217 protein-coding genes, 2 tRNA genes and 3 pseudogenes (2 of these 222 only partly in view) are annotated in these 222467 nt (G+C 66.3%); 88 read left to right on the top strand and 134 right to left on the bottom strand.

What is annotated here, in order from left to right; genetic code table 11:
- The 5 genes from BLQ28_RS03460 to BLQ28_RS03440 form a co-directional block, all read right to left on the bottom strand.
- Window positions 1-1624: the 5' portion of an acyl-CoA dehydrogenase gene (locus BLQ28_RS03460; protein WP_093237143.1), read on the bottom strand. The gene continues 167 nt to the left of window position 1, outside the view; 1624 of the gene's 1791 nt are visible here — the first part of the coding sequence; its start codon is at window positions 1622-1624; the stop codon falls past the left edge of the window.
- A 75-nt stretch (window positions 1625-1699) separates the two neighbouring features.
- Window positions 1700-2632, bottom strand: coding sequence for an electron transfer flavoprotein subunit alpha/FixB family protein (locus BLQ28_RS03455; protein WP_093237142.1), 933 nt, complete (start codon window positions 2630-2632; stop codon window positions 1700-1702).
- A gap of 2 nt (window positions 2633-2634) precedes the next feature.
- Window positions 2635-3384 carry an electron transfer flavoprotein subunit beta/FixA family protein gene (locus tag BLQ28_RS03450; protein WP_093237141.1) on the bottom strand — a complete coding sequence of 250 codons (750 nt, stop codon included), beginning with the start codon at window positions 3382-3384 and terminating at the stop codon, window positions 2635-2637.
- Between the two features lie 137 nt (window positions 3385-3521).
- On the bottom strand, window positions 3522-4802 hold the full coding sequence (locus BLQ28_RS03445; RefSeq protein ID WP_093237688.1) for a mechanosensitive ion channel family protein: 1281 nt from the start codon (window positions 4800-4802) through the stop codon (window positions 3522-3524).
- Window positions 4803-4840: 38 nt separating this feature from the next.
- A complete protein-coding gene (locus BLQ28_RS03440; protein ID WP_093237140.1) occupies window positions 4841-5794 on the bottom strand; it encodes a histone deacetylase family protein in 954 nt (317 codons plus the stop codon).
- A gap of 78 nt (window positions 5795-5872) precedes the next feature.
- On the opposite strand from BLQ28_RS03440, the gene BLQ28_RS03435 reads away from it, so the two are divergent.
- From BLQ28_RS03435 to BLQ28_RS03415, 5 genes are all read left to right on the top strand, one after another.
- On the top strand, window positions 5873-6793 hold the full coding sequence (locus tag BLQ28_RS03435; protein ID WP_093237139.1) for an AAA family ATPase: 921 nt from the start codon (window positions 5873-5875) through the stop codon (window positions 6791-6793).
- Window positions 6794-6860: 67 nt separating this feature from the next.
- Window positions 6861-7838 (top strand): DUF58 domain-containing protein, encoded by a 978-nt coding sequence (locus BLQ28_RS03430; RefSeq protein WP_093237138.1) that lies wholly within the window; start codon window positions 6861-6863, stop codon window positions 7836-7838.
- Window positions 7832-9856, top strand: coding sequence for a transglutaminase TgpA family protein (locus tag BLQ28_RS03425; RefSeq protein ID WP_371126560.1), 2025 nt, complete (start codon window positions 7832-7834; stop codon window positions 9854-9856). Before BLQ28_RS03430 ends, BLQ28_RS03425 begins: the two co-directional genes overlap by 7 nt.
- Window positions 9857-9910: 54 nt before the next feature.
- Window positions 9911-11008, top strand: a complete 1098-nt coding sequence (mltB, locus tag BLQ28_RS03420; RefSeq protein ID WP_093237137.1) for a lytic murein transglycosylase B — start codon at window positions 9911-9913, stop codon at window positions 11006-11008.
- A 5-nt stretch (window positions 11009-11013) separates the two neighbouring features.
- Window positions 11014-11634 (top strand): HD domain-containing protein, encoded by a 621-nt coding sequence (locus BLQ28_RS03415; RefSeq protein ID WP_093237136.1) that lies wholly within the window; start codon window positions 11014-11016, stop codon window positions 11632-11634.
- Between the two features lie 6 nt (window positions 11635-11640).
- Here BLQ28_RS03415 and BLQ28_RS03410 read toward each other — a convergent pair whose 3' ends face one another.
- From BLQ28_RS03410 to BLQ28_RS03370, 9 genes are all read right to left on the bottom strand, one after another.
- Window positions 11641-12144: a hypothetical protein gene (locus tag BLQ28_RS03410; protein WP_093237135.1), complete on the bottom strand. Its 504-nt coding sequence runs from the start codon at window positions 12142-12144 to the stop codon at window positions 11641-11643.
- Complete coding sequence (locus BLQ28_RS03405) at window positions 12141-13214, bottom strand: beta-ketoacyl synthase N-terminal-like domain-containing protein (protein WP_093237134.1); 1074 nt, start codon at window positions 13212-13214, stop codon at window positions 12141-12143. The genes BLQ28_RS03410 and BLQ28_RS03405 overlap by 4 nt, the downstream gene beginning before the upstream one ends.
- Window positions 13211-13483, bottom strand: a complete 273-nt coding sequence (locus BLQ28_RS03400; RefSeq protein ID WP_093237133.1) for an acyl carrier protein — start codon at window positions 13481-13483, stop codon at window positions 13211-13213. The genes BLQ28_RS03405 and BLQ28_RS03400 overlap by 4 nt, the downstream gene beginning before the upstream one ends.
- On the bottom strand, window positions 13480-14640 hold the full coding sequence (locus BLQ28_RS03395) for an ABC transporter permease (protein WP_093237132.1): 1161 nt from the start codon (window positions 14638-14640) through the stop codon (window positions 13480-13482). The genes BLQ28_RS03400 and BLQ28_RS03395 overlap by 4 nt, the downstream gene beginning before the upstream one ends.
- A gap of 9 nt (window positions 14641-14649) precedes the next feature.
- On the bottom strand, window positions 14650-15558 hold the full coding sequence (locus BLQ28_RS03390; protein ID WP_093237131.1) for an ABC transporter ATP-binding protein: 909 nt from the start codon (window positions 15556-15558) through the stop codon (window positions 14650-14652).
- Window positions 15559-15920: 362 nt separating this feature from the next.
- Window positions 15921-16901, bottom strand: a complete 981-nt coding sequence (locus BLQ28_RS03385) for a BtrH-related acyltransferase DarH (RefSeq protein ID WP_093237130.1) — start codon at window positions 16899-16901, stop codon at window positions 15921-15923.
- Window positions 16898-17293 (bottom strand): DarG family dialkylresorcinol biosynthesis protein, encoded by a 396-nt coding sequence (locus BLQ28_RS03380; RefSeq protein WP_093237129.1) that lies wholly within the window; start codon window positions 17291-17293, stop codon window positions 16898-16900. The genes BLQ28_RS03385 and BLQ28_RS03380 overlap by 4 nt, the downstream gene beginning before the upstream one ends.
- An 84-nt stretch (window positions 17294-17377) precedes the next feature.
- Window positions 17378-18514 carry a beta-ketoacyl-ACP synthase III gene (locus tag BLQ28_RS03375; RefSeq protein ID WP_093237128.1) on the bottom strand — a complete coding sequence of 379 codons (1137 nt, stop codon included), beginning with the start codon at window positions 18512-18514 and terminating at the stop codon, window positions 17378-17380.
- Complete coding sequence (locus tag BLQ28_RS03370; protein ID WP_256327150.1) at window positions 18504-19574, bottom strand: dialkylrecorsinol condensing enzyme; 1071 nt, start codon at window positions 19572-19574, stop codon at window positions 18504-18506. The genes BLQ28_RS03375 and BLQ28_RS03370 overlap by 11 nt, the downstream gene beginning before the upstream one ends.
- A 78-nt stretch (window positions 19575-19652) precedes the next feature.
- Between BLQ28_RS03370 and BLQ28_RS03365 the strand changes: the two genes are divergently transcribed.
- Window positions 19653-20384: a tetratricopeptide repeat protein gene (locus BLQ28_RS03365; protein ID WP_093237126.1), complete on the top strand. Its 732-nt coding sequence runs from the start codon at window positions 19653-19655 to the stop codon at window positions 20382-20384.
- 17 nt (window positions 20385-20401) lie between these two features.
- On the opposite strand, the gene BLQ28_RS03360 is transcribed toward BLQ28_RS03365, so the two are convergent.
- The 8 genes from BLQ28_RS03360 to glpD all read right to left on the bottom strand — a co-directional run bounded on the left by BLQ28_RS03360 (window position 20402) and on the right by glpD (window position 29143).
- Entirely contained in the window at window positions 20402-21109 is a 708-nt protein-coding gene (locus BLQ28_RS03360) for a hypothetical protein (protein WP_093237125.1), read from the bottom strand.
- A gap of 198 nt (window positions 21110-21307) precedes the next feature.
- Window positions 21308-23038 carry an ABC transporter substrate-binding protein gene (locus BLQ28_RS03355; protein ID WP_093237124.1) on the bottom strand — a complete coding sequence of 577 codons (1731 nt, stop codon included), beginning with the start codon at window positions 23036-23038 and terminating at the stop codon, window positions 21308-21310.
- 90 nt (window positions 23039-23128) lie between these two features.
- Window positions 23129-23437, bottom strand: coding sequence for a DUF2160 domain-containing protein (locus BLQ28_RS03350; protein WP_093237123.1), 309 nt, complete (start codon window positions 23435-23437; stop codon window positions 23129-23131).
- A gap of 15 nt (window positions 23438-23452) precedes the next feature.
- Window positions 23453-24265 (bottom strand): carbohydrate ABC transporter permease, encoded by an 813-nt coding sequence (locus BLQ28_RS03345; protein ID WP_093237122.1) that lies wholly within the window; start codon window positions 24263-24265, stop codon window positions 23453-23455.
- Entirely contained in the window at window positions 24262-25152 is an 891-nt protein-coding gene (locus tag BLQ28_RS03340) for a carbohydrate ABC transporter permease (protein WP_093237121.1), read from the bottom strand. Before BLQ28_RS03340 ends, BLQ28_RS03345 begins: the two co-directional genes overlap by 4 nt.
- Window positions 25153-25309: 157 nt before the next feature.
- Window positions 25310-26380 (bottom strand): ABC transporter ATP-binding protein, encoded by a 1071-nt coding sequence (locus BLQ28_RS03335; protein WP_093237120.1) that lies wholly within the window; start codon window positions 26378-26380, stop codon window positions 25310-25312.
- 2 nt (window positions 26381-26382) lie between these two features.
- On the bottom strand, window positions 26383-27456 hold the full coding sequence (locus BLQ28_RS03330) for an ABC transporter ATP-binding protein (RefSeq protein WP_093237119.1): 1074 nt from the start codon (window positions 27454-27456) through the stop codon (window positions 26383-26385).
- 25 nt (window positions 27457-27481) lie between these two features.
- On the bottom strand, window positions 27482-29143 hold the full coding sequence (glpD, locus tag BLQ28_RS03325) for a glycerol-3-phosphate dehydrogenase (RefSeq protein WP_093237118.1): 1662 nt from the start codon (window positions 29141-29143) through the stop codon (window positions 27482-27484).
- A 121-nt stretch (window positions 29144-29264) separates the two neighbouring features.
- Here glpD and BLQ28_RS03320 point away from each other — a divergent pair, with 121 nt between their 5' ends.
- From BLQ28_RS03320 to BLQ28_RS33485, 3 genes and pseudogenes are all read left to right on the top strand, one after another.
- On the top strand, window positions 29265-30035 hold the full coding sequence (locus BLQ28_RS03320) for a DeoR/GlpR family DNA-binding transcription regulator (protein ID WP_093237117.1): 771 nt from the start codon (window positions 29265-29267) through the stop codon (window positions 30033-30035).
- A gap of 35 nt (window positions 30036-30070) precedes the next feature.
- The gene (gene glpK / locus BLQ28_RS03315) at window positions 30071-31567 is read left to right on the top strand and encodes a glycerol kinase GlpK (RefSeq protein ID WP_093237116.1); all 1497 of its coding nucleotides are present in this window, start codon (window positions 30071-30073) and stop codon (window positions 31565-31567) included.
- A gap of 238 nt (window positions 31568-31805) precedes the next feature.
- A pseudogene (locus BLQ28_RS33485) lies at window positions 31806-33374 on the top strand (phosphoethanolamine transferase).
- 24 nt (window positions 33375-33398) lie between these two features.
- Here the strand turns inward: BLQ28_RS33485 and BLQ28_RS03305 are convergent.
- The 5 genes from BLQ28_RS03305 to BLQ28_RS03285 form a co-directional block, all read right to left on the bottom strand.
- Window positions 33399-33944 (bottom strand): prolyl hydroxylase family protein, encoded by a 546-nt coding sequence (locus BLQ28_RS03305; protein ID WP_256327184.1) that lies wholly within the window; start codon window positions 33942-33944, stop codon window positions 33399-33401.
- A gap of 17 nt (window positions 33945-33961) precedes the next feature.
- The gene (locus BLQ28_RS03300; RefSeq protein ID WP_093237115.1) at window positions 33962-34918 is read right to left on the bottom strand and encodes an alpha-E domain-containing protein; all 957 of its coding nucleotides are present in this window, start codon (window positions 34916-34918) and stop codon (window positions 33962-33964) included.
- 29 nt (window positions 34919-34947) lie between these two features.
- Window positions 34948-36462, bottom strand: coding sequence for a circularly permuted type 2 ATP-grasp protein (locus tag BLQ28_RS03295; RefSeq protein ID WP_093237114.1), 1515 nt, complete (start codon window positions 36460-36462; stop codon window positions 34948-34950).
- Between the two features lie 95 nt (window positions 36463-36557).
- On the bottom strand, window positions 36558-37403 hold the full coding sequence (locus tag BLQ28_RS03290; protein WP_093237113.1) for an oxepin-CoA hydrolase, alternative type: 846 nt from the start codon (window positions 37401-37403) through the stop codon (window positions 36558-36560).
- A 202-nt stretch (window positions 37404-37605) separates the two neighbouring features.
- Window positions 37606-40041, bottom strand: a complete 2436-nt coding sequence (locus tag BLQ28_RS03285; protein ID WP_093237684.1) for a DNA internalization-related competence protein ComEC/Rec2 — start codon at window positions 40039-40041, stop codon at window positions 37606-37608.
- A 171-nt stretch (window positions 40042-40212) separates the two neighbouring features.
- Here BLQ28_RS03285 and BLQ28_RS03280 point away from each other — a divergent pair, with 171 nt between their 5' ends.
- The 7 genes from BLQ28_RS03280 to BLQ28_RS03250 all read left to right on the top strand — a co-directional run bounded on the left by BLQ28_RS03280 (window position 40213) and on the right by BLQ28_RS03250 (window position 50370).
- Window positions 40213-43716 (top strand): transglutaminase family protein, encoded by a 3504-nt coding sequence (locus tag BLQ28_RS03280; RefSeq protein ID WP_093237112.1) that lies wholly within the window; start codon window positions 40213-40215, stop codon window positions 43714-43716.
- Between the two features lie 72 nt (window positions 43717-43788).
- The gene (locus BLQ28_RS03275; RefSeq protein ID WP_371126558.1) at window positions 43789-46608 is read left to right on the top strand and encodes a circularly permuted type 2 ATP-grasp protein; all 2820 of its coding nucleotides are present in this window, start codon (window positions 43789-43791) and stop codon (window positions 46606-46608) included.
- A gap of 127 nt (window positions 46609-46735) precedes the next feature.
- Entirely contained in the window at window positions 46736-47551 is an 816-nt protein-coding gene (locus BLQ28_RS03270; protein WP_093237110.1) for a basic amino acid ABC transporter substrate-binding protein, read from the top strand.
- A 30-nt stretch (window positions 47552-47581) separates the two neighbouring features.
- Window positions 47582-48556, top strand: a complete 975-nt coding sequence (locus tag BLQ28_RS03265; RefSeq protein ID WP_093237109.1) for a transglutaminase family protein — start codon at window positions 47582-47584, stop codon at window positions 48554-48556.
- Window positions 48553-49011: a RidA family protein gene (locus tag BLQ28_RS03260; protein WP_093237108.1), complete on the top strand. Its 459-nt coding sequence runs from the start codon at window positions 48553-48555 to the stop codon at window positions 49009-49011. Before BLQ28_RS03265 ends, BLQ28_RS03260 begins: the two co-directional genes overlap by 4 nt.
- A 94-nt stretch (window positions 49012-49105) precedes the next feature.
- Window positions 49106-49675, top strand: a complete 570-nt coding sequence (locus tag BLQ28_RS03255; RefSeq protein WP_093237107.1) for a nucleotidyltransferase family protein — start codon at window positions 49106-49108, stop codon at window positions 49673-49675.
- Window positions 49676-49785: 110 nt separating this feature from the next.
- A complete protein-coding gene (locus BLQ28_RS03250) occupies window positions 49786-50370 on the top strand; it encodes a hypothetical protein (protein ID WP_093237106.1) in 585 nt (194 codons plus the stop codon).
- A gap of 39 nt (window positions 50371-50409) precedes the next feature.
- Here BLQ28_RS03250 and BLQ28_RS03245 read toward each other — a convergent pair whose 3' ends face one another.
- The 16 genes from BLQ28_RS03245 to BLQ28_RS03170 all read right to left on the bottom strand — a co-directional run bounded on the left by BLQ28_RS03245 (window position 50410) and on the right by BLQ28_RS03170 (window position 67299).
- A complete protein-coding gene (locus BLQ28_RS03245) occupies window positions 50410-51441 on the bottom strand; it encodes a hypothetical protein (protein ID WP_093237105.1) in 1032 nt (343 codons plus the stop codon).
- Window positions 51438-52358: a hypothetical protein gene (locus BLQ28_RS03240; protein WP_176800999.1), complete on the bottom strand. Its 921-nt coding sequence runs from the start codon at window positions 52356-52358 to the stop codon at window positions 51438-51440. Before BLQ28_RS03240 ends, BLQ28_RS03245 begins: the two co-directional genes overlap by 4 nt.
- Before the next feature lie 132 nt (window positions 52359-52490).
- Window positions 52491-53261, bottom strand: a complete 771-nt coding sequence (locus BLQ28_RS03235) for a sulfite exporter TauE/SafE family protein (protein WP_371126557.1) — start codon at window positions 53259-53261, stop codon at window positions 52491-52493.
- Window positions 53262-53322: 61 nt separating this feature from the next.
- Window positions 53323-54237, bottom strand: coding sequence for a LysR family transcriptional regulator (locus tag BLQ28_RS03230; protein ID WP_093237104.1), 915 nt, complete (start codon window positions 54235-54237; stop codon window positions 53323-53325).
- 74 nt (window positions 54238-54311) lie between these two features.
- Complete coding sequence (locus BLQ28_RS03225) at window positions 54312-55226, bottom strand: LysR family transcriptional regulator (RefSeq protein ID WP_093237103.1); 915 nt, start codon at window positions 55224-55226, stop codon at window positions 54312-54314.
- A 39-nt stretch (window positions 55227-55265) separates the two neighbouring features.
- Window positions 55266-55595, bottom strand: a complete 330-nt coding sequence (gene fdxA, locus BLQ28_RS03220; protein WP_093237102.1) for a ferredoxin — start codon at window positions 55593-55595, stop codon at window positions 55266-55268.
- Between the two features lie 18 nt (window positions 55596-55613).
- Entirely contained in the window at window positions 55614-56390 is a 777-nt protein-coding gene (locus BLQ28_RS03215) for an enoyl-CoA hydratase-related protein (protein ID WP_093237101.1), read from the bottom strand.
- Entirely contained in the window at window positions 56387-57556 is a 1170-nt protein-coding gene (locus BLQ28_RS03210) for a CaiB/BaiF CoA transferase family protein (protein ID WP_093237100.1), read from the bottom strand. The genes BLQ28_RS03215 and BLQ28_RS03210 overlap by 4 nt, the downstream gene beginning before the upstream one ends.
- The gene (locus BLQ28_RS03205) at window positions 57553-58935 is read right to left on the bottom strand and encodes an FAD-dependent oxidoreductase (RefSeq protein ID WP_093237099.1); all 1383 of its coding nucleotides are present in this window, start codon (window positions 58933-58935) and stop codon (window positions 57553-57555) included. Before BLQ28_RS03205 ends, BLQ28_RS03210 begins: the two co-directional genes overlap by 4 nt.
- 52 nt (window positions 58936-58987) lie before the next feature.
- Window positions 58988-59836, bottom strand: a complete 849-nt coding sequence (locus BLQ28_RS03200; protein ID WP_093237098.1) for an ABC transporter permease — start codon at window positions 59834-59836, stop codon at window positions 58988-58990.
- 10 nt (window positions 59837-59846) lie between these two features.
- The gene (locus BLQ28_RS03195) at window positions 59847-60629 is read right to left on the bottom strand and encodes an ABC transporter ATP-binding protein (protein ID WP_093237097.1); all 783 of its coding nucleotides are present in this window, start codon (window positions 60627-60629) and stop codon (window positions 59847-59849) included.
- 4 nt (window positions 60630-60633) lie between these two features.
- A complete protein-coding gene (locus BLQ28_RS03190) occupies window positions 60634-61665 on the bottom strand; it encodes an ABC transporter substrate-binding protein (RefSeq protein WP_093237096.1) in 1032 nt (343 codons plus the stop codon).
- Between the two features lie 285 nt (window positions 61666-61950).
- Window positions 61951-62499, bottom strand: a complete 549-nt coding sequence (locus BLQ28_RS03185; RefSeq protein ID WP_176800998.1) for a hypothetical protein — start codon at window positions 62497-62499, stop codon at window positions 61951-61953.
- A gap of 187 nt (window positions 62500-62686) precedes the next feature.
- The gene (locus BLQ28_RS03180; RefSeq protein ID WP_093237095.1) at window positions 62687-64891 is read right to left on the bottom strand and encodes a WD40/YVTN/BNR-like repeat-containing protein; all 2205 of its coding nucleotides are present in this window, start codon (window positions 64889-64891) and stop codon (window positions 62687-62689) included.
- A gap of 167 nt (window positions 64892-65058) precedes the next feature.
- Window positions 65059-65706 (bottom strand): response regulator transcription factor, encoded by a 648-nt coding sequence (locus BLQ28_RS03175; protein ID WP_093237094.1) that lies wholly within the window; start codon window positions 65704-65706, stop codon window positions 65059-65061.
- 30 nt (window positions 65707-65736) lie between these two features.
- Complete coding sequence (locus BLQ28_RS03170; protein ID WP_093237093.1) at window positions 65737-67299, bottom strand: serine hydrolase domain-containing protein; 1563 nt, start codon at window positions 67297-67299, stop codon at window positions 65737-65739.
- 249 nt (window positions 67300-67548) lie between these two features.
- Here BLQ28_RS03170 and BLQ28_RS03165 point away from each other — a divergent pair, with 249 nt between their 5' ends.
- Window positions 67549-69270: a GMC family oxidoreductase gene (locus BLQ28_RS03165; RefSeq protein ID WP_093237092.1), complete on the top strand. Its 1722-nt coding sequence runs from the start codon at window positions 67549-67551 to the stop codon at window positions 69268-69270.
- On the opposite strand, the gene BLQ28_RS03160 is transcribed toward BLQ28_RS03165, so the two are convergent.
- The 8 genes from BLQ28_RS03160 to BLQ28_RS03120 form a co-directional block, all read right to left on the bottom strand.
- Entirely contained in the window at window positions 69173-70195 is a 1023-nt protein-coding gene (locus tag BLQ28_RS03160) for a LacI family DNA-binding transcriptional regulator (RefSeq protein WP_093237091.1), read from the bottom strand. The genes BLQ28_RS03165 and BLQ28_RS03160 overlap by 98 nt on opposite strands.
- A gap of 265 nt (window positions 70196-70460) precedes the next feature.
- Window positions 70461-71444 carry a 2-hydroxyacid dehydrogenase gene (locus BLQ28_RS03150; RefSeq protein ID WP_093237089.1) on the bottom strand — a complete coding sequence of 328 codons (984 nt, stop codon included), beginning with the start codon at window positions 71442-71444 and terminating at the stop codon, window positions 70461-70463.
- Between the two features lie 5 nt (window positions 71445-71449).
- Window positions 71450-72406 carry a sugar kinase gene (locus tag BLQ28_RS03145; RefSeq protein WP_093237088.1) on the bottom strand — a complete coding sequence of 319 codons (957 nt, stop codon included), beginning with the start codon at window positions 72404-72406 and terminating at the stop codon, window positions 71450-71452.
- A 12-nt stretch (window positions 72407-72418) separates the two neighbouring features.
- Complete coding sequence (locus BLQ28_RS03140; protein ID WP_093237087.1) at window positions 72419-73162, bottom strand: sugar phosphate isomerase/epimerase family protein; 744 nt, start codon at window positions 73160-73162, stop codon at window positions 72419-72421.
- Complete coding sequence (locus tag BLQ28_RS03135) at window positions 73162-73944, bottom strand: amino acid ABC transporter ATP-binding protein (RefSeq protein ID WP_093237086.1); 783 nt, start codon at window positions 73942-73944, stop codon at window positions 73162-73164. The genes BLQ28_RS03140 and BLQ28_RS03135 overlap by 1 nt, the downstream gene beginning before the upstream one ends.
- Window positions 73945-73978: 34 nt before the next feature.
- Window positions 73979-74776, bottom strand: a complete 798-nt coding sequence (locus BLQ28_RS03130; RefSeq protein WP_093237085.1) for a transporter substrate-binding domain-containing protein — start codon at window positions 74774-74776, stop codon at window positions 73979-73981.
- A gap of 56 nt (window positions 74777-74832) precedes the next feature.
- Window positions 74833-75486, bottom strand: coding sequence for an amino acid ABC transporter permease (locus tag BLQ28_RS03125; protein ID WP_093237084.1), 654 nt, complete (start codon window positions 75484-75486; stop codon window positions 74833-74835).
- A 27-nt stretch (window positions 75487-75513) separates the two neighbouring features.
- Window positions 75514-76185, bottom strand: coding sequence for an amino acid ABC transporter permease (locus BLQ28_RS03120; RefSeq protein ID WP_093237681.1), 672 nt, complete (start codon window positions 76183-76185; stop codon window positions 75514-75516).
- Window positions 76186-76390: 205 nt separating this feature from the next.
- Between BLQ28_RS03120 and BLQ28_RS03115 the strand changes: the two are divergent.
- Window positions 76391-77128, top strand: a pseudogene (locus BLQ28_RS03115) (metallophosphoesterase).
- 9 nt (window positions 77129-77137) lie between these two features.
- On the opposite strand, the gene BLQ28_RS03110 reads toward BLQ28_RS03115, so the two are convergent.
- Both BLQ28_RS03110 and BLQ28_RS03105 read right to left on the bottom strand, forming a co-directional pair.
- Window positions 77138-77677: a cysteine hydrolase family protein gene (locus BLQ28_RS03110; RefSeq protein ID WP_093237083.1), complete on the bottom strand. Its 540-nt coding sequence runs from the start codon at window positions 77675-77677 to the stop codon at window positions 77138-77140.
- Between the two features lie 71 nt (window positions 77678-77748).
- The gene (locus BLQ28_RS03105) at window positions 77749-79341 is read right to left on the bottom strand and encodes an esterase/lipase family protein (protein ID WP_093237082.1); all 1593 of its coding nucleotides are present in this window, start codon (window positions 79339-79341) and stop codon (window positions 77749-77751) included.
- Window positions 79342-79671: 330 nt separating this feature from the next.
- Here BLQ28_RS03105 and BLQ28_RS03100 point away from each other — a divergent pair, with 330 nt between their 5' ends.
- Complete coding sequence (locus BLQ28_RS03100; RefSeq protein WP_093237081.1) at window positions 79672-80790, top strand: MBL fold metallo-hydrolase; 1119 nt, start codon at window positions 79672-79674, stop codon at window positions 80788-80790.
- A gap of 63 nt (window positions 80791-80853) precedes the next feature.
- On the opposite strand, the gene BLQ28_RS03095 is transcribed toward BLQ28_RS03100, so the two are convergent.
- The 5 genes from BLQ28_RS03095 to BLQ28_RS03075 all read right to left on the bottom strand — a co-directional run bounded on the left by BLQ28_RS03095 (window position 80854) and on the right by BLQ28_RS03075 (window position 87496).
- On the bottom strand, window positions 80854-81045 hold the full coding sequence (locus BLQ28_RS03095; protein ID WP_093237080.1) for a hypothetical protein: 192 nt from the start codon (window positions 81043-81045) through the stop codon (window positions 80854-80856).
- Complete coding sequence (gene parC, locus BLQ28_RS03090) at window positions 81045-83459, bottom strand: DNA topoisomerase IV subunit A (protein WP_093237079.1); 2415 nt, start codon at window positions 83457-83459, stop codon at window positions 81045-81047. Before parC ends, BLQ28_RS03095 begins: the two co-directional genes overlap by 1 nt.
- A 38-nt stretch (window positions 83460-83497) precedes the next feature.
- Entirely contained in the window at window positions 83498-84415 is a 918-nt protein-coding gene (locus BLQ28_RS03085; RefSeq protein WP_093237679.1) for a lytic transglycosylase domain-containing protein, read from the bottom strand.
- Window positions 84416-84514: 99 nt separating this feature from the next.
- Entirely contained in the window at window positions 84515-86512 is a 1998-nt protein-coding gene (locus tag BLQ28_RS03080) for a DNA topoisomerase IV subunit B (RefSeq protein WP_093237078.1), read from the bottom strand.
- A 75-nt stretch (window positions 86513-86587) separates the two neighbouring features.
- On the bottom strand, window positions 86588-87496 hold the full coding sequence (locus BLQ28_RS03075) for a LysR family transcriptional regulator (protein ID WP_093237077.1): 909 nt from the start codon (window positions 87494-87496) through the stop codon (window positions 86588-86590).
- A 90-nt stretch (window positions 87497-87586) separates the two neighbouring features.
- Between BLQ28_RS03075 and BLQ28_RS03070 the strand changes: the two genes are divergently transcribed.
- The 8 genes from BLQ28_RS03070 to BLQ28_RS03040 all read left to right on the top strand — a co-directional run bounded on the left by BLQ28_RS03070 (window position 87587) and on the right by BLQ28_RS03040 (window position 95066).
- Window positions 87587-88792, top strand: a complete 1206-nt coding sequence (locus tag BLQ28_RS03070; RefSeq protein WP_093237076.1) for a serine hydrolase domain-containing protein — start codon at window positions 87587-87589, stop codon at window positions 88790-88792.
- Window positions 88785-89993 (top strand): MFS transporter, encoded by a 1209-nt coding sequence (locus BLQ28_RS03065; protein ID WP_371126555.1) that lies wholly within the window; start codon window positions 88785-88787, stop codon window positions 89991-89993. The genes BLQ28_RS03070 and BLQ28_RS03065 overlap by 8 nt, the downstream gene beginning before the upstream one ends.
- 109 nt (window positions 89994-90102) lie before the next feature.
- The gene (locus BLQ28_RS03060) at window positions 90103-91326 is read left to right on the top strand and encodes an MFS transporter (RefSeq protein ID WP_093237074.1); all 1224 of its coding nucleotides are present in this window, start codon (window positions 90103-90105) and stop codon (window positions 91324-91326) included.
- Between the two features lie 18 nt (window positions 91327-91344).
- Complete coding sequence (locus BLQ28_RS32885; RefSeq protein WP_176800997.1) at window positions 91345-91485, top strand: hypothetical protein; 141 nt, start codon at window positions 91345-91347, stop codon at window positions 91483-91485.
- A gap of 26 nt (window positions 91486-91511) precedes the next feature.
- Window positions 91512-92081, top strand: a complete 570-nt coding sequence (locus BLQ28_RS03055) for a class I SAM-dependent methyltransferase (RefSeq protein WP_093237073.1) — start codon at window positions 91512-91514, stop codon at window positions 92079-92081.
- Window positions 92082-92124: 43 nt separating this feature from the next.
- Window positions 92125-93051, top strand: coding sequence for a 4-hydroxy-tetrahydrodipicolinate synthase (dapA, locus tag BLQ28_RS03050; RefSeq protein ID WP_371126573.1), 927 nt, complete (start codon window positions 92125-92127; stop codon window positions 93049-93051).
- A gap of 141 nt (window positions 93052-93192) precedes the next feature.
- The gene (gene bamC, locus BLQ28_RS03045; protein WP_093237071.1) at window positions 93193-94284 is read left to right on the top strand and encodes an outer membrane protein assembly factor BamC; all 1092 of its coding nucleotides are present in this window, start codon (window positions 93193-93195) and stop codon (window positions 94282-94284) included.
- Between the two features lie 5 nt (window positions 94285-94289).
- Complete coding sequence (locus tag BLQ28_RS03040) at window positions 94290-95066, top strand: MBL fold metallo-hydrolase (RefSeq protein WP_093237070.1); 777 nt, start codon at window positions 94290-94292, stop codon at window positions 95064-95066.
- 101 nt (window positions 95067-95167) lie between these two features.
- Here BLQ28_RS03040 and BLQ28_RS03035 read toward each other — a convergent pair whose 3' ends face one another.
- The 3 genes from BLQ28_RS03035 to BLQ28_RS03025 form a co-directional block, all read right to left on the bottom strand.
- Window positions 95168-95422: a hypothetical protein gene (locus tag BLQ28_RS03035; protein WP_093237069.1), complete on the bottom strand. Its 255-nt coding sequence runs from the start codon at window positions 95420-95422 to the stop codon at window positions 95168-95170.
- Window positions 95423-95516: 94 nt separating this feature from the next.
- Entirely contained in the window at window positions 95517-96017 is a 501-nt protein-coding gene (locus BLQ28_RS03030) for a hypothetical protein (protein WP_093237068.1), read from the bottom strand.
- Window positions 96007-97149, bottom strand: a complete 1143-nt coding sequence (locus BLQ28_RS03025) for a JmjC domain-containing protein (RefSeq protein ID WP_093237067.1) — start codon at window positions 97147-97149, stop codon at window positions 96007-96009. The genes BLQ28_RS03030 and BLQ28_RS03025 overlap by 11 nt, the downstream gene beginning before the upstream one ends.
- 14 nt (window positions 97150-97163) lie before the next feature.
- Between BLQ28_RS03025 and BLQ28_RS03020 the strand changes: the two genes are divergently transcribed.
- The gene (locus BLQ28_RS03020) at window positions 97164-97688 is read left to right on the top strand and encodes an FKBP-type peptidyl-prolyl cis-trans isomerase (RefSeq protein WP_093237066.1); all 525 of its coding nucleotides are present in this window, start codon (window positions 97164-97166) and stop codon (window positions 97686-97688) included.
- Between the two features lie 74 nt (window positions 97689-97762).
- Here BLQ28_RS03020 and BLQ28_RS03015 read toward each other — a convergent pair whose 3' ends face one another.
- The 4 genes from BLQ28_RS03015 to coaBC form a co-directional block, all read right to left on the bottom strand.
- Window positions 97763-98263, bottom strand: a complete 501-nt coding sequence (locus tag BLQ28_RS03015) for an outer membrane lipoprotein (protein WP_093237065.1) — start codon at window positions 98261-98263, stop codon at window positions 97763-97765.
- A 173-nt stretch (window positions 98264-98436) separates the two neighbouring features.
- Window positions 98437-98883 carry a dUTP diphosphatase gene (gene dut, locus BLQ28_RS03010; protein WP_093237064.1) on the bottom strand — a complete coding sequence of 149 codons (447 nt, stop codon included), beginning with the start codon at window positions 98881-98883 and terminating at the stop codon, window positions 98437-98439.
- Window positions 98884-99342, bottom strand: a complete 459-nt coding sequence (locus BLQ28_RS03005) for a hypothetical protein (RefSeq protein ID WP_093237063.1) — start codon at window positions 99340-99342, stop codon at window positions 98884-98886. It abuts the gene before it with no gap.
- Window positions 99342-100565, bottom strand: a complete 1224-nt coding sequence (coaBC, locus tag BLQ28_RS03000; protein ID WP_093237062.1) for a bifunctional phosphopantothenoylcysteine decarboxylase/phosphopantothenate--cysteine ligase CoaBC — start codon at window positions 100563-100565, stop codon at window positions 99342-99344. The genes BLQ28_RS03005 and coaBC overlap by 1 nt, the downstream gene beginning before the upstream one ends.
- A 123-nt stretch (window positions 100566-100688) precedes the next feature.
- On the opposite strand from coaBC, the gene BLQ28_RS02995 reads away from it, so the two are divergent.
- The 8 genes from BLQ28_RS02995 to BLQ28_RS02960 are packed head-to-tail and all read left to right on the top strand — an operon-like array spanning window position 100689 to window position 107525.
- Window positions 100689-102368 carry a CTP synthase gene (locus tag BLQ28_RS02995; RefSeq protein WP_093237061.1) on the top strand — a complete coding sequence of 560 codons (1680 nt, stop codon included), beginning with the start codon at window positions 100689-100691 and terminating at the stop codon, window positions 102366-102368.
- Between the two features lie 55 nt (window positions 102369-102423).
- Complete coding sequence (kdsA, locus tag BLQ28_RS02990) at window positions 102424-103281, top strand: 3-deoxy-8-phosphooctulonate synthase (RefSeq protein WP_093237060.1); 858 nt, start codon at window positions 102424-102426, stop codon at window positions 103279-103281.
- Window positions 103278-103568, top strand: a complete 291-nt coding sequence (locus BLQ28_RS02985; RefSeq protein WP_093237059.1) for a DUF1330 domain-containing protein — start codon at window positions 103278-103280, stop codon at window positions 103566-103568. Before kdsA ends, BLQ28_RS02985 begins: the two co-directional genes overlap by 4 nt.
- A gap of 51 nt (window positions 103569-103619) precedes the next feature.
- Window positions 103620-104903: a phosphopyruvate hydratase gene (gene eno, locus BLQ28_RS02980; RefSeq protein WP_093237058.1), complete on the top strand. Its 1284-nt coding sequence runs from the start codon at window positions 103620-103622 to the stop codon at window positions 104901-104903.
- A 14-nt stretch (window positions 104904-104917) separates the two neighbouring features.
- Window positions 104918-105196, top strand: a complete 279-nt coding sequence (ftsB, locus tag BLQ28_RS02975; protein WP_093237057.1) for a cell division protein FtsB — start codon at window positions 104918-104920, stop codon at window positions 105194-105196.
- Between the two features lie 22 nt (window positions 105197-105218).
- Window positions 105219-105839 carry a nicotinamide riboside transporter PnuC gene (gene pnuC, locus BLQ28_RS02970; protein ID WP_093237056.1) on the top strand — a complete coding sequence of 207 codons (621 nt, stop codon included), beginning with the start codon at window positions 105219-105221 and terminating at the stop codon, window positions 105837-105839.
- Window positions 105836-106507 carry an AAA family ATPase gene (locus BLQ28_RS02965; RefSeq protein ID WP_093237055.1) on the top strand — a complete coding sequence of 224 codons (672 nt, stop codon included), beginning with the start codon at window positions 105836-105838 and terminating at the stop codon, window positions 106505-106507. The genes pnuC and BLQ28_RS02965 overlap by 4 nt, the downstream gene beginning before the upstream one ends.
- Before the next feature lie 37 nt (window positions 106508-106544).
- Window positions 106545-107525, top strand: a complete 981-nt coding sequence (locus BLQ28_RS02960; protein WP_093237054.1) for a hypothetical protein — start codon at window positions 106545-106547, stop codon at window positions 107523-107525.
- A 45-nt stretch (window positions 107526-107570) separates the two neighbouring features.
- Here the strand turns inward: BLQ28_RS02960 and BLQ28_RS02955 are convergent, their stop codons facing one another.
- Together BLQ28_RS02955 and BLQ28_RS02950 are read right to left on the bottom strand one after the other, a co-directional pair.
- Window positions 107571-108569, bottom strand: coding sequence for an Hsp33 family molecular chaperone HslO (locus tag BLQ28_RS02955; protein WP_093237053.1), 999 nt, complete (start codon window positions 108567-108569; stop codon window positions 107571-107573).
- 37 nt (window positions 108570-108606) lie between these two features.
- A complete protein-coding gene (locus BLQ28_RS02950; RefSeq protein ID WP_093237052.1) occupies window positions 108607-109131 on the bottom strand; it encodes a gamma carbonic anhydrase family protein in 525 nt (174 codons plus the stop codon).
- A 37-nt stretch (window positions 109132-109168) separates the two neighbouring features.
- Here BLQ28_RS02950 and BLQ28_RS02945 point away from each other — a divergent pair, with 37 nt between their 5' ends.
- Together BLQ28_RS02945 and BLQ28_RS02940 are read left to right on the top strand one after the other, a co-directional pair.
- The gene (locus tag BLQ28_RS02945; protein ID WP_093237051.1) at window positions 109169-109981 is read left to right on the top strand and encodes a ferritin-like domain-containing protein; all 813 of its coding nucleotides are present in this window, start codon (window positions 109169-109171) and stop codon (window positions 109979-109981) included.
- On the top strand, window positions 109978-110664 hold the full coding sequence (locus tag BLQ28_RS02940; RefSeq protein ID WP_093237050.1) for a pentapeptide repeat-containing protein: 687 nt from the start codon (window positions 109978-109980) through the stop codon (window positions 110662-110664). The genes BLQ28_RS02945 and BLQ28_RS02940 overlap by 4 nt, the downstream gene beginning before the upstream one ends.
- Window positions 110665-110666: 2 nt before the next feature.
- Here BLQ28_RS02940 and BLQ28_RS02935 read toward each other — a convergent pair whose 3' ends face one another.
- From BLQ28_RS02935 to BLQ28_RS02905, 7 genes are all read right to left on the bottom strand, one after another.
- Window positions 110667-111152 (bottom strand): MaoC family dehydratase, encoded by a 486-nt coding sequence (locus BLQ28_RS02935; RefSeq protein WP_093237049.1) that lies wholly within the window; start codon window positions 111150-111152, stop codon window positions 110667-110669.
- Between the two features lie 46 nt (window positions 111153-111198).
- Window positions 111199-112332, bottom strand: a complete 1134-nt coding sequence (locus tag BLQ28_RS02930; RefSeq protein WP_093237048.1) for a thiolase family protein — start codon at window positions 112330-112332, stop codon at window positions 111199-111201.
- Between the two features lie 96 nt (window positions 112333-112428).
- Entirely contained in the window at window positions 112429-113010 is a 582-nt protein-coding gene (locus BLQ28_RS02925) for a TetR/AcrR family transcriptional regulator (protein WP_093237047.1), read from the bottom strand.
- Between the two features lie 60 nt (window positions 113011-113070).
- On the bottom strand, window positions 113071-114069 hold the full coding sequence (locus tag BLQ28_RS02920; protein WP_093237046.1) for a Bug family tripartite tricarboxylate transporter substrate binding protein: 999 nt from the start codon (window positions 114067-114069) through the stop codon (window positions 113071-113073).
- Between the two features lie 67 nt (window positions 114070-114136).
- Window positions 114137-115102 carry a Bug family tripartite tricarboxylate transporter substrate binding protein gene (locus BLQ28_RS02915; RefSeq protein WP_093237045.1) on the bottom strand — a complete coding sequence of 322 codons (966 nt, stop codon included), beginning with the start codon at window positions 115100-115102 and terminating at the stop codon, window positions 114137-114139.
- 53 nt (window positions 115103-115155) lie between these two features.
- Complete coding sequence (gene xerD, locus BLQ28_RS02910; protein WP_093237044.1) at window positions 115156-116076, bottom strand: site-specific tyrosine recombinase XerD; 921 nt, start codon at window positions 116074-116076, stop codon at window positions 115156-115158.
- Between the two features lie 67 nt (window positions 116077-116143).
- Window positions 116144-117118 (bottom strand): tripartite tricarboxylate transporter substrate binding protein BugE, encoded by a 975-nt coding sequence (locus BLQ28_RS02905; protein ID WP_093237043.1) that lies wholly within the window; start codon window positions 117116-117118, stop codon window positions 116144-116146.
- Window positions 117119-117221: 103 nt separating this feature from the next.
- On the opposite strand from BLQ28_RS02905, the gene BLQ28_RS02900 reads away from it, so the two are divergent.
- The 4 genes from BLQ28_RS02900 (at window position 117222) to BLQ28_RS02885 (ending at window position 123836) form a co-directional block, all read left to right on the top strand.
- Window positions 117222-118139, top strand: a complete 918-nt coding sequence (locus BLQ28_RS02900; protein ID WP_093237678.1) for an AEC family transporter — start codon at window positions 117222-117224, stop codon at window positions 118137-118139.
- 263 nt (window positions 118140-118402) lie between these two features.
- The gene (locus BLQ28_RS02895) at window positions 118403-120805 is read left to right on the top strand and encodes a type VI secretion system Vgr family protein (RefSeq protein WP_093237042.1); all 2403 of its coding nucleotides are present in this window, start codon (window positions 118403-118405) and stop codon (window positions 120803-120805) included.
- A 12-nt stretch (window positions 120806-120817) separates the two neighbouring features.
- Window positions 120818-123100 carry a M23 family metallopeptidase gene (locus tag BLQ28_RS02890; RefSeq protein ID WP_143012399.1) on the top strand — a complete coding sequence of 761 codons (2283 nt, stop codon included), beginning with the start codon at window positions 120818-120820 and terminating at the stop codon, window positions 123098-123100.
- Between the two features lie 4 nt (window positions 123101-123104).
- Window positions 123105-123836, top strand: coding sequence for a hypothetical protein (locus tag BLQ28_RS02885; protein WP_093237040.1), 732 nt, complete (start codon window positions 123105-123107; stop codon window positions 123834-123836).
- Between the two features lie 341 nt (window positions 123837-124177).
- Here BLQ28_RS02885 and BLQ28_RS02880 read toward each other — a convergent pair whose 3' ends face one another.
- Entirely contained in the window at window positions 124178-124930 is a 753-nt protein-coding gene (locus BLQ28_RS02880) for a sulfite exporter TauE/SafE family protein (RefSeq protein ID WP_093237039.1), read from the bottom strand.
- 52 nt (window positions 124931-124982) lie between these two features.
- Window positions 124983-126233, bottom strand: coding sequence for an MFS transporter (locus tag BLQ28_RS02875; protein ID WP_093237038.1), 1251 nt, complete (start codon window positions 126231-126233; stop codon window positions 124983-124985).
- 89 nt (window positions 126234-126322) lie between these two features.
- On the opposite strand from BLQ28_RS02875, the gene BLQ28_RS02870 reads away from it, so the two are divergent.
- The 4 genes from BLQ28_RS02870 to BLQ28_RS02855 all read left to right on the top strand — a co-directional run bounded on the left by BLQ28_RS02870 (window position 126323) and on the right by BLQ28_RS02855 (window position 129556).
- Window positions 126323-127207, top strand: a complete 885-nt coding sequence (locus BLQ28_RS02870) for an AraC family transcriptional regulator (RefSeq protein WP_176800996.1) — start codon at window positions 126323-126325, stop codon at window positions 127205-127207.
- A gap of 52 nt (window positions 127208-127259) precedes the next feature.
- A complete protein-coding gene (locus tag BLQ28_RS02865) occupies window positions 127260-127970 on the top strand; it encodes a phosphatase PAP2 family protein (RefSeq protein WP_371126553.1) in 711 nt (236 codons plus the stop codon).
- Between the two features lie 114 nt (window positions 127971-128084).
- Window positions 128085-128339: an acyl carrier protein gene (locus tag BLQ28_RS02860; RefSeq protein ID WP_093237036.1), complete on the top strand. Its 255-nt coding sequence runs from the start codon at window positions 128085-128087 to the stop codon at window positions 128337-128339.
- Window positions 128336-129556, top strand: a complete 1221-nt coding sequence (locus BLQ28_RS02855; protein ID WP_093237035.1) for a beta-ketoacyl-[acyl-carrier-protein] synthase family protein — start codon at window positions 128336-128338, stop codon at window positions 129554-129556. Before BLQ28_RS02860 ends, BLQ28_RS02855 begins: the two co-directional genes overlap by 4 nt.
- A gap of 8 nt (window positions 129557-129564) precedes the next feature.
- Here BLQ28_RS02855 and BLQ28_RS02850 read toward each other — a convergent pair whose 3' ends face one another.
- A complete protein-coding gene (locus tag BLQ28_RS02850; RefSeq protein WP_093237675.1) occupies window positions 129565-130476 on the bottom strand; it encodes a LysR substrate-binding domain-containing protein in 912 nt (303 codons plus the stop codon).
- A gap of 154 nt (window positions 130477-130630) precedes the next feature.
- Here BLQ28_RS02850 and BLQ28_RS02845 point away from each other — a divergent pair, with 154 nt between their 5' ends.
- The 4 genes from BLQ28_RS02845 to BLQ28_RS02830 all read left to right on the top strand — a co-directional run bounded on the left by BLQ28_RS02845 (window position 130631) and on the right by BLQ28_RS02830 (window position 135323).
- The gene (locus BLQ28_RS02845; RefSeq protein WP_093237034.1) at window positions 130631-131986 is read left to right on the top strand and encodes a M20/M25/M40 family metallo-hydrolase; all 1356 of its coding nucleotides are present in this window, start codon (window positions 130631-130633) and stop codon (window positions 131984-131986) included.
- A 91-nt stretch (window positions 131987-132077) separates the two neighbouring features.
- Complete coding sequence (locus tag BLQ28_RS02840; protein WP_256327148.1) at window positions 132078-132533, top strand: DUF2501 domain-containing protein; 456 nt, start codon at window positions 132078-132080, stop codon at window positions 132531-132533.
- A gap of 167 nt (window positions 132534-132700) precedes the next feature.
- On the top strand, window positions 132701-134428 hold the full coding sequence (locus tag BLQ28_RS02835) for a SulP family inorganic anion transporter (RefSeq protein WP_093237032.1): 1728 nt from the start codon (window positions 132701-132703) through the stop codon (window positions 134426-134428).
- A 10-nt stretch (window positions 134429-134438) separates the two neighbouring features.
- On the top strand, window positions 134439-135323 hold the full coding sequence (locus BLQ28_RS02830; RefSeq protein WP_093237031.1) for a LysR family transcriptional regulator: 885 nt from the start codon (window positions 134439-134441) through the stop codon (window positions 135321-135323).
- Window positions 135324-135374: 51 nt separating this feature from the next.
- Here the strand turns inward: BLQ28_RS02830 and BLQ28_RS02825 are convergent, their stop codons facing one another.
- The 5 genes from BLQ28_RS02825 to clpB all read right to left on the bottom strand — a co-directional run bounded on the left by BLQ28_RS02825 (window position 135375) and on the right by clpB (window position 140683).
- Window positions 135375-135950, bottom strand: a complete 576-nt coding sequence (locus BLQ28_RS02825) for a DUF3299 domain-containing protein (protein ID WP_093237030.1) — start codon at window positions 135948-135950, stop codon at window positions 135375-135377.
- A 25-nt stretch (window positions 135951-135975) separates the two neighbouring features.
- Window positions 135976-136383 carry an alternative ribosome rescue aminoacyl-tRNA hydrolase ArfB gene (arfB, locus tag BLQ28_RS02820; protein WP_093237029.1) on the bottom strand — a complete coding sequence of 136 codons (408 nt, stop codon included), beginning with the start codon at window positions 136381-136383 and terminating at the stop codon, window positions 135976-135978.
- Window positions 136384-136399: 16 nt separating this feature from the next.
- Complete coding sequence (locus BLQ28_RS02815) at window positions 136400-137584, bottom strand: acetyl-CoA C-acyltransferase family protein (protein WP_093237028.1); 1185 nt, start codon at window positions 137582-137584, stop codon at window positions 136400-136402.
- 126 nt (window positions 137585-137710) lie between these two features.
- Window positions 137711-138052, bottom strand: a complete 342-nt coding sequence (locus BLQ28_RS02810; RefSeq protein ID WP_256327146.1) for a hypothetical protein — start codon at window positions 138050-138052, stop codon at window positions 137711-137713.
- 9 nt (window positions 138053-138061) lie between these two features.
- Window positions 138062-140683, bottom strand: coding sequence for an ATP-dependent chaperone ClpB (clpB, locus tag BLQ28_RS02805; protein ID WP_093237026.1), 2622 nt, complete (start codon window positions 140681-140683; stop codon window positions 138062-138064).
- 141 nt (window positions 140684-140824) lie between these two features.
- On the opposite strand from clpB, the gene BLQ28_RS02800 reads away from it, so the two are divergent.
- Together BLQ28_RS02800 and BLQ28_RS02795 are read left to right on the top strand one after the other, a co-directional pair.
- Window positions 140825-141820 (top strand): Bug family tripartite tricarboxylate transporter substrate binding protein, encoded by a 996-nt coding sequence (locus BLQ28_RS02800; protein ID WP_176800995.1) that lies wholly within the window; start codon window positions 140825-140827, stop codon window positions 141818-141820.
- 123 nt (window positions 141821-141943) lie between these two features.
- Complete coding sequence (locus BLQ28_RS02795) at window positions 141944-142795, top strand: acid phosphatase (protein WP_093237024.1); 852 nt, start codon at window positions 141944-141946, stop codon at window positions 142793-142795.
- 21 nt (window positions 142796-142816) lie between these two features.
- On the opposite strand, the gene BLQ28_RS02790 is transcribed toward BLQ28_RS02795, so the two are convergent.
- Entirely contained in the window at window positions 142817-143299 is a 483-nt protein-coding gene (locus BLQ28_RS02790) for a molybdenum cofactor biosynthesis protein MoaE (RefSeq protein WP_093237023.1), read from the bottom strand.
- 251 nt (window positions 143300-143550) lie between these two features.
- Here BLQ28_RS02790 and dapA (BLQ28_RS02785) point away from each other — a divergent pair, with 251 nt between their 5' ends.
- Window positions 143551-144447: a 4-hydroxy-tetrahydrodipicolinate synthase gene (gene dapA, locus BLQ28_RS02785; protein WP_093237022.1), complete on the top strand. Its 897-nt coding sequence runs from the start codon at window positions 143551-143553 to the stop codon at window positions 144445-144447.
- Here the strand turns inward: dapA (BLQ28_RS02785) and moaD are convergent.
- From moaD to BLQ28_RS02750, 7 genes are all read right to left on the bottom strand, one after another.
- Window positions 144434-144685 (bottom strand): molybdopterin converting factor subunit 1, encoded by a 252-nt coding sequence (moaD, locus tag BLQ28_RS02780; RefSeq protein WP_093237021.1) that lies wholly within the window; start codon window positions 144683-144685, stop codon window positions 144434-144436. The genes dapA (BLQ28_RS02785) and moaD overlap by 14 nt on opposite strands.
- Before the next feature lie 5 nt (window positions 144686-144690).
- Window positions 144691-145977, bottom strand: coding sequence for a molybdopterin molybdotransferase MoeA (glp, locus tag BLQ28_RS02775; protein WP_093237020.1), 1287 nt, complete (start codon window positions 145975-145977; stop codon window positions 144691-144693).
- Entirely contained in the window at window positions 145970-146515 is a 546-nt protein-coding gene (gene mobB / locus BLQ28_RS02770) for a molybdopterin-guanine dinucleotide biosynthesis protein B (RefSeq protein ID WP_093237019.1), read from the bottom strand. The genes glp and mobB overlap by 8 nt, the downstream gene beginning before the upstream one ends.
- Window positions 146516-146533: 18 nt before the next feature.
- Window positions 146534-147949: a threonine synthase gene (gene thrC / locus BLQ28_RS02765; RefSeq protein WP_093237018.1), complete on the bottom strand. Its 1416-nt coding sequence runs from the start codon at window positions 147947-147949 to the stop codon at window positions 146534-146536.
- Between the two features lie 64 nt (window positions 147950-148013).
- On the bottom strand, window positions 148014-149336 hold the full coding sequence (locus BLQ28_RS02760) for a homoserine dehydrogenase (protein WP_093237017.1): 1323 nt from the start codon (window positions 149334-149336) through the stop codon (window positions 148014-148016).
- A 14-nt stretch (window positions 149337-149350) separates the two neighbouring features.
- Entirely contained in the window at window positions 149351-150382 is a 1032-nt protein-coding gene (locus BLQ28_RS02755; protein WP_093237016.1) for a DUF1176 domain-containing protein, read from the bottom strand.
- Window positions 150379-151611 carry a pyridoxal phosphate-dependent aminotransferase gene (locus BLQ28_RS02750; RefSeq protein WP_093237015.1) on the bottom strand — a complete coding sequence of 411 codons (1233 nt, stop codon included), beginning with the start codon at window positions 151609-151611 and terminating at the stop codon, window positions 150379-150381. Before BLQ28_RS02750 ends, BLQ28_RS02755 begins: the two co-directional genes overlap by 4 nt.
- 111 nt (window positions 151612-151722) lie before the next feature.
- Here BLQ28_RS02750 and BLQ28_RS02745 point away from each other — a divergent pair, with 111 nt between their 5' ends.
- The 8 genes from BLQ28_RS02745 to BLQ28_RS02710 all read left to right on the top strand — a co-directional run bounded on the left by BLQ28_RS02745 (window position 151723) and on the right by BLQ28_RS02710 (window position 157376).
- Window positions 151723-152106 (top strand): Mth938-like domain-containing protein, encoded by a 384-nt coding sequence (locus tag BLQ28_RS02745; RefSeq protein ID WP_093237014.1) that lies wholly within the window; start codon window positions 151723-151725, stop codon window positions 152104-152106.
- Window positions 152107-152250: 144 nt separating this feature from the next.
- The gene (locus tag BLQ28_RS02740; RefSeq protein WP_007830801.1) at window positions 152251-152727 is read left to right on the top strand and encodes a peroxiredoxin; all 477 of its coding nucleotides are present in this window, start codon (window positions 152251-152253) and stop codon (window positions 152725-152727) included.
- A gap of 212 nt (window positions 152728-152939) precedes the next feature.
- On the top strand, window positions 152940-154730 hold the full coding sequence (locus tag BLQ28_RS02735; protein ID WP_093237013.1) for a PhoH family protein: 1791 nt from the start codon (window positions 152940-152942) through the stop codon (window positions 154728-154730).
- A 149-nt stretch (window positions 154731-154879) separates the two neighbouring features.
- Entirely contained in the window at window positions 154880-155251 is a 372-nt protein-coding gene (locus tag BLQ28_RS02730) for a VOC family protein (RefSeq protein WP_093237012.1), read from the top strand.
- A gap of 6 nt (window positions 155252-155257) precedes the next feature.
- Window positions 155258-155707 (top strand): EVE domain-containing protein, encoded by a 450-nt coding sequence (locus BLQ28_RS02725; RefSeq protein WP_093237011.1) that lies wholly within the window; start codon window positions 155258-155260, stop codon window positions 155705-155707.
- A gap of 42 nt (window positions 155708-155749) precedes the next feature.
- Window positions 155750-156199 (top strand): GyrI-like domain-containing protein, encoded by a 450-nt coding sequence (locus BLQ28_RS02720; RefSeq protein WP_093237010.1) that lies wholly within the window; start codon window positions 155750-155752, stop codon window positions 156197-156199.
- Window positions 156196-156663 carry an MGMT family protein gene (locus BLQ28_RS02715; protein ID WP_093237009.1) on the top strand — a complete coding sequence of 156 codons (468 nt, stop codon included), beginning with the start codon at window positions 156196-156198 and terminating at the stop codon, window positions 156661-156663. Before BLQ28_RS02720 ends, BLQ28_RS02715 begins: the two co-directional genes overlap by 4 nt.
- Window positions 156663-157376, top strand: a complete 714-nt coding sequence (locus tag BLQ28_RS02710) for a helix-turn-helix transcriptional regulator (RefSeq protein WP_093237008.1) — start codon at window positions 156663-156665, stop codon at window positions 157374-157376. The genes BLQ28_RS02715 and BLQ28_RS02710 overlap by 1 nt, the downstream gene beginning before the upstream one ends.
- 31 nt (window positions 157377-157407) lie before the next feature.
- Here BLQ28_RS02710 and dnaB read toward each other — a convergent pair whose 3' ends face one another.
- From dnaB to ppsA, 7 genes are all read right to left on the bottom strand, one after another.
- Window positions 157408-158814 carry a replicative DNA helicase gene (gene dnaB, locus BLQ28_RS02705; RefSeq protein WP_093237007.1) on the bottom strand — a complete coding sequence of 469 codons (1407 nt, stop codon included), beginning with the start codon at window positions 158812-158814 and terminating at the stop codon, window positions 157408-157410.
- 171 nt (window positions 158815-158985) lie between these two features.
- A complete protein-coding gene (gene rplI, locus BLQ28_RS02700) occupies window positions 158986-159438 on the bottom strand; it encodes a 50S ribosomal protein L9 (RefSeq protein WP_093237006.1) in 453 nt (150 codons plus the stop codon).
- A 12-nt stretch (window positions 159439-159450) separates the two neighbouring features.
- On the bottom strand, window positions 159451-159732 hold the full coding sequence (gene rpsR / locus BLQ28_RS02695) for a 30S ribosomal protein S18 (RefSeq protein ID WP_007830781.1): 282 nt from the start codon (window positions 159730-159732) through the stop codon (window positions 159451-159453).
- 21 nt (window positions 159733-159753) lie between these two features.
- Window positions 159754-160068 (bottom strand): primosomal replication protein N, encoded by a 315-nt coding sequence (gene priB / locus BLQ28_RS02690; RefSeq protein ID WP_093237005.1) that lies wholly within the window; start codon window positions 160066-160068, stop codon window positions 159754-159756.
- A gap of 4 nt (window positions 160069-160072) precedes the next feature.
- Window positions 160073-160447 carry a 30S ribosomal protein S6 gene (gene rpsF, locus BLQ28_RS02685; protein ID WP_093125029.1) on the bottom strand — a complete coding sequence of 125 codons (375 nt, stop codon included), beginning with the start codon at window positions 160445-160447 and terminating at the stop codon, window positions 160073-160075.
- A 115-nt stretch (window positions 160448-160562) separates the two neighbouring features.
- Window positions 160563-161042 (bottom strand): hypothetical protein, encoded by a 480-nt coding sequence (locus BLQ28_RS02680; RefSeq protein ID WP_093237004.1) that lies wholly within the window; start codon window positions 161040-161042, stop codon window positions 160563-160565.
- Window positions 161043-161257: 215 nt separating this feature from the next.
- Window positions 161258-163651: a phosphoenolpyruvate synthase gene (gene ppsA / locus BLQ28_RS02675; protein WP_093237003.1), complete on the bottom strand. Its 2394-nt coding sequence runs from the start codon at window positions 163649-163651 to the stop codon at window positions 161258-161260.
- Between the two features lie 188 nt (window positions 163652-163839).
- Between ppsA and BLQ28_RS02670 the strand changes: the two genes are divergently transcribed.
- Entirely contained in the window at window positions 163840-164661 is an 822-nt protein-coding gene (locus tag BLQ28_RS02670) for a posphoenolpyruvate synthetase regulatory kinase/phosphorylase PpsR (RefSeq protein WP_093237002.1), read from the top strand.
- A 63-nt stretch (window positions 164662-164724) separates the two neighbouring features.
- On the opposite strand, the gene BLQ28_RS02665 is transcribed toward BLQ28_RS02670, so the two are convergent.
- The 7 genes from BLQ28_RS02665 to ahpC form a co-directional block, all read right to left on the bottom strand.
- The gene (locus BLQ28_RS02665; protein ID WP_093237001.1) at window positions 164725-165534 is read right to left on the bottom strand and encodes a heme ABC transporter ATP-binding protein; all 810 of its coding nucleotides are present in this window, start codon (window positions 165532-165534) and stop codon (window positions 164725-164727) included.
- Window positions 165531-166568, bottom strand: coding sequence for a FecCD family ABC transporter permease (locus BLQ28_RS02660; RefSeq protein ID WP_093237000.1), 1038 nt, complete (start codon window positions 166566-166568; stop codon window positions 165531-165533). Before BLQ28_RS02660 ends, BLQ28_RS02665 begins: the two co-directional genes overlap by 4 nt.
- Window positions 166565-167461, bottom strand: coding sequence for a heme/hemin ABC transporter substrate-binding protein (locus tag BLQ28_RS02655; protein ID WP_093236999.1), 897 nt, complete (start codon window positions 167459-167461; stop codon window positions 166565-166567). The genes BLQ28_RS02660 and BLQ28_RS02655 overlap by 4 nt, the downstream gene beginning before the upstream one ends.
- A 5-nt stretch (window positions 167462-167466) precedes the next feature.
- A complete protein-coding gene (locus BLQ28_RS02650; RefSeq protein ID WP_093236998.1) occupies window positions 167467-168564 on the bottom strand; it encodes a hemin-degrading factor in 1098 nt (365 codons plus the stop codon).
- A gap of 48 nt (window positions 168565-168612) precedes the next feature.
- Entirely contained in the window at window positions 168613-170823 is a 2211-nt protein-coding gene (locus BLQ28_RS02645) for a TonB-dependent hemoglobin/transferrin/lactoferrin family receptor (RefSeq protein WP_093237673.1), read from the bottom strand.
- Window positions 170824-170994: 171 nt separating this feature from the next.
- Window positions 170995-172551, bottom strand: coding sequence for an alkyl hydroperoxide reductase subunit F (gene ahpF / locus BLQ28_RS02640; RefSeq protein ID WP_093236997.1), 1557 nt, complete (start codon window positions 172549-172551; stop codon window positions 170995-170997).
- A gap of 91 nt (window positions 172552-172642) precedes the next feature.
- On the bottom strand, window positions 172643-173206 hold the full coding sequence (gene ahpC, locus BLQ28_RS02635; protein ID WP_028258851.1) for an alkyl hydroperoxide reductase subunit C: 564 nt from the start codon (window positions 173204-173206) through the stop codon (window positions 172643-172645).
- Between the two features lie 260 nt (window positions 173207-173466).
- Between ahpC and bfr the strand changes: the two genes are divergently transcribed.
- The 12 genes from bfr to hemP all read left to right on the top strand — a co-directional run bounded on the left by bfr (window position 173467) and on the right by hemP (window position 181935).
- Window positions 173467-173943, top strand: a complete 477-nt coding sequence (gene bfr, locus BLQ28_RS02630) for a bacterioferritin (protein ID WP_081270476.1) — start codon at window positions 173467-173469, stop codon at window positions 173941-173943.
- Between the two features lie 135 nt (window positions 173944-174078).
- A complete protein-coding gene (locus BLQ28_RS02625; protein ID WP_093236996.1) occupies window positions 174079-174723 on the top strand; it encodes a PepSY-associated TM helix domain-containing protein in 645 nt (214 codons plus the stop codon).
- 64 nt (window positions 174724-174787) lie between these two features.
- Window positions 174788-175288 (top strand): DUF2271 domain-containing protein, encoded by a 501-nt coding sequence (locus tag BLQ28_RS02620; protein ID WP_176801027.1) that lies wholly within the window; start codon window positions 174788-174790, stop codon window positions 175286-175288.
- A 55-nt stretch (window positions 175289-175343) separates the two neighbouring features.
- Window positions 175344-176153 carry a DUF4198 domain-containing protein gene (locus BLQ28_RS02615; RefSeq protein WP_093236994.1) on the top strand — a complete coding sequence of 270 codons (810 nt, stop codon included), beginning with the start codon at window positions 175344-175346 and terminating at the stop codon, window positions 176151-176153.
- A gap of 13 nt (window positions 176154-176166) precedes the next feature.
- Window positions 176167-177174 (top strand): FAD:protein FMN transferase, encoded by a 1008-nt coding sequence (locus BLQ28_RS02610; RefSeq protein ID WP_176800994.1) that lies wholly within the window; start codon window positions 176167-176169, stop codon window positions 177172-177174.
- Window positions 177171-178538, top strand: a complete 1368-nt coding sequence (locus BLQ28_RS02605) for a sulfite reductase subunit alpha (protein WP_093236993.1) — start codon at window positions 177171-177173, stop codon at window positions 178536-178538. The genes BLQ28_RS02610 and BLQ28_RS02605 overlap by 4 nt, the downstream gene beginning before the upstream one ends.
- 74 nt (window positions 178539-178612) lie before the next feature.
- Window positions 178613-179293, top strand: a complete 681-nt coding sequence (locus BLQ28_RS02600; RefSeq protein ID WP_093236992.1) for a Fe2+-dependent dioxygenase — start codon at window positions 178613-178615, stop codon at window positions 179291-179293.
- Window positions 179294-179407: 114 nt separating this feature from the next.
- The gene (locus BLQ28_RS02595) at window positions 179408-179680 is read left to right on the top strand and encodes a (2Fe-2S)-binding protein (protein WP_093236991.1); all 273 of its coding nucleotides are present in this window, start codon (window positions 179408-179410) and stop codon (window positions 179678-179680) included.
- Between the two features lie 83 nt (window positions 179681-179763).
- Window positions 179764-180471 carry an energy transducer TonB gene (locus BLQ28_RS02590; RefSeq protein WP_093236990.1) on the top strand — a complete coding sequence of 236 codons (708 nt, stop codon included), beginning with the start codon at window positions 179764-179766 and terminating at the stop codon, window positions 180469-180471.
- 22 nt (window positions 180472-180493) lie between these two features.
- Entirely contained in the window at window positions 180494-181210 is a 717-nt protein-coding gene (locus BLQ28_RS02585) for a MotA/TolQ/ExbB proton channel family protein (RefSeq protein ID WP_093236989.1), read from the top strand.
- A 5-nt stretch (window positions 181211-181215) separates the two neighbouring features.
- Window positions 181216-181629, top strand: a complete 414-nt coding sequence (locus tag BLQ28_RS02580) for an ExbD/TolR family protein (protein ID WP_093236988.1) — start codon at window positions 181216-181218, stop codon at window positions 181627-181629.
- 93 nt (window positions 181630-181722) lie between these two features.
- Complete coding sequence (gene hemP / locus BLQ28_RS02575) at window positions 181723-181935, top strand: hemin uptake protein HemP (protein WP_056520696.1); 213 nt, start codon at window positions 181723-181725, stop codon at window positions 181933-181935.
- A 179-nt stretch (window positions 181936-182114) separates the two neighbouring features.
- Here the strand turns inward: hemP and BLQ28_RS02570 are convergent, their stop codons facing one another.
- A complete protein-coding gene (locus tag BLQ28_RS02570; RefSeq protein ID WP_093236987.1) occupies window positions 182115-182522 on the bottom strand; it encodes a GlcG/HbpS family heme-binding protein in 408 nt (135 codons plus the stop codon).
- Window positions 182523-182685: 163 nt separating this feature from the next.
- Here BLQ28_RS02570 and BLQ28_RS02565 point away from each other — a divergent pair, with 163 nt between their 5' ends.
- Window positions 182686-183387: a Bax inhibitor-1/YccA family protein gene (locus tag BLQ28_RS02565; protein ID WP_093236986.1), complete on the top strand. Its 702-nt coding sequence runs from the start codon at window positions 182686-182688 to the stop codon at window positions 183385-183387.
- Window positions 183388-183435: 48 nt separating this feature from the next.
- Here BLQ28_RS02565 and rlmD read toward each other — a convergent pair whose 3' ends face one another.
- From rlmD to surE, 5 genes are all read right to left on the bottom strand, one after another.
- Window positions 183436-184872, bottom strand: coding sequence for a 23S rRNA (uracil(1939)-C(5))-methyltransferase RlmD (gene rlmD / locus BLQ28_RS02560; protein WP_093236985.1), 1437 nt, complete (start codon window positions 184870-184872; stop codon window positions 183436-183438).
- Window positions 184873-184935: 63 nt separating this feature from the next.
- Window positions 184936-185973 carry a sigma-70 family RNA polymerase sigma factor gene (locus BLQ28_RS02555; protein ID WP_093236984.1) on the bottom strand — a complete coding sequence of 346 codons (1038 nt, stop codon included), beginning with the start codon at window positions 185971-185973 and terminating at the stop codon, window positions 184936-184938.
- Between the two features lie 4 nt (window positions 185974-185977).
- A complete protein-coding gene (locus tag BLQ28_RS02550; protein WP_093236983.1) occupies window positions 185978-186880 on the bottom strand; it encodes a peptidoglycan DD-metalloendopeptidase family protein in 903 nt (300 codons plus the stop codon).
- 11 nt (window positions 186881-186891) lie between these two features.
- Entirely contained in the window at window positions 186892-187665 is a 774-nt protein-coding gene (locus BLQ28_RS02545) for a protein-L-isoaspartate(D-aspartate) O-methyltransferase (RefSeq protein ID WP_093236982.1), read from the bottom strand.
- Window position 187666: 1 nt separating this feature from the next.
- A complete protein-coding gene (surE, locus tag BLQ28_RS02540; protein WP_093236981.1) occupies window positions 187667-188425 on the bottom strand; it encodes a 5'/3'-nucleotidase SurE in 759 nt (252 codons plus the stop codon).
- A gap of 128 nt (window positions 188426-188553) precedes the next feature.
- Here surE and BLQ28_RS02535 point away from each other — a divergent pair, with 128 nt between their 5' ends.
- Window positions 188554-189540 carry an NADPH:quinone oxidoreductase family protein gene (locus tag BLQ28_RS02535; protein ID WP_093236980.1) on the top strand — a complete coding sequence of 329 codons (987 nt, stop codon included), beginning with the start codon at window positions 188554-188556 and terminating at the stop codon, window positions 189538-189540.
- 84 nt (window positions 189541-189624) lie between these two features.
- Here BLQ28_RS02535 and BLQ28_RS02530 read toward each other — a convergent pair whose 3' ends face one another.
- Window positions 189625-189969 (bottom strand): H-NS histone family protein, encoded by a 345-nt coding sequence (locus BLQ28_RS02530; RefSeq protein ID WP_093236979.1) that lies wholly within the window; start codon window positions 189967-189969, stop codon window positions 189625-189627.
- A 272-nt stretch (window positions 189970-190241) separates the two neighbouring features.
- Window positions 190242-190317, bottom strand: a tRNA-His gene (locus BLQ28_RS02525).
- 268 nt (window positions 190318-190585) lie between these two features.
- On the opposite strand from BLQ28_RS02525, the gene BLQ28_RS02520 reads away from it, so the two are divergent.
- Window positions 190586-190834: a GlsB/YeaQ/YmgE family stress response membrane protein gene (locus BLQ28_RS02520; protein WP_093236978.1), complete on the top strand. Its 249-nt coding sequence runs from the start codon at window positions 190586-190588 to the stop codon at window positions 190832-190834.
- Window positions 190835-190937: 103 nt separating this feature from the next.
- Entirely contained in the window at window positions 190938-191270 is a 333-nt protein-coding gene (locus BLQ28_RS02515; protein WP_093236977.1) for a hypothetical protein, read from the top strand.
- 15 nt (window positions 191271-191285) lie between these two features.
- Here BLQ28_RS02515 and BLQ28_RS02510 read toward each other — a convergent pair whose 3' ends face one another.
- The 6 genes from BLQ28_RS02510 to BLQ28_RS02485 all read right to left on the bottom strand — a co-directional run bounded on the left by BLQ28_RS02510 (window position 191286) and on the right by BLQ28_RS02485 (window position 196683).
- Window positions 191286-191960, bottom strand: coding sequence for a histidine phosphatase family protein (locus BLQ28_RS02510; RefSeq protein WP_093236976.1), 675 nt, complete (start codon window positions 191958-191960; stop codon window positions 191286-191288).
- A 121-nt stretch (window positions 191961-192081) separates the two neighbouring features.
- Window positions 192082-193998 carry a SurA N-terminal domain-containing protein gene (locus tag BLQ28_RS02505; RefSeq protein ID WP_093236975.1) on the bottom strand — a complete coding sequence of 639 codons (1917 nt, stop codon included), beginning with the start codon at window positions 193996-193998 and terminating at the stop codon, window positions 192082-192084.
- Between the two features lie 77 nt (window positions 193999-194075).
- Window positions 194076-194151, bottom strand: a tRNA-Val gene (locus BLQ28_RS02500).
- Between the two features lie 29 nt (window positions 194152-194180).
- Window positions 194181-194453 carry an HU family DNA-binding protein gene (locus BLQ28_RS02495; protein ID WP_007830705.1) on the bottom strand — a complete coding sequence of 91 codons (273 nt, stop codon included), beginning with the start codon at window positions 194451-194453 and terminating at the stop codon, window positions 194181-194183.
- Between the two features lie 209 nt (window positions 194454-194662).
- A complete protein-coding gene (locus BLQ28_RS02490; RefSeq protein ID WP_093236974.1) occupies window positions 194663-195748 on the bottom strand; it encodes a tartrate dehydrogenase in 1086 nt (361 codons plus the stop codon).
- Window positions 195745-196683 (bottom strand): alpha/beta fold hydrolase, encoded by a 939-nt coding sequence (locus BLQ28_RS02485; protein ID WP_093236973.1) that lies wholly within the window; start codon window positions 196681-196683, stop codon window positions 195745-195747. The genes BLQ28_RS02490 and BLQ28_RS02485 overlap by 4 nt, the downstream gene beginning before the upstream one ends.
- Window positions 196684-196753: 70 nt before the next feature.
- On the opposite strand from BLQ28_RS02485, the gene BLQ28_RS02480 reads away from it, so the two are divergent.
- Window positions 196754-197713 (top strand): LysR family transcriptional regulator, encoded by a 960-nt coding sequence (locus BLQ28_RS02480; RefSeq protein WP_093236972.1) that lies wholly within the window; start codon window positions 196754-196756, stop codon window positions 197711-197713.
- Window positions 197714-197728: 15 nt separating this feature from the next.
- Here the strand turns inward: BLQ28_RS02480 and BLQ28_RS02475 are convergent, their stop codons facing one another.
- From BLQ28_RS02475 to uvrC, 3 genes are all read right to left on the bottom strand, one after another.
- The gene (locus BLQ28_RS02475) at window positions 197729-198616 is read right to left on the bottom strand and encodes a DMT family transporter (RefSeq protein WP_093236971.1); all 888 of its coding nucleotides are present in this window, start codon (window positions 198614-198616) and stop codon (window positions 197729-197731) included.
- Window positions 198613-199179: a CDP-diacylglycerol--glycerol-3-phosphate 3-phosphatidyltransferase gene (gene pgsA / locus BLQ28_RS02470; RefSeq protein WP_093236970.1), complete on the bottom strand. Its 567-nt coding sequence runs from the start codon at window positions 199177-199179 to the stop codon at window positions 198613-198615. The genes BLQ28_RS02475 and pgsA overlap by 4 nt, the downstream gene beginning before the upstream one ends.
- A gap of 67 nt (window positions 199180-199246) precedes the next feature.
- Window positions 199247-201214: an excinuclease ABC subunit UvrC gene (gene uvrC / locus BLQ28_RS02465; protein WP_093236969.1), complete on the bottom strand. Its 1968-nt coding sequence runs from the start codon at window positions 201212-201214 to the stop codon at window positions 199247-199249.
- A gap of 146 nt (window positions 201215-201360) precedes the next feature.
- Between uvrC and ggt the strand changes: the two genes are divergently transcribed.
- Entirely contained in the window at window positions 201361-203442 is a 2082-nt protein-coding gene (ggt, locus tag BLQ28_RS02460) for a gamma-glutamyltransferase (RefSeq protein ID WP_176800992.1), read from the top strand.
- A 45-nt stretch (window positions 203443-203487) separates the two neighbouring features.
- On the opposite strand, the gene BLQ28_RS02455 is transcribed toward ggt, so the two are convergent.
- Window positions 203488-204372, bottom strand: a complete 885-nt coding sequence (locus tag BLQ28_RS02455) for an alpha/beta fold hydrolase (protein ID WP_093236968.1) — start codon at window positions 204370-204372, stop codon at window positions 203488-203490.
- A gap of 8 nt (window positions 204373-204380) precedes the next feature.
- A complete protein-coding gene (locus tag BLQ28_RS02450; protein ID WP_093236967.1) occupies window positions 204381-205835 on the bottom strand; it encodes a M20/M25/M40 family metallo-hydrolase in 1455 nt (484 codons plus the stop codon).
- Between the two features lie 86 nt (window positions 205836-205921).
- On the opposite strand from BLQ28_RS02450, the gene earP reads away from it, so the two are divergent.
- The 3 genes from earP (at window position 205922) to BLQ28_RS02435 (ending at window position 208753) form a co-directional block, all read left to right on the top strand.
- Window positions 205922-207019, top strand: coding sequence for an elongation factor P maturation arginine rhamnosyltransferase EarP (gene earP, locus BLQ28_RS02445; protein ID WP_176800991.1), 1098 nt, complete (start codon window positions 205922-205924; stop codon window positions 207017-207019).
- 184 nt (window positions 207020-207203) lie between these two features.
- The gene (gene efp / locus BLQ28_RS02440; RefSeq protein WP_093236965.1) at window positions 207204-207758 is read left to right on the top strand and encodes an elongation factor P; all 555 of its coding nucleotides are present in this window, start codon (window positions 207204-207206) and stop codon (window positions 207756-207758) included.
- A gap of 131 nt (window positions 207759-207889) precedes the next feature.
- Window positions 207890-208753, top strand: a complete 864-nt coding sequence (locus tag BLQ28_RS02435; protein ID WP_093236964.1) for an LOG family protein — start codon at window positions 207890-207892, stop codon at window positions 208751-208753.
- Window positions 208754-208773: 20 nt separating this feature from the next.
- On the opposite strand, the gene BLQ28_RS02430 is transcribed toward BLQ28_RS02435, so the two are convergent.
- From BLQ28_RS02430 to pncB, 8 genes are all read right to left on the bottom strand, one after another.
- Window positions 208774-209448, bottom strand: coding sequence for a TetR/AcrR family transcriptional regulator (locus tag BLQ28_RS02430; protein ID WP_093236963.1), 675 nt, complete (start codon window positions 209446-209448; stop codon window positions 208774-208776).
- Window positions 209449-209456: 8 nt separating this feature from the next.
- A complete protein-coding gene (locus BLQ28_RS02425; protein ID WP_093236962.1) occupies window positions 209457-209921 on the bottom strand; it encodes a hypothetical protein in 465 nt (154 codons plus the stop codon).
- An 83-nt stretch (window positions 209922-210004) separates the two neighbouring features.
- Window positions 210005-211534, bottom strand: coding sequence for an MFS transporter (locus tag BLQ28_RS02420; RefSeq protein ID WP_093236961.1), 1530 nt, complete (start codon window positions 211532-211534; stop codon window positions 210005-210007).
- A gap of 112 nt (window positions 211535-211646) precedes the next feature.
- Complete coding sequence (locus BLQ28_RS02415) at window positions 211647-212810, bottom strand: MFS transporter (RefSeq protein ID WP_093236960.1); 1164 nt, start codon at window positions 212808-212810, stop codon at window positions 211647-211649.
- Complete coding sequence (locus tag BLQ28_RS02410; protein ID WP_093236959.1) at window positions 212807-214174, bottom strand: DNA recombination protein RmuC; 1368 nt, start codon at window positions 214172-214174, stop codon at window positions 212807-212809. The genes BLQ28_RS02415 and BLQ28_RS02410 overlap by 4 nt, the downstream gene beginning before the upstream one ends.
- Window positions 214175-214199: 25 nt before the next feature.
- Window positions 214200-215189, bottom strand: a complete 990-nt coding sequence (locus tag BLQ28_RS02405) for a 2-hydroxyacid dehydrogenase (RefSeq protein WP_093236958.1) — start codon at window positions 215187-215189, stop codon at window positions 214200-214202.
- Window positions 215190-215205: 16 nt separating this feature from the next.
- On the bottom strand, window positions 215206-216618 hold the full coding sequence (locus BLQ28_RS02400; RefSeq protein ID WP_093236957.1) for a sodium:proton antiporter: 1413 nt from the start codon (window positions 216616-216618) through the stop codon (window positions 215206-215208).
- Between the two features lie 26 nt (window positions 216619-216644).
- Window positions 216645-217865, bottom strand: a complete 1221-nt coding sequence (gene pncB / locus BLQ28_RS02395) for a nicotinate phosphoribosyltransferase (protein ID WP_093236956.1) — start codon at window positions 217863-217865, stop codon at window positions 216645-216647.
- Window positions 217866-218049: 184 nt separating this feature from the next.
- Between pncB and BLQ28_RS02390 the strand changes: the two genes are divergently transcribed.
- Together BLQ28_RS02390 and BLQ28_RS02385 are read left to right on the top strand one after the other, a co-directional pair.
- Entirely contained in the window at window positions 218050-218283 is a 234-nt protein-coding gene (locus BLQ28_RS02390; protein WP_093236955.1) for a CsbD family protein, read from the top strand.
- 85 nt (window positions 218284-218368) lie between these two features.
- Entirely contained in the window at window positions 218369-218770 is a 402-nt protein-coding gene (locus BLQ28_RS02385) for a hypothetical protein (RefSeq protein ID WP_093236954.1), read from the top strand.
- Window positions 218771-218829: 59 nt separating this feature from the next.
- On the opposite strand, the gene BLQ28_RS02380 is transcribed toward BLQ28_RS02385, so the two are convergent.
- Together BLQ28_RS02380 and BLQ28_RS02375 are read right to left on the bottom strand one after the other, a co-directional pair.
- Window positions 218830-219273: an acyl-CoA thioesterase gene (locus BLQ28_RS02380; RefSeq protein ID WP_093236953.1), complete on the bottom strand. Its 444-nt coding sequence runs from the start codon at window positions 219271-219273 to the stop codon at window positions 218830-218832.
- A pseudogene (locus tag BLQ28_RS02375) lies at window positions 219270-219597 on the bottom strand (histone deacetylase); the annotation flags it as partial. The pseudogene BLQ28_RS02375 and the gene BLQ28_RS02380, both read right to left, overlap by 4 nt.
- 169 nt (window positions 219598-219766) lie before the next feature.
- Between BLQ28_RS02375 and BLQ28_RS02370 the strand changes: the two are divergent.
- Window positions 219767-220318: a phasin family protein gene (locus BLQ28_RS02370; RefSeq protein WP_093236952.1), complete on the top strand. Its 552-nt coding sequence runs from the start codon at window positions 219767-219769 to the stop codon at window positions 220316-220318.
- Window positions 220319-220449: 131 nt separating this feature from the next.
- Window positions 220450-221208, top strand: coding sequence for a 3-hydroxyacyl-CoA dehydrogenase (locus tag BLQ28_RS02365; RefSeq protein WP_093236951.1), 759 nt, complete (start codon window positions 220450-220452; stop codon window positions 221206-221208).
- Here BLQ28_RS02365 and BLQ28_RS02360 read toward each other — a convergent pair.
- Complete coding sequence (locus tag BLQ28_RS02360) at window positions 221168-222106, bottom strand: YihY/virulence factor BrkB family protein (protein ID WP_093236950.1); 939 nt, start codon at window positions 222104-222106, stop codon at window positions 221168-221170. The two genes, BLQ28_RS02365 and BLQ28_RS02360, sit on opposite strands and share 41 nt — an antisense overlap.
- Window positions 222107-222188: 82 nt before the next feature.
- Between BLQ28_RS02360 and dnaG the strand changes: the two genes are divergently transcribed.
- Window positions 222189-222467: the 5' portion of a DNA primase gene (dnaG, locus tag BLQ28_RS02355; RefSeq protein ID WP_093237669.1), read on the top strand. Its footprint extends 1755 nt past the window's final position; the window shows 279 of its 2034 coding nt (coding positions 1-279); it begins with the start codon at window positions 222189-222191; its stop codon lies beyond the right edge, outside the window.

Raw genomic sequence — 222467 nt, 5'->3', positions numbered from 1 at the left:
TGATCAGCGAGCGCGCCAGCTGCCAGCCGGCCACGAGGTTGCCCGCGAGCATCAGGTACGGCACGCTGCCCGAGAACACGGCGTTCGGCGATGCCTTGGTCTGGCCCGCGACGAAATCGACCACTTCGACAAAAGCTTCGCGCGCGGCCTTCAGGCGCTTGAGCACTGCAGCAGCAGCCGGGTGATCGCTCTTGGCCAATTCGGCTTCGGTCTTCTCGATCTGCGCGGCGATGGCCTTGGCGGTCTGGCCGCCGTCGCGCGCAGTCTTGCGGCCCACGAGGTCGTTGGCCTGGATCGCGGTGGTGCCTTCGTAGATCGTGAGGATCTTGGCGTCGCGGTAGTACTGCGCCGCGCCCGTCTCTTCGATGAAGCCCATGCCGCCGTGCACCTGCACGCCAAGCGAGGTCACTTCGAGGCTCATCTCGGTGCTGTAGCCCTTGACCAGCGGCACCATGAATTCGTAGAAGGCCTGATTCTGCTTGCGCGCGTCGGCATCGGGGTGATGGTGCGCGGCGTCGTAGGCGGCAGCGGCCACCGAAGCCATCGCGCGGCAACCTTCGGTGTAGGCGCGCATCGTCATCAGCATGCGCTTGACGTCGGGGTGGTGAATGATGGGTGCGCTGGCGTTGATCGAGCCATCGACCGGGCGGCTCTGCACGCGCTCCTTTGCATAGGCGACGGCGTGCTGGTACGAGCGCTCGGCAATCGCGATGCCCTGCATGCCCACGGCGTAGCGGGCCGAGTTCATCATGATGAACATGTACTCGAGGCCGCGGTTCTCCTGGCCCACGAGGTAGCCGACGGCACCGCCGTTGTCGCCGTACTGCAGCACGGCGGTCGGCGAGGCCTTGATGCCCATCTTGTGCTCGATGCTCACGCAGTGCACGTCATTGCGCGCACCCAGCGAGCCATCCTTGCCGACCATGAACTTCGGCACCACGAACAGGCTGATGCCCTTCACGCCTTCAGGCGCACCGGTCACGCGGGCCAGCACGAGGTGCACGATGTTCTCGGCCATGTCGTGCTCACCGTAGGTGATGAATATCTTGGTGCCGAACACCTTGTAGGTGCCGTCGGGCTGCGGCTCGGCACGGCTGCGCACCATGGCCAGGTCGCTGCCGGCCTGCGGCTCGGTGAGGTTCATCGTGCCGGTCCACTGGCCGCTCACGAGCTTTTCGAGGTACGTGGCCTTCAGCTCGTCGGAGCCGGCGGTGAGCAGCGCCTCGATGGCGCCGTCGCTCAGCAGCGGGCACAGCGCAAAGCTCATGTTGGCCGAGTTGAGCATTTCGCCGCAGGCCGCGCCGATGGTCTTGGGCAGGCCCTGGCCGCCGAAGTCGGTCGGATGCTGCAGGCCTTGCCAGCCGCCCGACACGTACTGGGCGAAGGCGTCCTTGAAGCCCGGCGTGGTGGTGACGGCGCCGCTCTTGAACGACGAGGGGTTGCGGTCGCCTTCGATGTTCAGCGGGGCGATCACGTCCTGATTGAAACGCGCGCACTCCTCGAGAACGGCCTGCGCGGTTTCGAGGCCGGCGTCTTCGAAGCCGGGCAGCTTGGCGATCTCGCCGATGTTGGCCAGGTGTTCGATGTCGAACAGCATGTCCTTGAGGGGTGCGGTGTAGCTCATGGTCTTGTCTCCAGATACAGCAGATGTAGAAAGGGCATCGCGAACGATGCCCTCTGGCTCATTGCGTCGATACGGTCAGAGCGCCTTGACCAGTTGGGGCACAGCCACGAACAGGTCGGCCACGAGGCCATAGTCGGCCACCGAGAAGATCGGCGCTTCTTCGTCCTTGTTGATCGCCACGATCACCTTGGAGTCCTTCATGCCGGCCAAGTGCTGGATCGCGCCCGAGATGCCCGCTGCGATGTACAGCTGCGGCGCGACGATCTTGCCCGTCTGGCCCACTTGCCAGTCGTTCGGGGCATAGCCCGCGTCCACTGCAGCGCGGCTGGCGCCCAGGCCTGCGTTCAGCTTGTCGGCCAGCGGTGCCATCACTTCGGTGAACTTCTCGGCGCTGCCCAAGGCACGGCCACCCGAGACGATGATCTTGGCCGCCGTCAGTTCAGGGCGCTCGCTCTTGGTGACTTCACGGCCCACGAAGCTGCTCTTGCCGCTGTCCGCGACGCCTTCAGCCGTTTCGATCGCTGCGCTGCCACCGGTGGCGGCTGCGGCGTCGAAGCCGGTCGTGCGAACCGTGATCACCTTGGTGGCGTCGCTGCTCTGCACCGTGGCAATCGCGTTGCCGGCGTAGATCGGGCGCTCGAAGGTGTCGGGGCTGTCGACCTTGGTGATGTCGCTGATCTGTGCCACATCGAGCTTGGCAGCGACGCGCGGAGCGACGTTCTTGCCGTTGGCGGTCGAGGGGAACAGGATGTGGCTGTAGTTGCCGGCGATGGCCAGCACCTGGGCCGCGACGTTCTCGGCGAGGTTTTCTGCGAGGGATGCGCTGTCTGCAGCGATCACCTTGGAGACGCCTGCGATCTGCGCGGCGGCCTTAGCTGCTTCTGCTGCATTGGCACCAGCCACGAGCACGTGGACGTCGCCACCGCAAGCCAGCGCTGCGGTCACGGTGTTGAGGGTGGCCGGCTTGATGCTGGCGTGGTCGTGTTCGGCAATAACAAGTGCGGTCATGTTCAGATCACCTTCGCTTCGTTCTTCAGTTTGTCCACCAGCGTTGCAACGTCAGGCACCTTGATGCCGGCGCCACGCTTCGGGGGCTCGCTGACCTTCAGGGTCTTCAGGCGCGGCTTGACGTCCACGCCCAGGTCTTCGGGCTTGAAGGTGTCCAGCTGCTTCTTCTTGGCCTTCATGATGTTGGGCAAGGTGACGTAGCGCGGCTCGTTCAGGCGCAGGTCGGTCGTGATGACGGCCGGCAGCGTGAGGGAGACGGTTTCCAGGCCGCCGTCGACTTCGCGGGTCACGGTGGCTTTGTCGCCCGCGACTTCGACCTTGGAGGCGAAGGTGGCTTGCGGCAGGTCGGCCAGCGCGGCCAGCATCTGGCCGGTCTGGTTGGCGTCGTCGTCGATGGCTTGCTTGCCCAGGATGATGAGCTGGGGCTGTTCCTTGTCCACCAGCGCCTTGAGCAGCTTGGCGACAGCCAGGGGCTGCAGCTCTTCGGTGGTTTCAACGAGGATGCCGCGGTCGGCACCGATGGCCATGGCCGTGCGCAGGGTTTCCTGGCACTTGGCATCGCCGCACGACACGGCGATCACCTCGGTGACCACGCCCTTTTCCTTCAGGCGCACCGCTTCTTCCACCGCGATCTCGTCGAAGGGGTTCATGCTCATCTTGACGTTGGCAATGTCCACCCCGGTGCCGTCGCTCTTCACGCGCACCTTCACGTTGTAATCGACGACCCGTTTGACAGGCACAAGAACCTTCATTGACTTGACTCCATTGGATTGCAAAAAGGGGGCTTCGAGGGCAACCGGTCATTCTAGGACGCGACCTTTGCAGCCTCTCCATTCTTCTTGTCGGCATTCGCGCGCCAATAAAAAAGAACGATCGTGCTTTTCCACGATTATAAAACAGCGTCGGGCGCTGGCGCGGCTCCCGGCGGCAAAGATTCCACGCGCAACACGCGCTGTGGATAGGGAATGTCAATGCCCGCACCCCGCAGCCCGTCGAGGATGGCGACGTTGATGGCCGAGCGCAGGTTGTCCTTGCCCTTCTCGGGGTCTGCCACCCAGAAGTTGAGGGTGAACTCCAGCCCATCGGGCGCGAAATTGAGCAGGTAGGCCACCGGCACCGGCTCGGTCATGACACGCGGCTGCGCCTTGGCGGCCTCGCACAGGATGGACTGCACCTGCGCCACGTCGCTCTCGTAGCCGACCACGATGCTGGTCGTGATGTTGAACTTGCGGTCGGCCAGCGAGAGGTTTTCCACCCGGCTGGTGATGAGCGACTCGTTCGGCACGATGGCCTCGCGCCCGTTGCCTGCGCGAATGAGCGTGTAGCGCGTCTTGATGTCGGTGATGCGGCCTTCGAAGGTGTCGACCTTCACGTTGTCGCCGATGCGGATCGAGCGTTCGAGCAGGATCACGAAGCCGCTCACATAGTTGGCCGCCAGCTTCTGCAGGCCGAAGCCCAGGCCCACGCCGAGCGCACCGCCGAGCACCGACAGCGCCGTCAGGTCCACGCCCACCGCCGACAACGCGAACAGCAAGCCGACCAGCAGCAGAAACGCACGCACCGCGTTCGACGCCACCTTGCGCATCGAAAGATCGGTGACGGCCTCGCGCAGGATGCGCTTCTCGATGGTGCTGGAGATCCACAGCGCAATCACCATCACCAACCCGGCCGACAACACGCCCTGGAAGATCGTCTGCAGGCTCACGCGCGTCTTGCCGAAGGCCAGCGTGATCTCGTCGAGCTCGGCCAGCACCGGCGGCAGCAGCCCGACGATCCACAGCACCGCCGCGATCCAGGCCAGCCACGAGATCGTGCGCTCGATCAGCCGCACGAGGTTCGACGCGGGAAACACCGCGCGCAACACCCGTGCAAACAACCGGATGACCACCAGCGACAAGAACACCGACACCGCGATGCGCAGCACCAGCACGGGCTGCAGTTCGATCACCGCGCGCCGCGCCAGGTCGGTCAGCACCAGCGACAGCAGCGGGAACAGCAGGCCGTCGAAGGTGCGTTCGCCGAACCAGATCGAGTCCTTGGGCTGGTCGCGTCCGAACCATTTGCAGACGGCCCAGGCCAGCGCCACGCAGGCCACGACGGCGGCAAGTTCGATGGTAAGGCCGCGCGCATCGACCTGGCTCAATCGTTGTGTGAAGTCATTGAAGTTCATCGATTGGAAAAACATGGCGCCGAACGACGCCGGCTGCATTACAGGTCCGCGAGCACGCGGATATGGGCTTCGACACTGCGCGCCAAGGCATCGAGGTTGTAGCCGCCTTCGAGCATCGACACGATGCGCCCGCGCGCATGGCGCTTTGCCACGTCGTGCACGCGGCCGGTGATCCAGGCAAAGTCGTTCTCGTTCAGGCCGAGCTGGCCCAGGTCGTCCTCGCGATGGGCGTCGAAACCGGCACTGATAAAGATCATCTGCGGCTTGAATTCCTCGAGCCGAGGCATCCAGACCGCTTCGATCATCTCCCGCACGTCCATGCCCTTGGTGTAGGCCGGAATCGGAAGATTCAGCATGTTCGAAGCCGGATGCTCCGTGCCGCTGTACGGATAGAACGGATGCTGGAAGAAGCCGACCATCAGCACGCGCGGATCGTTCGACAGGATGTTCTCGGTGCCGTTGCCGTGGTGCACGTCGAAATCGACGATGGCCACGCGGTCGAAGCCATGCACGTCGATGGCATGCCGCGCCGCGATGGCGACGTTGTTGAAGAAACAGAAGCCCATCGCCTGCTCGCGGCAGGCATGGTGGCCCGGCGGACGCACCGAACAGAACGCGTTTTCGATGTCGCCGGCAATCACGGCATCGGTCGCGGCAATCGCGGCGCCGGCGGCGCGGCGCGCGGCCAGCAGCGTGAAGCGGGTCAGGACGGTGTCGGGGTCGACCTGTGCATGGTCGGGGCCGCCGGCGGGCTCATCGGCCACCAGACGCTGGTGCAGCTCTTCGAGGTGCTCGACGTGCGCCGTGCTGTGCGCCCGGGTGATCTGCTGCAGGGTGGCAAGCGGCACGTCACGGTGATCGAGCGCATCGCCCACGCCGGTGAGCAGCAGGCGGTCTTCGATGGCATCCAGTCGGCCGGGGCATTCGGGATGCCCGTTGCCCATGTCGTGCTTCCAGAAGTCGCGGTGTGTGAAGTAGCCTGTCTTGCCCATGTCTCTGTCGCCACGTCTAGACCTCACGCGGCATGGGGCCGCAAGGTCTTACGGTATCGTTTGCATATGGATACAAATATGGACGTTGCTGCGAAGCTAGCCACTTTGCTGAGTCAGCTTAACACGGTGATCGTGGGCAAAGAGGCGCAGGTGCGCGACTGTGTAGCCTGCCTGTTGGCGGGTGGACACCTGCTGATCGAGGACGTTCCGGGGGTCGGCAAGACCACCCTCGCCCATGCGCTGTCGCACACGTTCGGTTTACATTTTTCGCGCGTGCAGTTCACGGCCGACCTGATGCCCGGCGACCTGTCGGGCGTGGCGATCTACGACCGCGGGCAGCAGGCCTTCGTGTTCCACCCCGGGCCGATCTTTGCCCAGGTGCTGCTGGCCGACGAAATCAACCGCGCCAGCCCCAAGACCCAGAGCGCACTGCTCGAGGCGATGGAAGAAAAGCAGGTCACCATCGAAGGCGAGACGCGCCCGCTGCCCACGCCCTTCTTCGTGATCGCCACGCAGAACCCGCAAGACCAGCTCGGCACCTTCGCGCTGCCCGAATCCCAGCTCGACCGCTTCCTGATGCGGATCTCGCTCGGCTACCCCGACCGCGCCGCCGAGCGCCAGCTGCTCGCCGGCGTCGACCGCCGCGAAATGCTGGCCAGCCTGCCCGCCCTGCTGACCGCCGGCGAGCTGACCGCCATCCAGCAGCGCGTGCAGCAGGTGCACGCGGCCGAACCGCTGCTCAACTATGTGCAGGACCTGATCGCGGCCTCGCGCTCGGGGCGCTGGTTCCTGCAGGGCCTGTCGCCGCGCGCCGGCATTGCCGTGCTGCGCGCCGCCAAGGCGCAGGCGCTGCTGGCCAACCGCAACTACGTCGCGCCCGACGACGTGCAGGCCGTGCTGCCGCAGACGATCGCGCACCGCCTCACGCCCGTGGGCGACGCGGGCCGTGGCGCCGTCGAGCAGGTGCGCGCGATGATCGCGGCCGTGCCTTTGCCGTGAGCCCCCGACCGGCCGCTCCGAAGAGGGCTCGCACCGCCGTGAGAAACACGAAGACGAAGGCATTCCGATGAGCCCAGTCGGCGCCCTGCGCTCACGCATCGACGGCTGGTTCCTGTCGCGGCGCCCGCCCTCGGACACGCTGGAGCTGACGCAGCGCAACGTCTACATCGTGCCCACGCGCGCCGGCTGGACGCTGGCCGCCACGCTGCTCGTGCTGCTGGTCGCGTCGATCAACTACCAGCTCAACCTGGGCTACCTGCTGACCTTCCTGCTGGCCGGCAGCGTGGCCGTCGGCATGCACGTGTGCCACGGCACGCTGCGCGGCCTGGCCATGCACATGGTGCCGCCAGACGCGCACTACGCGGGCGCGGCGGCCGTCTTCCGGGTGGTGCTGCACAACGCGCGGCGCAGCGTGCGCTACGGCATCGGCATGGCCGTGCGGGGCAGCGGCCAATGGGCCTGGACCGACGTGCCGGCCGAAGGCACGTCCACCGTCGAGATCGCGTTCCAGCCCGAGCGGCGCGGCCTGCATCCCGTGCCGCCGCTGACGGCCGAGACGCGCTTTCCGCTCGGCACCTTCCGTGTGTGGACGGTGTGGCGGCCCGCCGCGCAGATGCTGGTCTACCCCGCGCCCGAGGCACACCCGCCACCGTTGCCGCCGGGCGAGCCGCTGTCCGGGCCGGCCGCGCTGTCCGCCGCGCAGCGCGCGCACGGGGCCGGTGAATACGACGGCGTGCGCGCCTACCGGCCCGGCGATCCGCTGAAGCTCGTGGTCTGGAAGAAAGCCGCGCGGGCGCAGGCGGCCGGGTCGGAAGACCTCGTCAGCCGAGACACGCAACAGACGCAACGCGAAGAGCTGTGGCTCGACGCGCAGGCCACCGGGCTCGCCGATGGCGAGGCGCGCATTTCACGCCTCTGCGCCTGGGTGCTGATGGCCGACCGGCTCGGCGTGGACTACGGTGTCCGGGTTCAGGGGCGCGTCGTGAAGCCTTCGCAAGGGGAAGCCCACCGGCGGGCCTGCCTGGAGGCGCTGGCGCTATGTTGAAGAAGCTCCTGCGACAACTCGCAGCCCTCCCCCGGGATGCCAGGGACACGCTCTTTCTGCTGGCCGTCATCGCGCTGATCGTCCTGCCCCAGGCAGAGAACATCCCGTGGTGGTGCACCGCCATCACCGCCATGGTCCTGCTCTGGCGCGGCAGCCTCGCGGTGCAGGCGCGCCCACTGCCCAGTCGGTGGTGGCGGGTCGCCCTGCTCGCGCTGACGCTGGCAGCCACCTACGCCACCCACCGCACGCTGCTGGGCCGCGATGCGGGCGTGACGCTCGTCGTCATCCTGCTGGCCCTCAAGACGCTGGAGCTGCGCGCCAGAAGAGATGCCTTCGTCATCTTCTTCCTGGGCTTCTTCGCGATGCTCACGAACTTCTTCTATTCGCAGTCGCTGCTGACCGCCTTCACGATGCTGCTGGCGCTGCTCGGCCTGCTCACCGCGCTGGTCAACGCGCACATGCCCGTCGGCCGCCCGCCGCTGATGCAGGCCGCGCGCACCGCCGGCTGGATGGCCCTGGCCGGCGCGCCGATCATGCTGGCGCTGTTTCTGCTGTTCCCGCGCTTCGCGCCGCTCTGGGGCACGCCCAGCGACGCCATGGCGGGGCGCACCGGGCTGTCGAACACCATGCGCGTCGGCACCATCGCCGAACTCGCGCTCGACGACAGCATTGCCGCGCGCATCAAGTTCGAGGGCAACCGCGCGCCGCCGCAGAGCCAGCTCTACTTTCGCGGCCCGGTGCTGGCGCAGTTCGACGGCCGCGAGTGGACGGCCCTGCCATCGTGGCTGCGCGGCGGGCAATGGTCCGCCAACCTGCGCGTGAGCGGCGAACCCGTGCGCTACGAGGTCACGCTCGAGGCCAACAATCGGCCCTGGCTGCTGACGCTCGATGCGGCACAGCGCGCGCCCGAAGCCTCCGGCCTTGAGGTCACGGGCACGCCCGACCTGCAATGGCTCGCGAACCGGCCGATCAACGACCTGCTCCGCTACAAGGCCGAGAGCTACACGCAATTCCAGAGCGGCCCGATCAAGCGCACCGGCGGCCAGTTGCAGGCCTACCTGTCGCTGCCACCCGGCACCAACCCGCGCACCGCCGCGCTGGCGGCCGAGATGCGCGCCGACCCGGCACTGCACGAAGCCAGCACGCAGGCCTTCGTGCAGGCGGCCCTGAAGCGCCTGCGCACCGGCGGCTACACCTACACGCTCGACCCCGGCATCTACGGCAACGACACGGCCGACGAATTCTGGTTCGACCGCAAGGAAGGCTTCTGCGAGCACATCGCCTCGGCCTTCGTGGTGCTCATGCGCAACCTGCAGATCCCGGCGCGCATCGTGACCGGCTACCAGGGCGGCGAACTCAACAGCGTCGACAACTACTGGGTCGTGCGCCAGAGCGACGCCCATGCCTGGGCCGAAGTCTGGCAAGAAGGCACGGGCTGGGTGCGCGTCGATCCGACCGCCTCCGTGGCACCGGGCCGCATCGGGCAGATGCAGCGGCTGGTGCAGCAGCCGGGCTTGTTCGCCGGTGCCATCGGCGCCATGAGCCCCACGCTCGCGCAGAACATCCGCGCCGCATGGGAGGCCGTGAACAACGGCTGGAACCAGTGGGTGCTCAACTACACGCAGAGCCGGCAGCTCAACCTGTTGAAGAACATCGGCTTCGAGGCCCCGAGCCTCGAAGACCTGGCCTATGTGCTGCTGTACCTGCTGATCGGCGCGAGCATTGCCGGCGCGGCCTGGACGCTGTGGGAGCGCAGCCGGCACGACCCGTGGCTGCGCCTGCTGGGCCAGGCCCGCACGCGCCTGGCCAAGGCCGGCCTGCGGCTGCCCGAGACGACCCCGCCCCGCCAGATGGCGCAGGCGGCCGACGCCCGCTTCGGCCCCGCCGCCCAGGCCGTTCGCGACTGGCTGCTCAAGCTCGAAGCCCAGCGCTACGCCAAGGCCACGCCACAGACGCTCTCGACCCTGCGCCGCGAGTTCCGCCGCCTCAGCTGGCCCGCCGCGAACCCGCGCGGCTGAAACCACATGTGTCCCTTGGGAAGGGCCGCGCGCACGGGCGGCACAATCGGCCTCATGCGATTTTTTCTCCCCACGCCATCCCGCACCGTTGCGGCAGTTGCCCTTCTCGCCGCCTGCTGCGCATGGTCGACAGCGGCTGTAGCCCAGAAGTCTTCCAATGGCCGCGTGGCGAGCAACGCCGTGCGCGGCACCATCCCCTACGCCACGCGCGACGACGCGATGCGATTCGCCGACGAGGTGGCCGAGCGCCGCGGCCTCGACCGCGACTGGGTGCGTGCCACCATCGGCAACGCGCGCTTTCTGCCCAACGTGCCGCGCCTCATGCTGCCGGGCCCGGTCGGCACGGTGAAGAACTGGCAGACCTACCGCAGCCGCTTCATCGACCCGGTACGCATCGCAGCCGGCGTGCGCTTCTGGCGCGCCAATGCCGACACGCTGGCGCGCGCCGAACAGGTGTACGGCGTGCCGGCGGAGATCATCGTCGGCATCATCGGCGTGGAAACCATCTACGGCCGCAACATGGGCAACTTCCGCGTGATCGACGCGCTGGCCACGCTCTCCTTCGACTTTCCGCAGGGCCACCCGCGCGCCGCGGAACGCGAAGCCTTCTTTCGCGGCGAGCTCGAAAGCTTTCTGAGCACCGAGAGCCGCACGGCCGACGACCCGCTCACGCCGCTGGGCAGCTACGCCGGCGCCATGGGCATGCCGCAGTTCATGCCCAGCAGCATCGCCAAGTACGCGGTCGACTTCGACGGCGACGGCCGCATCGACCTCGTCAACAACCCGGCCGACGTGATCGGCTCGGTCGCCAACTACTTCAAGGCCTTCGGCTGGAAGCCGGGCATGCCCGCGATCTACCCGGTGCACTTCGACGAAGCGCGGCTTCAGAAGGGGTTGCTGCTGGCGCCCGACATACTGCCGACCTTCAGCATCGACAGCTTCGTGGCGGCGGGCGCGGTGCCCGAGGGCGAAGGCATTCGGCACAAGGGCCTGCTCGCGCTCATCGAACTGCAGAACGGCGCCGATGCGCCGCCGACCTACGTGGCCGGCACGCGCAACTTCTACGTCATCACGCGCTACAACTGGAGCAGCTACTACGCGATGTCGGTCCTTGACCTCGGGCAAGAGGTCAAGGCCGCGATGGAGCAGTAAGCGCCATGACGCCCGAAGCGCTGCACGCGAACTGGACCGAAGCCTGGCGCGCGCTCGGCGTTGCCTCTCCCAGCGACGCACTGTGCACCGCGCTGCAACAGCGCTACAGCGAACCGCAGCGCCACTACCACACGATGCAGCACCTGGGCGAATGCCTCGCATGGTTCGAGCGCGAGAAGGCGAATGCCGAGCACCCCGGCGAAGTGGCGCTCGCGCTCTGGTTCCACGACGCCATCTACGACGTGCATGCGCACGACAACGAAGCGCGCAGCGCCGACTGGGCCCGCCAAGCTTTGATCGAGGCAGGCGCAACCGGAGCCGCCGCCGAACGCGTGCACGCCCTCGTCATGGCCACGCACCACGACGCGGTGCCCGAAGGCCGCGATGCGGAACTGCTGATCGACATCGACCTGTCGATCCTCGGCGCCGAACGCGCGCGCTTCGACGAATACGAGCGCCAGGTGCATGCCGAGTACGCCTTCGTGCCCGAAGACGTGCGCCTACCGCGCCGCCGCGCGATCCTGCAGCGCTTTCTGGATCGCAAGGCTATCTACGCCACGCCGCGCATGCATGCGCAGCTCGAAGCGCAGGCGCGGATCAACCTGCAGCGCTCGATCGCGGGCTGACGACGCTCAGGCGGGCACCAGCCGCCACCACTCGGAGCGCGGCAACTCGCCATTGCGCTCTTCTTCGACGACGCCGAACAGCAGGCCGCCTCTCGGTGCGCCCAGCTTCGACAACTGCAACAGGCGCTCTGGATCACGACACAGCATGAAGCTCGCATCGCCCTGCCATTCGAGGCAGCGGCCGACCTCCGCCAGCATCAGCGCGGGCTGGCTCTGCATGAAGGTGAACGGCATCGGCAGGCCTACGTCGAGCTGCGCCAGCCCCGCATGCGTGGCGCCCCAGGCACCGCGCAGGCTGGCCACGCGCAGGCGCGCGTTGATGGGCAATGCGGCTTCGCCTGCCGCGTCGAGGCAGCAGCGCGCTCCGTACATCGCAAGCTCGGTCCACAGGCCGACACGGCGCGGGCGACGGCCGATGCGATTCGCCAGGGTATCGCGCCAGTCGACGGGCGGCGGGTGCGCGACAAAATGCGCGGCGGTGCGCCAGACGGTTGCGTTGCCGGTGGTCATGCGCGCTCGCAATCCCTGAGCACCAGCGAGGAGTGCCCGCCCCCGAAGCCGACCACATTCAGCAGGATGTTGCGCAGCACCTTCGGTGCTTGTTCACCCAACGTGATGTTCAGTGCTTCGTCCAGCGGATAGTCGATCGCCGGCCAGACGCCGCCTTCGATACAGCCCACCAGCAAGGCCAGTTCGGCCGCCCCCGCCGCACCGAGCGTGTGCCCGATCGCCGACTTGAGCGACACCAACGACGGCAGCGGATCGAACACCTGCCGCAGCGCCTCCACCTCGATGGCATCGTTGACGGGGCTGCCCGCGGCCTGCACCTTGATGAGGTCGATGTCTTCGGGCCGCAATCCGCTTTGCGCCAGCGCACCACGGCACATCGCAAGCACCGCGCTGGCCTCGGTGCCCGACGGGTTGCGGCCATCGACCACATTGGCACCGCCTGCAAGCTGCCAGCGCGCCGGCTTTGCGCGCAAGCGCAAGGCGGCCACAGCCTCGCCGAGCACCAGCCCCTGGCGCGCTGCGCCGAAAGGCTGCGCGCTGTCGGGTGCCAGCAGTTGCATCGCACCGAAGCCGGCGACGGTGAAGCGGTTGCCCAGCTCGGCACCAATCACCAGCGCTTCATCGGAATCGCCGCCGCGAATGAGATCGCACGCGGCCAGCACGGCGTTGAGTGCCGATGTGCAAGCCGTCGAAACAGTGAACACCGGCCCCTGCCAATCGAGCGCGCCGGCCACGACCTCGGCAAAGTCCTGCAGGTCGCCGCCGAGCCGCAGGTCTTGCACTGCTTGCTCCATGAAACCGATGTCGAGCGACGACGAAGCGACGAACAGCGGCGCGGTGCGGTCGCCCCACTCGCCGGTCTGCGCGACCACGCTGCGAACGGTTTCGCACAGCCGCTGCTTCCAGTCGCCCTCCTGCGCCGGCAACGTATAGACCGGCCATTGGACGCCGTCGGCAACGACCACCGGCGTCGGAGGCACACCACCGCGCCCCAGCGCCGCCAGCACGCCCGGCATGTCGCGGCCCAGCACACAGGCCAGGCCCACGCCGGCCAGGTAGACACCGCTCATGCCTTGCCCGCTTGCGCCAGGTGTTCCGCCAGATGCGCGATGGAGGTCATGGCCCGGCGCGTTTCTTTGCTGTCGGGCATGCGCACGCCGAAGCGCTGCTGGATCGCCATCGACACCTGCAGGGCATCGAGCGAGTCGAGATCGAGCCGCGCCTCGGGACCGAACAGCGGCTCGTCGTCGCCCAGGCCGCCGGGTGGCGCTTCTTTTTCAACGGAATCGAGCACCAGCGCTTTCAGGCTGGCGATGAACTCGGCGGAAACGGTGCTCATGACGAAGTGCGCCTGCGAAACAGAAAAACAGCCACGATGAACATCAGCGCCGCGAACACGACCAGCCGTCCGATCTGCGGCAGCGCGTCGGCCACGCCGCCGCCACGCAGCAACACGGTAAGCAACGCCTCGAGCCCCCAGTTCATCGGCGAGACCTCGACCAGCCGCTGCATGAAGCCCGGCATGACGAACTTCGGCACCATGATGCCACCCGCCGCCGCCATCAGCACATTGACCATCGGCCCGATGGTTGCGGCCTGCGCATGGCTGCGCACCGCGCACGCCAGCACCAGCGACAGGCTCACCGCCGCCAGGCTCACGGCCGCGAGCGACAGCAGCAGCGCGCCCCAATGGATGCCCGCGAGCGACAGCGCATCGCCGCCGATCAGCGGCATGAACCAGATGCCCGCCGCCAGCATCAGCACCGCCTGCAGCGCGTTCACGCCCAGGTAAGGCAGCGCCTTCGAGGCCAGCAGCATGAAGCGCGACACGCCCAGGCTCTGCAGCCGTCCCAGAGCGCCCGAGCTGCGCTCCTGCACGAACAGGCTGGAGAGCGAGGCCACCACGAAGAACATGCCGAACACCAGCCACGCCGGCACGTTCTGCTGCACCGAGGTCGGCCGCGGGCCGGTGGTGGAAAAGCGCTCTGCACGCACCATCGCCTGGATGGATGCGTCGGGCGCCGGGCTGGCGGTGCCGGGCACCGCCAATGCGAGCCGCGCCTTGAGTTCGCCGGATGCGCCGACGAGTTCGGCACGCAGTGCGTTGAATAGGTTGGCGTCGATGCCCGGCTCGGTCAGCAACTGGATGCGCGCCTCGGTCGAGAGCGCGGCCGATTCCAGCTCTTGCGACAGGCCCGGCTCCATCACGATCACGTACTTGAGCGAGCCATTGCGCAGCCGCGCCTGCCAGTCGGTGCCCAGCGGTTGCGGCGCGCCATGGTTGCGCTGCCAGAGCTGCTGCAGCCACTTGGCGGGCGTGGCGGTGTCGCGCATATCGACGGCATAGCTGAGCTCGGCCAATGGCGGGCGGTAGATGTCCTTGAGGGTGAGCGACATCAGCACGATGAAGACCATCGGCATCAGGAACAGCGCAGCCAGCCCATGCATGTCGCGCACGAGGGCGAGCAGTTCTTTCTTGATGAGCGCGAAGAGCATGTGTAGAAGTCAGTCGCGCAGCGAGCGGTGGGTGAGTGCCATGAAGAGTTGCTCCAGGTCATGGCGGCCGAACTCGGCGTGCCGCACCGCGATACCTTCGGCTTCGAGCGTGGCCAGCACCGGGCCGGGGCCGGTGCCTTCGTTCAGATGAATGCGCCAGTGCACGCCACCTTGCTCGACCGTACCGAAGCGCGAGAGCATTTCGACGCTGAGTCCATCGGCGGCCAGCGTGAGCAGCATCGCGCTCTTCGACAGCAGTTCGTCGAGCGAACCTTCGCGCAGCACGTGGCCATGGTCGAGGATGGCTACGCGGTCGGCGATGGCTTCGATTTCTTCCATGTAGTGCGAGGCGTAGATCACGGCCGCGCCCGCCTGCGCGAGGCTCTTTATCGCATCGAGGATGAACGCGCGCGACTGTGGATCGACACCCACGGTGGGTTCGTCGAACAGCATCAGCTCGGGTTCGGGCAGCAAGGCGATGGCGAGGTTGAGCCTGCGCTTGAGGCCACCGGACAAGCGCTCGGCGCGCACGTTCGCGAACTGCTCCAGTTGTGCGAAGTGCGTGCAGGTCTCGATGCGGGCCTTCTTACGGCTGCCTGAAAGACCGCCGGCAGCGGCAAAGCACGCGAGGTTCTCGGCGACCGTGAGCATGGGATAGAAAGCCTGATCCTGCGGTGCAACGGCGATGCGCGTGGGCGTCTTTGCGCGCACCTGCTGCAAAGGTTGGCCATCGATGCGGATCTCGCCGGACTGCACTGCGAGCGCGCCCGACAGGTGCGAGATCAGCGTGGTCTTGCCTGCGCCATTCGGCCCGAGCAAGCCGAGCACGCAGCCCCTGGGCACCGCGAGCGACACGTCGGCCAGCGCGGGGGCGTCGGCGTGCGGGTAGCGGTAGCTGAGCTTGTGGAATTCAAGCATCCGGCTGTTGTGGGCTGTGTTGCACGTTGTTTGTATCCCATGCGCTCTTGTTCGGGGTGCGTGCGAATGACATCGGGTACTCCCCTCCGCGAATGTCCCCCGCCTTCGGCTCCTCCTTTATTTCGCTGCGGGGAGCACCCGATGCCATTCGCACATGGGCGCTGCCGTTGTGCTGGCCGATCAATAGCCGCTCTGGAGAACGCTCACGTCGATGGGGTGCCTTGCGCAGCGAAACAAAGGAGGAGGCGCGGTAGCCCGAAGGCCGGGGGACATTCGCGGAGCAAGGTGCCCCGTCGGCGTGAGCACGCCCTGAATTGCGCTCCATCAACACAGCACGACGACTAGAGAAGCAGGCGTTCATCTCAGGCAACAGCAGCCTTGAGATCACGGAAGAAGCTCTCTTCCTGCTGCGCCTGCTCGCGCAGCTTCGCAGCCAACGCGGCAGGATCGACCGCTTCACGTCCCTTCACCATCCGCGCCGCCTTCAGCGCGAAGGCACGCCAGCCATCGCCGATGGCGGTGAGCCGGTCGGACATCTGCAGCAGTTGCGGCTTGTCGAGCAGTTGCGCGGCCTCTTGCAGGAAGCCCGCGTAGATGAAGCGAAAGCCCGCGCCACCGGTGCCGATCTCTTCCTGCATGCGGACCAGGTGGCCGATGAAGTCGACGCTGCGCGGATCGGTGGCCGACAGCCGCTGCATGCGGTTGGCCAGCGTGCGCATGCCGCGCACACCGACGATGGGAATGGGCGCGAGCATGTTGCGCACCGTCTTGCGGATGGCCTTGGTCACCGAGGCCGCATCGACCACCTTGCGCTCGATGGCCTGCGGGTAGTACATGAGGCCCTTCGGCGCGAGCACGCCCTTGGCGAAGCGCGCGCGAGAGAGGTCGCTGCCCGGGCAACGCACGGGCTCTTCGAACACGGGGTCGCTGATCAGGTAGTCGTCGCCGTCTTTTCCGTACACCAGCAGGTTGTGCGCATTGAAGTGAAAGCGCATGTTCGGCGGGAAGTACGGCAACCAGTAGACCGAGGTCTGCAGGCCGACGATCTTCCCGCTTGCCAACAGCGCATCGAGGCGCTGTTGCCCGGCTTCGGGGGTGCGGAAGGTCTCGAAGCTGAAGCGCGCGGCCATCGGCGCCAGCAGGCCCTTGATGATGGCCTTGGGCGGCATGCGGTACGAAATGAGCGGCAGGCCCGACAGCTTGATGAACGGCAGGTACGCGAACGACAACGCCGATGACAGGCCCAGCGCCATTCTCTCGGTCATCGGCGCGCCATGGTGGCGCATCAGGCTGGAGATGACACCGCTCTCGCAGTGCGCCGCCTGTTGGTGTTGGAAGTTCACGGCAGGCCTTGCAGGGTGGAAACGGGCAGGCCCAAGGCTTCGCCGTAGCGCGCCAGCTGGGCTTGCGACAACGCGGCGAAGTGGCGCGGCTGCAGGTGGCGGCGCACGCGCCATTGCCAGAAGCCGCTGGTCTGCGACAGCAGCGCCACGTCCATGCGGCGCTCGTACATCCAGTATTCGAGCGGCGAGGCGATGCCGGCCTTCACGCGCTGCTTCGCGGCCTGGGCCTGTTCGACCAGCACATCGACCGCGTGGCTTGTCACGATCTCTTCTGCTTCCCAGCCACGCGAGGTGGTGGTGACGACGCGGCCCTGCGCGTCGCGCGCGTACATCAGCTTGGAATGGCCGTCGAGGGTTGCGTTGCCTTCTTGCGGAACCGCGTCGATGTCCATGTCAGGCCTCCCGCCGGGCCGCCCGAAGGGAGGCCTGCGCCCCCTTGGGGGGCAGCGATACGCGAAGCGATGCGCGTGGGGGTTTCATACGGCCTCCATGTAGATGAAACCGCTGGAGAAGCGGCCGCTTTCCGGCACGAACATCAGCAGCTTCTGGCCCGGCCGGATGCGGCCCGAGCGGAACAGCTCGTCGAGCATGATGTACGGCGACGCCGAGCCCGTGTTGCCCTTGTTCGCGAGGTTGCTGAACCAGCGCTCGCGCGGAATGTGCAGCCCCAGCGATTCGAGGCACTGGCTCACCGGCTCGACAAAATAGTGTGATGAGAGATGCGGCAGGAACCAGTCGATGTCCTGCGACTTCAGCCCGCGCCGTTCGATCACGGCCGCGAGCGGTTCGCCCAGCGTGGCGCGCACGATGTTCTCGTTGAGCAGGCGCACGTCCTGCTTGACGGCGAAGGTCGACTCGCGCTGCCAGTCCGAAGGCGGGAAGCGCGCCCAGCCGTCGAGGCCGCCTGCGGCATTCTTCTCGGCACCCGCGTACATGCACACCGGCAGTTCGTGCGCGGCCGACGACAGGTCGATCCATTCGACGCGCAGCGACAGCGGCCCGCGCGGCTCGCGCTCCAGCAGCACGGCGCCGGCGCCGTCGGACAGCATCCAGCGCAGGAAGTCTTTCTCGAAGGCCAGTTCGGGCCGCGCCTCGAGCGCTTCGAGCTTGTGTTCGAGTTCGGCTTCGAAGTTGGCGCCACGCATCACGGCGGAAGCCAGCTCGGAACCGGTGGCGACCGCGCGCCGCGCATCGCCCGCGCGCACCGACAGCCACGCGTGCTTGAGCGCGGCGGTGCCGGCCAGGCAGATGCCCGCGCAGGCCACCACTTCGAGCCGGGGCCAGCCGAGTTCGCCGTGCACCATCACCGCATGGTTGGGCATGAGCTGGTCGGGCAGCGAAGTACCGGTGGCCAGGCAATCGACCGGGCCGATGTCGTCGCCCAGCGCACGGATCGCCGATGCGGTGAGCTGCGCGTTGGTCATGGCCATCCGGCCGGTGGCGCGGTCGATGGCGTAGTGGCGCGACTGGATGCCGTTGCTGCGAAGAATCAGCCGCCGCGCGCGCGAGGCCTTGCCGCCGATGCGGCCGAGGACGTCTTCGATTTCTTCGTTGCTGACCGGGGCAAAGGGCAAGAAGGCAGCGGTGCGGGTCAGGAAGACATCAGTCGTCATAGAGGTGGGAGCGGTCCGTGGCGGAGCCCGACGGGCACTCGAATTGGGCCGTCATTTTAGTCAGCCACCCTCTGAGAAAAGGTCGCAGAAGCGCCTGCAAACTCAGACTGACCGGGACTACCGTCACGATCAGTGCCAGCAGGAAGAGCACGTACAGCAGCAGCAGCGGCTTGCGCAGCCACGCACCGGGGCCTCCGGCCGCCATGATCAGCTTGCCCCACAGGTAGAAGCTGCGGGTGCCGGCCTTCTCGCTGATGAGCAGGCGCGCATTGGCCTGCACCGCGCCCAGGCCGGCCAGCAGCGGCCGCGTGCCGCGTTCCAGGTCGTTGTGCAGTGCATCACGCAGCGCACGTCCGAAACGGACGGTACTGGCGATTTGTCCGGTACTGAGCCCGGCGTCGGGCATGCCCCAGAAGCCGCGCTTGCGGCCCCAGATCAGCCATGCGGGCGTGGTGAAGAAGGTGGCGAGCGTGGGGCCGGGGTCGGTCAGCACCACGTTGTCGATCAGCCGTGCGCCCACGTCGTCGAGCATGCCCTTGAGTTTTTCGTGCGCCAGCAGCCACATGTTGCGACAGGCGATGACCGTCACTACGGGTTTGCCCTTGAGCAGACGCGCCGCCACAGGGTGCTTGAGGAAAGCCGTGATGGGCTGCGACGGCGCCAGAAACCACACCTGGTACGGCAGGATGACGAGGTCGAAGTCTTCCTCGCCCGTGAGCGACAGCGGCGCCAGCGGCGGCGGCTTCAAGTGCGCCGTTTCCGGAAAGGCGTCGAAGAAGCGCAGGAAGGGCCAGGGAAACGGGAACGCATCGAGCGGCCGCAGCACCTCTTCATGCACCTGGATCGACGGGTCGGCACGCAGCGGTGCCACGATCTGCTCTGCCACGCTGCCGAGCTGGCCTGACTGCGAGTAGTGGAGAACCAGCACACGCTTGGGTGTGCGTGGGGCGCCGTCGGCGGGGTCTGAAGGGCTGGAAAAGCTTGAGGTCACGTGCGATGGCGTTTCGAGGGCCGTCGAATGTAAGCGAAGCTCCTCTTCAGCGCATCTGCCATTGGTCATGGCGTCGCAACAATCAGACGGTCGACACCCGCTGGCCGGGACACGAAACGCTACATTCGACGGCCAGCCCTTACACCCATGTCCACTTCACCCGCTTCCGTCGAACAACTGATCGAGCTGGCGATACGCCTCGTGAACGCAGGCGATGCGTCGCGTGCGCGACAGCTGTGCGAACACGCGAAGGCCACGCATCCGCCCCACCCCGCCGTGCTTCAGTTGCTGGCCCGCCTTCAGATGGAAGCCGGCGACCTTGCACAGGCCCAGGCGTCCATCACCGAAAGCCTCGCGCTGCGGCCGGACCACGGCCCTTCGCTGCTGATGGCCGGCGACATGGCGCGTGCCAGCGGCGACATTCCGCTGGCGCTGCAGCATCACGAGCGCGCCGTGGCCCTGCTGCCCGGGCGCGAGCAGGCGCTGCACGCACTGGGCACAACGCTCAGGGCCGCTGGCCGATGGGCCGATGCCGCACACGCGCTGCGGCGCGCCACCGCGCTGGCGCCCGCGCATGGCGCGGCCTGGTTCGAGCTCGCGCTCGTGCTGCAGGACCTGCGCGACTTCGACGGTGCGGCCGATGCGCTGCGGCAGGTGCTGCGCGTCTCGCCGCCACGGGCCGAGGTGGAAGTCAATCTGGGCATCGTGCTGCAGGAGACGGGCCGGATGGACGAAGCGATGCAGGCCTATGGCCGTGCCTATCGCTTGCACGAAAACACCTTCGGGCGCATCGCGCACGCTCTTTCGACGGCGCCCACCGGACGCCTGTGGCTCGACCTGGACGAGCTGCGCGCGGCGCTGCGAAGCACGCCCGCCTGAGCGCAGCTTCCTGAGTTTCAGCCCGCGCCGCGCTTGCTGCGGAACGACTTCCGGTAGACGCCCGGCCCGGCCATGATCTTCCCGGCCAGCTGCTCGTAGCCCTGCACCTGCGCCGCGCTCATGGGCTCGCAAGACAGGTCCAGCGGCTCGCGTGGCACCGGATAGCACTGCGCGACCGGCGTGCCCCGTGGCAGCACGCCGTTGAATGCAGGATCGGTCCAGACCGCGGGAAAGTTGATGCCGACCTCATTGAAGCGGTCCGCATCGACCAGCCCCGTGACCAGCCTGAACGGCAGGTCGTCGCGGTTGATCGGGTGAACGGCCATGAGCGACCAGCCCTCGTCGATCTCCACCGTCCAGAAGCTGTTGAACTTGATGGCCGAGTGCGCGCCATGCGCGAGTGGCGAACCGGCGATCTGCTCGGGCACGTGAAAGCTCAGCGGCGCGCGTGGATGGCCAGGCACCGACAGCGCGGGCAAGGGCCAGTCCCAGCTGAAGCGCCCCGCCTCGACGGTCACATCGCAAGGCAGCAGGACCATGAAGCCGTGCGTCATCGCATCGACGAACGGCGGGCATTGCTTGACGGTGCGGATGCTGCGCTGGTGCACCGGCGAAGGCACCCTGGGCGCCATCCGGCGCAGCCAGTCGGGCAACGCGGCCTTGGCCGGCACCGGGCGCGGCAGCAGGTCGAACAGCGCGGGGTCGCAGCGGAATTGGATGTTCATGAGGCGGCGGAAGAAAGCCAGAGAGTCCGCGCCATTGTCTTTGCTCCTTCCCCCTTTGGGTGAAGGTTGGGATGGGGGCAAGCGGCGTTGACCGAGCCGGCGGCGATAGCACCGAGGGCAATGGATGCGCCGCCGTGCCCCCACCCCTGCCCTCCCCCCAAAGGGGGAGGGAGAAAGAAAGGCCTGAGCCTTGTCTACTTACCTGACGCGGCCTTCCTTCCAGGCGGTCAGCAGCTTGTCATAAGCCACGGTCTCGCCCTTCGGCTTCTCGTTCGCCAGCTTCTTCCATGGGGCCTGCTCGCTGCTCAGCCACTTGTTCGGATCGCCCTTGGCATTGAGCTTGGGCGCGCAGTTGGCCATGCCCGCGCGTTGCAGGCGGCCCATCACGTCGTCCATCTCGTTGGCCAGGTTGTCCATGGCGGCCTGCGGCGTCTTCTCGCCCGTCACGGCCACGGCCACGTTCTTCCACCAGAGCTGCGCGAGCTTGGGGTAGTCGGGCACGTTGTTGCCGGTCGGCGTCCATGCCACGCGCGCGGGGCTGCGATAGAACTCGATCAGGCCGCCGTACTTGGCTGCGTTCTTCGTGAAGTAGTCCGAGCGGATGTCGCTGTCGCGAATGAAGGTCAGGCCGACGATCGATTTCTTCAGCGAGGTCGTTTTCGAGGTCACGAACTGCGCGTAGAGCCACGCCGCGGCCGCACGATCAGGGTCGTTGGACTTCAGGAAGGTCCACGAGCCCACGTCCTGGTAGCCGTTCTGCATGCCGTCCTTCCAGTACGGGCCATGCGGGCCGGGGGCCATGCGCCACTTCGGCGTGCCGTCGGCATTCACCACCGGCAGGCCCTGCTTGATCATGTCGGCCGTGAACGCGGTGTACCAGAACACCTGCTGCGCGATCTGCCCTTGCGCGGGCACCGGGCCCGACTCGCCGAAGGTCATGCCCATGGCTTCCTTGGGCGCGTACTTCTTCATCCAGTCGATGTACTTGGTCAGCGCATAGACCGAAGCCGGCGAATTGGTCGCACCGCCGCGCGACACGGCCGCGCCCACGGGCGTGCACTTGTCGTCGGCCACGCGGATGCCCCATTCGTCGATCGGCAGGCCATTGGGAATGCCCTTGTCGGCGGCACCGGCCATCGACAGCCACGCGTCGGTGAAGCGCCAGCCCAGCGACGGGTCTTTCTTGCCGTAGTCCATGTGGCCATAGATCGGCTTGCCGTCGATGGTCTTCACGTCTTCGCTGAAGAAGGCGGCGATGTCTTCATAGGCCGACCAGTTGATCGGCACGCCCAGGTCGTAGCCGTACTTGGCCTTGAACTTGTCCTGCAGGTCCTTGCGCGCGAACAGGTCGGCGCGGAACCAGTACAGGTTGGCGAACTGCTGGTCGGGCAGCTGGTACATCTTCTTGTCGGGCGCCGTGGTGAAGCTGGTGCCGATGAAGTCCTTCAGGTCCAGGCCCGGGTTGGTGTAGTCCTTCCACGCGCCCGTCATCTGGTCGGTCAGCGCCAATGCGGTGCCATAGCGGTAGTGCGTGCCGATGTGGTCGGAGTCGTTGATCCAGCCGTCGTAGATCGACTTGCCCGACTGCATCGAGGTCTGCAGCTTCTCGACCACGTCACCCTCCTGGATGATGTCGTGCTTGACCTTGATGCCGGTGATTTCCTCGAAGGCCTTGGCCAGCGTCTTCGATTCGTACTCGTGCACGGTCAGCGTTTCCGACACGACCGCGATCTCCTTCACCCCCTTGCCCTGCAGCTTCTTGGCCGCTTCCATGAACCACTTCATTTCTTCCATCTGCTTGTCTTTCGACAAGGTCGATGGCTGGAATTCGGTGTCGATCCATTTCTTGGCTTCGGCCTCGCCAGCCCAAGCGCCGTGCGTGGCGAACATCGCCGCCGCCATTGCCAGTGCCGTGTAGCGCATCTTCATGACTGTGTCTCCTCGGTTGGTGCTCCCCGTTGTGTCCTGTCGCGGCTCCGGGGATGCGGAGAGCCGGACGTTTGTCGAAAACTCGCGGGGTCAACCCTTGCGCATCACCAGCGCTAGGACGGCCATCGAAATCACGAAGCTGATCCAGATCGAGGGCTCGGCCTCCAGGCTCATCCACTCCTGGAACTTGCCGGCCAGCCCGATGAAGGCCAGGTTGATGTAGGCAGCGGCCAAGAGGCCGATGAAGAGCCGGTCGCCGCGCGTGGTTTCGATCGGCAGCCAGCCGCGCCGCATCGTGGTGGGCGACTTGATCTCCCACACCGTCATGCCGACCAGCATGAGCGCGATGCAGCTGAAGAACACGGCCACCGGGGTGGTCCAGACCATCCAGTTGAACATGCGGTGCTCCTTGACTTAAACGCGGCCCATCGCGAAACCCTTCGCGATGTAGTGACGGACAAACCAGATGACGATGGCACCCGGCACGATGGTCAGCACGCCGGCCGCGGCCAGCGTGGCCCAGTCCATGCCCGAGGCGCTGACGGTGCGCGTCATGGTCGCCACGATGGGCTTGGCGTTCACGCTGGTGAGCGTGCGCGCCAGCAGCAGCTCGACCCAGCTGAACATGAAGCAGAAGAACGCCGCCACGCCCACGCCGGCCTTGATGAGCGGCAGGAAGATGGTGACGAAGAAGCGCGGAAACGAGTAGCCGTCGATGTACGCCGTCTCGTCGATCTCGCGCGGAATGCCGCTCATGAAGCCTTCGAGAATCCACACCGCGAGCGGCACGTTGAACAGCAGGTGCGCCAGTGCCACGCCCAGGTGCGTGTCCATCAGGCCCACAGTGGTGTACAGCTGGAAGAACGGCAGCAAAAACACCGCGGGCGGCGTCATGCGGTTGGTGAGCAGCCAGAAGAACACGTGCTTGTCGCCCAGGAACGAGTAGCGCGAGAACGCATAGGCCGCGGGCAGCGCCACGGTGAGCGAGATCACCGTGTTGATCGCCACGTAGATCAGGCTGTTGATGTAGCCCGAGTACCACGACTCGTCGGTGAAGATGCGCGCGTAGTTGGCCCAGGTCAGGTGCTGCGGGAAGAACGAGAAATGCGAAAGGATTTCCTCGTTCGTCTTGAAGCTCATGTTGATCATCCAGTAGATGGGCAACAGCGCGAACAGGATGTACAGCACCAGGAAGATGCTGCGCTTGTGGAATCTTTTCTCGTTCATTGTTCCTTCTCCACCTCTTGCGTCCCCACCCGCTGCATCCAGTTGTAGAGCACGAAGCACAGCAGCAGGATGATGAGGAAATAGATCAGCGAGAACGCGGCCGCCGGCCCCAGGTCGAACTGCCCCACGGCCTTCTGCGTGAGGTACTGGCTCAGGAAGGTGGTGGCATTGCCCGGACCGCCGCCCGTGAGCACGAAGGGCTCGGTGTAGATCATGAAGCTGTCCATGAAGCGCAGCAGCACCGCGATCATCAGCACGCCGCGCATCTTGGGCAGCTGGATGTAGCGGAACACCGCGAACTTGCTCGCGCCGTCGATGCGCGCGGCCTGGTAGTAGGCGTCGGGTATCGAGCGCAGGCCCGCATAGCAGAGCAGCGCCACCAGCGGCGTCCAGTGCCACACGTCCATCACCAGCACCGTGAGCCAGGCGTCGGCGGCGTTGCCGGTGTAGTTGTATTCGATGCCCAGGGTCTGCAGCGCATGGCCCAGCAGCCCGATGTCGGCCCGGCCGTAGATCTGCCAGATGGTGCCGACCACGTTCCATGGAATCAGCAGCGACAGCGCCACCACCACCAGCACCGCCGACGACTTCCAGCCCTTGGCCGGCATCGACAGCGCCAGCGCGATGCCCAGCGGAATCTCGACCAGCAGCACCGAGAACGAGAAGCCGAGCTGCCGCAGCAGCGCCTCGTGCAGCTCGTCGTCGCGCATCACCGAGGCGAACCATTCGGTGCCCACGAACACGCGGCGGTCGGGCGAGATGATGTCCTGCACCGAGTAGTTGACCACCGTCATCAGCGGCACGATGGCCGAGAAGGCGACGCAGATCAGCACGGGCAGCACCAGCCACCAGGCTTTTTGGTTGATGGGTTTGTTGGTTGCGTTCATGGTGTTGCTCCTTCCCCCGCTGGGGGAAGGTTGGGATGGGGGCAGGCCTTCGATGTAGCGCTGCGCATGCCTGGAGGCCGTCGTGCCCCCACCCCGGCCCTCCCCCGGGAGGGGAGGGAGAAAGACGAATGCGCCGTGCTGGCCGTGAACACGAGCTTCATGCCACCAGTTCCTCGTTGAAGTAATAGCAGGTGTGCGTGTCCAGCACGCGCAGCCACACCGTGTCGCCCACCGCGGGCGGCCGCTCGTCCGAATGCAGCCGCACCTTGATGACGCTACCGTCGGCTTCGGCGCTCAGCATCGCGTGCGTTCCGACGTCCTGCACCTGCTTGACCACCGCCGGCACGGCACCGGCGGCGCCGGCATTCGACAGGCGCAGGTACTCGGGGCGAATGCCGATCTTCAGCGGCCCTTGCGGCAGGTCGCGCGTCGGCACCAGCGGCGTGCCCGCCACTTCGAGCGCGCCGTTCATGCTGTTGGCCGACAGGAAGTTCATGCCCGGCGAACCGATGAAATGGCCGACGAAGGTATGGGCGGGCCGTTCGAACAGCGCCTCGGCGCTGCCCACCTGCACGGCCTTGCCGCGCGTCATGACCACCACTTCTTCGGCGAAGGTGAGCGCCTCGACCTGGTCGTGCGTGACGTAGATCAGCGTGAGCTTCAGCTCGCGGTGGATCTGCTTGAGCTTGCGGCGCAGCTGCCACTTCAGGTGCGGGTCGATCACCGTGAGCGGCTCGTCGAACAGCACGGCCGACACGTCGCTGCGCACCAGCCCGCGCCCGAGCGAGATTTTCTGCTTGGCATCGGCCGCGAGCCCGGCTGCTCGCTGGTTGAGCTGGCCGCTCATGTCGAGCATTTCGGCGATCTCGCCCACGCGCTTCTTGATCTGGTCTTCGGGCACCTTGCGGTTGCGCAGCGGAAACGCGAGGTTCTCGGCCACGGTCATGGTGTCGTAGATCACCGGGAACTGGAACACCTGCGCGATGTTGCGTTCTTGCGGCGTGGCGCGTGTCATGTCGCGGCCGTCGAACTTCACCGTGCCCTGCGAAGGCACCAGCAGGCCCGAGATGATGTTGAGCATGGTCGTCTTGCCGCAGCCCGAAGGGCCGAGCAAGGCATAGGCGCCCCCATCGCGAAAGCTCATCTGCAGCGGCAGCAGCGCGTAGTCGCTGTCCTGCGTGGGGTTGGGGCGGTAGGCGTGGGCCAGGTCCAGGTCGATGCGTGCCATGACTAGTCTCCTTTGCGCCATGCCGGCGCGCGCGCCAGCTTTTCGCTGGCATCGAACACATAGGCCTGCGATGCGCTGAAGTACAGCGTGATCGCGGCGCCCAGCTCGAAGCGGTGCACGCCGGTGAGCTGCGCCACCAGTTCGCCGACCGCCGTCTCGACGTGCACGAAGGTGTCGGAGCCCGAGATCTCGGCCAGCTCCACCTTGCCGGGCAAGGCGATGTCGCCCTCGCCCGCGCCGACGTTGAGCGCACTCGCGCGCAAGCCGACGGTGACCGCGCCCGACACACCCTCGGGCAAGCCCAACGGCAGCACCGGCCCACCGGCCAGTTGCACCTGGCCGGCCGCGGCCGTGGCGGCCAGCAGGTTCATCGGCGGATCGCTGAAGGCGCGCGCCACGCGCAGCGACTGCGGCGCATGGAACACCTCGGCGGTCGGGCCGTACTGCAGCAGTTCGCCCGCGTCCATGACAGCCGTGTAGCCGCCGAGCAGCAGCGCTTCGCCAGGCTCGGTGGTGGCGTAGATGACGGTCGAGTCGCCCGAGGCGAAGAGCTGCGTGAGTTCTTCGCGCAGGCCCTCGCGCAGCTTGTAGTCGAGGTTCACGAGCGGCTCGTCGAGCAGCATCAGCGGTGCGTTCTTGGCGAGCGCACGCGCCAGCGCCACGCGCTGCTGCTGCCCGCCCGACAGCTCGGCCGGCAGGCGCTCGAGGAACATGCCGATGTGCAGCTTGTCGGCCAGCGCCCGCACGCGCGCATCGATGTTCGTCTCGCCGCGCAGCTTGAGCGGCGAGGCGATGTTGTCGAAGACCTTGAGCGAGGGGTAGTTGATGAACTGCTGATAGACCATCGCCACGTTGCGCTCGCGCACCGGCATGCCGGTCACGTCTTGCCCGTCGACCAGCACCTTGCCGGTGGTCGGCGCGTCGAGCCCCGCCATCAGGCGCATCAGGCTGGTCTTGCCGGCCTGCGTGGCGCCCAGCAGCACCGTGACGGCCCCGCTGCGGGGCGCGATGCTCTGCTCGTAGAGCCATGTCTGCGCGCCGACCTTCTTGGTGACACGCTCCAGCGTCAGTTGCATGAGCCTCCCTCGCTTCTTTTCTTGATCAGGTGTTCTTTGCGTGAGCCTGCAGCCAGATCGCCACCTGCTCGCGTTCCTGGGGCGTGTAGTGCAGCCCCAGCTTCGACCGGCGCCAGAGCACGTCTTGCGCGCTCACGGCCCATTCGTGGTCCTGCAGAAAGCGCAGTTCGCGCTCGTGCAGGCCCGGCGCCACTTCGGCGCCCATGTCGGCCATCGATTGCGCATCGCCGAGCAGTTGCGCCACGCGGGCGCCGTAGCCACGCGCCAGCCGGCGTGCCAGCCTGGCGGCGAGCCAGGTGTACTTTTCGCGCACGGCGGCCACGAAGCGCTCGAAATCGTCGTCGGGCCTTTTTGCGGCGCCGATCCAGGCCGAGAGGTCGCCACCCGCGAGGAAGGCGCCGTCGGTCCAGGCCGGGCGCTGCGCGGACGACTGGCCCAGCATCTTGCCGACCTCGTCGGCCGCGTCTTCGGCCAGCTTGCGGAAGGTGGTGATCTTGCCGCCCCACACCGACAGCAGCGGCGCAGCGGTGGTGTTCGACTCCAGCATGTAGTCGCGCGTGACGGCAGAGGGGTCGCCCGATGCGTCGTCCAGCAGCGGGCGCACGCCCGAGTAGGTCCACACCACGTCGGCCGGCACGATGGGCTTTTCGAAGTAGCGGCTGGCCTGGGTGCAGAGGTAGTCGATTTCTTCCTGCGCGATGCGCGCGGCGCCGGGGTCGTCGCCGGTGAGTTCGATGTCGGTGGTGCCGATCAGCGTGAACTCGTCCTGGTAGGGAATGGCGAAGATGATCCGCTTGTCGGGGTTCTGGAAGATGTAGGCGTGGTCGTGCTCGAACAGGCGCGGCACCACGATGTGGCTGCCCTTCACGAGCCGCAGGCTCTTGGTGGCCAGCGCCTCGCCCTTGGCCGACTGGGCCACGCCGCGCAGGAACGATTCGGCCCACGGCCCCGCGGCATTGACCACGGCGCGGGCGCGCACGGTGCGGCGCCGGCCATCGGGCCCCTCGAGCGTGGCGACCCAGCCGTCGCTGCCGCGTTGCGCGTGGATGCAGCGGGTGCGGGTAAGGATCTCGGCCCCGCGCGACTGCGCATCGAGCGCGTTGAGCACCACCAGCCGCGCGTCGTCGACCCAGCCGTCCGAGTAGATGAAGCCGCGCTTGTACTGGTTCTTGAGCGGTGTGCCGGCCGCGTGCTGGCGCAGGTCGACGCTGCGCGAACCGGGCAACACCTCGCGCCTGGCCAGGTGGTCGTACATGAACAGGCCGATGCGGATCATCCAGGCCGGGCGCATCGACGGGTCGTGCGGCATGACAAAGCGCAGCGGCCACATGATGTGCGGCGCGCTCTTGAGCAGCACTTCGCGCTCTTGCAGCGCCTTGCGCACCAGCGAAAACTCGTAGTACTCGAGGTAGCGCAGCCCGCCGTGGATCAGCTTGGTGGAAGAAGACGAGGTGTGCGAGGCAAGATCGTCCTTCTCGCACAGCACCACGCGCCAGCCGCGGCCCGCGAGGTCGCGTGCGATGCCGCAGCCGTTGATGCCGCCGCCGACGATCAGGACGTCGCAGTCGGAGGCCTGGCCGGGTGCTTGGGTGGTGAAATCGCTCACGGAAATAAGGTCCGCAGAAGGGTCCGCAGGAATGTGACTTTCGTCACCGACGGCGGTCATTGTATTTTCGAGTTTTTTCATTTAGGTTCCTTTGAGCGCGATTTTCCTCCGAGTTTTCCCTTAGTTGATTCGTTTTCTTTCGTTTTACAGTGACACGCGCTGTACCCTTGCCCACAGTCTTCCTGCCTTCCACGACGCCCCTGTGAACTCCAATCCGCGCCAGATCAACCTCCTGGACACCGTGCGCACGCGCGGGTCCGTCACCGTCGAGCAGCTTGCCGACATGCTTGGCGTGACGCTGCAGACCGTGCGCCGCGACGTGCAGCGGCTGGCCGACGAAGGGCTGCTCACGCGTTTCCACGGCGGCGTGCGCGTGCCCAGCTCGACCACCGAGAACATCGGCTACCAGCAGCGCGAAACCCTGCACGCCGAAGGCAAGGCGCGCATTGCCCGCCGCGTGGCCGAGCTGGTGCCCAACGACTGCTCGCTGATCCTGAACATCGGCACCACCACCGAGGCCGTCGCCAAGGCGCTGCTGCGCCACACGGGCCTGCGCGTGATCACCAACAACCTGAACGTGGCCACCATCCTGAGCGGCAACAGCGGGTGCGAGGTGATCGTGGCGGGCGGCTCGGTGCGCCCGCGCGACCGCGCCATCGTGGGCGAGGCCACCATCGACTTCATCCGCCAGTTCAAGGTCGACATCGCGCTGATCGGCGTCTCGAGCATCGAGGCCGACGGCTCGCTGCGCGACTTCGACCTGCGCGAGGTGAAGGTCGCGCAGACCATCATTGCGCAGGCACGCGAGGTGTGGCTCGCGGCGGACGCGAGCAAATTCAACCGGCCCGCGATGATCCAGCTGGGCACGCTGTCGCAGATCGACCGCCTGTTCACCGACGCGGAGCCGCCGGCGCCTTTTGCCCAGCTGCTGCAGGACGCGCAGGTGCGGCTCGAGATCGCACGCGACAACTGACGACAAGCCGACCCGCAAGAAAGAACGACGACCGAATGACGACCTACCTGCTCGCCCTCGACCAGGGCACCTCCAGCTCGCGCAGCATCGTGTTCGACCGCGAAGGCCACATCGTCGCCATCGCGCAGAAGGAGCTCACGCAGATCTATCCGCAGCCGGGCTGGGTCGAGCACGACCCGATGGAAATCTGGCGCAGCCAGCTCGCCACGGCGCGCGAAGTGCTGGTCAAGGCCAAGCTCAAGCCGAGCGACATCCACGCCATCGGCATCACCAACCAGCGCGAGACCACCGTGCTGTGGAACCGCGCCACCGGCCAGCCGGTCCACCACGCCATCGTCTGGCAGGACCGGCGCGCCGAGCCGCTGTGCGCGCAGCTGCGCGACGAAGGCATGAGCGACACCATCCGCGAGAAGACCGGGCTGGTGATCGACGCGTATTTCTCCGGCACCAAGCTGCGCTGGCTGCTCGACAACGTGCCCGGCGCACGCGCGCAGGCCGAGCGCGGCGAGCTGGCCTTCGGCACGGTCGACAGCTGGCTCATGTGGCAGCTCACGGGCGGCAAGGCGCACGTGACCGACGTGAGCAATGCCTCGCGCACCATGCTCTTCAACGTGCACACCAACGAATGGGATGCCGACCTGCTCGCGGCGCTGAAGATCCCCGCCGCGCTGCTGCCGAAGGTGCAGCCGTCGAGCTCGCACTTCGCCGACACCGACGCCGCATTGCTCGGCCATGCGCTGCCCATCGGTGGCGTGGCGGGCGATCAGCAGAGCGCCCTCTTCGGCCAGGCCTGCTTCGAGGCCGGCATGGCCAAGAACACCTACGGCACCGGCTGCTTCCTGCTGATGCACACCGGCAGCGCCTTCCAGCCTTCGCAGAACGGCCTGCTCGTGACCAGCGCCGCGCAGACCGACACCACGCCCCAGTACGCGATGGAAGGCAGCGTGTTCGTCGGCGGCGCCGTGGTGCAGTGGCTGCGCGACGGCCTGAAGGCCATCAAGGGCAGCGCCGAAGTGCAGTCGCTGGCCGAGAGCGTGCCCGACGCGGGCGGCGTGATGATGGTGCCGGCCTTCACCGGCCTGGGCGCGCCCTACTGGGATGCGGATGCGCGCGGCACCATCACCGGCCTGACGCGCGGCACCACCGTCGCGCACATCGCACGCGCCGCGCTCGAAAGCATCGCCTACCAGAGCGCCGCCTTGCTGCAGGCCATGAGCCGCGACGCGGTGGCCGCCGGCGGCAAGCCGGTGGCCGAGCTGCGCGTGGACGGCGGCGCGAGCGTCAATGACCTGCTGATGCAGTTCCAGGCCGACCTGCTGGGCATTCCCGTGGTGCGGCCCGAGGTGATCGAAACCACCGCGCTCGGCGCCGCTTACCTGGCTGGTCTGTCAACCGGCGTGTACAGCGACGCGCGCCAGCTGTCGAAGCTGTGGAAGATCGAACGGCGCTTCATGCCCACCATGGGCCGCGCGCAGGCCGAGGAATCGATGGCGCGCTGGGAGCGCGCGGTGCGGCAGGCCACCGCCGCCTGAAGCGGCTGCCACAGCCCTTTCTCCAAAGCCCTCCAAAGTCCCCCAAAGACCTCGCGGACATCGGGACACTGGGGGTGCGGCGCATGCGGCGGGGCAGAATCCGCCCGCCCCTCCGATCTGCAGCGCCGCCCTTTTGACAACCCCACCCTCCGAAGCGACCGCTCCCCGGAGCGCTTCCCGCACCCACGGACTGCTCGCCTGCGGCGTGGTCGGCGCCACCTTGCTGGCGCTGATCGCCATGGGCCACGATGGCCGCCGCACCGCCCAGCTCGCGGTGCTCGCCCTGCCCCTGGTGCTGTGGCTCGCATGGCCCCTGCGCAGCGCGCGCATGCGCCGCGTGCGCACCGTGGCCGTCTGGCTCTGGGCGATGGGCTTCGCGCTTGACGGCGTGGTGCGCGCCTACCTGCTCGACACCTACCAGGCTGCACCCGATGGCGCGATGGTGCTGGGCGCAGCCGCCAACACCAACGCACGCGAGAGCGGCGAATACCTGCAGATGCACTGGCGCTCCGCCGTCATCTGGTCGGGTGCGCTCCTCATCGCCGGCGCGCTGGTGGGCGTGTTCGCGCGGCGCGGGGCCGTGGCCGATGCGGCAGCGGCCTCCGCGCGCACTCGCCTGCCGTTCTGGACGCGGTCTATCGTGCTCGTGCTTCTGCTGGTTGCCTGCGTGGCGTATGCAAGCAAACCGTGGCGCCGGTTGCATCCAGCCATCTTCTGGACCCAGTGGTCGCACTCGGTGCAGACCTTGCGCGGCGCCTGGGCCAACCAGCAGGAAGTGCGCGACCGGTCGCTGGCGCAGGCCAGGGCCATGGCGCCCGTCTTCACCAAGGCCGGGCCGTCCACGGTCGTGCTCGTCATCACCGACAGCATCAACCGCGACAACATGGCGCTGTACGGCTATGGCCGCCCGACCACGCCGCGCCTGCTGGCGCACAAGGCGCAGGCCGGCGAGCAGATGGCGGTGCTGCAGAACGCATGGTCGGTCGACGCGAGCACCCTGCCCGCGCTGCGCAACATGTTCCATTTCGGCCTGCCCCAGGGCGAGAACAACGAGAACCCGCCGCACCTGCTGGCCCTGGCGCGCGCGGCGGGCTACAAGGTCTGGTGGATCAGCAACCACGACGACCTGGCCATCGAACAGCAGCACGCGCGCTTTGCCAACGTGGTGGACATGGTCAACCGCACACCCGGCCGGGCCAGCGCATCGCTCGACGGCGAGATCCTCGATTGCGTGCAGGAGGCGCTCGAAGACGCGAGCACCGACCGCAAGCTGGTCGTGGTCCACCTCATGGGCGCGCACCCGCACTACAGCCTGCGCTTTCCGGAGAACGCCAACCCGTTCGACGACCACGTCGACGCGGTGGAAACCGGTCTGGTGAACAACGGCCGCCCCGCCTAGGTACGCCGCTTCCGCCAGGAATACGACGCGGCGCTGCTGTATCACGACTTCGTGGTATCGGAGCTTTTGCAGCAGACCCGCAGCACCGGCAAGCCCGGCGACTACCGCGCTTGGATGTACCTGTCGGACCACGGCCAGGAGGTCGGACACGGCAGCGACCGCGCGGGCCACAGCCCCTCGACCGCTTCGGGCTACCGCATTCCGGCGGTGATCTGGCGCAATACCGGGGCGCTGCCGGCCGGTGCCGCAACGCAGCAGCCCTTTCGCGCGGACTGGACCGGCTGGACCTTGATGGACCTGCTGCACATCCAGTGGAGCGGGCAGAAGCCCGAGCGCGATGTGCTGGCGGAAGGCTACCGCTGGGAGGCGCCGAAGATTCCGGTGGCCGTGGAGTCGTTCTCGCGCTGAAGGCCTTGCGGCCTTGAAGATTCTTCAGGCCGGCGCGCCGTACAGCACATCGGAGCGCAGCACGTATTTCGTGCCCGCTTCGATGGCTGCGCCTTCATGCCACGTGTCGTGGATGAAGAGCAACGCCGCACCGGTTTCGGGCTTCACGCGGAACTCCCGGAAATCGGTGTCGCCGCCAATGAAGCCATCGTTCAGATAGACAAGCAGCGTGAGCTGGCTGGTAAGCCCGTCTTCATGCCAGGGGCCGTCCTTGTGCATCTTGAAGCGCTGCCCAGGCGAGTACCTGTAAAAGCGCAGATCCTTCGGCAGACCCTTGGGCACCTGCGCATCGATCTGCGGCAACGCCAGGCTGCCGAGCCGCTGCCACAGCAGATCGACCCAGGCCGGCGACGGCAGCATCGCGCGCTCGTTGTTGCGGATCATCGGCATGGCCTTCGGCCCATCCGCGGTGCGCACGCCCGCCGAGGCAAAACCCTCGCTCTCGGCCAGTGCAATAAGCTGTTCGCACTCTTCCGGCTCAAGAAAGCCTTCGATGGAAAAGGCGCGGGGCGAATGCGCCGTCAGCCGCATCGGCACACGCGCTGTTTTCAGTGCGCGGGGACCAGGAAGTCCTGGCTGATGCGCCCGCCCAGTTCGTTCACGCGGTCGAGGAACTGCGTGAGATAGGCGTGCAGGCCAGTGGCCAGGATCTCATCGACACGCGCGTATTGCAGGTCGGCCAGCAGCTTGCCGGCGCGGCGCTGCGTTTCGGCGCTCTGCTCGTTCTGCACCTTCGCGAGGTTGTTGACCACCTCGACCAGGCTGGCATGCAGCGAGCGCGGCATGTCGGCGCGAAGAATCAGCAGTTCGGCCACGCGCTCGGGCTTGATCACATCGCGGTACACCTTGCGATAGACCTCGAAGGCCGAGACGCTGCGCAGGATCGCGCTCCAGTGATAGAAGTCGTACTCTTGGTCTTCCTCGGTGGCGGCGCCGAAGAACTCGCTGTTGAGGGCGTGGAACTTCACGTCGACCAACCGCGCCGTGTTGTCGGCACGTTCAAGAAAAGTGCCCAGGCGCGAGAAATAGAAGGCCTCGTCCTGCAGCATCGTGCCCAGCGTCACGCCGCGCGAGAGGTGCGAGCGGAACTTGACCCACTCGAAGAACTGCCCAGGGTCGCGTTCGAAGTCGCCTGCGCGCAGCATGCGGTTGACTTCGAGCCAGGTGGTGTTCTGCGTTTCCCACGCCTCGGTGGTGAGCGCGCCGCGCACGGCACGCGCGTTCTCGCGCGCGGCCTTGAGGCAGGAGACGATCGACGAGGCGTTGCTCTCGTCCTTGACCATGAACTCCATCACCTCGTTGGGCGTGATCTGCTCGTACTTCTGGTTGTACCAAGGCAGCAGTTCGCTGATGGACAACACGCCCTGCCAGCCGTACTTGGCGACTTCGGCCGACTGCGGCAGCAGCGAGGTCTGGTAGTTGACGTCGAGCATGCGCGCGGTGTTCTCGGCGCGCTCGGTGTAGCGGGACATCCAGTAGAGGTGGTCGGCGGTGCGTGAAAGCATCGTTTGTTCTCCTAATTCCTTGCCTGCACTCAGACCGATGACGATTGGCTTTGCGACTGCGACTGCGACTGCGACTGCGCTGGGGCCTTGGGCTTGCGGTCGGCTTCGAGGATCCAGGTGTCCTTGGTGCCACCGCCCTGCGACGAATTGACCACCAGCGAACCTTCTTTCAGTGCCACGCGCGTGAGGCCGCCAGGCACCATCTGCACCTCGCTGCCCGAGAGCACGAAGGGGCGCAGGTCGATGTGGCGCGGCGCGATGCCGGCGTCGACGAAGGTGGGCGAGGTCGACAGGCTCAGCGTGGGCTGCGCGATGTAGCCGTCGGGCTTGGCGAGCACGGCCTTCTTGAAGTCTTCGATCTCGGCCTGCGTGGCGGCCGGACCGATGAGCATGCCGTAGCCGCCGGCGCCGTGCACTTCCTTGACGACCAGGTCCTTCATGTTGTCGAGCGTGTACTGCAGTTCGTCCTTGTTGCGGCACATGTAGGTGGGCACGTTTTTCAGGATCGGCTTTTCGCCGAGGTAGAACTCGACCATCTTCGGCACGTAGGGGTAGATCGACTTGTCGTCGGCCACGCCGGTGCCCACCGCATTGCAGATCACGACGTTGCCTTCGCGGTAGGCGCGCATGAGGCCGGCGCAACCGAGCGTGGACGTGGGGCGGAACACCTCGGGGTCGAGGAAGTCGTCGTCGACGCGGCGGTAGATCACGTCGACGCGCTTCGGCCCGCGCGTGGTGCGCATGTAGACGAAGTTGTCCTTCACGAACAGGTCTTGCCCTTCGACCAGCTCCACGCCCATCTGCTGCGCAAGGAACGCGTGCTCGAAGTAGGCGCTGTTGTACATGCCGGGCGTGAGCACCACCACCGTGGGCTCGGCCGTGGCGGCCGGCGCGCTGGCACGCAATGTTTCGAGCAGCAGGTCGGGGTAGTGCGCCACGGGCGCAATGCGGTTCTGGTTGAACAGCTCGGGAAAGAGCCGCATCATCATCTTGCGGTTTTCGAGCATGTAGCTCACGCCGCTGGGCACGCGCAGGTTGTCTTCGAGCACGTAGTACTCACCGTTGCCGTCGGCATCGGGGGCACGCACGATGTCGATGCCCGAGATGTTGGAGTAGACGTTGTGCGGCACCGTGACGCCCATCATTTCGGGGCGGAACTGCGCGTTGTTCAGGATCTGCTCAGCCGGGATGATGCCGGCCTTGATGATTTCCTGGTCGTGGTAGACGTCATGCAGGAAGCGGTTGAGCGCCGTGACGCGCTGCACCAGCCCCTTTTCCATGCTGTCCCACTCGTGGGCGGGAATGATGCGGGGCAGCAGGTCGAACGGAATGAGCCGCTCGGTGCCGGAGCCGTCTTCATCCTTGGCGCCGTACACCGCGAAGGTGATGCCGACCCGGCGGAAAATCATTTCCGCCTCTTCGCGCCGCGAACGCATCACCTCACCGGGTTGCTTCGCGAGCCATTGGTCGTAGCGCTTGTAGTGCTGTCGGATTGCAGCCCCTGCGTAGGGCAACTGCTCATACATCTCATCGAATTTGTGCATGGAACGACCAATCTCCTTGAGCCATAGCTTAGCAAGTTCAGGGCCAGTGAAACCCCTAATCTGCTGGCTGGAGACGGGCCGCGAGACTTTTCTTGCTACGGCTCGGAGCCTTCGTCCGGCACCCGCTTCTTGCGGGGCGACAGGAATTCCTTGATGCGTTCACCGCTTTCGTCGCTGTAAAGACTGGCGACGAAGGATTCACGCTCGGCCTCGAGCTGTTCGCGCCGGCTGCGGCCGCGTGCCGAGTGCACCAGTTGCTTGATGCGCGCCTGCACCTCGAACGGCCCGCGCGCCAACCGCTGGGCCCATTCGAGCGCTGTGGCGCCGGCGGTGCCATGCGGCACGACCTTGTTGACCACACCCCAGCCATGAAGCCGGTCGGCGGTAAACGGCGCGCCATCGAGCAGCATTTCAAGCGCGGCCTGCGGCGGCAGCGAGCGCGCGAGCGAATCGGTGGCACCGCCATCGGGTGTCAGCCCGACGTTCACATAGGACATCGCGAACTTCGCGTCCTCGGCCGCGACGATCAGGTCGCAGGCCAGGCACAGCGAAAAACCGCCGCCCATGGCCGCGCCTTCGACCGCGGCAATGACGGGCTGGGGCGCTTCCTCGATGGCCATGATCCATTCGTGCAACGCCTCGATGTGGCCATGCTGCTCGGCCGGCGGCAGCTTGCGCTGGCGGGCCAGCCGCCGCAGGTCGCCACCGCCGCTGAAATGCTCGCCCTCCCCGCACAGCACGATCGCGCGCACGGTGCGAAAGCCGGAGGTGGCCCGTATCGCCTTGGCCGCAGCGCGGTAGACCGATGGATTGATCGCGTTGCGGGCGGCGGGGTTGCTGAGCGTCAGGATCAGCACCGGGCCTTCGCGGTGCATCTTGAGCTTGGCGCCGGGGGCCGATGCCGCGCTGGCGCTGGTGATGGCGGGAACGGCGGCCGTCATGGCGTCCGCCTGGAAAGCCACCGCTGCCGCTGGCCGTTGTCGTTGCGCATCGTGTCCCCTGAATGTTGTGTATGCGTTGGATCGCTCCAACGGATCGGACTCCTCATTGCCAGACTCGGCAACCAATGTATCGCCGTTCTTTTGAGAATTTATTCACATTTCAAAGGTTTGTCGGCGGTCCTTCTCACCGGCGGATGCCGTTTCAGGGCAAGGCGTGTTGCCAATAGCGCGCACTGCGATCGCGCTCACAATCCACGTCGCCGGCGCGGGTGCTGCGCCAGAGGGCGGCGCCGCACCTGACGCTGTCGACCACCCGCGCTCCGCGCGCCTCGTAGCGCGCAACGACCTCCGCCGCCGGATGCCCAAAACGGTTGCGGTAGCCCGCCTGCACCAGCGCGATGCGTGGCTGCACAGCGTCGAGCAGCAATTCGCTCGACGAAGACTTGCTGCCGTGGTGCGGCACCAGCAGCACGTCAGCCGCGAGCGCCGCATTCCGCTGCACCAGCACGCGCTCCTGGTCGCGTTCGATGTCGCCCACCAGCAGTGCGGTCGCGCGGCCATTGCCGATGCGCAAGACGCATGAAATCGCATTCGACTTGACGCCAGCCCGGTAGTCGGAAGCCAGCGGATGCAGCACCTCGAAATGCACGTCGTCCCAGGTCCATTGCTGGCCGGCCTCGCACACCGCACCGGGGCGCAACGAACGCAGCGGGTGCGTGGGCTCGATGGAACTCAGCAGCGCGGCCTGTGGCTGCATTGCCAGCACGGCGGCAGCGCCGCCGGTGTGGTCTGCATCGCGGTGGCTCAGCAGCAGCATGTCGAGCCGCTCGCCCTGGGCGCGCAGGAGCGGCACCAGCACGCGATGGCCGGCATCGCTTTCGAGGCTGTAGCGCGGCCCGGCGTCGTAGAGCAAGCTGTGCGTGGCGGTGCGCACCAGCACCGCATTGCCCTGCCCGATATCGGCGGCCAGCAATTCGAACTCGCCGGCTGCGGGCCGCGGCGCCTGCCAGAGCAGCACAGGCAACAGGAGCGGCAGGCCCAAAGTGCGCAGCGACCAAGGCAACGGCATGGCGAGCAGCACGCCGCCCGCCACGCCGCACGCGGCCATCCATCCGGGCGGCGCGGCCACCGACAGCGTGGCATGGGGCAGACCGGCGCCCCACTGCAGCAGCACCGCGAGCACATGCACAGCCCAGGCCGCAAGATCCCACAGGGGCGCCACGGCCACGCCGAGCATGGCCAACGGTGTCACCACCAGCGTGACCCATGGAATCGCGATCGCATTGGCCGGCAGCCCCACCAGCGACACCTGCTGGAACAGCAGCAGGCTCAGCGGCGTGATCGCCAGCGTGATGACCCATTGCTCGCGCAACAGTTGCCACACCTGTGCCCGAATGCCCCGCTTCGCCGCGCCCGGCGCGGCGAGGTCGGTGGCAAACAGCACGCCCACGGCCACGAAACTGAGCCAGAAGCCGGCCTGCATCAAGGCCCACGGATCGAGCGCCACCACCACCGCAGCCGTCAGCAGCCACACGTGCGGCCAGGGCCAGCGCCGCCCTGCCAGGCGCAGCAGCGCGACGGTCGCCAGCATCCAGACCGTGCGCTGCGATGGCACGCCCCAACCGCTGAACAGCGCGTAGAACGTGGCCAGCAGCACGCCGCCGGCCAGCGCGGCCTGCTGCGCCGGCAGCCACAGCATCAACCGGCTGCTGCGGCGCCAGAGCAGGCCGACGATGTGCGCGGCCAGCCAGGCAAACATCGTCACGTGCAGCCCCGAGATCGACATCAGGTGCGCCACGCCGGTCGCGCGAAAGACATCCCAGCCGGCGCGGTCGATCGCACCCTGGTCGCCAGTGACCAGCGCGGCGATAACGCCGGCCTGCCCGCGGTCGGGCACGCGCTCGAACACCGCGTCGCGCACCGCCTCCCGCGCCCGTTCGATGGGGTGCAGCCATGTGATGCCTGCGCGCACAGGCGCCGCATCGCGCGCGCCGGTTCGCACATAGCCGTTGGCTTGCACGCCCTGCTCCCACATCCACAGTTCGCTGTCGAAGCCATGAGGGTTGAGGTTGCCGTGCGGCGCCTTGAGCCGCACCGTCAGGCGCCATCGCTCGCCGGCGTGCGGCGCGCCGACGGTGCTGGTGGAAGGCGTCCGCTCGTCGGAAGAGCGGCCCCACAGGCCTGTGTTCTCGGCATACCAGCCCAGGGCGATGCGCTCCGGCACGGCCGGCGGTGCTTCGGCACTGGCGCCGGTGCCAGCCCAGCGCGCCGACTCGACGTCGAGCCGAAAGCGGGTTGCCGCCTCGCCACGCTGCGGCATCTCCGACACCACGCCGGTGACTTGCAGGTCGCGCCCTTCGAGCGCCGGGTCCAACGCGCCGCCCGCATGGATCGCGGCACGCCAACCGGCCTGCCCCGCACCGGCCATCGTGCCGCACGCCAGCGCGACCGCCAGAAGCCCCTTGCCCGACCCGCGCCGCAGCATCGAAGAAGGCCGACATGACCATCCCATGACAACGACCGCGACAAGCAGCAACGCGGCATAGACCCACGCGCTCCAGAGCAGCGCTTGCTGCAATTGCAGGGCCGCGCCCCACACCGAACCGCCCAGCATGGCGAAGGCCCACGACCCGGCCATGGCATGGCCGGAAGCGCGCGACGGCGTCACCGAAGAACCTCGGAACACATGATGCAAACCCTCCCCGAACCCACGCTCAGTGGCGCGTTAATTGCTTGGCTTCTGGGCTAGTATGCGTCTCACCAGAGACATCTTTTCGATGCAATCTGCCAGTACTGCACACAAAAACGCATGTCCATTCACGCCGCACTCCACCACGTCACCCACTACAAATACGACCGCCTGGTGCAGTTGGGCCCGCAGGTCGTCAGGTTGCGGCCCGCGCCGCATTGCCGAAGCAATGTGATCTCGTACTCGCTGCGGGTCGAGCCCGCGGAGCACTTCGTCAACTGGATGCAGGACCCGTTCGCCAACTACCAGGCGCGGCTCGTGTTTCCCGAGAAAACGCGTGAATTCAAGGTCACCGTCGACCTCGTGGTCGAGATGGCGGTCTACAACCCCTTCGACTTCTTCCTCGAGCCGCAGGCCGAGAACTTCCCGTTCAAGTACACGGCCTCGCAAGCCGAAGAGCTTGCGCCCTACCTCGTCACCGAAACGCCCACGCCGCTGCTGGCCGCCTACCTCGACAAGATCGACCGCAAGACGCAGCGCACCATCGACTTCCTGGTCGGGCTCAACCAGCAGGTCCAGAAAGACGTCAACTACCTGATCCGCATGGAGCCCGGCGTACAGACACCGGAAGAAACGCTCACCAACGGCAGCGGCTCGTGCCGCGACTCGGGCTGGCTGCTGGTGCAGTTGCTGCGCCATTGCGGGCTGGCCGCGCGCTTCGTCTCGGGCTACCTGATCCAGCTCACGCCCGACGTGAAGTCGCTCGACGGCCCGAGCGGCACCACGGTCGACTTCACCGACCTGCACGCCTGGTGCGAGGTGTTCCTGCCGGGCGCCGGCTGGATCGGCCTGGACGCCACCTCGGGCCTGATGGCCGGCGAAGGCCACATCCCGCTCGCCTGCACGCCCACGCCGTCGAGCGCCGCGCCCATCGAGGGCGGCGTCGACGAATCCGAGGTCGAGTTCGGCCACGAGATGACGGTCACCCGCATCTACGAATCGCCGCGCGTCACCAAGCCCTATACCGAAGAGCAGTGGTCCGAAGTGCTGGCGCTGGGCGATGTGGTCGATGCACGCCTGAAGGCCGGCGACGTGCGCCTGACCATGGGCGGCGAGCCGACCTACGTAGCCACCAGTGATCGCGATGCGCCCGAATGGAACACCGACGCCCTCGGCCCCACGAAGCGCGGCTACGCCACCGAGCTGGTCCACAAGCTGCGTGCCGAGTACGGCAACGGCGGCTTCCTGCATTTCGGCCAGGGCAAGTGGTACCCGGGCGAGCAACTGCCGCGCTGGGCGCTGTCGATCTTCTGGCGTGCAGACGGCCAGGCGCTGTGGCACGACCCTTCGCTGTTCGCCGACGAGCGCTTTCCCACGCACTACACGAGCGAAGACGCGCGCCGCTTCACCACCGTGCTGGCCCACAAGCTCGGCCTGACCGAGCGCTACATCCAGCCCGGCTACGAAGACGTCTACTACTACCTCTGGCGCGAACGCCGCCTGCCGGTGAACGTCGACCCCTTCGAATCGAAGCTCGACGACGAACTCGAACGCGTGCGCCTGCGCCGCGTGTTCACGCAGAAGCTCGACGCGGTGATCGGCTACATGCTGCCCATCGAGCCCGGCAACGCCAACAGCGACGCCCCCGCGCTCGCCGGCCCGGCCTGGAAGACCGGCCCCTGGTTCCTGCGCGACGACCGCCTCTACCTGATCCCGGGCGACTCGCCCATGGGCTACCGCCTGCCGCTCGACTCGCAGCCGTGGGCCAGCAAGGGCGACTACCCCTACCTGATCGAGCGCGACCCGACCGCCCCGCGCGGCGCGTTGCCAAGTTCGGCCGACTACCGTGCGCGCTACAGCACGGGCACGGCCGGTGCGGCTGGCGCAGGCCTGGGCGACGTGCCCTACACCTTCGGCACACCGCCCGTGGTGCCCGCGTCGCTGCGCATGCAGCGCCCCGGCGATGCGGCGAGCGGCGATGCTGCGGCAGCAGCCGCCGCCGATGGCACCACCACCCGCCAACCCCTGCGCGGCGAATCGGCCCATTGGGTCACGCGCACCGCGCTGTGCGTCGAAGTGCGCGATCCGCGCCGCGCCAACGGTCCTTCGGCCGAGAAAAAGGGCAGCGCCTCAGGTGTGCTCTATGTCTTCATGCCGCCGCTCGCGCGCCTGGAGGACTACCTCGACCTCGTTGCCGCCGTCGAAGCCACCGCACAAGAGCTGGGCGTGAAGATCGTGATGGAAGGCTATCCGCCACCGCGCGATCCGCGCCTGAAGATGCTGGCCGTCACGCCCGACCCTGGCGTGATCGAAGTCAACATCCATCCGGCCCACAACTGGAAGGAACTGGTCGCCCATACCGAGTTCCTCTACAACGCCGCCTTCGAAACCCGTCTGTCGGCCGAGAAATTCATGACCGACGGCCGCCACACCGGTACCGGCGGCGGCAACCACTTCGTGATGGGCGGCGCCACGCCGGCCGACAGCCCGTTCCTGCGCCGGCCCGAACTGCTGGCCAGCCTGCTGCTGTATTGGCACAACCACCCGTCGCTGAGCTACCTGTTCTCGGGCATGTTCATCGGCCCGACCAGCCAGGCGCCGCGCGTGGACGAGGCGCGCAACGACCAGGTCTACGAGCTCGAGATTGCCCTGAAGGAGATCGCGAAGAACCGCGAGATCTACGGCCAGAACATGCCCGCATGGCTGGTCGACCGCACGCTGCGCAACATCCTGATCGACGTGTCAGGCAACACGCACCGCAGCGAGTTCTGCATCGACAAGCTCTATTCGCCCGATTCGAGCACCGGCCGCCTTGGCCTGCTGGAACTGCGCGCGTTCGAAATGCCGCCGCATGCGCGCATGAGCATTGCGCAACAGTTGCTGATCCGCGCACTGGTCGCCCGCTTCTGGGACGAGCCCTACAAGGCGCCCGTCACCCGCTGGGGCACCGAGCTGCACGACCGCTTTTTGCTGCCGACCTTCGTCAAGATGGACTTCGACGACGTCATCAGCGAGATGCGCCAGGCCGGCTTCGCGTTCGACCCCGACTGGTTCGCGCCGCACTTCGAGTTCCGCTTCCCGCTGGTCGGCCAGATGCAGGCCATGGGCGTGGAGCTGTCGCTGCGCAATGCGCTCGAACCCTGGCACGTGATGGGCGAGGAAGGCTCCGCCGGCGGCACGGTGCGTTATGTCGATTCGTCGCTCGAGCGCATCGAGGTGCGCGTGACCGGCCTGAACGAAAGCCGCCACGTCGTCACCGTCAACGGCAAGGTGCTGCCGCTGCAGCCCACCGGGGTGACCGGCGAGTTCGTCGCGGGCGTGCGCTACAAGGCCTGGAACCCACCGTCGGCGCTGCACCCCAGCATCGGCGCGCATGCACCGCTGACCTTCGACCTCGTCGACACCTGGATGAAGCGCTCGCTGGGCGGTTGCCAGTACTTCGTGGCCCACCCGGGCGGGCGCAACTACGACACCTTCCCAGTCAATGCCTACGAGGCCGAGAGCCGCCGCCATTCGCGCTTCACGCGCATGGGCCACACGCCCGGGCTGGTGCGCACGCCGCCGGCCACGATCGAGTTGCCGGGCAGCCGCGAATTCCCGTTCACGCTGGATCTGCGGCGCTGAGGGTGCCCTTAGCACATTGCCCGATCGGCCATGCCGTGACGGCAGTGTGACAATCCACCCCCTGTGGAACCTTTGAACGAATCCCTGTTCGACGCCCAGGCACTGGAGTTTCCAGCGGCCCTGGCGTCGGCGCTCGCACCGGCCGCCCTGCCCGGACATTTCGACGAACTGCGTGGACAAGCCACGGCGGCCGCCCCGGTGCGGCCCGTTTCGGGTGGCGCGCCGACGCCACCGCCAGCGCCGTTGCTGTACGACACGGCGGTAGAGCGCCCGGCGCCGCTGGCGCCATCGCCATCGCCATCGCCATCGCCATCGCCATCGCCATCGCCATCGCCATCGCCATCGCCATCGCAATCGCAATCGCAATCGCAATCCCAGTCGTCCTCGCAGCAGGCCCAGTCGCAGACGCAAACCCCGTCCCCCTCCAGCGAGCAGCCCCCGCTCACCCCCGCCTGGAACGCCTTCTTCGAACAGCTCGGCCCAGGCGGCTTCAACGACCTGCCCCGGCGCGCAGTCAGCCTCGAGCGGCAGATCCGCGACAACGGCGTCACCTACAACGTCTACGCCGACGCCAACGGCCCGCAGCGGCCGTGGTCGCTCGACCTGTTCCCGCTGATCGTCTCGCCCGAAAGCTGGAGCCAGATCGAAGCCGGCGTGCTGCAGCGCGTGCGCGTGCTCGACCGCGTGATGGCCGACGTCTACGGCCCGCAGCAACTGCTGGCCGAAGGCCTGCTGCCGCCGGCGCTGGTGCGCGGCCACCCTGGCTACCTGCGCGCGCTGCACGGCGTAAAGCCGCCGGGCGACACCTGGCTGCACATCACGGCCTTCGACCTTGCGCGCGGCCCCGACGGCAACTGGTGGGTGGTGTCGCAGCGCACCCAGGCGCCCTCGGGCCTGGGCTACCTGCTCGAAAACCGCCTGGCCATCACACGGCAGTTTCCGCAAGCCTTCGAGGCCCTGCAGGTGCAGCGCCTGGCCGCCACCTACAGCGCCATGATGGACGGCCTGCAGCGCATGTGCCCGGCCGGCGTGCCGCCGCACATCGCGCTGCTGACGCCCGGCCCGTACAACGAAACCTACTTCGAGCACGCCTACCTTGCGCGCTACCTGGGCGTGACGCTGGTCGAGGGCAGTGACCTCACGGTGCGCGACCAGCGGCTCTACCTCAAGACGCTGCAGGGCCTGCGCCCGGTGCACGGCCTCATCAAGCGGCTCGACGACCAGTTCCTCGATCCGCTGGAGCTGCGCCCCGACTCCACCCTCGGCGTGCCCGGCCTGCTGCAGGCCATTCGCGCCGGCAATGTGCTGGTGGCCAACATGCCCGGCTCGGCGTTCCTCGAATCGCCGGCGCTGCTCGGCTTTCTGCCGGGCCTGGCGCGTCGCCTGATCGGCGAAAAGCTCAAGCTGCCCGCGCTGCCCACCTGGTGGTGCGGCGAACGCGCCGCGCTCGAAGCGGTGCTGCCGCAACTCGGCGACTGCGCCATCAAGCCCACCTACCCCGGCTTCGAAGGCCGCGCCAGTTTCGATGCGGTGCTCGGCAGCCAGCTCGGTCGGCGCGAGCTCGACGAATGGGCCGGCCGCATCGTGCGCGAAGGCGATGTCCATACCGTGCAGGGCTACCTGCCGCTGTCGCAGATGCCGACCTGGGCCAACGACATGGGCCCCGGCCACATCGCGCCACGCGCGGTGCTGCTGCGCGTGTTCGCGGTGAGCGACGGCGCGCAGTCGTGGCGCGTGCTGCCCGGCGGGCTGGCGCGGCTCGCGGGCCCTGATGCGCAGATCGCGTCGATGCAGCGCGGCGGCAGCAGCGCCGACGTGTGGGTGCAGACCCATGGCGAGGTCGACCGCACCACGCTGCTGCAGCCGCACGCCACACCGGCCTCGCTGGCGCGGCACCGCGCGCCCGTCACCAGCCGCGCGGCCGAGAACATGTTCTGGCTCGGCCGCTACACCGAGCGCGCCGAAAACGCGGTGCGGCTGGCACGGCTCACGCTCAACCTGCTGGGCGGCGAAGACCAGTCGTCGCGCCCGCTGCTCGAATGGCTGCACCGCATGGCGCTGCGCAACGCGCTGGTGCCGGCCGGCGTGCCGAGCGCGCCGCAATCGCGCCGCGTGTTCGAGCGTGCGCTAGTGGCCGAGCTCGGCGACGCCGACAAGGGCGGCAGCGTCGGCTACAGCCTGCGCTGCATCCGGCAGGCGGCGGCGGCGGTGCGCGAACGGCTCTCGCAAGACAACTGGAACCAGATCGTGCGTGCCGAGACCGACTTCCTGCGGCGCGCCGCCGAGCAGGCCGGCGAAGGCAGCTTTGCCACCAGCGCCGCGCTGCGCGCCCTCGAATCCGCCAGCACGGCGCTGGCCGCCATGACCGGCGCGCAGACCGACCGCATGACGCGCGACGACGCCTGGCGGCTGCTGTCGATCGGCCGCCACATCGAGCGCCTGGGCTTCCTGTCGAACGCCCTGGAAGCCGGCTTCGACAACGGCGCCGTGCACGAGGTCAGCGGCTTCGAGGCCATGGTGGCGCTGTTCGACAGCACCATCACCTTCCACGCGCGCTACCAGCAGCGCCGCGACGTCGCCACGCTGGTCGACCTGCTGGTGCTCGACGCCGAGAACCCGCGCTCGCTCGCATGGGTCACGCAAACATTGCGCGGCCGCATCGCGCGGCTGGCCGGCAGCGCGCCCGGCAAGCTGACCGCGCTGTCGTACGAGCTGCCCGACCCGGCCACCTGGACGCTCGAGCACCTTTGCGCCGCCGGCCCCGACGCGAACTACCCCGCGCTCGTGCAGCTGCTCGCCAACTGCGAGACGGCGGCCTACCACGTGTCGGACGCCATCGGCACGCGGTACTTCACGCTCACCTCCGAATCGCTGCGCTCCGTCGGCGCGTGACCGGGCCCTTTCCCATGCATCGCGCACCTCGTGCCGCTTCGCACCTCCCCTCACCAGGGGCAACGTCCGCAGGCCGGCAAGGCCGGTTTCGCGGCGCTCCCCGATAACTCCAAGGAGACTTCCCATCATGGACATCAACCGTCGCTTCGCACTCACTGCCGCTGGTCTCCTCGCGGCGCTTGCCATTGCCGCCTGCAGCAAGCAGGAACCCGCCGCGCCTGCCGCCGCTTCCGCACCGCCGCCCCCGCCGGCCGCGGCGCGCGTGCTGGTGGTCGGCACCGACGCTGCCTACACGCCCTTCGAATCGCAGAATGAAAAGGGCGACGTCGTGGGCTTCGACATCGACGTGGTCAAGGCCGCGGCGGCCAAGGCCGGCATCGAGGTCAAGTTCGTCAACACGCCGTGGGAAGGCATCTTCAACTCGCTCGACCAGGGCGACCGCGACCTGCTGGTGTCGGCCATCACCATCACCGACGAGCGCCGCCAGACCATGGACTTCTCGCAGCCCTACTTCGACGCCCGGCAACTGATCGCGGTCAAGGCCGACTCGCCGGTCGTGAAGTTCGAGGACATCAAGTCGCTGAAGATCGGCGTGCAGAACGGCACCACCGGCGACGAAGTCGTGGGCAAGCTGCTGGGCAAGTCGAGCACCGCCATCAAGCGCTTCGAATCCACGCCGCTCGCGCTCAAGGAACTGGAAGCCGGCGGCGTGCAGGCCGTGGTGGCCGACAACGGCGTGGTCGTGCACTACCTGGCCAACAACGCGACGGGCGGATTCAAGACGGTGAGCGACGCGGGCTTCCCGGTCGAGCACTACGGCATCGCAGTCAAGAAGGGCAACGCCGAGCTGCTCGCCAAGATCAACAAGGGCCTGGACGAAGTCAAGGCCGACGGCACCTACGCCAAGATCTACGCCTCGTACTTCGGCGCCGAGTCGAAGTAAAAAGAAGCCCCCGATCCACCGGCCTGCGCGATGCTGCTTCACGTCACCCACGAAACCCGCTACGAGTACGCGCCGCCGGTCGAGACGGCGCAGCACCTGGCGCACCTGAAGCCGCTGGCCACCGACTCGCAGCGGCTGGTGAGCCACAAGCTCGCGATCGATCCGCCGCCCGCGCAGCGCAGCGAACTGCCCGACCTGTACGGCAACACGCGCGCCTTCTTCGCGCTCGAGGCCACGCACGACCGGCTGGTGGTCACGGCCGAAAGCGTGGTCGAGACCTCGACGCCGGTGCTGTCGCCGGCCATCGCGCGCGAGCTGCCCTGGGAGGCCGTGCGCGAGCGCTTCCGCTTTCGCAAGGACGCCACCTTCGATGCGGCCTCCGAGTTCGTCTTTCCTTCGCCCTACGTGCCGCGCCACGACGACTTCAACGCGTACGCGCGCGCCAGCTTCGTGCCCGGGCGCCCCACCTTCGACGTGGCGATGGACCTCACCGAGCGCATGTACCGCGACTTCGCCTACGACGCCGACAGCACCGAGATCAACACGCCCGCCGTCGAGGCCCTGGCGCAGCGCAAGGGCGTGTGCCAGGACTTCGCCCACATCATGATCGCGTGCTTTCGCACCATGGGCCTGCCCGCGCGCTACGTGAGCGGCTACCTGCTGACGCAGCCACCGCCCGGCCAGCCCCGGCTGGTGGGCGCCGATGCGTCGCACGCCTGGGTGTCGGTGTACCTGCCGGGCGAAGACGAAGGCGCCGAGGACACGGCCAGCGCCGGCGGATGGGCCGACTTCGACCCTACCAACGGCCGTCAGCCGGGCGAAGACTACGTCACCCTGGCCATCGGCCGCGACTACTCCGACGTCTCGCCGATGCGCGGCGTACTCCATGGCGGCGCACGCCACACGCTGCGGGTCGGCGTGACCGTGCAGCCAGTGGGGGAAGTGATCGAGGCGCTGCCCCAAACCGGAACACAATCGCAATCCCAAGACAAGGAAACTCCATGAGCGTTTACGACAAACTTTCCAGCCTCGGCATCACCCTGCCGCCCGTCTCCGCCCCCGCGGCCGCCTACGTTCCCTTCGCGCGCACCGGCAACCTCGTGTTCCTGTCGGGCCACATCGCCAAGAAGGACGGCAAGGTCTGGACCGGCCAACTCGGCGCCAACATCGGCACCGAAGAAGGCAAGCAGGCCGCACGCGCCATCGCCATCGACCTGCTCGGCACGCTGCACGCGGCCGTGGGCGACCTCAACAAGGTCACGCGCATCGTCAAGGTCATGAGCCTGGTCAACTCGGTCGGCACCTTCACCGAACAGCATCTGGTGACCAACGGCGCCAGCGAGCTTTTCGCCGAAGTCTTCGGCCCCGAAAAGGGCGCGCATGCACGCAGCGCCTTCGGCGTGGCGCAGATCCCGATGGGTGCCTGCGTCGAGATCGAGCTGATCGCCGAAATCGGCTGATCGCTTCTTTCGCACGTTCCCGCTTCGAGGCCTGACGGCGATGGCCGTCAGGCCTCTTTGCATTGCATCGCACTGCGCTGGACCTCATCGCCCCATGCCATTGACACCCACCGGCTTGATCGAGCAAGCCATGCAGGACCCGGTCAACGCCGCACTGCTTTCGCGCCTGCCCAAGCTCGGGCTTCGCCAGGGCTTCCTGACCGCCGGCTGCCTCTTCCAGGCGACATGGAACTGCCTGTCGGGCAAGCCGCCCGGCTGGGGCGTGAAGGACTACGACGTCTTCTACTTCGACGACGCCGACCTGTCATGGGACGCCGAAGACCTCGTGATCCAGCGCGTGCAGAAAGCGGTGGCCGACCTCGGCGTGAGCGTGGAGGTCAAGAACCAGGCGCGCGTTCACCTCTGGTACGAGCAGCGCTTCCAGTCGCCCTACCCCCGGCTCGGCTCCGCGCGCGACGGAATCGATCGCTACCTGATCGCATGCACACGCGTCGGCATCGACCTGGCCGACAAGACGCTCTATGCACCCGATGGCCTCGACGACCTTGCGGCGGGCATCCTGCGCATGAACCCGCTGCTTCCGATGCGCGAGCTGTTTCTCAAGAAGGCGGGCGACTATCAGGCGCGATGGCCGTGGCTGCAGATCGTGCAGCCCGGGCAATGACCGCTCTTCAGCTTTCTTGACTCGCGACACGCATGACGAAATAGTGCCGAAGTCGACGAAGTGATGGCCCCACGAATCATTTCTTCGCCTCCCTCTGGAGACTCAAGAAGATGAGACTGTTCCGGTCGCTTTGCGCCCTCGTGCTTGCCATCCTGGCCGCAGGTTCCGCCGGCGCGACGTCATGCGCCGGCAACAGCTCATTCCTTGAATCGGTGAAGTGGTATCGCGACCACGGCCGCCAGGGCCGGATCGTTCGGGCACGAGTGGTACCGACCGACACTGACGCATCGCTTCCCGCTCCAGACCCCTACCTTTTCAAGTTCGAGATCCTTGAATTCTTCACTGCCGGGAAGCGCGACGAAATCGGCACAAGACTCCAAGGCGGAGGCTGGGTCGTCGGATACCTGCTCAACCTGCCGCCCACGGGTCACACCGCCCTGCTCCCCAAAGGCTCCGAGTGGATCCTCCAGGTATGGGGCGAGGGACCATCGATGCGAAGCGACATGTGCAGCTCTATCCTGGAAGTTCGAGGCGACACGGTGCACGGGCTGATCCAGAACCCGGCAGGCACCCCGCCAGGATGGCGAAGCCGCGCGCTGGCGGAAGCCGACAACAAGGACGCATCGCAATCGATGCCGCTGGCCGACTTTCGCCGCGCGCTCGACAAGCTGAATGGAAGCCGGAAGACGCGCTGATCGTCGGGAAGGAACGCTGCACCCAGCGCGCAGAACCCGCTACTTGCGCTTCCAGCTCGACACGGTGATGAACACGCCGGTTTCCTTCGCATCGCGCAGGCGGACGCTGTAGCGCCCGGCGCCGTCGGTGCCGTTGAACACGATTTCGCGGCCGCCTTCTTCCACACTCGCGCCCTTCGCCAGTTCGCGATAGGCATCGACCAACGTGCCAAGCTCGGCATAGCTGCGCAGCGTCACTTCGGCATCGGGCAGCCTCGGCTCGTTGCGCTGCGATTGTTCGTACGCCGTGCGCATCGGCTTGCCCGCAAGGCCCTTGGGCATCACGATCTTGCCGGCGCTCGCCGTGCTGTTCACTTCGGCCGTCTGCACCAGCAAAGGCCGCAGCGAAGCCGGAAAGCCCGGCGGCAATTGCTCCACGCGCCAGCCCGGCACGTCCGGCTGGCCGGCGATGTATTCGACGCTCGCGATCTTCTGCGCGTCGGCCGCCTTCGCCGGGTCGTCGCTGTCGGCCATGGCTGCCAGGAACTCCGGCAGCGTCTTGCCCCACACGACCAATGGCTCCGCATCCGCCTGCTTCGCACCGGCGGGCTGGAAGATCGACAGCACCGTCTGCGGCGCGGGCTTGCACACCTTCGGCTTGTCGCCGGTCGGTGGCACGTTGCAATGACCGTTGACCAGCCCCAGCGCCACCAGCCGGCCTTCGGCGTCGAGCAGCATCGCGGCGCGCTCTTCGCCGTGGTCGCCGCCATTCACGGACGCGATCACCTTGCGGCCATCGGGCCAGACGGTGCGCGTGATGTCGTGCCTGGAGCGCATGCCTTCGAGCACCTGCTGTGCAATCAACGTATCGGCCTCGGTGTAGCTGCCGCGCGCATAGCCGACCATGGCGATGACGGCGCTGCGAATGCGCGGCTGCTCGCTCAGGCGCAGCGGCGGCGCGGGCAATTCGGTCGTGACGGGTCCACCCGACGAAGCCGCGGGTGCAGCGCCCTGCGCTTGGGCGCAGACGGCGCCTGCGGCACCGGCGAGCAGCAACAGCGAAGCGATGGTTTTGGGGATCAGTGCGTTCATTCGGAAATCTCGACTTCGATGTTGGTGATGGCCGGCATGTCCCGGTCGTGCTTCACATTGACGGAAAAGGCCACGCCCTTGCGCGTGCCGGCAACGTAGCCGCTGCGCGTGTCCAGCGCCGACTCCATCTCTTCGAGCGGCGGCGACAACTGCTTGTAGAAGGCCAGCACCTTTTCCATGCTGTCCGTGGTCTGCAGGCGCAGCACGCGCCGTGCCTTCGCGTCGCTCAACGCGTCCTGCGCGGTGCGGTAGATCAGCGACTTCGGGTACAGCGGCACCACGGCCGAAAAACCCTTCGGTCGCTCGACGGCGCGTGCGGCGGTGTGCGCGGCATCCATCGTGGCGTACTCGGTCTTCGCGATCTTCTCGCCTTCGCCGGACTGCAGTTTTTCGGGCACCTCGCGGCTCCATGCGACCAGTGGCTGTGCCTTGGCGCGGTCGAAGCCCGGACGCAGAAAGATCGAAAGCACCGCATGCTGGTCGTCCAGGCAACCAGCGGACGACGAGCCCGCACCGCACTGGCGATGCACCAGCGCCGCGGCCAGCACATCGCCGCTGCGGCCGTCGATCAGCACGGCGGCGCGCTCGCTGCCGCCATAGGGCCGGCGGTACGACGACAGCAGTTGCAGCCCGTCCGGCAGCGCTTGCTGCTTGCGGTCGCGGCGCGACGACAGTCCCGAGATCAGCTGCTCGGCCAGCAGGCCTTCAGGCCAGTAGTACGAGCCCGATGCCATGCCGGCAAAGCGGGTCAGCGCAAGATCGAGGGCGGGAGCGTTGGTGTCTTCCTGCACGCGGTCGGTGTTCAGCGTCAGGACAGCATCGGCGGCGAAGGCAGGGGCTGCTGCCGTGCCGATGATGGAGGAGAGAAGAAGAGCCAGGAAGGAGGGAGAAGCAGAGCGAGGTCGAGAAAGAGGCATGCAGAAAATGAGATGAACGATGCGCCTTGCCCGAGCGATGCCGGGCGAGTGCGGGCCTGGATTCTAGAAGGCGTCGCGCACGAAAAACGAGGCGCGACGCGCCCACCTCACGCGCTTCTTTCGTCGCCTTTTCTAACCGGCCACATAGCGATAGATCAGGAACGCACCCGAGCACAACACGGCCACGCCCACCACCCGGAGAAACTGCTCGCGCGACAGCCGAAGCGTGATGCGCCGCCCGACGGCCGTGCCGACCAGCATGGCCGGAAACAGCAGCACTGCCAGCCAGAGCATCGAAGCCTGCGCATACACGCCGGCCAGCAGGAACAGGATCGCCCGCGTGAGCGTGCTGAGCCCGATCAGCGTCGACTGCGTGACGCGAATCCGTTCCTTCGCGGCGATGCGGCCCGACAGATAGATCGCATAGATGAAGCCGCCGCTGCCGAACATCGCCGAGAAGATGCCGCCGACGAAACCGAACGGCAACGCCGCACGCGACGACAGTTGCGACACCGGCTTGATGCCGCTGAGCGAGTACAGCGCATAGGCCACCGCGAAGATGCCGAGCGCCAGCAGCATCAGTTGCGGCCGCCCGAGCAGCAGCAAGGCCGCGCCCACGAGGCTGCCCACCGCCATCACCGGCACCAGCCGCCGCAGCTCGGCCATGTCGGCCGAGCGCGCATCGCGGCTCACGTTGGTCACCGCCGCGAAAAAATCGAGCAGCGCCAGCAGGGGCACCACGCTCGCCACCGGAATGAAGTTGGCCAGCACCGGCCCGGCGATCAGCGCCGTGCCGAACCCTGCAATGCCGAAGATGATGTAGGCCGCGACGACACCCGTGCAGACGATGGCGAACTCAAGCGGCGTGACGGGCAAGGCATTGGCGATGGCATCCATGCCCATGAATCTAGGCACTTCGCCCGCTTCACGCCAATGCCGAATGCGGCGGGCATCGATCTCGAAATCAGCTGAATCCGGGCTGCACAGGCTGCATGCCGGCGCGCAGCGACGCCACCAGGTCTTGCGCCAGCTTCGTGCCTTCGGCTCGCGACAACACCAGCACCGTGGTGTGGCTGTCGCCCTCGTCATCGAGCGCGAGCAGGTGCACACCCTCGGGTGCCATTCGCCCCATCGACGCCGGCACGATCGCGATGCCGAACCCGGCCTGCACCAGCGCCAGTTGCGACCATTTACGCGATCGCACCTGCGCGCCCGTCGGGTGATAGCCATGCGCGCGGCACAGTTCGGCCACGCGATGGCTCAGCCCGCCGCGTTCCAGATGCGGCGTGGCGACGAAAGGCTCGTCGCGCAGTTCGGCGATGCCCACGCTTTTTCTGTTCGCCAACGCATGCACGGCGGGTACCGCCACGACCAGTGGCTCCGAAAATATCGGCGCGTGCTGCACGCCGGGGTAGCGCCGCAGCAAGGGCTCGCGCGCCAGGCCGACGTCGGCGATGCCCTGCTCGATGTCCAGCGCCTGATGTTCCGAGGCGCGCTGCGACACCTCGATGGACACACCCGGACAGCGATGGGCATGGTCTTTCAGGCACGCCAGCAGTGCATCCGTCAGCGGCACCGAACTCGAATGCAGGAGCTGCACCGTGCCCTCGATGCCTCTTTGCGCATGGCGTGCACTGACGGCGGCGTCGTCGAGTGCGGCAAGGATGCGGCGCGCATCGCCATACAGCGAGCGGCCGGCCGGCGTCATCTCCAGGTGCCGCGTGTCGCGCGCCAGCAGCGGCACCTGCAGGTGCGACTCCATTTCCTTGACCTGCCGGCTCAGGGCCGACTGCGCGATGAACAGGCGCTCGGCCGCCAGGCTGAAGCTGCCCGCGTCGACGATGTCCACGAAGTAGCGAAGCTGTTTGTGAGTGAGCATGAAAAGAAGGCGATGCGAGCGCGCGGGAACGCCAGCTTAGTCCGTCTCGCCCGCGCCGCCACGCTCGCACCGCGTCACACCGCAGCAGCCGCAATCTCCAGCTGCGTCAATCGCCGCGCCATGCGCCCGACAAAGTTCTGCGTGACATGCGGCAGCACCCGCTGCGACGGCACCACGATGCCCACCTGCAACTGGTCGAGCGCGGGCAGCTCGAAGGGCCGCCAGATCAACTCGCCGCGCTTCAGGTCTTCGATGAAGGCGATCTTGGAGAAGCACGAGATGCCCTTGCCGGCCCTGATGAGCCGCTTGAGCATGGGCGTCGAATTGCAGGTGGCGGCCGGCTCCATGTCGTCCCAGAACGCGGCGAACTCGGGCGACAGCGCGGCACTGATGACGGGGTGCGAGCTGGAGCGCAGGAAGGGGTAGCGCGCGCATTCCTTCAGCGACACGCTGGCATGGTTCGCCAGCGGATGGCCGGGCGGCATCACCACGCCGATCGGCAGGTTCGCCAGCGCCACGGCGGCCACGCCGCCCGGCAGGCGGCTCACGAAGGTCATGCCCACGTCGACCTGCCCCGACATCACCATCTGCGCCACGTCCATCGGCTGCACCGCGGTGATGGTGTACGTGACGGCCGGGAACACCTGCAGGAAGTCTTCCACCGCCGAGGGCAGCATGTCTTCGAAGAAGGAGTCCATGGCCGCGACCTTCACGTGGCCGGTGCGCTCGCCCTTGAGCGCATCCAGCTCGGTGCGCATCACCTGGTACTGGTGCAGCGTTTCCTGCGCGTGCTTGAGCAGCCGCTCGCCGGCCGCGTTGAGCCGCAGGCCGTTGGGCATGCGGTCGAACAGCTCCACGCCCAGCTCGTCCTCGAGCTTGTGGATCTGCCGGTTGACGGCGCTCGCGGCCACATAGAGCCGCTCGGAGGCCTTGCGCACCGAGCCGCAACTCGCGACCTCGATGAAGTACTTGAGGATGCTGGCGTGCATCAGCCGGCCCTCCCCTCTGGCGCCTGCCGATCAACCGGCTCAACCGGCCATTTGTGGCATTGCAGCAATCGCCGGGTGGTCGCAGGCCACGCGCTTCGCATCCGCGCCGCCGGGCGAGCCGAGCCCGCTGATGTGGGCCGCGAAGAACTCGCGGTTGATGGCCGCGAAGTGTTCCATTTCGGGCGGCAGCCGAAGGTCTTCGTAGATGGCCTGCGTGGGGCAGGCGGACACGCAAACGCCGCAGTCGATGCATTCATCCGGGTGAATGTACAGAGTGCGCTCGCCTTCGTAGATGCAATCGACCGGACAGCACTTGACGCAGGCGCCGTCCTTGATATCGATGCAGGCGCCGGTGATGACGTAGGCCATGGCATGAAGGGCGGGCGCCTAGCGGCCCAGCCATTGCGGCTTGCGCTTTTGCTGGAACGCCAGCACGCCCTCGTTCGCGTCTTCGGACTGCAGCGCGGCCACCAGTGCCGGCAGCCGCATGCGGTGCGCGTCGGCCGGCGACAGCGTGCCCGTGCGGCGCACCACCTGCTTGATGGCCTTGAGCGACAGCGGCGCGCAGGCCAGCATCTGCTGCACCCAGCGGTGGACGGCGGTGTCGAGTTCGGCGCGCGGCACTACCTCGTTGACAAGGCCCATCTCGAGCGCGCGCTGCGCCTTCACGCGCTGGCCGGTGAGCATCATGCCCATGGCCTGGCGGTACGGAATCTGGCGCTGCAGCAGCAGCATGCCGCCGTCCAGCGGCAGGCGGCCGACCAGCGGCTCGGGCAGGCCGAAGCTGGCTTCCTCGCAGGCGACGACGATGTCGCAGCCCAGCACCATCTCGAAACCGCCGCCCAGTGCCAGGCCGTTGACGCGGGCGATCACCGGCACGTCGAGCGTCTCGCGCAGCGCGATGCCGCCGAAGCCGCCGGTGCGCGCGGCCGCCCAGTACTCGACGCCCTTGAGGTTCGATGTGTTCTTCAGGTCCGCACCCGCGCAGAACGAACGCTCGCCCGCACCGGTGAGCACCACCGCGCGGATGTCGTCGCGCGATTCGATGTCGCTCCAGATGCGCTGCAGTTCGGCCTCCGTCGGCATGTCCACCGCATTGAGCACCTCGGGCCGGTCGATGGTGACCGTGGCGACATGGTCGATGACTTCGTAGAGAACGCTCATGCGTCGGCCTCCTCGATCAGCGCGCGCGCCTCGGCCAGCACTTCTTCGGTGTGCTGCCCCAGCTTGGGCGGCTCGCGACGCAGGCCTGCCTTGGCGCCCGACATCTGGATCGGGCTGGCGATGAACTTCAGCGGCCGGCTCGACGACGAGCCGCCTTCGAGAATCATCGCGTTGTGCAGCGTCTGCGGATCGACCAGTGCCTCGCGCATGTCGCGCACGGGGGCCGAGAGCAGGTCCTGCTCTTCGAGCCTGGCCAGCCAGTGGTCGCGCGTGTTGCTTGCAAAGCGCTCGCGGAAGATCGCGTGCAGTTCAGCCTTGTTCGTGAACTGCGCGGCCATGCTGGCAAAGCGCACGTCGAGCGACAGATCATCGATGCCCAGCGCCGCGCAGATATCACGCAGCGGATTCGCCTTGAATGCGCCCACCAGCACCAGCGGCCCGGTCTGCGTGTCGAACACACCCGACAGCGGCATCGCGGCCCAGTTCACCTCGGAGTCTTCCATCATGACCATGGCCGCCTCCTGCATCTGCATCGCGAGCATGGAGTTGTAGAGCGACACGGCAATCTTCTGGCCTTCGCCCGTGCGCTCGCGCTGCAGCAGCGCCAGCAGAATGCCCTGCACCATGTGCATGCCGGCGGTGTAGTCGGCCAGCGCGGTCGGATAAATCGACACCGGCACCGAGGCATCGGCGCGGCGTGCCATCACGCCGGTGAGCGCCTGCGCCAGCACGTCCTGCCCGCCCTTGTGCGCATACGGGCCGGTCTCGCCGAAGCCGGTGCCCACCGCGTAGATGATGCGCGGGTTCAGGCGCTTGCAGTCTTCATAGCCCAGGCCCAGCCGCTCCATCACGCCGGCGCGGAAGTTGTTGGTGACCACGTCGGCGCCGGCGATGAGTGCTTTCACCAGTTCCATCTGCGCTTCGTCGCGCAGGTCGATTTCGACGCTGCGCTTGTTGCGGTTCAGGCTGCAGAAGATCGGGTTGTCGTTGCCCGCCACCGGCGCGAAGGTCGAGCGGCTCAGGTCGCCCGCGCCCTTGCGCTCGATCTTGATGACGTCGGCGCCGTGGTCGGCCAGCATCTGCGTGCAGACCGGGCCCATCATCACCTGCGTGAAGTCGATCACGCGAATGCCGTCGAGTGGCAATGCATTGGCGGCGCTGCTCATGCGGCCTCCTTCGCGAACGAACGGGCGATGGCGGGTACGTCGGCATTCGGCCCCTTCTGGTCGCCGGGGTCTGCCCCCTGCGCACGCAGCGTTTTCTGCAGCTTCGCCACATCGACATCGCGCACCGACACGCCCGCGTTGAGCGCCAGCGCGGCAGCGGTGCCGGTGGCCTCGCCCATCGCCATGCAGGGCGGGATCTCACGCGAGATCTTCTGCGCGGCCGAGGTGGCCGAGTAGTGGCGGCCGGCCACCAGCAGGTTCTCGACGCTGCGCGGCAGCAGCGTGCGGTACGGGTAGTAGTAGTCGCGCCCGCGCGCCACGCTGTCGTCGAAGCGAGTGCGCTGGGCCACGTCTTCCTTGGTCATCACGTAGGCGCCTTCGAGCAGGCGCGTCTGGCGGATGCCGGTCTGCGGCGCCATGTCGATCAGCGTGCACTTCGAGAAGCCCGGCAATTTGGCGCGCACGAAATCGATCACCTTGTGGATGGTGGCGCGGCCCTGCACTTCGGCGCGCGTGAGGTCGCTCACCTTCAGGCCATCGAGCCCCGGCATGTGCGGGCAGTTGCACCACACCACGCCGGGCAGCGGCGTCTTGAGCCACCATGCGTCCCAGGCGCCGCCGAGCATGTGCTTGATCTCGCGGTCCAGGGCCTGCCAGGCCACGGGCTCTTCGCGCTCGAAGCGCTCGGCTTCTTCGGTGTCCACGCTGCCGAGGCGGAACACGGTCGTCACGATGTAGCTGCCACTGATGTGCGGCGCACCGGCCGAGGCAGCCACGTCGAGGTCGCCGGTGGTGTCGATCACCACCTTGCCCAGGATGGCTTCGCGCCCGCCCTTGGTTTCGCAGACCACGCCCTTGACCTTGCCGTCTTCCACCAGCGTGCGCGAGAACCACGAGTGCAGCCGCAGTTCGATGCCGGCCTGCTGCACCATTTCGAGCGAGGTGCGCTTCCACGCATCGGGGTCGAACGCGGCGGCGAAGCAGATGGGGTGCGGCTTCTCCTTGCTGTGAAAGTCGTAGGTGCCCCAGCGCTTCCAGCGCCGCACCGCTTCGGGCAGCGTGCCCCAGTCCTGCTGGCGCGGGTACTCGGCCAGGCCCAGCGCCGACATGCGCTCGATCATTTCAAGGCAGATGCCGCGCACAGAAATCTCTTGCTGATGGCTGTCCCACATGTCGTCCAGCACCAGCACCATGCCGCCCGAGGCCAGACCACCCAGGTGGTTGTAGCGCTCCAGCAGCGTCACGCTCGCGCCGTTGCGCGCGGCGGCCAGGGCCGCAGCCTGCCCCGCGGGGCCACCGCCGACCACCACCACGTCCGATTCGGCTGCCACGCGCACGTCGTGCGCGGGCTCCTGCATCCAGTCGCCAATACGGCTCATAGAACTCTCCTGTTGATTTGTTGGGATGTGTGTTTGAAATGCGCCTGGTGCATCACGGCGCGGTTTCCGGCTGCCAGCGGATGACCCAGCGTTCGACCAGCGTCACCAGCAGGAAGAACAGGCCCGAGAGCGTGGCGCTCATGACGATCGCGGCGTAGAGCAGCGGCGAATCGAAGTTGAAGGTGGCCTGCAGAATCATGGCGCCGATGCCCACCGTGGCCCCGACCCACTCGCCCACCACCGCACCGATCACGCACATCGACGCGGCAATGCGCAGGGCCGAGAACAGGTAGGGCAACGCGTTCAACAAGCGCAGGCGAAAGAAGATCTCGGTCTTGCTTGCCGACAGCACGCGCATCAGCTCCATCGCCTGCGGGTTGACCGACTCCAGCCCGCGCACCATGTTCACCAGCGTCGGGAAGAAGCAGACCAGCGCGGCGATGGTGATCTTCGGCTCCATGCCGTTGCCCATGATGAGCACCAGCACCGGCGCCTTGGCCACCAGCGGCACGGCGTTGAACATCAGCACCACCGGAAAGAAGATGTCCTGCAGCGTCTTGTTGTGCACGAACACCGTCGCAATCGCGATGGCCGCGAGGTTGCCCAGCACGAAGCCGCCGGCGGCCTCCATCGCGGTGGGCAGCAGGTTGTCGAGCAGCACGTCGCGCTTGGCATAGAGCGTCTCCAGCACGGCCCAGGGCGTGGGCGCGATGAAGGGCTTGACGTCGAACACGGCGATCACGGCCCACCACAGGAAGACCAGGCCGACGATACCGAGCGCCGGCAGGATGCGGCGGCGCCACAGGCGTCGCTGGCGCGCGGCGGCCCACGCGATGTATTCGGGGTCGGCCGGTGCGGCGAAGGCACCGGGCACGGCGGCGTCGAGGGAACGGGTATTCATGGCATCGGCCTCAGCAGGTTTCCAGCACACGGCGCAGATGGCTCGTGAGGCGAACGAACTCGGGGGTCTCGCGCATTTCCAGCGTGCGTTCGCGCGGCAGCTCCACGGGCACGATCTCGCGCACGCGCCCTGGGTTGGCAGCCAGCATCAACACACGCTGGCCCAGGAAGGCGGCCTCGTGGATGCTGTGGGTGACGAAGAGAATCGTCACGCCGGTCTCGCGCCACACGCGCAGGATCTCTTCGTTGAGCCGGTCGCGCGTGATCTCGTCGAGCGCACCGAAGGGCTCGTCCATCAGCAGGATCTTCGGGTCGCTCGCCAGCGCGCGGGCAATCGACACGCGCTGGCGCTGGCCGCCCGACATCTCATGCGGGAAGGCGTTCACCCGGTCTTTCAGGCCCACCAGTTCGAGCAGTTCCTGCGGCGAGCGGCGGCCCTTGCGGCTCGCACCACCGCCCACCTGCAGCGGCAGCTCGACGTTCTGCAACGCCGTGCGCCAGGGCAGCAACGCCGCATCCTGGAAGACGAAGCCGATGTCGCGGTTCTTGCGCGCGGCCTGCGGCGTGGACGACAGCACCTCGATGCGGCCACGGCTGGGCTGCAGCAGGTCGGCCACCACGCGCAGGAAGGTCGACTTGCCGCAGCCCGAAGGGCCGAGCAGGGTCAGGAACTCGCCCTGTGCCACGTCGAGGTCGAGGCTCTGGATCGCGGTGACGTCGCGGCGCTCGGTGAAGAAGCGCACGCCGATGTCGCGGCAGGCGATGGCGGGTGATGCGTTGAGAACGGCGGCCATCGCGTCAGGCCTTCACAGCGCGCGCGGCGGCCGTGGCCTTGAGCGCATCGAGCGAGATCACGTCCTCGACCTTGGGCGTGCGGGCGGTGAACTGGCCCAGCTCCGAGTACGTGCTGATCTGCTCTTGCCACACGGCCGGGTCCATCGCGCCCCAGCCCTGGGTCTGCGCGGCGCCGCCGAAGGAATAGTCGAGCATCGCATCGACCGCGATGCGCTCGTCTTCGCGCTTGAGGTTCGGGTACTCCTTGACCAGCATGTCCACCGCCTGGTCGCGGTTGGCGCGCACGTGCTGCCAGCCCTTGGCCGTGGCGCGCAGGAAGGCTTCGATGACCTTGGGCTGCGTCTCCAGCGTCTTGGTCGAGGCGTAGTAAGGCAGCGCATAGAGCCGCACGCCGGCATCCCACAGCGTCATCTCGACGCGGTCGGGGCCCAGCACCTTGATGGCCGTGGTGCTCGTGAGCCAGCCCGTGACCACGTCGACCTGCCCCGTCAGCAGCGGCGTCATGTCGGCTCCGACTGAGACCACCTTGACGTCTTTCTCGGCGATCTTGTTCTTCGCGAGCAGCGCGCGCAGCAGGATGCCCGCCGTCGATGGAATGCCCACGCGCTTGCCGATGAGGTCGGCCGGCTTGCGCACCGGGTTCTTGGCCAGCGAGAAGTAGGTGTACGGGTGCTTCTGCGCCCCCGCCGCGAAGCACTTGATCGGCAGGCCCTGCGACACCGCCAGCATGATCGACGGGCTCGACGACACCTGCCCCACCTCGTAGCGCCCCGAGGCGATGATCGCCACGCCGTCGATGTTCGGGCCGCCCGGCTGGATCGCGAAGTCGATGCCTTCCTGTTCGTAGAAGCCCATGCGCTTGGCAACCACCTCGCCGATCTGGTTGACCCCGACGATCCAGCCCAGCTGCATGTTGATGCGCGCCTTGCCTTGCGCAAAGGCATCGACGCCGAGCAGGCCTCCGGCGGAAAGCCCACCGGCGATGAGAGAGGTCTTGAGGAGACTTCGGCGACCGGGGTCCCGGAGATTGGCCATGGCGGATTCCTTTTCTTCGATGCGATGAGGTGGAGTCATTCGGCTTGTGTGCCGGCTCGCGATGCAGGGGCATCCGGGGCTGGCGAGGCGAATGCTAGAAGTGCGAGGCGAGCGCACCAAGCACCGTTTTTCGCAACGGGCGAACTAAAAAATAGTTCTCCTTGCGTGTCTCCCAATGACGCCGTGGTGCGCGTGGCGCGCAGGCGTGCACCAGCATCGGGAAAACGATAGGTCCCGGCTGGTGCGTGGAGATGAGAAGTGGCTGCGCGCTGCTGCGCGCGGCAATCAGCCGCCTGCTGATGAGCGAAGGCCGGCCACGGCTTCGGCGTCCCGCCGCGCCGAGGCACGCGTTGCCGCCGCCGTGCGCCGGCGGCGCAAACCCGGCGAGCCATGGCGCACGCGCTCCCGCATCACGCGCACCACGTGCACTTGCGCGGCAGGCTTCGTCACCAGTGCCTGCTGCATCTGATGGGCCTCGAAGCGCGCTTCTTTCTGCTTCAGGTAATGCATGAGCACATGCGACACCATGTTGAGGCCGAAGGTGCCGAGCGCCGCCGGGATGATGTACAGCGCGATCGACAGCTCGGAAGAAAAGACGATGTCGTCCGCCAGCGAAGGCGTGGCCTGGGCCGCGATGGCGAGCGCGCGCAGCAGGAAGATGTCCACGCCCGCCAGCAGGATCAGCAGCAGGCCGAAGGCCAGCACGGAGGCCTTCGAGAACTCACGCCGCACGAACAGCGTGACGAAGATCGCGGCGGGCAGCACCAGCGAGCAGAGCACCAGCACCCAGAATCGCAGCTGCGTGAAGATCGTCGCGTCCGAGAGGATGTGCATAGGCAGAACGAACGTTGAATGACGGCCGCCGCACGAGTCAGCCCGGCCGATGGCGAATTGAGCCACGGCCGGCGCTGTGCAATTTGTCCGGGAAGTGAACCGCGGGTAAAGGCGCCGGACAGCAGCCAATGCCTTTGAAACACCGCGAAACGTGCGCCTACCGCGATGTCATGCGCGTGTCATTTTTTCAGCGCCACTTCGCCACGCCCTGCCCCGGCGAAGCCAGCCACAGCGTGCCGTTGGGCGAGACCCTGGCGTACAGAGCAAAGGGATAGGCCAGCCCCTGGTTCTGCGCCGTCCAGCCCGACGTACCGTTCGCGCTGGTGAGCACGCCCAGGCTGTCCGCCGCATAGCCGCCCGCATGCACCGCGCTGGAGCTGCCCAGGTACACGCGCCCGCTGGTCGGGTGCACCGTCACCGTCCGGGCCCAGTTGCTGGCCTGCACGCGGGTCCAGCTCTGGCCGTAATCGGCCGACTGGTACAGGCCCTTGCCGCTGCCCTTGACGGCGATCCAGACGTTGTTGTCCTTGCTGGCCAGGTCCATCGGGCCGCTGTAGGTCCATGCGTTGTGCAGCCAGTGCGTGCCCTGTGCGCTGGTTTCCCAGCCGGCCGTCATAGCGGCGGGCAGCGCGAGCTGCTGCCATGTGTTGACCTGCCCGCCCTGCCACGAGCGGTACACGCCGCTGGCCGACAGCGCGAAGACGCCATTGGTTGCCGTGTAGTACACGCGGAAGCAATCCTTGTTGGGGCAGCTCAGCGCCACCGCCCACGAGTTGCCGTCGTCCTGGCTCAAGTAGATGTCGCCGTTGACGGCGGCATAGACCCAGCGGTAGTTGACCGCGCTGTCGGGCGCCACCGTCAGCCCTTCGAGGCGCTTGATGGGGTCGGGCAACCCCTGCGTCATGCGCTGCCAGTTGGCGCCGCGGTCCGTGCTCTTGAGCAGGTACATCGGCTCGGCGCAGGGCGTGCCGCAGTTCTCGAGGTTGCCGCCCAACTGTGCCCACACCACGTTGGCGCGGCTCGGGTCGGCGACCACGCTCAGGGTGTTGCCGCCCTTGCCGCTCCAGCCGCCAGTGTACTGCGCGGCGTTCAGGCTGGTCCAGCTGTTGCCGCCATCGTCCGAGCGCCACAGGCCGATGTCCATGTAGCCGGCGTAGACGAGGTTGGCGTCGGCAAGGCTTTGCTCGACGACGACCGGCACGACGTTGTCGATGCCCCGCGAGCGCCAGTTGGCGCCGACCGCCGTGGAGACGCCGTCGCTCCAGTTCTTTGCGCCATCGCTGCTGCTGTAGAGGAACTGGTTGTTGGTCCACAGCACGGTGTTCGGGCTCGCCGGGTTGTAGCCGATGGTCTGCCCCATGCCCTGGTAGCTGTAGCCCATGCCCCAGACCTCGTCGCTCTGCGACCATCCGCCGCTCACGCTCAGCGTGCGTTTCGTCCAGGTGGCGCCGGCATTGGCGCTCTCCCACAGGAAGCTGCCGTAGGTCTGCGGCGGACGCAACGCCTGGTTGTCCAGGTCGATGATGCGCACGTGGTTCGCGTTGGAGGGGTCGGCCAGGATCACGCCCGAAGGCGCCTGCGCACCGGGCGTGATGTTGGTCCACGAGAAGCCGGTCTCGACCGACTTGTAGACCTTGGCCACGTTGCCCGCCTGCACCACCGTGGCATACATCAGGTTGAGGTTCTGCGGGTCCATCCCGTAGGCGATGTCGACCAGCTTGCCCTGCTGCGGATCGCGCCTGACGAAGGTCGCACCGCCGTCGGTCGAGAAGAACGCCTGGTACACCACGCTGCTTTCGGCCTGGTCGGGAAAGCGCCCCTTGCCGCTGATCACCCAGACGCCGTTGGGATCGACCGGGTGCGTGCGCAGGCCCGTCACGCGCAGGTTGGCGGGCAGGTTCGAGCTGGTCGGGCTCCAGGTCTCGCCCGCGTTGGCCGAGCGGATCACATACGGCTGCAGGCTGTCCCACTGTGGATGGACCACGGCATAGACGACGTTCGGATCGGCCGACACCGCGATGGCGGCGATGTAGCCCGTGCCGTATTTCTGGCTGAAGCCGGTGCCGTTGCTGTTGCCGACGAAGAGCCCGCCATCGGTGCCCACCAGCAGCTTGCCTGCGGGGTGTGCCGCGATCGAAGCGATGTGCGTCACCGTCAGTCCGCTGCTCGAACCGACCGCCTTCCAGCTGGCCCCGGTGTCGGTGCTCAGGTAGAGGCCACCGAGATCGGAGCCCACTGCCCAGTAGCCTTCGCTGGTGATCACCGGCGAATTGAAGGCGCCGCCGCCTCCGGGGTTGGCGGGCTTCCAGCTTTGTTGCGCATGGCTGCACAACGACGCGAAAAAGAACAACGACAGCGCTGCCAGCAGGCTGCGCAGGAATGTGTGCCTCATCGATCCCTCCGGTGGTTCCATCGCATCGCAGCGAACCCCGACGGGCCGTGCCGCGCGCGCATGGTTCTCTTCCCATGGCTACCGTCGACTGCTCCTGTGGACGGCGACGGCAGACTAGGTGGCACCCCTTGCCTTGTCAAGCTAAGGCATTGGCACTAACGGGGAGCTCAGCGCGGTGTGCCCAGCAACCCGGCGCGGCGCGCCGCCATCGCGGCCTGCGTGCGGTTGGACACGCCCAGCGCGGCAAAGATCGCGGAGATGTGCGCCTTGATGGTCTTCTCCGTCGTCTCCAGCCGTTCGGCGATCTGCGCATTGCGCAGGCCCTCGCACAGCAGGTGCAGTACCTCGGTCTGGCGCGAAGTGAGCTGGCTCAGCACGTCGGCCGGCGTCGACAGCACGGGCATCGGTGAAGCGCTCTGCGGCGATGCCTGCACCACGTTCTGCTCGCCGGCGATCACGCGGCGCAGCGCATGCAGCAGCTGCTGGCTGTCGGCCGACTTGTGGACGAAGCCATGGGCGCCGGCTTCGAGCGCGGTCTCGATGTCGTGCGGATCTTCGGAAGCCGACAGCACGAGGATGTGCAGGCCGCCGCGGCGCCGGTGCAGTTGCTTCACCAGCGCGGCACCGCCCAGGTCGGGCAGGTAGTAGTCGGTCATGACGGCATCGAGCCGGGGCAAGGTCGACAGCGCCTCCAACGCCTCGCTGCCGCTGCTGGCGGTTTCGATGTGCATCGAAGGCTCTGCCTCGCGCAACGCAAGGAACAGGCCTTCGCGAAACATCGCGTGGTCGTCGATCAACAGAATCGTGGAGGGCATCCTCCGATTCTGTCTCCAAAGATCGTGCGCTCAGGTTTTGACGCGGGTTCCGGTGAGCGTGGGCAACTCGGTCGCGCTGGAGTTGACGTTGACGCTGCGGTCGAAGCGCAGGTATGGCCCGGCAAAGCGGCACACCACGGTGTCGCGGAACGCCGACTCGACGAAGGTCCATGTCATGACGAAGGTGCGTTCGTCGCGCCATTCGCCGCTGGCCACCACGCGCATGACCTCGGGCTGGTACTCGTGGTGCAGCTTGTTGCCGGTGATGGTGGTGTCGCCCTCGAAGGGCTTGCGCAGGCCCACCTGCACCTTGTGCGTGCCGCGCTCGTCCTGCATCGTGAAGAGGCAGGTCTCGGGCGTGAAGTCGAGCTGCATCGCGCTCACCTTCTCGGGGTTTTCGGGAAATTCGAAGCGACGGCCCGAGACGCTCGCGGCGACGGGCGAGGTGCTCGGCCTCATCGGCGGCTGCAGTTGCAGCGTGCGCGTGCGGGTCTTCAGCACGGCGTAGTCTTTCTCGCTGCCGGCCACGGTGCCGCCGAACGCGGCAGGAAAGTGCTTGTACAGAATGCCCGCGTTGAAGCCCGCCTTGGGTGGCAATGCCGAGTTGAGCGCCAGCACCGCGTTCTGCTCGGGGAACACCACCGCGTATTGGCCGAACAAACCATCGGCGTTGTACGCGCCGTTCGGGCCCAGCCACCACTGGTAGCCGTACTTGTCCTTGGTGTGCGGCGCGTGCACCGAATCCACCCACGCCTTCGTGAGGATCTGCTTGCCGTTCCACTGCCCGTTCTGCGCATGCAGGATGCCCAGCTTGAGCGAATCGACCGTCTTCCAGCTCAGGCCGTTGGCGCCGGGCGAGATGCCTTCGGGGCCCACGTCCCACTCGTAGCCGGTGATGCCCATGGGGTCGAACATGCGCGGCTTGAGGTAGTCGGCCGTCGATTGCCCCGTGGTCCTGGTGACGATGGCCGACAGCATGTAGGTCGCGGCACTGGTGTAGACGAACCTGCTGCCCGGCGTGTAGACCACCGGAATCTTGAAGAACTCGGCGATCCAGCTCGTGCGGATCGGCCGCCACACCGAGCCCGACACCATCGACTCGTGGCCGGTGCGCATGGTCAGCAGGTCGCGCACCGTCATCGCCGCGAGGTTGGCGCTGACCGTGGCCGGCAAGTGCTCGGGAAAGAAAGACACGACCTTGTCGTCGAGGCCGAACTTGCCATCGGCAATGGCCATGCCGACCGCGCACACGGTCACGCTCTTGGTGAGCGAATGCGTCATGTGGCGACGCTCGGGCTTGTACGGGTCCCACCAGCCTTCGGCCACCACATGGCCGTTGCGCCACAGCATGAAGCTGTGCAGCTCGAAGGCGCCGCGCTCGGCATCGTCGAGAAAGGCCAGGATCGAGGCCGACGAAATGCCCTGCGCCTCGGGCCGGCTGCGCGGCAGGCCGTCTGCAAAAACAGGCGCGGCGGCGGCGCCGGCCGCGGCCCAGCCGATGCCGGGCACGGATGCCATGGCGGTGCCGCCCAGCGAAAGGCGCAGCAGGCCACGGCGCGAGATGTGAGAAAGCGAAGGCGTTGTTTCTTGCATGGTTGTTGGTGTTGTCTCTTGCAGGCTGAAAGCCTGCACAGTTTCGCGCCGACAGCTGTCAATCGCCTGTCGGCAATTGCAGAGAAAACCCGCTTGCCCCTGTGCATTGGCAGCACCCGCATCGATGCCAACGCCGGGCAATGAGTACCTTCGACCCGAGGGAAAACGCCAAGCCCCGCCTCCCCGTTCCTTCCTAGAGTTGAACTCGCCCGACTGGAAGCGGCAGCAACAACCGAAGGAAGACGCGCCATGGAGTTCGACTACGTGATCGTGGGTGGGGGTTCCGGCGGCGCGACGCTGGCGTCGCGCCTGAGCGAAGACCCCGCCGTGAAGGTCTGCCTGATCGAGGCCGGCGGCGACGGCCGGGGCATTCTGGTGCGCGCGCCGGCGGGCACGGTGGCCATGCTGCCGGGCCGCCCGCCCATCAACAACTACGCCTACCAGACCGTGCCGCAGCCGGGCCTGAACGGGCGCCGCGGCTACCAGCCGCGCGGGCGCTGCCTGGGTGGCTCCAGCGCGATCAACGCCATGCTCTATGTGCGCGGCCATCGCGACGACTATGACGACTGGGCGCGCGCAGGCTGCGCCGGCTGGTCGTTCGACGACGTGCTGCCCTGGTTCAAGCGCGCTGAAGGCAACCAGCGCGGCGCGAGCGCACTGCATGGCGCCGATGGCCCGCTGCAGGTGTCCGAACAGCAAAGCCCGCGCGCCATCAGCGAAGCCTTCGTGCAGGCCGCGATGGAATGCGGCATTCCGCGCAACGACGACTTCAACGGCGACGAGCAGGAAGGCGCGGGCCTCTACCAGGTCACGCAGTTCCATGGCGGTGCGAAGAACGGCGAGCGCTGCTCGGCCGCCGCGGCCTACCTGCACCCGGTGATGGACAGGCGCCCCAACCTCACCGTGCTGACCGGCACGCAGGCCCTGCGCGTGGTGATCGAAGACCGGCGCGCGGTCGGCGTCGAGGTGCGGCGCGGCGGCAACATCGAAACCATCCACGCGCGGCGCGAAGTGGCGCTGTGCGGCGGTGCCTTCAACTCGCCGCAACTGCTGATGCTCTCGGGCATCGGCGACCCCGTTGAGCTGGGCCGCCACGGCATCGCGGTCAAGCACGCGCTGCCGGGCGTGGGCCAGAACCTGCAGGACCACACCGACTTCATCCTGGCCTACAAGTCGAAGGAAACCGACCTGTTCGGCATCGGCCTTGTCGGCGGGGTGCACTTGATGCAGGCGATGCTCGAATGGCGCAAGCGCGGCACGGGCCTCATTGCCACGCCCTTCGCCGAGGGTGGTGCCTTCATCAAGTCGTCGCCCGAGCTGCGCCGGCCCGACCTGCAATTGCACTTCGTGATCGCGATCACCGACGACCATGCGCGCAAGCTGCACATGGGCTTCGGCTTCTCATGCCATGTGTGCGTGCTGCGCCCCAAGGGCCGGGGCGACGTTCGCCTGGCCGATGCCAGCCCCGATTCGGCGCCGCGCATCGACCCGCGCTTCCTGTCCGATGCGGAAGACATGGCGCTGCTGCTGCAGGGCGTGAAGAAGACGCGCGAGATTCTTCGCGCGCCGGCGCTGGAGAAATACCGGCATAGCGAGGTGTACACGGCCGACGCCCACACCGACGAAGAACTCACCCAGCACATCCGCGCACGCGCCGACACCATCTACCACCCGGTGGGCACCTGCAAGATGGGCGTGGACGCGATGGCGGTGGTCGACCCGCAACTGCGCGTGCATGGCATCGCGGGCCTTCGCGTGGTCGATGCCTCGGTGATGCCGACGCTGATCGGCGGCAACACCAACGCGCCGACGATCATGATCGCCGAGCGCGCGGCCGGCTGGATGCGCGGGCCGGCGACCTTTGCGCAACCAGCTACGGCTGCGACGAGCCTCGCACCACAAGCTCTCCCGGAAGCAGCAGCTGGCGCGGCGCTGCATCCAGACCCCGCAGCCGCTCGATCAGGCATGTAGCCGCCGTGCGGCCGATGGCATCGGTCGGTTGCGCCACGGTGCTCAGGCCCGGGCCGATGAGCGAGGCCCATTCGGGATCGTCGAAGCCGACGAAGCCCAGGTCGTTGCCGAACTGCCAGCCCAGCCGCGCCATCGCCTGCGCCACGCGCAGCGTGACCACGGCATTGCCGGCCACCACCGCCGCGCGACGGCCGCGCTTGGCGCGCTGGCGCAGGGCGCGCAATGCGTCGTCGAGCGCATCGCTCTCGCCTTCGACGCATTCGAAGATTTCGCCCGCCACGCGCGGCTCGTGCGCGGCCACGCAGGCACCGAAGGCGGCCGTGCGCTCGCGCCGCGAGCTCACGCCCTTCTGCGGTTCGGTGACGTAGAGCAACTCGCGGTAGCCGCCGTCGACCAGATGGCCGCAGGTGTCTTTCATGGCCGCGTGGTTGTCGAGCGAGACGAAGTCGGTGTGCATGCCGGCATGCTGGCGGTCGACCAGCACGGCGGGCTTGCCATGCAGCGTGACTGCATCGACCACGTTGCTGCCACGCCCCAGCGTGTTGAGGATGAAGCCGTCGACCTGGTAACCCGCGAGCGCATCGATGGCCTCGCGCTCGCGTTCGCTCTCGTTGCCAAGGTTGAACAGCATCACGAGGTAGCCGGCGTCCTGGCAGGCCTTCTCGGCGCCACGCAGCACCGCGACGGAATACGGGTTGGTGATGTCAGCCACGATCAGGCCTATGAGCCGCGAACGGCCGTGGCTCAGGGCCTGCGCCATCGGGCTCGGCGAGTAGGCCAGCTTGGCGATGGCGATCTCGACGCGCGCGGCGATGTCGGGGCTCAACAGCCGTTCGCGGTGGTTGAGGAAGCGCGAGACGGTGGCTTTGGAGACGCCTGCGGCTTCGGCGACGTCGGCAATGGTGGCGCGGCCGGTGGGCTTCATGGTCTTGCTCCTTCCCCCTTTGGGGGAAGGTTGGGATGGGGGCAGGCAGAGCGCTCAATGGATACGCCGCTTGCCCCCACCCCTGCCCTTCCCCAGAGGGGGAGGGAGAAAGGCCTGGCAGACATCCGCAGGCGAGGCGCTTGCCTTGCTCCTTCCCCCTCTGGGGGAAGGTTGGGATGGGGGCAGGCAGAGCGCTCGATGGATGCGCCGCTTGCCCCCACCTCTGCCCTCCCCCAGCGGGGGAGGGAGAAAGGCCTGGCGGAAATCATGCGGCGGCCGTGTCGTACGGCGCAGTCGGCTTCTCACCGGCCAGCACCTGCAGCAGATTCGTCGTCGCCAGCTCGGCCATCGCGTGTCGCGTCTCGTGCGTGGCCGAGCCGATATGCGGCAGCGGCGTCACGCGCGGGTGGGTGCGCAAGGGCGAATCGATCGGCAGCGGTTCTTTCGCGAACACATCAAGGCCGGCCGCGCGCAGCGTGCCGTGGTCGAGCGCGTCAAGCAATGCGGCCTCGTTCACCGTGGCACCACGGCCACCGTTGATGAATGCCGCACCCGGCTTCATGCGGGCAAAGAAAGCGCCGTCGATCATCCCGCGCGTTGCATCGGTCAGCGGCAGCATCGCCAGCACGATGTCGACGCGCGCGAGCAGATCATCCAGCGGCGTGTGGGTGGCGCGGCCCTGCAGCTCGGGCGCCTGCGTGGCCAGGTCGACCGGTCGGCGCGCGTGGTACAGCACCGGCATGCCGAAGCCCAGCGCGGCGCGGCGTGCCACGGCCTGGCCAATGCGGCCGAAGCCGAGAATGCCCAGCGTCTTGCCGTGCACGTCGGTGCCGAAAAATTCTTCGCCGATGTTCTTCGTCCAGCGGCCTTCGCGCACAAGGTTCGACAGCTCGACCACGCGGCGCTGCGTGGCCATGAGGATCGCGAATACGGTGTCGGCCACGGTCTCGGTCAGCACGTCGGGCGTGTGGCACAGCACGATGCCGCGCTTGTGCAACTCGGCCAGCGGATAGTTGTCAACGCCGACCGACACGCTCGAGATCACCTGCAGCTGCGGCGCCGCATCGAGCAACGCGGCATCGACCGGATGGCTCGAACCGATCAGCCCATTCGCGGTGGCGAGTGCGGCAGCAAAGGCTTCGGGCTCCTTGCGCGGGTCGGCCACGGTGACGTGATGCACGGCCTGCAAGCGCGCCAGCTGGTCTTCGGGCAAGGGCCGAAAGACGAGCACGTTCCTGGGTTGCGTCATGGTCTTCAGAGCCCCGCTTCTTCGAGTTCGGCGCGCGTGGGCAGGCCTTCGGTATCGCCCAGCACCTGCACGGCGCGTGCGCCGATCCATGCGCCGCGGCGCACGGCTTCGGGCACGCTCTTGCCTTCGAGCAAGGCGCTCACCACGCCGGCCGCGAAGCCATCGCCCGCGCCCACGGTGTCGATCACTTCCTTCACCGGAAAGCCATCGACACGGCCGGTGCCGGCCACGTCGCTGTCGTAGTACGCACCCTCGGCGCCGAGCTTGACCACCACCAGCTTGGCGCCGCGTTCGCGGTAGAAGCGCGCGACGGCTTCAGGCTCGGTGTGGCCGGTGAGCAGCAGGCCTTCTTCGATGCCGGGCAGCACCCAGTCGGCACGCGAGGCGAGTTCGTTGACCCAGTGGCGCATGGTCTCGGTCGACGACCACAGCGTGGGCCGCAGGTTGGTGTCGAACGAGATGGTGCGGCCGGCGGCGCGCATCACGTCCATGGTCTTGAGCGCGGCCTGCAGGCTGGTGTCGGAGATAGCGGCGAACACACCGGTCGCGTGCAGGTGGCGCGCCGAGCGCAGCCACGCTTCGTCGACATCGGCCGGGCCCATGTGGCTGGCGGCCGAACCCTTGCGGTGGTATTCGATCGGCGGGTCGCTGCCGTCGGTGACGCGGCCCTTGAACTGGAAGCCGGTGCGCTGCGTCGCGTCGGTGATCACGTGCGAGCAGTCGATGCCCTCAGCGCGCATGGCCGCCAGCAGCGCGCGGCCCATCGAGTCGGTGCCCAGGCGGCTGGCCCAGCCCACCTTCAGGCCGAGGCGCGAGAGGCCGATGGCCACGTTGGTCTCGGCGCCGGCGGTGCGCTTGTGGAAGGCCTGCGCGTTTTCGAGCGGACCGGGCCGGTCGGCCACGAGCAGCAGCATGGCCTCGCCAAAGAGAGCGACGTCGAAGGCGGTGGGTTCTTCTGTCATGTGATGTGTGTTCTACGCGCGCGCGGCGCGGATGAAGTCGATCTGCGTGCGGGTAACGGCCAGCAGGTCGTCGCCCACGAGCGGGTATTCGATGGCGTGCGGCACGTCGGCGGGCAATGCGCGCAGCACCGCGCGCCACGGCGCGACCGAGTCGCCCAGCGGCACCGCCACCCACTTGTGCGGCAGGCGCTGCGCACCCTTGCAATGCACATAGCGCACGCGGCGGCCGAGCGCCTGCGCGGCCTGCAGCGGGCATTCGCCGAGCCAGTGCCAATTGCCCATGTCGAAGGTCATGCCGAGTTCGACGCCGGCGCGGTCGGCCACGTCAAAGAAGGTCTGCAGTGCGGCCAGCGTGCCGGCGCGCACCGTCTGGTCGTTCTCGATCACGAGTTCGACGCGGGTTTGCGACAGCTCCACCTTCAGGCCCCAGAGCGAACCGTGCGACGAAGGCTGGAAGTCGCCGATGGACATCTTCAGCCGCTTCGCGCCCACGCGCGTGGCGGCGGCAATGCCGCGCTTGAGCGCCGCGCTGTCGAGCCAGCCGCCTTCCGCCCACAGGCCCTCGGGGCTGGAGTACACGGAGGCAAGGCCGTTCAGCGCGGGCAATTCGGCATCGGCGTCGCGCAGCATCTCGCCGCGCACTTCGACCGAATCGGCACCGGCCGCCAATGCCAGTTGCGAACACCAGAGCTGCCCATGCCGCCCCACCTCGGCCGCGCCGAAGGACGACAGCGAAATCAGGACCTCGAAGGACATCAGTGGCCCTGGTGCGAACTGAGGATCTGGCCGAGGAACTGGCGCGTGCGCTCGTCCTTCGGGTTGCCGAAGAATTCTTCGGGCGGCGCCTGCTCGACGATCTTGCCTTCGGCCATGAAGATCACGCGGTCGGCCACGCTGCGGGCAAAGCCCATCTCGTGCGTCACGCACAGCATGGTCATGCCGTCTTCGGCCAGGCCGATCATGGTGTCGAGCACTTCCTTGACCATCTCGGGGTCGAGTGCCGAAGTGGGCTCGTCGAACAGCATGATCTTGGGCGCCATGCACAGCGCGCGCGCAATCGCCACGCGCTGCTGCTGGCCGCCCGAGAGCTGGCTGGGGTACTTGCCGGCCTGCTCGGGAATGCGCACGCGCTTGAGGTACTTCATGGCCACCTCTTCCGCCTGCGCCTTGGTCATGCCGCGCGAGCGCATCGGCGCCAGCGTGCAGTTTTCAAGAATGGTGAGGTGCGGGAACAGGTTGAATTGCTGGAACACCATGCCGACTTCGGCACGCACCGCGTCCACGTTCTTTCCGCCGGCCGTGAGGTCGATGCCGTCGACCACGATGCGGCCCTTCTGCACCGTCTCCAGGCGGTTGATGCAGCGGATGAGCGTCGACTTGCCCGAGCCCGACGGGCCACAGATCACGATGCGCTCGCCCTGGCGCACCGACAGGTCGATGCCTGTCAGCACCTGGAATTCACCGTACCACTTGTTGACCGCTTCCATGCGGATGATGGCGTCCGTGGTGGAGGCGGCGGTTGTGACTGCGTCCGTCATGCTTGGGGGTTCCGTCGTCGGTTCAGCGCTGGGCTCAGTTCATCTTCGGCAGGTCGACCTGCAGCCACTTCTGGTAGAGCTTGTTCAGCTCGCCATTGGCGGTGTTCTTCTGCACGAAGTCGTTCACCGCCTTGTGCAGCTCTTCCTGGCCAGGGCGCATCGCGATGCCCATCGATTGCTGCACCAGCGTGAACTTGTTTTCGTAGGTGTTGGCGGGCACGCGCTTGGCGATCTGCGCCGCCACGGTGACCGAGCAGCCGATGGCATCGACCTGGCCCGAGATCAGCGCCTGCATGGCCGATGCGTCGTCGTCGAAGCGGCGGATCTCGGTGCCTTCGGGTGCGGCCTTGGTCACGGCCACGTCTTGCGTGGACGCACGGGCCACGCCCACGCGCAGGCCCTTCAGGTCGGCGGCCGCCTTGATCGGCGTCTTGCTCGCGCCGTACAGCACGATGGTCGCGGCCGCGTACGGCTGCGAGAACTGCACCTGCTTCGAACGCTCGGGCGTGATGGCCAGCGAGGCGACCAGCACGTCGACCTTGTTGGTCAGCAGGAAGGGAATGCGGTTCGGGCCGGTCACCGGCACGATGTTGGCCTTGACGCCCCAGTCCTTGGCCAGCAGCTTGGCCACGTCGGCGTCGTAGCCGTCAGGCTGGTTCTTGGCGTCGGTGGTGCCGTAGGGCGGAAAGTCGACCAGCATGCCGATGGTGATCTCGCCCTTCTTCTTGATGTCGGCCACGCTCTGGGCCGAGGCGAAGGGTGCGAACACGGTCAGCGCGGCGCCGAGGCCCAGGGCTGCGATGGCAGCACGGCGGGTGGTGGTAACGGTCATTGGATGTGTCTCCTGAATAAAGAAAGGAAGCGACGAGAAAGGAAAAGCGAAAAGAGTCAACGTGCGAGCGCCTGGGCGCGCTTGCGCTCCATGCGGGCGGCCAGCAACGAGAGCGGCCAGCAGATCACGAAGTAGATGGCGGCCACCACCGAGAACACGATGAGCGGCTGGAAGGTGGCGTTGTTGATGATCTGCCCGGCGCGCGTGATCTCGGTGAAGCCGATGATGGCCGCGAGCGACGTGCCCTTGATGATCTGCACCAGGTAGCCCACCGTGGGCGCCAGCGCGATCTTGAAAGCCTGCGGCAGCACCACGTCGCGCATGCGGGCCGTGTACTTCAGGCTCAGTGCCTCGGCCGCTTCCCACTGGCCACGCGGAATGGCTTCGATGCAACCGCGCCAGATCTCGCCGAGGAAGGCCGCGCTGTTCAGGATGAGCGCCACGCCCGCGGCAATCCACGGGTTGATGTCCAGCCCCAGCACCGGCGCGCCGAAGAAGATCAGGAACAGCTGCAGCAGCAGCGGCGTGCCCTGGAAGATCTGGATGAAGGTGGTCGCGGCGGCGCGCGCGCCCTTCGATTCGGAGGTGCGCATGAGCGCGACGATCAGCCCGAGGATCGCGCCGCCGACGAAGGCGATGGCCGAGAGCGCCAGCGTCCACTGGGCCGCTTCGAGGATGAAAAGGAATTCGGGAAAGCCGAAGGTACGCATGATGGTTCTTGCTCCGTCCGTCGTCGGTTACCGGCGGTCCGGGTAGTTGAGCGTGCGCTTGTAGATCAGCTTGAACATGGCCGAGAAGGCCAGTGCCAGCGCCAGGTAGATGGCGGCCACCACGATGTAGATCTCGAAGCTGCGGAAGGTCTGCGACTGCAGGTTGGCGGCCACCGAGGTCAGGTCGTCGGCCGAGATGACCGACACCACGGCCGAACTCAGCATCAACAAGATGAACTGGCTCGTGAGCGCCGGGTAGATGGCCTTGAGCGCGGGCTTGATGATGACGAAGCGGAAGATCTCCCAGGGCTTGAGGTTGAGCGCGCGGCCCGCCTCGATCTGCCCCTTGGGAATCGACTCGATGCCCGCGCGGATGATTTCCGTGGCGTAGGCGCCGAGGTTCACCACCATCGCCACCAGCGCGGCCGTCTGCGGCGACCAGCGCAGGCCGATGGCCGGCAGCGCGAAGAAGAAAAAGAACAGCTGCACGAGGAACGGCGTGTTGCGGATCACCTCGATGTAGGCATTGACGAGAAAGCGCAGCCAGCCCGGCCCCGAGGTCTTGCCCCAGGCGCAGAAGATCGCGACCACCAGCCCGAGCACCGTGGCAACGAGCGACAGCTGCACGGTGATCCAGGTGCCCTTGAGCAACAGCGGCCAGGCGGCGAAGACGGCGTCGAATTGAAACTGGTAGTTCATGGTGAAGCGGCCGCGAATGGCCACGTGCATGCTTCAAAAGCAATGCTTGCAGCTTATATGAAACCGGTTTCAGACCAGATCAGGGATTCCCCTAGGTGGGCGTTTTGTCCCACGCCTTGCGTGTCTCGCCGAGGCAAGGGGACAGAGATTGCGGGCGGCCTAAGATGCCGTCTCTCCCCTTCCGGTCATTGCTCAAGGTCAGCGCATGCGCATCGCCATCGTCTCGGACATCCATGGAAATCTTCCTGCGCTCGAAGCCGTGGTCAGGGACATCGGCCGGCGCAGCGTCGATGCCGTCGTCAATCTGGGCGACAGCCTCTCAGGGCCGTTGATGCCGCTTGAAACCGCGCAGTTCCTGATGGCACAAGACTGGGTTCATCTCGCGGGCAACCACGAGCGCCAGCTCCTGACCTTGCCTGCCGAGCGGCGCGGCCCGTCCGATGCGTTCGCGCATTCGCGGCTCGGCGCGAAGGAGTTCGAGTGACTGGCTTCGCTGAAGCCGAGCCTTCGCTTCAGCCCGCAAGTCATGCTCTGCCACGGCACGCCGGACAGCGACCTTGTGTACTTTCTGGAGACGGTCGAGCCGACATGCTTTCGCGCGGCCACGATGCCGGAGATCGATGCGCGGCTCGGCCAGGTCGATGCCGAACTGATCGCCTGCGGACACACGCACGTGCCCCGCGTGGTTCGTGCATCCAGCGGGCAGTTGATCGTCAATCCGGGCAGCGTCGGGCTGCCGGGGTATGACGACATTCATCCGTGGCCGCATGTCGTGGAGACGGGCTCGCCGGATGCGCGCTACGCCATCGTCGAGCGCTCGGAAGATGGCTGGATTTCCACGCTGGTCTCGGTGCCCTACGACCACGCGAAGATGGCTGCACTGGCAATGACGCACGAGCGGCCCGACTGGGCGAGTGCGCTGTCTACCGGGCGCCTGCCCTAGCGCCTTCGATCAACCGCCCAGCGCGATGTCGGCGCTCGCGATCGCGCGGATCGGCACACCGAAGCTGGAGATGTCCGACAGCGTGGCGTTGTGGTGCGCCCTGATCTGCGCGCCCGTGGCGTGCGGCTTGTCGTGCGAGGTGTGCGCATCGGCCGCGAGCACCACCTCGTCATAGGCCAGTGCTGCGGCGCGTCGCGTGGTGGTGTCCACGCAGAATTCCGACGAGTAGCCGCAGATGACCACGCGCCGCACGCCCTGCCCCGACAGCCACGCTTCGAGCGGCGTGCGCAGGAAGGAATCGGGCGTGGTCTTGCGGATCTTCGTGTCGCGCGTGTCGACATGCAGCGCACCTGCAAGCTGCCATCGCTCGGAATCGAACTCCAGGTCGACGGCGTTCTCATGCTGGATGAAGGCCACGGGCACACCGGCCGCGCGGGCGCGTTCGGTGAGCGCGTTGATGCGCTCGATGACTTCTTCGGCTTCGTAGGGACGCGGTGCGTCGTCGCACAGGCCGCGCTGCACGTCGATGACAAGGATGGCAGTTTTCATGGCGTTGGAAAGAAGAAGGGCTCTGGACGGGCCAGAGTATGCCGCCCGTCATGCACCGGCCGCGCGCCGGCTCACTCCCAGGCGCTGACTTCCAGCCGCACCTTGCCGCTGATGCCCGGTGCCGCTGGCGCGGCGCCGAGGCTGGACAACGGCACGATGAACTGCAGCTTACCGCCGGTCAATTGCTTCGGGCTCATCGGCAGCGAGGCCTGCCCCGCCGTGTCGGTCTGCCAGCCGTACTTGACGTTCCAGTTCTGCGCCGGATCGTCCACCGTGGGCGGCGTCAGCTCGATGACCAGCGTGTCGCGAAACAGCGAGCTGCCTTCGTAGTGGCCGTCGAGCCAGAACTTGTTGTTGACCTGGTAGTCGGGCACGCGCACGCCCAGCGTCATGGCGTAGGCGAGCGTCGGGCGGTCCTGGTTCACGCGGGCCTTGTTGGCGAGGAACACGGTCGACAGGTAGATCGAGCGGCGATCGGGCGTGGCCGGGTCGGTCAGCTCCTTGTGCGTGCGGCAGGCGGGCGAGTCTTCTTCGGCCACGCGCCGGCTCAGGTACCAGCGCTTGCCGCGCGGCGCGGCGAGCAGCTCGACCTGGTAGAGCGCATCGACGTCGGCGCCCGCGGGCAGGTCGGGCGGCAACGTGACGCCATCGACGTCGAACCACAGGTCGACCCGCACGTCGCCGAACAAAAAGCGCACGAGGTTCTGGTAGGCCTCTTCGGAATTGACGATGCCGAAGTAGCCCGAGTGCGAACGGAAGGCGTAGGCAGTGGCCACCGGGCCCGTGTTGCCCGCATCGTCGATGGACCAGAGCGAGGCGTTCTCGATGCGCACCAGCCCGTCGCTGCCGTGGCCCGCGAACATGCGCGACAGGCCCTTGGCGGTTTCGTAGTCGCCCCGGTTGGAGCCCACCATGCAGAAGAAGCGTTCGGCCGGAAAGGCCGATGTCGGCAGGTAGTCCATGCGGCCGTTGACCGCCGGCGTGGCCAGGTACTCGGACATCTTGTCGCGGTTGAAGGTGTTCATCTCGTTCACCGTGAGCCAGGCCGGCACGTTGATGCCGCCCATCTCGATGCCGTTGTGCGGCGTGGCATAGGTGAACACCTTGTCGACGCAGGCGCGCGCATCCGCATCGCCCAGCGCGGGGTTCTGCAGGAAGGCGCGCACCACCAGGCCACCCATCGAATGCGCGACGAGGTAGCAGCGGAAATCGGCGAGCGCATAGCCCGGCCCCTCGCGCTGCGCCACGAGGTCGCGCACGCGCAGGATCAACTGGCTCAGGCCCTGCGCGTAGACCTTCACGTCCCGGGCCTGGCCATCGCCCAGCAGTTCGGAGCCGCTGTCGTAGTAGCGGTAGATGACGACCGAGGCGGAGGGAATGCCGTCCACGTCGTTGCCGTTCTCGTCGGGCGAAGGCTTCCAGTCGTCATCGAGGATGTCCAGCCCGTTCTGGTAGACGCTCTGGTACTGGAAGTCGGCCAGCAGGCGCACCACCGGCGATTCGAAGACGAACTTCTGCGCTGCCGCATCCTTCTTGACGGTGGCCCGGTAGACGGTGGAGCCGGCATTGAAGCCGCAGAACGGATCGGCTGCGGTGTCGTCGCGCTCGGCCTCGGTCATGGCGTAGCCGCGCACGTAGATGATGGGATAGCGATTGCCGCTCATGCCTTGCCTCCTCGAGCCAATGGAAGCCCGCCAGTGTGCCGGCCCGGAAAGACAGCCGCCATACAGCGCATGGCATAGGACCCGGCCAGCACAACGGCAGCGCCCCTTGTGCACAGGGCATCGGGTGCTCCCCGCAGCGAAATAAAGGAGGAGGGGCGAAGCCCCGGGGGACATTCGCGGAGGGGAGTACCCGATGTCCTGTGCACGCGCCCCGAAAAAATGCCGCCGTATGCCCCTGCTCCCAGAATGTTTCTACGGCTGAAACCATTGAAACGTCCGTCGTGGCTAGTCTCCAGCCATCCCATACATACGATTGCAGAGGGTCTTCTCATGGCTGACGATTCGGGCTCGCAGGGCGCCTACCTGCCCCAACTGCTGCGTCGCGGCACCGCGCTCGCCGCGGCCGGCTGCGCGTTCGTCGCGGGCTGCAGCGCCGCCGGCGGCGAGGCGCGCTACGACACCTCGCCGCAGTTCAAGGACGGTGGCTTCCACAACATGGCCAACCCCGACCTGCCCGCCCAGGCCAGCGCATGGCGCATCTGGTCGCGCTTCATCGTCGGCAGCAAGATCGACAGCGTGCCGGTCGATGCGATTCCCGTGCAGCCGATCGACCGGGCTGCGCTCGACGCGCTCGACACCAAGGCCAACCACGTGGTGCGCCTGGGCCACTCGTCGCACCTGCTCAAGCTGCGCGGCAAGTACTGGCTGATCGACCCGGTGTTCAGCGAGCGCGTGTCGCTGGTGCAATGGGCCGGGCCCAAGCGCTTTCACAAGCCGCCGATCGCGCTGGAGCAACTGCCGCCCATCGAGGGCGTGGTGCTTTCGCACGACCACTACGACCACCTCGACCTGGCGACCATCCAGCACCTTGCCAAGAGCGCGCGGCACTACTTCGTGCCGCTGGGCGTGCGCTCGCGCCTGCTGGTGATGGGCGTGCCGGCCGAGCGCGTGACCGAACTCGACTGGTGGCAAGAGGCCGAGCACGACGGTGTGAAGCTCACGGCCACGCCCGCCCAACACTTCTCGGGCCGCACGCTGGGCGACCGCGACCGCACGCTGTGGGCCTCGTGGGTGCTGCAAAGCGGCGACCAGCGCATCTTCTACAGCGGCGACTCGGGCTACTTCCCGGGCTTCAAGCAGATCGGCGAGCGCTTCGGCGGCTTCGACATCGCGCTGATGGAAAACGGCGCCTACGACGCCATGTGGCCCGCCGTGCACATGACGCCCGAGCAGTGCGTGCAGGCCTTCGAAGATCTGCGCGGCAAGGTGTTCTTCTCGGTGCACAACAGCACCTTCGACCTGGCCTTCCACACCTGGCACGACCCGCTGGACCGCATCGCGGCGCTGACCGAAGCCAGGAAGATCGAACTGGCGACGCCGGTGATCGGCGAAGTGGTGACGGTGGGCGCGGCGCGCACCAACACGCGGTGGTGGGTCGGGCTGAAGTAGCACGCGGCGAACGCGCTACTGCGCGAATGCCCTACCGAGCAACCCGGCACGCCGGGTCGTGACTCAGCCGCCGCGCTCCTTGCGCTCGCGCGCCCGGCGCACCTGCCGGGTTTCACCGGCCTGCGAGGCGATGCGGTCCTTCTCGCGCTTTTTTGCCGCGCGCTTCTCGCGCATGCGGCGACCCAGCACGAAGCTGCCGAGGCCCGTGACCACGGCAATGAAAAGACCGATGACGCTGATGTCGATGCCGCCCATCACAACACCCGGACGATGCTGGTCGGCTTGAAGCCCAGGTCGGCCGCCTTGCCCTTGCGCGCGCGGGTGCCGCGTGCGTTGTTGAGCGTGCGGATTTCCAGCGTCTCTTCGCGCTCCTTGGCGCCCCGGCCGATGCCTTCGATCTTCACGCTGCGCGTGTAGGCCGCCGCACCTGCGAGCGTGTCCTTGTCGTCCAGGTCGATCAGCGTCAAGCCGCGGCCGCCCTTGGGCAGGCTCTTGAGCTCGGCGATGTCGAAGGTCAGGATGCGGCCACCGGTGGATGCGCAAGCCACGTGCGTGGCTGCCGGCATCGGCTCCGCGCCGCTCGCGCCGCCCACCAGCGAAGGCCTGCAGAGCTGCTCGCCCTCGCCCACGTCGATGAAGGCCTTGCCGCCGCGCTGGCGCGACATCATGTTCTCGACCGTCGCGATGAAGCCGTAGCCACCGGTGTTGGCCAGCAGCACACTCGCGCCCACCGGGCCCGCGAAGAAATGCGTAACGTGCGTGCTGGCGTCGAGCTCGATCAGCGTGGTGACGGGCTGGCCGTCGCCACGCGCGCCGGGCAGCGAGGCCACGGGCACGGTGTAGACGCGCACGGTCTTGTCCTTGGAAGAGCCGAACACCAGCAGCGTGTCGACGCTGCGGCACTCGAAGGCACCGTACAGCGCGTCGCCCGACTTGAAGCTGTACTCGGGCGTCGCCGAGCCCTTTTCTCCGTTCGCGCCATTGGCCGCCGCGGCCTTCTCGCTGGCCCAGCCCTTCTGCGCGCGGACCCAGCCCTTCTGCGACACGATCACGGTGACGGGTTCGTCGACCACCTTCACTTCGGCCACGGCGCGCTTCTCGGCCTGGATGAGCGTGCGGCGTGCGTCTTCGAAAGTCTTGGCATCGGCCTCGATCTCTTTGACCAGCAGGCGGCGCAGGGCCGCGGGGCTGCCGAGGATGTCTTCGAGCTTCTTCTGCTCCGTGCGCAGCTCGTCGAGCTGCTGCTGGATCTTGATGGCTTCGAGCCGTGCCAGCTGGCGCAGCCGGATTTCAAGAATGTCTTCCGCCTGTACGTCGCTGAGGTTGAAGCGCGCGATGAGCGCCGCCTTCGGGTCTTCCGCCGTGCGTATGATCGCGATGACCTCGTCGATGTTGAGCAGCACCAGCTGCCGCCCTTCGAGGATGTGGATGCGCTCCAGCACCTTGTTGAGCCGATGGCGCGAGCGCTTCTCGACGGTGATCTCGCGGAAGGCGATCCACTCGTTGAGCATCTGGCGCAGCGACTTCTGCGTGGGCTTGCCGTCGATGCCGACCATCGTGAGGTTGATCGGCGACGAGGTCTCGAGCGAGGTCTGCGCGAGCAGCGTCGTGACGAACTCTTCCTGGCTGATGCGCGAGGTCTTGGGCTCGAACACCAGGCGCACAGCCGCGTCCTTGCTGGACTCGTCGCGCACCACGTCGAGCACCGACAGCATGGCCGCCTTCAGCTGCGTCTGGTCGGCGCTCAGGGCCTTCTTGCCCGCCTTGACCTTGGGGTTGGTGATTTCCTCGATCTCTTCGAGCACCTTCTGCGTGCTGACGCCGGGCGGCAGCTCGTTGACCACGAGCTGCCACTGGCCGCGCGCGAGTTCTTCGATCTTCCAGCGCGCGCGCACCTTGAGCGAGCCGCGGCCGGTGCGGTAGGCGTCGGCGATGTCGCTCGCGCTGCTGATGATCTGCGCACCGCCCGGATAGTCGGGGCCGGGCACGATGGCGAAGAGTTCTTCTTCGCTGAGCTTGCCGTTCGACTTGATCAGCGCGACGCAGGCGTCGGCGATCTCGCGCAGGTTGTGGCTCGGAATTTCGGTGGCCAGGCCGACCGCGATGCCGCTTGCGCCATTGAGCAGCGTGAACGGCAGCCGCGCGGGCAGGAGGCGCGGCTCTTCGGTGCTGCCGTCGTAGTTGGGAATGAAGTCGACCGTGCCTTCGTCGATCTCGTCGAGCAAAAGGCTGGTGATGCGCGCCAGGCGCGCTTCGGTGTAGCGCATGGCCGCGGCGCCGTCGCCGTCGCGGCTGCCGAAGTTGCCCTGGCCGTCGACCAGCGGATAGCGCTGCGAAAAGTCTTGCGCCATGCGCACCAGCGCGTCGTAGGCGGCCTGGTCGCTGTGCGGGTGGAAGCGGCCGAGCACGTCGCCGACCACGCGCGCGCTCTTGACGGGCTTGGCGCCCACGGTGCCGTTGGTGCCGCCGAAGCCCAGGCCCATGCGCGACATCGAGTACAGGATGCGCCGCTGCACCGGCTTCTGGCCGTCGGACACATCGGGCAATGCGCGGCCCTTGACCACGCTGAGGGCGTATTCGAGATAGGCGGTCTGCGCGTAATCGGCCAGTGTGAGCGTGGTGTCGCCGTCGGTGGGGCCCGCAAGGTCGAGCGGAGGTTGGGAATCCATCGTCTGTCGTTTCCGGAAAATTTTTGTTGCTTGTTTGTTTATTCGTTCATGGCCACCGAGGCCGATTCCGTCGCCGACGAAACCGGCACCTCGGGCATGTAAGGAGAGCTCGGCACCACGGCCGGATCGGGCAAGGCAGGCATCGCAGGCATGCGCGCGGGCTGCTCGGGCGGCATGTTGCCGCGGCCGACCGCGCCGCCCATTTCCATGCGGATGCGCCCCGGCGACTTGCCGCCGCTGCTGCCGCCGCGCCCCGTCACGCCGGGCTTGAGGTACGCGTAGAGCTGCAGCACGGTCTGCACGTAGTTCTGCGTTTCCTTGTAGTTCGGGATCTTGTTGCCCGCGCGCTGCACGGCGCCCTCGCCCGCGTTGTAGGCGGCCAGTGCCAGTTCGATCTGACCCGGGAACATCGCGATCAGGTCGCGCAGGTAACGCGAGCCCGCAGCGATGTTGATGCGCGGATCGAACAGCTTCTTCTCGATGGTCGTGCGCTTGTCGGCCGACACGCCGTAGCGCTGCGCAGTAGCGGGCATGAGTTGCATGAGGCCCATCGCGCCCTTGGGCGAGACGGCTTGCGCGTCGAAGCCCGACTCGGTCGCGATCAGCGCCTGCAGCAGTTCGTAGTCGATGTCGTGCTTGTTCGACGCATCGCGCAGCGCGGCCTTGGCGGTCTTGTAGCTGGGTGAGGCCTCGAACAGGGCCAGCAAGGTCTGCGACGCCGGCGACACCTTGCCGTCGATCTTGCCCGCGCCACGGCCCAGCGGCGAAATGCCTTGCGCGGTGTCGAAGCTCTGGCCGCCGCGAAAGAAGACCTGGTAGCGCTCGTCGATCTTTTCGGATGCGAAATGCGCCACGCCCTTGCTGTCGATGTAGCCGTAGATGTCGGCGGCGTGCGCGCCCTGCAGCGACAGCACGAGGGCGGCGCCCAGCATGAACGGACGGGACCAGCGTTTCATGGCGCTCGCGCTTGCAACGCAAGCCCCCGCCAGCGAACCGCAAATGATCTGGTGCCTGTTCATGCCTTGCTTGCTGAAAAGGAAATATTCGAGTCGGAATCAGACGTCGATATCGACGTCGTCGGCGCGCAGTTCCATGAGTTCGCGCCGGGCGGCCGCTTCGCCCTTGCCCATGAGCTTGGTGATCTCGCCCTGGGTCGATGTGAAGTCGAAGCGTCCCAATTGCACCTGCATCAGGCGCCGGGTATCGGGATTGAGCGTGGTTTCCCACAATTGTTCCGCGCTCATTTCGCCCAGGCCCTTGAAGCGGCTGATGCTCCAGGCGCCTTCGCGTACGCCGTCCTTGCGCAATTTGTCGAGCGTGGCGGTCAGTTCGCCCTCGTCCAGCGCATAGACCTTGGAGGCCGGCTTCTTGCCACGCGCGGGCGCATCGACGCGGAACAATGGCGGCTTCGCGACATACACGTGGCCGGCTTCGATGAGCTTCGGGAAATGGCGGAAGAACAGCGTGAGCAGCAGCACCTGGATGTGCGAGCCGTCCACGTCGGCATCGGAGAGGATGCAGACCTTGCCGTAGCGCAGGCCGCTCATGTCGGGCGAATCATTCGGGCCGTGCGGATCGACGCCCACGGCCACCGAGATGTCGTGGATTTCGGTGTTGGCGAAGAGCCGGTCGCGCTCGACTTCCCAGGTGTTGAGCACCTTGCCGCGCAGCGGCAGGATGGCCTGGCTTTCCTTGTCGCGGCCCATCTTGGCGCTGCCGCCGGCGGAGTCGCCCTCGACCAGGAAGACTTCGTTGTGGCTGATGTCCTTGCTCTCGCAATCGGTGAGCTTGCCGGGCAGCACGGCCACGCCCGAGCCTTTGCGCTTCTCGACCTTCTGGCCGGCGCGCTGGCGGGTCTGCGCGGCCTTGATGGCCAGTTCGGCGAGCTTCTTGCCGTAGTCGACGTGCTGGTTGAGCCACAGCTCGAGCGCGGGGCGCACGAAGCTCGACACCAGCCGCACCGCGTCGCGCGAGTTCAGGCGTTCCTTGATCTGGCCCTGGAACTGCGGATCGAGCACCTTGGCGCTGAGCACGTACGAGGCGCGCGCGAACACGTCTTCAGGCAGGAGCTTCACGCCCTTGGGCAGCAACGAGTGCAGTTCGATGAAGCCCTTCACCGCGGTAAAGAGGCCGTCGCGCAGGCCGCTTTCGTGCGTGCCGCCGGCGCTGGTGGGAATCAGGTTGACGTAGCTCTCGCGCACCGGCTGGCCGTCTTCGGTGAAGGCCACGCACCAGTCGGCGCCCTCGCCTTCGGCGAAGTTGTCGGCGTTCTTGTCGGCATGGCCGCTGCCCTCGAACAGCGGAATGACGGGGTCGCCGTTGAGCGTCTGCATGAGGTAGTCGCTCAGGCCGCCCTTGTAGAGCCACTGCTGGGTTTCCTTGGTCTTCTCGACGGTCAGCGTGACGCTCACGCCGGGCATCAGCACGGCCTTGCTGCGCAGCAGGTGGGTGAGTTCGCCCATGGGGAGCGCGGCCGTCTCGAAGTACTTGGCGTCGGGCCAGGCGCGCACGGTGGTGCCCTGCTTGCGCTCGCCGGCCTCGAGCTTGCGGATCTCGAGCGCCTCGATCACGTCGCCCGCGCTGAAGGCCAGCTTGGCCGCCGAGCCTTCGCGGTGCGAGGTGACTTCGAGCCGCCTCGACAGCGCATTGGTCACCGACACGCCCACGCCGTGCAGGCCGCCCGAGAAGCTGTAGGCGCCGCCCGAGCCCTTGTCGAACTTGCCGCCCGCGTGCAGGCGGGTGTAGACCAGCTCGATCACGGGCGCCTTTTCTTCGGGATGCAGGCCGAACGGAATGCCGCGGCCGTCGTCTTCGATGCTGACCGAGCCATCGGCGTGCAGCGTGACCTTGATCTTCTTGCCATGGCCCGCGAGCGCCTCGTCGGCGGCGTTGTCGAGCACTTCCTGAATGATGTGCAGGGGGTTGTCGGTCCGGGTGTACATGCCCGGGCGCTGCTTGACGGGCTCGAGGCCCTTGAGCACGCGGATGGAGCCTTCCGAATAACCGGACGATGCGGACGATGAATTGGGGGGAGTCTTGGGGGGAGTCGCCATGGGGGCGGATTGTAGTCAGTGGTCTTGAAATAACTGGATACCCATACAGGCATCGCTAGGACGGCGCGGCGAAATTCAGGAACTTTCCCCGTCTTGCGGCTTGAACATGCGGGCGCCCAGGTAGTCGATCAAGGCCCGCAGCTTGGGCGAGGGGTAGCGCCCCGAGGGCCACAGCACGCTCAGGCCGATCGTATGCGGCCGCACGTGGTCGGCCAGCACGCTGCGCAGCCGGCCCGCGGCCAGCGCCTCGCGCACGCTGAAATCGGGCAGGCAGGCGATGCCGCGGCCGCGCAGCGCGAAGCACAGGCGGGTTTCCATGTTGTTGCAGATCATGGAAACCGGCGGCTTGGCCTCGGTGCCGTCAGGCGCCGGCTCGAGCGGCCAGACCTCGACCTTGCCGGTGGCCGGGTAGCGGTAATGCAGGCAGGCGTGGCTTGCCAGATCGGCCAGCGTGGTCGGGGTGCCGTGGCGCGCGAGGTAGTCGGGCGAGGCCACGAGCAATTGCGAGAACGCGCCCAGCCGGCGCGCCGAGAGCCGCGAATCGGCGGGCTCGCCGGTGCGCACCACGGCGTCGAAGCCTTCTTCGATGACGTCGACGAGGCGGTCGCTGAAATCCAGGTCGAGTTCGATGGCCGGGTGGTCGCGCATGAAGTCGGCCAGCACCGGCAGCACCAGCGAGCTGACCAGCGGAAGGCTCACCCGCAGCTTGCCACGCGGGGCTTCGGCGGAGTGCGACAGCTCCTGCTCGGCCGCCTCGATCTCGGCCAGCACACGGCGGCTGCGCGCAAGAAACAGCGCGCCCTCGGCGGTGAGCGTGATGCTGCGCGTGCTGCGGTGGAACAGGCGCACGCCCAGCCGCTCTTCGAGCCGCGCCACGCGCTTGCCCACGGCCGACGCGGACACGCCGAGCGTGCGGCCAGCGGTGACGAAGCTGCGGGTTTCGGCTACCTGGACGAAGACGGTGAAGCCACTGAGGCTGTCCATGGGAAGGCTCCATTGCGGACTTCAGTGTCCGTATTGAGCGGAACTGTATCCCCCTTTTTCCGCAGTCAGCTTCTTCCTATCGTGGGAGGCATGTCACTTCTCCATGAAATCTCACCCCCTTCTTCCGCGCCGGCGACAGCCTGGCGCGGCCCGCAACCGGCGCGCATCGACGCGGCGATCGACCACGCATTGGCCGAGCAGCGGCTGGTCGGCGCCGTGGTGCTGGTCGCCCATGGCGGCCGCATCGTGCACCGGCGGGCCGCCGGGCTGTCGGACCGCGAGGCCGGCCAGCCGATGCGCGAAGACGCGCTGTTCCGGCTGGCCTCGGTCTCCAAGCCCATCGTGTCGACCGCCGTGATGGTGCTCGCGGGCCAGGGCCGGCTCACGCTGGACGACCCGGTCACGCGCTGGCTGCCGGACTTCCGCCCTCGCCTGCCCGACAGCCTTGGCGGCGGCGAGGCCACGATCACGCTGCGGCAATTGCTCACCCATACGTCCGGACTGGGCTATCGCTTCTTCGAGGCGTCGGAAGACGGCCCCTATGCGCGGGCCGGTGTCTCCGACGGCATGGACAACAGCGGCCTCACGCTGGCCGAGAACCTCCGGCGCATCGCGCAGGTGCCGCTGCAGTTCGCGCCCGGCACGGGCTGGCTTTATTCGCTGGCCACCGACGTGCTGGGCGGCGTGGTCGAGGCGGTTTGCGGCGCGCCCCTGGCCGAAGCGGTGCGCACGCTCGTGACCGGGCCGCTGCAGATGCACGACACCGATTTCTTCGCGTCCCGCGACGACGGCCGCCTGGCCACGCCCTACGTGAACGGCCAGGGCACTGCGCCCCGTCGCATGGAAGGCCTGACCGTGGCGCCCGCCTTCGAGGACACCGTGGGCATCCGCTTCGATCCGGCGCGGGCCTTCGATGCGACGGCGTTTCCCTCAGGCGGCGCGGGCATGGTCGGCAGCGCGGGCGACTTCATGCAGCTGCTCGAAAGCCTGCGCGGCGGCGGCGCACCGCTGTTGCCTGCGGGGCTGGTGGACGACATGGGCCGCAACCACACGGGCGCGTGGGGGCCGGACGATGCGCCCGGCTACGGCTTCGGCCTGGGTTTCTCGGTGCTGCACGACCCGCGGGCGGCGCAATCGCCGGAGTCCGAGGGCACCTGGCGATGGGGCGGCGCGTACGGGCACTCGTGGTTCGTCGACCGGACCCGCGCGCTCAGCGTGGTGGCCTTCACCAACACGCTGTACGAAGGCATGTCGGGCCGCTTCGTGGCCGACCTGCGGGATGCCGTCTATGCATGAGCGCACATCACCACAGGCCGAGCGCGCACGGCTGCCGCTTTCGGGCCTGCTCGCGCTGGCAGCAGCCGGCTTCATCACGGTCCTGACCGAAGCGATGCCGGCGGGCCTGCTGCCGCAGATCGGCGAGAGCCTTGCCGTCACGCCCGCGCTGGTCGGCCAGCTCGTGACGGTGTATGCCATCGGCTCGCTGGTGGCGGCCATTCCACTGGTGGCCTTCACGCGCGGCTGGCGGCGGCGCCCGCTGCTGATGCTGGCGATCGGCGGCTTTGCCATCGTCAACACGGTCACGGCGTTGTCGACCCACTATCCACTGACGCTGGTCGCGCGCTTCTTCGCCGGCGTGTTCGCGGGGCTGCTCTGGGCGCTGTTGGCCGGGCATGCGGCCCGGATGGTGCCGCCGTCGATGCAGGGCCGGGCCATCGCGGTGGCGATGCTGGGCGCGCCGCTGGCGCTGTCGCTGGGCATTCCGGCGGGCACGCTGCTGGGCGCGGGCGTGGGCTGGCGCCCGGCGTTCCTGATCATGTCGACGCTGTCGGTCCTGCTGCTCGGCTGGGTTCGCTGGCGGGTGCCCGACTTTCCGGGCCAGGAGGCGGGGCGGCAACAGAGCGTGCGCCGCGTGTTCCTGCTGCCGGGTGTGCGCCCGGTGCTGGCGGTGATGCTGGCCTTCGTGCTGGCCCACAACATCCTCTATACGTACATCGCCCCCTTCCTGGCGCACGCGGGGCTGGGCGGGCGGGTCGACCTGGTGTTGCTGGTCTTCGGCGCGGCGTCGCTGATCGGCATCTGGGTCACGGGGGTGCTGATCGACCGCTGGCTGCGCGAACTGGTGCTGGCCAGCACGGCGGCCTTCGGGTTGTCCGCGCTGCTGCTGGGCGCGGCCACGGGCTCGCCAGCGGCGGTCTACCTGGGCGTTGCAGTCTGGGGTGTCGCGTTCGGCGGTGCGGCCACGCTGTTCCAGACCGCCTCGGCGCAAGCCGCCGGCGACGCGGCCGACGTGGCGCAGTCGATGGTGGTCACGGCGTGGAACCTCGCCATCGCGGGTGGCGGGCTGATCGGCGGCGTGCTGCTGCAAAGCCGCGGCGCGGGCGTCTTGCCATGGTCGCTGGTGGTGCTGCTGGCTCCGGCGCTGATGCTGGCCTGGCGGGCCTGCGTGCACGGTTTTCCGGGCGTGCGCGCTGTCGCGGGCGTGACAGCGCGCTGAAGCCGGGGGCTTTGATGACCGTAGCGCATTGAAAACACGCCGATAAATCATCAATGGCTTTGGCCATCGGCTTGCCTGCCCAAGCAGGCAAATCGCTACATTCAACGCCATGCAAGCCCCAGCCCCCACTCTTTCGATCAAGCAGGTCCTGATCTGCGGCGCCATGATCGTCACGCTCTCGATGGGCATCCGCCACGGTTTCGGCCTGTGGCTGCAGCCGATCACGCAGGCCCAGGACTGGAGCCGCCAGACCTTCTCGTTCGCGCTGGCGATCCAGAACCTGTCGTGGGGCATCTTCGGCGTGTTCGCCGGCATGCTGGCCGACCGCTTCGGCGCCTTCCGCGTGCTGATCGGCGGCTCGTTGCTGTATGCGCTGGGGCTGTTCGGCATGGCGCATTCGCCGACGCCGCTGCTGTTCACGCTGAGCGCGGGCGTGCTGATCGGCGCGGCGCAGGCGGGCTCGACCTACGCGGTGATCTACGGCGTGATCGGGCGGCAGATCCCGGCTGAGCGGCGCTCGTGGGCCATGGGCGTGGCGGCGGCCGCCGGCTCGTTCGGCCAGTTCCTGATGGCGCCCGTTGAAGGCCGGCTGATCGGCCACCTGGGCTGGCAGACGGCACTGGCCGTGGTGGCGGTGCTGGTGCTGGTGATCGTTCCGCTGGCCTTCGGCCTGCGCGAACCGAAGACCGCGGCCCTGGCCGGGCACCGCGAGCAATCGGTGCTGCAGGCGGTGGGCGAAGCCTTCCGCTACCCGAGCTTCGGGCTGCTGATGGCGGGCTACTTCGTCTGCGGCTTTCAGCTCGCGTTCATCGGCATCCACATGCCGACCTATCTGCGCGACAAGAGCCTGTCGGCTGACGTGGCCGGCTATGCGCTGGCGCTGATCGGGCTGTTCAATGTGTTCGGCACCTACACGGTCGGGCTGCTGGGGCAGAAGCTGGCCAAGCGCAAGATCCTTGCGGCCATCTACCTGGCGCGGGCGGTGTCGATCGCGCTGTTCCTGCTGGTGCCGATCTCGCCGCTGAGCGTCTACGTCTTCTCGGCGGCCATGGGCTTCCTGTGGCTGTCGACGGTGCCCGCGACCAATGCGATCGTGGCGGGCATCTTCGGCGTGGCGCACCTGTCGATGCTCAGCGGCTTCGTGTTCCTGAGTCACCAGGTCGGCTCGTTCCTGGGCGTGTGGCTCGGCGGCTATCTGTATGACACGACGGGCAGCTACAGCATCGTCTGGTACATCTCGATCGCGCTGGGCGTGTTCGCGGCGCTCATCAACCTACCGGTGAAGGAAAGCGCGATCGCGCGGACGCCGGGGCCGGTCGGCGCGGCGGTCTGATTGCGTACGGCGGCAGCCATGACACCTCAAATGCGCCAGCACATCGTCCACGCAGGCTGGCTCGTGGCCGCGCTGGCGGTGCTGGGCGGCGTGTTCGCGCTTTACGTGCACCCGGACTTTCTCGTGACGCTGGTCGACCAGATCTGGTCGTGCTTCTGAATACCGCTCCTGTGTTCCGCCCCGCCATGAAAGATGCAGCGCCGATGCACGGCTCGAATGCCCCTTCCGACTGGATCGTCCGCTGGTCGCACCTGCTCGCCCCTGAAGCCACCGTGCTCGACGTGGCCTGCGGCGCGGGACGGCACATGCAGTGGTTCGCGCGGCGCGGGCATGCGGCCACCGGCGTCGACCGGTCGCCCGAAGCCATCGAGGCGGCCAGCGCCTTCGGCCATGCGGTCATGGCCGACATCGAGTCCGGCCCCTGGCCCTTTCCGGGCCAGGCCTTTGGCGCGGTGATCGTCACCAACTACCTCTGGCGCCCCCGGCTGGCCGACATCGTGGCCGCCGTGGCCCCTGGCGGGGTCCTGCTGTACGAAACCTTCGCCGCCGGCAACGAAACCGTGGGGAAACCCTCGCGCGCCGACTTCCTGCTGCAGCCCGGCGAGCTGCTGGCAGCCTGCGCCGGCCTGCGCGTGGTGGCCTACGAAGACGGCTTCATGGCCGAACCGCCGCGCTTCGTGCAGCGTATTGCCGCGATCCGGCCGGGCACGTCTGCCGCTGGCGAGCCGCCCCGCCACCGCCTTAAGGGAAACTGAGGCCCCCGGGGTGGCTGTCTCGGGGGGCGCCGGAGTAAGTAGAATCGGCGCTTTCGTCCACCGACAAAGAGATTCCCCCTTGGAGCAACTGACAGGCAGCATCGTCGCTCTCGTCACGCCGATGCACGACGACGGCAGTGTCGACTACCCCGCCCTGCGGCGGCTCATCGATTGGCACATTGACGAAGGCACCGACTGCCTCGGCGTGGTCGGCACCACCGGCGAATCGCCGACGGTCGATGTCGAAGAGCACTGCGAAATCATCCGCGTCTCGGTCGAGCAGGCCAAGGGCCGCGTTCCCGTGATGGCCGGCTGCGGCGCAAACTCGACCAAGGAAGCCATCGAGCTGGCCAAGTTCGCCAAGGGCGTGGGCGCCAATTCGCAATTGCAGGTCGTGCCGTACTACAACAAGCCCACGCAAGAGGGCCAGTACCAGCACTTCAAGGCCATCGCCGAAGCCGTGGGCGACCTGCCCATCGTGCTTTACAACGTGCCCGGCCGCACCGTTGCCGATATGGCGCACGACACCGTGCTGCGCCTGGCGCAGGTGCCCGGCATCATCGGCATCAAGGAAGCCACCGGCAACATCGAACGCGCCCAGTGGCTCATTCGCGACCTGCCCAAGCACTTTGCCGTGTATTCCGGCGACGACCCGACCGCGGTCGCGCTCATGCTCTGCGGCGGCCAGGGCAACATCAGCGTCACGGCCAACATCGCGCCGCGCAAGATGCACGAGCTGTGCGTCGCGGCGCTCGCGGGCGACGTCAAGCGCGCCATGCAGATCCAGTTCGAACTGATGCCTCTGCACCGCAACCTGTTCGTCGAGCCCAACCCGATCCCGCTCAAGTGGGCCATGGCCCGGCTCGGCCTGTGCGGCGGCGCCCTGCGGTTGCCGCTCACCGAACTCGGCGAAGCGAGCCGTCCGGCGGTCGAAGGCGCCCTGCGCGCCACCGGCTTGCTGAAGAACTGAGCCCGCCTCCTCAATCCATCCCAAATCCGCCTTTACCCTGGCCTTATCAAGGTTAAGCAACCTTTTACCCGAACTGTGCTCTGAGATGGCGGGCACTGCGGCCCATAGATTGACCGAACCATTCCAACAAGGAAGACGACGTTGAAGAACCTTTCGCAACTTTCGCGATATGCACTGCTGGCCACCCTCGTTGCCAGCCTCGCCGCCTGCTCCGTGCTCGAGAGCGACAAGATCGACTACAAGAGCGCAGGCAAGGCGCCAACGCTCGAAGTCCCGCCCGACTTGTCGCAACTGTCGCGCGACAACCGCTATTCGGTGCCCGGCGGCGCAGTCACCGCCAACGCCTACCAGGCCGGCGTGGCCAATGCGCCGAGCATCCCGACCGCCGTGTCGAACATCGGCGACGTCCGCATGGAACGCGCGGGCACGCAACGCTGGATCGTCATCAACCGCACGCCCGACCAGCTCTGGGACCCGGTGAAAGACTTCTGGCAGGAAAGCGGCTTTCTGCTGACCACCGAACAGCGCAACCTCGGCATCATGGAAACCGACTGGGCCGAGAACCGCGCCAAGCTGCCGCAGGACATCATCCGCGGCACGCTGGGCAAGCTGGTCGACTCGGTCTACTCGACCGGCGAACTCGACCGCTTCCGCACCCGCCTGGAACGCACGCCGACCGGCACCGAGATCTTCATCAGCCATCGCGGCATGCAAGAGGTCTACAACAACTCGCGCCAGGACCAGACCGTCTGGCAGCCGCGCCCGAGCGACCCTGAACTCGAAACCGAATTCCTGCGCCGCCTGATGGTCAAGCTCGGCGTCTCGCAAGAGCAGTCGAAGATCCTGGCCGCAACGACCGCGCCGACCAAGACCGCCACCATCGCCAATGTGGGCGGCCAGCCGGTCGTTCAGATCAGCGAAGGCTTCGACCGCGCATGGCGCCGCGTCGGCCTGGCGCTCGACCGCACCGGCTTCACCGTCGAAGACCGCGACCGCAGCGCCGGCCTGTACTACGTCCGCTACGTGACGCCGAACCCCGAGAAGAAGGAGCCCGGCTTCTTCGGCAAGTTCTTCAGCAGCTCCAGCAAGGACGAAGCACCGATCAAGTTCCGCATCTCGGTCAAGAGCCAGGGCGAATCCAGCACCGTGGCAGTGCTGAATGAAGCCGGCGTGCCCGAGACCTCGGCCAACGCACAGCGCATCGTCAAGGTCATCGCCGACGACCTGAAGTAACCCGCATGCTGCGCTTCCGAAGCCTCGGTAGCGGCAGCACGGGCAATGCCGCGCTGGTCGAAGCGACCAGCGGCGGCCGCACCTCGCGGATGTTGATCGACTGCGGCTTCGGCCTCAAGCAGCTCGATCTGCGGCTGGCCCGGGCGGGCCTTGCCGCCAGCGACATCGATGCGGTCTTCGTCACCCACGAGCACGGCGACCACATCGGCTGTGCCCATTCGCTGTCGCGGCGAAACCGCATTCCGGTCTGGATGAGCGAGGGCACATGGCTCGCCACCGGCGGGCGCGATTTCGAGGGCCTGCTGAACCTGGCCCGCGACGACGCGGCCTTTGCCGTCGGCGACATCGAGGTTCAGCCCTTCACCGTTCCCCACGATGCGCGCGAGCCGCTGCAGCTTCGCTGCACGGACGGCAATCGCAGCCTGGGCGTGCTGACCGACCTGGGGCATGCCACGGCCCACGTGCTGGCGCGCCTGAGCGGCGTGCACGCGCTGCTGCTGGAGTTCAACCACGACAGCGACCTGCTGGCCAACTCGGCCTACCCCGCTTTCCTCAAGCTGCGCGTCGGCGGCAACTATGGGCACTTGTCGAACAACGCGGCGGCGGACATCGCGCGTGGCGTCCTTCACGACGGGCTGCGCCACGTGGTCGCGGCGCATCTGAGCGAGCAGAACAACCGGCCCGAGATCGTGCGGCGCCTGATGGCGCAGGCCCTGGGCGGCCAGGAGGCCGAGATGCTCACCGCCACGGCCGCCGAAGGCTCGCCCTGGCTGGACGTCTGAGCAAGCAAGTAAAGCCCCGGGGCGCCGCGCTCGCGCGCTTTCTCCAGCACCAATGAAAAAGCCGCCTTCTGGCGGCTTTTTGCATGCTGAACCGGTGACGCCTACTGCTTCGGCGCCTCGTTCTTCTTGGCGGCTTCCGTGGCTGCGTTCGCTGCATCCAGTGCCGATGAGGCTGCGGGCGCCGGGGTGGCGGCCGGATCGGCGGCGGGTGCGGGGGCAGGAGCTGGCGCGGGTTCGCTCACGGGTGCAGGAGGCGGCGTCACGACCGCAGGCGCGGCGTCCTCTTTCTTTCCGCAGGCGACGAGCGCGGCAGCGGCAATCAGCGAGGCAATCAGGACGGACGAGGACTTCTTCATGAGGACTCCTTTGGCAATGAAGGTCTGGAATCAAAAAATTCTAGACCTGCCTACCCGCCTGAATATGTCTCGCGGCCGCATTCGCGGCATTGGCTTACAAGCCGAGCGTCGATGCAGGAAACGCGGGCCGCCCACGGCGCCAGCACTCGTCGATGGCTTCGCGCAATGCTCTGCGGGCGCGCGGATCGGTGCCGCTCACGCCCCGGCTGCGCTCGGGGTCGATGCGATGCACGAACCATGACGGCGTCCAGATGGCGCTCGGCACCTCGGCGCCCTCGGCCTTGCCGGTCGCACGGCATTCGATGATGTGGTCCCACATGCGGCGCCACGGCACGAAGCGCGCATGGCCGCGCTCGAGAATGTCGAAGCGCTGCGCCAACAGCATCAAGCGGCGGCCGCTGGCCGACCAGGCCTGCAGCGCCTCGATGCTGGCGCGCTCGCCCAGCGGCCAGTCGGCAAAGTCGGGGTCGCTGAAAACGATTTCTTTCCAGCCCTGTTGCGCAGCGGCCGACAAGGCGCTCCGAAGAAGCGTGTCGAAGGCCTCCCGGCCGTCGAAGCGGCCTTCGGTCAACGGCGCAATGGCGTCATCCGGCATGCAGCCAGCCCGCCTCGCACCATTCGCCCAGCAGCGCCCGTGCGCCTTCGCTCGCACGGGCCAATTCGCGCGGACCGAGCTCGCGCTTGTCGGCCAGTCGACGCATCAGCGTGGCGTCGGCACCGCCTGCGCGAAAGCTCTCGCCGTTGATGTACACATGCCGCGCGTCGTAGAGCATGCGGGTGCGCCGGTCGAGCGCCACGTGCTGCATGGCATCGGGCACATCGCCGCCTTCGTCGAACCAGACGTTGGCCTTGGGCTCGGTGAGCGATTCGCCCAACGCGCGGTCGATGGCATCGGCGTCGCGCAGCGCGGCTTCGATGGCCTTGCGTGCAAAGCCCTGCAACGCGGCGGGCATGGCGGCCGGTGCCTCGACGGCCGGCTGTGCCGGGTCGCGGTAGCGCGCCAGCTCGGCGGGGCCGGCGTCTTCCAGGTCTTCCGAATAGGCTTGCGCCATGCGCGCCAGCAGGTCGGCACCGAGCTCGCCCAGCGCCGACGAACGCAGGCCGATCGAACAGGTCATGCAGTCGTCGCCCACGGCAACGCCGTCGTGGGCGTACTTGGGCGGCAGGTAGAGCATGTCGCCCGGCTCCAGCACGAAGGTCTGCTCGGGCTCGAAGTTTTCGAGGATCTTGAGCGGAACGCCGGGCTGCAGGCTCAGGTCGCTCTGCTTGCCGATCGACCAGCGGCGTCTCCCCTGCGCTTGCAGCAGAAACACGTCGTAGCTGTCGAAATGCGCGCCGACGCCACCGGTGTCGCTGGCGTAGCTGATCATCAGGTCGTCGAGGCGGGCATCGGGCAAGAAGCGGAACTGGCGCAGCAGCGCGTGCACGCCTTCGTGATGCAGGTCGACGCCCTGCACCAGTAGCGTCCAGGCGGGTTGCTTCAGGGGCGGCAAGGCGCGCCGCGGCAGCGGGCCATGCTTCAGCGACCAGCCTGTCTTGCCATGACGGATCAGGCGCGATTCGACTTCCTCGCGCTCGGCCAGCGCAAACAACGCATGGCGGTCGATCGGTGGCACCATCGCGGGAATGGCCTGGCGAACCAGCAAGGGCTTTTTCTGCCAGTACTGCCGCATGAACTGCGCGGCACTCAGGCCGCCGAGCAACGGCAGCGGTTGTGTAATCTCCATGGGAGAATTCTGCAATGGAAATCTCTGAACAATGCGTGGTCGGCTTGACCTGGACCATGAAAGACACGCTTGGCGATGTGCTGGACGTGCTCGATGAGCCGGTGGAATTCATGGTGGGCGGCGACGACCTCTTCGAGGTGATCGAGGCCGCCCTGCAAGGCCATGAGCCCGGCGCCCGCGTGCAATTGCAGGTCGAGCCCGAACAGGGCTTCGGCGACTTCAACGACCAGTTGCTCTTTCTGGAGCCACGCTCGCTGTTTCCCGAAGGCACCGAGGAAGGCATGACCTTCGACGGTTCCGCCCTGCCCAAGGGCGTGAGCGACGGCATCCCGAAGGACACGATCTACACCGTGGCCGAGATCTACCCCGACCACCTCGTGCTCGACGGCAATCATCCGCTGGCGGGCATTGCGATCCGTCTCGACATCACCGTGCGCTCGGTGCGCGAGGCGACGGAAGAAGAAGTCGGCCGTGGCACGGCAGGCACGGCCTTCTTCAAAGTACCGCCGATGGCTCCGGGCAATCAGATGCTGCACTGACGGCGTCTTGGTAGACCAACAATGAAAAAGCCGGGCAATGCCCGGCTTTTTTCGTTGCTCAGCAGCAGGCTGCTTTACATGCGCGAGAGCTGGCCGTTGTCGATGCGCACGCGGTCGCCGATGCGCAGGTCGCCCGGGCTCTGGACGTCGAAGGCGCGGTAGCCGCCACGGTCGGTCTGCACCGACACGCGATAGCTTTCATAGGCACGCGGCCCGTTCTGCTGGGCCTCGATGGAATTGCCCAGCAAGGCACCGCCCACGATGCCGAGTGCCGTGGCTGCGGCGCGTCCATTGCCACGCCCGAACTGGTTGCCCACCACGCCACCGATGACACCACCCGCAACGGCACCACCGCCCGAAGTGCCGGTACCCGCGGTTTCGCTACGAAGCACCTCGATGTTGGCCACGACGCCGTACTCGACATATTGCGCTTCGCGGTACTGGATGGCTTGCGGCGGCGCCTGGTAGGGGTAGCGCGAGGTCTGGTAGACCGGTGCCGGGGCAACGCAGGCCGTGAGCGTGGCCAGGGCCAGCACGGAAGCGGTGACGGAAACAAAGCGCATTGAAATCTTCATGTTGAGTGGCTCCTCGGATAGAACGGCGCACGAAAAATGCGCCTGCCTGTGCCTAACGCCGCAGCCAACGCCGCGATGACGCAAAAACACATGCTGAAACCTTCGAGGCAACGGGCCCTCGCGGGTTCCACTCTTTACCGGTCGGAAACTCAGGCTCTCTTCAGGTTCGCCGCTCAGTGCTTCCCTGTGGAACCGTAGCCGCCCTCGCCGCGTTGCGTGGGTGCAAATTCGGTGACCACACGAAACTGCGCCTGCACCACCGGCACGATCACCAGCTGTGCGAGCCGCTCCATCGGCTCCAGCACGAAAGGCGTGTCGCTGCGGTTCCAGGCGCTGATCTTCAGTTCGCCCTGGTAGTCGCTGTCGATCAGCCCCACCAGGTTGCCCAGCACGATGCCGTGCTTGTGGCCCAGGCCCGAGCGCGGAAGGATGAGCGCGGCGTAGGCCGGATCGTCCAGGTGGATCGCGATGCCGGTGCCCACCAGTTGCCAGCCGTTGGGCGCCAGCGTGATGGGCGCATCGAGGCAGGCCCGCAGGTCGAGGCCGGCGCTTCCGGGGGTGGCATACGCGGGCAATTGATCCACCATGCGCGGATCGAGGATACGGACGTCGACTTTCACTTACTTGCTGCCTTGCTTCTGTTGCTGTTCTCTTTGCTTGCGGGCGGCTTCTTCAAGCACCTGCTGCCACTTGGCGACGCCCGGGGTGAGCTTCACGCCCTTCAATTTCTTGCCGAACCAGAGGGCCACGCCCAGGAGCAGGACCAGCGCACTGATCGGCACGCCCGCGGCCCACAGCACCAGGAACACCACCGCGCCGACGGCGCCCAGGACCTTGAGCACCAATGGGTCGAACGCGGCGTTTTGCTGCGGGGCTTCGCTGCCCGACGATGTTTCCTGCTGCCGCATGGCGGCCGACACGGGGCCTGAACTCTGCTGGCCGGGCGCGGGCGACATGCCGACATCGAGCCCCGGTTCGCCCGGCTGCGCCGCGCGCTTGGGCAGCGCGGCCCGGGCCGAGAGCTGCTCCACGTAGCGAGCGAAATCGCCATTGGGCGGTGTGTTCGATTCGGTGTTCATCAGACCCTCCAGTCGGGAAGCCGTGCGGCGATCTCGGTCATGAGTTCGCGTGCCAGGGTGAGCTTGGGCGCGCGCGGCAGTTCGCGCACGCCGTTGGCGTCGACCAGCAGCAGCGCGTTGTCGTCCTGTCCGAAGGTCAGGGGGCCGATGTTGCCGACCAGCAGCGGAATGCCCTTGCGCTCGCGCTTGGCCTTGGCGTGTTCGGCGAGGTTCTCGCTCTCGGCCGCGAAGCCGACGCAGAACAGCTTCCTGGCCTGCGCCCGTTCGCTCTTGGCGACCGCGAGAAGGATGTCGGCGTTCTCGACGAAATGGAGCACCGGCGTCTTGCCGCTGCCGTCCTTCTTGATCTTCTGCTCGCTGTGCGTGGCCGGGCGCCAGTCGGCAACGGCGGCGGTTGCTACAAAAACGCTAGCAACCTGCGCAGCACGGACGGTCGCTTCGAGCATGTCCTGCGCTGAAAGCACGTCCACGCGCGTCACGCCGCGCGGCGTGGGCAGGTGCACCGGGCCGGCCACCACCGTGACATCGGCCCCTGCCTCGCGGGCCGCGCGGGCGATGGCAAAACCCATCTTGCCGGACGAATGGTTGGTGATGCCGCGGATCGGATCGAGCGACTCGAAGGTCGGGCCGGCGGTGACCAGCACCTTCTGCCCCGCCAGCAGCTTGGGCTGGAAGAAGGCCGTGATGTCTTCGAGCAGCTGCGCCGGTTCGAGCATGCGCCCGTCGCCGGTCTCGCCGCAGGCCTGCCAGCCGCTGCCCACGCCCAGCACGGTCGCGCCATCGGCCGAGACCTGCATCAGGTTGCGCTGGGTGGCGGGGTGGGCCCACATCTCGCGGTTCATGGCGGGCGCGATCAGCAGCGGCACGCGGTCCGTGGGGCGGGCCAGGCACATCAGGCTCAACAGGTCGTCGGAGCGCCCCTGCACCAGCCGCGCGATGAAGTCTGCGCTGCAGGGCGCCAGCACGATCGCATCGGCCTCACGGCTCAGGTTGATGTGCGGCATGTTGTTGGGCTCGCGGGTGTCCCACTGCGAGGTGTAGACGGTACGGCCCGAAAGCGCCTGCATGGTCACCGGGGTGATGAACTGCTCCGCTGCCTCTGTCATGACGACCTGGACCGTGGCGCCCGCCTTCACGAACAGCCGGCACAGCTCGGCCGACTTGTAGCAGGCGATGCCCCCCGTGAGGCCCAGGACGATGTGTTTGCCGGCGAGATCTTGCATGGGCCGTATTGTTGCTCACATGTCATAGAACAAATGGCAACAAGCCCTTGGCGGAAAGTGTCGCAAGGGGCACACCTATAATCGCAATTTCCCACTGCCCGGATTCACGTGTCCGGAACTGGCATGACCAAATTTGTCTTCGTCACCGGTGGTGTCGTATCTTCCCTTGGCAAGGGAATCGCCTCCGCCTCGCTCGCCGCGATCCTCGAATCGCGCGGCCTCCAAGTCACCCTCATCAAGCTCGATCCGTACATCAATGTCGACCCCGGCACGATGTCGCCCTTCCAGCATGGCGAGGTGTTCGTCACCGATGACGGCGCAGAAACCGACCTCGACCTCGGCCACTACGAGCGCTTCATCAACACGCGGATGCGCAAGGCCAACAACTTCACGACCGGCCAGATCTACAAGACCGTGCTCGAGAAAGAGCGCCGCGGCGACTACCTCGGCAAAACGGTGCAGGTGATCCCGCACATCACCAACGAAATCCAGGAATACATCAAGCGCGGCGCCGGCATCGGCACGGCGCACGAGGTGGACGTGGCCATCGTCGAGATCGGCGGCACCGTGGGCGACATCGAGTCGCTGCCCTTCCTGGAAGCCGTGCGCCAGATGAGCCTGCGCATGGGTCCGAACAACTCGGCCTTCGTGCACCTCTCGTACGTGCCCTGGATCGCCGCCGCCGGCGAGCTCAAGACCAAGCCCACCCAGCACACCGCCAAGGAACTGCGCGCCATCGGCATCCAGGCCGACGCCCTGCTGTGCCGCGCTGACCGCCCGATTCCCGACGACGAACGCGCCAAGATCTCGCTGTTCTCGAACGTGCCCGAATGGGGCGTGATCTCGATGTGGGACGTGGACACCATCTACAAGGTGCCCCGCATGCTGCACGAACAGGGCCTGGACGGCCTGATCTGCGACAAGCTGCGCATCAACACCCCGCCCGCCAAGCTGCAGCGCTGGGACGACCTGGTCTACGAAGTCGAGCATCCGCAGCAAGAGGTGTCGATTGCCATGGTCGGCAAGTACGTCGACCTGTCGGACAGCTACAAGTCGCTCAACGAAGCCCTGCGCCACGCCGGCATGAAGAACCATGCGCGCGTGAAGATCGACTACATCGACTCCGAGACCATCTCGGCGCAAGACGTATCGCGCCTGGCCAAGTACGACGCCATCCTGGTGCCCGGCGGCTTCGGCCAGCGCGGTGTCGAAGGCAAGATCTCGGCCGCTCGCTTCGCCCGCGAAGGCAAGGTGCCCTACCTGGGCATCTGCCTGGGCATGCAGGTCGCCACCATCGAATACGCGCGCCACGTGGCGGGCCTGAAGAACGCCAACAGCACCGAGTTCGACCCCGAGACGCCCACCCCCGTGATCGCGCTGATCACCGAGTGGAAGGACCGCGACGGCACCGTGAAGACGCGCGACGAGAAGTCCGACCTCGGCGGCACCATGCGCCTGGGCGCGCAGAGCTCCGACGTGGCGGCCGGCACGCTGGCGCACAGCATCTACGGCGACGTGGTCACCGAGCGCCATCGCCATCGCTACGAAGCCAACGTCAACTACCTCGACGAGCTGCGTGCCGCCGGCCTCGTGATCTCGGCGCTCACGCAGCGCGAGCACCTGACCGAAATCGTCGAGCTGCCGCAGGACGTGCACCCGTGGTTCATGGGCGTGCAGTTCCACCCCGAGTTCAAGTCGACGCCGTGGGGCGGCCACCCGCTGTTCAACGCCTTCATCAAGGCCGCGCTCGATCACAAGGACAAGGGTGCGGGCAGCACCAAGACACTGAAGGCCGTCGCATGAGCCGCCGGGCCGCTCCCAGGGCGAATACCGTAGTGCGAAGCACGGAGGCATCCCAATGAAACTTTGCGGATTCGACATCGGGCTCGACCAGCCCTTCTTCCTGATCGCCGGCCCCTGCGTGGTCGAATCCGAGCAGCTGCAGATGGACACCGCCGGCACGCTGAAAGAAATCACCTCGGCGCTGGGCATCCCGTTCATCTTCAAGAGCAGCTTCGACAAGGCCAACCGCTCGTCGGGCACCAGCTTTCGCGGCCCCGGCCGCGACAAGGGCCTCGAGATCCTCGCGAAGGTGAAGCGCGAACTCGGCCTGCCCGTGCTGACCGACGTCCATACCCTCGAGGACATCACCGAGGCCGCCAAGGTGGTCGACGTGCTGCAGACGCCCGCCTTCCTGTGCCGCCAGACCGACTTCATCTACGCCGCGGCGCAGTCGGGCAAGCCGGTCAACATCAAGAAGGGCCAGTTCCTCGCGCCGCACGACATGAAGAACGTGATCGACAAGGCACGCGCAGCCGCCAAGGAAGCCGGCCTCGACCAGGACAGCTTCATGGCCTGCGAACGCGGTGCCAGCTTCGGCTACAACAACCTCGTGTCGGACATGCGTTCGCTCGCGATCATGCGCGAGACGCAGGCGCCGGTGGTGTTCGACGCAACCCACTCGGTGCAACTGCCGGGCGGCCAGGGCACGACCTCGGGCGGCCAGCGCGAAATGGTGCCAGTGCTCTCGCGCGCGGCCGTGGCGGTCGGCGTGGCGGGCCTCTTCATGGAAACCCACCCGGACCCCGCACACGCCATGAGCGACGGCCCCAACGCCGTGCCGCTCAAGCACATGAAGGCCCTGCTCGAAACGCTGCTGGCGCTCGACCGGGTCACCAAGAAAAACGGCTTTCTAGAGGACAGTTTTCAAGCATGAGCAGCGGATACGTCATCGCCCACGTCGAGGTCACGAACCCGACGCAGTACGAGGAATACAAGAAGTGGTCCAGCGTCGCGATGCAGGCGCATGGCGCCGAAGTCTGCGTGCGCGGCGGCCAGATCCAGCCGCTCGAGGGCGACTGGAAGCCGACCCGCGTGGTCGTGCTCAAATTCCCCAGCTTCGAGAAGGCCAAGGCCTTCTACGACACGCCCGAATACCTCAAGGCCCGCGAAGCGCGTGCCGGCGCCGCCATCATGAACATGATCGCGGTCGAAGGTCTTTGATCCCGTTTTTGCAAGCGAACTCCCAAAGAGACCCAGAGAGAAAGACAAAAGATGAGTGCAATCGTTGACATCGTCGGCCGCGAAATTCTCGACAGCCGAGGCAACCCCACCGTCGAGTGCGACGTGCTGCTCGAATCGGGCACCATGGGCCGCGCGGCCGTGCCCTCGGGCGCATCGACCGGTTCGCGCGAAGCCATCGAGCTGCGCGACGGCGACAAGAGCCGCTACCTCGGCAAGGGCGTGCTCAAGGCGGTGGAGAACATCAACACCGAGATCTCGGAAGCCGTGCTCGGCCTGGACGCCAGCGAACAGGCCTTCCTCGATCGCACGATGATCGACCTCGACGGCACCGACAACAAGGGCCGCCTGGGTGCCAACGCCACCCTCGCCGTCTCGATGGCCGTGGCACGTGCCGCGGCCGAAGAATCGGGCCTGCCGCTGTACCGCTACTTCGGCGGCATGGGCGGCATGCAGCTGCCGGTGCCGATGATGAACGTCATCAACGGTGGCGCGCACGCCAACAACAGCCTCGACCTGCAGGAGTTCATGATCATCCCCGTGGGCGCCAAGAGCTTCCGCGAGGCCGTGCGCTATGGCGCCGAAGTGTTCCATGCCCTGAAGAAGATCCTGGGCGACCGCGGCATCAGCACGGCGGTCGGCGACGAAGGCGGCTTTGCCCCCAGCGTCGAAAGCCATGAAGCAGCGATCCAGCTGATCCTCGAAGCCATCGACAAGGCCGGCTACGTTGCAGGCGAGCAGATCGCCCTGGGCCTCGATTGCGCGGCCAGCGAGTTCTACAAGGACGGCAACTACGTGCTGTCCGGCGAGAACCTCACGCTGTCGGCCGGCAACTGGGTCGACATGCTGTCGACCTGGGTCGACAAGTACCCAATCATCAGCATCGAAGACGGCATGCACGAAGGCGACTGGGACGGCTGGAAGCTGCTCACCGACCGCCTGGGCAAGCGCGTGCAGCTGGTGGGCGACGACCTGTTCGTCACCAACACCAAGATCCTGCAAGAGGGCATCGACAAGGGCATCGCCAACTCGATCCTGATCAAGATCAACCAGATCGGCACGCTGACCGAAACCTTCGCCGCCATCGAGATGGCCAAGCGCGCGGGCTACACGGCCGTCATTTCGCACCGCTCGGGCGAAACCGAAGACAGCACCATCGCCGACATCGCGGTGGGCACCAACGCCGGCCAGATCAAGACCGGCTCGCTGTCGCGCTCGGACCGCATCGCCAAGTACAACCAGTTGCTGCGCATCGAAGAAGACCTCGGCGACATCGCCAGCTACCCCGGCCGCGGCGCCTTCTACAACCTGAAGTAGGCCCGGCCTGCTGCATGCGCGCGCGTTTCGTTCCACCCGTCATCCTGCTGCTTCTGCTGGCCGTCCTGCAATGGCAGCTGTGGAACGGGCGCGGCAGCGTGCGCGACGTGCAGCAGCTGCAGACCAAGCTGGCCGACCAGAAAGAGGCCAACGCCAAGGCGGCGCTGAACAACGAGCGCCTGACCTCCGAGGTCAACGACCTCAAGGACGGCCTCGAAATGGTCGAAGAGCGTGCGCGAGCGGAACTCGGCATGGTCAAACCGAACGAAGTGTTCGTACAGATCGCGCACTGACCCCTCACCACTTCGCCCGCTGATGCCCGAGCTTCTCTCGGCCCCCGCCTTCGCGCTCTGGGGCTCCCCTGTCAGCTGGCTCGAACTCGTCGCTGCCGTCCTGGCGCTGGCCATGGTCGGCTGCAACATGCGCGAGATCCACTGGGGATGGCCGCTGGCCATCGTCAGCTCGCTGCTCTATGTGGTGGTTTTCGCCAAGGCACGCATCTACGGCGATGCCTCGCTCCAGGTCTTCTTTGCACTCGTGGCGCTCTGGGGCTGGTCGCAATGGCTGCGCGGCCACCGCGCCGACGGCGGCGCGCTGCGGGCCAGCCGGCTGTCGCCGCGCGGCATCGCGCTCACGCTGGTGGCCTGCGCGCTGGCGTGGCCCGCGGTCGCCCTCTTCCTTCGCCGCTTCACCAACACCGACGTGCCCTGGTGGGACGGCTTCGCCACCGGCCTGAGCCTGGTCGGGCAGTTCCTGCTCGGGCGCAAGTTCATCGAGAACTGGCTGATCTGGCTTGCCGTGAACCTGGTGAGCGTGGGCCTGTTCATCCACAAGGGCCTGTGGCTCACGGTCGGCCTCTACGCGGTTTTTGCCGTGCTCAGCGTGGCCGGCTACCTTGCATGGCGGCAACGCCTGCCGCAGGCGGTGCGCGCATGACGCCCACGCTGCCGACCGGCCTGGTCATCGCGGTGCTCGGTGCCGAGAGCACGGGCAAGACCGCGCTGGCCACGGCGCTGGTGCAGCGCCTGCGGGAGCGCGGCATTCCGGCGACGATGGTCGGCGAATACCTGCGCGAATGGTGCGAGCGCGAGGGCCGCACACCGCGCCCCGACGAGCAACAAGCCATCGCCGACGAGCAGACCCGCCGCATCGATGCCGCCGCCGCCACGGGCGTCGTGGTGGCCGACACCACGGCCCTGATGACCGCCGTCTACAGCGAGCAACTGTTCGACGACCGCTCGCTCTACGCCGACGCGCTGGCCGCGCAACGGCGCTGCGCCATCACGCTGCTGACGGCGCTCGACATCCCCTGGGTTGCCGACGACATGCGCGACGGCCCGCACGCGCGCCAGCCGACCGACAGGCTGGTGCGTGCCGCGCTCACGGGCGCCGGGTTGTCGTTCGCCGTGGTGCATGGCATCGGTGGCGAACGGCTGGCCAGTGCATGGAACGCCATCAATGCCATCGCCGGCAGCGAAGGCCGTGCACGGGCACGCGGCCGGGCGGACGCGAAGCCCGCCTCGTGGTCATGGCCTTGCGAGAAATGCTCCGACCCGGAATGCGAACATCGGCTTTTCACAGACCTGATCGGACGGCGCGAGTAACCATCGACGGCCTGCCGACGCCTCTTCCGGAGACCTAATGCCCTTGCGCCCCGCGACGTCCTTCTTCCTGCCCGCCTTCATCTTCTCCACGCTGCTGGCAACCAACGCAGCCACTGCAGCGCCCGTTGCGGCCACCGTCGAGAACGGCACCACCCCCACGGCTTGCGCCGAAGAAGACAACGTGTCGATGGTGCTGCGCGGCGATGGCATCCGCCGCATGCGCATCGAAGCGTTGCAGCCCGACTACCTGGACAAGATCGGCAACGACGTCACCGCGCCCGATTTCTCGGGCTGCAATTTCGACGGCGGCGCGCATCCCACCGACCCGGCCCACCACTTCAAGAAGCGCACCGTGGTGCTGCTCGACAACGCCGAGTGGCGCATCGTCGGCATGACGCTGCCGACCTTCTGGCGGCCGCAGCGCGTGCCGGTGCAGGTGGGTGCGCGCAGCGATCGCGGCTTTCATCTGCTGCAGGTGTTCAAGAAAGAAAACGGCAAGGCGCTCGAGGTCATCGTGCTCTATCCGTCCGATGGCTACTGGCGGCTCAAGCCGTTGCCGGATGCGCGGTTTGGCGACGGCGCCTATGGCTCGTCGTTCCTGCTCGGCCCGGTCGAGCAGGCTGGCCGGCCGGTGGTCGACATCGCGTCCATCCGCGTCGTGCCGAAGCCGCTGGCGATCCACTTGCGCTTCACCCATGGTGGCAGTGCGGTGGCGCGTGTCGACGAGATCAGCCGTACCCGCACCGCACTCGATGTGTCGCTTTCAACGCCGACCGCGAGCACGCAGCCTTTCGCCGTGCTGCGCTCGATGTACGTCGCGGCGGACAACGCGGACATGAGTGAAGTGCGCTGGCAAGAGTCGCAGGATGCGGCATCGCAGGCCAGCCCGCTGCCGGAAGTGAAGTCGCTCAAGGCAACGCAGGTGCGCTTCGGGCGAAGCCTGCCTTCGAAGCACAACACGAGTGCACCCGACATCGAGTTCAGCGGCTTCGACAACGAGGCCGGCCCGCGCCATTGAGGCGGCAAGAAAAGGCAGGCCGACGCAAGGGCCGGCTGCTGCCTGTTATTGAACGATCGGGCTGCCCGGAATCTGCTCGGTTGGCGGCCTGAAGATCTGCGCCGCATCGATCGCGTCGAAGCGGTACTGCTTGCCGCAGAAATCGCAGCCGACTTCGATGTCGCCGCGCTCGGCGAGGATCTCTTCGGCTTCTTCGGCACCCAGTCCGCGGATCATCTGCGCCACGCGCTCACGTCCGCAGGTGCAGGCGAAGTGCGGGCCCAACAGGCCGGCCTGCGGCTCGAAGCGCAGCAGCTTTTCTTCCCAGAACAGACGGCGAAGAATGGTCTCGATGTCGAGCGTGAGCAGCTCGTCGCGCGTCAGGCTCGACGCAAGGATCGAGATGCGGTTGTAGTCCTCGTTCAGGCCGATCTGGTCTTCGTTGGCCTGGTCGCGGTCCTTGTCCGACGTGCCTTCGAGGTTGCCCTCGCCCTTCACCGGCAGGCGCTGGATCAGCAGGCCGGCGGCCACCTTGTCGTCGGCCGCCAGCACCAGCGTGGTGTCGAGCTGTTCGCTCTGCAACATGTAGTGCTGCAGCACGTCACTCAGCTTGCCCAGCTTCTCGCCGTTGTCGTCGAACAGCGGCACCACGCCCTGGTACGGCGTCGCGCCCGGCAGCTTGTCCTTGGGGTCGAGCGTGATCGCGCAGCGGCCCTTGTTGTTCACGTTGACCATGTCGGGCAGGCGCGCATCTGCAGGCAGGTCGCCGATCACCTTGGCGGTGGCGCGCAGGCTCAGGTCGGGCTTGGCCTCGGCCACGGCCACCTTGACCGGACCGTCGCCGAAGATCTGCAGGATCAGCGCGCCGTTGAACTTGATGTTCGACTGCATCAGCGTGGCCGCGGCCGTCATTTCGCCGAGCAGTTCGGCCACTGGCGGCGGGTACGGGCCGGTGGCGGTGTTGGAGGCGCGCCGCGCAAGGATCTCCTGCCACGCATCTGTCAGGCGCACGATCATGCCGCGCACCGGCAGGCCATCGAACAGGAATTTGTGCAGCTCGCTCAAAACGTTTTCTTTCTCTGTGTGCCCAAGACCGAACTGGTCAGGCAATCTTTTTGAGGCCCTTCGCGAAGCGATGGGCGTTTTCCACATAGTGCTCGGCGCTCTGGCGCAGCCGGGCGGCGGCCGCATCGTCAAGCGTGCGCACCACCTTGGCGGGCGAGCCGATGATGAGGGAGTTGTCTGGAAACTCCTTGCCCTCCGTCACGACGCTGCCGGCGCCAACGATCGAATTGCGGCCGATCTTCGCGTTATTCAAGACCACCGCCTGGATGCCGATCAGCGAGTTGTCGCCGATGGTGCAGCCATGCAGCATCACCTGGTGGCCCACGGTGACGTTGTCGCCGATGGTCAGCGGGCAGCCGATGTCGGCGTGCAGCACCGACAGATCCTGGACGTTGCTGTTGCGCCCGATGGTCAGCGTCTCGGTGTCGCCGCGCAGCACGGCGCCAAACCATACGCTCGCGTTCTCGGCCAGCTTGACGTTGCCCATGACCTGCGCGCTGTCGGCCACCCATGCGCCGTTGCCGAGCGTCGGCGCAACGCCGTCCAATTCATAAATCGCCATCGTGGTTGTCTCCGGGGGCAAAACTAGAATTGTAGGGATGCACCCCCGATTGAGCGCGCTGGCCGCGCTGCGACTGACCGACCCCGAACAGAAGGTGGCTGCAACGCGCGCCATTTCTTCGCATGGCGCTACCGATTCCATAGCAACCGACCCGATTCGCACCGCGGGCGACGACACCGGCGTGCCGGGCCGCCCCGACAAGCCGGAGCGCGTGTCGGCCACCGCCGTGCAGAAGCGCTCGCCCTTCACGCCCGACGGCCGTGCCGCGCTGATCCATTCGATCTGCCACATCGAGTTCAACGCGATCAATCTCGCGCTCGACGCCGTGTGGCGCTACGACGGCATGCCCGAGGCCTACTACCGCGACTGGCTTCGCGTGGCCGACGAAGAGGCGCTGCACTTCACGCTGCTGCATGCGCACCTGCAGGACATGGGCTGGCGCTATGGCGACTTTCCGGGCCACGACGGCCTCTGGAACATGTGCGAGAAGACGAAAGACGACGTGCTCGCCCGCATGGCGCTGGTACCGCGCACGCTGGAGGCGCGCGGGCTCGACGCCACGCCGCTGATCCAGGCCAAGCTCAAGCGCGTGAACACGCCCGATGCGCTGCGCGCGGTCGAGATCCTCGACATCATCCTGCGCGACGAAGTGGGCCACGTGGCCATCGGCAACCACTGGTATCGATGGCTGTGCGAGCGCGCGGGTATCGACCCCGAAGCCACCTACCCGGCACTGGTCGCGCACTACGATGCGCCGCGCCACAAGCCGCCTTTCAACCTCGAAGCACGCAGTCGGGCGGGCTTCAGCCCCGAAGAACTTCGTGCACTGACCGACTCCCGCCCCGAATGAGCCATGTGATTTCCGACCAGACCTGGTCGCGCCCCGACCTGCTGGCCTGCCTGCAAGACCGCAAGGGCCCCGAGCCCCTGCATTTCGAACGCTGCGATTTCGAAGGCGCCGACCTGTCGCGGCTCGACCTGCGCAGCGCGCAGTTCATGCTGTGCAACTTCGCCGAAGCCTCATTCGACCGCGCCCTGCTGTCGGACACCCGCTGGGCCGGGTGCAGGGCGCGCCAAGCCGACTTTGGCCTGGCAGACCTGACGAACGCGCGCTTTCAGGACTGCGACCTCAACAACACGCAGTGGTCGCGCGCCAAGCTGGCCTCGGCCTTCTTCACCGGCGTGAAGCTCACGGGCGCGCACTTCGGCGAAGTGTCGGCACTGGGCATCGGCTTCAAGGATTCGCTGCTGGTCGACGCGCACCTGCGCGGCATGTCGTTTCGCAAGCAGACGCTCGAACAGCTCGACTTCTCCGAAGCCGACCTGTCGGGCTGCGATTTCCGCGAGGCTGTGTTCGAAGGCGGCAGCTTGCGCAACGCACACCTGAAACTCGCGCGCTTCGAAGGCGCCGACTTGCGCGAGGTCGATCTCGGCGGGCTGCGGCTCGCAAACGCGGCCCAGTTCAAGGGCGCGACCATCTCGCACCGGCAGGCGGCTTCGCTGGTCGAGGAACTGGGCCTGCGCGTGGTCTGAACTCAGGCCGAGGCTGGTGCCGGCCTGCTGTGCACCACCAGCTTCGGCGTGAAGTACTGAAGCACCTCGCCGCGCTGGTTGCGCGTCTGGCAACGCATCGTGACCATCGCGCGGCCGGGCTTGGAGCGCGAAGGCACGATGTCGACCACTTCGCTCACCACATGCAGCACGTCGCCCGGCCGCGTGGGCTTGGGCCACTGCAGCTCGCCGCCGGAGCCGATGATGCCGTCGGCCAGCGGAATACCGCTGTCGACCAGCAGCTTCATCGTGAGTGCCGCCGTGTGCCAGCCGCTCGCCGCGAGGCCGCCGAAGAAGGTGCTCTTTGCGGCCTCTTCATCGGTGTGAAAAGGCTGCGGATCGAACTGCAGCGCAAAGGCCTTGATCTGCGCCACGTCGAGCAGGTGTTCACCGCTTTGGAAGCGGTCGCCGACCGACAGGTCTTCGAGGTACAGCGATCGCTTCGCGCCCGCTTCAGGGAGTGCAGCCATGGAGGTTCCTTGTTGTTCCTGCCGGCATTTTCGATCGAACCCGGCCTCAGACGCTCTCGAGGATGGTCGCGATGCCCTGCCCGCCGCCGATGCATTGCGTCGCCAGTGCATAGCGGCCCTTCTCGCGTGCCAGCAGCGACGCCGCCTTGCCCGTGATGCGCGCGCCCGTCGCACCCAGCGGATGGCCGATGGACAGGCCGCCGCCATCGAGGTTGATCTTCGCCGGATCGAGTCCCAGGTCGCGGATGCAGGCCAGCGCCTGCGACGAGAAGGCTTCGTTGATCTCGATCACATCGAGGTCCGATGCGCTCAGGCCCGCGCGTGCCAGCGCCTTGCGCGTCGCGGGAATCGGGCCGATGCCCATGATGGCCGGATCGACGCCCACGGTCGCGAACGAACGGATGCGCGCCAGCGCCTGCAGGCCGTGCTTCGCGGCGAAGGCATCGCTGGTGACCAGCACCACGGCCGCGCCATCGGTCAGCGGTGATGACGTGCCGGCCGTCACCACGCCGTCCGGGCGGAAGGCGGGCTTGAGGTTCGCCAGTGCTTCGGCCGAGGTCGTGGGGCGGATGCAGCCATCGGCATCGATCACCTCGCCCGACGCCAGGCGCACCGGCACGATCTCGCCGGCCAGGCGGCCTTCGGCGCGTGCGGCGGCGGCCTTGCGGTGCGACTCGACCGCGAAGGCTTCCTGGTCGGCACGGCTCACGCTCCAGCGCTGCGCAACGTTCTCGGCGGTTTCGCCCATCGAGATGTAGGCATCGGTATTGGCCAGCAGCTCGGGGCTGGGAGAGAAGTTGAAGCCGCCCTGCGGCACCATCGTCATCGACTCCACGCCCACGCACAGGAAAGCGTCGCCCATGCCCGCCTCGATCTGCGCGGCGGCGATGTGCACGGCCTGCATCGACGAGCCGCAGAAGCGGTTGACCGTCATGCCGCCCACTTCATGCGGCAGGCCCGCGAGCAGCCCGACGATGCGCGCCAGGTTGTTGCCCTGCGAGGCCTCGGGGTACGCGCAGCCCAGGATGATGTCTTCGAGCAGCGCGGGGTCGAGGTCGGTGCGCTTCAGCAGGCCACTGACCACGCCGGCGGCCAGCGTGTCGGGCCGGACTTCGGCCAGCGCGCCCTTCTTCGAGAAATGGAAGGGCGAGCGGGCGTACGCGGAAATGACGGCTTTCATGAGAACTCTCCTTGGTGCATTTACCTACCATCCAATCGGTAGGTTTCGAGGTCAAAAAATAGGCACGCCCCGCGTGCCTGCGATACAGCCTGGCCGTCAGCCGGGCAACGAACTCTTCAGTTGTGCGATGGCCTCGTCGAAGTCTTCGACTCGCCCCGTCATGCGCGAGCTGATCAGCGCCCCTTGGCAGACCGAGAACACATAGGCGGCCAGCGACGCAACCGACCTGCCCTTCCCGCGCGAGGGCGCGGGTGCCAGCGCGCCCAGCACGCCGGTGAGCCACATCACCTGCGTGTTGCGCAGCTCCTGCACCGCCTGGCGCAGGTCTTCGTTGATGCATTCCCAGCCCGGTGCCAATGCCCCGGCCGGGCACACGCCCGAGCCGGCGCGCAGCGTGTTGCGGTACATGCGGAAATAGGATTCGAGCGCGTCTTTCGGCTCGCGTGCCCGTGCCGCGTCCCAGTCCTTGAAGAACTGGGTGGCCTGGCGGATCACGGCCACACCCAATGCTTCCTTGGTCGGGAAGTGGTGGTACAGGCTGGCCTTGCGGATGCCGACCGCGTCGGCCACGTCCTGGAAGCTGAAGCCCAGGTACGAGCGCGTTTCGATGAGCTTGCGCGCAACCCCGAGAATCTGGTCGCGGGTGCTGCCGGTGGCAAGGGCTGTGGCGCTGGTCATCTACCTACTATAAGGTAGGGAACATCCCACCACAAGCCGAGGTGTCATCCAGGCGTCAGCTCAGTCCGCCTTGATGCCCGCGGCCTTGACGATGCGGCCGTTGCTTTCGAACTCGCTGGCGATCTCCTTGGCGAAGGCCGCCGGGGTGCCACCGGTCGGCACGTTGTCGGTCGCCGTGAGCTTGGCACGCAGCTCGGGGCTGGCCAGCGCCTTGTTGATCTCGGCGTTGTATCTGGCGACCAGCGCGGGCGGCGTCGCCGCGGGCGCGAAGACGCCGAACACCGAATTGATGTTCGCCGCCTTGTAGCCCAGTTCGCCGAGCGTGGGCACCTGCGGCAGGCTTTCGAGCCGCGCCGGCGCACCCACGGCCAGCGGGCGCAGCTTGCCCGACTGGATATGCGAAGAGAGCGTCGGGCTCGCATTGGTCGAGAGAATCTCGAACTGCCCGCCGATCGCATCGTTGAGCTGCTGGCCGCCGCCCTTGTAGGGCACGTGCGTGATGTCCACGCCCGCCGCCGCGTGCAGTTGCTCGAGCACGATGTGCCCCAGCGACGCCGATCCCGAGGTGGCCCAGCGCACCGCGCCCGGATGCGCCTTGGCATCGTCGATCAGCGCGCGAAAGTCTTTCGCCTTGCTGGCCGGCGTGGCGATCAGCAGCACGGGCGAATACATCACGCTCGCCACCGGCGCCACGTCCTTCAGCGGATCGAAGGGCAGCTTGCCCAGGTGCGGACTCAGCACCAGCGGGCTGATGGCCGAAAAGCCCAGCGTCGCGCCATCGGGCACGGCCTTGGCGACCGCGTCCATGCCGATGGCGCCGCTGGCACCCGCGCGGTTGTCGACGATCACCGTGGTGCCCATCTGCGCGGCGAGCCGGTCGCCCAGTGCGCGCGCGATCACGTCGCTGACGCCGCCGGCCGGGTACGCGACGATGAGGCGCAGGGTCTTGGGCACGGCCGCTTGTTGCGCATGCGCGCCGGAGGCAATGCACAGCGCAGCGACTGCGAGGAGCCGCGTCGCCACGCGGCGCGAGTGCTTCGAGGAAGCGAGAAAGTTCATGGTGATGTCTGTCGGTCGATGCAATGCCTCTATGGCGCGAGAGGCGCAAGAGGCACAGGAAGTGGTGTCAGTCCAGCTGCAGCTTGCGCTCCTTGATCAGCCTGGACCATTTCTCATTGTCCGCCTTGACGAAGGCCGCGAACTCGACGGGCCCGAGCGAATGCACCTCCGCACCCGCAGCGGTGAACTTGGCCTTGATGGCCGGTTGTGCCAGCGCCTTGGCCAGCTCGCCCGAGAGGCGTTCGACCACTTCCTTCGGCATGCCGGCCGGCCCCACCAGCCCCTGGAAGCCGACCGCCTCCATGCCGGCAAGGCCCAGCTCTTTCACGGTCGGCACATCGGGCAGCTGCGGGTCGCGCTGCGGGCCGGTCACGGCCAGTGCCTTGAGCTTGCCGCCCTTGACTTGCGGCAGCAGCACGCTGCCCGCGTCGATGAGTATCTGCGTCTGTCCGCCCAGCAGGTCCTGCACGGCAGGCGCGCTGCCCTTGTAGGGCACGTGCGTCATGTCGAGCCCCGTCACCTGGTTCATCAGCTCGCCGTTGAGATGCGTCGATGTGCCGTTGCCGCCCGAGGCAAAGTTGACCTTGCCCGGCTGCCCCTTGGCCCACGCGACGAACTCCTTGAGGTTCTTCGCCGGATGGTCCGGCCGCGTCACCGCGATGTAGCTGCCCTGGCTGATCTGGCCGATGTAGGTGAACTGCTTGATCGGGTCGTACGGCGGCTTGCTCTGCAGGTACGGCGCAATCGCGAACGGGCCCGTGTTGGCCAGCAGCAGCGTGTAGCCGTCGGCCGGCTGGCGCGTGAGTTCGGTGGCCGCAATCATGCCGCTCGCGCCGGGCCTGTAGTCGACCACCAGTTGCTGCTTGAGCGCCTCCTGCAGCGGCACCTGCACCGTGCGTGCCGCGAAGTCGATGCCGCCGCCCGGCGGGTAGCCGACGATCAGGCGGATGGGCTTGGCGGTGGGAAAGCCTTGCGCCATTGCGCCGGCACTGGCGGCCAGCAATGCCGCCGCGATCCAGATGTTCTTCCTCATGAACGGAGTCTCCTTATTGTTTGTTGGAACGAACGAACGAAAACCGCGCGCCCTCATCCGCGCGGGTGGTGCTGCGCATGCAGCTGCTTGAGGCGCTCGCGCGCCACATGGGTGTAGATGGTGGTGGTCGAAATGTCCGCGTGCCCGAGCAGCAGCTGCACCGCGCGCAGGTCCACGCCGTGGTTCAGCAGGTGCGTGGCGAAGGCGTGCCGCAGCGTGTGCGGCGACAACGGCACGTGAATGCCCGCGGCGGCCGCCTGCTTCTTCACGATCACCCAGAACATCACCCGCGTCATGCCTGCGCCGCGCGCGGTGACGAACAGGTCGGGCGTCTGTTGCCCATCGAGGATGACGGGGCGCGACTCGTCGAGGTAGCGCTCGATCCAGCGGCGCGCCTCGCCGCCGAAGGGCACGAGGCGCTCCTTGTTGCCCTTGCCGAGCACGCGCAGCACGCCATCGTTGAGGCTCATGTCGATGGCCTTGAGCGCCACCAGCTCGCTCACGCGCAGGCCGCTCGCATACATCAGCTCCAGCATCGCGCGGTCGCGCAGGCCGAGCGGCGATTCGACGTCGGGCGCGGCCAGCAGGTCGTCGACCTGCTTTTCCGACAGCGTCTTGATGGCGCGCGGCATCTGCCGCGCCGGTGCGAGCCGGATGCTCGGGTCGGCCACGATGCGGCGCTCGCGCAGTGCCCAGCGAAAGTAGCGCTTGAACACGGTGAGCCGGCGGTTGGCCGACGTGGCCTTGCCCTTGCTCGACAGCCGTGCGCCCATGTAGGCCTGCAAGTCGGTCTCTTGCGCGGCATTGAGCGTGGCGCCGCTGCGCTGCGCATGCAGCCACTGCGCGAACAGCGCCAGGTCGCGCCGGTAGGCTGCCAAGGTGTTTTTCGACAGGCCGTCCTCCAGCCAGAGGGCGTCGATGAAGTCGTCGATGTCGGGCGTAAGTGGAGCGGTGGGAGCAGCGGCCTCGGTCATGCGTTGCAAGATAACAAAAAGAAAAAGCCGCCCGTGATGCGGGCGGCTTTCGTCGAAAGAAAACCGATCAGTCGAGCTTCAGGTTCTGCTTTTTCACGACCTGCTTGTAGACCTCGAACTCGGCCTTGATCTGCGCGGAGAACTGCTCGGGCGTGTTGGCCACGATCAGCGAGCCGGTGTCTTCGATGCGCTTGCGCACCACCGGTTCTTCAACCGCCTTCTTCACGCCGGCGCTGATCTTCTCGACCACTTCCTTCGGCAGGCCCTTCGGGCCGAGGATGCCGTAGTAGGCCATGCGGTTCACCGGCTCCAGGCCCACTTCCTTGAAGGTCGGCACGTTGGGCAGCGCGGCCAGGCGCTGCGGTGCCGACACCACGATCGGAATCAGCCGGCCGCTCGTGATGAAGGGCATGGCCGAGGGGATGTTGTCGAACATGATCGGCACCTGGCCGGCCACCACGTCGTTCAGTGCCGGGCCCGCGCCGCGGTACGGGATGTGCGTGACGAAGGTGCCGGTGAGGTTCTTGTACAGCTCCATCAGCAGATGGCCGATGCCGCCCGTGCCCGACGAGGCATACGAATACTTGCCGGGGTTCTTCTTCAGCTCGGCCACGAACTCGGCGTAGTTCTTCGCCGGAAAACTCGGGTTGACCGCGATGATGTTCGGCGTGGCCGCGATGTTGATGATCGGCGTGAAGTCGTTGATCGGGTCGTACGGCGTCTTCGGGTTGATGGCCGGGTTGGCCGCCGTGCTCGACACGGTGGCCACGCCGAGCTTGTAGCCGTCGGGCGTGGCGCGGGCCGTTTCGGCCGCGCCGACGATGCCGCCGCCACCGGCACGGTTGATCACCACCACCGGCTGGCCAAGGATCTTGCCCAGCGGATCGGAAATGACGCGCGCCACGATGTCCGTCGTGCCACCGGGTGCGAACGGCACGCTCAGTTCGACCGGCTTGGTGGGATAGCCCTGCGCAAAACTCTGGCCTGCAACCGCGACCAGCGCGGCGGCCCCCACCAGGGCGCTCCATTGACGACGTTGCATCGATAACTCCTTGATTTGACTGATGTCGAAAAAACGAAAGCCCGGATGCTAGCGGCAAGGCGGCCGTTTCCGTGCTGTGGAATACCCACGGTCCGGCCGGTTTATCCTCGAAGCGGTGAACTACGCGCAGCTCCTCTTTCCCGACTTTTCCCTCATCGCCATCGGCTGGCTCCTGTGCCGCTACACCGCGCTCGACCGCCGCGTGTGGGACCAGGTCGAAAGCCTCGTCTACTACTTTCTATTCCCGGTGCTGCTGTTCCATTCGATCGTGCGCAGCCCGCTCGATTTCGGCGCCACCTCCAGCCTGCTCACCGCGGGCGTGGGCGTCGGCATCTGCGGCATCGCACTGGCCTACGCCCTGCCCTATGTGCCCGGCATCGGCTCGCACATCGACCGGCGCGACCACGCGGCCAGCACGCAGGTCGCGTTCCGCTTCAACTCCTTCATCTGTCTGGCGCTGGCCGAACGGCTGGCCGGCCCCGAAGGCCTGCTGCTGATCGCCGTGCTCATCGGCGTGTGCGTGCCGATGTTCAACATCGCGGCCGTGTGGCCGATGACGCGCCATGCGCAGACCGGCTTCGTGCGCCAACTGGTGCGCAACCCGCTGATCGTGGCGACGGTCGCAGGCCTGCTGGCGAACGTGCTCGGCATCACCGTGCCCGGCTGGGCCACGCCGACGCTCTCGCGCATCGGCGCCGCATCGCTCGCGCTGGGCCTGCTCGCGGCCGGTGCGGGCATGCAATTCGCGACGCTGGGGCGCGGCAAGGTGCTGGCGGTGTCGGTGCTGGCGATACGGCACCTGATTCTTCCGCTGGTCGCCTGGGGGCTGGCGATCGCATTGCGGCTCGACGCCGTGCAGGCCTCGGTGCTGATGGCTTTCTCGGCCGTGCCCACGGCGTCGAGCGCATACGTGCTCGCGGCGCGCATGGGCTACAACGGGCCGTATGTGGCGGGGTTGGTGACGCTGTCGACGGTGCTGGGGGTTGTGAGTTTGCCGTTTGCGCTGGCGCTGCCGAGGTGACGTGTTGGGCAATCGCGACTCGCGGCCCGGGTTACACCCTCGGCTCCGCTCTTTGTAGCTTTCGTCACGCGCTCGCAAGCAACGGGCTCTGCAAACTAGTCCGCACTCTTCCCGGGTTTGTCCGCTGAGAGAGTCCGGGCGACCATTGTTTGCAATGGTGCTAGGCCCCCATGCCTCAGACTTTTTGAACGATCACTCGTCAAGGTCCGTGCGTGTTCTCCATCTTCACAGTTTCGCGAACTATCTCTGTTGATAGCGCCGCCATGCCCAGCCTGTTGGGAGGCCCAGCGCTGGAATTCAAGTCCCTCGACGGCCGCGAGGCCTTGGGTGAACTCTTCGAGTACACCGTCCGGCTGCAGACCCCCGACAACCCGGCGCTTACCGATTACGTGACGGCCAACGTCCCCGTCAAGCAACTGATCGGCAGGGAGTTCGGCATTTGTCTCGAACTCGACGGCAAGGGCTTTGGTGTGACCGTCCGAACAGGCGCAGGTACCCGCGAGATCAACGGCCTGGTGACCAGCGCAAGGTTCGTGCGGCACGAGAACCGTCGAGGCATCTACGAAATCACCCTGCACCCCTGGCTGGCCCTGGCGACACGCACCAGCGACTACAAGATCTTCCAGAACAAAACCCCGCTGGAGATCATCGAGGAAGTCCTTGCCGACTACAGCTTCCCGAGCGAGAAGCGAGTTACCCATCGCTATCCCCAGCGCGTGTTTCAGGTCCAGTACGGCGAGACAGACTTCGAGTTCATCACGCGGCTGATGCAAGAGTTCGGGATTTACTATTTCTTCGAACACAAAGACGGTTCCCATAAGCTCGTACTGGTGGACGATGTCGGCGCGCATCTGAAGTTCGAGAGCAAGGCCTATCACTCCATTCGCTACTACCCGCCCGGCCACAAGATCGACGAGGAATACTGCAACGATTTCTGCAGCATCGAAAACCTGGAATCGGGCCAATGGTTGACCGACGACTTCGACTTCACCAAGCCGCGTGCCCAACTCAGGCAGATCTCCAAGATGCCGCGCAACACCGGCAACAACGTGCAGGAGATGTACAAGTGGCCTGGCGACTACAGCGATCCGGACGAGGGGCAGAACCTTGCCCGCACGCGCATGGAAGCAGCTGGCGCTCCCGGCAGCCGTGGACAGGGAAGCGGCAACTTGCGAGGCGTTGTGACGGGATGCACATTCCTACTGGCTAACTACCCGCAAGACATAGCGAACCTGGAGTATCTGGTCATTGCCAGCACCCTGCGCCTGCACGAAAGCCCGCACGCCAGCGGCCAGGAAGACTACGTTTGTCGCTCCGATTTTGAGGTTCAGCCCGCCAACAAGATCTTTCGCTCACCACAGACCCAGCCCAAGCCCAAAACCACGGGGCCGCAAACGGCGATTGTCACTGGCCCGAGCGGTCAGGAGATCTGGACGGACGAATACGGACGTATCAGGGTCAGCTTCCATTGGAATCGCTACTGCACAAAAGACGAAAACTCTTCTTGCTGGATTCGCGTGTCCTCCCCCTGGGCCGGCACCAACTTTGGCGGCACGCATATTCCGCGCATCGGGCAGGAAGTGATCGTCGACTTCGAGAACGGCGACCCCGACCGGCCCATCGTTACCGGCCGCGTCTACAACCGGTTGAACATGCCCCCGCGGCAGCTGCCCGACCAGAAGAATCTCTCAGGTTTTCGCAGCCGAGAACTGAGCACAGATGGCCGCGGCCAAGGTACACGAGGCAATCACCTCGAGTTGGACGACAGGGCGGGCAAGATCCAGGCCCAGTTAAAGAGCGATCACCAGTGCAGCAGCTTGAGCCTGGGGCATATCGGGCGCATCGAAGATACAGCGGGCCGCAAGGATGATCGGGGCCAGGGCGTTGAATTGCGCACAGACGGTCATGGCGCCATCCGCGCCGCCAAGGGTTTGCTGCTCACCACAGAAGCTAGGCCCAATGCGCAGGCACATATCACCGACATGGGTGAGACCTTTGCCAGACTCACGCAGGCACGCGATCTGCACGAGGACATGAGCGAGGTTGCGCAGCGGGCCAAGGCGCACAGGGCGGGCGATCAGGACGCCGTCACGCAGATCCTGAAGGAGCACAACGACGCTATCAAGGGCAGGGGCAGCAGCACGGCGCAAGGAGAGTTCCCCGAACTCAACGAACCCCATCTGGTACTTGCCAGCCCGATGGGTATCCACAGCACCGCCGGCACGACGACCCATATCGCAAGCGTCGGGCACAACGCGTTGAGCAGTGGTGGACACACCAGCATCAGCGCAGGCAGGAGCTTGCTGGCCAGTGTCAAGGACGCGATACGTCTCTTTGCCTACAAGGCCATTCGCCTGACAGCAGCCACCGCGGGCATTGACATCGTGGCACTGCAGGACAGCATCAATCTCATGGCCAAGCTTGATATCAAACTGGAGGCCAACAGGATCACCGTCACTGCCAAGGAAGAGATCCTGATCAACGGGGGGAACAGCTACACGCGATGGAACGCCTCGGGCATCGTGCATGGCACCAACGGGGTCTGGCGCGAACATGCGGCCACGCACAGCCTCGCTGGCCCCGACTGCTTGCCAGTCGCGATTGCGTCTCTCGACGTGCCTCAGGTGCTGCCGCGGAAGAACGGCAAGTTCCGTTTCTCCCTCTGAGGTTTGACGCACATGATCATCAGTCCTCCCTTTCTCTCACTCAACGACATCCCTGTGTACGACGGGCTGTGCGTCAGGAACGTCATGCCCGGTGGCATTGTTGGCAGCGGCGCTTACCCCATCAGTCAGGCCATGGGCTGGCACGGTGGGCTTCATATTCATGCGCCCACCAGCATGGAGCCAGTGCGTGCCATCGCCGACGGCACCGTGGTTTTCAGGCGCGACGGGGGTAACGCACGCTACGACAACGAGGACCACTCGACCGGTTGCGTTGTGATCCGTCACGTTACCGAGATCGGCGCGCACGGTGCCACGCCTGTCGCCGTTACCTACTACTCCATCACCCAACATCTTCGGCAGCTGGATCACGACTTACCTGCCGTCGGCAGGGCCATCTACCGCAAAGACAGGCTTGGACTGGCCGGCACTATCCACGGTGAGAGTGACCGCATCCATTTGGAAATAATCGCAGGCGACGCTGATACCCTCAAACTCGTCGGCCGCAGCACGGGTGAACTGATGGTCGGTGGCAACGGTCGCACCGACGCGGTTTACGGCCAGGTGTATGTGCTGGTGCCCGCCAAGAGCCCGTGCTTCAATTCACAGCCAACTGGCGCCAGCTTGCCCACTGCAGCCGGGGACAGCGGCAATGACGACCTGATCGTTGGCATTCGGTATGAGGCGGGCAACGCCACGCTCACCACCTACAAACTCAACGGCGACACCATCGGCACAGCACCACAAGAAACCGATGCCGAATACAACCTCTACACCGAGGCGAACGCACGCCATGGTCGCCTGAGCGCAGCGGACCAACTCATCAGCAGCCCCAGTGGCTGGTATGAGCTACTGCGCTTCGGTCGCAATCTGGGCACAGATCCTTTGCCGGCCAATGCAGCTCATTGGCGCAAGGTCGTTGTGCCGAGCCAATCAGGAGGGGCCTGGATCAATCTGAATGCCAGCAACACCAAGAAATTCAGCGACGCCGACTTCCCGCATTGGGCACGCTGGAAGCTGATCGACGACGACGTCACCGACGAGAACAGCCGCTGCGACTCAGCCATGGCCAATGCGATGCTGACCTCACCGCCTCGACCCGGAGCCACAACGATCCTGACGCCAGCACAGAAGGCGGCTGATCGCATGCAAAACCTGTGCAAGTCCGATGTGCAGGAAAAGTTGGCCAAGACCATCTGCAAGTTTCCTACCGAATGGGCAAAGGATGAGGTGCGCAAGCGCTGGGCATGGACGAGAGAGACCGGCAACCCCTGCATGCCGTACCCCCTGGAAGATGAAACCGACTTCACGGAAATGGCCGACTTCGCACAGAAGCTGTGCTTCTGGGAGGAGCTGCCTGCCGAAGACAAGAGCCGCCTGACAACCAGGCATTGGCACTTTCATCCGAGGGAGTTCATCAAGCACTTCAGGATGTGTGGGTGGTTGAGTGAGCCTGAGTTCAAGCAACTGCTACCGCAGTTCGTGATGCGCTTGGATCGAAATCGCGTTCTTCTATGGGAGCCAATCCGTCTCAACGGAGACCGAAACACCACGATTGCAAATCACCGAACTCCTTTGAACCACGCGCTCCGCAAATGGGGCGTTGATACCCCGTTGCGTAGAGCCACCTTCTTTGGAAACTCGGTACAGGAAACCCAATGGTGGGCATTGTTGGCTGAGGGCTCTGGGTCAACGCTTTGGTATGCCCCGTGGTACGGCCGAGGGTTTCTTCAACTCACCAACCCCGGCAACTACATCGACTATTGGCGATATCGCGGGCGGACGGTACCCGAACCCCTTCGGGTCAGCTTGGTTGCAGCGTATCAAGCCGTCACCGCAATGCCTCCTGCGCAGCGAAGCAACTCAGGCTTGCGAGACGCAAATTTTCCGGCTTTGACCGCGCAGATGCGCGAATGGCGCGCTCATGTCGGCGCCGATACGACGGGCCGCCCGCCTTCCCCAGAAGATGTCCTCGCCCCCTCCGACAGCGCTTGCTACTACTGGGCCAAGAACAGAATGTCCGCGGAGGCTGACGCGACACACACCCTTGAGCACGTTTCCATTCAAACCGATCACGGGACCAAAGCGTATTACCGCAGTCGTACCTTCTGGCGAGCTTCAGCAACCGTAAATTTACCCGGGGCCGTCAACAGAACCAATTACACCGGCATAAACGGCTTTGACGCACGATGTATCGCCTACGGCTATGCGTTGGCTGTACTCACAGAGATGAGATTTCCAAATGCCGCAGGAAATTCCGCATTGAATTTTCCTGAGACCAATGTACCTAGAATATAAGCCAATGAAACACCACCTACGTGAACCGATCACGCTGCTTGCGCGTTCTGGCATCATGCTTTTTCTAACCATCTTCAGCATACCTTCCGCCGCTCAAATCTCCGGCTCCGGCTCCGGCTCCGGCTCCGGCTCCGGCTCCGGCTCCGGCTCCGGCTCCGGCTCCGGCTCCGGCTCAGCATCCCCTCAAAAAATCAGCATAGAGCCTGATTGCGAAATTCGATTGATTGATTCGTACAACGAAAAAATAAAGAGCCAATCGCCATCAAATACCCTCCTTTCACCAGCCTCATCTTCTTCAAATTCACCGAAATTCAATTGGACTTGTATTTTCAAAGATGACAGTCGCGTGGGATTTCACGGAATAGCAATATTCAATCCTTATAAAAAAGAGTGGTCTTTGGACTGGAGCCGAATCGTCGGAGGTGCCGCGACCAAACGCGAGGAGCAATGGCAATATCGCTGGTATCGCGCGCAATACCAATTAGTCCAACTGAACGCCGTCAACTCCAATGGCTATGCGATAGTCGATCGTACGCAAACAGGAGCCGGAACCATTCCCGCCGAGTCCGATAGGAAAGCACAAAATACCGGTCCTATTTTTTTATCGTTCTGCCTTGTTCGCGAGACAAAAGCACTATGCGGCAACAGCCAGGTTGGCCGAAAGGAGGATGGGGCCAAGGGTGATTTGACGCCCTACGCTCTCAAGACCATTCGCAGCATTGAATTTCTCGATTAGACCGCTGAGTTCAGTTGATCTCTGGCTCTGAATTTTTACATTCCGGCTGCCTACCAAATTACCCACCCTTGCCATCATATGCAGTGAAAATGACGCTCAGACGGAGGCGGAATTTCCGAAAATTATGTCGCAAACACGTTAATAAAAAGTGAGAATGTATTAAAACTCTGATACGTTCATTTGACTGAAGATGCAAAGACCTCGACCCACGTGAACTTGATTCCTCAACCAGAAGATTGAGCAATAAATAGTTCGTTGCTCCCAGGCCAATCGTCGAATGACATTGCGCCCACACAGATGCCCTTCGCCAGGTCTTCAGCAAGCCGTTGCACAAATCGCGATCAGGCCCTTCGCAATAACGCCGGCACAGCCGACGCCAGCATCGCCACACCCGACGCCGTCAGCAGCCCCAGCACCAGCTTGCGAAACGCCGCCTCGCTGATGCCCACATAAAGCCGCGCGCCAAGCAGCACAGGCACCGCGACGGCCAACGCCACCACGGCCAGCAACGGCACGGTCGAACGTCCGATACTGCCACTCGCGAGATGAATCGCAAACGCCACCATCAACATCGACAAGTTGAAGTTCTGGATCACCGCGCGTTGCGTGTCGCGCTGAAAGCCGCGCAGCGTGCACCAGAGCGTGGGAATGGTCCCCGAGAAGCCGCCGATGCCGGCCATCGCGCCGCCGATGGCGCCGGCCACGCCGTCCGCCACGCGGCCACCAAAGGCGATCTTCGGCAGGTGCTGCGACATCAGCATCGCCGGGCACCACAGCACCAGCAGCACGCCGAGGCACAGCTTGAAGACGACAAGGTCGAGGTGCGGCAGCAGCCAGACACCGAACGGCACGCCGACCAATCCTCCGAGCACGAAGGGCCAGAGGATGCGTTTGTCGAAAGCGCGACGCACCGTGAGCGCGGCGATCACTTGGCCGATGAGTGCGCCGAACAAGGCCAGCAGTGCGGCCAGTTGCGGCTCCAGTGTCCAAGCCCAGACCGACATCGCGACCAGTCCGAACGCAAAGCCCGACAGGCCCTGCACAAAACCCGCCAGCACGGCGCCGGCGATCACAGACACATACAAGGCTTGCATGCGACCGATGATATCGGCCGCCCCGCAACGGCGAGCCCCCCTCAGGCCGAGGTCAGGCCGAGGCCGGCACCAGCGCCGTGCGACGCACGCGGCGCACGTTGAAGGCGCTCGCAATCAGCACGCCCTGCACCAGCGCCAGGCCGACGATCACGCTCGTGTACTGGCCCGCGTCCATCAGGCGGCCGAACACGAGCGGCGCCACGGCCTGCCCGATGTCGAGGCCGGCATACACCACGCCGTACACGCGGCCGGTGGCATTGGGCGGGGTCGATTTCTTGACCAGCAGATCGCGCGACGGCCCGGCAATGCCCGAGACGAAACCCATCGCGCCGAACAGCACCGGCACCATGATCGGCGGGAAATCGGCGAAGGCCAGGATCAGCGCCAGCGTGGCTGCGATGCCGAAGCCCGCGCCCACGATGCGCTCGCAGCGCGACGGGTCGGACGCGAGAAAACCGCCCACCACCATGCCGACCGCGCTGGCCACCATGTAGACCGTGAGGCACACCGCCACCACCGCCACCGGCACCGCATGCAGATGGCCGGCGGCCACCGGCGCGAAGGTCTGCACCACGCTGATGACCGCGGCATAGAAGAAGAAGAAACCGAAGCACATCCACACGGCCGGGATGCGCAGGAAGTCGAACTCGCCACCGACCGGTGCGTGCTCGCCCTGCCCCGTGGCCTTGTGCACGGCCGCCGCGTCGAGCGACAGCACGCTGCGGTAGACCCACAGGATCAGCAGCACCACGATGGCCACCGCGCCAGCCGAGGCCAGCGCCACGCGCCACGAAAAGGCAATGGCGATCGGCACCACGAAGGCCGGTGCCAACGCCCAGCCCAGGCTGCCGGTGATGCCGTGCACGCTGTAGGCATGGCCCAGCCGGGTCGGCGCGACCTTGCGGTTGAAGAGCGTGTAGTCGACCGGGTGGAACACGCCGTTGCCGATGCCGCCGATCACTGCGCACAGCAGCAGCATCCAGTAGCTCTGCGCCATCGCATAGCCGAAGGCGGCCAGCCCCAGCGCGCCCAGCCCGACGAACAGCACCGGCCGCGGGCCCAGCTTGTCGACGATGAAGCCCGAGGCCGCCTGCACGATGCACGAGACCACGAAGAACACCGTGAGCACCGCACCCAGCTCGGTGTAGCTCACGTTGAACGCGTCCTTGAGCCACGGGAACAGCGGCGCCAGGATGAGCTGGCTGAAATGGCTGACCGCGTGGGCCAGGCCGACCAGCCCGATCAGCTTGGCGTCGGTGCGCAAGGTGGTGGCGGGAGCGGCGGTCGAGGAAGTGGAGGACATGGATTGCTACAAAAAACCGGGGCGGGCTCCGATGCTATGCCGCGCCGACGCGGCAGAATGGCGATACAGCGACAACATTTGTCGAAACCATGCCAAGCGCCGCCTTCCCCCCTTCAGAGAACGCCGCCCCCGCCAAACCACGCGGTGGCGCGGCCAGCGCACCGGCGAACAGCGTCGGCCCGCTCACGCCGCACCTGTACGCCCCCGACGCGGTGCGGCCCCTGCGCGCCAAGGAGCATTTCCTGAGCGCCGACACGCTGGTCGAGCTGCACGAGCATCCGTGGCCGCAGCTCACCTTCTCGACCCGTGGCGTAATCCGGCTCAGCACGCAGGACGGCAGCTACATCGTGCCGCCCTCGCGCGCGCTCTGGGTGCCGGCCAACATGCCGCACAGCATCACGCTGATCGAAGACGCGGAGCTGCGCACCGTGTACCTGCACGCCTGGCTCGCGCCCACCTGGGAGAAGTGCGAGGTGCTCGAAATCAGCCCGCTGTTGCGCGCGCTGATGCTGGCGCTCGACACCACGCCCGACGGCCTGCCGCCGGCCGACCCACAGGCGCCGCAGCGCGAACGCATGATCGCGCCGCTGCTGGTGGACGAGGTCGAGCGCGCCACGCAGATCCGCATCGACGTGCCGCTGCCGACCGACAAGCGCCTGCGCCAGTTGTGCGAGACGCTGCTGCGCAACCCGGCCGACCGCGCCACGCTGGCCGAGCGCGCCGCCACCATCGGCGCCAGCGAGCGCACGGTGGCGCGGCTCTTTCGCGACCAGCTCGGCATGAGCTGGCAGCAATGGCGCCAGCAGGCCGTGATGGCGCACGCGCTGCCGCTGCTGGCGCGCGGCATGGCCGTGAGCCAGGTGGCCGCCGCGAGCGGCTACGCCACCGACAGCGCCTTCTGCGCGATGTTCAAGGCGGCCACCGGCCGCTCGCCGACTTCGTTCCAGCACCGAAAGCGCCCTGCCGCCACGTGAGGTTGCCGGGGTGGCCGTTCACGGCGCTCTGGCAAGATCGGCGACCGACACCATGCATTCACCGATCCCCCTGCACATGGCGCCCATCGCCGGGCCGCGAACGTGGACCGCCGACATCGGCCTGCGCATCCGTCGCCATTTCCTGCTGAAGGCGGTCGGCACCACGGTCTTTACGTGGCTGTTCTTCATCGGGTACTTCCACCTGCTGCGCAACCCGGCCTTTCCGGTCACGGTGATGCCGCTGACGGCGCTCGACCATCTCATTCCGTTCCAACCCTATACGTTGGTCGCCTACCTGTCGCTCTGGGTGTACGTCGGCATCGCGCCGGGGCTGCAGCTGAGTTTTCGCGAACTGGTGGTGTATGGGCTGTGGATCGGCGCGTTGTGCGTCAGCGGCCTGAGCCTCTTTTACTTCTGGCCGACCCAGATACCCCCTTTGGCCATCGACGTCTCGGGCTTCCCCGGTTTCGCGATGCTGCAGGGCGTGGACGCGGCGGGCAATGCCTGCCCCTCGATGCACGTGGCGGTGGCGATCTTCACCGCCATCCGCATCGAGCACGTGCTGCGCGAAGCCCGCACGCCCGCCCTGCTGCGGGTGCTCAACTGGGCCTGGTTTGCCGCCATTGCCTATTCGACACTGGCCGTCAAGCAGCACGTGGTGCTGGACGTGCTGGCCGGCGCCCTGCTCGGTATGGCGTTCGCACTACCCTCGCTGCGCTGGCGGCCGGACAGGCGTTTTCGCGGGGATGCCCCTGCCATCTGAGCGGATATCATTCGCCATCATTGACCACAGCCCGAAGAGGAACGATCGATCCATGGCATGCCCGACAAGGGTGGCAATCGGTCAGCGGCAGCACATGACGACAGGCATCGCACGATGAGTTCGCTGAAGGAATTGCAGGACCTGATCCACGAGAAGTACGGCATCGAACCGTCGAAGCTCGATCCCCACGCATCGATGCGCGAAACCGGCGGACTCGACTCGCTGGCCCTCGCCGAATTCCTCTTTGCCATCGAAGACCACTTCGGCATCACCATGCCCGACGAAGACGCGAACATCGACACGCTGGCCGACCTTGCGAAGCTGGTCGACAAGGTCGTTGCCGCGAAGGCGGCAAAGAAAGCCGCGTGAACCACGAAGTCGCCGTCACCGGACTAGGCGTCGTGGCGCCGCACGGCGACGAGCCCGGCACCCTGTTCGATGCCCTGCTGCAGGGCCGCTCGGCCATCCAGCCCGTCTTTCCCGAACTGCCCAAGCCGGCCGCCGCAGCCACCGCGGCTTTCGACGAAACGCGCTGGTTCACCAAACTGCAGCTCGCGGGCGTCGATCGTGTCAGCCAGCTGGCCGTGGCCGCCGCCGACCTCGCGATGCGCGACGCGGGCATCCAGGCAGGCGATGCCGCCCCCGACGTCGACCCCGAACGCATCGGCGTCTTTGCCGGCTGCGGCATGGGCGGCGCCGCCGCGCTCGAAGCGGCCTATCGCGGCAACGGCCGCGTGTCGCCGCTCACCATTCCCGCCTTCATGCCGAACGCGCCCGCCGCCCATGTGGCGATGCGCCAGGGCGTGCAGGGCCCGGTGCTCACTTATTCCGTGGCCTGCGCCTCGTCGTCGGCCGCCATCGCCGAAGCGGCCAAGGCGGTGCAGCGCGGCGAGGTCGACATCGCGATCGCCGGCGGCAGCGAAGCGCTGATCGTGCCGGGTGTGGTGCTGGCCTGGCAGGCGATGCAGACGCTGGCCACCTTCCAGCCCGGCGAAGCAACCAGCGCGGTGCGCCCCTTCGCCACCGACCGCAGCGGCTTCGTGCTGGGCGAAGGCGCGGCCTTCCTGGTGCTCGAATCCGCCGAACGCGCGCGCCGCCGCGGCGCCCGCAGCTACGCCACCCTGGCCGGCTGGGGCCTGAGCAGCGACGCCACCCATCTCACCAAGCCCGATGCACCCGGCCAGGCACGCGCCCTGCGCAGCGCCTTGCGCCAGGCCGGCCTGCAGCCGCGCGACGTGGGTTATTGCAATGCGCACGGCACGGCCACGCGCATCGGCGACGTGGTCGAGTGCAATGCACTGGCGCAGGTGTGGGGCAACGACCTCGACCTGCTGCGCGTCAGCTCGACCAAGGCGCTGCATGGTCACATGCTGGGCGCGGCGGGTGCGCTCGAAGCGCTCATCACCGTGCTCGCGCTGCACAACCGGCAACTGCCGCCCAACGCGCACTGCAACGAGATCGACCCGGCCTGCGGCCTGCACCTCGTGACGCAGGGCGACACGGCCGCGCCCGCGCTCGAAGCCGCCATCAGCAATTCATTCGCCTTCGGCGGCACAAACTCGGTGCTGCTCTTTCGCCGCGCCTGACGCGCAGGCTACGCCGGCGCTTCCTGCGGCGCCTCGGCGGCTGCCGCACAGAGCCATGTCACGAAGGCGCCGACCAGCGCGTCGTCGGTCCGGCTCGGCGCCACGAACACGCTGTAGCCCCGGCTCGACGGCGCCCGGTGCGGGCAGGCCAACACCAGTTCCCCGGAACGCAATTCGCGCTCGACGTAGTAGTGCGGAACCAGCCCGACACCCAGGTCGGCGCGCACGGCGGCAACCAGCGACGAGAACAGATCGAAGCGGTGCCCCGCCACGAGGTTCTCGGGCGGGCGCGCATGCGCCACCTGGCCGAACCACTCCTGCCATGCGCCCATCCGCGTGCGAAGCTGCAACAACGGCGCGGCACTGAAATCGCCGAGCGCCATCGCGGCCCTGCCCTTCGCATGCGGTGAACACACCGCCACGCAGAACTCGCCCATCAACGGCCGCGCATTGGCACCGGGCCACACCGCGTCGTCGTACTGCACGCCCACGTCGAAAGGCATGTCTTCCATGTAGAGATGCGTCGGAAACACCTGCAGGTGCAGGCTGCAGCCCGGATGCAGCGCGATGAAGCGAGGCAGCAGCGGCGTGAGCCAGCCCTCGGCCAACACGGGCACCGCGCCCACCAGCAGGCGCAGGCCGTCGGCGCGTTGGGCCATCGCTTCGAGCGTGTGGTTCTGCAAGCGCAGCAGGTCGCCGGACACCTGGCCGTGATAGCGCCGGCCGGCCTCGGTGAGTTCGGTACCGCGCGCCGTGCGCTGCACCAGCCGCACACCGATCTGCGATTCGAGCAGCCGCAGTTGCTGGCTGACGGCGCTGTGCGTGAGGCACAGCTCTTCCGCCGCCTTGCCGACGCCATGGTGGCGTGCCACGGCATCGAAGATCAACAACGCACGGGTGCTGGGAATGTGGCGACGCATGCCGGCCATGGAAGCTCGCTCGTTAGAAAAACTGACAACGCCAAAGATTAAACCAGAGCGGCCGCCTAGCACAGCCGCAAGAATCGCTGACGACGCCGCGTCAGCGGCGCCTGCCTGCTCTCGTTCTTTTTTCTTTCAAGGACATCCCTGCACCATGCCCCGCTCCGTGTCTTTCCGCCTCGCCCCGCTCGTGCTCGCCCTGGCGTGCGCCACTGCCGGCATTGCCCACGCCCAGAACGCCGCCGTCGCGGCCACGCCCGCGCAGGTGCGGCCTGAAGTGGACAAGGCCTACACGCAGCTGATGGCCTCGCCCGCGATCCAGAAGCTGCTCGAATCCGTCAAGGACGATCACGCGCGCTCGGTCGAAGACTTGAAGATGCTCACCGAGATCGAGGCGCCCCCGTTCAAGGAGCAAAAACGCGCCGAGGCCTTCCTCGCGCGCATGAAAGCGCTGGGTCTTTCCGACGCGAAAATCGATGCCGAAGGCAACGTGGTCGGTCTGCGCAAGGGCACGGGCAACGGGCCCAAGCTGTTGATCTCGGCGCACCTCGACACCGTGTTCCCCGCCGGCACCGACGTGAAGGTCAAGGAGCGCGACGGCAAGCTCTACGCACCCGGCATCTCGGACGACACGCGCGGGCTGTCGGTGCTGCTCTCGTGGATCAAGGTGCTCAACGACAACAAGATCCAGACCGTGGGCGACCTGCTCATTGTGGGCAACGTCGGTGAGGAAGAACTGGGCAACCTGCGCGGCATCAAGGCGATCTTTCGCGACAACCTCGACATCGACGGCATGGTCGGCCTGGAGCCCGCGCCCGAAGGCACGGTGTTGATGCTGGGCACGGGCAGCCACCGCTACGAAGTGAACTTCAAGGGCCCGGGCGGCCACAGCTTCGGGGCCTTCGGTCAGGTACCGAGCGCCATCCATGGCATGGGCCGCGCCATCGCCAAGATCGCGGAGATCCGCACGCCGAGCTTCCCCAAGACCACCTTCACCGTCGGCACCGTGGGCGGCGGCACGTCGGTCAACACCATCGCGCCCGATGCACGCATGGCCGTGGACATCCGCTCGGATGAAATGGCGCCGCTGCTCGAAACCGAAAAGAAGATCCTTGCGGCCATCGACGAAGCCGTGGTCGAAGAGAACAAGCGCTGGAACGTGAACACGCTGAGCGTGAGCACCAAGCTGATCGGCGACCGTCCGGGCGGCCGCACGCAGTCCGACACGGTGATCGTGGAAGCGGCCACGCGCTCGAACGCGGCCTTCGGCCACAAGACGCTGCTGACCGGCGCGAGCACCGACGCCAACGTGCCGATGGCACTGGGCATCCCGGCCATCATCATCGGCGGCGGCGGCAAGACCGGCGGTTTCCATGCGCTGAGCGAGTGGATCGACGTGACCGATGGCTGGAAAGGCGCGCAGAACTCGCTGGTGACGGTGCTGGGCCTGGTCGGGGTGCAGGGTACGAGCACGCCGTTGCTGGAAAAGCGTCCGCCCCGCAAGAACTAGGCACCAGGCGCGAGCCTCGAAGGCTGCGCCTCTGGAAGTCTCCGGTATGCTGGTGGCCGCTTTCCACCATGCTCACCGACAGGAGGCCACCATGCACGCTCGCTCCACCCTCATCGCCCTGGCACTGCTCGCAGCGGGCGCCTCGGCGCAAGCCAACAACCTGCTCGACCAACTGAAGGAAAAAGCCGGCGAGGCGGCCACCGTCAACACGCAGCAGGGCGGTGCCGGCGGCTCCGCGCTCGGCAGTCTCGGCAACAACCTCGGCTTCAAGATGCCCGCCATCGGCTCCAACACCATCGGCAATGCGGCCGGCGTGCTGCAGTACTGCGTGAAGAACAACTACCTGGGTGGCGATGCCGCCTCGGTCAAGGATAAGCTGCTCGCCAAGATCACCGGCCAGAAGCCGCAAGAGACCGGCTTCGCCAACGGCGCCAAGGGCCTGCTCAAGGGCGGCGACGGCCAGACGCTCAACTTCAAGGTCCTGTCCTCGAAGCTCAAGACCAAGGCCTGCGACTACGTGCTCAAGAACGCGACCTCGCTGATCTGACGCACGCCCCCATGCTTCGCGCACTGCGTGTCGCTTCGCACTCCCCCTCGCCGGGGGCAACGCCTGCGGCCCGGCAAGGCCGGTTCCGCGGCATTCCCCGACCGGCCGCGTAAGTTCTCCGCACCCGCCCAGCGACCCCACGCCGCTGCGGGTGCCATCCGTCACTCATGAATCCGGCCACTCCCACCTCTTCCTTGCGCCAGCGCTTCGCGCGCTGGGTTCCCTGCCTCGCCTGGCCCCGTCCGTCCGCCGCACTGTTGCGCAACGAGGCGATGGCCGGCATCACGGTGGCGCTGATGGTCATTCCGCAAGGCGTGGCGTATGCGGCGCTGGCCGGCATGCCACTGGTGACGGGCGTGTACGCGGCGCTCTTTCCGGCGTTGATCGCGGTGATGTTCAGTTCGTCGCAGCGGCTGTCGGTGGGGCCCACGGCGCTCACCAGCCTGCTGGTCGGCGCCTCGCTCGCGCCACTCGCGGTTGCGGGCAGCGCCGAATGGGTGGCGATGGCGGTATGGCTCACGCTGATGTCGGGCACGATCCAGATCGTGCTGGGCGGGGGGCGCTTCGGCTGGCTGCTGCGGCTGGTCAACTCGCCGGTGCTGATCGGTTTCACGCAGGGCGCGGCGGTGCTGATCGCCATCTCGCAACTGCCGGCGCTGCTGGGCTTCACGGGCCGCACCATTCCCCAGGTGCTGCGGGGCGGGCCGCTGCCCGACCTCGTGGCCATCGCCTTCGGGCTCGGCAGCATCGCGGTGCTGTTCCTGGGCAAGCGCATGCTGCCGCGCTTTCCGACCACGATGGCGCTGGTGGCCGGCGCGGCCGCGATCAGCTGGGTGATCGACTATGCGCTGCAGGGCGGCGCGGTGGTGGGCAGCCTGCCCTCGGGCCTGCCTTCGTTCTACTGGCCCGGCCTGCTGCCGCTGGGCACGCTCGGTGCGCTGGTGCTGCCCGCGCTGATGATCACGCTGGTGAGCTTTCTTGAAACCGCATCGAGCGCCAAGGTCGACAACGCGCGTGCCGGCACGCTCTGGAACGAAAACCAGGACCTGATCGGCCAGGGCCTGGCCAAGCTGGCCTCGGGCTTCTCGGGCGCGTTCCCGACCAGCTCGTCGTTCTCGCGCTCGGCGATCACGCTCTATGCGGGCGCGCAGACCGGCTGGGCCACGCTCTTCAGCGTCGTGGTGGTGGCGGGCGCGCTGCTGTGGCTGATGCCGCTGCTGTACCACGTGCCGCAGGCGGTGCTGGCGGCGGTGGTGGTCACGGCCATCCTCGGGCTGGTGAAGCCCGCGAGCTTCAGCGCGTTGTGGCGCATCTCGCGCATCGAGGCGGGCATTGCCTTCGGCACCTTCGTGCTGACCATCGCGACCGCGCCCAGCATCTACTGGGGCGTGCTCGGCGGGCTGCTCGCGAGCCTGGCGCACTACATGTACCGCCACCTGCATCCGCGCATCATCGAAGTGGGCCTGCACCCCGACGGTAGCCTGCGCGACCGCAACCTCTGGAAGCTGCCGCCGCTGGCGCCACAGCTCTACGCGCTGCGCATGGACGCCGAACTCGACTTCGCCTCGGCCTCCACGCTGGAACGCGCGCTCACCGTCGCGCTGGCCGAGCGGCCCGAGCTGACCGACGTGTGCCTGTTCGCGCAGCCCATCAACCGCATCGACATCACCGGCGCCGAAGTGTTCGGCTCGATCCGGCGAATGATGGAATCCAAAGGCATCCGCCTGCACCTGAGCGGCATGAAGCTGCCGGCGATGCAGGTGCTGGAGCGCGCGGGCTTGCTGGCCCCGGGGCCGATGCTCTTCAGCTACCGCACCGACGGCGAGGCGCTCGCGGCGCTGATGCCGCGCATCGACGCGCCCGTCGACGCAGCGCCGGCAGAAGCCGCGACCTGAACCTTCGCCCATGAAGACCACCATCGAAGAACTGGTCGCGTTCCGCGCGGTGGTGGACACCGGCTCGATCACCGCCGCGGCCGAGCAGCTCGGGCAAACGGTCTCGGGCATCAGCCGTGCACTGAGCCGGCTCGAGCAGAAGCTGGCCACCACCCTGCTTCGCCGCACCACACGGCGGCTGGAACTCACCGAGGAAGGCGCCGCCTTTCTGCAGCGTACGCGCGCCATCCTCGATGCGATCGACGACGCGGAAGAGCAGCTGGCCGCGCGCCGGGAGCAACCCGCCGGGCGCCTGCGGGTGAATGCGGCCTCGCCTTTCATGCTGCACGCCATCGTGCCGCTGATGCCGGAGTTTCGCCGGCTGTATCCGCAGATCAGCCTCGAACTCGACACCGACGACCTGCCCATCGACCTGCTGGAGCGGCGCACCGACATCGCCATCCGCATCGGCCCGCTGCGCGACTCCACGCTGCACGCGCGCCCGCTCGGCACGCACCGGCTGCGCGTGCTGGCCAGCCCCGCTTATCTCGAAGCGCATGGCAAGCCGCGCAAGGTGAGCGAGCTGGCCGACCACGCACTGCTGGGCTTCACCCAGCCCGAATCGCTGAACCGATGGCCCTTGCGCGGCGTGCATGGCGACGAATGGCCGATCACGCCGACCGTGGCCGCATCGAGCGGCGAAACGCTGCGCCAGCTGGCACTGGCCGGTGTCGGCGTTGCGTGCCTTGCGGACTTCATGACGCATGCCGACCGCGCGAGCGGCACGCTGGTGCAGGTGCTGGCCAAAGAGACGCTGGACGTGCGCCAGCCCGTCAACGCCGTGTACTACCGCAACACGCAGCTGGCGGCGCGGATCACGTCCTTCCTGGATTTCCTCACACAGCGCATGACCTGACACGCGACGCGCGGATGCGCGCGGACGGCATCGTCAGTTGCGTCTATCGCGTCAGTCCCCGGCTGCGACGAAGCGCTCGACCGAAGCGCCCGTGATCTCGTAGCCGCTCACGCCCATGTCCGTCGACGCATAGCGCGCCGCCTTCAGCACGCCGCTGACCTTGACGGTGTCCATCGCGTGCAGGCCCTTGAAGGTCTCGCCCGCCACCACGTGCACGATCTGGTTGGCCGGCGGCGGCGGCGTGTGGATGCAGGCACCGAAGTACGGCACCAGCAAGAACTCGCGAATGCCGCCCTGCGTGTTGTCCAACGGCACCACGAAGCCCGACAGCTTTGCGGCCGAGCCGTCGAGCGCCACGTTGATCGGCGCGTTGTCCCAGACGGCACGCATTTCATCGAGCATCTGGATCGCGCGCGGGTCGTTGTCGCGCAATGCCTCGAGGCTGATGTTGCGGTAGCGCTTGGTCGGGTCCCAGCCCTTGGGGATCAGCTCTTCCCACTTCAGCTCCGGCGCGGCGGCGGCATTCGCGTTCGCCGGGCTCTGCGATGCCGGTCCGCAGCCGCTCAGGAAAGCGGCCGCCAGCGACAGAAGAAGCACGCCCAGGGCGCGGAGAAAGAGGCCTTTCATGGGGGCTGATTGTGCGCGCCGGGTGTCAGTCCCGCACCGGTCCGCGAAGGTTCTTGATCTGCGAGCGCTGGCTCTTGCCCTCAAGCCGGCGCTGCTTCGAGCCGTAGGTGGGCTTGGTCGCGCGCCGCGTGCGCGGTGGCGTCGCCACGCTGTCGATCACCGCCTGCAGCCGCGCGAACGCGTCGGCGCGGTTCATCTCCTGCGTGCGGTGCTGCTGGGCCTTGAGCACCAGCACGCCCTCTTGCGTGATGCGGCTGTCGCGCAGGGCGAGCAGCCGCTCCTTCACATCGTCGGGCAGTGAGCTGGCGGGAATGTCGTAGCGCAGATGCACCGCGCTCGACACCTTGTTGACGTTCTGCCCGCCCGCCCCCTGCGCACGGATGGCGCTGATCTCGACTTCGTCGGGGTTGATCAGGAGGGGCGGTCGAAGCATGAAGGCGAGTGTGCCTTCAAACCCGCTCGAAGACGGCCGCGATGCCCTGCCCGCCGCCGATGCACATCGTGACCAGCGCATAGCGCCCGCCCGTGCGATGCAGCTCGGCAATCGCCTTCGTCGTGATGATCGCGCCGGTCGCGCCCACCGGGTGCCCGAGCGAAATGCCCGAGCCGTTCGGGTTCACCTTGGCGGGGTCGAAGCCCAGCTCCTTGATGACCGCGCAGGCCTGCGCCGCGAAGGCTTCGTTCGACTCGATCACGTCGAAGTCGCTCACCTTCAGGCCGGTGCGCTCCAGCACCTTGCGCGTGGCCGGCACCGGGCCGATGCCCATGTACGCGGGCTCGACCCCGGCATGCGCGTAGCCGACGAGGCGCGCGAGCGGCCTGAGGCCCAGCGCCTTCACGCGCCCGCCTTCGGCCAGCACCACGGCGGCAGCGCCGTCGTTGATGCCCGAGGCGTTGCCGGCGGTGACGAGGCCGTCCTTCTTGAACGCCGGCTTCATCTTCGACAGCGTGTCGACGGTGGTGTCGGCGCGCACGTGCTCGTCGGTGTCGAACAGCACGACGCCCTTGCGCGTCTTCACCTCGACCGGAACGATCTGCTCCTTGAAGCGGCCCGCCGCAATCGCCGCCGCCGCGCGCTGCTGGCTGGTCACGGCCAGCTCGTCCATCTGCTCGCGCGTGATGCCGTAGCGGGCCGCCACGTTCTCGGCCGTGATGCCCATGTGGATCTTCTCCCACGGGTCGTGCAGGATGCCGAGCATGTAGTCGACCAGCACCGCGTCGCCCATGCGGGCGCCGTAGCGTGCCGAGGTGTCGAAGTACGGGCCACGGCTCATCGATTCCGAACCGCCGCCGATGGCGATGTCGCAGTCGCCCAGCGCAATGGCCTGCGCCGCCGACACGATGGCCTGCAGGCCCGAGCCGCACAGGCGGTTGACGTTGAAGGCCGGCGTCTCGATGGGGCAGCCCGCGTCGATGGCGGCCACGCGGCTCAGGTAAGCGTCTTTCACATCGGTCGGGATCACATTGCCCATGACCACATGGCCGATGGCATCGGCCGCCACGCCGCTGCGTTCGATGGCCGCCTTGACGGCGGTGGTGGCCAGTTGGGTGTTGGGCACGTCCTTCAGCGCGCCGCCGAAGGTGCCGATGGCGGTGCGGGCAGTGCCGACCACGAAGATGTCGCGTTGGGTCATGAAAATGTCGCTCCTGGATGAAAGCGCAAGCCGCCGACAGCGGCGGACGCAGGAGGACGATTTTGACGGCGAACGGCGCAGGAGGCTGTCGCCTTCGGCATGCCGCCGCCGTTCAGCGGCGGCAGGTCAGCCGCGCGAGACCGATTTGGGCGAGACGTCGGTCACGTCGCTGGCGCTGCCACGGATGCGCTCCGGGCTGCGCACCGACTCGCCACGGGCGCGGGCGCTGACCACATCGGCAGCGGTGGGTTCGGCCGGCGATGCCGCATTGCGAAACCGGTCGAAGCCCGAGCGCGGGTTGAAGCGCCCGCCCATCGAGGCGACCCAGGGGGTCACGGGCTTGCCCGTGAGACGCCCCCAAGCGTAGCGCACACCCCACACGGCCGCCAGCAGCATGACCGCCACGGCCAGGCTGGCCGCGAAGACCAGCCCCAGGAGCAGAAGAATGACGCGAAGAATAAAGTTCATCATCCGACTTTAGGCCGAAGCGGCCGCCGTTGGTTCCCCGCTCTTGCCGAACGAGAACTGGCCCGGCGACTGGATCGGGTCGGTGGTGACCTCGATCGTGTCCTTCGGCCCGAAGCTCCCGTCGAGCAGCAGCTTCGAGAGCGGGTTCTCGATGCGCTGCTGGATCGCACGCTTGAGCGGCCGCGCACCGAACACCGGGTCGAAGCCGACCTTGGCGATCTCGGCCAGCGCCGCGGGCGACACCTCCAGGCCCAGGTCCATCTTGGCCAGGCGCGCCTTGAGCACCTTGAGCTGGATCGCGGCGATCGATTCGATGTTCTTCGCGTCGAGCGCATGGAACACGACCGTCTCGTCGATGCGGTTCAGGAACTCGGGGCGGAAGTAGTTCTTCAGCTCGTCCCACACCGCTTCCTTGATCTCTTCGGAAGGCTTGCCCACCATGGCCTGGATGATGGGCGAGCCGATGTTGCTCGTCATCACGATCACGGTGTTCTTGAAGTCCACGGTGCGGCCCTGGCCGTCGGTCAGGCGCCCATCGTCGAGCACCTGCAGCAGCACGTTGAACACGTCGGGGTGGGCCTTCTCGACCTCGTCGAGCAGCACCACGCTGTAGGGCTTGCGGCGCACGGCCTCGGTGAGGTAGCCGCCCTCTTCGTAGCCCACGTAGCCCGGCGGCGCGCCGATGAGGCGCGCGACCGAATGCTTCTCCATGAACTCGCTCATGTCGATGCGGATCAGGTGGTCTTCGCTGTCGAACAGGAAGCCCGCGAGCGCCTTGCACAGCTCGGTCTTGCCCACGCCCGTGGGGCCGAGGAACAGGAACGAGCCCGTGGGGCGGTTCGGATCGGACAGGCCCGAGCGCGAGCGGCGGATCGCGTTGGCGACCGCACCGATGGCCTCGTCCTGACCGACCACGCGCTCGTGCAGCTTGTCTTCCATCACGAGCAGCTTGTCGCGCTCGCCCTGCATCAGCTTGGCGACCGGAATGCCGGTGGCACGCGCCACGACCTCGGCGATTTCTTCGGCGCCGACCTGCGTGCGCAGCAACGTGGGCGCGCTCGACTTGCCCTTGCTCGCTTCGCTGGCCTCGGCTTCCTTCAGGCGCTTTTCGAGCGCGGGCAGCTGGCCGTATTGCAGCTCGGCGACCTTGTTGAAGTCGCCCTTGCGCTTCCATTCCTCGATCTGGAACTTGATCTTGTCGACGTCTTCGCGCACCTGCGCGCTGCCCTGGGCCTGGGCTTTTTCGGCCTGCCAGATCTCGTCGTAGTCGGCGATCTCCTTTTGCAGCTTGCCGATCTCGTCCTCGATCAGGCCGAAGCGCTTCTGCGAGGCTTCGTCCTTTTCGCGGCGCACGGCTTCGCGCTCGATCTGCAGCTGGATCAGGCGGCGGTCGAGGCGGTCCATGACCTCGGGCTTGGAGTCCATCTCGATCTTGATCTTGGCCGCGGCTTCGTCGATCAGGTCGATGGCCTTGTCGGGCAGGAAGCGGTCTGTGATGTAGCGGTCAGACAGCTCGGCCGCGGCCACGATGGCCGGGTCGGTGATCTGCACGCCGTGGTGCACTTCGTACTTTTCCTGTAGGCCGCGCAGGATGGCGATGGTGGCTTCGACGCTCGGCTCGCCCACGATGATCTTCTGGAAGCGGCGCTCCAGCGCGGCATCTTTCTCGATGTACTTGCGGTATTCGTCGAGCGTGGTCGCGCCCACGCAGTGCAGCTCGCCGCGTGCGAGCGCAGGCTTGAGCATGTTGCCGGCGTCCATGGCGCCCTCGGCCTTGCCGGCGCCGACCATGGTGTGCAGCTCGTCGATGAAGACGATGGTCTGGCCTTCGTCCTTCGCGAGTTCATTGAGCACGGTCTTCAGGCGCTCTTCGAACTCGCCGCGGAACTTGGCACCGGCCAGCAGCGCGGCCATGTCGAGCGACAGCACCCGCTTGCCCTTGAGCGAATCGGGCACCTCGCCCGCAACGATGCGCTGCGCCAGGCCTTCGACGATGGCCGTCTTGCCCACGCCGGGTTCACCGATGAGCACGGGGTTGTTCTTGGTGCGGCGTTGCAGCACCTGGATGGCACGGCGGATTTCTTCGTCGCGGCCGATGACGGGGTCGAGCTTGCCCAGGCGCGCGCGCTCGGTCAGGTCGAGGGTGTATTTCTTGAGGGCTTCGCGCTGGCCTTCGGCGTCGGCGCTGTTCACGCCCTGCCCGCCGCGCACGGCGTCGATGGCCGATTCGAGCGACTTGCGGCTCAGGCCGTTTTCTTTCGCGATCTTGCCGATGTCGGACTTGCTGTCGGCCACGGCCAGCAGAAAGAGTTCGCCGGCAATGAACTGGTCATTGCGCTTGATGGCTTCCTTCTCGGTGGCCTGCAGCAGCTTGCCCAGCTCGGGGCCAACCTGCACGATGTCGTGGCCCTGCACCTGCGGCAGCTTCTTGATGGCGGCCTCGGCCGCCTGCACGAGGCCCTGCACGTTGACGCCCGCACGCTCCATCAGCGCGCGGGGGCCGTCGTCCTGCCGCAGCATCGCAACCAGCAGGTGGGCCGGTTCGATGTAGGCGTTGTCGTTGCCGAGCGCCAGCGTCTGGGCGTCGCTCAGTGCTTCCTGAAATTTGGTTGTGAGTTTGTCTTGTCGCATGGTGGTATTCCTGCATCCAAAATAGGGCCGTTCGGGCACGATTCAAGGCTGCCGGCCACGCCGGCGCCCTGGGCATGGGTATTGCACGAGATCCTTCTTTTTGCCCGCGGGCATTTTTCTCTCTCTCGAATGGAGTCGATCATGGTTTTTTCAACGCAGCACGTTCAGCCGGTGCGCCGGGCGATCAGTGCGGGCCTGTTCCTGGCCGCTATGGGCCTGTCGGGCCTTGCGCAAGCGCAAAGCGGCACGCCCATCCGCCTGCTCGTGGGGTTCCCGGCCGGTGCCGGCACGGACGCCATTGCACGCACGCTGGGCGAAAAACTCAAGGACGTGCTGGGCGTGCCGGTGGTGGTCGAGAACCGCGCCGGCGCGGGCGGACAGATCGCGGCCACGGTGCTGAAGTCGTCGCCGGCCGATGGCCACACGCTGTTCCTGTCGCATGACCACACCATATCGATCCTGCCGCAGGTGGTCAAAAACCCCGGCTTCAATCCCGCCACCGACTTCGTGCCCGTGGCCGGCTTCGCCACCTTCGCCAATGTGCTGGCCGTCTCGGGCGGCACGCCGGCCAGGAACATCGACGAGTATGTGAAGTGGGTCCGCACCGCGAAGGGCGGCAAGGAGACCATCGGCATTCCGGCGCCGGCGTCGATCCCCGAGTTCCTCGTGAAGATGATCTCGGACAAGTACAAGATCGACGTGCAGCCCGCGCCCTATCGCGGCAGCGCGCCCATGACGGCCGACATGCTGGGCAACCAGATCACCGCGGGCATCGCCTCGGTGCCGGACTTCATCGAGAACCACAAGGCGGGCAAGGTGCGCATCGTGGCCTCCCTCGGCGCCAAGCGCCAGGCCGTGCTGCCGAATGTGCCGACCTTCACCGAACTGGGCTTTGCGAACCTGGAAGACCTGCCCTACTACGGCATCTTCGCACCGGTGGGCACGCCGCAGCCGATCATCGACAAGTACGGCGATGCGCTGCAGAAGGTGCTGGCCATGCCCGACGTGAAGCAGAAGCTCACGACGATGGGGTTGACGGTCGGCTACGAGTCGCAGGGCCAGTTCGCCGGCCGCGTGCGCACCTACACGCAGACCTGGGAGCGGATCATCCAGGCGAGCGGCTTCAAGCCGCTGTAAACGAGCGGATCGGGTGAGGCGGGCACGGTGCGAGGCCCGCCCCGTCACCTGCGTGCCACTTCGAGTTGATGAGGTGCCTCTACGATGGCACTTCACCGACACGAAGAAGAGCAGGAGACACCCATGCAATCCACCCCACTCGCCGCCGCGCTGGCCGCCACATTGCTGCTCGGCGCCTGCGGCACCACGGCACCGCGCGTGGCCGCGCCCACATCACCTGCCGAGGTGGGCGAACTGCGCGCAGGCTCGGGCTACCTCAAGGGCTACCTGCCCGCCGCCGATCTGCCCGACAGCCTCGCGCTGCTGCCGGCGCCCCCGGCCACGGGTTCGGCCGCGTTGGCAGCCGACGGCGCAACCTTCCGCACGCTGACCGCCCTGCAGGGCACGCCACGCGGCGCGCTGGCCGTGCAGGACGCCAACCTGAAATTCCCGAAGGCGGCCGAAGTGTTCTCTTGCGCGCTCGGCATGCCCATCTCGGAAGAGGCCACGCCGAACCTGAACATGCTGCTTCGCCGCACGCTGGCCGATGCCGGCAGCGCCACCTACAAGGCCAAGAACAGGTACGAGCGCACGCGGCCGTTCGTGGTGTTCAAGGCCCGCAGCTGCACCCCTGGCGAAGAGGCCGAACTGGCCAAGGACGGCTCGTACCCCTCCGGCCACTCGGCCGTGGGCTGGGCCTGGGCACTCGTGCTGTCGGAGATCGCCCCTGACCGCGGCAATGCGCTGCTGCAGCGCGGCCGCGCCTTTTCGCAGAGCCGTGCCATCTGCGGCGTGCACTGGCAAAGCGACATCGAGAACGGCCGCCTGATCGGCGCGGCGACGGTGGCGAAGCTGCACGCCAATCCGGTGTTCCAGGCGCAGATGGCGGCGGCCCAGGCGGAGATCGCCAAGGCGCGCGCCACAGGTGCCGTGCCCACGCGGGATTGCGGTGCGGAAGCCAAGGCACTGGCGACCTCGGAACTGATCGCGCCCTGAACGGCGCGTGGCCGAGGCCCGTCAGACAGAAGTGTTCGAAGCCGCGATGCCCCAGCGCGCCAGCGCCGCGTCATCGGCCACGCGCGCATCGACCCAGCGGGCGCCTTCGGGCGTCTGTTCCTTTTTCCAGAACGGCGCCTGGGTCTTCAGGTAGTCCATCAAAAATTCGCAGGCCTCGAAGCTCTGGCCGCGATGGGCCGAGACCACGGCCACCATCATGATCTGGTCCAGCGGCTGCAGGAGGCCCACGCGGTGGATCACGCGTGCACCGAGGATGTCGAAGCGCTTGTGCGCCTCGTCGATCATGGCCTCGATGGCCTTCTCGGTCATGCCGGGGTAGTGCTCCAGCTCCATCGATGCGACGGTGCTGCCGTCATTGCGATCGCGCACGGTGCCGACGAAACTGCAGACGGCGCCCACGCGTTTGTCGTCGGCACGCAACGCAGCGACCTCTTCAGAGAGATCGAAATCGGCCGTCTGGATCGAAACACGCGCAACGCTCATGTCCGAATTGTGGCATCGCGCTAGACTGCTGCAATGCCTTGTCTCGCCACGTTCTCCCCGGTGCTATCGCACCCCGAGAGCCGTTGCGCGTGCCAAAGCAGCAAAGCCAAAAAACCAAAGCTCGTCTGACCGGAGCCGAGGTTCCGTCGTCGGATGAGCGACGGAACCTGCCAAGGCTTTGGCCCCTCATGGGTTGCGCGCGCATCGGACGGTGGTTCTTTCCATCGGTCGATTCCTGAAAGGAAGCCTGCGTGCCACAACAACCCACCTCCGCCCCCACCCCTGATTTTTCGGGCCTCTGGATTCCGCTCGTCACCCCGTTCCGCGATGGCGCGGTCGACCACGCCGCGCTCGCCGCATTGACCCGCCGCCTCGCCGGCGACGGCGTGGCCGGCTTCGTGGTCTGCGGCTCGACCGGCGAAGCCGCCGCGCTCGACGAGGCGGAGCAACTGGCCTCGCTCGATACCGTGCAAGCCGCCGCCGGTGGCCTGCCCATCGTCATGGGCCTCTCGGGCTATCACCTGGGCAAGACGACGGCCTGGGTGCGCAAGCTCGCGGAACGCCCGCTGGCGGCCCTGCTGGTGCCCGCGCCGCACTACATCCGCCCTTCGCAGGCCGGCCTGCTCGAATGGTTCCGCGCCATCGCCGACGCGAGCGCGGTGCCGGTGCTGGTCTACGACATTCCTTATCGCACCGGCGCGGCCCTCGCGCGCGAGACGCTGCTGGCGCTGGCCGACCATCCGCGCATCCGCGGCATCAAGGACTGCGGCGGCGACATGGCCAAGACGCGCGCCGTGATCGCCGATGGCCGCCTGCAGGTGTTGTCGGGTGAAGACCACCAGATCTTCAGCACGGTGGCCGAAGGTGGCGTAGGCGCCATCGCGGCCAGCGGGCATGTGCAGACGCAGCGCTTCGTGCAGGTGTTGCGCCTGCTGGCCGACAACCGCATGGCCGAGGCGCGCGCCGAATGGCAACCGCTGCAGCCGCTGGTCGAGATGCTGTTTGCCGAATCGAACCCGGGGCCGCTGAAGGCGCTGCTGGCGCACCAGGGCGCGATGCAGGACGAGCTGCGCTCGCCGATGACTCGCGCATCCGATGACCTGCGCGAGCGCCTCGTTGCGCTCGACGCCCGGCTCAGCCGCCCGTAACCGGCGGGAAGAAGGCGACTTCGCAGCCTTCGTGCAGGGCTGCGGCTTCGTCGCTCATGGCCTGGTCGAGCGCCATGCGCACGGCCTTGCCGCGTGCCAATGCGGTGGCATGCGCCCCGCCACGGGCGATGAGTTCGTCGCGCAGCGCGGCCAGCGTCTGCGCGTTCGTCTCGACGGTTTCGCCGCTGCTCGACAGCGCCTCGCGGACCGACGCGAAATAACGGATCTGTACCTTCATGCGATTCAGGACAGCAGCGAAGCGAAGGGAATGAAGTTCACCGTGTCGCCCGAGCGGATCGTGTGGCCTGCGGGGTTGTCGACCACGCCATCGCCCCAGACCATCGATGTCAGCACGCCCGAACTCTGGTTGCCGAACAGTTCGAGCCCACCAGCCGCATTGCGCCGCGCGCGCAGGAACTCGCGGCGCTTGTCGGCACGCAGCCAGTCGAAGTCGGCGCGCATCTGCACGGGCTCGGGCGTCACGCGCGTGGCACCCTGCAAGGTCAGCAGGAAGGGACGCACGAGCATCAGGAAGGTCAGGAAGCTGGACACCGGGTTGCCGGGCAGCCCCGTCACGTGGCAGTGGCCTTGCCCGTCGCTGCGCGCGATGGAGCCGTAGGCGAACGGCTTGCCGGGCTTCATCGACAGCGACCACAACTGCAGCTCGCCCAGCGACTGCAGCGCGGCGCGGATGTGGTCTTCTTCGCCGACCGACACGCCACCGGTGGTGATGATCAGGTCGCTGGTCTCGGCCGCATGGCGCAAGGCCTCGATGGTCGCGTCGCGGTTGTCGGGCACGATGCCCAGGTCGTTCACCTCGCAGCCCAGCCGGTGCAGCAAGGCGCGCATGAAGAAGCGGTTGGAGTTGTAGATCGCGCCGGGCTTCATGGCGTCTGGCGCCACGTCACCGGGCATCACCAGTTCGTCACCGGTGGACAGCATCGCCACGCGCGGCTTGCGCGCGACCTGCAGCTTGTGGAAGCCGACGCTGGCCGCAAGGCCCAGCGCGGCGGGCGTGAGGCGCTCGCCCTGCTTGAGCACCACGTCGCCAGAAGCCACATCTTCGCCCGCGCGGCGCACCCACTGCCCCGCGGCGGGAACGATGGCGATGCGCACCGAGCCCAGGCCGCCTTCCTGCGGCGTGGCGGTGGTGTCTTCCTGCATCACGACGGCATCGGCGCCTTCGGGGATCTGCGCGCCGGTGAAGATGCGCGCGGCGGTGCCGGCCGCGAGCGGCGTGCCGACGGTGCCTGCGGGAATGCGCTGCGCCACCACCAGTTCGGCGCCGGGCGCTGCGCAATCGGCCACGCGCACCGCATAGCCGTCCATCGCGCTGTTGTCGCGCGGCGGCACGGTCAAGCCGGAGACGAGGTCTTGCGCCAGCACGCGGCCATCGGCCTCGAAGGTGACGACGCTTTCCGCGGGCAGCTTCGGTTCGGCCTTTGCGAGAAGCACGGCGATGGCCTCGTCGAGCGGCATCAGTGGCGGGCGCGAGGACGAGGCGGCGAAGGGAACGGGGGAATCAGCCATGGTGTTCCGGGTTGTACTCGAAGCGGTCGCCGCTGGCGATCAGCCATTGCGCGATGGCCTCGGCGTCATTGAGGTCGAACAGCGGGCGCTCGGTGGGCGACGGCAGGCTGGACGGCGCATCGGTGGCAATGGCGGTCACGAAGGGGTCGTCGGTGTACAGCACCGGGCGCGAAGGCTGGCCGTCTTCGGGCAGGCGCCAGACTTCGATCTTGAGCACGTCGCTGTGCCGGAAGCCTTCGACCAGCACCCAGTCGGCGGCCGGATGCAACTCGGCCAGCAACTGGTGCACCGACAGCTCGACCGGCGTCTCGAACTCGCGCATCACGGCCAGCCGCTTGTCGGAGGCCACGACCACCTCGAAGGCGCCCGCCTCCCGGTGGCGATACGTGTCCTTGCCCGGGTGGTCGATGTCGAACTTGTGATGCGCGTGCTTGACGACTGAAACGCGCTGGCCCAGCCGCTTGAGCACCGGGATCAGGCGCTCGACCAGCGTGGTCTTGCCCGCGCCCGAATAGCCGGCGAAGCCGACGACTTTCATGACGGGGCCCGACCGGGGTCAGTCACAGTTCTGCGCGATGTAGGCCTTCACGGCTTCCGCATCGGCGGGCAGCTTGACCACGCGCTTGGGCAGCGCCTCGATGCCCTCGAACTTCTTCGGGCGCGCGGGTTCTTCGCCCAGCGCTTCGACCAGCGTCTCGGCGAACTTGATCGGCAATGCGGTTTCGAGCACCACCATCGGCACGCCGGGCACGAGGAACTCGCGCGCGGCCTTGAGGCCGTCGGCCGTGTGCGGATCGACCAGCGTGGCAAAGCGCTTGTCGGTGTCGCGGATGGTGGCCAGGCGGTCGGCGTGGGTGCTGCGGCTGCTCTTGAAGCCGAAGCGCTCGGCGGCATCCTTGAAGGCCGGGTCGGCGCTCAGGTCGAAGCGGCCTTCGAGGCCCAGGTCGTCCACGAACAGCTTGCGCAGCTTGGCGGCATCGCGGCCGACCAGGTCGAACACGAAGCGCTCGAAATTGCTGGCCTTGCTGATGTCCATCGACGGGCTCGATGTCTCGTGCGTATCGACGGCCGCGCGCACGCGGTAGACACCGGTGCGGAAGAACTCGTCGAGCACGTCGTTCTCGTTGGTGGCGACCACCAGCGTCTGGATCGGCAGGCCCATCATGCGCGCCACATGGCCCGCGCAGACGTTGCCGAAATTGCCCGAGGGCACGGTGAAGCTGACGGGCTTGTCGTTGCTCGCCGTGGCCTGGAAATAGCCGGCGAAGTAGTAGACGACCTGTGCCAGGAGCCGCGCCCAGTTGATCGAGTTGACCGTGCCGATGCGGTACTTGCGCTTGAAGCCCAGGTCGTTCGACACCGCCTTGACGATGTCCTGGCAGTCGTCGAACACGCCGGTGATGGCGATGTTGTGGATGTTCGCGTCCTGCAGGCTGAACATCTGCGCCTGCTGGAACGGGCTCATGCGGCCATCGGGCGAGGTCATGAAGACGCGCACGCCCTTCTTGCCGCGCATGGCGTATTCGGCCGCGCTGCCGGTGTCGCCACTGGTGGCGCCCAGGATGTTGAGCTCGGCGCCGCGGCGGGCCAGTTCGTACTCGAACAGGTTGCCCAGCAGCTGCATCGCCATGTCCTTGAAGGCCAGCGTGGGGCCGTTGGACAGGGCTTCGAGGTACACGCCGTCTTCGAGTTCGCGCAGCGGCACGATCTCGTCGGTGCCGAACACTTCGGCGGTGTAGGTCTTGGCGCAGATCGCCTTCAGGTCGGCCGGCGGAATGTCGTCGATGTAGAGCGAGAGGATCTCGAAGGCCAGCTCGGCGTACGGCAGATCGCGCCATTTAGCGAGCGTGGCGGTGTCGATCTTCGGGTACTGCTCGGGCAGGTAAAGGCCGCCATCGGGGGCGAGGCCTTCGAGGAGGATGTCGCAAAAGCGCTTGCGGTCAGGGTGGCCGCGGGTGCTCAGGTAGTTCACGGGAGGGTCCTGTCGTACCGGTTCGTTCAATGTCTTGCTTGCTTGCGTGCGCGGGCGCCGCCCCTCAGGACAGCTCTTCCTTGCGGATGCGCACGATCGGCTGCAACACGGTGGGCAGCGCCTGCAGCTCGGCCAGCACGTCGTTGACGGTGCCTTCGCGCGCATCGTGCGTGAGGATGATGAGGTCGGTCTGCGTCGAGCCTTCGCCGCCCACTTCGTCGGCTTCGCGCTGCAGCACGGCGTCGATGCTGATGCCGGCGGTGGCGAGCAGGCCCGTCACCTTGGCGAGCACGCCGGCCTGGTCGGCCACGCGCAGGCGCAGGTAGTAGCTGGTGACGACCTCGGCCATCGGCAGCACCTTCAGATCGCTCATCGCGTCGGGGTGGAAGGCCAGGTGCGGCACGCGGTGCGCGGTGTCGGCCGTGTGCAGGCGCGTGATGTCGACCAGGTCGGCGATGACGGCGCTGGCTGTCGGCTCGCTGCCCGCGCCCTTGCCGTAGTACAGCGTGGTGCCGACGGCATCGCCATGCACGACCACCGCGTTCATCGCGCCTTCGACGTTGGCCAACATGCGCTTGGACGGCACCAGCGACGGATGCACGCGCAGCTCGATGCCCTGGGCCGTGCGCTTGGTGATGCCAAGCAGCTTGATGCGGTAGCCGAGTTGCTCTGCGTACTTGATGTCCTGCGCGGCCAGCTTGGTGATGCCTTCGATGTGCGCCTTGTCGAACTGCACCGGAATGCCGAACGCGATGGCGCTCATCAGCGTGACCTTGTGGCCGGCGTCCACGCCTTCGATGTCGAAGGTCGGGTCGGCTTCGGCATAGCCCAGGCGTTGCGCCTCCTTGAGCACGGTGGCGAAGTCCAGGCCCTTGTCGCGCATCTCGGACAGGATGAAGTTGGTCGTGCCGTTGATGATGCCGGCCAGCCACTGGATGCTGTTGGCCGTGAGGCCTTCGCGCAGCGCCTTGATGATCGGAATGCCACCAGCCACCGCGGCCTCGAAGGCCACCATCACGCCCTTGGCATGCGCAGCCGCGAAGATCTCGGTGCCATGCACCGCGAGCAGAGCCTTGTTGGCCGTGACCACGTGCTTGCCGGCCGCGATGGCTTCAAGCACGAGCTGCTTCGCGATGCCGTAGCCGCCGATCAACTCGATGACGATGTCGATGTCGGGGTTGGCGATGACTTCGCGCGCATCGCTCACCACCTTGACGCCCTCGCCGGCCACTTCGCGGGCGCGGGCGGTGTCGAGGTCGGCCACCATGGTGATCTCGATGCCGCGACCGGCGCGGCGCTTGATTTCTTCCTGGTTGCGCTGGAGCACCTTGAAGGTGCCGCTGCCGACCGTGCCTGCGCCGAGCAGGCCTACTTGGATGGGTTTCATTGGGAGAGTCGCGTTCATGGTTTGGATGGGGTGGTGGACGCTGCGCCCACGATGCGGCTGACGTAGCGGGGCAAGGACCAGGCGCCGCCGGGGAAGCCGCGGCACATGCTGTCCATCGTTGTGCTGGTGCGCACGAAGTCCTTGCCGTTGAAGTGCCAGGTCTCGACCGACATGCAATCGCCGATGCCCCGGGTCTTCATGGTGGAGGTGACGCTGGCGTCCTTGCCGTCGAAATCGCCGCTTGCATCGATGGCCACCGGCGCATAGGGCGGCTTGTCGTTGGCGATCCAGAGCAGGCTCGTGGAGTTATATGCACCGACGTCGCAGCCCAGCGACAGCAGCACCTTGCTGTCGCTCAGGCGGTCGACTTGCACCGATGTTGCATCCACCTTGTCCGTGCTGTTGCACAGGCTCTGGGCATCGCTCAGGTTGAGAGACGGAAAGATGCGCGCGGCCAATGCATCGTCGCCGGGGTGCTTCTTTGGCGGAGTGATCGTGTGCACGACGGGCATCGGTACCGACGGCAATACGGAAGACTCGGGATTGCTGCCGCGGCGCACCAGCGCGCCGGGGGTGCCAACGCGGCCCTGGGCTTCGTCCATCTTCAGCAGCACGGCGTTGAGGCCGGCAAGCGAGAGAGCCCATTTCCTGCCGCCGCCGGCAGTGACGGCGGCTTCGTCGCTCTTGAGCAGTTCGGGGAGGATCGTGCGGACCTGACCGGCATCGAGCTCGGAGTCGCTTCCCTGGAGCCCCGAAATGCTGGCCTTGCCGACCTTGAGGCGGACGGCACCCTTGACGTCGCTCTCGCCGCCAAGCTGGAGCTGAATCTCGATTGGCGTCGCCGGGCCTGCGGCGCGGGTGATCAGCATCGACACCGGCGCCGAGTCGCCACGGTCAACCTGGTAGCCCGCCGCGCGGCAGGTACGCGTGTTGTCACAGACGATTTCCCAGTCGTTGTGCGAGAACGCCACCGGGTCCTTGCCTGCGGCTACCGCGGACAGCGCGGCAAGCGACAGCGCCGCAGCGGCGATGCACGCGGATTTCATGGCTCCGTCTTGCGGCGCACGCGGTACTGCTCCAGGAACTTCGCGATGCGATTGATGGCCTCGCGCAGATCGTCTTCATGGGGCAGGAACACGATGCGGAAATGGTCGGGCGTGGCCCAGTTGAAGCCAGTGCCCTGCACCAGCATCACGCGGGTTTCTTTCAGCAGCTCGAGGAAGAACTGGCGGTCGTCCTTGATGGGATAGACCTCGGGGTCGAGCTTGGGGAACATGTAGAGCGCGGCGCTGGGCTTGACGCAGCTCACGCCCGGAATGGCGGTGATCAGCTCGTAGGCCAGGTCGCGCTGGCGACGCAGGCGACCGCCTTCGCACACGAGGTCGTTGATGCTCTGGTAGCCACCGAGCGCCGTCTGGATGGCCCACTGGCCCGGCACGTTGGCGCACAGGCGCATGTTCGAGAGCATGTTCAGGCCCTCGATGTAGTCCTGGGCAGCGCGCTTGTCGCCCGACACCACGAGCCAGCCGGCGCGGTAGCCGCACGAGCGGTAGCTCTTGGACAGCGAGTTGAAGGTGAGCGTGAGCACGTCGGTCGACAGGCTGGCGATGGCGGTGTGCTTGACGCCGTCGTACAGCACCTTGTCGTAGACCTCGTCGGCAAAGATCACGAGTCCGTGCTCGCGCGCGATGGCCACGATGCTCTTGAGCAGGTCGTCGGAATACAGCGCGCCGGTCGGGTTGTTCGGGTTGATGACCACGATGCCCTTGGTGCGGGGCGTGATCTTGGCGCGGATGTCGTCCAGGTTGGGCATCCAGCCATTGGCTTCGTCGCACAGGTAGTGCACCGGCGTGCCGCCCGACAGGCTCGAGGAGGCGGTCCACAGGGGGTAATCGGGGGCCGGCAGCAACATTTCGTCGCCGTCATTCAGCAGCGCGTTCGTGGCCATGGCGATCAGTTCGCTGGCGCCGTTGCCAAGATAGATGTCGTCGAGGGTGACGCCCGCAATGCCCTGCTTCTGGGTCTCGTGCATCACGGCCTTGCGCGCGGCGAAGACGCCCTTGCTGTCCGAATAGCCCGCCGAGGTCGGCAGGTTGCGGATCATGTCCTGCTGGATTTCTTCGGGTGCATCGAAGCCGAACACGGCGAGATTGCCGATGTTGAGCTTGATGATCTTCTGGCCGTCCTCTTCCATCTGCTTGGCGGCGTCCATGATGGGACCGCGGATGTCATAGAGAACGTTGGCCAGCTTGGCCGATTTCTTGAGCTGCTTCAAAGGGCCCTCCCGGGCGCGGAGTTGGTGGGTTCTTACTCGAAGTCAAAGGCCCTTGCGAGCCCCGTGGCACTAGGGAAAACCTATAATTTGACCACAGTTCCCAGTGCACCGATGAAGCTCCAGCCCGACAAATCCGACGCCCAGTCCCTCACCGCACACGGCCCTGGCTGGGTGGCAATCAACAACGAGAAGGTCGAGGGCAGCGTGGTGGTGGGCTCGCGCGGCGAACGCTTCGAATGGAACTGCGCCCGCTTCGAAGAGCTCGGCCCCGAGCATTTCGCGCAGCTTGCGTCGCTGGGTGCGGAATTGATCATTTTCGGGAGCGGAAAGCGCATCCGCTTCCCCCAGCCCGCTTGGCTCCAGCCCCTGATGGCCAAGCGCACCGGCGTCGAGACCATGGACACCGCGGCGGCCTGCCGGACCTACAACATCCTGGCCGGCGAAGGCAGGCACGTGATTGCCGCTCTGCTGGTCGAGAGCCCTGACCCTGACTGAGAGAGGTCTTTTCGGGGTAAAATACCGGGTTGCGAACAGGCCAGCTACCCAAAGTTAGCAACGACCAATCCTCCATTCATCGAGCAAGCCCGAAAAAGGCTGAGAGGGCTCGAAGAGCGGAATCTAACGGAGAAAACAAGTTTCATGGCGATCGTTGTCAACAAACCCATTCCTGAATTCGACGCCAACGCCACGGGCGGCCTCAAGGTCTCGAATACCTCGCATCTCGGCCACGTGCTGGTCATGTATTTTTACCCGAAAGATAACACTCCGGGTTGCACAACCGAAGCCATGCAGTTTCGCGACCGCTACAAGGACTTCGAAAAGGCCGGCGCCACCGTCTTCGGCGTCTCCCGCGACAACATGAAGTCGCACGACGAATTCAAGGCCAAGCTCGAGCTGCCCTTCGAGCTGATCGCCGACACCGAAGAAAAAATGTGTCACATGTTCGGCGTGGTCAAGAACAAGATCATGTACGGCAAGAAGGTCAAGGGCATCGAACGCAGCACCTTCCTGATTGGCGCCGACGGCATCCTGAAGGCCGAATGGCGCGGGCTCAAGGTTCCGGGCCACGTCGACGACGTGCTCAAGGCCGTCAAGGCGCTCAAGAAAGCCGCCTGATAGCCACACTGGCCGCCGGGTTTGCGCTTTTGCGCCGCTGCGTGGGGAATGCCCAACGCAACGCGCCAATGAGCAGCCGGCGTGTCATCTGCGGTGTGCATAATGGCTCCATGCCGTTGAGCTCCACGACCGCATCCCCCGAACAAAGCCGCCTTGGTCTTCAGGCGGCTTTTTCGTTTTCTGGTTCCCACTTCCTGCGAGCGATCTGACACATGCCACTGCCTCCCGCCCCCACGAAACGCGCCGCATTGCTCTCGCCGGACGCGCTCGACGCGCCTGCCCGGTCTTCGCACAGGGGTTCGCGCCGCTCCGGCGACCAGCGGGCCGACGAAACCACCGCGCGCAGTCCGCAGCCCCTGGAACTGTTCGACAGCCTCGGCACCGAGGGTGCCGGCGGCGCCGATACCGCACGCCCGCCTCGCCGGACCAAGGCGAAAACTGCCGCACCCAAGCCGGTGAGCGCACCGCAACAACAACCGCAGCAGCCCCAGGCCCTCGTGCAGGTCGAGACGAAAGTCCAGCCCGCTGCGGTCGCACCGGCTCCCGCCCCGGCACCACAGGCACCCGTGCGCGCCAAGCGCAAGTCCACCGGCCCGGCCAAGCTGTTCGTGCTCGACACGAACGTGCTGCTGCACGACCCGATGTGCCTGTTCCGCTTTGAAGAGCACGACATCTTCCTGCCGATGATCGTGCTGGAGGAGCTCGACGGCCACAAGAAAGGTACAACCGAAGTCGCGCGCAACGGCCGCCAGACCAGCCGCACGCTCGACGCGCTTGCCGCCGCCCAGGGCGCCGACATTGCCAAGGGCCTCAAGCTCGATACCACCGGCCACCGCGAGGCCGGCGGCAAGCTGTTCTTCCAGACTGCGCCGCTTGACTACTCGCTGCCGCTGAGCCTGCCGCAAGGCAAGGCCGACAACCAGATCCTCGGCGTGGTGCAGGCACTGCGCGACCAGTACGCCAAGGACCAGCCCGACCATCCAAAACAGGAAGTGGTGCTGGTGTCGAAAGACATCAACATGCGCGTCAAGGCGCGCGCGCTGGGCCTTGCAGCCGACGACTACCAGAACGACAAGACGCTCGAAGACGGCGACCTGCTCTACGCCGGCTCGCTGGCGCTGCCGCCCGATTTCTGGACCCGCCAGAGCAAGACGGTCGAGAGCTGGCAGAGCGGCAGCAACACCTTCTACCGGATCAGCGGTCCGCTGGTGCCCAACCTCTACATCAACCAGTTCGTCTACTTCGAGGCACCCGGCGAGCCGAGCATGTATGCCCGCGTCACCGAAATCCGCGACAAGACCGCGGTGCTCAAGACACTCAAGGACTACAGCTCGGGCAAGAACGCGGTGTGGGGCGTGAACACGCGCAACCGCGAGCAGAACTTCGCGATGAACCTGCTGATGGACCCGGAGATCGACTTCGTCACGCTGACCGGCACCGCCGGCACCGGCAAGACCCTGATGGCGCTGGCCTCCGGCCTCACGCAGGTGCTCGACGACCGCCGCTACACCGAGATCATCATGACCCGCGCGACCGTGAGCGTGGGCGAAGACATCGGTTTCCTGCCGGGCACCGAGGAAGAAAAGATGGGCCCCTGGATGGGCGCGCTCGACGACAACCTCGAGTTCCTGGCCAAGGGCGATGGCGGTGGCGCCGGCGAGTGGGGCCGCGCGGCCACCAACGAGCTGATCCGCAGCCGCATCAAGGTCAAGAGCATGAACTTCATGCGCGGGCGCACCTTCCTGAACAAGTACGTGATCATCGACGAGGCGCAGAACCTCACACCCAAGCAGATGAAGACGCTGATCACCCGCGCGGGCCCCGGCACCAAGATCATCTGCATGGGCAACCTCGCGCAGATCGACACGCCGTACCTGACGGAAGGCTCCTCGGGCCTGACCTTCGCGGTCGACAAGTTCAAGGGCTGGCCGCACGGCGGGCACATCACGCTGGCACGCGGCGAGCGCTCGCGCCTGGCCGACTTCGCAAGCGACGTGCTCTAAGCCCTCTCCTGCCTCCCAAAGCCCGCGCTGGCCTTCATCGGTCTGCGCGGGCTTTTTTACGCCCGCAGTGACAGGCTCCTGACAAGACGCTGTCAGGAGGCCAGCCGCACCATCGCGGCTCCCTTCAACGACACAAAGAGAGCCCCGAAATGCAAAACGCCATCAACTGGTTCGAGATCCCGGTGACCGACATGGACCGCGCCCAGGCCTTCTACGAAACCGTTCTGGCCCGCAAACTGCGCCGCGAGAATTTCGGCGGAGACACGCTGGCCGTGTTCCCCCACGACAAACCCGCCACGGGCGGCGCGCTGCAGGCTGGCGCAAACGCCAGCGCACGCGCCGGCAGCGGCATCCGCATCTACCTCGACTGCATGCCAAGCATCGATGCCGTGCTCGCGCGGGTCGAAGCGGCCGGCGGGCAGATCGTGGGCCCCAAGTCCGCATTGCCACCGGGCATGGGCTTCATTGCCTATTTGCGCGACACCGAAGGCAACGAAATCGGCCTTCATTCGCTGGAGTGATTCGCCATGGCACCGCGCAACTGGATCGCCGTCGCAAGCGCCGAGCACGCACGGCGCGGTCGCGACCACCGGCCGCTCGGCTTCATGCAGGTGGGCCACGGCAAGCACGCGCCGCTCAAGCGGCTCGCCGCCGGCGACCGCGTGGCCTACTACTCGCCGGCCACGGTGTTCGGCGGCACGGACAAGCTGCAGAGCTTCGTGTCGATCGGCGTCGTGCAGGCGGGCGAGCCCTACGAGTTCGACATGGGCCAGGGCTTCGTCCCATGGCGTCGCGACGTGGCCTACGCTGCGGCGCACGAGGCGCCTATCGCCCCGTTGATCGAGCGCCTCGCTTTCATCGAAAAACCCCAGCAATGGGGCTATAAATTCCGCTTCGGGCTGTTCGACGTCACCGACGCCGACATCGCACTGATCGCCCGGACCATGCAAGCTGACCTGAAGGCGCTCGCCCTCTGAGCGCCGCCCTCATCCAATCATCAACACAAGGAGAAGAATTCGATGGAACCCGTTCGCCAGCACCATGACGCCTTCCGCGTTGCAGGCCCCACGATCCGCACGACCAACCGCGAAGAAAACACGCCCGCCACCGCCCGCATCGGCGCGCTCTGGAGAAGTTTCTTCGACGAGCAGATGCCCCGCTTGATGCCTCGCCGCACGAGCGACGCCCGCATCTTCGGCGTCTACTCGGCCTACGAATCGGATGCCCAGGGCGCCTTCGACGTGACGGCCGGCCTGGCCGTCGCGGGCGGCGAAGACAGCGTGGCCATCGAGGCCGGCAACTACCTCGTGTTCAACGGCCAGGGAGAAATGCCGCACATGGTGATCGCCACCTGGCAGCGCATCTGGCAGTATTTCGAGGCGCATCCGGAAGTCGCGCGCCGCTACCGCAGCGACTTCGAAGCCTACGAAGGGCCGGACAAGGTGGCGATCCACATCGGTATTGCATGAGCGCAAGAAAGAGCTGGCACGACCGGCTCGCAAGCTACCCTCACCTGCCGAGCGTCAAGGAGATCCCCGTCGCCATGCGTGCTCGCCATGGCGAAGGCACCATCGCCACGCCGTCGCCGCAAGAGGTCGAGGCCGCCATGCGCAGCATTCCGGAAGGCCGGCTCGCCACGGTCATGGGCATCGGCGAAGACATCGCGGTGCGCCACGGCACGACCATCGGCTGCACGGTGACCACCGCGATCTTTGCGCACATGGTGGCGCACGCGGCCGAAGAGGCGCCGAAGGCCGAGGGCCAGACGCCCTGGTGGCGCACGCTCAAGGTCGGCGGCGAACTCAATCCCAAATACCCCGGCGGCATCGAGGCGCAAATGACGAAGCTGGAAGCCGAAGGGCACACGGTCGTGCAACGCGGCAAGCGCTACTTCGTCGAAGACTTCGCGAAGAAGCTCGCGGGAACGCACTGATGCGACGCGCCGACCGCCTGTTCCAGCTCGTGCAGCTCGTCCGTGGGCGCCGGCTCACCACCGCCGCCTTCCTGGCACGGCGCCTTGAAGTATCTGAACGCACGGTGTATCGCGACGTGGCCGACCTTCAGCACCAGGGCGTGCCCATCGAAGGCGAGGCCGGCGTGGGCTACAGGCTGGGCGCGGGCTTCGAGCTGCCTCCGCTGATGTTCACGCAGGACGAAGCCTCGGCGCTCGTGGCGGCCGCACGGCTTGCCCAGAGCTGGGTCGATCCAGCGATGGCGCGAGACATCGAAACGGGGCTGGGCAAGATCCTTTCCGTGCTGCCGCCGGCGGCACGCGTCTCAGCCGAGGCATTGGCGCTCTACGCACCCGCGCTGGGCCTGGACGACGCCCTGCGCGCGCGGCTGCAGACATTAAGGGAAGCGGTGCAGTCGCACAACAAGCTGCGCCTCGACTACCGCGACGTGTCGGGCGACGCCAGCACGCGCACGGTGCGGCCGCTTGGCTGCTTCTATTGGGGCAAGGTCTGGACGCTGTCGACCTGGTGCGAACTGCGCAACGACTTTCGCGGCTTTCGCCTCGACCGCATGGACGCCATCGCGGTGCTGCCAGAGCGCTTTCGCGACGAGCCGGGCAAGACGCTGGCCGACTTGCTGCGGCAGGTGAAGGTCGAAACTGTCCAGGGCAAGGTCGTGCCGCAGAAGCCGTAGCCTCTCTGCGCGGCGTCTTGCGCGCGAGGCATCAGTACTCTTCGTTGTGGCTGTAGCTGGCCAGGTTCTCGAACTTGGTGATCGGCTTCAGGAAGGCCAGCTTGACGGTGCCGGTCGGGCCGTTCCGGTGCTTGCTGATGATCACCTCGGCCACGCCCGGCTCCTTGCTGTTCTTGTCGTAGTAGTCGTCGCGGTAGATGAACATGATGATGTCCGCGTCCTGCTCGATGGCGCCGGATTCACGCAAGTCGCTCATCATGGGACGCTTGTCGGTCCGGCTTTCCACGCCGCGGCTGAGCTGCGACAGCGCGATCACCGGGCACTTGAGCTCCTTGGCCAGCATCTTCAGGCCGCGCGAGATTTCGCCCACGGCCGTCGCGCGGTTCTCATCGCCCGAACTGCTGGTCGACATGAGCTGCAGGTAGTCGACCACGATCAGGCCGAGGCGCCCGTACTGGCGCGCCAGGCGACGCGCATTGGCGCGCAGTTCGCTGGTGGACAGACCCGGCGTTTCGTCGATGTGCAGCGACACGGTGCGCAGCTTCTCGATGGCCTCGGTCAGGCGCGGCCACTCTTCGTCGCTGAGCTTGCCCGTGCGCAGGTGACCCTGGTCGATGCGGCCGATCGAGCCCACGATACGCACCGCGAGCTGCGAGGCACCCATTTCCATCGAGAACACCGCCACCGGCAGCCCCTCTTCGAGCGCCACGTGCTCGGCGATGTTGATCGCGAGCGAGGTCTTGCCCATCGACGGACGCGCGGCCAGCACGATCATGTCGCCGGGCTGCAGGCCCGAGGTCATCTTGTCGAAGTCGTGGAAGCCGGTGCGAATGCCCGTGATGTCGTTCGGGTTCTCGGCCATCTCGGTCACGCGGTCGAGCAGTTCGACCACCAGGGCATCCATGCTCTGGAAGCCCTGCTTCATCCGCGTGCCTTCTTCGCCGATGTTGAAGATCTTCTGCTCGGCCTCGTCGAGGATCTTGTCGACCTGCTTGCCCTGCGGGTTGAAGGCCTGCGTCGCGATCTCGTCGGCGGCGGACACCAGCTTTCGCAAGATGGAGCGCTCGCGCACGATCTCGGCGTAGCGCCGGATGTTGCTCGCGCTCGGCACGTACTGCGCCAGCGAATTCAGGTAGACCAGTCCGCCGATCTCGTCGGCCTTGCCAAGGTTCTGCAACTGCTCGTAGACCGTGATCACGTCAGCGGGCTTGGTCGCATTGATCAGCCCGCCAATGGCGGCGTAGATCAGCTTGTGTTCATGGCGATAGAAGTCGCCATCGACCAACAGGTCGCCCATGCGGTCCCAGGCGCCGTTGTCGAGCAGCAGGCCACCGAGCACGCTCGATTCAGCCTCGATGGAGTGAGGCGGAATGCGCAGTTGGGCGATCTGGCGGTCGGCCGACGGATCATTGTCGGCATAGGAGAAAACGGCGGACATGGACTTCCCTTGCAACCCTGCATGCTAAGCCGCGCACGCTGCTGCGTGTGTGGACAAGGTTGTGAATAAACAGTGATCTTCCGGTGCAATACGCTGGAGAACTTCGGTCGCGGAAAAACAAAAGCCGCCCGAAGGCGGCTTTTTCAACAGCGCACGAGGCGCCGTTCGGGATCAGGCGGTTTCGCCGTAGACCGTGACGGTGATGTCGACCACCACGTCGGTGTGCAGCGCAACGCTCACGGTGCTGTCGCCGACGACCTTGATCGGGCCGTTGGGCAGGCGCACTTGCGACTTGGCAACCTTGTAGCCTTGCTTGCCCAGCTCTTCGGCGATGTCGCCGTTGGTGACCGAGCCGAACAGACGGCCGTCCACGCCAGCCTTTTGCGTCAGCTTGATGGTCGTGCCACCGAGCTTTTCGCCTTGGGCCTGCGATTCGGCCAGCTTGGCGGCCGCAGCCTTTTCGAGTTCGGCGCGCTTGGCTTCGAATTCGGCCTTGTTGGCGGCGGTGGCGCGGCGTGCGCGGCCCGACGGAATCAGGAAGTTGCGTGCGTAGCCGTCCTTGACCTTGACGATATCGCCCAGGGCACCGACGTTGACAACCTTGTCCAGAAGAATGATTTGCATGGTGTCGACTCCTTAGACGCGGTGCTGGTCGCTGTACGGCACCATGGCCAGGAAGCGGGCGCGCTTGATCGCGGTGTTCAGCTGGCGTTGGTAGATCGCGCGCGTGCCGGTCAGGCGTGCGGGGATGATCTTGCCGTTTTCGCTGATGAAGTCACGCAGCGTGTCGATGTCCTTGTAGTCGATCTCTTCGACGCCAGCGACGGTGAAGCGGCAGAAACGCTTGCGCTTGAACAGCAGCGACTGGGTGTTGCGCTTCGGGCGCTTGTCTTTGTTGAATTTCTTGAACGTGGCCATTTGGGGACCTCTTGTCGAAAATTAATCTTGCTGAAAATCCTGGATGTGCAGGACCGGATGCTTGCCGTTGCCCGGTGTCGCGAGAAAGCCCTGAAAACGCCAGAGACTTCCCATCGACTGCGTTGCGAGGCGCTCGGCGATGGCGCCGAAGGCAATGGCCTTGAGGGCCGTCTTCACCTGCCTGGGCTTTCCCGCCTCCTGGAGCGTCGACTCGTGTTCGAGCTTCAGGTCGATGGCGGGCAAGCCGGCTGGCGTGAATCGCAAGGCTCCGAGTTCGGCAACGGAGGCGGTCAGCAGAAGCTGGTTGACCCCGGTTGCCGCAGCGGCAGCAGTCACGCCATCAGTTGTTGTTGGCGGCGTATTCGGCCTGCTGGGCCTTGCGAGCCTCTTCGCGCTCGACCGTCTTCATCATCGACGAAGGACCGGTGTCGGCCTTCTTCTTCTGAACGGTCAGGTGGCGCAGCACGGCGTCGTTGAACTTGAACGCGTGTTCGAGTTCGCCCATCACGGCTTGTTCAGCTTCAATGTTGACGCACAGGTAGTGGGCCTTGTTGAGCTTGTTGATCTGGTAAGCCAGCTGACGGCGGCCCCAGTCTTCAACGCGGTGGATCTTGCCGCCGCCGGCCGTGATCAGGCCCTTGTAGCGCTCCAGCATGGCCGGAACTTGTTCGCTCTGATCCGGGTGGATCAGCAAAATGATTTCGTAGTGACGCATGGCACTCCTTGTGGATTCTTCCGAAGAAGAGGAAAAGCCACCTGCAGCGTCGGGCGCAGTGTGGCAAGGCAAAGCCGGCGATTATAGCCCTGCAATTGCGAATCTGGCAAGGCGTTCAGTCGTTCAGGGCCTTGTCGAGGGCCGCAGCCCTCTCCGCGCCGACCGCTGCACGGATCTTGGGCGCCAGCGCCAGCAGGTCGTCGTAGCTCGCCGTACCCTCGACCTGCAGATTGAGCCGGAATCCCATCAAACCCAGGCTGCCGGTCAACTGGGTCGCGATGGGGTAGGCGTCTTTATAGCGCTGCTGCTTGCTGCGGCCGGAAGGCGGCGGCACGGCCTGCGCGGTCGGTTTGGTGCCCTCGGTGGATGCATCGCCCGCCGCTGGCGAGGCTGGCTGCCCGCCCACGGGCTCCAATACGCCCAGCGCGATCATCTGGTCGATGTCTTCGCGCGCAATGCCCATGCCGGCGGCAAGCACATCGTCGACCGAGCGCTTGCCGTCGAACAGGATGAAGGCCGAGCGCTGGCGCGGTGACAGCGGCACCGAACGGTCTTTCAGGGCCTGGTGGCCCGCTTCCGTCTTGACAAGAATCATGGTGGTCTCCCGCGAGGTACTGGCAGATCGCCGCGGCGACCGAGATCGCCTCAGGCTGGTTGCCAGGATGCGCCGCCCTGTGAATTGTCACAAGTCTGACACCAGAAACACACTTTGATTCAAAGACACGAAGCAGATACGGGAAATCCCCCGACGGGGATTCCCGCAACTTGCCGCTCGGCGGGCACCAGACGCCCGCCGCCTGAAGGGCCGGGTCAGCGCTTGGCCAGCTGCTGCCAGGTGTCGATCACGCTGTCGGGGTTCAGCGAGATCGATTCGATCCCCTGCTCCGCCAGCCAGAGCGCGAAGTCCGGGTGGTCGCTGGGGCCCTGGCCGCAGATACCGACGTACTTGCCCTGCGCCTTGCAGGCCTTGATGGCACGGCTCAGCATGGCCTTCACGGCCGGGTCGCGCTCGTCGAAGTCGGCCGCCAGCAACTCGAGGCCCGAGTCGCGGTCCAAGCCCAGCGTGAGCTGGGTCAAGTCGTTCGAGCCGATCGAGAAGCCGTCGAAGAACTGGAGGAACTCATCGGCCAGGATGGCGTTGCTGGGCACCTCGCACATCATGATCAGCTTGAGCTCGTTTTCGCCACGCTTGAGGCCATGCTCGCCGAGCAGGCCGGTCACGCGCTCGGCCTGGCCCAGCGTGCGCACGAAGGGCACCATGATCTGCACGTTGGTGAGGCCCATGTCGTTGCGCACGCGCTTCAGGGCCTCGCATTCCATCGCGAAGGCTTCGCCGAAGTCGGCGCTCAGGTAGCGCGCGGCACCACGGAAGCCGAGCATCGGGTTTTCTTCTTCGGGCTCGTAGCGGCTGCCGCCGATCAGCTTGCGGTACTCGTTCGACTTGAAGTCCGACAGGCGCACGATCACCGGCTTGGGCCAGAAAGCAGCCGCGATGGTCGCGATACCTTCCGCCACCTTGTCGACGTAGAAAGCACGCGGCGAGGCGTGGCCGCGGGCCACCGATTCGACGGCCTTCTTCAGGTCGTTGTCGACATTCGGATAGTCGAGGATCGCCTTCGGGTGCACGCCGATGTTGTTGTTGATGATGAACTCGAGCCGCGCCAGGCCCACGCCGTGGTTCGGCAGCTGCGCGAAGTCGAAGGCGAGCTGCGGGTTGCCCACGTTCATCATGATCTTCAGGTCGACCTCGGGCATCACGCCGCGCTGCACTTCGGTCACTTCGGTTTCGAGCAGGCCGTCGTAGATGAAACCGGTGTCGCCCTCGGCGCAGCTCACGGTGACCAGCGTGCCGTCCTTCAGCAGATCGGTGGCGTCGCCGCAGCCGACCACGGCCGGAATGCCGAGCTCGCGCGCAATGATGGCCGCGTGGCAGGTGCGCCCGCCGCGGTTGGTGACGATGGCGGCGGCACGCTTCATCACCGGCTCCCAGTTCGGGTCGGTCATGTCGGTGACGAGCACGTCGCCGGCCTGCACCTTGTCCATTTCGCTGATGTTGTGCACGAGGCGCACGGGGCCGGTGCCGATCTTCTGGCCGATGGCACGACCTTCGGCGAGCACCGCGCCCTTGCCCAGCAGCTTGTAGCGCTGCTCGGCCTTGCCCTGCTGCTGGCTCTTCACCGTCTCGGGACGTGCCTGCAGGATGTAGAGATGGCCGTCGGTGCCGTCCTTGCCCCACTCGATGTCCATCGGGCGGCCATAGTGCTCTTCGATGACCAGCGCGTACTTGGCCAGTTGCTCGACGTCGGCATCGCTCAGCGAATAGCGGTTGCGCTGCTCGGCCTTGACGTCGGTGGTCTTGACCAGCTTGCCGCTGGCCTTTTTCTCCTCGGCCGTCGCGAATTCCATCTGGATCAGCTTGGAGCCGAGGTTGCGGCGGATCACCGCGCGCTTGCCGGCGCGCAGCGTCGGCTTGTGCACATAGAACTCGTCGGGGTTCACCGCGCCCTGCACCACCGTCTCGCCCAGGCCGTAGCTCGAGGTGATGAACACCACGTCTTCAAAGCCCGATTCGGTGTCGATGGTGAACATCACGCCGGCGGCGCCGAGGTCGGAGCGCACCATGCGCTGCACGCCGGCCGACAGCGCGACCACGTCGTGCTCGAAGCCCTTGTGCACGCGGTAGCTGATGGCGCGGTCGTTGTAGAGGGAGGCGAACACCTCCTTCATCTTGTGCAGCACGTCGTCGATGCCGACCACGTTCAGGAAGGTCTCTTGCTGGCCCGCGAACGAGGCGTCGGGCAGGTCTTCGGCGGTGGCCGAGGAACGCACGGCGAACGAGGCGGACGGGTTGCCAGCGCTCAGCGTGGCGAAGGCTTCGCCGATGGCTTTCTGCAGGTCGGCCGGGAAGGGCTGGGCCTCGACCATGGCGCGGATCTCGGCACCGGCCACGGCCAGCGCGCGCACGTCTTCGGTGTCCAGCGCGGCGAGCCGCTTGCTGATCTTGTCGGCCAGGCCGTCATGGGCCAGGAACTGGCGGAACGCGTGGGCCGTGGTCGCGAAACCCGTCGGCACCCGCACGCCCTGCGGCAGCTGCGAGATCATTTCGCCGAGGCTGGCGTTTTTGCCGCCAACCGCCTCGACGTCGGTCATTCTCAGGTTTTCAAACGGTACGACCAGGGCGGTCGCGTCGAAAAGTGCAGACATGGGGAAGCTCCAGAAGTTGAAACCGGTGCTGCATGCAGACGGCGCGGCACGATCGTTGTCGTTGCTTTGGGTGCGATCGCGGTGTGCATGGAAAGAATGGGGTGGGAAAGCGGATTCCCGATAATGGCCCGGATTGTAGGCGTGGCAAGGTCGCGCGCGCCGCAGGACAAGGCCGCAAGGGCAACACCATGCACACACGCACTGTTTTCTTCATTTCCGACGGCACCGGCATCACCGCCGAGACTTTCGGCAACGCCGTGCTCGCCCAGTTCGAGATGAAGCCGCGCCACGTCCGGCTGCCTTTCACCGACACGGTCGACAAGGCGCACCAGGCGGTGCGGCACATCAACCACACCGCCGAACTGGAGGGCGTGCGCCCCATCGTCTTCACCACGCTGGCCAACATGGACGTGCTGGAAGTGATCGAAACCGGCTGCAAGGGCATGCTGCTGGACATGTTCGGCACCTTCGTGCGCCCGCTGGAGATCGAGCTGGCCGTGAAGTCGAACCACCGCATCGGCCGCTTCAGCGACGTCAGCAAGAGCAAGGAATACAACGCCCGCATTGCCGCGATCGACTTCAGCCTGGCCCACGACGACGGCCAGAGCAACCGCGACCTGCAGGGCGCCGACGTGATCCTGGTGGGCGTCAGCCGCAGCGGCAAGACGCCCACGTCGCTCTACCTGGCGATGCAGCACGGCCTGAAAGCGGCCAACTACCCGCTGATTCCGGAAGATTTCGACCGCCGCCAGCTCCCCCCTGCCCTGCTGCCGCACCGCAAGAAGATCTTTGGCCTGACGATCCAGCCCGAGCGGCTCAGCGAGATTCGCAACGAACGCCGCCCCGATTCGCGCTATGCCAGCCTCGAAAACTGCCGCCACGAGGTGAGCGAGGCCGAAGCGATGATGCGGCGCGCCGGCATCCGCTGGCTGTCGACCACCACCAAGTCGATCGAGGAAATCGCCACGACGATCCTGCAGGAGCTGCGGCCCGAGCGGCTGACGTACTGATATTTGCTATCTTTTAAATAGCGCCTGATGGCCATTTGGCGGCCGTCAGGCGCTATTTTCATTTCAGCCGAACAGGTATTGCACCGTGCCGTCGGCACTTGTCACAGGCTGGCAGGGCGTTCCCCAGACCGATTCGATCAGGGCCGGCTCGAGCACTTCGGCCGCCGCGCCCTGCCGCACGCCGCCTGACGCACCGCCCAGCACCACCACTTCGTCGGCATAGCGACGCGCCAGGTTCAGGTCGTGCAGCACGGCGACCACGCCCACGCCGCGCGCTGCCCAGGCGCGCAGCAGGCGCATCGCCGAATGCTGATGCGCCAGATCGAGCGCAGCGGTCGGTTCGTCCAGCAGCAGCCAGCGGGTCGCGCCGTCGGTCCGCGGATGCCACAACTGCGCCAGCGCCCGCGCCATGTGGGCCCGGGATTTTTCCCCGCCCGACAGCGTGTTGAGCACGCGCGACGCCAGCGCCGACACGTCGGTCAGCGCCATCGACTCGGCAATGATCGCGTCTTCGTCGTGCCCTGGCGCCCGGCGGTGCGGGTAGCGGCCCAGCGCGACGATCTCCTGCGCGGTGAAGTCGAAGGCGACCGCGCTTTCCTGCGGCATCAGCGCCCGGCGCAATGCGAGCGCCGGCATGCCGTGGTCCGAAAGCGGACGGCCGTCGAGCGTCACCCACCCTCGCGTCGGCACGCGCTGGCCGGCCAGTACCGACAACAAGGTCGACTTGCCCGCACCGTTCGGGCCGAGGATGGCCGTCACCCGGCCCGGCGCCAGGCTGACACTCGCATCCGCCAGCAGCGTCTTTGCTCCGACACGGACCTCGACGCCTTCGCAGCACAGCGCCATCGGATCGCGCTCCATGTCCGCCGTCATATGCGCCCCTTGAAGTGCCGCAGCATCAGCAGGAACATCGGCACGCCGATGAACGCGGTGAGCACGCCCAGCGGCAGCTCGGCCGGCGCCATCACGGTGCGCGCCACGGTGTCGGCCGCGAGCACCAGCGCCGCGCCCAGAAGGGCCGAGGCCGGCAGCACCACGCGGTGATCGGGCCCGGCCATCATGCGCACCCAGTGCGGCGCGATCAGCCCGATGAAACCGATGATCCCGGTCGTGGCCGTCACCGCCCCCACGGCCACGGCCGTGATCACGATGGCCCGCCGCTTGGTGCGCTCCACGTCGACGCCGAGCAGCGCCGCTTGCGCCTCGCCGAGGGCGATGGCGTTCAGCGGTGACGCGAGCGACCGCGCCGCCAGACACGACAGGAACACGGCCACGCCGACCAGCAGCACCGCGCTCCATCGCGCACCGCCGAGGCTGCCGAGCAGCCAGAACTGCAGGCTGCGCAGTTGCTCGTCGGTCGCGATCACGCTGAGAAAGCCCAGCCCCGCCCCTGCGAGCGCATTGACCGCAATGCCCGCGAGCAGCATCAGCGCCATGCGCGTGCCGCCTTCGCTGCGCGAGAGGCCGTAGATCAGCAAGGTCACCGACAAGCCACCACCGAAAGCCATGAGCACCAGCGTCCAGCTGCCGAGCGTGCGAGGAAGCACCGGCCAGAGCCACGCCCCGAGCACGATCGTGACGCCAGCCGCCAGCGCCGCGCCGCTGCTGATGCCCACCAACCCCGGATCGGCCAGCGGGTTGCGAAACAGGCCCTGCATCAAGGTGCCCGCCATGCCGAGCCCCGCACCGGCCGCCACGCCAAGCACAAGGCGCGGCAGACGGATGTTGAGAAAGACGAGGTGCTCGGGCGACTTGTCGGCACCGCCCTGCCCCAGCGAGGTCAGCACATTCCAGAGCTGCGAAAGACTGATGGCGTAGGCGCCGGACACCGCCCCCACCACGAAGGCCGCGACGAGCAGCAGCGCGCTGCCGCCCAGTACGGCACGCGCCGTGAACCTCTGGCTCATGCAACCGCAGCCAGGAACTTGTCGTGCAAGTCGGAGATGGACGCCGGCGTGCGCGGACCGAAGCCCAGCAGCAACAAGGCGTCTTGCGTGATCAGCGCGCGCTTCTTGAACGCGGGCGTGAGCGCCAGTTCGGGCCGCTGCCAGAACTTGTCGACGCCGCCGTGAGCCTCGATGCTCTGCGTGCTGGTGAGAATGATGTCGGGCGCCGCGCTGGCCATGGCTTCGGCCGTCATCGGCCGGTAGCCCTGGAAGCCGCCCAGCGCGTTCACGCCGCCGGCATAGCCGATCACCGAGTGCGCGGCCGTCTTCTCGCCCGAGACCTGCGGGCTTGCGCTGTGCGACAGCACGAACAGCACGCGGGGCTTGCGCCCCTTGGCCGTCGCCACGCGCTGCTGGACAACGGCCCATTCGGCATCGAGCCTGGCCTGCAGCTCGCGTGCCTGCGCTTCCTTTGCGGCTGCGCGGCCGACGGCCTGCACCTTGCGCTGCACTTCGCCCCAGCTGTGGTCGGCATCGATGATCTCGACCTTCACGCCCGCGCTGCGGACCTGATCGAGCACGACCGGCGGGCCCGATTCATTGGTGGCGATGATGGCATCGGGCTTCAGCGATAGCAGCCCTTCTGCCGACAGCTGCCGCATGTAGCCGACCTTGGGCGTGCTGCGTGCCGCCGCCGGATACAGGCTGGTGGTGTCGGTGCCCACGAGTTGCCCTTCGGCGCCGAGCAGGTAGACGACCTCGGTGATCGCGCCGCTCACCGTCACGAGCCTCGGCAGGCGTTGTGCCTGCGCGAATGCAGGCAACACGCCCACCGCCAGCGAAGAAGCGGACAGCAGCCGCAGCACGTCGCGGCGGCGTGGCGCCGGGGCATCGGTTCGTTCGAAATCGCTCATGGACTTCACGCCTCCTGTGTCGCAGCCAGACGCGGAAGACCGCGCACGATGTGGCGCCACTCCTCGCGTTCGGGTACGCCGGGTTTGCGTGCGCCGAAGAACATGGCCATGAGTTCGCCCGTGCCGTCGAAGGCCTCGACCGAAGTCACGACGCCGTCGCTCGTCGGCTTCTCGACGATCCAGACGCTGGCGATGCGGTCTTCACGCAGGTGCAGGTTGAAGCCGGGGTCGAGCACGTTGAGCCAGCGGATCGGCGGCGCGTTCTCGTCGGGTCCGCGCATTTCCATCGGCTCGATGCGCTTCACCGGTCCGCTGTGGATCTGGATGCAGCCGGGGCTACCGACGAACACCATGATCGGCGTGCCGTCGAATGCAGCTTCGTTCAGCAGATCGCGCACAGCGCTCAGTGCGGCGCGTTGCGTGAACTTGCCTTCGGTCAGGCGAAAGCTCTGCTGGCGCTCGACCTCGAACTTGTTCAGCAAGCCGAAGAACTCGTGCGTGTCCTGCATGCCGCCCCAGGCCTCGGAGAGACCGGCCGCATCGATGGCGCTGTCGTCGCGCGGCGCGGCCTTGGCTTCGGCCGGCACGAACACGACCGGCTCGTCGGCGGCGGTGTGGGTGTCGATGACCGACTGCAGCGCATCGCGGTCGGTGGCATCGCGAACAAAGATCTTGTGCACCGCGAGGCCGCTCGTATCGAAGAACTGCAGGCTCAGCGATGGTGGAACGCCCGGATTGGCGGCCGCCTCGCTCACGGCAAAGCCCGCATGCCAGCGGCTGAAGAAGAGGCGCAGGTCGATGGCCTCGCCCAGTGCGAGCCCCATCTTGTCGTTGCCCGAGACCTTCTCGTAGATGCCGGTCTTCTCGTGCACCGTGGTCTCGTTGCGCGTCAACGCGAGCACCGGGCCGCAGAGCTCGAGCGATTGCAGCAGCTCGACCCACGGCCCCTTGAGGCGCGTCGCGCGCAGGCCTTTGTCGTGCGCGCCGGTGTGCGCGGCAATCGCGGCACCTTCGGACAGGCCCATCGCAGCGGCGGCGTCCTTGTGGCGCATGCCCTTGGCACGCAGCGCGGCAAAACGATCGCGGGTTTCTTCGGCGTTCATCGGGTTTCCTTTTTGAGGTGAGGTGTTCCTGGGATCAGGTGTCGGGCGTCAGAAATCGGCAACGAGCGAGACGTTGAAGCTGCGCCCCGGCTGGGTGTACGCATCGCGCAGGATCGACGTGGCGGTGACACCGCGCACGTCGCTCCAGTTCCAGTAGCGCTTGTTGGTGAGGTTGGTCACCGATGCGTTCAGGCGCAGGTCCTTGCGGATGCGCCACTGCGCGCTCACGTCGAGCGTGGTGGCTGCGGGCGTGAGGAACTGGGTGCCGGTCGTGACCTCGGTGCGGTCCACGTCGGACCACTTCTTGCGCGCGTGGTTGGTGACGTCCAGGCGCACGCTCCAGACCGGCGCCTGGTACTTGATGCCGACGCTGGCCTTGCGCGGGTCGATCGAGTTGAGCGGCCGGTTGTTGGTGCGGTCGGTCCCGCGCGTCTGGCCATAGGCAAAGGGCACGGAGAAGCCATTGCCGTTGTCGGTGAAGTCGAGCTCGCCCTTGAACTCGAAGCCGCTGATGCGCGCGCGCCCGATGTTGACCGACTGGTAGATCAGCGGATCGATGCGCGGGATTCCGCGGCCGCCCACGAGGCGGTCGTTCTCGATCAGTTTCTTGTAGTCGCCGGTGAAGGCCGCCACGTCGAAGCTCAACACGCCGGTCTTGCCGCGCACGCCGATCTCGATGTTCTGGCTCTTCTCGGGCTTGAGGTTCGGATTGGGGATGGTCTTGTACCCCTGGATCACGTTCTCGAAGAAGTTGTTGACCTGGAAGGCATTCGGCGCCTTGAAGCCCGAGGCGTAGTTGCCATAGACGCTGAACTGCGGCGTTGCACGGAACAACACGCCCAGCTTGGGCGAAACCGCGGAACCCGACAGCGACACGGCCTGCGCGTTGAAGCCCCGCTGGCTGGCGTCGAGCGAGAAGCGGTCGAAGCGGATGCCCGGCGTGATGCTCCAACGGTCGTGGATGAATTCGTCCTGCACGTAGAACGCCGAGGAGGTCTCGCGGGTGTCGGGGAAGCGCTTGAGCGGATAGGTTTCGCCAGTGGGCGGCACCAGGCCGGTCTGCAGGTTCTCGACGTTGCTGCGCGTGTAGTCGAAGCCGTAGGTGATCTTCTGCGCCCAGTCGCCCATGCGGATCGTCTTGTCGGCTTGCAGACCAAGCTGCCAGGTGTTCTCGTCGTAGGTGACGTCGCGCGTGCGGTCGGCGGCGGTGAAGCGGTCTTCGAGAATGAACTCGCGCGACCTGGACTTCTGGTAGCTCACCACGCCGAGCAGGTTGTCGGCCATGGCACTGTTCAGGCGCAGGCGCCCTTCGTAGGTAAAGCGGTCGCGCTGCAGGTCGGTCTTGGCGTTCAGGCCGACGACGGAAGTCGAGACGAAAGGCGGCTTGGAAATGCCTGAGAGCAGGTCGTAGCGGCTGGTCTTCTCGATGTGCTCGAACGTGAAGCTGTGGCGCTGGTTGGCATCGGGCGTGAGGATGACCTTGGCGAGCACGGCCGCGTTCTTGTCGCGCTGCGGGTTGGGTGTGGTGCGGTCGACGTTGGCCACGTTGTAGTGGCCCATGTTCTCGAGTTCATGCGCACGGCCCAGGCTGGCCGAGACAAGCCATTGCATCGTGTCGTTGGGCTTGCCCGCCAGCGTGACGCCTGCGCGCTTGCCGCCGTCGTCGCCGCTGTAGCCCACGCTCGCGCTGCCGCCGAAGGTCTTGCCATCGCGCAGGTACGACGAAGGCTCGCGCGTGATGAAGTTGACCAGGCCCGCGAGGCCGTCCGAGCCATAGAGCGCCGACGCCGGGCCCTTGATGATCTCGATGCGCTCGATGAGGCTGATGTCGAAGTAATCGCGTCCGAACGCATTGGCGCTGAACACGTAGCTGCGCGGCGTGCGAATGCCATCGGTCAGCAGCAGCACGCGGTTGCCGTCGAGGCCGCGAACGTTGAAGCCCGCGTTGCTGTCGCGGCCGGTGTTGCCCTGCGCCAGCCCGAAGCGCGCCGGCGCACGCTTGACCGAGACATTCGGCAGGTCGCGCACGGCGTCGCGGATGTCGTTGATCTGCTTGGACTCGATGTCGTCGCGGGTGATGACCTCGGCGCTCACCGGCAAATCCTGCCGGGCCTGCTCCGAGCGCGAGCCGCTCACCACCACCTCGTTGAGCGCGATCTGTTGCGACCAGGCAGGCACGGCGATGCCGAAGCCGGAGGCGATCAGCAGTGGCAGGAGGGCAAGGCGGTGAGGATGGGAGCGGAGGGTTTTGGCGGCCACGAAAAAGGTCCAGAAACAGTTGAACAACTGCTTGCTGGACCTTGGGCGCAAAGCTCTGCGCGCTTGACCTGGCTGGCAACGGCGGGCGTGTTTGCCCGGGCCGTTTATTGTATGAGAATAATTCTCATCTGATACAACTTGTGCCTTACTTCCGCGGGGTCAAACCACGCGTCAGGCCGGTGCCGACGTGCGGATCAGGTGGTCGAACGCGCCGAGCGCCGCCTTTGCGCCGTCGCCGGCCGCGATGATGATCTGCTTGAACGGCACCGTGGTTGCATCACCGGCCGCGAACACGCCGGGCACCGAAGTCTGGCCGCGCGCGTCGACGATGATTTCGCCGTGCTTCGACAGCTCGACCGTGCCCTTGAGCCAGTCGGTGTTGGGCACGAGGCCGATCTGGATGAACACGCCTTCGAGCTCGACCTTTTTCAGTTCGCCCGTCGCGCGGTCCTTGTAGACCAGGCCATTGACCTTCTGGTCGCCGGTGATCTCGGTGGTCTGCGCGTTGGTGAACACGTCGACGTTCTTCAGGCTCTTGAGCTTGCGTTGCAGCACGGCGTCGGCACGCAGCTGCGTGTCGAACTCGATCAGCGTGACGTGGCCCACGATGCCGGCCAGATCGATCGCCGCTTCGACGCCCGAATTGCCGCCGCCGATGACCGCGACGCGCTTGCCCTTGAACAGCGGGCCGTCGCAATGCGGGCAGTAGGCCACGCCCTTGTTCTTGAACTCGTGCTCGCCGGGCACGTTGATGTTGCGCCAGCGCGCGCCGGTCGAAATGATCACCGACTTGCTCTTGAGCGAGGCGCCGCTTTCGAGCTGAACCTCGATGAGATCGTTGCCAGGCACCAGTGCCTTGGCGCGCTGCAGATTCATGATGTCGACGTCGTAGTCGCGCACATGCTCTTCGAGTGCGTGGGCGAACTTCGGTCCTTCGGTTTCCTTGATCGAGATGAAGTTCTCGATGCCGAGCGTGTCGAGCACCTGGCCACCAAAGCGCTCCGACGCAACGCCGGTGCGGATGCCCTTGCGCGCGGCGTACACGGCGGCTGCGGCACCGGCAGGGCCGCCACCGACGATCAGCACGTCGAACGCGTCCTTGCCGGCGATCTTCTTCGCTTCGCGCTCGACGCCGCTGGTATCGATCTTAGCGAGGATTTCTTCGAGGCTCATGCGGCCCTGGCCGAACTCGGTGCCGTTGAGGAACACGGTCGGCACGGCCATGATCTGGCGTTCCTTCACTTCGTCCTGGAAGGTGCCGCCTTCGATCATCGTGGTGCGGATGCGCGGGTTCTGGATCGCCATCAGGTTCAGCGCCTGAACGACATCGGGGCAGTTGTGGCAGGTGAGCGAGACGTAGATCTCGAACTCGAAGTCGCCGTCGAGCGCCTTGATCTGGTCGAGCACGGCCTGCTCGACCTTGGGTGGGTAGCCGCCGATCTGCAGCAGCGCAAGGATCAGCGACGTGAATTCATGGCCCATCGGCAGGCCGGCAAAACGCGGGCCGTGGTTTTCGCTCGGGCGATTGACCGAGAACGAGGGCTTGCGATGGCTGTCGTCGCGGCTTTCGGTCAGCTTGACCAGCGGCGACGCTTCAGCGACGTCCTTCAGCAGCGACAACATTTCGCCCGACGCCTTGCTGTCATCGAGCGAGGCGACGATCTCGATCGGCTGCGTGGCGCGTTCGAGGTAACTCTTCAATTGGGCTTTTGTGCTGTCGTCAAGCATGGCGGACTCACTTTCGATATCTGAAAACTATCAACTGGGAACAAAAAAAGCCCGGGGCCTCGTGAGCGCCCGGGCTTTCGCGCGGGAGCGCTTAGATCTTGCCGACGAGGTCGAACGACGGGGCGATCGTCTTGTCGCCTTCATTCCACTTGGCCGGGCAGACTTCGTTCGGGTGGGCGGCGGTGTAGACCGCTGCCTTGAGCTTGCGCAGGGTTTCCTTGACGTCGCGGGCGATTTCGTTGGAGTGCACTTCGGCGGTCTTGATGATGCCTTCGGGGTTGATCACGAAGGTGCCGCGCAGTGCCAGGCCTTCTTCAGGGATGTGCACGCCGAAAGCGTTGGTCAGCGTGTGGGTCGGGTCGCCAACCAGGGGGAACTTGGCCTTGCCGACGGCCGGCGACGTGTCGTGCCAGACCTTGTGCGAGAAGTGCGTGTCGGTGGTCACGATGTAGACCTCGGCACCCAGCTTCTGGAACTCGGGGTAGTTGTCGGCCGCGTCTTCGACTTCGGTCGGGCAGTTGAAGGTGAAAGCCGCCGGCATGAAGATCAGCACGGACCACTTGCCCTTGAGCGTCTCGTCGGACACATCGATGAACTTGCCGTTGAGGTAGGCCTGGGTCTTGAAGGGCAGGACTTGGGTGTTGATCAGGGACATGAAGATTCCTTGGATGCTGCAGGTGGAAAAAATAATTGCGAGCCATGAGTATAGCTACCAATCCCATATTTTTGATAGTCATGAGCTATTAAAAGTATTGGGGCTTGCTATGTTTGCGATGGGTTCGCGATGGGTTCGCAGCGGCTCAATGCGAACGTGTATCGCCATCACACGCATGCAGACCGGCGGAGCATGGGATTGCTTGCAAGTGCTCGTCCGCTCCTCTGACAATCACCGCTTTCAGAACAAGGAAAAGAATCATGAAGGGCGACCCCAAGGTCATCGAACATCTGCAGGCGCAGCTCAAGAACGAGCTGACCGCGATCAACCAGTACTTCCTCCACTACCGCATGCTCAAGCACTGGGGTTTGGACAAGCTGGCGAAGAAGGAATATGAGGAATCGATCGGCGAGATGAAGCACGCCGACAAGCTGATGGACCGCATCTTCATGCTTGACGGCCTGCCGAACCTGCAGGACCTGGGCAAGCTGAACATCGGCGAAGACGTGCCCGAGTTGCTGCGTTGCGACCTGGGTGCCGAAACCGGCGCGCAAGCAACGATCAAGGACGGCATCGCGCATTGCGAATCGGTGCGTGACTACGTCTCGCGCGACCTGCTCCAGGAAATTCTCGACGACACCGAAGAGCACATCGACTTTCTCGAGACCCAGATCGACCTGATCGACAAGGTCGGACTGCAGAACTACCTGCAATCGCAAATGGGCGAGCTCGAGTAATCGGCTCTGGCCGGCGCGCCAGTTACTGGCGAAACGACAAACGGGACTTCGGTCCCGTTTTTTATTGCTTTACGTAACTTCATTCAGATCAAATAGCAGTCATTCTCATCTGCGCAGATACAATCCGCGCCTTCGATGACCGCTGCCCGCCCCGATAACCGCCGACGTGCCTACTGGCTCAAGACCCTGCACGAATGGCACTGGGTGAGTTCCGCGATCTGCCTGATCGGCATGATCCTGTTCAGCGTCACCGGCTTCACGCTGAATCACTCGGCCCAGATCGAAGCCAGGCCGGCCATCACGAAGTTGAATGGCTCGGTGGACGAATCCCTTCGCGCGCAACTCGAAAAACAGTTGCCAGCCGCCAAGGCCCAGAAAGGCAAGGCTCCCTTGCCCACCGAACTCCAGCACTGGGTGCAGAAGAACTGGGACGTCGACACCGCCGGCCGGCAAGCTGAATGGTCGGACGACGAAATCTATCTCTCGCTCCCCCGCCCCGGCGGCGACGCCTGGCTGCGCCTGAACCTGGCTGACGGCGAGATCGAGTACGAGCGCACCGACCGCGGCTGGCTCTCCTATTTCAACGACCTGCACAAGGGCCGCAACACCGGCACGGCCTGGAGCTGGTTCATCGACATCTTCGCGGGCGCCGCGCTGGTCTTCTCGATCACCGGCCTGTTCATTCTCAAGATGCACGCGGGCAACCGGCCCTTCACGTGGCCGATGGTCGGCATGGGACTCGTCGTGCCGGTGCTGCTCGCGCTGTTGTTCATTCATTGATTGACCGATCGATTCAGGAAAGAGGTTTCAAGTGCACGTTCGCTATTCACTCGCGCCGATTGCCATGTCGGCACTGTTCGCCGCCCCTGCTTTTGCGGCGGGCCTTGCGGTCAACATCGAGATCCCCCGGCTGAACGTCTCCGAGTACCACCGCCCCTATGTGGCAACCTGGATCGAGCGCGCCGACAACACCGTGGCCGGCACGCTGGCCGTCTGGTACGACGTGCGCACCAAGACCAACAACCCCGAGGGCGAAGGCACCAAGTGGCTCAAGGACATGCGCCAATGGTGGCGCCGCGGCGGCCGTGAACTCGCGGTGCCGGTCGATGGCGTGACCGGCGCGACCAAGCCGGCCGGCAAGCACCAGTTGAGCTTCACCGAAGGCACGGGCGCCATGCCCAAGCTGGCGCCCGGCGCGTACAAGCTGGTGGTCGAGGCCGCGCGCGAAGTCGGCGGTCGCGAAGTCGTGAGCATCCCCTTCCAGTGGCCTCCCACAGCGGCTGCGCAGCCGAGCGCCTCCGGCAAGGAAGAGCTTGGCGAGATCAAGCTCGAACTCAAGCCCTGACCGACACCGAACCGCTTCGCTCTTCATCGACAGCCCGTCACCCCAAGGACTTCCCATGACCCGATTCACCCTGCGCGCCGCCAGCTTCGCCGTTGCCCTGTCCGCCATCGCTTCCATCGCCCAGGCACACAACGCCTGGCTGCTGCCCTCTTCCACCGTGTTCTCCAAGGCCGACACGGTCACGGTCGATGCGGCTGTGTCGAACGACCTGTTCGTCGCCAACCATGCGCCGCTGCGGCTCGACGGCCTGCAGATCACGGCGCCCGACGGCAGCGCGGTCAGGCCCGAGACCGAAGCCAAGCTCAAGTTCCGCAACGTGTTCGACGTGAACGTCGCGCAGTCGGGCACCTACCGCGTCGCGGTGGTCAACGGCGGTGCGTTCGCAAGCTGGAAGGACAAGGCCACGGGCCAGAACAAGCGTGCGCGCGGCACCCCGGAAACCCTCTCCAAGGAGATCCCGGCCGACGCACAGGAACTCACGATCACGCAATCGTCCGGCCGCATCGAGACCTTCGTGACCGTTGGCAAGCCCTCGACGCTCAAGCCCATCGGCCAGGGCCTCGAGCTGATTGCCACCGGCAGCCCGACCGACCTGGTCAAGGGCGAGAAGGCCACCTTCGCGCTCCACCTCGACGGCCAGCCCGCCAAGGGCCTCGAAGTGACCGTGACGGCCGGCAACACGCAGTACCGCGACAAGCTCGAAGAGGTCACGCTCAAGACCGACGACAAGGGCCAGTTCAGCGTCACCTGGCCAACGGCCGGCATGTACTGGCTCGAAGCCACCACCAAGGACAACAAGACCACGTTGCCGCAAGCCAAGGAGCGCCGCCTGAGCTACGCGGCCACCCTTGAAGTGATGCCCTGACACGGCACCTGCCTTGGGCCTTTCGTTCAGCACCACTTGGCGCGCCGGCGGTTACGCCAACGCCGCCGTCCCGCGTCGCGCCGATCCCGCCAGCCTGCAACAGTTGGGCGGGCGGACCATGGGCACCACCTGGTCGTTGCGCTTCGACAACCCCCGGATGTTGCCGCTCGCGCAGGTGCGCGCAGCGGTCGACACCGCGCTTGGCCGCGTGGTCGCGCAGATGAGTCACTGGGAGGTGGATTCGGACATCGGCCACTTCAACCGCGCACCCACCGGATCGCGCCACGTCTTGCCGCCAGAGTTCGCCGAAGTCATGGCTTGCGCCCTTCGGTGGGCGGAGGCCAGCGATGGCGCGATCGATCCGACGGTCGGCCCGCTGGTCGCCTGCTGGGGCTTCGGCCCAGAAGCACAAGACGGCGGCGTTCCTGCGGCGGACACCATCGCCGATGCTCGTGCGCGGACCGGATGGCAACGGCTGGCTTTCGATGCGGCGGAAGGCTCGCTGTTGCAACCGGGCGGCATCGCGATTGACCTCTCGGGTATTGCCAAAGGCTTTGCGGTTGATCACGGTGTCGAGGCCCTACGCGCGCTCGGCCTTGCCGATCTTCTGTTTGAAGTCGGGGGTGAACTGCGAGGCATCGGCCGACGACCCGGTGGACAGCCGTGGCAGGTGCAAATCGACAGCGAACCGGCAACCGCACGACGCATCGCGCTCACCGACATGGCGGTTGCCACCTCAGGGGATCGTTGGCATCAGCGGGCCAGCGAAGGGCGTCGCTGGTCGCACACCATCGATCCACGCACCGGCGAGCCAACGACCCACGCGCTGGCCAGTGTCACCGTGTTGCACGCCGAGTGCATGCAGGCCGACGCCCTGGCCACCGTGCTGACCGTGCTGGGGCCGGACGAAGGCCTCGACTTTGCAGAGCGGCACGATATCGCCGCGCTCTTCGTGAGTCACGACGAGCCTTCGTCCATGGCAAGAACCACACGCGCCTGGCGCGAACAGACCGAGGCATGAGCGAGGCTGCGTGGCGCGCGCTCGGCGCGGGTTCCACCGTGGCGGCCTATGCGGCGCTGTGCGCGGCGATCTACCTTCGCGCGCGAAGGCAAAAGGCAGTTGCCGCGCGCGATGCGGCAGCGCTCTCGGGCACTGGCAACGAGCCCCCTACCCTTGTGCTGTTCGCCAGCCAGACAGGCCAAGCCGAAGCCATCGCCTGGCAAACCGCGCGATGGCTGCGTGCTGCCGGCACGCCAGCGCAGGTGATGGAACTGAACGCGCTCGATGCCAAGACCTTGGGGACAGTGCGTCGCGCCCTCTTCGTGGCAAGCACCTACGGCGAGGGCGATGCGCCTGACGGCGCCAGCGTGTTCGCCGAACGCGTGATGGGGTCGCCGCTGTCGCTGACGTCGCTGCGCTACACCGTGCTGGCGCTTGGCGATCGCCAATACGCCAACTTCTGCGGCTTCGGCCGCACGCTGGACGAATGGCTGCTGGCCGCCGGTGCCGCCCGTGAGTTCGGGCGCATCGAGGTCGACAACAGCGACCCGGGCGCGCTGGCCGAATGGCTGGCCCGGTGGAGCGACAGTGCGGACGCCGAGCCCGGCGCGGAAGATCCGGCAACGGCGTTCGCGCAGTGGCGGCTTGCCACGCGCGAACTGCTCAACCCCGGAAGCGCTGGCGCCCCGGTCTTTCATCTGGGGTTGGTGCCCGTGGCCGGCGCGATGCCGCACTGGGTGTCCGGCGACCTGGCGCAGATCGCCGTTGCAAGCGACCCGGCGCATCCGCGCGACTATTCAATTTCGTCGCTGCACGCCGACGGCGAGCTGCAATTGCTGGTCCGGCAGGCGCAGCATCCCGACGGCACGCTGGGCGGCGCATCGGGCCTGCTCACCTCGACCCTCGCGGTCGGCGACAGCGTGGCGTTGCGAGTGCGGCCGCACCGTGGTTTTCGTCTCGACGGCAACGAAACACGCCCGCTGATCCTCATTGGCAACGGCACCGGGCTGGCCGGCCTGCGCGCCCATCTGCGTGCCCGCGCCAGCGCCGGCAGGCACGACAACTGGCTGGTATTCGGTGAACGCCAGGCGGCGCACGATTTCCTGTACCGCGAAGAAATCGAGGCCTGGCAGACCCACGGCGTGCTGCAAAGGCTCGACATGGTGTTCTCGCGCGACCAGCCAGAACGCTTCTACGTCCAGCACCGGCTGCTGCAATCGGCCGACACCCTGCTCGAATGGCTGCACAACGGCGCGGCGGTCTACGTCTGTGGAAGCCTGCAGGGCATGGCGTCAGGTGTGGATTCGGCATTGCGCCAAGTCGCCGGCGAAACGCTTCTCGTCGAGATGCTGGCGAGCGGGCGCTATCGCCGCGACGTTTACTGAGCACGGCCCCACGCGGTGCGACACTTGAAACCCGGCCTGCGCCGGCGCTTTTCTCTTTGCGGAGTCCCTGAAAAATGATGCTGCATGTGCCTGACGTGCTGAATTCCACCCAGGTGCGCGACATGCGCGCGGCGCTCGATGCCACGAACTGGATCGATGGACGGGAAACCGTCGGCGACCAGGGCGCGCAGGTCAAGCGCAACCGCCAGTTGCCGGAGCACTCGGCTGTCGGACGCAAACTGGGCGACATGGTGCTTGCCGCGCTCGCCCAACATGCGCTGTTTTTCTCGGCAGCGCTGCCCTCGCGCTTTGTTCCGCCGCTGTTCAATCGCTACGAGGGGGGCGAACACTACGGTGTTCACGTCGACGGCGCGGTGCGCTCGCTGCCTGGAAGCGGCCAGCAACTGAGAACCGACCTGTCTTGCACGCTGTTCCTGTGCGATCCGGACGACTATGAAGGCGGCGAACTGGAGGTGATCGACACCTACGGATCGCACGAAGTGAAGCTTCCGGCTGGCGACCTCATTCTGTATCCGGCCAGCAGCTTGCATCGCGTCCATCCGGTGACCCGCGGGGCACGCGTCTGCTCGTTCTTCTGGCTGCAGAGCATGGTGCGCAACGACCAGCAGCGCAGCATGCTGTTCGAGCTCGACCAGAACATCCAGAAGCTGCGCGGCCGACTGGGCGAATGCGACGAAACCGTGGCGCTGACGGGGCACTATCACAATTTGTTGCGACTCTGGTCCGAGGTCTAGCCAGCGGCTTCGGCGCTGGAATAGATCGGTAACACCATAGTTATTGCAAATGCGATGAATTCTTATTTATAATGAGCCACATCCAACAGCCAGCCAACTGCCGCTTTCACAGCCATGATCGTTTGCGTCTGCCGCCGAGTCTCCGACCGTGAAATCGCACGCCACGTGCGCGCCGGCATGACTTTCGACGAAGTCCAATTCGAACTTGGCGTGGCCACCCAGTGTGGACAGTGTGAAGGTTGTGCGCGCGATATCGTCGCGCAGTGCAGCGCTTCGCACCCGGTCGCCGCGCTGCATTGCGAATCGGGGCCGAGAGCGATCCAGCTTGCCAACTCCATCAAGGAAAGCAAGGCATGGAACTCGTCTCGGCACTCGGCGGCAGCCTGATCCTGGTCGCAGGGTCGGTCTGGTGGATTTTTCGCAAGTAACGTTGTCGTAGCGGTTTTGCTGCAATCGGGGTACGTTCCGTCGTGCCCGCACTCGAATGGTTGATCGTGTCTGACCGCTTTGCCCCCCCTCCCTCCGTTCTGGGCCTCTCGCGCAATGCTGTCATTGCCGGCAGCGTCATTCTTTTTCACGCAGCCGCGCTCTGGGCGTTACAGAGCGGATTGCTGCGCCGCGCCGCCGAAGTGGTGATTCCAGTCGAAATACTGAGCCAGTTCGTCGAGCCGCCAAAGCCCAAGGTCGATCCGCCCCCACCACCTCCGCCGCCCCAGCCCAAGGTCAGCAAGGCGCCGCCCCCCCCACGGCCCCAGGCCATTCGCGAGCCCAAACCCACGCCGGCGCCCCAGGCGCCGGTCGGCACGACGGAGCCACCACCTCCGGCGACGCCACCGGCACCACCCGCTCCGCCAGCGCCTCCGGCGCCCCCACCGGCGCCGCCCGCGCCCCCTGCTGTCCAGTTGCCATCGAGCAACGCCGACTATCTGCAAACCCCCAAGGCGCCCTATCCCGCCATGAGCAAGCGGCTCGGTGAACAGGGCAAGGTAATCGTTCGAGTACTCGTTGGCGCCGACGGACTTCCCAAGAGCGCCGAGGTCAAGAAGTCCAGCGGCTTCGACCGCCTCGACGAGGCGGCGGTGGAATACATCATGAAATGCCGGTTCGTGCCCGGCAAGGTCAACGGTGTGGTCCAGGCCATGTCCTATGACGCCCCCGTCAACTACGTTCTGAACTAATTTTTCTCTGGAGCAACTTCGTATGGATTCCCAATTTGGCTTGATGAACGTCTGGAATCAGGGCGACTTCGTCACCAAGGCCGTTGCGGTGCTGTTGATCGGCATGTCGCTCGCTTCGTGGATCGTGATCATCATCAAGGCCCTCGACGTCATCAAGTACAAGCGCCTTGCGAAGCACTCGCAGGATTTCTGGCACAGCGAAGACTTCGCCACCGCGCTCAACAAGCTCGGCAAGGACGACAGCAACCCCTTCCGCGCCCTGGCACTCGAAGGCCGCGAAGCCGCCGCACATCACCGCAACACCAAGGCCCATCTGCACGATGCGCTCGACGTGAGCGACTGGATCACGCGCTCGCTGCGCAACGGCATCGACGCGTTCACCGCACGCCTGCAGACCGGGCTCGCGATCCTGGCGTCGGTCGGCTCGACCGCCCCCTTCATCGGCCTGTTCGGCACGGTCTGGGGCATCTACCACGCGCTCATGAGCATCGGTTCGGCCGGCCAGGCCACCATCGACAAGGTGGCGGGCCCGATCGGCGAAGCGCTGATCATGACGGCACTGGGTCTGGCGGTGGCCATTCCCGCAGTGCTGGGCTACAACGCCCTGGTTCGCGGCAACAAGTTCGTGCTGACCAAGCTCAACAGCTTCGCGCATGACCTGCACGCCTACTTCGTGACCGGCGCCCGCGTCCAAAGCGGCAGCGGCGAGGCCGTCGTGGTTCCGCTCAAGAAGGGCTGAGCATCATGGCTTTCGGAACGCAAGACGAACCCGATGAGGTGATGAACGAGATCAACATGACGCCGCTGGTCGACGTCATGCTGGTGCTCCTGATCATCTTCATCATCACCGTGCCGGTGATGAAGCACGCGGTCAACATCGACCTGCCGCGCGCTACCAGCGAGCCGGAGCAGCCGAAGCCGCAGAACATCCTGTTCAGCGTCACGGCTGACGGCACCTACTACTGGAACGAACAGAAGATCGACGACAGCGAATTGCCGGGCCGGCTCGCTGCCGAAGCCGCCAAGGAACCACAGCCCGAGCTGCACATCCGCGGCGACAAGGCGGTGCGTTACGAGCGCGTGGCCAAGGCCATGTCTGAAGCCCGTGAAGCCGGTGTGCGCAAGATCGGCTTCATCACGGAACCCGACGCGAAGTGATTTGAACTGCAATCAAAAAAAGTTGATCGCGTCGATTGACTTTTTATTGAGAATCATTATCATTCACTCATCGCTTCGATAAGGGAACTCCAGATGCCAGCCACACCGAATGCCTTTTCTGTCCTGAACCATCCTTCGCTCGACCAATCGGGTGGCGGCCATGCGTCCATCCAGGCAACGCGTCCGGCGCCGATGGTTGAAAGCACGGAGCTTCTCAAGGGAAGCAAGACCGTGGGCATCATGCACAACGGTTCGCTCTATCGGCTTCAAGCCACCAAACTCGGCAAGCTGATCCTGACCAAGTAGGTCATTCAGCCCGCCCCTCGCGCAAGTTTCATCGTGGGGCGACTCAAGGAGATCTATCTCCGAAGGGTCGTTTTTTGCTAGCCAACGGTTCGCCGACTAGCCAAGCTTTTTTTCACGCTGAACGCCAAACAAAAAACGCCGACCTTCAGGTCGGCGTTTTGCTTTGTGTGCCGTAAAGCTCAGAGGCCGAGAGCGGCGATGCCCGCCTTGGCGATCTGCGCGTCTTCGTTCGACTTCACGCCGCTCACGCCGACCGCGCCGATCACGTGGCCGTCTTTCACGATCGGCACGCCGCCTTCGAGCAGCCCTTGCACCGCAGGCGCCGTCAGGAATGCCGTGCGGCCGCCGTTGATGATGTCTTCATAGACCTTGCTTTCACGGCGACCCATGGCCGCCGTGTGCGCCTTGGCGGGAGCGATGTGCGAAGAAAGCGCCGCGGCGCCGTCGAGGCGCTGCAGCCACAGCAGGTTGCCGGCATCGTCCGAGATGGCAATGGTCACGGCCCAGTTGTTCTTGAGAGCCTCGGCTTCGGCCGCTGCGGCAATGGCCTTGACGTCGGCGAGTTCGAGGAATGATTTGGTCTTCATGGTGAGCTCAGGTTGCGTAAAAACCCGACAGCATAACGGCCATGCTGGCAGAGGTGCCTGCAGCGCGCTGCAACACCCCTGCTGCGGTCTTTCCGATACTCTGCTCTTGCAGACCCCTAGAATGCGCCCAACTGCTTCAGCAGCAACCATAGGAGCTCCGGCCATGAACGACCGCGTCACCATCCTCGACACTTCCACCGGCTACGGCCAGGCGCTGCCGCAGGCTGAGCGCCAACGCGTACTGCGCAATACCTACTGGCTGCTGGCGCTGAGCCTGCTGCCCACCGTTCTGGGCGCCTGGGTCGGCGTCAGCACCGGCATGACGCGCTCGCTGACCGGCGGGCTCGGACTCATGGTCTTCCTGGGCGGCGCCTTCGGCTTCATGTTCGCCATCGAGAAGACGAAGAATTCCGCCGCTGGCGTGCCGGTGCTGCTGGCCTTCACCTTCTTCATGGGCCTGATGCTGTCGCGCCTGATCGCGATGGTGCTCGGCTTCAAGAATGGCTCCGAACTCATCATGACAGCCTTCGGCGGCACTGCCGGCGTGTTCTTCGTGATGGCCACGCTCGCCACCGTCATCAAGCGCGACCTGTCGGGCATGGGCAAGTTCCTGTTCGTCGGTGCGCTGGTGCTGATGTTCGGCGCCATCATCAACGTCTTCGTCGGCTCGAGCACCGGCATGCTGGTCATCTCGGTGGCTGCCATCGGCATCTTCTCGGCCTACATGCTCTATGACCTGAAGCAGATCATGGATGGCGGTGAAACCAACTACATCACCGCCACGCTGGCGCTCTACCTTGACCTGTTCAATGTCTTCCAGAGCCTGCTGGCGCTGTTGGGCATCTTCGGCGGCGAGCGCGACTGAACGCGCCGCCCTCACCCACCAAGAGAAAAGGCCCCGAGGGGCCTTTTTTCATTCCAGCTCGAACACCGCAATCGACTCGACATGCGCCGTGTGCGGGAACATGTTGACCACCCCCGCGAAGGTACAGCGGTAGCCGGCCTGGTGCACCAGCAACCCGGCATCGCGCGCCAGCGTCGACGGATTGCAGCTCACGTACACGATGCGTTTCGGCGGCGTCCAGCCATCCGTGCGCAACTCGGGCTGCTGATGAAGATCGGCCATGGCCTTGGCAAGCGCAAAAGCGCCTTCGCGCGGCGGGTCGACCAGCCATTTGTCGGCACTGCCATCCGCCACCAGCATGGCCGGCGTCATCTCGAAGAGGTTGCGCGCTACAAACTTGGTAGCCGACAGCGCGCGTCGAGCGGTCGTTGCCGGTTGGTTTTTCTTGAAGTTGTCGGTCGCACGCGCCACCAGCGTGTCGCTGCCCTCGATACCCAGCACTTCGCGCGCCTTGCTCGCCAGAGGCAGCGTGAAGTTGCCGAGCCCGCAGAACCAGTCGATCACCCGCTCTTCGGGCTGCACGTCCAGCAGGCGCAGCGCCTTGCCCACCAGCGCCCGGTTGATGTGCGGATTGACCTGCGTGAAATCGGTCGGCTTGAAGGGCATGGAGACGCCGAACTCAGGCAGCCGGTAGGCCAGGGGCGTGCCGCCCTCTTCCAGCAGCTTGACCGTTTCCGGTCCCTTGGCCTGCAGCCACCACTGAACGCCCTCATTGCTTGCTGCAAAAGCCTTCAGCCGATCGATGTCCGCGTGCGACAGCGGCTCCAGGTGCCGAAGCACCAATGCGATCGTGCCGAGCGCCGTGGAGCCCGGTGCGTCGCCGCAGGCCAGTTCGATCTGCGGGCAGGTCTCGCGTGCGTCCATCGAGCCGATCAACGCGCGCAGCGGCATCAGCATTTCGCTGACCTGCTTCGGCAGAACCGGGCACACCTGCATATCGGCAAGGTAGCGGCTCTTGCGCTCGTGAAAACCGATCAGCACCGTGCCCTTCTTGACCACGTGGCGCACCGACAGCCGCGCGCGGTAGCGGTAATGCCATGCCGGGCCCTCGAGCGGCCGCAGCAGGTTCTCAGGGCGCACCTTGCCCAGATGCCACAGGTTGTCTTCCAGCGCACGCTGCTTCACGGCCACCTGTGCCGCCGGATCCAGGTGCTGCATCTTGCAGCCGCCGCATGCGCCCGTATGGAGGCCGAAATGCGGGCAGCCCGGGCGCACGCGTTGGGACGATTCACGCCGGATGGTCGTGACCGTGCCTTGCTCCCAGTTGTTCTTGCGGCGATGGACGTTGAACTGCACTTCCTCGAAAGGCAAAGCGCCCTCGATGAAGACGACCATGCCGTCCGCTTTGTGCGCAACGCCTTGCGCGTCGAGGTCGAGCGACTCGACCTGCAGCCATTCGTCGCCGGGATTCGTGGGGGTTTTCTTTTCTTCGATGGGTTCCGTCATCCCCCGATTGTCTCAGCGCCGCCGGATGGCCTTGCCTCGCTAGGGTTCACACCTCCGGCGCGGCTAGAACAACGCGTCCCGGCCGATGCCCGAGCGTGCCAGCTGGCGGCGCATTTTGGCCAAGGCCTCGTTCTGGATCTGCCGGACGCGCTCGCGCGTGAGGCCCAGGCGAACGCTGAGCACTTCGAGCGTTTCGGGCTCGCGGTCGTGCAGGCCGTAGCGCCCCTCCAGCACCTCGCGCTCGCGTGCGTCGAGGGCGTGAATCCACTGGTCGAGCAGGCGCTCGACCTCATGCAGCTGGGTCACGCCGGTCGGATTGCCCTGCTCGTCATCGGACGCCACGGTGTCGGCCAGCGTGAAGCCTTCGTCCCCACGCGCATCGCCGGCATCCAGCGAACGGGGGGCCTCGGAAAGGGCCAACAGATCGGCCACCGCCTGCACCTCGCGGCCGAGCAGCGCGGCGATGTCCTCGACACGCACGCCGTCGGGCCGGTGGGCGAGAAACTCTGCGTCGCTTTCAAGTACGCGGCGAGCGCGCAGCACCTGCTGCAACTCGCGCACCACGTGAACCGGCAGGCGAATCGCACGCGCCTGCGTCATGACTGCCCGCTCCACGGACTGCCGAATCCACCAGGTCGCATACGTGGAAAACCGAAAACCGCGCTCGGGCTCGAACTTGGTGATGGCGTGCATCAGCCCGAGATTGCCCTCTTCGATGAGATCCGAGAGCGGCACGCCGCGGCCCAGGTAGCTCTTGGCAATGTTGACCACGAGCCGGAGGTTGTGCTCGATCATCGACTGCCGGGCGGCGAAATCACCGGCTTGCGCGGCGCATGCCGTCCGGTATTCCTCGTCGGGTGTGAAGAGTTCGGTGCGCCGGACCTGGCGCAGGTAGATCGTCAGGGCGTCGGCGCCCTCTCCACCGATCAGCTCGGCCATCGCGCCGTTGACCAGCGCAGCCTTTGCGGCCAGCGGGTCGTCGATGCCTTCTACAGGGAGCGCATCCTCGCCTTGGACTTTCTTGTCTGGAGAGGATGGGAGGCCACCTCTGCCCACCAACCCGCGCACGGGCAGCGTGCGGCGGGGGCGGGAGGCAGCCATGGCATCACCGGCTGGGCAGGTAGCGCGAAGGATCGACGGGCTTGCCCTGGCGGCGGATCTCGAAATGCAGCTTCACGCGATCGGCATCGCTGTTGCCCATTTCGGCGATCTTCTGGCCCTTCTGAACCGACTGGTCTTCCTTCACGAGCAGCGTCTGGTTGTGCGCATACGCCGTGAGGTAGGTGTTGTTGTGCTTGAGGATGATCAGGTTGCCATAGCCGCGCAGGCCGGCACCGGCATAGACCACGCGGCCATCGGCGGCGGCCAGCACAGGGTCACCCGCCTTGCCGCTGATGTCGTAGCCCTTGTTCTTGGCTTCGTCGAAGCCCGCGATCAGCGAGCCGCTTGCGGGCCAGATCCAGCCGAGGTCTTCGTCACCCGAATTGCCGCTGCTGCCGGGGCCCGCCGGAGAGGCGGTCACCGGGGCCGGAGGCTTGCTCGCACCGCTGGCTGGCGTGGAAGGCACGATGGCGGGTGGCGGTGCCACCGGCTTCGTCACTGCGCCATCGGAACTCGAAGGTGCTGCCGCGACGGCCGTTCCCGAGCCAGTCGGTGGAATGACCCGCAAGACCTGACCGACTTCGATCAGGTCGGGGTTCTCGATGTTGTTCCAGCGAACGATGTCTTGCCAGCGTTGACCCGTCTCGTTGCCGATGCGGCGGATCGAGTCGCCTGGGCGCACCGAGTAGTAGCCCGGCTTGCCGTAGTTCTCGATACCGGCGAGCGGCTTGCCGTTGGCGTCGGTGGTGATGGGCGGACCGCCGGGCACGGTTGCGCCTGGTGCGCGCGTCATGGTGCCGCGGTCTTCGACTGGTGCCGGCCCACGCGGTGCGGCGCAGCCCGCGATCACGAGCACAACGGCCAACGTGACGCCAGCGAACCAACTCCGATTGCCAAAACCCTGCATTTGTTATTCCTTCAAGCGATACCTGATTTTAGGGGGACAAAGTGAACCGCCTCAAGAATGAGCCGCTCCAGTCCCCGAGGGGTCTTGTCGATGACGACAAGGGCTTGTCCGCCATTCGCGGAATGGGTCGGCGCCACGATGCGCCCCCCTACGGCAAGTTGCGAGACCCATGCCTCCGGCACGGCCTCGCCGCCCGCAGCGGCAATGATGCCGGCATAGGGTGCACCCTTGGCATAGCCGAGCATGCCGTCGCCCAGCATTAGGTGCACCGTGGTCAGCCGGAAATGCCTCAGATTGGCGCGGGCCCGTTCATGCAGGCCGCGCAGCCGCTCGATGCTGTAGACCTCGGTCGCCACCTGGTTCAACACGGCCGCCTGATAGCCGCAGCCGGTGCCGATCTCAAGCACCCGCCCCAGCCGCTCCTGCGGCTTCCCGGCCAGCGCGGGCGCGCCCAGCAGCAGCTCGATCATGCGAGCCACGACGCTGGGCTTCGAGATGGTCTGCCCCAGGCCGATCGGCAGGCTCGTGTCTTCGTACGCCTGATTGACCAGGGCGCTGTCGACGAAGCGATGCCGGTCTACCGCGCCCATCGCACGCAGCACGCGCGGATCGGAAATACCCTGGGCCGCGAGCTTCTGCACCATGCGCGCGCGCACGGCGTCGGAAGCCATCGAGGGCGTGGACGGCATCATGGGCTTGACCAGCGTGGCAGGCACGCGCCCGCGCGTGGCGGCCGAAGCAGTGGGGGTCAGGCGAACCGGAAAACTGGGCCGTTGCGTCGCCATGTCAGTTGCCGAGACGGGCCACCGTCTCGCGCCATTGACCCAGGTTGGCGTGGTCGGTCAGGTCGATCTGCAAGGGCGTCAGCGCGATATGGCCGGCCGCGGTGGCATGGAAGTCGGTGCCTTCGCCGCTGTCCTTGGCGCCGCCGGCGCCTGCGATCCAGTACATGGTCTCGCCCCGTGGGCTGTCCTGGGTGATCACTTTTTCTGCCGCATGGCGACGGCCGAGCCTGCAGACCTTGACAGGCTTCAACTCGTCGAACGGCCGGTTCGGCACGTTCACGTTGAGCAGGAACGCCGCGCCGCCGAGCATGCGCTCGCGCTCGATCTGCTGCACCAGTCGCCGCGCCACCTGTGCCGCGGCATCCACGTGCGCCCAGCCCTTTTCTATTTGAGAGAACGCGATGGCCGGAATGCCGAACAGGTAGGCTTCCATGGCTGCGCCGACCGTGCCTGAATAGATGGTGTCGTCGCCCATGTTGGCGCCGTTGTTGATGCCCGAGACCACCAGGTCAGGCCTGTAGTCGAGCAGGCCTTTCAGCGCGATGTGCACGCAATCGGCCGGCGTGCCGGTCACATAGCGAAAACCGTTGTGCGCTTCGCGCACGTAGAGCGGAGCGGCCAGCGTCAGTGCGTTCGACTTGGCGCTGTTGTTGTGCTCGGGTGCGACCACCTCGACATCGGCGATGTCCTTGAGCGCGTCATGCAGCGCGACGATGCCGGGCGCCTGAAAGCCATCGTCATTGGAAATAAGTATCTTCATGGTGCCTCTGGGTGCACCGGATTGTAGGCGTCGGGTGCGTCGCAGCAGGGACAAGGGCACCCTGCAGCGCCCCCTATCATCGCCCGCAGTCATTGCCTCAACATTACCCATCCGAAGGAGACCCGAGCATGCACGCATGGCTTTGCGAAAACCCCATTGGCGTCGACGCGCTGACCTGGAAGGAACTGCCGACCCCCACCCCGGGCCCAGGCCAGGTGCTGATCGAAATCAAGGCGGCCAGCCTGAACTTTCCCGATCTGCTGATCGTGCAGAACAAGTACCAGATGAAGCCGCCCCTGCCCTTCGTACCCGGATCGGAATATGCAGGCGTGGTGCAGGCCGTCGGTGAAGGCATCACGCACCTGAAGGTCGGGCAGAACGTGGCCTGCCTGTCGGGCACCGGTGGTTTCGGCACCCACACGCTCGCGCCCGCCGCGTTGTGCATGCCGCTGCCCGAAGGCTTCGGCCACGTTGACGCAGCCGCTTTCATCATGATTTATGCAACCTCCTGGCATGCACTGATGGATCGCGCACAGCTCAAGGCCGGAGAAACCGTGCTGGTGCTCGGCGCGGCCGGCGGCGTGGGCACTGCAGCCATCCAGATCGCCAAGGCTGCCGGCGCCAAGGTCATTGCGGCGGCGTCCACCGATGAGAAATGCGAGCTCTGCCGTTCCATTGGCGCCGACGCCACCATCAACTACACGACGCATGCATTGCCCAACGGTTTTCGCGACGCCATCAAGGCCGCTACCGATGGCAAGGGCCCGGATGTGATCTATGACCCCGTCGGCGGCGATTTCGCCGAACCGGCTTTTCGCTCCATCGGTTGGCGCGGCCGTTATTTGGTGGTGGGTTTTGCATCGGGCCCCATTCCGTCACTGCCATTGAATCTGACGCTGCTAAAAGGTGCGTCGCTGGTGGGCGTGTTCTGGGGCGATTTCGCCAAGCGCGAACCCAAGGCCAATGCGCAGATGATGGCCGAATTGGCGCAGTGGTACGGTCAGGGAAAGATCAAGCCGGTGATCGACAGCACGATGCCGATGGCGGAATTGAAAGCAGCGTATGCCCACATGGGCTCGCGCGGCGTCAAAGGAAAACTCGTCATGGTGAACTGAGCGCGCCGCACGTCGGCGCCCAATAAAAAAGCCCGCTCATGCGGGCTTTTTTATTGGGTACATACCCAGTTCCGATCGAGGCACTTACTTGATCTCGTAATCGGAAAGCGACTTGCCAGCCGCCAATGCTTCGGTCACCCAACGCGGCTTGCGGCCACGGCCACCCGACCAGGTTTCGCCCGTCGGGCCGCGGTATTTGGCCGCTGCCTTGGCCGGCGCGGCGCCTGCGCTGCGCTTGACGGCACCCACGCGACCTGCAAGTTTCAGATCGGAAGCAGTCAGACCGTATTCAGCAATCTTCTTGCGCAACTCTTCAATCACGCCCGCGCGTTCCTGGTTGCGCAGGTCTTCAGCCTGCTTGCGCAATTGCGCGATCTGCTCGTCGTGCTTCTTGATCTGGGAATTGATATCTGCGAGGGTCGAAGCCATTGTTGGACTCCAGAAATTGAAAACGGTCGGATTTTAATTCAATTTACATTTGCCACAAGCACGTCTCCGAGCGAAAAAATTGGCTGTTCATTGGGTTAATGCAACAGCACGCAACGTAAAGCGCACCGTTTTGGGCACTTATATACAGTCAAGAGGGGGAAGTGTGTAGCCCGCCGCCAGAGAAGCGGTAGCCAGAAATGACAACGCCGGGACAAGCCCGGCGGTGTAATCCTTTGAATGCTATTGAGCAATAGCGCAAAGGAGGTATTTTTTGGGGTGGCTGATGGGACTCGAACCCACGACGACCAGAATCACAATCTGGGACTCTACCAGCTGAGCTACAGCCACCGCAGAGCCTTCGAGTATAGCGTTAAAAATCGCAATTTTGACGATCCACATTCATCGCGAGGCTTGAAAGCGACATTTCTTCGGTCGGCAGCCCATCACCCTGGCGCGGCTACGCCATCCGGAACACGGCGCCGAGCACAAATCCTCGGTCGCACTGGCGATCTGCCCCATCGACACCGGCACCGATATGGCTCCGCTATCATGGCCGCGCCCCGCGCAGACGGGGCATGGCGCTTCGCCACTTCCACTTCACCAAAGGAATTTCTTCATGAGCATCGTCTGGACTATTCTGATCGGGTTCGTTGTGGGTCTGGTGGCGCGCGCCGTCAAGCCGGGCGACGACTCCGCAGGCTTCATCATGACCACCGTGATCGGCATCGCAGGCTCGCTGATCGTGACCTACATCGGCCAGTCGCTGGGCTGGTACACCGCCGGCCAGGGCGCAGGCTTCATCGCTTCCGTGCTGGGCGCGATCGTGCTGCTGATCCTCTACGGCCTGATCAAGAAAAAGAGCTGACAAACACCCTTCGGCCGCCCATCGTTCCGTTCGGGCGGCCGCAGCCTCTTGGACTGCATGCAATGCACGACATGAAGGCCCACGCTGCAAAGCAGAGAACCCGATGCCCCGCAAACCACGCGCCAAGCATCACGTCTACGTGGTCGAACTCGATGACCGTGTCTGGAACAACGGCCGCTTCAGGCGCGCCAACCCCGACTATCAACTCGGCAAGCCCTTCGTCTACGTGGGCATGACCGGGCTGGACCCCGACATCCGCTTCGACAAGCACAAGGCCGGCATCCAGGCCAACAGCTTCGTGCAGGAATTCGGCTTGCGATTGCTGCCCGCACTCTACGAACGCTACAACCCCATGCCCTATGAGGACGCGCGCTCGATGGAGGTCGAGCTCGGCATCATGCTGCGCAAGGCCGGCTATGGCGTCTGGCAGGCCTGAGCGGCAGCCTGCTGCTCACGAATAGGTGACCCAATCGCCATAAGCCGGACCGTCCAGGTGCGGCAAGGTGTTGTAGGTCACGAGCATGTGCCGCTTGGGCGTGAAAGCGAACTCCGTCACCGACGTATTGCGGATGCGCAGGTTGAGTTCGATCGTCGTCTCGGCACTCGTTCCCAGCACATGGCCAACCGCCGTGCTGATCGGACCACCACTCGACACCACCAGCACCTTGGCACCGTGATGCCGGTCGCGCACATGGTCAAGCGCAGTGGTCACGCCCGCCACGAAATCGACGTAGCTCGGCATGCCGACCGGCTGCTTCTTGCCCTGCATCCAGGCGCCCAGCCCGTCGCGCAGCAGGCGAAAGTGATGGCGGTACATCTCGGGCGAATCGGGCTTCTCGAGCTTGCCTTCGTGGACCGTGGCGATGACGGCTTCGCTGTCGTACTCGTTGAGGCCCGGCCATGGCAGCACATCGTCGCGCTCGAGGCCCAGGCCCTTGGCGATGCCTTCCCAGGTCTGGCGATGGCGCTTCAGGGTACCGGTGATGACGGCATCGAACTTCATGCCGCGCTCGCGCCAATATTCACCAAGGCGAACGGACTGCCTGTGCCCGAGCTCGCTCAGGTTGTCATAGTCGGCAGCACCGAAACTGGCCTGCCCGTGGCGCACGAGATAAAGGGTTCCCATGCCCGGGATTCTGGCAAGAAGCACAGGCGCCGCTTGTCCCTCGTGCGACCACCTCGATCGATGCCGCACGTAAAAAAGCCCGAGTCGTCGACTCGGGCTGTGGCATGCGGAAAGCCTTGTATCAGCGGCCTGGTGCGCCCGGCAGCGTGTCCGCTGGCTTGGGCACCAGGATCTCGGCCTTGAACCGGTCCTTCAGCATGTTGTAGTACGCGGCATCTTCGGCTGCCGCCACGGACTGGCCGACCTGCATGTTTTCTTGCTGCGCGACTTCAGGCGTCGGCGGCGTGCGCGGAACGACCTTGAGCACGCGCACCACGGCATAGCCTTGCGCGCCAAGGTCCACACCCACCAACACCGGCAGCTTGGCGGCGTCGGCACGCAGCGCGGCGTCGATCACCGGCAGCGGCTGGGACTGCACTTCGCGACGCGAGATCGTGATGGGCGCAGCGAAGGTTGCACCATCGGCCTTGGTTGTCCACGCTGCAAGCTTGGCTTCGCCGTCGGCCTTGGCCAGCACCGCCGCGCGCTCGTTGACGAGCTGCGCGCGAATCCGGTCCTTGACCTCGGCGAGCGGCACCGGATGCGCCGGCGTGTACTGGGTCACGCGGCCCGATGCGAGCTGGCTCGAGCCGACTTCGATCGCCTCGGTGTTCTGCTTGCGTTCGAGCGAGTCGGATGCAAACAGCGCACTCAGGAAATTGCGGCTGGCCAGCGGGCCGGTGGCACCGGGCGCGGGCGTGCGTGCAACATTGTTGGCCGTCTGGATCGTGAGCTTCAGCTTGTCAGCGGCAGGCTTCAGGCTGTCGGGCGTCTGGTAGACCGCGTCGGTAAAGATCTCGGCAGCCTTCGCGAATTCCTGCGTGGCCTGCTGGCCGCGGACTTCGTTCTCGATGGTGGCGCGCACCTGCTCGAAGGGCGGCACCACCGCCGGCTTGATGTCGGTCAGGTGAATGATGTGATAGCCGAATTCGGTTTCGACGATGCCGCTGATCTCACCCTTCTTGAGCGCGAACATCGCGTCTTCGAAAGGCTTGACCATCGCGCCGCGGGTGACGAAGTCGAGGTCGCCGCCCTTCTCCGCAGAACCCGGGTCCTGCGAATTCTTGCGTGCCACGTCGGCAAAAGTGTTCGGCGCCTTCTTCACTTCAGCCAGCAGCTCTTCGGCCTTGGCCTTCGCCTTTGCGCGATCGGCCGCGGACATGCTCGTCGGCGCGGTGATCAGGATGTGGCTCGCGCGGCGCTCTTCCTTGGAACCGAAGCGCGACGTGTTCTGCTCGTAGTAGGACTTGAGATCGGCCTCGCTCACGACGATGTTCTTTTTGGCCGCTTCCAGGTCCAGCACGAGGTACTCGATGTTGGCCTGCTCCGGGGCCTGGAACTGCGCCGTGTGGTCCTTGTAGTAGGTCTCGATGTCGGCGTCGCTCACCGTCACCTTCGACGCGAAACTGTCAGGGCTGAAGCGCGCCACCTGTATCTGCCGGGTGTCGTAGAAGGCATTGATCGTGGTCGCGGCCAGCGCCGGCGGCGTGAAGGTCGTGCCCGAAATGCCCAACAGCACCTGCTGTGTTGCCATGTCCGAGCGCACGGCAGCTTCGTACTGCTGGGGCGTGCGGCCCGTCACGCGCTGGAAGGTCTCGGTGTCGAAGCTGCCATCCGGCTTGCGAAACGCGGCCAGGCCTGGGTCCTGCGCGAAGATGCGCGTGAGGCGCTCTTCGGACACCGTCATGTTCGCCTTGGCGGCCGCAGCAGCCAGCACGCGGTCGCGCACCATGCGCTCCAGCGTCGCATAGCGCAGGGCATCGGATTCGAGCACTGTCGGATCGACATTCGGCGACTGCTGGCGGATGCGATCCGTCTCGATGCGGTGCTGCGCGTCCCACTCGGGCTTCGTGATGTCGTGGCCCTCGATGCGCGCCACTTTCTCGTCGCGACCGGAGCCCTGGTAGCGCTCGACACCGAAGAGCACGAACGAGGGAATGATCAGCAAGAACAAGAAAATCATGACGATCTTGTTGTACTTGCGGAAGAAATCAAACATGCTTGAACACTCTTTTTCGACGGATGTCGGGACGGCAATAAAAAAGGCGAACTGGTGTTCGCCTTTGCATCTGGTGGTGGTGGGTGCTGAGGGGCTCGAACCCCCGACCTACGCCTTGTAAGGGCGCCGCTCTACCAACTGAGCTAAGCACCCCACCGGGAATACTTTCCGAGTCTAACGCCTTAGTTCAGCGCGTCTTTCAGCGCCTTGCCGGGACGGAACTTCGGGATCTTGGCTGCCTTGATTTTAATCGCGTCGCCGGTGCGCGGATTCCGGCCGGTGCGGGCGGCACGTTTACCTACGGCGAAGGTACCGAAACCGACGAGCGAAACAGAGCCGCCCTTTTTGAGCGTGGTGCGAATGGCGCCAATGGTGGATTCGAGCGCGCGGGTCGCTGCAGCTTTGGAAATATCGGCGTTTTTTGCGATGTGCTCAATCAGTTCGGTCTTGTTCACAAGGGCCCCTTGTAGAAAAAAAGTTGGTCGGCTTCCGTCAGCTGCGACTTGGCCGCAAACGGTGCGACTCAAGAGCCTGGCAGGGCTGACGCCTCGGCAGCGCGCTGCCAGCGAGGATTACAACCACAGGTCTGCAGGGTGTCAATAAGACACGAGGCCTTGCAGACCGGCGGAGCGCGCGATTTTAGGGGCGTTTGGTGACGTACTTTTCAAAGCGCCTCGGCGATGGCCTTGCCGAGGTCGCTGGTGCTCGCCTTCCCACCGATATCCGGAGTGCGCGGTGCGCCGCTTTGGGGCGCGAGCACCTTCTCGATGGTCGAGAGGATGGCGTCATGCGCCTGCTTGTGGCCCAGAAACTCCAGCATCATCGCGCCGCACCAGATCTGCCCGATCGGGTTCGCGATGCCCTTTCCGGCGATGTCGGGCGCCGAGCCGTGCACCGGCTCGAACAGCGACGGCGCGGTGCGCTCGGGGTTGAGGTTGGCGCTCGGCGCGATGCCGATGGTGCCGGTGCAGGCCGGCCCGAGGTCGGACAGGATGTCGCCGAACAGGTTGCTCGCGACCACCACGTCGAAGAAGTCCGGCCGCTGCACGAAGTGCGCGGTGAGGATGTCGATGTGGAACTTGTCGAGCTTCACGCCCGGGTAGCTCTTGCCCATCTCGGCCACGCGCTCGTCCCAGTACGGCATGGTGATCGAGATGCCGTTCGACTTGGTGGCGCTGGTCAGGTGCTTCTTCGGCCGCGACTGTGCGAGCTCGAAGGCGAACTTGAGCACGCGGTCGACACCCACGCGGGACATCACCGTCTCTTGCACCACGATCTCGCGCGGCGTGCCTTCGTACATGCGACCGCCGATGCTCGAGTACTCGCCTTCGGTGTTCTCGCGCACGATGTACATGTCGATCTCGCCAGGCTCGCGCGGGCTGCCGTCGCGCCGCACCACAGGCGCGACGATGCCGGGCATCAGGCGCGCGGGGCGCAGGTTGATGTACTGGTCGAACTCGCGGCGGAACAGCAGCAGCGAGCCCCAGAGCGAGACGTGATCGGGAATTTTCTCGGGCCAGCCGACCGCACCGAAGAAGATGGCGTCGTGGCCGCCGATCTGCTCCTTCCAGTTGTCGGGCAGCATCTTGCCGTGCTTCTCGCAGTAGTCCCAGCTCGAGAAGTCGAAGTGGTCGAACTTCAGGTCGATGTTGAACTTGCTCGCCGCGGCCTCGAGCACGCGCAGGCCCTCGGGCATGGTTTCCTTGCCGATGCCGTCGCCGGCGATGACTGCAATTCTCTGGGTGCTCATGGTGTCGCTCCTGGGTGACCTGGGTGTGTGGGAGAAGAAGAAGAAGAAGAAGAAGAAAAGAACTCGAGCGCCTCGGCGAGCAGTTCGCCCGGGGCCTCCTCGGGAACATAGTGGCCGCATGGCAAGGCGCGGCCCGACACATCGTCGGCGCGCTCGCGCCACAGCGCCAGCACGTCGAAGGCCTTGCCCACCGCGCCGTGCTCGCCCCACAGCACGCGCAGTGGCTGTGTGAGCCGCTGGCCGGCGGCAATGTCGATGCGGTCGTACGCCAGGTCGATGGTGGCGGAGGCGCGGTAGTCCTCGCAGATGGATTCAGCCGTGCCCGCGATGGCGGCGCAGCGTTCGTACTCGGCCAACACCTCGGGCGCGAAAGGTGCCAGGCCCGCATGCCGCCCGCCCATCACGCTGCGCACGTAGCGCACCGGGTCCGAAGCGATCAGCGCCTCGGGCAACGGCGGCGGCTGGATCAGGAAGAACCAGTGCCAGTAGGCCTTGGCAAATGCCTCCGAGGTGTTCTCGTACATCGCAAGCGTGGGCGCGATGTCGAGCAGCAGCATCCGCTCGACGGCTTCGGGGTGGTCCGCCGCGAGCCGGTGCGCCACGCGCGCACCGCGGTCATGGGCCAGCACGCCGAAGCGCTCGAAGCCGTGGTGCCGCATCGCGGCGAGCACATCGAGCGCCATCTCGCGCTTGCTGTAGACGAGATGATCCGCATCGGCAGCCGGGCGGCCCGAGTCGCCATAGCCGCGCAGGTCCACCGCAACCACGGTGAAGCGCTCGGCCAGCGCCGGCGCCACGCGATGCCAGATGGCATGCGTTTGCGGATGCCCGTGCAACAGCAGCAAGGGAGCGCCACGACCGCCGATGCGACCGTGGATGCGCACGCCGTTGCGCTCGATGTCGAAGGCCGGAAAGGTGAGGAAGGAAGCAGTCACGCGGCGATTTTGCGTTGCGCCTTCGCGATCATCAAGCAACAATCAGCCAATTCATACTTTCCGATCTGGCATGAATTCTCCATCGATGGACCGCAGCGATCTGGCACTGGTGCTGGCCATTCGCGACCAGGGCAGCCTGGCCGGCGCAGCAGCCACGCTCGACGTGGTGCCTTCCGTCATCACCAAGCGGCTGGGTGCGCTCGAAGCGCGCCTGGGGCAGCGCCTGTTCGACCGCACCACGCGGCGGCTCAGCGTCACCGCCGAGGGAGAGGCGGTGTGCCTGCATGCCCGCACGCTGCTCGACGGCTTTGCCGCGCTCGAAAGCGAACTCGGCGAACGCCAGAACGCGCTGGTCGGCACGATCCGGCTGGCGGCCACCTTCGGCTTTGGCCGGCGCTGGCTCGGGCCGGCGCTCGCGGCGTTCCAGTCGCAGCACCCGGCCCTGCAGATCGCGCTGATGCTGACCGAGCAGCTTCCCGATCTCGGTGCCGAGGGCTACGACGGCGCACTCTGGCTCTGGGCCGTGCAGCAACGCAGCGCGGCCGATTGGGTCACGCGGCGCATCGCGCGCAACCAGCGCGTGCTGGCCGCCTCGCCCGACTACGTCGAACGCCGCGGCACGCCGGCCACGGTCGATGCACTGGCCTCTCACGATTGCCTGGTCGCACGCGAGAACGGCGATGCCAGCCAGCGCCAGTACGCGCTCTGGACGCTGCGCCATGCGCGCGACGGCAGCACGGCGCGCGTGCGTGTTCAAGGGCCGCTGAGCAGCAATTCAGGAGAGATGGTGCGCGACTGGTGCATGGCGGGCCACGGGATCATGCTGCGCAGCCTGTGGGACATCGCCCCGCAACTGGCCAACGGTGAACTGGTGCGCGTGCTGCCGCAATACGCCATGCCCGATGCCGACATCCACTGGGTCGCGCCCTGGCGCCCGAAGACGCCGCGCCGCGTGCGGCTGCTGGTCGATCACCTCGCGGAGCAGTTTCGCGGCGAACCCTGGAAGCCGGGCAAGGCCGGCACGCGCTGAAGACGGCGAGCGCGCTCAGCGCTCGCTGCGCACCACGAGGCTCACGCCGACAGCAGTCAGCGCGATGCCCAACAGTGTCATCAGCGTGATCGGCTCGGCGAACAACAGCCAGGCCATGACCGCCGTGCAGGGCGGCACAAGGTACAGCAAGCTCGTGACTGCGGTGGCCGTGCCGCGCTGGATCAGCATGTAGAGCAGCGAACTGCCGCCCAGCGACAGCGCCAGCACCGACCAGGCCATCGCGCCGCCCGAATGCAGGTTCCACTCGATGCCCTGCGTCTCCATGGCGGCGAAGGGCAAGGTGACGAGCAGCGCCGCCGCCATCTGCACCGCGCTGGCGCTGCGCACGTCGCAAGGCTCGACGAAGCGCTTCTGGTACAGCGTGCCCGCCGTGATCGAAAGGAGCGCCATCACCGCAAGCCCCATCGTCAGCGCACTGACCTCCGTGCCCTGCCCCAGCTTGCGCGACACCACGAGCACCAGCCCCGCGAAGCCCAGCGCCAGGCCGGCCCACTGCCGCTTCGAGATGCGCCCGCCATTGAAAGACAGCCAGACCGCCGTGAGCACCGGTTGCACGCCGACCAGCAGCGCCACGAGCCCGGCCCCCATGCCCGCGTGCACCGCAGCCCACACACCGCCCAGGTAGCCGGCCTGCATCAGGATGCCGGTGACGGCCAGATGCCCCCACTGCGCGCGCCGCGCCGGCCAGGCGACCCGCGCCAACGCGACCCACACGCCGAAGCAGACGAGCGACAGCGCATAGCGAACAGCGAGGAACTTGAGGGGCGGCGCATACGGCATGCCATAGCGCGCAACGATGAAACCGGTGCTCCAGATCAGCACGAAGACGCCGGGCATCGCCCGCAACCAGCCCGCGTTGCGAGCCGACGCCGCCACGGTCATTTGGTCCGGGCCCGGATCTCGGGAATGGCCTTCTGCAGGTAATAGACCATCGACCAGATCGTCAGCACGGCCGAGATCCAGATCAGCCACTGGCCCCAGAGCCCGGTGTCGATGACCTTGAAGAGGCGCCCGTCATAGAGCAGGAAGGGAATGGCGATCATCTGCACGGTCGTCTTGACCTTGCCGATCATGTGCACCGCCACGCTCTTGCTGGCACCGATTTGCGCCATCCATTCGCGCAGCGCCGAGATGGCGATCTCGCGGCCGATGATGATCAGCGCCACGAACACGTCGGCCCGGTTCAAATGCACCAGCACCAGCAGCGAGGCGCACACCAGGAACTTGTCGGCCACCGGATCGAGGAAGGCGCCGAAGGCCGAGGTCTGATTGAGCTTGCGTGCCAGGAAGCCGTCGAGCCAGTCGGTCGCGGCGAAGACGATGAACATGACCGTGGCGATCAGGTTGCGCATCGGCTCGGCCATCGGCAGGTAGAACACGCCGACGATCAAAGGGATCGCGACGATGCGCGTCCAGGTCATGATGGTCGGTAGGGTCCAGAACATCGCTTGATTGTGTCACGGCGGGAGTACCCCCCAGGCGTGCTCGTTTCGAGCAGCCATCGGGTTCCCCTCAGTGCAATGCCTTGTAGATTTCTTCCGCCAGATCGGTGGCGATGCCTTCGACCGATGCAATGTCTTCCACGCTCGCCGCGGCCACGCCGCGAATCCCGCCGAAGCGTTGAAGCAGCCGCGCCCGGCGCTTCGGCCCGATGCCCGGAATGTCTTCGAGCTGGCTGCCGCCCACGCGCACCTTGGCGCGCTTGGCGCGCATGCCGGTGATCGCGAAACGGTGCGCCTCGTCGCGGATCTGCGCGACCAGCATCAGTGCGGCCGAGTCCTTGCCCAGGTAGACCTTCTCGCGGCCATCGGCAAACACCAGTTCTTCGAGCCCGACCTTGCGGCCCTCGCCTTTTTCGACACCGACGATGAGCGACAGCGACAGGCCCAGCTCGCTGAACACCTCGCGCGCCATCGACACCTGCCCCTTGCCGCCGTCCACCAGCACCAGATCGGGCATGCGCGCGGCCTTGGTCTTGGGGGGCGCGTCGCTGCCTGCCCCTTCGGCATCGCCCGCGGGCGGCGCGTCGGTCTCGGCGGCCATGACTTCGGCCAGCTTGCCGTAGCGGCGCAGCAGCACCTGGCGCATGGCGGCGTAGTCGTCGCCGGGCGTGATGCCGTCGATGTTGTAGCGGCGGTACTCACGGTTCTGCATCGCGTGGTGCTCGAACACCACGCACGAAGCCTGGGTCGCCTCACCGGCCGTGTGCGAGATGTCGAAGCATTCGATGCGGAAGTTGTCGAGGTCGTCGGGTGCCAGCTCGAGCGCATCGGCCAGCGCGCGGGTGCGCGCCTGCTGCGAGCCTTCTTCGGCCAGCAGGCGGGCCAGTTGCAGGGCGGCGTTCGTCTCGGCCATCTCGAGCCAGTGGCGGCGCTGCTCACGAGGCTGGAACACGGCCGTCACACGCGAGCCGGCCTGCAGCGAAATGGCCTCGACCAGCTCGCGGCTCACCTGATGGCTCAGCACCAGCGTGGATGGCACCGGCACGTCGATGTAGTGCTGGGCGATGAAGGCTTCGAGCACCTGCACCTCGATCGGATCAGCCGCAGCGGGGCTGGCGCCCTCTTCTCCTTCGTCGTCCAGCTCTCCGTGATGGATCTGCGCCGCGTCGTCCACGTGCACGGGGAAGTACGGCCGGTCGCCCAGGTGCCGTCCGCCGCGCACCATCGCCAGGTTCACGCAGGCCTTGCCGCCCTGCACCTTGACCGCGAGGATGTCGACGTCTTTATCGGACGCGATCTCGATCGACTGCTGATGCAGCACGCGCGAGATGGCCGACATCTGGTTGCGCAACTCGGCCGCCTGCTCGAACTCGAGCTTCTCGGCGTGCGTGGTCATGCGCTGCTCGAGCTTCGAGAGCACGAGTTGCGTGTCGCCCATCAGGAAGGCTTCGGCGCTGGCCACGTCCTGCGCGTAGGCCTCGGGCTCGATGTAGCCGACGCAGGGCCCGCTGCAGCGCTTGATCTGATAGAGCAGGCAGGGCCGCGTGCGGTTGGCATACACCGTGTCCTCGCAGGTGCGCAGGCGAAACACCTTCTGCAACAGCAGGATCGACTCCTTGACGGCCCACGCGCTGGGGTACGGCCCGAAGTAGCGGTGCTTCTTGTCGACCGCGCCACGGTAGTAGGCCAGCCGCGGAAACGCGTGCGAGGCGATCTTCAGGTAGGGGTAGCTCTTGTCGTCGCGAAACAGGATGTTGTAGCGCGGCTTGAGCGTCTTGATCAGGTTGTTCTCGAGCAGCAGCGCCTCGGCCTCGGAGCGCACCACGGTGGTCTCCATGCGCACGATCTTCGAGATCATGTGGCCGATGCGGGTGCCTCCGTGGTTCTTCTGGAAGTAGTTGGCGACCCGCTTCTTGAGGTTGCGCGCCTTGCCCACGTAGAGCACCGCGCCGGCCGCGTCGAAATAACGGTAGACGCCCGGCAGCTGCGGCAGGGCCGCGACTTCGCTGAGCAGTTGATCGGAATGCACGTCTGACATGGCGGCTATTGTGGCGCGCGACGCAGGACCCGGCCGCGACCCCAGCGCAAACCCCGACAGAGGGTGGAACGAAAAATGCTGAAGATGGCAACGGGCGCGAGGAGCGCCCGTTGTCTTTCAAATACAGCCATTCGGGAAAAATCTCCATGAAGAAAAACTCCGCACGCGTGTGGTGGGCGTTGACGCCCCTCGCGCTCTCGTTGACCGTGGCCGGCTGCGGCGGCGGTGCCAACACCAACGCGCAGGACACCGCGGCGCTGTTCGCGACCGTTGCCGCGATCAACGCGGCCAACCAGCCCGCACCACCGGCGCCACCGGTCGCCGACAACGGCTGCCAGATACCGACCACCAGTTCGTCGGTGGTCGTCGGCTCGGGCGACCCGGGCGATCCGGCCGCACCGGAGCCTGCATCGGGCTACGTGCCGGGCCACAAGCTGGTCTACGCCAAGAACTACATGGTGGTGGCCAACCACCCGCTGGCCACGCGCGCCGGCTGCGATGTGCTCAAGGCCGGCGGCAGCGCGGTCGACGCGGCGGTAGCGGTGCAGGCCGTGCTCGGTCTGGTCGAGCCGCAGTCGAGCGGCCTGGGCGGCGGCGCCTTCATGCTCTATTACGACGCCGCGACCAAGAAGGTGCAGGCCTATGACGGCCGCGAGACCGCGCCCGCCGCGGCCACCGAGAACTACCTGCTCTACGTGGACGATGTCAGCGACAAGACGGCCCCGAAGCCGACGTCGATGCTGCGGGCCAGCGGCCGCTCCATCGGCACGCCGGGCGCGGTGCGCATGCTCGACCTGGCCTACCAAGACCACGGCAAGCTGCCCTGGAAAGACCTGTTCGGCTACGGCATCACGCTCGCCTCCGACGGCTTCCTGATCGGCGGCCGCATGGCAACCGCCATTGCCACCTCCAAGACCGACCTGATGCGCGACGCCGAAGCCACGGCCTATTTCTTCAACGCCGACGGCACGCCCAAGGCGCTGGGCACCCGGCTCAAGAACCCGGCCTACGCCAAGACGCTGAACACCATCGCCACCCAGGGCGCCGACGCTTTCTACACGGGCGACATCGCCAAGAGCATCGTCGACAAGATCGGTGTCAGCACGGCCGTCGACGGCTCGGCCATCACCCCCGGCAAGACCACGCTGGCCGACATGGCCAACTACAGGGCCAAGCGCCGCGACCCGGTGTGCGGCACCTACCGCGACTACTACGTGTGCAGCATGTCGCCGCCGTCTTCGGGCGGCATCGCGGTGGTGGCGACCCTTGGCATCCTGGAGACCTTCAACCTGGGCCTGTACAAGCCGACCGCCATCGACCTCGAAGGCGGCAAGCCGACCGTGATGGGCGTGCACCTGGTGAGCGAGGCCGAGCGCCTGGCCTACGCCGACCGCGACAAGTACGTGGCCGACACCGACTTCATTCCGCTGCCCGGCGGCAGCCCCGACTCGCTGATCAACAAGCGCTACCTGCAAGGCCGCGCCAGCCTCATCAGCCTGACGAAGAGCATGGGCCTGGCCACAGCCGGCGACCTGGGCGCCGTGCCGCTGGGCATCGACAAGACCGAAGAGCACGGCACCACGCACTTCACCATCGTCGACAAGCAGGGCAACGTGGTCGTGATGACGACCACGGTGGAGAGCACACTGGGCTCGTTCCACATGACGCAAGGCTTCGTGCTCAATAACCAACTGACCGATTTCGCGGCCAACCCGAACGACACCACGGTGACCCCGAACGTGAAGTTCGCCAACCGCGTGGCCCCGGGCAAGCGCCCGCGCAGCACGATGGCGCCGACGCTGGTGTTCAAGAAGAACACCGACGGCAGCATGGGCGAGTTCGTGATGGGCACGGGCTCGCCGGGTGGCGGCACGATCATCCAGTACGTGGTGAAGACGCTGGTCGGCGCGCTCGACTGGGGCCTGGATGCCCAGCAAGCCACGTCGCTGGTCGACTTCGGCGCGACCAACAGCAAGCCGACGCCCACCGCCACCGCCTCGCTGACCAACGTGGGCGGTGAACATCCGAGCATCGATGCGACCAACGGGGGCAACAACGATCCGCTGATCACAGGGCTGCGCGCGATGGGTCACACGGTGAACTTCGGGGCGCAGTCCAGCGGCGTGAGCACCGTCATCCGTACCAACGTCGGCGGCAAGCCGGTGTTGACCGGCGGCGCGGACCCGCGCCGTGAAGGCATCGTGCTGGGCGACAGCTTCACGCCTTGAGGTGAGATGAATCCACGGGGCCGGTGACGGCCCCGCTTCTCTCCTTCAGTGCTGCGCGAGCACCTCGGCGGCCGGGCCGACAAAAGCCCGGATCCGCCGGCTCACGCCCTCGGCCTCTTCGTGCAGCACCCAGTGCCCGGCACCTTCGATGCGTTGCAGCTCACCCTGCTCGCACAGGTCGATGCTGGGCTGGGCCATCTCCAGGCCCAGCGCCTGGTCCTGTACGCCCCAGAGCAGCAACGTGGGCATCGGCACGCGCCCATCGATGCGAATGCGCGGACGGTCGCGCATCAGCGCGCAGTACCAGTTGAGCATCGCGGTCAGCGCGCCCGGCCTTGCCCAGGCCTCGCGGTACAGCGCCAGCTCCGCATCGGAAAAAGCGCCGGGCCGGCTGCTCTGCGTCAGCACCTTGCCGAGCCCGCGAAAGTTGTTGCGGCTCAACAGCCGCTCGGGCAGGCGCGGGATGCGAAAGAAGTGCATGTACCAGCTGCGCAGGCGCTGCCGTCCGGTCGCCATGTGCGCGAGCATCACGGCCGGCTGCGGCGCGTTGACGATCACCAGCCGGCTCACCAGCGCCGGTTCGCGCGCGGCCACGCGCCAGGCCACGACGCCGCCCCAGTCGTGGCCCATCAGCGTCACGGCCTCGCGGCCGGTGCTGCGGATCAGCGCGCAGATGTCGTCCACCAGCGTTTCGAGTCCATAGGCCTCGATGCCCGCGGGCTTGTCGCTTTCCCCGTAGCCGCGCTGGTCGGGCACCCATACGCGGTAGCCGGCGGCAGCCAGCGCGCCGATCTGGCTGGCCCAGCCGCGCCAGAACTCGGGGAACCCGTGCAGCAGCAAGGCCACCGGCCCGTCGACCGGGCCGGCCTGCACCACATGGAGACGGATGCCGTTGACCTGGACGAAATGATGTTCGCAGGCGTCGCCCATGCGCGCGCTTACTTGGCCAACTCCGACACCAGCCGATAGAGGAACTCGCGGCCGTCGTACAGGCGCTGGATCTCGATGCGCTCGTCGAGGCCGTGGGCACGCGCATCGGCCGGCTCGAGGAACATGCCGGTCACGCCGTACATCGGAATGCCGGCATTGCGCAGGAAGCGGCTGTCGGTCGCGCCGGTGCTCATGGCCGGCACCACCGGCACGCCGGGCCACATCTGCTGCGTGAGCGACTCCACCGTCTTCACGAGATCGCCGTTCAGCGGCGACGCCGGGCTGCGCAGCGGACGGCCCACATTGCGCACCACGATCTTGTCGTTGCCGATCGCCTGGGTCAGCAGGCGCTCGACCTCGTCCGGATCGTCGTGCGGCAGGATGCGGCAGTTGACCGTGGCCTTGGCCGACTGCGGCAGCGCGTTCTCGGCATGGCCGGCCTGCACCATCGTCGCCACGCAGGTGGTGCGGAACTGTGCGTTGTAGGCCGGGTTGGCCGACATGCGCTCGATCACCGAGGGGTCGGGGTTGCCGGTGCCGATGGCGCGCATGTCGTCGGCCAGCTGGCCGGTGGCAAAGGGCGCACTGCGCGCGAAGTAGGTCTTCGTGACGTCGGCCAGCTTGACCGGGAAGGCGTAGTTGCCCAGCCGCTCCAGCCCGGCCGATAACGCATAGATCGGGTTGCTCTTGGTCGGCACCGAGCTGTGGCCGCCCACGTCGCGCGCCTCGAGCATGTAGGTCGTGTACATCTTCTCGGCCACCTGCATGCGGTGCAGGTTCGGCTTGCCGGCGCGCAGCTCGCCACCGCCGCCTTCGTTGATGCCGAACTCGGCCTGCAGCAGCTCGGGCTTGTTGCTGATGAGCCAGAAGGCACCGTTGCTGAGCGCATCGCCACGCTCTTCGTCGGCGGTCAGCGCCAGGATGATGTCGCGCTTGGGCTTGAAGCCCTCCTGCTTGAGCTGCCCCACCACCGAGACCAGCGCCGAAGCCATCGCCTTGTCGTCGATGGAGCCGCGCGCCGTGAAATAGCCGCCGGTTTCCTGCAGCTTGAAGGGGTCGGTCTTCCAGTCTTCGCGGCGGGCCTCGACCACGTCGATGTGGGCCAGCAGGAGCAGCGGCTTCTTGCTGCCGTCGCCCTTGAAGCGCAGCACGAGGTTGCCCTTCTTGGGGAAGGGTTCGAAGATCTGGATGTCGCCGGGTGCAAAGCCCGCTTCGATCAGGCGTTTTTCCATGGCGCGCGCGGCCACGGTGTTGTCGCCCACCGAATGGGTGGTGTTGATCTCGACCAGTTCCTTGTAGATGTCGTGAAAGCGCTGCTGCTGCGGCGTCAGCGACGGGGGCGGTGTCTGTTGGGCCAACGCACCGGTCGTGCCGGCCATGCCGCCAAGGGCCAGCGACAGGGCGAGCACGGTTCTCGCGGAACGAAAGGAAAACGGCGAACGACGGCGGGTCTGCATCCTCATGGTCTCTCTCTCCGGTGGTGGTTGTGCCGTCCAGCATAGCAAGCGCCATGGCCTTGGGGGCGCGGAAGACGGGCACACTCGCGGCCATGCAATGGGACATCTTCTGTAAGGTGATCGACAACCACGGCGACCTCGGCGTCTGCTGGCGGCTGGCCAGCCAGCTGGCCACGGCCGGCGAGCGTGTGCGCCTCTGGATCGACGACGCGAGCGCGCTGGGCTGGATGGCGCCTTCGAGCCAGAGCGGGGTGCGCGTGATCGACTGGCTCGACGCCGCCGCCGTGCAGAACGCCGCTGCAGAGCCCGCGCCCGATGTGCTGATCGAGGCCTTCGGCTGCGAACCGGCGCCGGAACTGATCGCCACCTTCGCCGAAGCCTCGGCCAACGGCGGACCACGACGGGCCTGGATCAACCTCGAATACCTGTCGGCCGAGCCCTATGTCGAGCGCCTGCACGGGCTGCCCTCGCCGGTCTTCAAGGGGCCGGGCGCCGGGCTGACCAAGCGGTTTTTCTACCCCGGCTTCACGCCGGCCACCGGTGGCCTTCTGCGGGAGCCCGACCTGATGGAACGGCGGGCACGCTTCGATCGCAGGCAGTGGCTGCAAGAGCAGCAGATTCCCTGGCGGGACGGCGAGCGGCTCATTTCGCTCTTCTGCTATGAACCCACCGCGCTGGCGGCGCTGCTCGGGCAGCTCGCGGCCGATCCGGTGCCGACGCGGCTGCTGGTGACCGCAGGCCGGGCAGCGCGGGCCGTTCAAGCCTGCATTTCGAGCCAGAACGGGCTGGTGCCCTCGTCTGGTGGACGAAATGCGCTATCAATTTCATACCTCCCCTACCTCACCCAGCCGGATTTCGACCACCTGCTCTGGGCCTGCGACCTGAATTTCGTACGTGGCGAAGACTCCCTGGTGCGCGCCCTCTGGGCCGGCGCGCCGCTGGTCTGGCAGATCTACCCGCAGGATGACGACGCGCACCACGTCAAGCTCGAAGCCTGGCTCGACTGGCTCGGCGCCCCGCCCTCGCTGCGGCTTTTTCACCACGCCTGGAACGGCTTCGGCGACGCCCCCCTGCCTGCGCTCGAAACACACGGCCCATGGCGCGAAACCGCCCTGGCCGCCCGCACGCGATTGCTCGCGCAAGACGATCTGCTTGCGCAACTGCGGCATCTGGTCGCCGGAAAAAGCTAAAATAGCGGGCTTTGCGGATTTCGGCCCGGGTCTTTTTACCCGAGATGCTCTCCGCCAAACCTGCAAATCCGCCGCAAGACATGTGCAGCGGGGCCAGAAACGCCGGCACAAACGTTCAGAACGTTGGTTCAGAACGTTGCCGATGGCCCCGTGCACCGAGCGGCCAACATCCAGAGAACCTGTTATGAAAATCGCTCAAGAAATCCGCGCCGGCAACGTCATCATGCACGGCAAGGACCCGATGGTCGTCCTGAAGACCGAATACAGCCGCGGCGGCCGCAACTCCGCCACCGTGCGCATGAAGATGAAGAGCCTGATCGCCAACTTCAACACCGAAGTGGTCTTCAAGGCCGACGACAAGATCGACCAGATCGTGCTCGACAAGAAGGAGTGCACCTACTCCTACTTCGCCGACCCGATGTACGTCTGCATGGACGCCGACTACAACCAGTACGAAGTCGAAGCCGAAAACATGGGCGACGCACTGAACTACCTCGAAGACGGCATGGCCGTCGAAGTGGTGTTCTACGACGGCAAGGCCATCTCGGTCGAACTGCCGACCAGCGTCGAGCGCGAAATCACCTGGACCGAGCCGGCCGTCAAGGGCGACACCTCGGGCAAGGTCCTGAAGCCCGCCAAGATCGCCACCGGCTTCGAAGTGCCGGTTCCGCTCTTCGTCTCGCAAGGCGACAAGATCGAAATCGACACGCGCACCGGCGAATACCGCAAGCGCGTCTGAGCCTGCATCGGCTGGCTGGCCAGCCAGCCCATCCCCCTTCGAAAAAGGCTCCGCAAGGAGCCTTTTTTGTTTGTCGGGCATGCCGGTTGCAACGCTGCACAATCCCACAGGTCCTTCTGTCTGGTTTCTTCATGAACAACACGCACGATCTTCACGACAAACGCCTGGCCGATGCCTGGGCCACGCTCCAGTCCCACGCCGATCACGGCCTCCCGCTCGACCCCGATCCCTCGCGCATCGCCTTCGCCGACCCCGAGTTCCTGCTGCGCCGCGAGACGCGCGGCATCCGCATGCAGCTCGAACTGATGAAGCCCGACATCGAGCAACGCGCGCACGGCATCGAGAACACCGTGGTGGTGTTCGGCAGCGCCCGCTTTCGCAGCGAAGAAGACGCCGCGGCCATGATCGCGCAGGCCGAGGCCAGCGGCGATGCCGCAGCCTCCGAGCGCTGGCGCCGGCTGGCGCGCAACTCGCACTACTACGAGAAGGCACGCGCCTTCGGCAAGCTGGTCGCGCAATACAGCAACGACAAGGAGCCGCAAGACAAGCTCTTCATCTGCACCGGCGGCGGCCCCGGCATCATGCAGGCGGCCAACCGCGGCGCGCATGAAGGCGGCGGCGTCTCGGTCGGCCTGGCGATCGCGCTGCCGATGGAAGAAGAAGCCAACCCCTACGTCACGCCGGCTCTGAGCTTCAAGTTCCACTACTTCGCCATCCGCAAGATGCATTTCATGATGCGTGCGAAGGCGCTGGTGGCGTTCCCGGGCGGCTTCGGCACGCTCGACGAACTGTTCGAGGTGATCACGCTGGTGCAGACGAAGAAGTCGAAGCCGGTGCCGATCGTGCTGTTCGGCTCCGACTACTGGAAGAAGCTGATCGACTTCGACTTCCTGGTCGATGAAGGCGTGATCTCGCCGGGCGACGTGAAGCTGTTCGAGTACGTCGACGCGCCGGAAGACGCCTGGAGCGCAATCAAGCGCTTCTACAAGCTGTAAGTTGCCAGCAGGCGCCTCGGTCAGGCGTCTGCGTCGTCCACGTCGGGATGCAGCGCCTGCTCGAAGAACCGCGTGAGCGCGCGAGCGCGGCGGCGGCGGTCGGCCACGGGGTCTGCGGCCGGACCCATCGCCACCGCGTCGTCGGCCACGCCGTGCAGCGCATTGAAAAGAATCACGGCCGTCAGGGTCGCGTCTTCCACCTCCCACACACCCGCGGCGTCGCCCTGCTTCAGCAGCGCGACGAGCTGCGTGATGACGGCGTTGTCGTTGCGCATGCGCCGGTCTTCGGGCCGGTACTCGTGAAAGACCACGTCGTGCAGGGCGACGTTGTCCAGGTAGGTTTCGAGCCCCGTCTCCACCCAGGCCTTCAGGCGAGCGCGATGCTTGTGGGCGGGATACTTGTCCATCGCATCCTGCAGGCGCGCGCAGAAGGTGTCGACGAAGCGCTGCTGCAGCGCGCCGAGCAGCGCCTCCTTCGAGGGAAAGTACAGATAGAAAGTGCCCTTGGCCACCTGCGCGCCGGCAGCGATGTCGTCGATGCTGGTGGTGGCGATGCCCTTGGAGATGAAGAGCCGCTCGGCGGCATCCATCAACGCGGCCCCACGGGTCTCGGGGGCCTTGGTGCGGCGGCGCGGCGTGGCCTCGCCATCGCCATCGGAAGGAATGGGGATCGTGACCGCGCCGCTCTTCGTCATGGACAACCTCAGGCGGCCGCTGCTGCTGTAGCAGCCGCGCGGGCGGCGCCGATGGCCGAACGCACGGAGGCCAGGTTGAACGACAGGCCGCGCGGGACCATCACGCGCTCGCTGAGCCACGCCAGCGCGTCGTCGGAATCGGCGAATGTGCTGGCAGGCACGCCGAAGAGTTTTTCGACATTCATCTTGCGGATTTTCTCGTACTGATCGGCGGGCACCACGCTCGCCATGCCCATCATATGGCGGCGAATGTCGGCGCCCCGCTCCTGCAGCCACTGCTTTGCACTGTGGGCACTGCCCTCGGGATGGACCAGCGCATCGGCGTCGGCGAACACGCGCAGCGACACGAAGGGCTCGCCGCGGTCGAGCCAGCGGTTCCAGTCTTCGGTGAAGGCCTGCATGCTTTCGAGCGTCTGCAACCCGGCCGAGACGCTGATGACGAGAGGCCATTGACTGAGGTCGTGATGAATCATGGAAGGCTCCTTGGTAAAAATCGAACGAAGTCGCGCACGAAGGCGCAGCGGCACGAGCGCAGCGGGCATGGGAAAGCAGGGCCTCAGGCGCGCGCAGGCAGTGCGGCCGTGCGGGGCCTGACGCTCAGGAGCAGCCCCGCAGCCAGCAGGCCGGCGAATCCGGCGCAGGCCATCGCGGCATGGAAGCCGCCGGCCAGCGCATCGGTCAACAGGTTGTGCGCCGTGCCCGCATCGAGCGACGCCAGCGCCCCGAGGTCGTGCCGCGAGACAGCCGCCACGGCCGCCTGCTGTGCATCGCGCAGCCCGGCCTGTTCGAGCGCATCGGCCAGCAGCGAAGTGGCACGGGTGCTCATCAGCGTGCCGAGCAACGCAATGCCGATCAGCATGCCGGCCTGGCGCAACGCATTCATGGTGGCCGAAGCCATGCCCGAGCGCTGCGCGGGCACGGACGCCATCACAGCCGTGCTGGTGGCCGGCACCGCAAGGCCGGAGCCCGCGCCCAGGAACACGAACAGGAGCGCCAGCAGCCCATAGGGTGTGTCGGACGAGAACAGCGTCAGCAGCAGCATCGAAGCGCCGATGAGCCCATAGCCAGCGACCATCAGCGAGTGCACTTCGAAGCGCCGCGCCAGGCGGCCGAACTGCGATGCCACGATGCCCGTTGCGGCGAACTGCGGCACCAGGCGCCAGCCGGTGTCGCTGGGCGACCAGCCCTGCACCTGCTGCAGGAACAGCGAGAAGAAGAACAGGCTCGCGTACGACGAGAACCCGAGCACGAACGACGCGAAATTGGTGACCGAAAAGCGCGCGTCGCGGAACAGTGCGAGCGGCAGCAGCGGCCGCGCCACGCGCGCCTCCACCATCAGGAACAGCGCGAGCCCGATCACGGCCGCCACCAGCGCGGTTGCGGCGGGCGTCGAACCCCAACCGTATTCGCCCGCGGCAATCAGTCCATAGGTCAAGGCGCCGAGCCACAGCACGCTGAGCACCTGTCCCACCGGGTCGAGCGCCGCGTGTTCGGGGTGCGAGGTTTCCTGGATGCCCCAGAGCCCGAGCCCCACCGTCAGCAGGCCGATCGGCAGGTTGATGAGGAAGATGCTCTGCCAGCCCGCGTGGTCCACCAGCAGCCCGCCGAGCATCGGCCCGAGGATCAGCGACAGCGCGGTGAACGACGACCAGCCGCCGATCACCCGCGCCCTGCTCGCGGGTTCCGGAAATGCGTGCGCCAGCAGCGACAGCGCGCCCGGAATCAGCAAGGCGCCCGCCACGCCCTGCACGGCCCGCCCGACCAGCAAGGTGAACAGGCTGCCGGCCATCGCGCACATCGCGGACCCGATGGTGAACACGATCACGCCGGTCAGCCAGGCGCGCTTGCGGCCGTAGCGATCGCCCAGCGGGCCGGCCGAGAGCATGAATGCCGACAGGCACAGCGCGTAGATGTCGATCACCCACTGCAGCCCGGCCAGGTCGGTAGAGAGCGCGCGTTGCAGCGTGGGCAGCGCGACGTTGACGATGCTCACGTCGAGCGTGGCGATGAAGCTGCCGAGATACACCGCGGCCACGAGCGCGAGACGACGGCGCGGATCGACCGCAGGCCGGGTAAGGGAGTCCATGGACGCCTTCAAGGTCATTGAGGAAGGCGCCAATACTGACTTTGGGTCAGTAAATTGTCAAACAAATGAGAATAAATCTCATCTGAAGTGTGGATTTCACATCGCCGTCATGTCAGATCTTCAAACCCCATGTAGCGCGCGCACCCAGCGCCAGCACGCCCCCGACGACCCAGAACACGCCCGCAATGCCGATCAGTGCGCCCAGCGATCCGAACAGCATCGGCATCGCGACGCTCGATGCGTTGATGGTCATGAGCCGCAGGCCCAGCGCCTCGCCATGCCGCGTGTGCGGCGTGATCTGGTGCAGCATGCTCATCACCATCGGCTGCACCGCCCCCAGCGCGAAGCCGAGCATCACCGAGCAAGCGCCCATGGCCCAGGCCGAGTCGAGCAGCGGATAGATCGCGAACATCAGCGCCGTGACCACCGTGGAGCTCAGGATCACGCTGCGTTCCGATGCGCGCGAGGCGATCAGGGGCAGCACCACGCGAATGACAGCCGCTGCAACGGCGAAGGCCCCGAGGATCGAACCGATCACCGACGCGCTGATGCCCCGCTCGTGCCCGAGCACGGGCAGCACGAAGGCGTGCACGTCCCAGCTGGACGACTGCAGCCAGTTCACGAACAGCAGGCGCCGGAACATCGGCTCGCGCAGCAGGTCCCAGGCCCGCGTCGGCACGGCGCCCGCGAGCGGCGGCGTGGGCGGCTGCTCGTGTGCGCCGCGCGCGAGCAACCAGCAGACGATGGGCAGTGCCGCCATCACCACGAAACAGATGCGAAAGGCCAGCATGTCCGCCGGCACGCGGCCCGCATGGTCGATCAGCATGCCGGCCAGGAAAGGCCCGACGAAGTTGGCCGCGGCCGGCGCGATGGCCAGCCAGCTGAACACACGCTTGAGCTGCGTCGGATCGTGCGCAGACCGGCCTACGTGCCGCTGCAGCGCGATCACGGTCGCGCCCGTGGCACCACCGGTCAGCAGCGCCGACAGGCACATCACCGGAAACACGGGGAACACCACCACCAGCCCCGCGCCGACCACCGCCGCGATCACCGACAGCCACAGCGGCCGCTTGAACCCATGCCGGTCGGCAAAGCGCCCCGCGGGCAGCGCCAGGAACACCTGGGTCAGCGCGAACAGCGAGATCAGCACCCCGACCGCTGCTGCGCTGTAGCCTTGTTGCAGCGCCAGCAGCGGCGTTGCGAGTCGCATGCCGGCCATGGTGGCATGCAGGCAAACCTGGGCGCCGATGACGCGCAGCAGTTCGGAACCTTTCACGGGAGGTCGTCGCCCTCGCTGTCGGCGGTGGGAGGCAGCAGCACCTGTGCCTGCGCCTCGGGCAAGGCCTCGACCTTGCGCAGCGCCAGGCGCATCTGCTTGGCGCGCGTGTCGGCCTTGTCGAGCGTGTCGGAGGCCTTGGCCACCTGCTCCTTGATGCGCGCGACCCATTCGCCATAGCGCTCGAACTCGGTCTTGACCGCGCCCAGCACCTTCCACACTTCGGAGGCCTGCTGCTCCAGCGCCAGCGTGCGAAAGCCCATGTGCAGGCTGTTGAGCATGGCGAGCAAGGTGGTCGGCCCGGCCAACGTCACGCGGTGCTGGCGCTGGATCGCGTCCATCAGTCCGGGCCGGCGCAGCACCTCGGCATAGAGGCTTTCGACGGGCAGGAACAGGATCGCGAAATCGGTGGTGTGCGGCGCTGCGAGGTAGTTGTCGGCGATGGACTTGGCCTCGGTGCGGATGCGCGCTTCGAGCGCCTTCGCCGCCAGTTCGGCACCCGAGGCATCGGCACGCTCGTGGGCGTCGATCAGGCGCTCGTAGTCGTCGCGCGGAAACTTGGCGTCGATGGGCAACCACACGGGCGCACCCTCTTCGCCCCGCCCCGGGAAACGGATCGCGAAGTCGACACGCTGCCCGCTGCGCGGCTTGGTCTCGATCTGCCTGGCGTACTGGTCGGGCGTGAGCACCTGCTCGAGCAAGGCCTCGAGCTGTACTTCGCCGAACACGCCGCGCGTCTTCACATTGGTCAGCACGCGCTGCAGGCTGCCGACGCCGACGGCCAGCGTCTGCATTTCGCCCAGGCCCTTGTGGACCTGTTCGAGCCGGTCGGCCACCTGCTTGAAGCTCTCGCCAAGGCGCGTTTCCAGCGTGCTCTGCAGCTTCTCGTCGACCGTCTTGCGCATCTCGTCGAGCTTGGCGGCATTGGTCTGCTGCAGCTGCGCGAGCTGGGTTTCCATGGTCGTGCGCACTTCGGACAGGCGCCGGGCATTCGATTCGCTCAGGCCTTGCAGCTGGGTGTTGAGCGTATCCGCCAGCGTTTTCTGCAGGGAAGCGAGCTGCAGCGCAAAGGCATCGAGCTGCGCGTTCTGGGTGCGCGTGGCCTCGGCGCCCTGCTGCACCAGCGACTGCTGGAAGGTGGCGAAGGCCTGGGCGGTTTCTTGCCGCGCGCCGCGCGAGTTGTCCCCGATTTCGCGGCGCAGTTCGCGCTCGGTGCGTTCACTGGCCGAGGACATCGCGGCCAGTGCGCGCAGCATGTCGCTGTGATCAGGCTGGGGTGGGCGGCGTGCGAGCAGCCAGACCACCAGCACCAGTTGGATGACTGCGAGCGCAGCCAGCAGGAGAAGAATCAGGGAAGAGTCCAAGGTCGCGGTATCGGTGCCTGTTTTTTTATTGCTTGTGGGCCGGTGGCACGGGCGTGACGGGCGTCAGCGCACCCTTGCCGCTGAACCAGGCGATGAGGTTGTCGGCCGCAAGGTCGGCCATGGCGCGGCGCGTGGGCACGGTGGCGCTGGCGATGTGCGGGGTCAGCACCACGTTCGGCACGGTCAGCAGATCGGGATGAACCTTGGGCTCGCCCTCGAACACGTCGAGGCCCGCTGCGGCGATGCGCTGCTCGCGCAGGGCCACGGCCAACGCGGCGTCGTCGACGATGCCGCCGCGCGCGATGTTGACCAGCGTGGCGGTCGGCTTCATCAGCGCGATCTCGGCTGCGCCGATGGTGTGGTGCGACGCCGGCGAATACGGCACCACCAGCACCACATGGTCGGCGGTCTTGAGCAGCTCTTGCTTGCTCACGTAGCTGGCCTTGCATTCGGCCTCGAGCGCCGCGTCGAGCCGCGAGCGGTTGTGATAGATCACCTTCATGCCGAAGCCGTGCGCGCCGCGCTTGGCAATGCCTTGGCCGATGCGGCCCATGCCGATGATGCCGAGCGTCGAGCCGTGGATGTCGGAGCCCGCGAACATGTCGAAGCTCCACTTCTGCCACTTGCCCGCGCGCAGGAAATGCTCGCTTTCGGTGATGCGGCGCGCCGTGGCCATGAGCAGCGCGAAGCCGAAGTCGGCCGTGGTCTCGGTCAGCACGTCGGGCGCATTGGTGCCGAGCACGCCGCGTGCGGCCATGGCGTCGACGTCGAAGTTGTTGTAGCCCACCGCCATGTTGGCGCAGATCTTCAGGTCGGGGCAGGCATCGAGCACCGCCGCGTCGATGCGCTCGCTGCCGGTGGTGAAGGCGCCCTGCTTGCCCTGCAGCTTCGCGATCAGCAGCTCCTTGCTCCAGCTTTCGTCGGCCTGGTTCGACTCGATCTCGAAGTGCTGCGAAAGGCGCTCGATGGTCTCGGGAAAGATCGCGCGTGCGACCAGGATCTTGGGCTTGCTCATGATGTTGTCTCTGCGCTCAGCGGAAGAAGATGAAGGTGGTGATGACGAACAGCGGAACCAGGATGGCCACGGACCACGCCATGTAGCCGAAGAAGCTCGGCATGCGAACGCCGCGGCTCTCGGCGATGGCCTTGACCATGAGGTTGGGCGCGTTGCCGATATAGGTGTTGGCGCCCATGAACACGGCGCCCGCCGAGATGGCGGCCAGCGTGGAGGCATAGGTGGTCATCAGCGCGGCCGGGTCGCCGCCCGCCGTGTTGAAGAACACCAGGTAGGTCGGCGCGTTGTCGAGGAATGAACTGAGCACACCCGTGGCCCAGAAATACATGGCCGGATCGGGCTGGCCGTTGGCGCGCGTCACGGCCGAGACGATGGCACCGAACGGGCCCTGCGTGCCGGCCTTGAGCATCGCGATCACCGGGATGATGGTCAGGAAGATGCCCGCGAACAGCTTGGCCACCTCGGCCATCGGGCCCCACTCGAACTGGTTGTCGGCATGCACCTTGGGCGAGGTGAGCTTGAACGAAATGACCGCGATCAGCGCCAGCCCGACATCGCGCACCAGCCCCGGCAGGCCGACCTCGGTGCCGAACACGTCGAACTGCACCGGCGACTTCCAGAATCCACTGAGCAGCACCAGTGCCACCACCGCGCCCAGCAACCAGAAGTTGGCGGCGCCATCGAAACCCAGGCGCCGGGTATCGGGCGTCGGGTCGGTCGGCAGCACGCCGTCTTTCCGATAGAAGTAGCGGTCGATGGCATAGAACAGCGCGAGCAGCACCGCGAGAATGAAGATCGTTTCGAGCAGGATGTTCTGCGCGGTCCAGAAGAAGCCGATGCCCTTCAGGAAGCCGAGAAACAGCGGCGGATCGCCCAGCGGGGTGAGCGCACCGCCCGCATTCGAGACGATGAAGATGAAGAACACGATGACGTGCACCTTGCGCAGGCGGTTGTCGTTCGCGCGGATCAGCGGGCGGATCAGCAGCATCGAGGCGCCCGTGGTCCCCATGAAGCTCGCGAGCACCGCGCCGATCGCCAGGATCGCCGTGTTGAGGCCGGGCGCGCCGCGCAGGTTGCCGCGGATGTGGATGCCGCCCGCCACCGTGAACAGCGCCGTCAGGAGAATGATGAACGGGATGTACTCGGCCACCAGCGCATGCACGAGCTGCACGCCCGCCAGGCCGACTCCGTAGGTTGCCGCGAATGGAAGCAGGAAGGCCAGCGCCCAGGCTGCCGAAATCTTGCCGTAGTGGTGATGCCAGAACGACGGCGTGAGCAACGGCATCAGCGCGATCGACAACAGGATGCCGGCGAAGGGCACGCCCCACAGCGGCGAAAGCCGTGCACCGTCGAAGTCGGCGGCCGAAGCCAGGGCGGGAAAGAGCATGGGCAGCGCCGCGGCCGCCATCAGTCGAAGGGTCTTTTTCATGGGTGCCGTACCGTACCAGACCGAGGTCAGGCAGGCGGCTGTTCGATCTCGAACACCTGGCGAAGGTAGGCCAAATATTTTTCGTCTTCGCACATGTTCTTGGACGGCGTGTCCGACAGCTTGGCCACCGGCTGGTCGTTGCAGTGGATCATCTTGATGACGATCTGCAGCGGCTCGTAGCCCAGGTCGTTGGTGAGGTTGGTGCCAATGCCGAAAGCCAGCTGGCAGCGGCCGCGGAACTGCTGGTACAGCTCGATGGTGCGCGGCACCGTGAGGCCGTCGCTGAAGATCAGCGTCTTGGTGAGCGGATCGACCCGGTTCGCCACATAGTGCGCCAGCATGCGCTCGCCCCACTGGAACGGGTCGCCGCTGTCGTGGCGCGCGCCGTCGAAGAGCTTGCAGAAGTACAGGTCGAAGTCGCGCAGGAAGGCGCTCATGCCGTACACGTCGGACAGCGCGATGCCCAGGTCGCCGCGGTATTCGCGTGCCCAGCTCTCGAAGCCGAAAATCTGGCTGTCGCGCAAGCGCGGGCCGAGGGCCTGGCAGGCCTGCAGGTATTCGTGCGCCATGGTGCCCAGCGGGATCAGGCCCAGCTTCATGGCGTACAGCACGTTGCTGGTGCCCGCCAGCTGCGGCAGCCGCGCGCCGGGCGCGGCCTGCGCCGGCGGCGAGGTCACGGCGCCCAGCTTGCCGTTCAGGGTGCGCAGCACTTCTTCGTGCCAGTCCTTGGAGAAGCGGCGGCGCGTGCCGTAGTCGGCGATCTTCAGGTCGGACAGGCCCGCATCCTGCAGCTGCGCGATCTTGGTTTCGAGGCGGCGGCGGCCCTCCTCGAAGTCGGGCTTCTTCTGCGTGTTGCGGAAGTAGACCTCGTTGACGATGGCCAGCACCGGGATCTCGAACAGGATGGTGTGCAGCCACGGGCCCTTGATGCGGATCTCGAGCTCGCCCGAGGGCTGGGGAATGATGTTGATGTACTTCTCGTTGAGCCGGAAGAGCCCGAGGAAGTCGACGAAGTCGCTCTTGATGAAGCGCATCGACCGCAGGTAGGCCAGCTCGGCGTCGCGGAACTGCAGCGAGCACAGGCTGCGCACCTCGTCGCGGATCTGGCCCGCGAACTGCGCCAGGTCGACACCGGGGTTGCGGCACTTGAAGCGGTACTCGACCCGGGCCCCCGGGAAGTGATGCAGAACGACCTGCATCATCGTGAACTTGTAGAGGTCGGTGTCGAGCAGGCTGTGAATGATCATGGTGCGGTACGCGATGCGTGCGGTGTCTCAAACTTTCGGCGTCGCATCGATTATCACGGGGCGCGTCGGCCTCTGCCTACGGGGCCTGGACAGCACGTCCTACCGTGAGGGGGAATCGCCCTTGCGACATTGATTTCACGGCGGCGGACATGGCCGCCGAATCAACCGCTCAAAGGAGATTCGCATGAACAAGGACACCATCGAAGGCAACTGGAAGCAGCTCAAGGGCAAGGTCAAGGAGCAATGGGGCAAATTGACCGACGACGACTTCGACGTCATCGCCGGCAAGCGCGACCAGCTGCTCGGCCGCATCCAGGAGCGCCACGGCATCAGCCGCGACGAAGCCGAGAAACAGGTCAAGGACTGGGAAGCACGCGACGGCCGCACGCCCGACGCGCTCTGGTTCGAAAAGTACTGATCGATGTGATGACGCAGCGCAGCCCGAGTGGCTGCCGCCACACCGAAGCAACACCGAATTCAACAACTCCGAAGGAAAGATTCCGATGAAGAAACATCTGCTCATGCTCGCCCTCGCCTCCACCTGTTTCGTCGCCACGCAGGCCAGCGCGATGACCAAGGACGAATACAAGGTCGCCAAAGAGAAGATCGAGGCCGACTACAAGGTCGCCAAGACCCAGTGCGACACGCTGAAGGACAACGCCAAGGACGTCTGCCAGAAGGAAGCCAAGGGCAAGGAAGACGTGGCCAAGGCCGAGCTGGAACAGCAATACCAGCCGAGCGACAGCCATGCCCGCAAGGTGGCCGAAGAAAAGGTGAAGGCCACCTATGAAGTCGCCAAGGAAAAGTGCGACGACCAGAGCGGCGCGGCCAAGGACGCCTGCGTGAAGCAGGCCAAGGCCGACGAGGCCCAGGGCAAGGCCGACATCAAGGCCATGAAGAAGTAATCATCGCGACCCGATGACTCACAGAGGCGGCGTCCATGGGCGCCGCCTTTCTTCTTGCGTCAGGCCTTCAGCGAGTCGACCACCTGCTGGAGCGCTTCGGGCAATTGCACGGGGCGCTGCGTGACGCGGTCGACGTAGACGTGCACGAAGTGGCCCTGCGCGGCCGCGGTTTCGGCGCCTTCAGCGAAGAGCGCGATTTCATAGCGCACGCTCGACCGCCCGGCCTGTGCCACGCGGATGCCCGCTTCCACCGTCTGCGGAAAGGCAATGGGCGCGAAGTAGTTGCACTGCGTCTCGACCACGAAGCCGATGGTCTGGCCCTGGTGGATGTCGAGTGCGCCGCGCTCGATCAGCAGCGCGTTCACCGCCGTGTCGAACCAGCTGTAGTACACGACGTTGTTGACATGGCCGTACATGTCGTTGTCGGCCCAGCGCGTCGGGATGCTGCGGAACGCGCGGTAGCTGCTTCGGTGGTTCGGCGTGGGTTTGGTGGCGGAGCTCATCGCGCGGCATTCTGCCAGCGGCGCCAGTACTCGAGGGCAACCTTGAAGGTGCCGACCTGTACCTGCACCGTCTCGGCGATGTCGCTGGCATAGCCACCGGCCATGGCAAAGGCGAGCGGCAGGCGGCGCTGCCAGGCCCAGTCGAACACGCGGATCGGGCAACTCGACATCGAGGTCACTCGCTTCCTTGTGGAAGGGAAAGTTCTTCTGGCCGTGCATCGAGAGCGTGAACACGCGGGGGTCGTCGCGAAAGATGCTGGCCGTGCCATTGCCCTGGTGCACATCGAGATCGATCATCGCCACCTTGAGCATGTCGGCATTCCGCGGTGCGGTCCGGATTTAGAAAGCGGCCTCTAGATTGCTGCAGAGCAACAAAAACCCCTTGCTCGCCAAACTCAGCTGCCTATACTTGAGGCCATGCTGCACCGCAACATGAACGACGAGGCAGCGCAACGTGAATCGACCACTCAATCATCCCTTCTGGAGATCTCAAATGGCTCTGACCGCTGACCAAATCCTCGCCGCTCAAAAAGCAAACCTCGAAACCCTGTTCGGCCTGACCACCAAGGCTTTCGAAGGCGTCGAGAAGCTCGTCGAACTGAACGTGACCGCTTCCAAGGCCGCCCTGGCCGAAGCCGCCGGCACCGCCCAGGCTGCCCTGAGCGTCAAGGACGCGCAAGAACTGCTGACGCTGCAAGCCAGCCTGTTCCAGCCCCTGGCCGAAAAGACCGCTGCCTACAGCCGTCACCTGTACGACATCGCCCAAGGCACCGGCGCCGAGTTCTCCAAGGCTTTCGAAGCCAAGGCTGCTGAAGCCCAGCAAGCCTTCGTCGGCCTCGTCGACAGCGCTTCCAAGAACGCACCCGCCGGTTCGGAAACCGCCGTTGCCGTCCTGAAGAGCGCCGTGGCTGCCGCCAACAACGCTTTCGAATCGGTTCAGAAGGCCGTCAAGCAAGCGTCGGACGTCGCCGAAGCCAACTTCAATGCCGTGTCGACGCAAGCCGTTGCCGCCGCCAAGACCGCGACCGCTTCGCGCAAGCGCTAAGCTGCCGACCACCACCAGTTGTCTCCTTGGGTCCTCACGGATCCAATTCAGGGCCTCATCTTCGGATGAGGCCTTTTTTTTGGCCCGGCGGCCGTCTTCGATAATGCGCGCCTCATCTCAGGAGACTTTCAATGCAGATCGACGGCAAGGTTTTTATCGTGACCGGTGGCGCTTCGGGCCTCGGCGAAGGCGCGGCGCGCATGCTGGCCGCGAACGGCGGCAAGGTGGTGATCGCCGACATGCAGGCTGAAAAGGGCGAGGCCGTTGCCCGCGACATCGGCGGCGTGTTCGTCAAGTGCGACGTGAGCCAGGAAGCCGACGGCCAGGCCGCGGTGGCCGCCGCGCAGAAGCTCGGCAAGCTCGCCGGCCTGATCAACTGCGCCGGCATTGCCCCTGCCGAAAAGACCGTGGGCAAGAACGGCCCGCACGCGCTGGCGGTGTTCAGCAAGACCGTCACGGTCAACCTGATCGGCAGCTTCAACATGATCCGCCTTGCCGCCGACGCGATGAGCAAGAACGAACCCGAAGCCACCGGCGAGCGCGGCGTGCTGATCTCGACCGCCTCGGTCGCGGCCTACGACGGCCAGATCGGCCAGGCCGCCTACAGCGCCTCGAAGGGCGGCGTGGTTGGCATGACGCTGCCCATCGCCCGCGACCTGGCGCGCAACGGCATCCGCAACATGACCATCGCGCCCGGCATCTTCGGCACGCCCATGCTGTTCGGCATGCCGCAGGACGTGCAAGACGCGCTGGCCGCCAGCGTGCCCTTCCCTTCGCGCCTGGGCACGCCCGAGGACTACGCCAAGCTCGCCAAGCACATCATCGAGAACGACATGCTCAACGGCGAAGTCATCCGTCTCGACGGAGCGATCCGCCTGCCTCCCCGCTAATGGCGGGTTGCTGCGGCGGCTTTGTGCTGCCGCTGCGGTCCAGCCGCTCGTACTGCGCGATCACCTGGGCCCCGAGCAGCACCAGCGTGGCCGCGATCTCCAGGCTCAGCAACACCACGATGGCCGTGGTGAGCGAGCCGTAGACCACATTGACCTGCGACAGCGTCGAGAAATACCAGATCAGCACGCGCCGCGTGGCTTCCCACAGCAGCGCGGCCGTGATGCCGCCCAGCAGCGCATGGCGCAGCGACATCCGGCCGGCGGGCATCACGAGGTAGAGCGAGGTCAGCATGAAGATCTCGCCGCCCAGCCCCAGCAAATACAGCAGCAGCCCTGAGATGCCCGACAGCGACCAGCTGCGCCCCAGCAGGTCGACGCTCTCGCGCCCCACCAGTTGCAGCGCGCCCGACACCAGCGTGACCAGCAGCAACCCCACGCACAGGCAGAGGATGTAGAGATAAGGCATCGCCACCGACACCAGGAAGTGGCGCTTGTGGTCGGCCTTGCGGTGATGAAAGATCACCGCCATCGCGCTTTCGAGCACGCTGAAGGCGAGCGAACTGAAGAAGATCATCGTCACCAGCAGCACCGGGCCCAGCACGTCACGATGGTCCAGAAAGCTTGAGAGCTCCGCCACGATGGCCTTCGACTGCCCTGGCAGCAGCCATTCGAGATACCGGCCGATGGTGCGCAGCAACTCGGCCTGCTCGATCACGTGCGACAACGCGATCACGCTCACGATCAGCAGCGGCACGATCGACAGCAGCGCGTAGTACGCCACCGCGCCCGCGAGCAGCAACCCCTGGTTGGCGCGAAATTCCTTGAGCGCATCCCAGATGAATCGAAGCGGATGGCGCAGCATCGGCGCGGCGTGTTGCAGGGGTTTGGGCGTCTTCATTCGTGAATTCCGGTCACGGCCAGTATGCCGTCGGGCCGTGGGCGTTCAGCCGCTTGCGTATGATTTGCCGCTCTTCGCCTACATGACCATCCCCGCTTCATTCATCCAGGAACTCATCGCGCGCGCCGATGTGGTCGAGATCGTCGGCCGCTATGTGCAGCTCAAGAAGGCCGGCGCCAATTTCATGGGCCTGTGCCCGTTCCACGGCGAGAAATCGCCCTCCTTCTCCGTCAGCCCGACGAAGCAGTTCTATCACTGCTTCGGCTGCGGGGTGCATGGCAACGCCATCGGCTTTCTGATGGAGCACGCGGGCATGGGCTTCGTCGAGGCGGTGCACGACCTTGCCGGCCAGTACGGCCTG

Origin of the sequence: Variovorax sp. EL159, assembly GCF_900100965.1 — a bacterium.
GTDB lineage: Bacteria > Pseudomonadota > Gammaproteobacteria > Burkholderiales > Burkholderiaceae_C > Variovorax.
The sequence above is the reverse complement of the archived record's forward strand: the minus strand, read 5'-3'. Positions and strand labels throughout refer to the sequence as shown.

What these genes read in the sequence shown, in the direction of transcription:
- glp (WP_093237020.1), bottom strand. Translation starts at nt 145,977, where the DNA reads ATGGCTGATTCCCCCGTTCCCTTCGCCGCCTCGTCCTCGCGCCCGCCA.
- BLQ28_RS02720 (WP_093237010.1), top strand. Translation starts at nt 155,750, where the DNA reads ATGGAACCCGTTCGCCAGCACCATGACGCCTTCCGCGTTGCAGGCCCC.
- rplI (WP_093237006.1), bottom strand. Translation starts at nt 159,438, where the DNA reads ATGCAAATCATTCTTCTGGACAAGGTTGTCAACGTCGGTGCCCTGGGC.
- BLQ28_RS02945 (WP_093237051.1), top strand. Translation starts at nt 109,169, where the DNA reads ATGCACCCCCGATTGAGCGCGCTGGCCGCGCTGCGACTGACCGACCCC.
- BLQ28_RS02655 (WP_093236999.1), bottom strand. Translation starts at nt 167,461, where the DNA reads ATGAGCGATTTCGAACGAACCGATGCCCCGGCGCCACGCCGCCGCGAC.
- BLQ28_RS02605 (WP_093236993.1), top strand. Translation starts at nt 177,171, where the DNA reads ATGAGCGAGGCTGCGTGGCGCGCGCTCGGCGCGGGTTCCACCGTGGCG.
- BLQ28_RS02530 (WP_093236979.1), bottom strand. Translation starts at nt 189,969, where the DNA reads ATGGCTTCGACCCTCGCAGATATCAATTCCCAGATCAAGAAGCACGAC.
- BLQ28_RS02895 (WP_093237042.1), top strand. Translation starts at nt 118,403, where the DNA reads ATGCCCAGCCTGTTGGGAGGCCCAGCGCTGGAATTCAAGTCCCTCGAC.
- BLQ28_RS02935 (WP_093237049.1), bottom strand. Translation starts at nt 111,152, where the DNA reads ATGGCTGCACTCCCTGAAGCGGGCGCGAAGCGATCGCTGTACCTCGAA.
- BLQ28_RS03160 (WP_093237091.1), bottom strand. Translation starts at nt 70,195, where the DNA reads ATGAAGCCCACCGGCCGCGCCACCATTGCCGACGTCGCCGAAGCCGCA.
- BLQ28_RS03140 (WP_093237087.1), bottom strand. Translation starts at nt 73,162, where the DNA reads ATGTCCTTCGAGGTCCTGATTTCGCTGTCGTCCTTCGGCGCGGCCGAG.
- coaBC (WP_093237062.1), bottom strand. Translation starts at nt 100,565, where the DNA reads ATGCAAGATCTCGCCGGCAAACACATCGTCCTGGGCCTCACGGGGGGC.
- BLQ28_RS03170 (WP_093237093.1), bottom strand. Translation starts at nt 67,299, where the DNA reads ATGCAAGAAACAACGCCTTCGCTTTCTCACATCTCGCGCCGTGGCCTG.
- BLQ28_RS02725 (WP_093237011.1), top strand. Translation starts at nt 155,258, where the DNA reads ATGGCACCGCGCAACTGGATCGCCGTCGCAAGCGCCGAGCACGCACGG.
- BLQ28_RS02890 (WP_143012399.1), top strand. Translation starts at nt 120,818, where the DNA reads ATGATCATCAGTCCTCCCTTTCTCTCACTCAACGACATCCCTGTGTAC.
- uvrC (WP_093236969.1), bottom strand. Translation starts at nt 201,214, where the DNA reads ATGTCAGACGTGCATTCCGATCAACTGCTCAGCGAAGTCGCGGCCCTG.
- BLQ28_RS02885 (WP_093237040.1), top strand. Translation starts at nt 123,105, where the DNA reads ATGAAACACCACCTACGTGAACCGATCACGCTGCTTGCGCGTTCTGGC.
- surE (WP_093236981.1), bottom strand. Translation starts at nt 188,425, where the DNA reads ATGAAGATACTTATTTCCAATGACGATGGCTTTCAGGCGCCCGGCATC.
- BLQ28_RS03030 (WP_093237068.1), bottom strand. Translation starts at nt 96,017, where the DNA reads ATGCCGGATGACGCCATTGCGCCGTTGACCGAAGGCCGCTTCGACGGC.
- BLQ28_RS02920 (WP_093237046.1), bottom strand. Translation starts at nt 114,069, where the DNA reads ATGAACTTTCTCGCTTCCTCGAAGCACTCGCGCCGCGTGGCGACGCGG.
- BLQ28_RS03435 (WP_093237139.1), top strand. Translation starts at nt 5,873, where the DNA reads ATGGACGTTGCTGCGAAGCTAGCCACTTTGCTGAGTCAGCTTAACACG.
- BLQ28_RS03020 (WP_093237066.1), top strand. Translation starts at nt 97,164, where the DNA reads ATGGAAATCTCTGAACAATGCGTGGTCGGCTTGACCTGGACCATGAAA.
- BLQ28_RS02545 (WP_093236982.1), bottom strand. Translation starts at nt 187,665, where the DNA reads ATGGCGACGCAACGGCCCAGTTTTCCGGTTCGCCTGACCCCCACTGCT.
- BLQ28_RS03355 (WP_093237124.1), bottom strand. Translation starts at nt 23,038, where the DNA reads ATGAAGATGCGCTACACGGCACTGGCAATGGCGGCGGCGATGTTCGCC.
- BLQ28_RS03390 (WP_093237131.1), bottom strand. Translation starts at nt 15,558, where the DNA reads ATGCTTGAATTCCACAAGCTCAGCTACCGCTACCCGCACGCCGACGCC.
- BLQ28_RS02565 (WP_093236986.1), top strand. Translation starts at nt 182,686, where the DNA reads ATGAACGACCGCGTCACCATCCTCGACACTTCCACCGGCTACGGCCAG.
- BLQ28_RS02510 (WP_093236976.1), bottom strand. Translation starts at nt 191,960, where the DNA reads ATGGGAACCCTTTATCTCGTGCGCCACGGGCAGGCCAGTTTCGGTGCT.
- BLQ28_RS02455 (WP_093236968.1), bottom strand. Translation starts at nt 204,372, where the DNA reads ATGGGCGACGCCTGCGAACATCATTTCGTCCAGGTCAACGGCATCCGT.
- BLQ28_RS03100 (WP_093237081.1), top strand. Translation starts at nt 79,672, where the DNA reads ATGGCTGACGATTCGGGCTCGCAGGGCGCCTACCTGCCCCAACTGCTG.
- BLQ28_RS03400 (WP_093237133.1), bottom strand. Translation starts at nt 13,483, where the DNA reads ATGAGCACCGTTTCCGCCGAGTTCATCGCCAGCCTGAAAGCGCTGGTG.
- BLQ28_RS02480 (WP_093236972.1), top strand. Translation starts at nt 196,754, where the DNA reads ATGAATTCTCCATCGATGGACCGCAGCGATCTGGCACTGGTGCTGGCC.
- parC (WP_093237079.1), bottom strand. Translation starts at nt 83,459, where the DNA reads ATGGATTCCCAACCTCCGCTCGACCTTGCGGGCCCCACCGACGGCGAC.
- BLQ28_RS03290 (WP_093237113.1), bottom strand. Translation starts at nt 37,403, where the DNA reads ATGACGGCCGCCGTTCCCGCCATCACCAGCGCCAGCGCGGCATCGGCC.
- BLQ28_RS02405 (WP_093236958.1), bottom strand. Translation starts at nt 215,189, where the DNA reads ATGAGCAAGCCCAAGATCCTGGTCGCACGCGCGATCTTTCCCGAGACC.
- BLQ28_RS03365 (WP_093237126.1), top strand. Translation starts at nt 19,653, where the DNA reads ATGTCCACTTCACCCGCTTCCGTCGAACAACTGATCGAGCTGGCGATA.
- BLQ28_RS03225 (WP_093237103.1), bottom strand. Translation starts at nt 55,226, where the DNA reads ATGCACGCCAGCATCCTCAAGTACTTCATCGAGGTCGCGAGTTGCGGC.
- efp (WP_093236965.1), top strand. Translation starts at nt 207,204, where the DNA reads ATGAAAATCGCTCAAGAAATCCGCGCCGGCAACGTCATCATGCACGGC.
- BLQ28_RS02420 (WP_093236961.1), bottom strand. Translation starts at nt 211,534, where the DNA reads ATGGACTCCCTTACCCGGCCTGCGGTCGATCCGCGCCGTCGTCTCGCG.
- arfB (WP_093237029.1), bottom strand. Translation starts at nt 136,383, where the DNA reads ATGCTTCGACCGCCCCTCCTGATCAACCCCGACGAAGTCGAGATCAGC.
- BLQ28_RS02965 (WP_093237055.1), top strand. Translation starts at nt 105,836, where the DNA reads ATGACGCCCACGCTGCCGACCGGCCTGGTCATCGCGGTGCTCGGTGCC.
- rpsF (WP_093125029.1), bottom strand. Translation starts at nt 160,447, where the DNA reads ATGCGTCACTACGAAATCATTTTGCTGATCCACCCGGATCAGAGCGAA.
- BLQ28_RS02585 (WP_093236989.1), top strand. Translation starts at nt 180,494, where the DNA reads ATGGATTCCCAATTTGGCTTGATGAACGTCTGGAATCAGGGCGACTTC.
- BLQ28_RS02580 (WP_093236988.1), top strand. Translation starts at nt 181,216, where the DNA reads ATGGCTTTCGGAACGCAAGACGAACCCGATGAGGTGATGAACGAGATC.
- BLQ28_RS02490 (WP_093236974.1), bottom strand. Translation starts at nt 195,748, where the DNA reads ATGAGCACCCAGAGAATTGCAGTCATCGCCGGCGACGGCATCGGCAAG.
- BLQ28_RS02800 (WP_176800995.1), top strand. Translation starts at nt 140,825, where the DNA reads ATGGTTTTTTCAACGCAGCACGTTCAGCCGGTGCGCCGGGCGATCAGT.
- xerD (WP_093237044.1), bottom strand. Translation starts at nt 116,076, where the DNA reads ATGACCGAGGCCGCTGCTCCCACCGCTCCACTTACGCCCGACATCGAC.
- BLQ28_RS03330 (WP_093237119.1), bottom strand. Translation starts at nt 27,456, where the DNA reads ATGCAACTGACGCTGGAGCGTGTCACCAAGAAGGTCGGCGCGCAGACA.
- BLQ28_RS03165 (WP_093237092.1), top strand. Translation starts at nt 67,549, where the DNA reads ATGGAGTTCGACTACGTGATCGTGGGTGGGGGTTCCGGCGGCGCGACG.
- BLQ28_RS02670 (WP_093237002.1), top strand. Translation starts at nt 163,840, where the DNA reads ATGCACACACGCACTGTTTTCTTCATTTCCGACGGCACCGGCATCACC.
- BLQ28_RS02840 (WP_256327148.1), top strand. Translation starts at nt 132,078, where the DNA reads ATGCACGCTCGCTCCACCCTCATCGCCCTGGCACTGCTCGCAGCGGGC.
- BLQ28_RS03185 (WP_176800998.1), bottom strand. Translation starts at nt 62,499, where the DNA reads ATGCACATCCTCTCGGACGCGACGATCTTCACGCAGCTGCGATTCTGG.
- BLQ28_RS03150 (WP_093237089.1), bottom strand. Translation starts at nt 71,444, where the DNA reads ATGACGCAACCCAGGAACGTGCTCGTCTTTCGGCCCTTGCCCGAAGAC.
- ahpC (WP_028258851.1), bottom strand. Translation starts at nt 173,206, where the DNA reads ATGTCCCTGATCAACACCCAAGTCCTGCCCTTCAAGACCCAGGCCTAC.
- BLQ28_RS02735 (WP_093237013.1), top strand. Translation starts at nt 152,940, where the DNA reads ATGCCACTGCCTCCCGCCCCCACGAAACGCGCCGCATTGCTCTCGCCG.
- BLQ28_RS03095 (WP_093237080.1), bottom strand. Translation starts at nt 81,045, where the DNA reads ATGGGCGGCATCGACATCAGCGTCATCGGTCTTTTCATTGCCGTGGTC.
- BLQ28_RS03175 (WP_093237094.1), bottom strand. Translation starts at nt 65,706, where the DNA reads ATGCCCTCCACGATTCTGTTGATCGACGACCACGCGATGTTTCGCGAA.
- BLQ28_RS02620 (WP_176801027.1), top strand. Translation starts at nt 174,788, where the DNA reads ATGTCGGCACTGTTCGCCGCCCCTGCTTTTGCGGCGGGCCTTGCGGTC.
- BLQ28_RS02535 (WP_093236980.1), top strand. Translation starts at nt 188,554, where the DNA reads ATGCACGCATGGCTTTGCGAAAACCCCATTGGCGTCGACGCGCTGACC.
- BLQ28_RS02845 (WP_093237034.1), top strand. Translation starts at nt 130,631, where the DNA reads ATGCCCCGCTCCGTGTCTTTCCGCCTCGCCCCGCTCGTGCTCGCCCTG.
- BLQ28_RS03345 (WP_093237122.1), bottom strand. Translation starts at nt 24,265, where the DNA reads ATGAACGAGAAAAGATTCCACAAGCGCAGCATCTTCCTGGTGCTGTAC.
- earP (WP_176800991.1), top strand. Translation starts at nt 205,922, where the DNA reads ATGCAATGGGACATCTTCTGTAAGGTGATCGACAACCACGGCGACCTC.
- BLQ28_RS02475 (WP_093236971.1), bottom strand. Translation starts at nt 198,616, where the DNA reads ATGACCGTGGCGGCGTCGGCTCGCAACGCGGGCTGGTTGCGGGCGATG.
- BLQ28_RS03370 (WP_256327150.1), bottom strand. Translation starts at nt 19,574, where the DNA reads ATGACCAATGGCAGATGCGCTGAAGAGGAGCTTCGCTTACATTCGACG.
- BLQ28_RS03065 (WP_371126555.1), top strand. Translation starts at nt 88,785, where the DNA reads ATGCATGAGCGCACATCACCACAGGCCGAGCGCGCACGGCTGCCGCTT.
- BLQ28_RS02940 (WP_093237050.1), top strand. Translation starts at nt 109,978, where the DNA reads ATGAGCCATGTGATTTCCGACCAGACCTGGTCGCGCCCCGACCTGCTG.
- BLQ28_RS03135 (WP_093237086.1), bottom strand. Translation starts at nt 73,944, where the DNA reads ATGACGGACGCAGTCACAACCGCCGCCTCCACCACGGACGCCATCATC.
- BLQ28_RS02950 (WP_093237052.1), bottom strand. Translation starts at nt 109,131, where the DNA reads ATGGCGATTTATGAATTGGACGGCGTTGCGCCGACGCTCGGCAACGGC.
- fdxA (WP_093237102.1), bottom strand. Translation starts at nt 55,595, where the DNA reads ATGGCCTACGTCATCACCGGCGCCTGCATCGATATCAAGGACGGCGCC.
- BLQ28_RS02860 (WP_093237036.1), top strand. Translation starts at nt 128,085, where the DNA reads ATGAGTTCGCTGAAGGAATTGCAGGACCTGATCCACGAGAAGTACGGC.
- BLQ28_RS03025 (WP_093237067.1), bottom strand. Translation starts at nt 97,149, where the DNA reads ATGGAGATTACACAACCGCTGCCGTTGCTCGGCGGCCTGAGTGCCGCG.
- BLQ28_RS02570 (WP_093236987.1), bottom strand. Translation starts at nt 182,522, where the DNA reads ATGAAGACCAAATCATTCCTCGAACTCGCCGACGTCAAGGCCATTGCC.
- BLQ28_RS02815 (WP_093237028.1), bottom strand. Translation starts at nt 137,584, where the DNA reads ATGACCCAACGCGACATCTTCGTGGTCGGCACTGCCCGCACCGCCATC.
- BLQ28_RS02360 (WP_093236950.1), bottom strand. Translation starts at nt 222,106, where the DNA reads ATGAAGACGCCCAAACCCCTGCAACACGCCGCGCCGATGCTGCGCCAT.
- BLQ28_RS02615 (WP_093236994.1), top strand. Translation starts at nt 175,344, where the DNA reads ATGACCCGATTCACCCTGCGCGCCGCCAGCTTCGCCGTTGCCCTGTCC.
- BLQ28_RS03255 (WP_093237107.1), top strand. Translation starts at nt 49,106, where the DNA reads ATGCCATTGACACCCACCGGCTTGATCGAGCAAGCCATGCAGGACCCG.
- BLQ28_RS03240 (WP_176800999.1), bottom strand. Translation starts at nt 52,358, where the DNA reads ATGCCTCTTTCTCGACCTCGCTCTGCTTCTCCCTCCTTCCTGGCTCTT.
- BLQ28_RS02755 (WP_093237016.1), bottom strand. Translation starts at nt 150,382, where the DNA reads ATGAAATCCGCGTGCATCGCCGCTGCGGCGCTGTCGCTTGCCGCGCTG.
- BLQ28_RS03395 (WP_093237132.1), bottom strand. Translation starts at nt 14,640, where the DNA reads ATGCTCTTCGCGCTCATCAAGAAAGAACTGCTCGCCCTCGTGCGCGAC.
- BLQ28_RS03085 (WP_093237679.1), bottom strand. Translation starts at nt 84,415, where the DNA reads ATGAAACGCTGGTCCCGTCCGTTCATGCTGGGCGCCGCCCTCGTGCTG.
- BLQ28_RS03210 (WP_093237100.1), bottom strand. Translation starts at nt 57,556, where the DNA reads ATGAGCAGCGCCGCCAATGCATTGCCACTCGACGGCATTCGCGTGATC.
- BLQ28_RS03335 (WP_093237120.1), bottom strand. Translation starts at nt 26,380, where the DNA reads ATGGCACGCATCGACCTGGACCTGGCCCACGCCTACCGCCCCAACCCC.
- BLQ28_RS02875 (WP_093237038.1), bottom strand. Translation starts at nt 126,233, where the DNA reads ATGTCCTCCACTTCCTCGACCGCCGCTCCCGCCACCACCTTGCGCACC.
- BLQ28_RS03070 (WP_093237076.1), top strand. Translation starts at nt 87,587, where the DNA reads ATGTCACTTCTCCATGAAATCTCACCCCCTTCTTCCGCGCCGGCGACA.
- BLQ28_RS02825 (WP_093237030.1), bottom strand. Translation starts at nt 135,950, where the DNA reads ATGAAAGGCCTCTTTCTCCGCGCCCTGGGCGTGCTTCTTCTGTCGCTG.
- BLQ28_RS03360 (WP_093237125.1), bottom strand. Translation starts at nt 21,109, where the DNA reads ATGAACATCCAATTCCGCTGCGACCCCGCGCTGTTCGACCTGCTGCCG.
- BLQ28_RS02995 (WP_093237061.1), top strand. Translation starts at nt 100,689, where the DNA reads ATGACCAAATTTGTCTTCGTCACCGGTGGTGTCGTATCTTCCCTTGGC.
- BLQ28_RS03015 (WP_093237065.1), bottom strand. Translation starts at nt 98,263, where the DNA reads ATGAAGATTTCAATGCGCTTTGTTTCCGTCACCGCTTCCGTGCTGGCC.
- BLQ28_RS03375 (WP_093237128.1), bottom strand. Translation starts at nt 18,514, where the DNA reads ATGACGACTGATGTCTTCCTGACCCGCACCGCTGCCTTCTTGCCCTTT.
- BLQ28_RS02435 (WP_093236964.1), top strand. Translation starts at nt 207,890, where the DNA reads ATGAACAACACGCACGATCTTCACGACAAACGCCTGGCCGATGCCTGG.
- clpB (WP_093237026.1), bottom strand. Translation starts at nt 140,683, where the DNA reads ATGCGACAAGACAAACTCACAACCAAATTTCAGGAAGCACTGAGCGAC.
- BLQ28_RS02595 (WP_093236991.1), top strand. Translation starts at nt 179,408, where the DNA reads ATGATCGTTTGCGTCTGCCGCCGAGTCTCCGACCGTGAAATCGCACGC.
- ppsA (WP_093237003.1), bottom strand. Translation starts at nt 163,651, where the DNA reads ATGTCTGCACTTTTCGACGCGACCGCCCTGGTCGTACCGTTTGAAAAC.
- BLQ28_RS02880 (WP_093237039.1), bottom strand. Translation starts at nt 124,930, where the DNA reads ATGCAAGCCTTGTATGTGTCTGTGATCGCCGGCGCCGTGCTGGCGGGT.
- eno (WP_093237058.1), top strand. Translation starts at nt 103,620, where the DNA reads ATGAGTGCAATCGTTGACATCGTCGGCCGCGAAATTCTCGACAGCCGA.
- mltB (WP_093237137.1), top strand. Translation starts at nt 9,911, where the DNA reads ATGCGATTTTTTCTCCCCACGCCATCCCGCACCGTTGCGGCAGTTGCC.
- mobB (WP_093237019.1), bottom strand. Translation starts at nt 146,515, where the DNA reads ATGAAAGTCGTCGGCTTCGCCGGCTATTCGGGCGCGGGCAAGACCACG.
- BLQ28_RS03415 (WP_093237136.1), top strand. Translation starts at nt 11,014, where the DNA reads ATGACGCCCGAAGCGCTGCACGCGAACTGGACCGAAGCCTGGCGCGCG.
- BLQ28_RS03235 (WP_371126557.1), bottom strand. Translation starts at nt 53,261, where the DNA reads ATGGGCATGGATGCCATCGCCAATGCCTTGCCCGTCACGCCGCTTGAG.
- BLQ28_RS03450 (WP_093237141.1), bottom strand. Translation starts at nt 3,384, where the DNA reads ATGAAGGTTCTTGTGCCTGTCAAACGGGTCGTCGATTACAACGTGAAG.
- BLQ28_RS03075 (WP_093237077.1), bottom strand. Translation starts at nt 87,496, where the DNA reads ATGGACAGCCTCAGTGGCTTCACCGTCTTCGTCCAGGTAGCCGAAACC.
- BLQ28_RS03055 (WP_093237073.1), top strand. Translation starts at nt 91,512, where the DNA reads ATGAAAGATGCAGCGCCGATGCACGGCTCGAATGCCCCTTCCGACTGG.
- BLQ28_RS02505 (WP_093236975.1), bottom strand. Translation starts at nt 193,998, where the DNA reads ATGTTTGATTTCTTCCGCAAGTACAACAAGATCGTCATGATTTTCTTG.
- BLQ28_RS03060 (WP_093237074.1), top strand. Translation starts at nt 90,103, where the DNA reads ATGCAAGCCCCAGCCCCCACTCTTTCGATCAAGCAGGTCCTGATCTGC.
- BLQ28_RS02520 (WP_093236978.1), top strand. Translation starts at nt 190,586, where the DNA reads ATGAGCATCGTCTGGACTATTCTGATCGGGTTCGTTGTGGGTCTGGTG.
- BLQ28_RS03305 (WP_256327184.1), bottom strand. Translation starts at nt 33,944, where the DNA reads ATGCGGCTGACGGCGCATTCGCCCCGCGCCTTTTCCATCGAAGGCTTT.
- BLQ28_RS02745 (WP_093237014.1), top strand. Translation starts at nt 151,723, where the DNA reads ATGAAGCTCCAGCCCGACAAATCCGACGCCCAGTCCCTCACCGCACAC.
- BLQ28_RS03280 (WP_093237112.1), top strand. Translation starts at nt 40,213, where the DNA reads ATGTCCATTCACGCCGCACTCCACCACGTCACCCACTACAAATACGAC.
- BLQ28_RS02430 (WP_093236963.1), bottom strand. Translation starts at nt 209,448, where the DNA reads ATGACGAAGAGCGGCGCGGTCACGATCCCCATTCCTTCCGATGGCGAT.
- BLQ28_RS02600 (WP_093236992.1), top strand. Translation starts at nt 178,613, where the DNA reads ATGATGCTGCATGTGCCTGACGTGCTGAATTCCACCCAGGTGCGCGAC.
- ftsB (WP_093237057.1), top strand. Translation starts at nt 104,918, where the DNA reads ATGCGCGCGCGTTTCGTTCCACCCGTCATCCTGCTGCTTCTGCTGGCC.
- BLQ28_RS02680 (WP_093237004.1), bottom strand. Translation starts at nt 161,042, where the DNA reads ATGATTCTTGTCAAGACGGAAGCGGGCCACCAGGCCCTGAAAGACCGT.
- BLQ28_RS03340 (WP_093237121.1), bottom strand. Translation starts at nt 25,152, where the DNA reads ATGAACGCAACCAACAAACCCATCAACCAAAAAGCCTGGTGGCTGGTG.
- BLQ28_RS02905 (WP_093237043.1), bottom strand. Translation starts at nt 117,118, where the DNA reads ATGCAACGTCGTCAATGGAGCGCCCTGGTGGGGGCCGCCGCGCTGGTC.
- BLQ28_RS02915 (WP_093237045.1), bottom strand. Translation starts at nt 115,102, where the DNA reads ATGAGGAAGAACATCTGGATCGCGGCGGCATTGCTGGCCGCCAGTGCC.
- BLQ28_RS02370 (WP_093236952.1), top strand. Translation starts at nt 219,767, where the DNA reads ATGGCTCTGACCGCTGACCAAATCCTCGCCGCTCAAAAAGCAAACCTC.
- BLQ28_RS02830 (WP_093237031.1), top strand. Translation starts at nt 134,439, where the DNA reads ATGAAGACCACCATCGAAGAACTGGTCGCGTTCCGCGCGGTGGTGGAC.
- BLQ28_RS03130 (WP_093237085.1), bottom strand. Translation starts at nt 74,776, where the DNA reads ATGACCGTTACCACCACCCGCCGTGCTGCCATCGCAGCCCTGGGCCTC.
- BLQ28_RS02625 (WP_093236996.1), top strand. Translation starts at nt 174,079, where the DNA reads ATGACCGCTGCCCGCCCCGATAACCGCCGACGTGCCTACTGGCTCAAG.
- BLQ28_RS03295 (WP_093237114.1), bottom strand. Translation starts at nt 36,462, where the DNA reads ATGCACAAATTCGATGAGATGTATGAGCAGTTGCCCTACGCAGGGGCT.
- BLQ28_RS02390 (WP_093236955.1), top strand. Translation starts at nt 218,050, where the DNA reads ATGAACAAGGACACCATCGAAGGCAACTGGAAGCAGCTCAAGGGCAAG.
- BLQ28_RS03145 (WP_093237088.1), bottom strand. Translation starts at nt 72,406, where the DNA reads ATGACAGAAGAACCCACCGCCTTCGACGTCGCTCTCTTTGGCGAGGCC.
- bfr (WP_081270476.1), top strand. Translation starts at nt 173,467, where the DNA reads ATGAAGGGCGACCCCAAGGTCATCGAACATCTGCAGGCGCAGCTCAAG.
- BLQ28_RS03190 (WP_093237096.1), bottom strand. Translation starts at nt 61,665, where the DNA reads ATGGCCAATCTCCGGGACCCCGGTCGCCGAAGTCTCCTCAAGACCTCT.
- BLQ28_RS03270 (WP_093237110.1), top strand. Translation starts at nt 46,736, where the DNA reads ATGGACATCAACCGTCGCTTCGCACTCACTGCCGCTGGTCTCCTCGCG.
- BLQ28_RS03250 (WP_093237106.1), top strand. Translation starts at nt 49,786, where the DNA reads ATGAGACTGTTCCGGTCGCTTTGCGCCCTCGTGCTTGCCATCCTGGCC.
- BLQ28_RS03430 (WP_093237138.1), top strand. Translation starts at nt 6,861, where the DNA reads ATGAGCCCAGTCGGCGCCCTGCGCTCACGCATCGACGGCTGGTTCCTG.
- BLQ28_RS02960 (WP_093237054.1), top strand. Translation starts at nt 106,545, where the DNA reads ATGCCCTTGCGCCCCGCGACGTCCTTCTTCCTGCCCGCCTTCATCTTC.
- BLQ28_RS02660 (WP_093237000.1), bottom strand. Translation starts at nt 166,568, where the DNA reads ATGAGCCAGAGGTTCACGGCGCGTGCCGTACTGGGCGGCAGCGCGCTG.
- BLQ28_RS02715 (WP_093237009.1), top strand. Translation starts at nt 156,196, where the DNA reads ATGAGCGCAAGAAAGAGCTGGCACGACCGGCTCGCAAGCTACCCTCAC.
- BLQ28_RS02930 (WP_093237048.1), bottom strand. Translation starts at nt 112,332, where the DNA reads ATGAAAGCCGTCATTTCCGCGTACGCCCGCTCGCCCTTCCATTTCTCG.
- BLQ28_RS02550 (WP_093236983.1), bottom strand. Translation starts at nt 186,880, where the DNA reads ATGCAGGGTTTTGGCAATCGGAGTTGGTTCGCTGGCGTCACGTTGGCC.
- BLQ28_RS03440 (WP_093237140.1), bottom strand. Translation starts at nt 5,794, where the DNA reads ATGGGCAAGACAGGCTACTTCACACACCGCGACTTCTGGAAGCACGAC.
- BLQ28_RS03350 (WP_093237123.1), bottom strand. Translation starts at nt 23,437, where the DNA reads ATGTTCAACTGGATGGTCTGGACCACCCCGGTGGCCGTGTTCTTCAGC.
- BLQ28_RS03180 (WP_093237095.1), bottom strand. Translation starts at nt 64,891, where the DNA reads ATGAGGCACACATTCCTGCGCAGCCTGCTGGCAGCGCTGTCGTTGTTC.
- BLQ28_RS32885 (WP_176800997.1), top strand. Translation starts at nt 91,345, where the DNA reads ATGACACCTCAAATGCGCCAGCACATCGTCCACGCAGGCTGGCTCGTG.
- BLQ28_RS02450 (WP_093236967.1), bottom strand. Translation starts at nt 205,835, where the DNA reads ATGAGGATGCAGACCCGCCGTCGTTCGCCGTTTTCCTTTCGTTCCGCG.
- BLQ28_RS03105 (WP_093237082.1), bottom strand. Translation starts at nt 79,341, where the DNA reads ATGAGCGGCAATCGCTATCCCATCATCTACGTGCGCGGCTACGCCATG.
- BLQ28_RS03005 (WP_093237063.1), bottom strand. Translation starts at nt 99,342, where the DNA reads ATGAACACCGAATCGAACACACCGCCCAATGGCGATTTCGCTCGCTAC.
- BLQ28_RS02795 (WP_093237024.1), top strand. Translation starts at nt 141,944, where the DNA reads ATGCAATCCACCCCACTCGCCGCCGCGCTGGCCGCCACATTGCTGCTC.
- BLQ28_RS02810 (WP_256327146.1), bottom strand. Translation starts at nt 138,052, where the DNA reads ATGAACTTTATTCTTCGCGTCATTCTTCTGCTCCTGGGGCTGGTCTTC.
- BLQ28_RS03215 (WP_093237101.1), bottom strand. Translation starts at nt 56,390, where the DNA reads ATGAGCGTTCTCTACGAAGTCATCGACCATGTCGCCACGGTCACCATC.
- BLQ28_RS03285 (WP_093237684.1), bottom strand. Translation starts at nt 40,041, where the DNA reads ATGGCCGGGTCGTGGGCCTTCGCCATGCTGGGCGGTTCGGTGTGGGGC.
- BLQ28_RS02380 (WP_093236953.1), bottom strand. Translation starts at nt 219,273, where the DNA reads ATGAGCTCCGCCACCAAACCCACGCCGAACCACCGAAGCAGCTACCGC.
- BLQ28_RS02385 (WP_093236954.1), top strand. Translation starts at nt 218,369, where the DNA reads ATGAAGAAACATCTGCTCATGCTCGCCCTCGCCTCCACCTGTTTCGTC.
- BLQ28_RS03455 (WP_093237142.1), bottom strand. Translation starts at nt 2,632, where the DNA reads ATGACCGCACTTGTTATTGCCGAACACGACCACGCCAGCATCAAGCCG.
- BLQ28_RS03110 (WP_093237083.1), bottom strand. Translation starts at nt 77,677, where the DNA reads ATGAAAACTGCCATCCTTGTCATCGACGTGCAGCGCGGCCTGTGCGAC.
- BLQ28_RS03035 (WP_093237069.1), bottom strand. Translation starts at nt 95,422, where the DNA reads ATGAAGAAGTCCTCGTCCGTCCTGATTGCCTCGCTGATTGCCGCTGCC.
- BLQ28_RS02710 (WP_093237008.1), top strand. Translation starts at nt 156,663, where the DNA reads ATGCGACGCGCCGACCGCCTGTTCCAGCTCGTGCAGCTCGTCCGTGGG.
- BLQ28_RS02760 (WP_093237017.1), bottom strand. Translation starts at nt 149,336, where the DNA reads ATGAAACCCATCCAAGTAGGCCTGCTCGGCGCAGGCACGGTCGGCAGC.
- BLQ28_RS02865 (WP_371126553.1), top strand. Translation starts at nt 127,260, where the DNA reads ATGCATTCACCGATCCCCCTGCACATGGCGCCCATCGCCGGGCCGCGA.
- BLQ28_RS03300 (WP_093237115.1), bottom strand. Translation starts at nt 34,918, where the DNA reads ATGCTTTCACGCACCGCCGACCACCTCTACTGGATGTCCCGCTACACC.
- BLQ28_RS02365 (WP_093236951.1), top strand. Translation starts at nt 220,450, where the DNA reads ATGCAGATCGACGGCAAGGTTTTTATCGTGACCGGTGGCGCTTCGGGC.
- BLQ28_RS03445 (WP_093237688.1), bottom strand. Translation starts at nt 4,802, where the DNA reads ATGAACTTCAATGACTTCACACAACGATTGAGCCAGGTCGATGCGCGC.
- BLQ28_RS02400 (WP_093236957.1), bottom strand. Translation starts at nt 216,618, where the DNA reads ATGAAAAAGACCCTTCGACTGATGGCGGCCGCGGCGCTGCCCATGCTC.
- glpD (WP_093237118.1), bottom strand. Translation starts at nt 29,143, where the DNA reads ATGAAAAAACTCGAAAATACAATGACCGCCGTCGGTGACGAAAGTCAC.
- BLQ28_RS02850 (WP_093237675.1), bottom strand. Translation starts at nt 130,476, where the DNA reads ATGCGTCGCCACATTCCCAGCACCCGTGCGTTGTTGATCTTCGATGCC.
- moaD (WP_093237021.1), bottom strand. Translation starts at nt 144,685, where the DNA reads ATGAAGGTACAGATCCGTTATTTCGCGTCGGTCCGCGAGGCGCTGTCG.
- pnuC (WP_093237056.1), top strand. Translation starts at nt 105,219, where the DNA reads ATGCCCGAGCTTCTCTCGGCCCCCGCCTTCGCGCTCTGGGGCTCCCCT.
- kdsA (WP_093237060.1), top strand. Translation starts at nt 102,424, where the DNA reads ATGAAACTTTGCGGATTCGACATCGGGCTCGACCAGCCCTTCTTCCTG.
- BLQ28_RS02650 (WP_093236998.1), bottom strand. Translation starts at nt 168,564, where the DNA reads ATGAACGCCGAAGAAACCCGCGATCGTTTTGCCGCGCTGCGTGCCAAG.
- BLQ28_RS02740 (WP_007830801.1), top strand. Translation starts at nt 152,251, where the DNA reads ATGGCGATCGTTGTCAACAAACCCATTCCTGAATTCGACGCCAACGCC.
- rlmD (WP_093236985.1), bottom strand. Translation starts at nt 184,872, where the DNA reads ATGACGGAACCCATCGAAGAAAAGAAAACCCCCACGAATCCCGGCGAC.
- BLQ28_RS03125 (WP_093237084.1), bottom strand. Translation starts at nt 75,486, where the DNA reads ATGCGTACCTTCGGCTTTCCCGAATTCCTTTTCATCCTCGAAGCGGCC.
- BLQ28_RS03080 (WP_093237078.1), bottom strand. Translation starts at nt 86,512, where the DNA reads ATGGCGACTCCCCCCAAGACTCCCCCCAATTCATCGTCCGCATCGTCC.
- glpK (WP_093237116.1), top strand. Translation starts at nt 30,071, where the DNA reads ATGACGACCTACCTGCTCGCCCTCGACCAGGGCACCTCCAGCTCGCGC.
- BLQ28_RS03425 (WP_371126560.1), top strand. Translation starts at nt 7,832, where the DNA reads ATGTTGAAGAAGCTCCTGCGACAACTCGCAGCCCTCCCCCGGGATGCC.
- ggt (WP_176800992.1), top strand. Translation starts at nt 201,361, where the DNA reads ATGAAGAAAAACTCCGCACGCGTGTGGTGGGCGTTGACGCCCCTCGCG.
- BLQ28_RS03245 (WP_093237105.1), bottom strand. Translation starts at nt 51,441, where the DNA reads ATGAACGCACTGATCCCCAAAACCATCGCTTCGCTGTTGCTGCTCGCC.
- BLQ28_RS02730 (WP_093237012.1), top strand. Translation starts at nt 154,880, where the DNA reads ATGCAAAACGCCATCAACTGGTTCGAGATCCCGGTGACCGACATGGAC.
- BLQ28_RS03260 (WP_093237108.1), top strand. Translation starts at nt 48,553, where the DNA reads ATGAGCGTTTACGACAAACTTTCCAGCCTCGGCATCACCCTGCCGCCC.
- BLQ28_RS02835 (WP_093237032.1), top strand. Translation starts at nt 132,701, where the DNA reads ATGAATCCGGCCACTCCCACCTCTTCCTTGCGCCAGCGCTTCGCGCGC.
- BLQ28_RS02555 (WP_093236984.1), bottom strand. Translation starts at nt 185,973, where the DNA reads ATGGCTGCCTCCCGCCCCCGCCGCACGCTGCCCGTGCGCGGGTTGGTG.
- BLQ28_RS03230 (WP_093237104.1), bottom strand. Translation starts at nt 54,237, where the DNA reads ATGCTCACTCACAAACAGCTTCGCTACTTCGTGGACATCGTCGACGCG.
- BLQ28_RS03265 (WP_093237109.1), top strand. Translation starts at nt 47,582, where the DNA reads ATGCTGCTTCACGTCACCCACGAAACCCGCTACGAGTACGCGCCGCCG.
- BLQ28_RS02515 (WP_093236977.1), top strand. Translation starts at nt 190,938, where the DNA reads ATGCCCCGCAAACCACGCGCCAAGCATCACGTCTACGTGGTCGAACTC.
- BLQ28_RS03120 (WP_093237681.1), bottom strand. Translation starts at nt 76,185, where the DNA reads ATGAACTACCAGTTTCAATTCGACGCCGTCTTCGCCGCCTGGCCGCTG.
- pgsA (WP_093236970.1), bottom strand. Translation starts at nt 199,179, where the DNA reads ATGTTCTGGACCCTACCGACCATCATGACCTGGACGCGCATCGTCGCG.
- BLQ28_RS03380 (WP_093237129.1), bottom strand. Translation starts at nt 17,293, where the DNA reads ATGGACATCGACGCGGTTCCGCAAGAAGGCAACGCAACCCTCGACGGC.
- BLQ28_RS02665 (WP_093237001.1), bottom strand. Translation starts at nt 165,534, where the DNA reads ATGACGGCGGACATGGAGCGCGATCCGATGGCGCTGTGCTGCGAAGGC.
- hemP (WP_056520696.1), top strand. Translation starts at nt 181,723, where the DNA reads ATGCCAGCCACACCGAATGCCTTTTCTGTCCTGAACCATCCTTCGCTC.
- ahpF (WP_093236997.1), bottom strand. Translation starts at nt 172,551, where the DNA reads ATGCTTGACGACAGCACAAAAGCCCAATTGAAGAGTTACCTCGAACGC.
- BLQ28_RS03040 (WP_093237070.1), top strand. Translation starts at nt 94,290, where the DNA reads ATGCTGCGCTTCCGAAGCCTCGGTAGCGGCAGCACGGGCAATGCCGCG.
- BLQ28_RS02985 (WP_093237059.1), top strand. Translation starts at nt 103,278, where the DNA reads ATGAGCAGCGGATACGTCATCGCCCACGTCGAGGTCACGAACCCGACG.
- BLQ28_RS03205 (WP_093237099.1), bottom strand. Translation starts at nt 58,935, where the DNA reads ATGAGCCGTATTGGCGACTGGATGCAGGAGCCCGCGCACGACGTGCGC.
- BLQ28_RS02425 (WP_093236962.1), bottom strand. Translation starts at nt 209,921, where the DNA reads ATGATTCATCACGACCTCAGTCAATGGCCTCTCGTCATCAGCGTCTCG.
- dnaB (WP_093237007.1), bottom strand. Translation starts at nt 158,814, where the DNA reads ATGTCCGCCGTTTTCTCCTATGCCGACAATGATCCGTCGGCCGACCGC.
- rpsR (WP_007830781.1), bottom strand. Translation starts at nt 159,732, where the DNA reads ATGGCCACGTTCAAGAAATTCAACAAAGACAAGCGCCCGAAGCGCAAC.
- BLQ28_RS02925 (WP_093237047.1), bottom strand. Translation starts at nt 113,010, where the DNA reads ATGACCAGCGCCACAGCCCTTGCCACCGGCAGCACCCGCGACCAGATT.
- BLQ28_RS03410 (WP_093237135.1), bottom strand. Translation starts at nt 12,144, where the DNA reads ATGACCACCGGCAACGCAACCGTCTGGCGCACCGCCGCGCATTTTGTC.
- BLQ28_RS03405 (WP_093237134.1), bottom strand. Translation starts at nt 13,214, where the DNA reads ATGAGCGGTGTCTACCTGGCCGGCGTGGGCCTGGCCTGTGTGCTGGGC.
- BLQ28_RS02790 (WP_093237023.1), bottom strand. Translation starts at nt 143,299, where the DNA reads ATGAGCGTTGCGCGTGTTTCGATCCAGACGGCCGATTTCGATCTCTCT.
- BLQ28_RS03200 (WP_093237098.1), bottom strand. Translation starts at nt 59,836, where the DNA reads ATGAATACCCGTTCCCTCGACGCCGCCGTGCCCGGTGCCTTCGCCGCA.
- pncB (WP_093236956.1), bottom strand. Translation starts at nt 217,865, where the DNA reads ATGATCATTCACAGCCTGCTCGACACCGACCTCTACAAGTTCACGATG.
- BLQ28_RS02870 (WP_176800996.1), top strand. Translation starts at nt 126,323, where the DNA reads ATGCCAAGCGCCGCCTTCCCCCCTTCAGAGAACGCCGCCCCCGCCAAA.
- BLQ28_RS03195 (WP_093237097.1), bottom strand. Translation starts at nt 60,629, where the DNA reads ATGGCCGCCGTTCTCAACGCATCACCCGCCATCGCCTGCCGCGACATC.